The 230,686-nt window shown below is 71.0% G+C and carries 203 protein-coding genes, 7 tRNA genes, 2 pseudogenes and 1 riboswitch (1 of these 213 cut by a window edge); of the genes and pseudogenes, 154 read left to right on the top strand and 58 right to left on the bottom strand.

Annotated features, from left to right (window positions below; translation table 11 throughout):
• The 6 genes from ABZ904_RS01060 to ABZ904_RS01035 form a co-directional block, all read left to right on the top strand.
• Positions 1–623 carry the 3' portion of an alpha/beta fold hydrolase gene (locus ABZ904_RS01060; protein WP_361820401.1) on the top strand. It extends 271 nt beyond the left edge of the window, so only the last 623 of its 894 coding nucleotides appear in the window; its start codon lies off the left edge, out of view; the stop codon is at positions 621–623.
• 469 nt (positions 624–1,092) lie between these two features.
• Entirely contained in the window at positions 1,093–2,121 is a 1,029-nt protein-coding gene (gene argC, locus ABZ904_RS01055; RefSeq protein WP_359389822.1) for an N-acetyl-gamma-glutamyl-phosphate reductase, read from the top strand.
• A complete protein-coding gene (gene argJ, locus ABZ904_RS01050; RefSeq protein ID WP_359389826.1) occupies positions 2,118–3,269 on the top strand; it encodes a bifunctional glutamate N-acetyltransferase/amino-acid acetyltransferase ArgJ in 1,152 nt (383 codons plus the stop codon). Before argC ends, argJ begins: the two co-directional genes overlap by 4 nt.
• A complete protein-coding gene (gene argB, locus ABZ904_RS01045; protein WP_361820399.1) occupies positions 3,266–4,195 on the top strand; it encodes an acetylglutamate kinase in 930 nt (309 codons plus the stop codon). Before argJ ends, argB begins: the two co-directional genes overlap by 4 nt.
• Positions 4,192–5,400, top strand: coding sequence for an acetylornithine transaminase (locus ABZ904_RS01040; RefSeq protein WP_359389832.1), 1,209 nt, complete (start codon positions 4,192–4,194; stop codon positions 5,398–5,400). Before argB ends, ABZ904_RS01040 begins: the two co-directional genes overlap by 4 nt.
• 7 nt (positions 5,401–5,407) lie before the next feature.
• Positions 5,408–5,944, top strand: a complete 537-nt coding sequence (locus tag ABZ904_RS01035) for an arginine repressor (RefSeq protein ID WP_359389835.1) — start codon at positions 5,408–5,410, stop codon at positions 5,942–5,944.
• Between the two features lie 78 nt (positions 5,945–6,022).
• Here the strand turns inward: ABZ904_RS01035 and ABZ904_RS01030 are convergent, their stop codons facing one another.
• The 5 genes from ABZ904_RS01030 to ABZ904_RS01010 all read right to left on the bottom strand — a co-directional run bounded on the left by ABZ904_RS01030 (position 6,023) and on the right by ABZ904_RS01010 (position 10,980).
• Positions 6,023–6,811, bottom strand: a complete 789-nt coding sequence (locus ABZ904_RS01030) for an FAD:protein FMN transferase (RefSeq protein WP_359389838.1) — start codon at positions 6,809–6,811, stop codon at positions 6,023–6,025.
• A 12-nt stretch (positions 6,812–6,823) separates the two neighbouring features.
• Positions 6,824–7,609, bottom strand: a complete 786-nt coding sequence (locus ABZ904_RS01025) for an FMN-binding protein (RefSeq protein ID WP_359389841.1) — start codon at positions 7,607–7,609, stop codon at positions 6,824–6,826.
• 27 nt (positions 7,610–7,636) lie between these two features.
• Positions 7,637–8,974: a ferredoxin reductase family protein gene (locus ABZ904_RS01020; protein ID WP_360992163.1), complete on the bottom strand. Its 1,338-nt coding sequence runs from the start codon at positions 8,972–8,974 to the stop codon at positions 7,637–7,639.
• A gap of 124 nt (positions 8,975–9,098) precedes the next feature.
• Positions 9,099–9,623, bottom strand: coding sequence for an FMN-binding protein (locus tag ABZ904_RS01015; protein ID WP_359389844.1), 525 nt, complete (start codon positions 9,621–9,623; stop codon positions 9,099–9,101).
• Between the two features lie 7 nt (positions 9,624–9,630).
• Positions 9,631–10,980 (bottom strand): ferredoxin reductase family protein, encoded by a 1,350-nt coding sequence (locus ABZ904_RS01010; protein ID WP_359389847.1) that lies wholly within the window; start codon positions 10,978–10,980, stop codon positions 9,631–9,633.
• A 207-nt stretch (positions 10,981–11,187) separates the two neighbouring features.
• Here ABZ904_RS01010 and ABZ904_RS01005 point away from each other — a divergent pair, with 207 nt between their 5' ends.
• Complete coding sequence (locus ABZ904_RS01005; protein ID WP_359389850.1) at positions 11,188–11,928, top strand: response regulator transcription factor; 741 nt, start codon at positions 11,188–11,190, stop codon at positions 11,926–11,928.
• Between the two features lie 17 nt (positions 11,929–11,945).
• Positions 11,946–13,415 (top strand): HAMP domain-containing sensor histidine kinase, encoded by a 1,470-nt coding sequence (locus tag ABZ904_RS01000; RefSeq protein ID WP_360991857.1) that lies wholly within the window; start codon positions 11,946–11,948, stop codon positions 13,413–13,415.
• Here the strand turns inward: ABZ904_RS01000 and ABZ904_RS00995 are convergent.
• Positions 13,402–14,106 carry a L,D-transpeptidase family protein gene (locus tag ABZ904_RS00995; RefSeq protein WP_361820392.1) on the bottom strand — a complete coding sequence of 235 codons (705 nt, stop codon included), beginning with the start codon at positions 14,104–14,106 and terminating at the stop codon, positions 13,402–13,404. The two genes, ABZ904_RS01000 and ABZ904_RS00995, sit on opposite strands and share 14 nt — an antisense overlap.
• Positions 14,107–14,109: 3 nt before the next feature.
• Entirely contained in the window at positions 14,110–14,697 is a 588-nt protein-coding gene (locus ABZ904_RS00990) for a pyridoxamine 5'-phosphate oxidase family protein (protein ID WP_359389859.1), read from the bottom strand.
• Positions 14,698–14,886: 189 nt separating this feature from the next.
• Here ABZ904_RS00990 and ABZ904_RS00985 point away from each other — a divergent pair, with 189 nt between their 5' ends.
• The 5 genes from ABZ904_RS00985 (at position 14,887) to ABZ904_RS00965 (ending at position 20,810) form a co-directional block, all read left to right on the top strand.
• Entirely contained in the window at positions 14,887–16,080 is a 1,194-nt protein-coding gene (locus ABZ904_RS00985; protein WP_359389862.1) for an argininosuccinate synthase, read from the top strand.
• A 100-nt stretch (positions 16,081–16,180) separates the two neighbouring features.
• Complete coding sequence (argH, locus tag ABZ904_RS00980) at positions 16,181–17,614, top strand: argininosuccinate lyase (RefSeq protein ID WP_359389865.1); 1,434 nt, start codon at positions 16,181–16,183, stop codon at positions 17,612–17,614.
• A gap of 75 nt (positions 17,615–17,689) precedes the next feature.
• Entirely contained in the window at positions 17,690–18,661 is a 972-nt protein-coding gene (locus ABZ904_RS00975; RefSeq protein ID WP_361820388.1) for an aldo/keto reductase, read from the top strand.
• Between the two features lie 80 nt (positions 18,662–18,741).
• Positions 18,742–19,293: a helix-turn-helix domain-containing protein gene (locus tag ABZ904_RS00970; RefSeq protein WP_359389870.1), complete on the top strand. Its 552-nt coding sequence runs from the start codon at positions 18,742–18,744 to the stop codon at positions 19,291–19,293.
• Entirely contained in the window at positions 19,290–20,810 is a 1,521-nt protein-coding gene (locus ABZ904_RS00965) for an MFS transporter (protein ID WP_361820385.1), read from the top strand. The genes ABZ904_RS00970 and ABZ904_RS00965 overlap by 4 nt, the downstream gene beginning before the upstream one ends.
• Positions 20,811–20,936: 126 nt before the next feature.
• Here ABZ904_RS00965 and ABZ904_RS00960 read toward each other — a convergent pair whose 3' ends face one another.
• Positions 20,937–21,611 carry a lysophospholipid acyltransferase family protein gene (locus ABZ904_RS00960; protein ID WP_359390244.1) on the bottom strand — a complete coding sequence of 225 codons (675 nt, stop codon included), beginning with the start codon at positions 21,609–21,611 and terminating at the stop codon, positions 20,937–20,939.
• 341 nt (positions 21,612–21,952) lie between these two features.
• Between ABZ904_RS00960 and ABZ904_RS00955 the strand changes: the two genes are divergently transcribed.
• From ABZ904_RS00955 to ABZ904_RS00945, 3 genes are all read left to right on the top strand, one after another.
• Positions 21,953–23,113, top strand: coding sequence for a glycerophosphodiester phosphodiesterase (locus ABZ904_RS00955; protein WP_361820382.1), 1,161 nt, complete (start codon positions 21,953–21,955; stop codon positions 23,111–23,113).
• Positions 23,114–23,212: 99 nt separating this feature from the next.
• Positions 23,213–23,719 carry a sigma-70 family RNA polymerase sigma factor gene (locus tag ABZ904_RS00950; RefSeq protein WP_361820379.1) on the top strand — a complete coding sequence of 169 codons (507 nt, stop codon included), beginning with the start codon at positions 23,213–23,215 and terminating at the stop codon, positions 23,717–23,719.
• A 45-nt stretch (positions 23,720–23,764) separates the two neighbouring features.
• Positions 23,765–24,268: a GNAT family N-acetyltransferase gene (locus ABZ904_RS00945; protein ID WP_359389882.1), complete on the top strand. Its 504-nt coding sequence runs from the start codon at positions 23,765–23,767 to the stop codon at positions 24,266–24,268.
• A 36-nt stretch (positions 24,269–24,304) separates the two neighbouring features.
• Here ABZ904_RS00945 and ABZ904_RS00940 read toward each other — a convergent pair whose 3' ends face one another.
• Entirely contained in the window at positions 24,305–24,733 is a 429-nt protein-coding gene (locus ABZ904_RS00940) for a hypothetical protein (protein WP_359389885.1), read from the bottom strand.
• A gap of 1 nt (position 24,734) precedes the next feature.
• Positions 24,735–25,094 carry a hypothetical protein gene (locus tag ABZ904_RS00935; RefSeq protein ID WP_360991878.1) on the bottom strand — a complete coding sequence of 120 codons (360 nt, stop codon included), beginning with the start codon at positions 25,092–25,094 and terminating at the stop codon, positions 24,735–24,737.
• A 70-nt stretch (positions 25,095–25,164) separates the two neighbouring features.
• On the opposite strand from ABZ904_RS00935, the gene ABZ904_RS00930 reads away from it, so the two are divergent.
• The 10 genes from ABZ904_RS00930 to ABZ904_RS00885 all read left to right on the top strand — a co-directional run bounded on the left by ABZ904_RS00930 (position 25,165) and on the right by ABZ904_RS00885 (position 37,656).
• Positions 25,165–25,815: an HAD family hydrolase gene (locus ABZ904_RS00930; protein WP_361820374.1), complete on the top strand. Its 651-nt coding sequence runs from the start codon at positions 25,165–25,167 to the stop codon at positions 25,813–25,815.
• A 360-nt stretch (positions 25,816–26,175) separates the two neighbouring features.
• Entirely contained in the window at positions 26,176–27,219 is a 1,044-nt protein-coding gene (locus tag ABZ904_RS00925; protein ID WP_360991884.1) for an ATP-binding cassette domain-containing protein, read from the top strand.
• Entirely contained in the window at positions 27,216–27,980 is a 765-nt protein-coding gene (locus ABZ904_RS00920; RefSeq protein ID WP_359389897.1) for a methionine ABC transporter permease, read from the top strand. Before ABZ904_RS00925 ends, ABZ904_RS00920 begins: the two co-directional genes overlap by 4 nt.
• A 70-nt stretch (positions 27,981–28,050) precedes the next feature.
• Positions 28,051–28,884: a MetQ/NlpA family ABC transporter substrate-binding protein gene (locus tag ABZ904_RS00915; protein ID WP_361820369.1), complete on the top strand. Its 834-nt coding sequence runs from the start codon at positions 28,051–28,053 to the stop codon at positions 28,882–28,884.
• 164 nt (positions 28,885–29,048) lie between these two features.
• Entirely contained in the window at positions 29,049–29,687 is a 639-nt protein-coding gene (locus tag ABZ904_RS00910) for a GNAT family N-acetyltransferase (RefSeq protein WP_359389903.1), read from the top strand.
• Between the two features lie 129 nt (positions 29,688–29,816).
• Positions 29,817–31,028: a precorrin-6y C5,15-methyltransferase (decarboxylating) subunit CbiE gene (cbiE, locus tag ABZ904_RS00905; protein ID WP_361820366.1), complete on the top strand. Its 1,212-nt coding sequence runs from the start codon at positions 29,817–29,819 to the stop codon at positions 31,026–31,028.
• Positions 31,029–31,372: 344 nt separating this feature from the next.
• On the top strand, positions 31,373–34,900 hold the full coding sequence (gene cobT / locus ABZ904_RS00900; protein ID WP_361820363.1) for a nicotinate-nucleotide--dimethylbenzimidazole phosphoribosyltransferase: 3,528 nt from the start codon (positions 31,373–31,375) through the stop codon (positions 34,898–34,900).
• A gap of 210 nt (positions 34,901–35,110) precedes the next feature.
• On the top strand, positions 35,111–36,343 hold the full coding sequence (gene cobA / locus ABZ904_RS00895) for a uroporphyrinogen-III C-methyltransferase (protein WP_361820360.1): 1,233 nt from the start codon (positions 35,111–35,113) through the stop codon (positions 36,341–36,343).
• 89 nt (positions 36,344–36,432) lie between these two features.
• Positions 36,433–37,251, top strand: coding sequence for an RNA methyltransferase (locus tag ABZ904_RS00890; protein WP_360991909.1), 819 nt, complete (start codon positions 36,433–36,435; stop codon positions 37,249–37,251).
• A 12-nt stretch (positions 37,252–37,263) separates the two neighbouring features.
• Positions 37,264–37,656: an NUDIX hydrolase gene (locus ABZ904_RS00885; protein ID WP_359389918.1), complete on the top strand. Its 393-nt coding sequence runs from the start codon at positions 37,264–37,266 to the stop codon at positions 37,654–37,656.
• A 63-nt stretch (positions 37,657–37,719) separates the two neighbouring features.
• On the opposite strand, the gene ABZ904_RS00880 is transcribed toward ABZ904_RS00885, so the two are convergent.
• Positions 37,720–39,030, bottom strand: coding sequence for a serine/threonine-protein kinase (locus ABZ904_RS00880; RefSeq protein ID WP_359390247.1), 1,311 nt, complete (start codon positions 39,028–39,030; stop codon positions 37,720–37,722).
• 196 nt (positions 39,031–39,226) lie between these two features.
• Between ABZ904_RS00880 and ABZ904_RS00875 the strand changes: the two genes are divergently transcribed.
• From ABZ904_RS00875 to ABZ904_RS00860, 4 genes are all read left to right on the top strand, one after another.
• Positions 39,227–39,502 carry a hypothetical protein gene (locus tag ABZ904_RS00875; RefSeq protein ID WP_361820357.1) on the top strand — a complete coding sequence of 92 codons (276 nt, stop codon included), beginning with the start codon at positions 39,227–39,229 and terminating at the stop codon, positions 39,500–39,502.
• Positions 39,503–39,701: 199 nt separating this feature from the next.
• Positions 39,702–39,911, top strand: coding sequence for a hypothetical protein (locus ABZ904_RS00870; RefSeq protein ID WP_360991917.1), 210 nt, complete (start codon positions 39,702–39,704; stop codon positions 39,909–39,911).
• A gap of 301 nt (positions 39,912–40,212) precedes the next feature.
• Entirely contained in the window at positions 40,213–41,109 is an 897-nt protein-coding gene (locus tag ABZ904_RS00865; RefSeq protein ID WP_360992168.1) for an aminoglycoside phosphotransferase family protein, read from the top strand.
• A 74-nt stretch (positions 41,110–41,183) separates the two neighbouring features.
• The gene (locus tag ABZ904_RS00860; RefSeq protein WP_359389927.1) at positions 41,184–41,471 is read left to right on the top strand and encodes a zf-TFIIB domain-containing protein; all 288 of its coding nucleotides are present in this window, start codon (positions 41,184–41,186) and stop codon (positions 41,469–41,471) included.
• Between the two features lie 44 nt (positions 41,472–41,515).
• Here ABZ904_RS00860 and ABZ904_RS00855 read toward each other — a convergent pair.
• From ABZ904_RS00855 to ABZ904_RS00835, 5 genes are all read right to left on the bottom strand, one after another.
• Positions 41,516–41,587: transfer RNA gene (locus ABZ904_RS00855), tRNA-Val, on the bottom strand.
• Positions 41,588–41,630: 43 nt separating this feature from the next.
• Positions 41,631–41,702 (bottom strand) — tRNA-Val (locus ABZ904_RS00850).
• Between the two features lie 53 nt (positions 41,703–41,755).
• Positions 41,756–41,827: transfer RNA gene (locus tag ABZ904_RS00845), tRNA-Val, on the bottom strand.
• Position 41,828: 1 nt separating this feature from the next.
• Positions 41,829–41,902: transfer RNA gene (locus ABZ904_RS00840), tRNA-Cys, on the bottom strand.
• Positions 41,903–41,940: 38 nt separating this feature from the next.
• A tRNA-Gly gene (locus ABZ904_RS00835) sits at positions 41,941–42,013 on the bottom strand.
• Positions 42,014–42,189: 176 nt separating this feature from the next.
• Here ABZ904_RS00835 and ABZ904_RS00830 point away from each other — a divergent pair.
• The 3 genes from ABZ904_RS00830 to ABZ904_RS00820 are packed head-to-tail and all read left to right on the top strand — an operon-like array spanning position 42,190 to position 44,941.
• A complete protein-coding gene (locus tag ABZ904_RS00830; protein ID WP_361820353.1) occupies positions 42,190–43,242 on the top strand; it encodes a chorismate-binding protein in 1,053 nt (350 codons plus the stop codon).
• Entirely contained in the window at positions 43,239–44,060 is an 822-nt protein-coding gene (locus tag ABZ904_RS00825) for an aminodeoxychorismate lyase (RefSeq protein WP_361820350.1), read from the top strand. Before ABZ904_RS00830 ends, ABZ904_RS00825 begins: the two co-directional genes overlap by 4 nt.
• Positions 44,061–44,116: 56 nt before the next feature.
• A complete protein-coding gene (locus ABZ904_RS00820; RefSeq protein ID WP_359389937.1) occupies positions 44,117–44,941 on the top strand; it encodes a GNAT family N-acetyltransferase in 825 nt (274 codons plus the stop codon).
• 3 nt (positions 44,942–44,944) lie between these two features.
• Here ABZ904_RS00820 and ABZ904_RS00815 read toward each other — a convergent pair whose 3' ends face one another.
• Complete coding sequence (locus ABZ904_RS00815) at positions 44,945–45,466, bottom strand: DsbA family protein (RefSeq protein ID WP_359389940.1); 522 nt, start codon at positions 45,464–45,466, stop codon at positions 44,945–44,947.
• 277 nt (positions 45,467–45,743) lie between these two features.
• On the opposite strand from ABZ904_RS00815, the gene ABZ904_RS00810 reads away from it, so the two are divergent.
• Both ABZ904_RS00810 and ABZ904_RS00805 read left to right on the top strand, forming a co-directional pair.
• Positions 45,744–46,175 carry a hypothetical protein gene (locus tag ABZ904_RS00810; RefSeq protein WP_359389943.1) on the top strand — a complete coding sequence of 144 codons (432 nt, stop codon included), beginning with the start codon at positions 45,744–45,746 and terminating at the stop codon, positions 46,173–46,175.
• Positions 46,176–46,340: 165 nt separating this feature from the next.
• The gene (locus tag ABZ904_RS00805) at positions 46,341–46,493 is read left to right on the top strand and encodes a hypothetical protein (protein ID WP_252423638.1); all 153 of its coding nucleotides are present in this window, start codon (positions 46,341–46,343) and stop codon (positions 46,491–46,493) included.
• A 105-nt stretch (positions 46,494–46,598) separates the two neighbouring features.
• Here ABZ904_RS00805 and ABZ904_RS00800 read toward each other — a convergent pair whose 3' ends face one another.
• Positions 46,599–47,156 (bottom strand): CGNR zinc finger domain-containing protein, encoded by a 558-nt coding sequence (locus tag ABZ904_RS00800; RefSeq protein WP_359389947.1) that lies wholly within the window; start codon positions 47,154–47,156, stop codon positions 46,599–46,601.
• A gap of 1,262 nt (positions 47,157–48,418) precedes the next feature.
• Positions 48,419–48,832: an SsgA family sporulation/cell division regulator gene (locus tag ABZ904_RS00795; protein ID WP_003959770.1), complete on the bottom strand. Its 414-nt coding sequence runs from the start codon at positions 48,830–48,832 to the stop codon at positions 48,419–48,421.
• Positions 48,833–49,023: 191 nt separating this feature from the next.
• Between ABZ904_RS00795 and ABZ904_RS00790 the strand changes: the two genes are divergently transcribed.
• From ABZ904_RS00790 to ABZ904_RS00775, 4 genes are all read left to right on the top strand, one after another.
• Positions 49,024–49,461: a TIGR02611 family protein gene (locus ABZ904_RS00790; RefSeq protein ID WP_359390253.1), complete on the top strand. Its 438-nt coding sequence runs from the start codon at positions 49,024–49,026 to the stop codon at positions 49,459–49,461.
• Positions 49,462–49,526: 65 nt separating this feature from the next.
• Positions 49,527–49,598: transfer RNA gene (locus tag ABZ904_RS00785), tRNA-Val, on the top strand.
• Between the two features lie 600 nt (positions 49,599–50,198).
• Positions 50,199–50,645 carry an SRPBCC family protein gene (locus ABZ904_RS00780; RefSeq protein WP_359389950.1) on the top strand — a complete coding sequence of 149 codons (447 nt, stop codon included), beginning with the start codon at positions 50,199–50,201 and terminating at the stop codon, positions 50,643–50,645.
• A gap of 39 nt (positions 50,646–50,684) precedes the next feature.
• Positions 50,685–50,756, top strand: a tRNA-Val gene (locus tag ABZ904_RS00775).
• Between the two features lie 78 nt (positions 50,757–50,834).
• Here the strand turns inward: ABZ904_RS00775 and ABZ904_RS00770 are convergent.
• Positions 50,835–51,560 (bottom strand): 3'-5' exonuclease, encoded by a 726-nt coding sequence (locus ABZ904_RS00770; RefSeq protein WP_359389953.1) that lies wholly within the window; start codon positions 51,558–51,560, stop codon positions 50,835–50,837.
• 168 nt (positions 51,561–51,728) lie between these two features.
• Here ABZ904_RS00770 and ABZ904_RS00765 point away from each other — a divergent pair, with 168 nt between their 5' ends.
• From ABZ904_RS00765 to thrS, 3 genes are all read left to right on the top strand, one after another.
• Positions 51,729–52,295: a DUF4365 domain-containing protein gene (locus tag ABZ904_RS00765; protein WP_359389955.1), complete on the top strand. Its 567-nt coding sequence runs from the start codon at positions 51,729–51,731 to the stop codon at positions 52,293–52,295.
• Positions 52,292–53,509 (top strand): hypothetical protein, encoded by a 1,218-nt coding sequence (locus tag ABZ904_RS00760; protein WP_361820343.1) that lies wholly within the window; start codon positions 52,292–52,294, stop codon positions 53,507–53,509. Before ABZ904_RS00765 ends, ABZ904_RS00760 begins: the two co-directional genes overlap by 4 nt.
• 100 nt (positions 53,510–53,609) lie before the next feature.
• Positions 53,610–55,586: a threonine--tRNA ligase gene (thrS, locus tag ABZ904_RS00755; protein ID WP_361820340.1), complete on the top strand. Its 1,977-nt coding sequence runs from the start codon at positions 53,610–53,612 to the stop codon at positions 55,584–55,586.
• Between the two features lie 27 nt (positions 55,587–55,613).
• Here the strand turns inward: thrS and ABZ904_RS00750 are convergent, their stop codons facing one another.
• Complete coding sequence (locus tag ABZ904_RS00750) at positions 55,614–56,141, bottom strand: ion channel (RefSeq protein WP_361820337.1); 528 nt, start codon at positions 56,139–56,141, stop codon at positions 55,614–55,616.
• 200 nt (positions 56,142–56,341) lie between these two features.
• On the opposite strand from ABZ904_RS00750, the gene ABZ904_RS00745 reads away from it, so the two are divergent.
• Entirely contained in the window at positions 56,342–56,902 is a 561-nt protein-coding gene (locus tag ABZ904_RS00745) for an HIT domain-containing protein (protein ID WP_359389965.1), read from the top strand.
• Positions 56,903–57,055: 153 nt separating this feature from the next.
• Here ABZ904_RS00745 and ABZ904_RS00740 read toward each other — a convergent pair whose 3' ends face one another.
• Both ABZ904_RS00740 and ABZ904_RS00735 read right to left on the bottom strand, forming a co-directional pair.
• Entirely contained in the window at positions 57,056–58,714 is a 1,659-nt protein-coding gene (locus tag ABZ904_RS00740) for a hypothetical protein (protein ID WP_359389968.1), read from the bottom strand.
• A gap of 192 nt (positions 58,715–58,906) precedes the next feature.
• A complete protein-coding gene (locus tag ABZ904_RS00735; protein ID WP_359389971.1) occupies positions 58,907–61,105 on the bottom strand; it encodes an elongation factor G-like protein EF-G2 in 2,199 nt (732 codons plus the stop codon).
• 329 nt (positions 61,106–61,434) lie between these two features.
• On the opposite strand from ABZ904_RS00735, the gene pgsA reads away from it, so the two are divergent.
• The 15 genes from pgsA (at position 61,435) to ABZ904_RS00660 (ending at position 76,875) form a co-directional block, all read left to right on the top strand.
• Positions 61,435–62,118 carry a phosphatidylinositol phosphate synthase gene (gene pgsA, locus ABZ904_RS00730; protein WP_359389973.1) on the top strand — a complete coding sequence of 228 codons (684 nt, stop codon included), beginning with the start codon at positions 61,435–61,437 and terminating at the stop codon, positions 62,116–62,118.
• 37 nt (positions 62,119–62,155) lie between these two features.
• Positions 62,156–63,088, top strand: coding sequence for a phosphatidylinositol mannoside acyltransferase (locus ABZ904_RS00725; protein WP_360991948.1), 933 nt, complete (start codon positions 62,156–62,158; stop codon positions 63,086–63,088).
• Entirely contained in the window at positions 63,085–64,275 is a 1,191-nt protein-coding gene (locus ABZ904_RS00720) for a glycosyltransferase family 4 protein (protein WP_361820331.1), read from the top strand. The genes ABZ904_RS00725 and ABZ904_RS00720 overlap by 4 nt, the downstream gene beginning before the upstream one ends.
• Positions 64,276–64,374: 99 nt before the next feature.
• Entirely contained in the window at positions 64,375–64,920 is a 546-nt protein-coding gene (locus ABZ904_RS00715; protein ID WP_361820328.1) for a hypothetical protein, read from the top strand.
• A gap of 164 nt (positions 64,921–65,084) precedes the next feature.
• A complete protein-coding gene (gene pdxS, locus ABZ904_RS00710; protein ID WP_311696060.1) occupies positions 65,085–65,996 on the top strand; it encodes a pyridoxal 5'-phosphate synthase lyase subunit PdxS in 912 nt (303 codons plus the stop codon).
• Between the two features lie 48 nt (positions 65,997–66,044).
• A complete protein-coding gene (gene pdxT, locus ABZ904_RS00705; protein ID WP_359389988.1) occupies positions 66,045–66,653 on the top strand; it encodes a pyridoxal 5'-phosphate synthase glutaminase subunit PdxT in 609 nt (202 codons plus the stop codon).
• A gap of 48 nt (positions 66,654–66,701) precedes the next feature.
• Complete coding sequence (locus ABZ904_RS00700; protein ID WP_359389991.1) at positions 66,702–67,454, top strand: YebC/PmpR family DNA-binding transcriptional regulator; 753 nt, start codon at positions 66,702–66,704, stop codon at positions 67,452–67,454.
• 223 nt (positions 67,455–67,677) lie between these two features.
• On the top strand, positions 67,678–68,208 hold the full coding sequence (gene ruvC / locus ABZ904_RS00695) for a crossover junction endodeoxyribonuclease RuvC (RefSeq protein ID WP_361820323.1): 531 nt from the start codon (positions 67,678–67,680) through the stop codon (positions 68,206–68,208).
• Complete coding sequence (ruvA, locus tag ABZ904_RS00690) at positions 68,205–68,810, top strand: Holliday junction branch migration protein RuvA (protein WP_359389997.1); 606 nt, start codon at positions 68,205–68,207, stop codon at positions 68,808–68,810. Before ruvC ends, ruvA begins: the two co-directional genes overlap by 4 nt.
• A 40-nt stretch (positions 68,811–68,850) precedes the next feature.
• Positions 68,851–69,921, top strand: coding sequence for a Holliday junction branch migration DNA helicase RuvB (gene ruvB, locus ABZ904_RS00685; protein ID WP_359390000.1), 1,071 nt, complete (start codon positions 68,851–68,853; stop codon positions 69,919–69,921).
• Between the two features lie 164 nt (positions 69,922–70,085).
• Entirely contained in the window at positions 70,086–70,577 is a 492-nt protein-coding gene (gene yajC, locus ABZ904_RS00680) for a preprotein translocase subunit YajC (RefSeq protein ID WP_359390003.1), read from the top strand.
• A 135-nt stretch (positions 70,578–70,712) separates the two neighbouring features.
• A complete protein-coding gene (gene secD / locus ABZ904_RS00675) occupies positions 70,713–72,488 on the top strand; it encodes a protein translocase subunit SecD (RefSeq protein ID WP_359390006.1) in 1,776 nt (591 codons plus the stop codon).
• A 3-nt stretch (positions 72,489–72,491) separates the two neighbouring features.
• Entirely contained in the window at positions 72,492–73,604 is a 1,113-nt protein-coding gene (gene secF / locus ABZ904_RS00670) for a protein translocase subunit SecF (RefSeq protein WP_361820317.1), read from the top strand.
• Positions 73,604–74,143 (top strand): adenine phosphoribosyltransferase, encoded by a 540-nt coding sequence (locus tag ABZ904_RS00665; protein WP_361820314.1) that lies wholly within the window; start codon positions 73,604–73,606, stop codon positions 74,141–74,143. The genes secF and ABZ904_RS00665 overlap by 1 nt, the downstream gene beginning before the upstream one ends.
• Before the next feature lie 203 nt (positions 74,144–74,346).
• On the top strand, positions 74,347–76,875 hold the full coding sequence (locus ABZ904_RS00660) for a bifunctional (p)ppGpp synthetase/guanosine-3',5'-bis(diphosphate) 3'-pyrophosphohydrolase (RefSeq protein ID WP_359390015.1): 2,529 nt from the start codon (positions 74,347–74,349) through the stop codon (positions 76,873–76,875).
• 119 nt (positions 76,876–76,994) lie between these two features.
• Here ABZ904_RS00660 and ABZ904_RS00655 read toward each other — a convergent pair whose 3' ends face one another.
• Positions 76,995–78,224: a DUF349 domain-containing protein gene (locus ABZ904_RS00655; RefSeq protein WP_360991971.1), complete on the bottom strand. Its 1,230-nt coding sequence runs from the start codon at positions 78,222–78,224 to the stop codon at positions 76,995–76,997.
• A gap of 135 nt (positions 78,225–78,359) precedes the next feature.
• A complete protein-coding gene (locus ABZ904_RS00650) occupies positions 78,360–79,184 on the bottom strand; it encodes a peptidylprolyl isomerase (RefSeq protein ID WP_359390021.1) in 825 nt (274 codons plus the stop codon).
• A gap of 166 nt (positions 79,185–79,350) precedes the next feature.
• Here ABZ904_RS00650 and ABZ904_RS00645 point away from each other — a divergent pair, with 166 nt between their 5' ends.
• From ABZ904_RS00645 to nusB, 18 genes are all read left to right on the top strand, one after another.
• Positions 79,351–80,058 (top strand): MBL fold metallo-hydrolase, encoded by a 708-nt coding sequence (locus ABZ904_RS00645; protein ID WP_360991973.1) that lies wholly within the window; start codon positions 79,351–79,353, stop codon positions 80,056–80,058.
• Between the two features lie 13 nt (positions 80,059–80,071).
• The gene (hisS, locus tag ABZ904_RS00640; RefSeq protein ID WP_359390027.1) at positions 80,072–81,334 is read left to right on the top strand and encodes a histidine--tRNA ligase; all 1,263 of its coding nucleotides are present in this window, start codon (positions 80,072–80,074) and stop codon (positions 81,332–81,334) included.
• Positions 81,335–81,791: 457 nt separating this feature from the next.
• Positions 81,792–82,448, top strand: coding sequence for a vitamin K epoxide reductase family protein (locus tag ABZ904_RS00635; protein ID WP_359390031.1), 657 nt, complete (start codon positions 81,792–81,794; stop codon positions 82,446–82,448).
• Between the two features lie 76 nt (positions 82,449–82,524).
• Complete coding sequence (locus ABZ904_RS00630; RefSeq protein WP_361820309.1) at positions 82,525–83,880, top strand: replication-associated recombination protein A; 1,356 nt, start codon at positions 82,525–82,527, stop codon at positions 83,878–83,880.
• 345 nt (positions 83,881–84,225) lie between these two features.
• On the top strand, positions 84,226–84,840 hold the full coding sequence (gene rpsD / locus ABZ904_RS00625; RefSeq protein WP_359390036.1) for a 30S ribosomal protein S4: 615 nt from the start codon (positions 84,226–84,228) through the stop codon (positions 84,838–84,840).
• A 192-nt stretch (positions 84,841–85,032) separates the two neighbouring features.
• Positions 85,033–85,479, top strand: coding sequence for a DUF948 domain-containing protein (locus ABZ904_RS00620; RefSeq protein ID WP_359390040.1), 447 nt, complete (start codon positions 85,033–85,035; stop codon positions 85,477–85,479).
• Between the two features lie 7 nt (positions 85,480–85,486).
• Positions 85,487–85,837: a DUF6167 family protein gene (locus ABZ904_RS00615; protein ID WP_359390042.1), complete on the top strand. Its 351-nt coding sequence runs from the start codon at positions 85,487–85,489 to the stop codon at positions 85,835–85,837.
• Positions 85,837–88,509, top strand: coding sequence for an alanine--tRNA ligase (gene alaS / locus ABZ904_RS00610; RefSeq protein WP_359390045.1), 2,673 nt, complete (start codon positions 85,837–85,839; stop codon positions 88,507–88,509). The genes ABZ904_RS00615 and alaS overlap by 1 nt, the downstream gene beginning before the upstream one ends.
• Before the next feature lie 17 nt (positions 88,510–88,526).
• Positions 88,527–88,991 carry a Holliday junction resolvase RuvX gene (gene ruvX, locus ABZ904_RS00605; protein ID WP_359390048.1) on the top strand — a complete coding sequence of 155 codons (465 nt, stop codon included), beginning with the start codon at positions 88,527–88,529 and terminating at the stop codon, positions 88,989–88,991.
• 122 nt (positions 88,992–89,113) lie between these two features.
• Positions 89,114–90,898, top strand: coding sequence for an endolytic transglycosylase MltG (gene mltG / locus ABZ904_RS00600; RefSeq protein WP_359390051.1), 1,785 nt, complete (start codon positions 89,114–89,116; stop codon positions 90,896–90,898).
• Entirely contained in the window at positions 90,895–91,737 is an 843-nt protein-coding gene (locus ABZ904_RS00595; RefSeq protein WP_360991986.1) for a shikimate dehydrogenase, read from the top strand. Before mltG ends, ABZ904_RS00595 begins: the two co-directional genes overlap by 4 nt.
• Positions 91,738–91,921: 184 nt before the next feature.
• Entirely contained in the window at positions 91,922–93,106 is a 1,185-nt protein-coding gene (aroC, locus tag ABZ904_RS00590) for a chorismate synthase (protein WP_359390056.1), read from the top strand.
• Positions 93,103–93,618 carry a shikimate kinase gene (locus ABZ904_RS00585; protein ID WP_359390059.1) on the top strand — a complete coding sequence of 172 codons (516 nt, stop codon included), beginning with the start codon at positions 93,103–93,105 and terminating at the stop codon, positions 93,616–93,618. Before aroC ends, ABZ904_RS00585 begins: the two co-directional genes overlap by 4 nt.
• On the top strand, positions 93,615–94,706 hold the full coding sequence (gene aroB / locus ABZ904_RS00580; protein WP_360991991.1) for a 3-dehydroquinate synthase: 1,092 nt from the start codon (positions 93,615–93,617) through the stop codon (positions 94,704–94,706). Before ABZ904_RS00585 ends, aroB begins: the two co-directional genes overlap by 4 nt.
• Positions 94,707–94,960: 254 nt before the next feature.
• Complete coding sequence (locus tag ABZ904_RS00575; RefSeq protein WP_360991994.1) at positions 94,961–95,827, top strand: Pro-rich N-terminal domain-containing protein; 867 nt, start codon at positions 94,961–94,963, stop codon at positions 95,825–95,827.
• A gap of 179 nt (positions 95,828–96,006) precedes the next feature.
• Positions 96,007–97,113, top strand: coding sequence for an aminopeptidase P family protein (locus tag ABZ904_RS00570; protein WP_360991997.1), 1,107 nt, complete (start codon positions 96,007–96,009; stop codon positions 97,111–97,113).
• A 42-nt stretch (positions 97,114–97,155) separates the two neighbouring features.
• Positions 97,156–97,722 carry an elongation factor P gene (gene efp / locus ABZ904_RS00565; RefSeq protein WP_359390071.1) on the top strand — a complete coding sequence of 189 codons (567 nt, stop codon included), beginning with the start codon at positions 97,156–97,158 and terminating at the stop codon, positions 97,720–97,722.
• A gap of 2 nt (positions 97,723–97,724) precedes the next feature.
• A complete protein-coding gene (gene nusB, locus ABZ904_RS00560) occupies positions 97,725–98,153 on the top strand; it encodes a transcription antitermination factor NusB (RefSeq protein ID WP_359390073.1) in 429 nt (142 codons plus the stop codon).
• A gap of 362 nt (positions 98,154–98,515) precedes the next feature.
• Here nusB and bldD read toward each other — a convergent pair whose 3' ends face one another.
• The gene (bldD, locus tag ABZ904_RS00555; RefSeq protein ID WP_003956405.1) at positions 98,516–99,016 is read right to left on the bottom strand and encodes a transcriptional regulator BldD; all 501 of its coding nucleotides are present in this window, start codon (positions 99,014–99,016) and stop codon (positions 98,516–98,518) included.
• A 265-nt stretch (positions 99,017–99,281) separates the two neighbouring features.
• Here bldD and pyrR point away from each other — a divergent pair, with 265 nt between their 5' ends.
• The 14 genes from pyrR to ABZ904_RS00485 all read left to right on the top strand — a co-directional run bounded on the left by pyrR (position 99,282) and on the right by ABZ904_RS00485 (position 116,185).
• Complete coding sequence (gene pyrR, locus ABZ904_RS00550) at positions 99,282–99,854, top strand: bifunctional pyr operon transcriptional regulator/uracil phosphoribosyltransferase PyrR (RefSeq protein ID WP_359390076.1); 573 nt, start codon at positions 99,282–99,284, stop codon at positions 99,852–99,854.
• A 104-nt stretch (positions 99,855–99,958) separates the two neighbouring features.
• Positions 99,959–100,957: an aspartate carbamoyltransferase catalytic subunit gene (locus ABZ904_RS00545; RefSeq protein WP_360992007.1), complete on the top strand. Its 999-nt coding sequence runs from the start codon at positions 99,959–99,961 to the stop codon at positions 100,955–100,957.
• A 5-nt stretch (positions 100,958–100,962) separates the two neighbouring features.
• Positions 100,963–102,249 carry a dihydroorotase gene (locus ABZ904_RS00540; RefSeq protein WP_359390081.1) on the top strand — a complete coding sequence of 429 codons (1,287 nt, stop codon included), beginning with the start codon at positions 100,963–100,965 and terminating at the stop codon, positions 102,247–102,249.
• On the top strand, positions 102,246–102,806 hold the full coding sequence (locus tag ABZ904_RS00535) for a hypothetical protein (protein ID WP_360992011.1): 561 nt from the start codon (positions 102,246–102,248) through the stop codon (positions 102,804–102,806). The genes ABZ904_RS00540 and ABZ904_RS00535 overlap by 4 nt, the downstream gene beginning before the upstream one ends.
• Positions 102,803–103,945, top strand: a complete 1,143-nt coding sequence (carA, locus tag ABZ904_RS00530; RefSeq protein ID WP_359390087.1) for a glutamine-hydrolyzing carbamoyl-phosphate synthase small subunit — start codon at positions 102,803–102,805, stop codon at positions 103,943–103,945. Before ABZ904_RS00535 ends, carA begins: the two co-directional genes overlap by 4 nt.
• Positions 103,938–107,246 carry a carbamoyl-phosphate synthase large subunit gene (carB, locus tag ABZ904_RS00525; protein ID WP_359390090.1) on the top strand — a complete coding sequence of 1,103 codons (3,309 nt, stop codon included), beginning with the start codon at positions 103,938–103,940 and terminating at the stop codon, positions 107,244–107,246. The genes carA and carB overlap by 8 nt, the downstream gene beginning before the upstream one ends.
• Positions 107,247–107,320: 74 nt before the next feature.
• A complete protein-coding gene (locus ABZ904_RS00520) occupies positions 107,321–108,427 on the top strand; it encodes a quinone-dependent dihydroorotate dehydrogenase (RefSeq protein ID WP_360992016.1) in 1,107 nt (368 codons plus the stop codon).
• Entirely contained in the window at positions 108,424–109,326 is a 903-nt protein-coding gene (gene pyrF, locus ABZ904_RS00515; RefSeq protein WP_360992020.1) for an orotidine-5'-phosphate decarboxylase, read from the top strand. Before ABZ904_RS00520 ends, pyrF begins: the two co-directional genes overlap by 4 nt.
• A gap of 275 nt (positions 109,327–109,601) precedes the next feature.
• Entirely contained in the window at positions 109,602–109,925 is a 324-nt protein-coding gene (locus ABZ904_RS00510; RefSeq protein ID WP_059125536.1) for an integration host factor, read from the top strand.
• A 37-nt stretch (positions 109,926–109,962) separates the two neighbouring features.
• Entirely contained in the window at positions 109,963–110,520 is a 558-nt protein-coding gene (gene gmk / locus ABZ904_RS00505; RefSeq protein WP_359390101.1) for a guanylate kinase, read from the top strand.
• Between the two features lie 50 nt (positions 110,521–110,570).
• The gene (gene rpoZ, locus ABZ904_RS00500; protein WP_005319902.1) at positions 110,571–110,843 is read left to right on the top strand and encodes a DNA-directed RNA polymerase subunit omega; all 273 of its coding nucleotides are present in this window, start codon (positions 110,571–110,573) and stop codon (positions 110,841–110,843) included.
• Between the two features lie 158 nt (positions 110,844–111,001).
• Complete coding sequence (gene coaBC / locus ABZ904_RS00495) at positions 111,002–112,204, top strand: bifunctional phosphopantothenoylcysteine decarboxylase/phosphopantothenate--cysteine ligase CoaBC (protein WP_361820294.1); 1,203 nt, start codon at positions 111,002–111,004, stop codon at positions 112,202–112,204.
• Between the two features lie 238 nt (positions 112,205–112,442).
• The gene (metK, locus tag ABZ904_RS00490) at positions 112,443–113,651 is read left to right on the top strand and encodes a methionine adenosyltransferase (RefSeq protein WP_359390107.1); all 1,209 of its coding nucleotides are present in this window, start codon (positions 112,443–112,445) and stop codon (positions 113,649–113,651) included.
• A gap of 374 nt (positions 113,652–114,025) precedes the next feature.
• Positions 114,026–116,185 (top strand): primosomal protein N', encoded by a 2,160-nt coding sequence (locus ABZ904_RS00485; protein ID WP_360992028.1) that lies wholly within the window; start codon positions 114,026–114,028, stop codon positions 116,183–116,185.
• A 231-nt stretch (positions 116,186–116,416) separates the two neighbouring features.
• Here the strand turns inward: ABZ904_RS00485 and ABZ904_RS00480 are convergent, their stop codons facing one another.
• Positions 116,417–116,944, bottom strand: a complete 528-nt coding sequence (locus ABZ904_RS00480; RefSeq protein ID WP_359390113.1) for a hypothetical protein — start codon at positions 116,942–116,944, stop codon at positions 116,417–116,419.
• Positions 116,945–117,243: 299 nt separating this feature from the next.
• Between ABZ904_RS00480 and fmt the strand changes: the two genes are divergently transcribed.
• Entirely contained in the window at positions 117,244–118,176 is a 933-nt protein-coding gene (gene fmt / locus ABZ904_RS00475) for a methionyl-tRNA formyltransferase (protein WP_359390116.1), read from the top strand.
• Between the two features lie 87 nt (positions 118,177–118,263).
• Positions 118,264–119,682, top strand: coding sequence for a transcription antitermination factor NusB (locus ABZ904_RS00470; protein ID WP_359390119.1), 1,419 nt, complete (start codon positions 118,264–118,266; stop codon positions 119,680–119,682).
• A gap of 530 nt (positions 119,683–120,212) precedes the next feature.
• Here ABZ904_RS00470 and ABZ904_RS00465 read toward each other — a convergent pair.
• Positions 120,213–120,461, bottom strand: a complete 249-nt coding sequence (locus ABZ904_RS00465; RefSeq protein ID WP_359390122.1) for a hypothetical protein — start codon at positions 120,459–120,461, stop codon at positions 120,213–120,215.
• Positions 120,462–120,905: 444 nt separating this feature from the next.
• On the opposite strand from ABZ904_RS00465, the gene ABZ904_RS00460 reads away from it, so the two are divergent.
• The 12 genes and pseudogenes from ABZ904_RS00460 to ABZ904_RS00405 all read left to right on the top strand — a co-directional run bounded on the left by ABZ904_RS00460 (position 120,906) and on the right by ABZ904_RS00405 (position 136,030).
• Positions 120,906–121,469 (top strand): DinB family protein, encoded by a 564-nt coding sequence (locus ABZ904_RS00460; protein ID WP_359390124.1) that lies wholly within the window; start codon positions 120,906–120,908, stop codon positions 121,467–121,469.
• 631 nt (positions 121,470–122,100) lie between these two features.
• Positions 122,101–122,637: a 2'-5' RNA ligase family protein gene (locus ABZ904_RS00455; RefSeq protein WP_359390128.1), complete on the top strand. Its 537-nt coding sequence runs from the start codon at positions 122,101–122,103 to the stop codon at positions 122,635–122,637.
• 1,165 nt (positions 122,638–123,802) lie between these two features.
• On the top strand, positions 123,803–124,750 hold the full coding sequence (locus tag ABZ904_RS00450; RefSeq protein ID WP_361820288.1) for an ABC transporter ATP-binding protein: 948 nt from the start codon (positions 123,803–123,805) through the stop codon (positions 124,748–124,750).
• On the top strand, positions 124,747–126,105 hold the full coding sequence (locus ABZ904_RS00445; protein ID WP_361820285.1) for an ABC transporter permease: 1,359 nt from the start codon (positions 124,747–124,749) through the stop codon (positions 126,103–126,105). The genes ABZ904_RS00450 and ABZ904_RS00445 overlap by 4 nt, the downstream gene beginning before the upstream one ends.
• A gap of 4 nt (positions 126,106–126,109) precedes the next feature.
• Entirely contained in the window at positions 126,110–128,863 is a 2,754-nt protein-coding gene (locus ABZ904_RS00440; RefSeq protein WP_361820282.1) for an alkaline phosphatase family protein, read from the top strand.
• A 356-nt stretch (positions 128,864–129,219) separates the two neighbouring features.
• Positions 129,220–129,906, top strand: a complete 687-nt coding sequence (gene rpe / locus ABZ904_RS00435; protein ID WP_359390141.1) for a ribulose-phosphate 3-epimerase — start codon at positions 129,220–129,222, stop codon at positions 129,904–129,906.
• Positions 129,907–129,983: 77 nt separating this feature from the next.
• A complete protein-coding gene (locus tag ABZ904_RS00430) occupies positions 129,984–131,027 on the top strand; it encodes a sugar-binding domain-containing protein (protein ID WP_359390256.1) in 1,044 nt (347 codons plus the stop codon).
• Between the two features lie 141 nt (positions 131,028–131,168).
• Positions 131,169–131,522, top strand: a complete 354-nt coding sequence (locus tag ABZ904_RS00425) for a barstar family protein (RefSeq protein ID WP_359390143.1) — start codon at positions 131,169–131,171, stop codon at positions 131,520–131,522.
• A gap of 107 nt (positions 131,523–131,629) precedes the next feature.
• A complete protein-coding gene (locus ABZ904_RS00420) occupies positions 131,630–133,072 on the top strand; it encodes a GuaB1 family IMP dehydrogenase-related protein (RefSeq protein WP_359390146.1) in 1,443 nt (480 codons plus the stop codon).
• Between the two features lie 474 nt (positions 133,073–133,546).
• Positions 133,547–135,040: pseudogene (locus ABZ904_RS00415) on the top strand (amino acid permease).
• Between the two features lie 10 nt (positions 135,041–135,050).
• Positions 135,051–135,503 (top strand): Lrp/AsnC family transcriptional regulator, encoded by a 453-nt coding sequence (locus ABZ904_RS00410; protein WP_263228900.1) that lies wholly within the window; start codon positions 135,051–135,053, stop codon positions 135,501–135,503.
• A 92-nt stretch (positions 135,504–135,595) separates the two neighbouring features.
• Positions 135,596–136,030 (top strand): VOC family protein, encoded by a 435-nt coding sequence (locus ABZ904_RS00405; protein ID WP_359390150.1) that lies wholly within the window; start codon positions 135,596–135,598, stop codon positions 136,028–136,030.
• Positions 136,031–136,049: 19 nt separating this feature from the next.
• Here the strand turns inward: ABZ904_RS00405 and ABZ904_RS00400 are convergent, their stop codons facing one another.
• Complete coding sequence (locus tag ABZ904_RS00400) at positions 136,050–136,790, bottom strand: GntR family transcriptional regulator (RefSeq protein ID WP_359390153.1); 741 nt, start codon at positions 136,788–136,790, stop codon at positions 136,050–136,052.
• Between the two features lie 213 nt (positions 136,791–137,003).
• Here ABZ904_RS00400 and ABZ904_RS00395 point away from each other — a divergent pair, with 213 nt between their 5' ends.
• The 10 genes from ABZ904_RS00395 (at position 137,004) to ABZ904_RS00350 (ending at position 148,590) form a co-directional block, all read left to right on the top strand.
• Complete coding sequence (locus ABZ904_RS00395; RefSeq protein ID WP_360992054.1) at positions 137,004–138,158, top strand: extracellular solute-binding protein; 1,155 nt, start codon at positions 137,004–137,006, stop codon at positions 138,156–138,158.
• Positions 138,155–139,054 carry an ABC transporter permease subunit gene (locus ABZ904_RS00390; RefSeq protein WP_359390159.1) on the top strand — a complete coding sequence of 300 codons (900 nt, stop codon included), beginning with the start codon at positions 138,155–138,157 and terminating at the stop codon, positions 139,052–139,054. The genes ABZ904_RS00395 and ABZ904_RS00390 overlap by 4 nt, the downstream gene beginning before the upstream one ends.
• Positions 139,042–139,854, top strand: a complete 813-nt coding sequence (locus ABZ904_RS00385) for an ABC transporter permease subunit (RefSeq protein WP_360992057.1) — start codon at positions 139,042–139,044, stop codon at positions 139,852–139,854. The genes ABZ904_RS00390 and ABZ904_RS00385 overlap by 13 nt, the downstream gene beginning before the upstream one ends.
• Before the next feature lie 5 nt (positions 139,855–139,859).
• Entirely contained in the window at positions 139,860–140,930 is a 1,071-nt protein-coding gene (locus ABZ904_RS00380) for an ABC transporter ATP-binding protein (protein WP_360992060.1), read from the top strand.
• A gap of 63 nt (positions 140,931–140,993) precedes the next feature.
• Positions 140,994–142,460 carry an HAD-IA family hydrolase gene (locus ABZ904_RS00375; RefSeq protein WP_360992063.1) on the top strand — a complete coding sequence of 489 codons (1,467 nt, stop codon included), beginning with the start codon at positions 140,994–140,996 and terminating at the stop codon, positions 142,458–142,460.
• Between the two features lie 163 nt (positions 142,461–142,623).
• Entirely contained in the window at positions 142,624–144,990 is a 2,367-nt protein-coding gene (locus tag ABZ904_RS00370; RefSeq protein ID WP_359390171.1) for a nitrate- and nitrite sensing domain-containing protein, read from the top strand.
• The gene (locus tag ABZ904_RS00365; protein WP_359390174.1) at positions 144,980–145,429 is read left to right on the top strand and encodes a roadblock/LC7 domain-containing protein; all 450 of its coding nucleotides are present in this window, start codon (positions 144,980–144,982) and stop codon (positions 145,427–145,429) included. The genes ABZ904_RS00370 and ABZ904_RS00365 overlap by 11 nt, the downstream gene beginning before the upstream one ends.
• 7 nt (positions 145,430–145,436) lie before the next feature.
• Positions 145,437–145,817 carry a DUF742 domain-containing protein gene (locus ABZ904_RS00360; protein ID WP_360992068.1) on the top strand — a complete coding sequence of 127 codons (381 nt, stop codon included), beginning with the start codon at positions 145,437–145,439 and terminating at the stop codon, positions 145,815–145,817.
• A gap of 239 nt (positions 145,818–146,056) precedes the next feature.
• Positions 146,057–146,845, top strand: coding sequence for a carbon-nitrogen hydrolase family protein (locus ABZ904_RS00355; RefSeq protein ID WP_359390180.1), 789 nt, complete (start codon positions 146,057–146,059; stop codon positions 146,843–146,845).
• 47 nt (positions 146,846–146,892) lie between these two features.
• Positions 146,893–148,590: an NAD(P)/FAD-dependent oxidoreductase gene (locus ABZ904_RS00350; RefSeq protein WP_360992072.1), complete on the top strand. Its 1,698-nt coding sequence runs from the start codon at positions 146,893–146,895 to the stop codon at positions 148,588–148,590.
• A 178-nt stretch (positions 148,591–148,768) separates the two neighbouring features.
• Here ABZ904_RS00350 and ABZ904_RS00345 read toward each other — a convergent pair whose 3' ends face one another.
• From ABZ904_RS00345 to ABZ904_RS00335, 3 genes are all read right to left on the bottom strand, one after another.
• Complete coding sequence (locus ABZ904_RS00345) at positions 148,769–149,698, bottom strand: LLM class F420-dependent oxidoreductase (protein WP_359390186.1); 930 nt, start codon at positions 149,696–149,698, stop codon at positions 148,769–148,771.
• Positions 149,699–149,788: 90 nt separating this feature from the next.
• Positions 149,789–150,463 carry a DUF5995 family protein gene (locus tag ABZ904_RS00340; protein ID WP_359390189.1) on the bottom strand — a complete coding sequence of 225 codons (675 nt, stop codon included), beginning with the start codon at positions 150,461–150,463 and terminating at the stop codon, positions 149,789–149,791.
• A gap of 128 nt (positions 150,464–150,591) precedes the next feature.
• A complete protein-coding gene (locus ABZ904_RS00335; RefSeq protein ID WP_360992077.1) occupies positions 150,592–152,022 on the bottom strand; it encodes a solute carrier family 23 protein in 1,431 nt (476 codons plus the stop codon).
• 337 nt (positions 152,023–152,359) lie between these two features.
• Here ABZ904_RS00335 and ABZ904_RS00330 point away from each other — a divergent pair.
• Both ABZ904_RS00330 and ABZ904_RS00325 read left to right on the top strand, forming a co-directional pair.
• Positions 152,360–152,677 (top strand): annotated as a pseudogene (locus ABZ904_RS00330) (alginate lyase family protein); the annotation flags it as partial.
• Positions 152,678–152,773: 96 nt separating this feature from the next.
• On the top strand, positions 152,774–153,232 hold the full coding sequence (locus tag ABZ904_RS00325) for a hotdog domain-containing protein (RefSeq protein ID WP_359397863.1): 459 nt from the start codon (positions 152,774–152,776) through the stop codon (positions 153,230–153,232).
• On the opposite strand, the gene ABZ904_RS00320 is transcribed toward ABZ904_RS00325, so the two are convergent.
• Complete coding sequence (locus tag ABZ904_RS00320; RefSeq protein ID WP_361820607.1) at positions 153,192–154,403, bottom strand: MFS transporter; 1,212 nt, start codon at positions 154,401–154,403, stop codon at positions 153,192–153,194. The two genes, ABZ904_RS00325 and ABZ904_RS00320, sit on opposite strands and share 41 nt — an antisense overlap.
• Positions 154,404–154,531: 128 nt before the next feature.
• On the opposite strand from ABZ904_RS00320, the gene ABZ904_RS00315 reads away from it, so the two are divergent.
• Positions 154,532–155,797 (top strand): ROK family transcriptional regulator, encoded by a 1,266-nt coding sequence (locus tag ABZ904_RS00315; protein ID WP_359397861.1) that lies wholly within the window; start codon positions 154,532–154,534, stop codon positions 155,795–155,797.
• A 31-nt stretch (positions 155,798–155,828) separates the two neighbouring features.
• On the opposite strand, the gene ABZ904_RS00310 is transcribed toward ABZ904_RS00315, so the two are convergent.
• Positions 155,829–156,584 (bottom strand): SDR family oxidoreductase, encoded by a 756-nt coding sequence (locus ABZ904_RS00310; protein WP_359397859.1) that lies wholly within the window; start codon positions 156,582–156,584, stop codon positions 155,829–155,831.
• Positions 156,585–156,675: 91 nt separating this feature from the next.
• Positions 156,676–157,557: an RNA polymerase sigma-70 factor gene (locus ABZ904_RS00305; RefSeq protein WP_359397857.1), complete on the bottom strand. Its 882-nt coding sequence runs from the start codon at positions 157,555–157,557 to the stop codon at positions 156,676–156,678.
• Between the two features lie 313 nt (positions 157,558–157,870).
• Positions 157,871–158,001, top strand: a riboswitch (FMN riboswitch).
• A 149-nt stretch (positions 158,002–158,150) separates the two neighbouring features.
• Between ABZ904_RS00305 and ABZ904_RS00300 the strand changes: the two genes are divergently transcribed.
• The 9 genes from ABZ904_RS00300 (at position 158,151) to ABZ904_RS00260 (ending at position 165,557) form a co-directional block, all read left to right on the top strand.
• Complete coding sequence (locus ABZ904_RS00300) at positions 158,151–158,756, top strand: riboflavin synthase (RefSeq protein WP_359397854.1); 606 nt, start codon at positions 158,151–158,153, stop codon at positions 158,754–158,756.
• The gene (locus ABZ904_RS00295; protein ID WP_359397852.1) at positions 158,753–159,397 is read left to right on the top strand and encodes a nicotinamide mononucleotide transporter family protein; all 645 of its coding nucleotides are present in this window, start codon (positions 158,753–158,755) and stop codon (positions 159,395–159,397) included. Before ABZ904_RS00300 ends, ABZ904_RS00295 begins: the two co-directional genes overlap by 4 nt.
• Entirely contained in the window at positions 159,394–160,683 is a 1,290-nt protein-coding gene (locus ABZ904_RS00290) for a bifunctional 3,4-dihydroxy-2-butanone-4-phosphate synthase/GTP cyclohydrolase II (protein ID WP_359397850.1), read from the top strand. The genes ABZ904_RS00295 and ABZ904_RS00290 overlap by 4 nt, the downstream gene beginning before the upstream one ends.
• Before the next feature lie 19 nt (positions 160,684–160,702).
• Positions 160,703–161,188: a 6,7-dimethyl-8-ribityllumazine synthase gene (gene ribH / locus ABZ904_RS00285; protein WP_359397848.1), complete on the top strand. Its 486-nt coding sequence runs from the start codon at positions 160,703–160,705 to the stop codon at positions 161,186–161,188.
• Positions 161,189–161,222: 34 nt separating this feature from the next.
• Positions 161,223–161,495 carry a phosphoribosyl-ATP diphosphatase gene (locus ABZ904_RS00280; protein ID WP_360992087.1) on the top strand — a complete coding sequence of 91 codons (273 nt, stop codon included), beginning with the start codon at positions 161,223–161,225 and terminating at the stop codon, positions 161,493–161,495.
• A gap of 53 nt (positions 161,496–161,548) precedes the next feature.
• Positions 161,549–162,397: an ATP phosphoribosyltransferase gene (gene hisG / locus ABZ904_RS00275; protein ID WP_359397844.1), complete on the top strand. Its 849-nt coding sequence runs from the start codon at positions 161,549–161,551 to the stop codon at positions 162,395–162,397.
• Between the two features lie 14 nt (positions 162,398–162,411).
• Positions 162,412–162,867: a PH domain-containing protein gene (locus ABZ904_RS00270; protein ID WP_359397842.1), complete on the top strand. Its 456-nt coding sequence runs from the start codon at positions 162,412–162,414 to the stop codon at positions 162,865–162,867.
• 225 nt (positions 162,868–163,092) lie between these two features.
• Positions 163,093–164,430 (top strand): hemolysin family protein, encoded by a 1,338-nt coding sequence (locus tag ABZ904_RS00265; protein ID WP_360992091.1) that lies wholly within the window; start codon positions 163,093–163,095, stop codon positions 164,428–164,430.
• A complete protein-coding gene (locus tag ABZ904_RS00260; protein ID WP_359397838.1) occupies positions 164,427–165,557 on the top strand; it encodes a hemolysin family protein in 1,131 nt (376 codons plus the stop codon). Before ABZ904_RS00265 ends, ABZ904_RS00260 begins: the two co-directional genes overlap by 4 nt.
• Positions 165,558–165,663: 106 nt before the next feature.
• On the opposite strand, the gene ABZ904_RS00255 is transcribed toward ABZ904_RS00260, so the two are convergent.
• A complete protein-coding gene (locus ABZ904_RS00255) occupies positions 165,664–167,520 on the bottom strand; it encodes an AAA family ATPase (protein WP_359397836.1) in 1,857 nt (618 codons plus the stop codon).
• 432 nt (positions 167,521–167,952) lie between these two features.
• On the bottom strand, positions 167,953–168,603 hold the full coding sequence (locus ABZ904_RS00250) for a hypothetical protein (protein ID WP_359397834.1): 651 nt from the start codon (positions 168,601–168,603) through the stop codon (positions 167,953–167,955).
• 256 nt (positions 168,604–168,859) lie between these two features.
• Here ABZ904_RS00250 and ABZ904_RS00245 point away from each other — a divergent pair, with 256 nt between their 5' ends.
• From ABZ904_RS00245 to ABZ904_RS00220, 6 genes are all read left to right on the top strand, one after another.
• Positions 168,860–169,816 carry a hypothetical protein gene (locus ABZ904_RS00245; protein ID WP_359397832.1) on the top strand — a complete coding sequence of 319 codons (957 nt, stop codon included), beginning with the start codon at positions 168,860–168,862 and terminating at the stop codon, positions 169,814–169,816.
• A 136-nt stretch (positions 169,817–169,952) separates the two neighbouring features.
• The gene (locus tag ABZ904_RS00240; RefSeq protein ID WP_359397830.1) at positions 169,953–171,407 is read left to right on the top strand and encodes an amino acid permease; all 1,455 of its coding nucleotides are present in this window, start codon (positions 169,953–169,955) and stop codon (positions 171,405–171,407) included.
• Between the two features lie 224 nt (positions 171,408–171,631).
• Positions 171,632–172,993 carry a peptidase C39 family protein gene (locus ABZ904_RS00235; RefSeq protein ID WP_359397828.1) on the top strand — a complete coding sequence of 454 codons (1,362 nt, stop codon included), beginning with the start codon at positions 171,632–171,634 and terminating at the stop codon, positions 172,991–172,993.
• 147 nt (positions 172,994–173,140) lie between these two features.
• Positions 173,141–173,287 carry an SCO1431 family membrane protein gene (locus ABZ904_RS00230; RefSeq protein ID WP_359397826.1) on the top strand — a complete coding sequence of 49 codons (147 nt, stop codon included), beginning with the start codon at positions 173,141–173,143 and terminating at the stop codon, positions 173,285–173,287.
• 128 nt (positions 173,288–173,415) lie between these two features.
• A complete protein-coding gene (locus ABZ904_RS00225) occupies positions 173,416–174,078 on the top strand; it encodes a TetR/AcrR family transcriptional regulator (RefSeq protein ID WP_359397823.1) in 663 nt (220 codons plus the stop codon).
• Between the two features lie 280 nt (positions 174,079–174,358).
• Complete coding sequence (locus ABZ904_RS00220; RefSeq protein ID WP_359397821.1) at positions 174,359–175,567, top strand: acyl-CoA dehydrogenase family protein; 1,209 nt, start codon at positions 174,359–174,361, stop codon at positions 175,565–175,567.
• A gap of 459 nt (positions 175,568–176,026) precedes the next feature.
• Here the strand turns inward: ABZ904_RS00220 and ABZ904_RS00215 are convergent, their stop codons facing one another.
• A complete protein-coding gene (locus ABZ904_RS00215; protein WP_359397819.1) occupies positions 176,027–176,455 on the bottom strand; it encodes a hypothetical protein in 429 nt (142 codons plus the stop codon).
• Between the two features lie 269 nt (positions 176,456–176,724).
• Here ABZ904_RS00215 and ABZ904_RS00210 point away from each other — a divergent pair, with 269 nt between their 5' ends.
• The 4 genes from ABZ904_RS00210 (at position 176,725) to fxsA (ending at position 180,981) form a co-directional block, all read left to right on the top strand.
• Positions 176,725–177,165 carry an Lrp/AsnC family transcriptional regulator gene (locus tag ABZ904_RS00210; RefSeq protein WP_359397817.1) on the top strand — a complete coding sequence of 147 codons (441 nt, stop codon included), beginning with the start codon at positions 176,725–176,727 and terminating at the stop codon, positions 177,163–177,165.
• 47 nt (positions 177,166–177,212) lie between these two features.
• Complete coding sequence (locus ABZ904_RS00205) at positions 177,213–178,838, top strand: amidohydrolase (protein ID WP_361820262.1); 1,626 nt, start codon at positions 177,213–177,215, stop codon at positions 178,836–178,838.
• Positions 178,839–179,434: 596 nt separating this feature from the next.
• Positions 179,435–180,229 (top strand): polyprenol monophosphomannose synthase, encoded by a 795-nt coding sequence (locus ABZ904_RS00200; RefSeq protein ID WP_359397813.1) that lies wholly within the window; start codon positions 179,435–179,437, stop codon positions 180,227–180,229.
• A 176-nt stretch (positions 180,230–180,405) separates the two neighbouring features.
• Complete coding sequence (gene fxsA / locus ABZ904_RS00195; RefSeq protein ID WP_359397811.1) at positions 180,406–180,981, top strand: FxsA family membrane protein; 576 nt, start codon at positions 180,406–180,408, stop codon at positions 180,979–180,981.
• A gap of 122 nt (positions 180,982–181,103) precedes the next feature.
• On the opposite strand, the gene ABZ904_RS00190 is transcribed toward fxsA, so the two are convergent.
• The 4 genes from ABZ904_RS00190 to ABZ904_RS00175 form a co-directional block, all read right to left on the bottom strand.
• Entirely contained in the window at positions 181,104–181,478 is a 375-nt protein-coding gene (locus ABZ904_RS00190; RefSeq protein ID WP_009187548.1) for an RNA polymerase-binding protein RbpA, read from the bottom strand.
• Positions 181,479–181,733: 255 nt separating this feature from the next.
• A complete protein-coding gene (locus ABZ904_RS00185; RefSeq protein WP_359397809.1) occupies positions 181,734–183,080 on the bottom strand; it encodes an MFS transporter in 1,347 nt (448 codons plus the stop codon).
• Between the two features lie 46 nt (positions 183,081–183,126).
• Positions 183,127–183,894 (bottom strand): glycerophosphodiester phosphodiesterase, encoded by a 768-nt coding sequence (locus tag ABZ904_RS00180; RefSeq protein ID WP_360992108.1) that lies wholly within the window; start codon positions 183,892–183,894, stop codon positions 183,127–183,129.
• Complete coding sequence (locus tag ABZ904_RS00175; RefSeq protein ID WP_359397805.1) at positions 183,891–184,544, bottom strand: hypothetical protein; 654 nt, start codon at positions 184,542–184,544, stop codon at positions 183,891–183,893. Before ABZ904_RS00175 ends, ABZ904_RS00180 begins: the two co-directional genes overlap by 4 nt.
• Positions 184,545–184,655: 111 nt before the next feature.
• Here ABZ904_RS00175 and ABZ904_RS00170 point away from each other — a divergent pair, with 111 nt between their 5' ends.
• Complete coding sequence (locus tag ABZ904_RS00170; protein ID WP_359397803.1) at positions 184,656–186,155, top strand: PLP-dependent aminotransferase family protein; 1,500 nt, start codon at positions 184,656–184,658, stop codon at positions 186,153–186,155.
• A gap of 47 nt (positions 186,156–186,202) precedes the next feature.
• On the opposite strand, the gene ABZ904_RS00165 is transcribed toward ABZ904_RS00170, so the two are convergent.
• Positions 186,203–187,756, bottom strand: a complete 1,554-nt coding sequence (locus ABZ904_RS00165; RefSeq protein WP_361820256.1) for a hypothetical protein — start codon at positions 187,754–187,756, stop codon at positions 186,203–186,205.
• Positions 187,757–187,793: 37 nt separating this feature from the next.
• Complete coding sequence (locus ABZ904_RS00160) at positions 187,794–187,988, bottom strand: hypothetical protein (protein WP_359397800.1); 195 nt, start codon at positions 187,986–187,988, stop codon at positions 187,794–187,796.
• Between the two features lie 336 nt (positions 187,989–188,324).
• On the opposite strand from ABZ904_RS00160, the gene ABZ904_RS00155 reads away from it, so the two are divergent.
• The 5 genes from ABZ904_RS00155 to ABZ904_RS00135 all read left to right on the top strand — a co-directional run bounded on the left by ABZ904_RS00155 (position 188,325) and on the right by ABZ904_RS00135 (position 193,762).
• Positions 188,325–188,717 (top strand): ankyrin repeat domain-containing protein, encoded by a 393-nt coding sequence (locus ABZ904_RS00155; RefSeq protein ID WP_359397798.1) that lies wholly within the window; start codon positions 188,325–188,327, stop codon positions 188,715–188,717.
• A gap of 300 nt (positions 188,718–189,017) precedes the next feature.
• Positions 189,018–190,436: a HEAT repeat domain-containing protein gene (locus ABZ904_RS00150; RefSeq protein WP_359397796.1), complete on the top strand. Its 1,419-nt coding sequence runs from the start codon at positions 189,018–189,020 to the stop codon at positions 190,434–190,436.
• A 139-nt stretch (positions 190,437–190,575) separates the two neighbouring features.
• Positions 190,576–191,703, top strand: a complete 1,128-nt coding sequence (locus ABZ904_RS00145; protein WP_359397793.1) for a glycosyltransferase family 1 protein — start codon at positions 190,576–190,578, stop codon at positions 191,701–191,703.
• Complete coding sequence (locus ABZ904_RS00140; RefSeq protein ID WP_359397791.1) at positions 191,700–192,911, top strand: glycosyltransferase; 1,212 nt, start codon at positions 191,700–191,702, stop codon at positions 192,909–192,911. Before ABZ904_RS00145 ends, ABZ904_RS00140 begins: the two co-directional genes overlap by 4 nt.
• A complete protein-coding gene (locus ABZ904_RS00135; protein WP_359397788.1) occupies positions 192,908–193,762 on the top strand; it encodes an SGNH/GDSL hydrolase family protein in 855 nt (284 codons plus the stop codon). The genes ABZ904_RS00140 and ABZ904_RS00135 overlap by 4 nt, the downstream gene beginning before the upstream one ends.
• A 9-nt stretch (positions 193,763–193,771) precedes the next feature.
• Here the strand turns inward: ABZ904_RS00135 and ABZ904_RS00130 are convergent, their stop codons facing one another.
• The 5 genes from ABZ904_RS00130 to ABZ904_RS00110 are packed head-to-tail and all read right to left on the bottom strand — an operon-like array spanning position 193,772 to position 198,164.
• The gene (locus ABZ904_RS00130) at positions 193,772–194,641 is read right to left on the bottom strand and encodes a biotin-dependent carboxyltransferase family protein (RefSeq protein WP_359397786.1); all 870 of its coding nucleotides are present in this window, start codon (positions 194,639–194,641) and stop codon (positions 193,772–193,774) included.
• Positions 194,638–195,255 carry an allophanate hydrolase subunit 1 gene (locus tag ABZ904_RS00125; protein WP_359397784.1) on the bottom strand — a complete coding sequence of 206 codons (618 nt, stop codon included), beginning with the start codon at positions 195,253–195,255 and terminating at the stop codon, positions 194,638–194,640. Before ABZ904_RS00125 ends, ABZ904_RS00130 begins: the two co-directional genes overlap by 4 nt.
• On the bottom strand, positions 195,252–196,004 hold the full coding sequence (locus ABZ904_RS00120) for a 5-oxoprolinase subunit PxpA (protein WP_359397781.1): 753 nt from the start codon (positions 196,002–196,004) through the stop codon (positions 195,252–195,254). The genes ABZ904_RS00125 and ABZ904_RS00120 overlap by 4 nt, the downstream gene beginning before the upstream one ends.
• 22 nt (positions 196,005–196,026) lie before the next feature.
• Entirely contained in the window at positions 196,027–196,848 is an 822-nt protein-coding gene (locus tag ABZ904_RS00115; RefSeq protein WP_359397779.1) for a putative hydro-lyase, read from the bottom strand.
• On the bottom strand, positions 196,845–198,164 hold the full coding sequence (locus ABZ904_RS00110; protein WP_361820248.1) for an MFS transporter: 1,320 nt from the start codon (positions 198,162–198,164) through the stop codon (positions 196,845–196,847). Before ABZ904_RS00110 ends, ABZ904_RS00115 begins: the two co-directional genes overlap by 4 nt.
• Before the next feature lie 211 nt (positions 198,165–198,375).
• On the opposite strand from ABZ904_RS00110, the gene ABZ904_RS00105 reads away from it, so the two are divergent.
• The 4 genes from ABZ904_RS00105 (at position 198,376) to ABZ904_RS00090 (ending at position 206,420) form a co-directional block, all read left to right on the top strand.
• Positions 198,376–199,083: a GntR family transcriptional regulator gene (locus ABZ904_RS00105; RefSeq protein WP_359397776.1), complete on the top strand. Its 708-nt coding sequence runs from the start codon at positions 198,376–198,378 to the stop codon at positions 199,081–199,083.
• Positions 199,084–199,253: 170 nt separating this feature from the next.
• Positions 199,254–200,780 (top strand): hypothetical protein, encoded by a 1,527-nt coding sequence (locus tag ABZ904_RS00100; RefSeq protein WP_361820245.1) that lies wholly within the window; start codon positions 199,254–199,256, stop codon positions 200,778–200,780.
• A gap of 37 nt (positions 200,781–200,817) precedes the next feature.
• Positions 200,818–201,705, top strand: coding sequence for a hypothetical protein (locus ABZ904_RS00095; RefSeq protein ID WP_359397771.1), 888 nt, complete (start codon positions 200,818–200,820; stop codon positions 201,703–201,705).
• 71 nt (positions 201,706–201,776) lie between these two features.
• A complete protein-coding gene (locus ABZ904_RS00090) occupies positions 201,777–206,420 on the top strand; it encodes a hypothetical protein (RefSeq protein WP_360992130.1) in 4,644 nt (1,547 codons plus the stop codon).
• A 12-nt stretch (positions 206,421–206,432) separates the two neighbouring features.
• On the opposite strand, the gene ABZ904_RS00085 is transcribed toward ABZ904_RS00090, so the two are convergent.
• Entirely contained in the window at positions 206,433–207,005 is a 573-nt protein-coding gene (locus ABZ904_RS00085; protein WP_359397766.1) for a hypothetical protein, read from the bottom strand.
• A 422-nt stretch (positions 207,006–207,427) separates the two neighbouring features.
• On the opposite strand from ABZ904_RS00085, the gene ABZ904_RS00080 reads away from it, so the two are divergent.
• The 5 genes from ABZ904_RS00080 (at position 207,428) to ABZ904_RS00060 (ending at position 215,458) form a co-directional block, all read left to right on the top strand.
• Positions 207,428–210,217 (top strand): nitrate- and nitrite sensing domain-containing protein, encoded by a 2,790-nt coding sequence (locus ABZ904_RS00080; RefSeq protein WP_359397763.1) that lies wholly within the window; start codon positions 207,428–207,430, stop codon positions 210,215–210,217.
• Positions 210,214–210,654: a roadblock/LC7 domain-containing protein gene (locus tag ABZ904_RS00075; protein ID WP_359397760.1), complete on the top strand. Its 441-nt coding sequence runs from the start codon at positions 210,214–210,216 to the stop codon at positions 210,652–210,654. The genes ABZ904_RS00080 and ABZ904_RS00075 overlap by 4 nt, the downstream gene beginning before the upstream one ends.
• Positions 210,655–210,663: 9 nt before the next feature.
• Complete coding sequence (locus ABZ904_RS00070; protein WP_360992135.1) at positions 210,664–211,059, top strand: DUF742 domain-containing protein; 396 nt, start codon at positions 210,664–210,666, stop codon at positions 211,057–211,059.
• A gap of 195 nt (positions 211,060–211,254) precedes the next feature.
• Positions 211,255–214,872: a hydantoinase B/oxoprolinase family protein gene (locus ABZ904_RS00065; protein WP_361820240.1), complete on the top strand. Its 3,618-nt coding sequence runs from the start codon at positions 211,255–211,257 to the stop codon at positions 214,870–214,872.
• On the top strand, positions 214,853–215,458 hold the full coding sequence (locus tag ABZ904_RS00060; protein ID WP_361820238.1) for an ATP/GTP-binding protein: 606 nt from the start codon (positions 214,853–214,855) through the stop codon (positions 215,456–215,458). The genes ABZ904_RS00065 and ABZ904_RS00060 overlap by 20 nt, the downstream gene beginning before the upstream one ends.
• Positions 215,459–215,562: 104 nt before the next feature.
• Here ABZ904_RS00060 and glpK read toward each other — a convergent pair whose 3' ends face one another.
• The 5 genes from glpK to ABZ904_RS00035 form a co-directional block, all read right to left on the bottom strand.
• Positions 215,563–217,083 (bottom strand): glycerol kinase GlpK, encoded by a 1,521-nt coding sequence (gene glpK / locus ABZ904_RS00055; protein ID WP_359397749.1) that lies wholly within the window; start codon positions 217,081–217,083, stop codon positions 215,563–215,565.
• Positions 217,084–217,104: 21 nt separating this feature from the next.
• On the bottom strand, positions 217,105–217,449 hold the full coding sequence (locus tag ABZ904_RS00050) for an aquaporin (protein WP_359397747.1): 345 nt from the start codon (positions 217,447–217,449) through the stop codon (positions 217,105–217,107).
• Positions 217,450–217,867: 418 nt separating this feature from the next.
• Positions 217,868–219,508, bottom strand: a complete 1,641-nt coding sequence (locus ABZ904_RS00045; RefSeq protein ID WP_359397745.1) for a GGDEF domain-containing protein — start codon at positions 219,506–219,508, stop codon at positions 217,868–217,870.
• A gap of 222 nt (positions 219,509–219,730) precedes the next feature.
• Positions 219,731–220,921 carry a lipid-transfer protein gene (locus ABZ904_RS00040; RefSeq protein ID WP_361820234.1) on the bottom strand — a complete coding sequence of 397 codons (1,191 nt, stop codon included), beginning with the start codon at positions 220,919–220,921 and terminating at the stop codon, positions 219,731–219,733.
• Entirely contained in the window at positions 220,918–221,343 is a 426-nt protein-coding gene (locus ABZ904_RS00035) for a zinc ribbon domain-containing protein (protein WP_360992176.1), read from the bottom strand. Before ABZ904_RS00035 ends, ABZ904_RS00040 begins: the two co-directional genes overlap by 4 nt.
• 324 nt (positions 221,344–221,667) lie before the next feature.
• On the opposite strand from ABZ904_RS00035, the gene ABZ904_RS00030 reads away from it, so the two are divergent.
• Positions 221,668–222,204: an NUDIX domain-containing protein gene (locus ABZ904_RS00030; RefSeq protein WP_361820231.1), complete on the top strand. Its 537-nt coding sequence runs from the start codon at positions 221,668–221,670 to the stop codon at positions 222,202–222,204.
• Between the two features lie 148 nt (positions 222,205–222,352).
• On the opposite strand, the gene ABZ904_RS00025 is transcribed toward ABZ904_RS00030, so the two are convergent.
• Positions 222,353–224,722 (bottom strand): glycoside hydrolase family 31 protein, encoded by a 2,370-nt coding sequence (locus ABZ904_RS00025; protein ID WP_361820228.1) that lies wholly within the window; start codon positions 224,720–224,722, stop codon positions 222,353–222,355.
• 213 nt (positions 224,723–224,935) lie between these two features.
• Between ABZ904_RS00025 and ABZ904_RS00020 the strand changes: the two genes are divergently transcribed.
• Together ABZ904_RS00020 and ABZ904_RS00015 are read left to right on the top strand one after the other, a co-directional pair.
• Positions 224,936–226,903, top strand: coding sequence for an acetoacetate--CoA ligase (locus tag ABZ904_RS00020; protein ID WP_361820225.1), 1,968 nt, complete (start codon positions 224,936–224,938; stop codon positions 226,901–226,903).
• Positions 226,904–227,025: 122 nt separating this feature from the next.
• Positions 227,026–227,916 (top strand): hypothetical protein, encoded by an 891-nt coding sequence (locus ABZ904_RS00015; RefSeq protein ID WP_360992156.1) that lies wholly within the window; start codon positions 227,026–227,028, stop codon positions 227,914–227,916.
• A 160-nt stretch (positions 227,917–228,076) separates the two neighbouring features.
• Here the strand turns inward: ABZ904_RS00015 and ptsP are convergent, their stop codons facing one another.
• Positions 228,077–229,747 (bottom strand): phosphoenolpyruvate--protein phosphotransferase, encoded by a 1,671-nt coding sequence (ptsP, locus tag ABZ904_RS00010; protein ID WP_359397736.1) that lies wholly within the window; start codon positions 229,745–229,747, stop codon positions 228,077–228,079.
• Between the two features lie 78 nt (positions 229,748–229,825).
• On the bottom strand, positions 229,826–230,275 hold the full coding sequence (locus ABZ904_RS00005) for a PTS glucose transporter subunit IIA (RefSeq protein ID WP_359397734.1): 450 nt from the start codon (positions 230,273–230,275) through the stop codon (positions 229,826–229,828).
• Positions 230,276–230,686 lie beyond the last annotated feature (411 nt).

The raw sequence follows: 230,686 nt of genomic DNA, 5'->3' as shown, positions 1-230,686 counted from the left end.
TGGTGGAGGCGCTGTGGGCGCACGACGGCCTGCGTGCCACCCGGGTCGTCGCTCACGACTACGGCAGCTCGGTCGCGCAGGAGCTGCTCGCACGACGTTCGGAGGGTTCGCTGTCCGTGGCTCTGGCCGACATGGCACTGATGAATGGCGGGATCTACCCCGAGCCGCACCGGCGCACCGACGCGCAGAGTCGGCTCCTTTCGGTCGCCGGCGTGAATTCCCCGGTCCTCGTCGACGATGGCCATCGGGAAGCGATGGAGGTTGCCGGCGGGATTGATGATGCCTCCGATGTAGGACAGCGACACCACCACGCTTACGGCGATCATGACGAGCGCAGGGAAAAGCCAGAGGCTTCGTCGGCCCAGCAGGCGCCGGGCGGTGGCCTTCGGCACGCCGGGAACGTTGGTCCTCATCGGTGTCGGAGCCTTTCGGTTGCTGTGGAGTCGCGGGACAAGACCCGAGCGCCGGTATGGGTGGGCTGTACAGCGCTGGCCGAGCGCCGTCAGGGTGCGCTGATACATCTGTGCGAGCGCCGCGCCTGGCATCTACACCTTCCGGTGCCGCTCCGCCCCGCGGATGCGGCCCGGCGACCCATGCTCATCGGGCCCGTATTTCCATCATGAGGCGCGGGCCATCGTGACTCTCCGGCATGGCCTACACGAATTTGTAGTTGATTGGCGCCTGGTGGACGGCAGGACACTCAGAGCCGTGCTACTCGACGAACGACATTCTTCAGTCACGTTGTCTGTCAGAGAGCCGGACGGAATCGCAGGAGCCCTCCGAGCGGATCCGGCAGTGACGCGGGCGAGGACTCGGCAGGCACGTACGGTTTGATCTGGCCTACCCGGCCGCACCGTGCCGACCGCACCACCAGCTCGGATTCCGTGTCCCTGGCTCCAGGGCAGCGGCCAAGGGAGTCTGGCGAGGCTGGATGATCGGGAGACGATCACCCCGACTGCAAGGGGGGCCGACTGTCGATCGGAGGGGCCGACTGTCGATCCTCGTCACACGGGCTTCGACAGAGTCCCGCTGTCGAGGATTGCATAAACGTGCAACGGAACGTATAGTCATGCCATACAGGAGGAGGGTTCCATGGCGGTACGCGCGGCGGTGGCCGGAGCGAGCGGTTACGCGGGTGGGGAGCTGCTGCGTCTGCTGCTGGCGCACCCGGAGGTCGAGATCGGTGCCCTGACCGGGAACTCCAACGCCGGTCAGCGGCTCGGCGCGCTGCAGCCGCATCTGCTGCCCCTCGCCGACCGCACACTGCAGGAGACCACCCCCACGGTCCTCGCCGGACACGACGTCGTGTTCCTCGCCCTGCCCCACGGGCAGTCCGCCGCCGTCGCCGAGCAGCTCGGGCCCGAGGTGCTCGTGGTCGACATGGGCGCGGACTTCCGGCTCGAGAACGCGGCCGACTGGGAGAGGTTCTACGGCACCCCGCACGCCGGGACCTGGCCCTACGGCCTGCCCGAACTGCCGGGCGCTCGCGCCGCGCTGGAGGGGTCCAAGCGCATCGCGGTGCCCGGTTGCTACCCGACCGCCGCCTCGCTCGCGCTCCTTCCCGCGTACGCCGCCGGGCTCGCCGAGAACGAGGCGGTCATCGTCGCGGCCTCCGGCACCTCCGGCGCGGGCAAGGCCCCCAAGCCGCACCTGCTCGGCAGCGAGGTGATGGGGTCGATGTCCCCGTACGGTGTCGGCGGTGTCCACCGGCACACCCCGGAGATAGTCCAGAACCTCCGCGCCGCCGCCGGCGAGCACGTGTCCGTCTCCTTCACGCCGACCCTCGCGCCGATGCCCCGGGGCATCCTCGCCACGTGCAGCGCGAAGGCAAAGCCCGGCGTCACCGCGGAATCGGTGCGCGCCGCGTACGAGAAGGCGTACGCCGACGAGCCCTTCGTCCGGCTGCTGCCCGAGGGGCAGTGGCCCGCCACCGCGTATGTCTACGGTTCCAACGCCGTTCAACTGCAGGTCGCGTACGACGTCGCCGCGCACCGCATCATCGCGATCAGCGCCATCGACAACCTGACCAAGGGCACCGCGGGCGGTGCCGTGCAGAGCATGAACATCGCCCTCGGGCTCGACGAGAGCACCGGGCTTTCCACGATCGGAGTCGCACCGTGAGTGTCACGGCAGCAAAGGGGTTCCGGGCGGCGGGGATCGCCGCCGGGATCAAGGAAAACGGCAACCCGGACCTGGCCCTCGTGGTCAACGACGGGCCCCGCCGTGCCGCCGCGGGCGTCTTCACCTCCAACCGCGTGAAGGCCGCACCGGTGCAGTGGTCCGAGCAGGTCCTCAAGGCCGGACAGGTCTCCGCGGTCGTCCTCAACTCCGGCGGCGCCAACGCCTGCACCGGCCCGAAGGGCTTCCAGGACACGCACGCCACCGCGGAGAAGGCCGCCGAGGTCCTCGGCCGGGGCGCCATCGAGGTCGCCGTATGCTCCACCGGCCTCATCGGCGTCCTGCTGCCGATGGACAAACTGCTCCCGGGCATCGAGACGGCCGCCGCCCAACTGTCCGAGCACGGCGGCGAGAAGGCCGCCATCGCCATCAAGACCACCGACACCGTGCACAAGACGTCCGTCGTGAGCAAGGAGGGGTGGACCGTCGGCGGCATGGCCAAGGGCGCCGGCATGCTCGCCCCCGGCCTCGCCACCATGCTCGTGGTCATCACCACGGACGTCGACGCCGACGACGAGACGCTGGACAAGGCCCTACGAGCCGCCACCAAGGTCACCTTCGACCGGGTCGACTCCGACGGCTGCATGTCGACCAACGACACCGTGCTCCTCCTGGCCTCGGGCGCGTCCGGGATCACCCCCGGCGACGAGGAGTTCGCCGAGGCCGTCCGCGAGGTCTGCGCCGACCTCGGCCGGCAGCTCATCGGCGACGCCGAGGGCGCGAGCAAGGACATCAAGGTCGAGGTGATCAACGCCGCGTCCGAGGAGGACGCCGTCGAGGTGGGCCGCTCCATCGCCCGCAACAACCTGCTCAAGTGCGCGATCCACGGCGAAGACCCCAACTGGGGCCGTGTCCTGTCGGCGATCGGCACCACGAAGGCCGCCTTCGAGCCGGACCAGCTCAATGTCGCCATCAACGGCGTCTGGGTCTGCAAGAACGGTTCCGTGGGCGAGGACCGGGAGCTCGTCGACATGCGCTACCGCGAGGTGCACATCGTCGCCGACCTCGCCGCGGGCGGAGCCTCCGCCACCATCTGGACCAACGACCTCACCGCCGACTACGTCCACGAGAACAGCGCCTACTCCTCATGAACAACGGAACGACGCGCAAGCACACCGCGCTCCCCAAGGCGCAGATCCTCATCGAGGCACTGCCCTGGCTGACCCGCCACCACGGCAAGACGGTCGTCATCAAGTTCGGCGGCAACGCCATGGTGAACGAGGAGCTGAAGGCCGCCTTCGCCCAGGACGTGGTCTTCCTGCGGCACGCGGGGCTGAAGCCGGTCGTCGTACACGGCGGCGGACCTCAGATCAGCGCCGCCCTGGACCGGCACGGCATCGTCAGCGAGTTCAAGGCGGGCCTGCGGGTCACTACCGAGGACGCCATGGACGTGGTACGGATGGTGCTGGCCGGGCAGGTGCAGCGTGAGCTGGTCGGGCTGCTCAACCAGCACGGCCCGCTCGCGGTCGGCCTCACCGGCGAGGACGCACACACCATCACCGCCACCAAGCACCGGCCCGAGATCGACGGCGTGCACGTCGACATCGGGAGGGTGGGCGAGATCACCGAGATCGACACGGGCGCGATCGAGGCCCTGCTCGCCGACGGCCGCATTCCGGTCGTCTCCTCCATCGCCCGCAGTCAGGACGACGGACATGTCTACAACGTCAATGCTGATACGGCGGCTGCGGCTCTGGCTGCGGCACTGGGCGCCGAAACCCTCATGGTCCTCACGGACGTCGAAGGCCTCTACGAGGACTGGCCCCACTCCGACGAGGTGATCAGCCGCCTGACCGCCACCCAACTGGAAAAACTGCTGCCGGAGCTGTCCTCGGGCATGGTGCCGAAGATGGAGGGCTGCCTGTACGCCGTCCGCAACGGCGTCAACACCGCCCGCGTCATCGACGGCCGGGTCCAGCACTCGATCCTGCTGGAGATCTTCACCGACGAGGGCATCGGCACGATGGTCCTGCCCGACGCATCCGATCAGGGGAACAAGAAGGGGGACGCGGTATGACCGCCGGCTCGGCCAACGAGCAGCTCACCCAGCGGTGGCAGGGTGCGCTGATGAACAACTACGGCACCCCCCGGCTGCCCCTCGTCCGAGGTGAGGGCACCCGGCTGTGGGACGCCGACGGCAAGGAGTACCTCGACTTCGTCGGCGGCATCGCGGTCAACGCGCTCGGCCACGCCCACCCGGCCGTCGTGGAGGCGGTCGGCAGGCAGATCGCCTCGCTCGGCCATGTCTCCAACCTGTTCATCGCCGAACCGCCCGTCGCCCTGGCCGAACGGCTGCTCCAGCTCTTCGGCCGGGACGGCAAGGTCTTCTTCTGCAACTCCGGAGCCGAGGCCAACGAGGGCGCCTTCAAGATCGGACGGCTGACCGGGCGCACCCATATGGTCGCCACCGAGGGCGGCTTCCACGGGCGCACCCTGGGCGCCCTCGCGCTGACCGGCCAGCCCGGCAAGCAGGAACCGTTCCTTCCGCTGCCCGGCGATGTCACGCACGTCCCCTACGGCGATGCGCAGGCCCTGGCCGCCGCGGTCACGGAGGACACCGCGCTGGTCATCATCGAGCCGGTCCAGGGCGAGAACGGGGTCGTCGTCCCGCCCGCCGGCTATCTCAAGGCGGCACGCGCGATCACCGCGGCCACCGGGGCGCTGCTCGTCCTCGACGAAGTGCAGACCGGTGTCGGACGCACCGGGCACTGGTTCGAGTACCAGGCCCACGAAGGCGTGCTGCCGGACGTGGTCACGCTTGCCAAGGGGCTCGGCGGCGGCCTGCCGCTCGGCGCCACCGTCGCCTTCGGCCGCGCCGCGGACCTGCTCCAGCCGGGACAGCACGGCACGACCTTCGGGGGGAACCCCGTCGCGTGCGCCGCCGGGCTCGCCGTCCTCGACACCATCGCGGGCGAGGGACTCCTGGACAACGTCAAGCGGCAGAGCGAGAAGCTGCGCGACGGAATCGAGTCCCTGGGGCACCCGCTCGTCAGCCACGTCCGAGGCTCCGGCCTGCTCCTGGGTATCGTGCTCACCGAGCCGCTCGCGCCGCAGGCGCAGCAGACGGCTCAGGACGCCGGTCTCCTGGTGAACGCGCCCGCCCCGAACGTCGTACGGCTGATGCCGCCGCTGAACCTCGGCGACGACGAGGTGGAGGTGTTCCTCCGGGGGCTTCCCGGTGTCCTCGACGCAGTGAACGGGGACGGACGAGCCGGAGAATGAGACGACAATGAGTCAGGCGCAGGACCACGAGCACGCGGGGCCCGCCCTGCCGCAGACCCGCACCGCACGCCACCGCCGGATTGTTGACATCCTCAACCGGCAGCCGGTGCGCTCCCAGAGCCAGCTGGCGAAACTCCTCGCCGACGACGGGCTGAGCGTCACCCAGGCGACGCTCTCCCGGGACCTGGACGAGCTGAACGCGGTGAAGATCCGCAACACCGACGGAGACCTCATCTACGCGGTCCCCAGCGAGGGCGGTTTCCGCACCCCGCGCGCACCGCTCGGCGAGTCGGCCAAGGAGGAGCGGATGCGGCGCCTGTCCCAGGAGCTGCTGATCTCCGCGGAGGCCTCCGCCAATCTCGTGGTCCTGCGTACACCGCCGGGTGCGGCCCAGTTCCTCGCCTCGGCCATCGACCAGGCGGAACTGCACGACATCCTCGGAACCATCGCGGGCGACGACACACTGCTGCTGATCAGCCGCGACCCGACCGGTGGCCAGGCGCTGGCGGACCATCTGCTGCGACTGGCGCAGAACAACCACTGAGACACGTTCGGGAGGGCGTACCGGACCGGTACGCCCTCCCGCGTTCGTCACTCCTGCTCACCCCAGGGGGCGTGCCCTTTATCCGAGGCGCGCCGCAAGGCCTCCGGTGCACCGCACCTCGTCGCCCGCCGTGATCAGCAGGGCCTCCACGTCCGGCAGGGACTCCAGCCAGTCCAGCGCCTGCCGCGAGCCCATCGCGAACGCGGCCGTGGCCCAGCAGTCGGCCCAGGTCAGCCGGGGGCCCACCACGGTCACCGCCGCCAGGTCCGTGACAGCGGATCTGCCGGTGCGGGGGTCGACGATGTGCGCGCCGCGCTCCGCGGTCCCGGACGTGGCCACGGCCAGTTCACGGTCGACGGCCGCGGAGACCACCGCCGCGAGCCCGCCGGGCCGCAGCGGGTCCGCGATGCCCACGCGCCAGGGCCGGTGCGGTGCGGGCATGCCGTACATCTGCACGTCTCCGCCGCCGTTCACGCTGACCCCGTCCGCCCCGGACGCCGCCAGCTGCCGGGCCGCCCGTTCGACCGCCCAGCCCTTCACGATCCCGGTCGGGTCGACCTCGCCCTGGAACCTCGTGCTGAACCAGCCGTCGCTCACCCGCTCCGCCTCGGCGCCGAGGGCGAGCACCTCGGCGACCTCCGGGTCGCACTCCTCGACCGTCAGCTCTCCACGGGCCAGCCGCGAGACCTGGCTGTCCTCCCGGTAGGTGCTGAACACCTCGTCGACGCGGTGCAGGCCCGCGACCGCCTGCTCCAGCGCGGTCCGTACGGCACCCGGCGCGCCTCCGCGCACGTCGAAGGAGACGACGGTGCCCATCACCTCTTCCACATGGCGCAGCGCGGGCGGTGCCCCGGCGGGGTCGGTCATCTGGCCGACCACTCAGCCACCGGCCTTGTCGAGGGCCGACTGCAGCGACTCCTTGTATCCGGCGCTGGTGTACGTGGCGCCGGAGACCGCGTCGATGTCCGCACTCTGCGCGCTCACCGCCTCCTGGTTGAGCTTGGGCACGGCGAGGGCGGTCTTCTGGTCGCTGACCCCGCCCTTGGGTGCCTGGACGGCCTCGGCCTCGGTGATCTTCCCGCCGCTGACGGTGAGGCGGACCTGGACCGGGCCGTACTGCGTCTGGGACACATCACCCGTCACCGTACGCGCCTGGGCCGAGGTCCCGGAACCGCCTGCCGCCCCCGACGAACCGCTCCCGGACGCGGCCTTCGCCTTGTCGATCGCCGACTGCAGCGACTGCTTGTATCCGCCGCTGGTGTATGTGGCGCCGGAGACCGCGTCGATCTGCGCGCTCTGCGCTGCGACGGCCTCCTGGTTGAGCTTGGGCACGGCGAGGGCGGTCTTCTGGTCGCTGACCCCGCCCTTGGGTGCCTGGACGGCCTCGGCCTCGGTGATCTTCCCGCCGCTGACGGTGAGGCGGACCTGGACGTTGCCGTACTGGGTCCGGGCCACGTCACCGGTCACCGTCCGCGTGCCCGTCTGCTGCCCGCTGCCGCCCTGCGGCGACTCCTGCGCCGTCGCGGTCTGCTGGGGGGCGGCTCCGCCGGCCGCCTGGGCCGAGGCCGGGTCGGACGCCGGCTTCAGCGACAGCAGCAGCACGATCCCGGACACGGTCGCGGCGCTCGCCAGCACGGCACGCCGAATGGGGTGGCTGTTCCTCATCTCTCCTGAGCTCCTGATGTCCGTCGCTCACATCTCGAACGACTCGTGATGGATGCGGCGGGCAGGGACCCCCGCGCCGCGCAGTGCCTCGTACACCTGCTGGGCGAAGCCGGGCGGCCCGCACATGAAGACGTCGTGCCGGTCGATGTCCGGCAGCTTGCGGCGCAAGGTGTCCGCGGAGATGTCCGGGCGCTTCCCGTCCGGGCTGTTGACCGCGTACATCAGCCGTGCCCCGCGTTCCTCGGCGATCTGGGCCAGCTCGTCCCACAGGGCCAGGTCCTGGGTGCTGTTGGCCCGGTACAGCAGTGTCAGATCACCCGTCGCGCCGGGCAGCGTCTCGAACAGCGCCCGCATCGGCGTGATGCCGACGCCGCCCGCCACCAGCAGCACCTTGCCGCGGCTGCGCCGGTCGGCGGTCAGCGCCCCGTACGGCCCCTCGGCCCACACCCGGGTGCCGGGCTCCAGGTCACGCAGCGCGGAGCTGTGGTCGCCGATCGCCTTGACGGTGATGCGGAGCATGTTGGGGCGGGGCGCCGCCGACAGCGAGTACGGATGCGAACTGAAGCGCATGCCGGGGGCGAGGAACCGCCAGCGGAAGAACTGCCCGGCCTCCGCGCCGATCCGGTGCAGCTTGCGCCCGCTCATCAGCACCGAGACGATCCCGGGCGTCTCCTCGATGACGGCTTCGACCCGCAGCCGGTGGCGCATGTTCAGCCGTACCGGGGTGATGATCCGGTACCAGACCACCAGCGCGGTCACCGACCCGTACAGCGCGTACCAGGCGGTCTTCGCCTCCGGCTGGGCGGCGAACTCGTTGCCCGTGGACAGCTGGTGCCAGAACGACAGGTACGTGGCCGCGTAGGTGAGCAGATGGACGTGGTACCAGAGGTCGTAGGAGATCCTGCGGCGGATCGGGCCGATCGAGATCAGCCCGATGAGCACCAGCAGACCGGTGCCGATCGCGGCAAGGCCGACGTCCGGCAACTGGTTGATCGAGTCGATGGTCTGCTGCACGATCCCGCCGAGGCTCTTGCCTGCCTGGAGGGCGTAGCCCCACATGGTCAGGAAGAGGTGGGCGAGGACGAGGCAGATGGTGTAGCGGCCCGTCATCGCGTGCCAGCGGGCGACCCGGTCGGAGCCCACGCGGCGCTCCAGGGCGGGCACCCGCGCCATCTGCAGCACGACCAGCGCCATCAGATAGCCGGCGAGCAGGCCGGTGATCCGCCCCGCGTTGAGGATCCTGCTGGTGTTGTCGGCGATGGACGGGGTGTTCATCCACCACAGCCAGATGACGCCCGCCGCGCCCGCCCAGACGGCGACGACCAGCGGGACGGCAGGGGAGCGGCGTGGGCGGATGGCGCGCATCGTCTGGCGCCGCGCGGCGCGGCCACCGGCGATCGTGGACACGGTCTCCTCCGTGGTCCTCCGTGGGACGGGTGAGGCCAGTGGCCCCCTTGGCCCACAGGTACGTGGCGGAACGGCCACGCGTTCAACCCTTCGCGGAGTCCAGTGCCGACTGGAGTGACTGCTGGTAACCCTGACTCGTGTAAGTCGCCCCGGAGACGACGTCGATGTTCGCGCTCCGGGCGGCCAGCGCCTCCCGGTTCAGCTGCGGGACGGCATAGCTGTTGATCTCCTGGTCCCTCGGGTTCTCCTGCGGGTACGTCACCGCCGTCACATCGGTCAGCTCGCCGTTCTTCACCGTGATCCGGACCTGGACGGGGCCGTAGCGGGTCTCGACCGAGTCCCCGGTGACGGTCCTCGTGCCCGCCGTGCCCGCCGTGGCCGGCGCGCTCGATCCGCTGGAACCGCCCGCGTCGCCGGACTCAGCGGACCCGCCGGACCCGCCGGATCCGGCCGATGCGCTCGCAGTACTGGTCGGGGCAGGTGCGGCCACGGCCGGAGCGGGCGGGGTGTGCGGCTTCAGCGACAGCAGCAGCACCATCCCGGTGACGGTGGCGGCACTCGCCAGCACGATCCGGCGCAGCGGGCTCTTCCTCTTCAGCGGGTGCATGACGGCCTCACAGCTCGAACGACTCGTGGTGGATACGGCGGTCGGGGACGCCGGCCGCGTGCAGCGCCTCGTACATGTCCTCGGCGAAGCCGGGCGGGCCGCACAGAAAGACGTCGTGGTCGGCGAGACCGGGCACCGCCGAGTGCAGCGCCCCGGGGGTCAGGCGCGGGCGCGAGCCGTTCTCGCCGTTGAGGGCGTACAGCACCCGGGCGCCGCGCCAGCGGGCGATCGCCTCGAGCTCGGCCCCCAGCGCCAGGTCCTCGGCCGCGCCGGCCCGGTACAGCAAGGTCACCTCGCCCGGCAGGGTCTCGAAGAGGGCGCGCAGCGGGGTGATCCCGACGCCGGCGGCGATCAGCAGCGACCTGCCCGTGGTCTGCCGGCCCGCGGTCAGCGACCCGTACGGGCCCTCCGCCCACACCCGGGTGCCGGGCCGCAGCCGGGCCACCGATGTGCTGTGGTCGCCGAGCGCCTTGACAGTGATGCGCAACTGGGTGCGGCGCGGCGGTGCCGACAACGAGTACGGCGTGGACGTCCAGCACAGGCCGCGGGTGAGGAACCGCCACCGGAAGAACTGCCCCGGCTCGGCGTCCAGCTCGTCCAGGCGCCGGCCGCGCACGACGACCGACCAGACGCCCCGCGCCTCCTGGTGCACCGACTCCACCCGGAAGCGGTGGCGCAGATTGGCCCGCACCGGGACGAGGAGCCGGAACCAGACGACCAGGGCCGCGACGCCCAGGTACAGCGCGTACCAGGCGGCCTGGGCGGCCTTGTTCCCGATGAACTCCGCGCCCAGCGCCAGCTGGTGCCCGAAGGTGAGGAAGACCGCCGCGTAGGTCAGCAGATGCGTGTAGTACCAGAACTCGTGGCTGATCCTGCGGCGGACGGCACGCGCCGAGGTGATGCCCACCGCGAAGAGGACGAGGGTCCCGAGAGCGGCCTTCAGCATCTCGGGGTAGTGCAGGATCACGTTGACCGTCTCGTGCACGATCGAGGCCCGGTCCTGCGCGGCGTACCCGGCCAGGATCAGCACGATGTGCGCGACCAGCAGACAGACCGTGTACCGTCCCGCCATCGCATGCCAGCGCGCCACCCGGTCCGAACCGATCCGCCGCTCCAGCAGCGGCACCCGTGCCATCAGCCCGACGAGCACCGCGCAGGAGTACCCGCACAGCAGACCGGCGATCCGTCCCGCCCCCTGCAGCCGGCCGGCCGTGCCCACGACCGAGCCGGTGCTGTGCCACCACAGGGCCACCACGGCCGCCGCCCCGGCCCACAGCAGGGCCGGCACCAGGCCCGCCGGGAAGCGCCTGACGAGCGGTGGCGCGGGCGGCGCCTGCTGCTGGTGGACCGTGGTCATGATCCGTTCCTTTCGGACATCGGGAACGCAACTGTGCCGCCGGAACCTCTGTGGCGGCTCTGAGGAATCTGAGCCCGTGCTGAAGAAACCGGGGGAGGGGCCTCTGGGCAGGGAAAACCCTCGGCGGGCGTGCCCCGGCATTCATGGCGAACTCAGAGGAAGCGGCCTCCCCGGACGCCGCCGGGAGGGGGGATCCTGGAGAGCGCGATGAACACACCCCGCTCCGGCCGCCCCGCCCTCACCCGCCCCGACGGCACGCCCCTGCGCGTTCTCGTCGTCGATGACGATCCGGACCTCGCCGAGGTGCTGTCGGGAGCCCTGCGGTACGAGGGCTGGGAGGTGCGCACGGCGGGCGACGGCGCCTCGGCCGTCACCGAGGCCCGCGATCTGCTGCCCGACGCCGTCGTCCTGGACGTGATGCTGCCGGACACCGACGGCTTCGCCGTGCTGCGCTCCCTTCACGAGGTGAAGCCCGAGGTCTGTGTGCTCTTCCTCACTGCCCGCGACGCCGTGGAGGACCGGATCGCCGGCATCACGGCGGGCGGGGACGACTATGTGACCAAGCCGTTCAGCCTCGAGGAGGTCGTCGCCCGGCTGCGCGGACTGCTGCGCCGGGCCGGCATGGCGCGCCAGCTGGAGGAGGGCCCCCGGCTGACGGTCGGCGACCTGGTCATGGACGAGGAGGCCCGCGAGGTGACCCGGGCCGGCCGGCTGATCGAGCTGTCGCCGACCGAGTTCGAACTGCTGCGCTTTCTGATGCGCAACCCGCGGCGGGTGCTCAGCAAGCCGCAGATCCTCGACCGGGTGTGGTCCTACGACTTCGGCGGCCAGGCCCATGTCGTCGAGCTGTACATCTCCTACCTGCGCAAGAAGGTGGACGCCGGCCGTGAGCCCATGATCCACACCGTGCGCGGGGCCGGATACGTGCTCAAGCCGGGGGCCCGGTGAGGGCCCGGCTGCGGTGGGTGCGGCGCCTGCCCTGGCCGCGCACGCTGCGATCCCGGCTGACCGCCGGGCTCGTCGTCCTGCTCGCGCTCTGCTGTGCCACGGTGGGGGTGGCCGCCGTGGTGGAGCTGAACGGCTTCCTCACCGGCCGGCTCGACCAGCAGCTGCGGGACGTCGGCCCGCGCTTCCCGGCGAGCCTGGAGCACGGCGTCAGGCTCTCGGACCACGACGGGGACGAGCACGGCGACACCCGCAAGCAGTCCACCGGGACCTTCGGCGCCTGTGTGGTCCACGGCACGGTCACCAGCGCGGCGGTGGTGCGCCCCCTCAGCGACAGCACCCATCTGAGCGCCCCGCTGGACACGCGGGACCGGCGCATGCTCGCGGCGATCCCGACGGACGGCCGGGGCCACACCGTCCGTCTGGCCTCCCTCGGCGGGTACCGCCTGATGGCGGCGACCGCCCCGGACGGCGACGTGCTGATCACCGGACTGCCGCTGGAGCCGGTCGAGGCCGCGGTGCACCGTTTGGAGCTCGTCGCCGTGGTCGTCTTCGGCGCGGCCCTCGCGGTCACCGGGGTCGCCGGCGCCCTGTGGGTGCGCTGGTCCCTGCGGCCGCTGAACCGGGTGGCCGCGACCGCCACGCGGGTCAGTGAACTCCCGCTCGCCAGCGGTGAGGTCGCCCTGCCGCCGCGCGCCCCCGAGAAGGAGCCGCGCAGCGAGGTGGGCCGGGTCGCCACCGCGTTCAACCGCATGCTCGGCCATGTCGAGGACGCCCTGACCAAGCGGCACGCGAGCGAGGAACGGCTGCGCAGCTTCGCCGCCGACGCCAGCCACGAGCTGCGCACCCCCGTCGCCTCGGTCCGCGGCCATGCGGAGCTGGCGCTGCTGCACCCGGGCCCGGTCCCGCCGGAGGTGACCCGGGCGCTCGAGCGGATCGCCGCCGAGTCGGCCCGCATGGGTGAGATGGTGGACGATCTGCTGCTCCTGGCCCGTCTGGACGCGGGCCGCCCGCTGGAGCGGCGCCCCGTCGACCTGACCCGTCTGGTCCTGGACGCGGTGACCGACGCGCGCGCGGCCGGTCCCGGTCACCGCTGGACGCTGGAGCTGGCCGAGGAGCCGGTGACGGTGACCGGCGACGAGCACCGCCTCCACCAAGTGCTGGCCAACCTGCTGGCCAACGCCCGTCTGCACACGCCGGAGGGCTCGAAGGTGACCGTCTCGCTGGAGGGCGGCGGTGCCGGGGCCGTGCTCACGGTCCACGACGACGGGCCGGGGGTCCCGGGAGACATCCAGCCGGGTGTCTTCGAGCGCTTCACCCGGGCCGAACACCGCCGCCGCCCGGAGAACCACGGCGGCGGCGCCGGGCTCGGCCTGTCGATCGTGGCGGCGGTGGCCGAGGCGCACGGCGGGAGCGTGGGACTGGAGAGCCGCGCGGGATCGACGACGTTCACCGTGCGGCTCCCCGCGGCCCGGGCTAGTAGCGGCTGATCGCGGTCGTCCCGCCTGCCGTCCCGATCGCGATGTGCGGCCCCCGCGCAGGGTCCGCCCACAGCAGGATCCGCCGCATCGCGTCCTCCGGCACCGACACACAACCGGCTGTGGCGCCCCTGCCGTTCACGTGGAGGAAGATGCCGGCGCCGCGGCCGCGCACCGGATGGTGGTAGTTGAAGCCGATGACCAAGGCATGCCCGTACTGGGGGTCATAAGCGGCCAGGTGCTCCGACTCGGAGGCGCGGCAGTCGGGCGGGAGGGGCTCGGTCCAGCGGTTGTAGGAGGCGGAAGCGCTGTCCTCGCACCACCACGAATCCTGGTGGACCGGGCGGTACAGCGTCTTGGTGCCTGTGGGGGCGGCCTTGATCCCGAACGCGTACGGCATGTCGTACAGGCCGGTCGGTGTCGTGCTGGTGCCCTGAGTGCGCGAGCCGCCCTCGACGAGCCCGCGCGCGCCGAAGCGTGCCGGTGCCGAACCGGCCTTCACCCACCGTCCGTCCCGGCGGTCCCACCAGCTGACCGTGCCCGACGTCGCGCCGGTGGTGGGCGCCAGGGCGGTGATCAGCTGGGTGCCGCCGCCGGTGTCCGCCAGCCGCTCCGGCAGCGGGGCGTCTTCGCGGGGGACCGGCGCGGCATCGAGCAGAAGGAGGGAGGCGAAGGCGAGGGCGGCTACGACACCAGGACGCATGCGTCAGAACGTAGACGGCGGCAGCGGCAGAGGCAGGCCCGGCAGGCCGTCGAGGCTGGTTTCGACGTGTTCTTTCCTCCGAAAGTAGTCGCTGAGGGAAGAGTCGTCCTCACGTGCGAACCGCTTGCCGTGCAGGTCGCGGTCCTCCTCGTAGGACATGAAGGGCACCGCGTAGCCGCAGGAGTCCCGCACGTGCTCGGCCGTCACGACGATGATCGCGCGCAGACCGTGAGGAGTCGGGTCGATCTCCGGGAAGTGCTCGAGGAGTCCCGGGAACCGGGGGTTGTCGCGGAAGACGGCCTCACCGCGGCCGTGCACCCGCACGATGTTCGGCGGGCCCTGGAAGGCGCACCACATGAGGGTGATCCGGCCGTTCTCCCGCAGGTGAGCGATGGTCTCGGCGCTGCTCCCGGCGAAGTCCAGGTAGGCGACCGTGAGTTCGTCGACGACGGCGAACGAGCCCCTGAGTCCCTTGGGGGAGAGGTTGACCGTGCCATCGCCCGACAGAGGTGCGGTGGCGGTGAAGAAGACGGGTTGCGCCTCGATGAACGTACGCAGTCTGCCGTCAATGCGTTCATAGGTCTTACCCATGTCCACGGATTATCGGTGAAAGTCGTTCGGCTGTCTAATGAATCGCCGCTTCCGGTTGCCCGTGTCCGCAGGCCCGGTCGAAGCCCCTCCGTGGTGAGGCCCGCGGCGCCGCGCGTGGCTGGATTGACGAATCATGCATGGTGCTGCATACTCATGCATATCAGCGAATGCACTGTGAGGGAGAAACCCGTGACCGAGCGCGTCGTACTCGCCTACTCCGGCGGTCTGGACACCTCCGTCGCCATCGGCTGGATCGCCGAGGAGACGGGCGCCGAGGTCATCGCCGTTGCCGTGGACGTCGGCCAGGGCGGCGAGGACCTGGACGTCATCCGCAAGCGCGCGCTCGCCTGCGGTGCCGTGGAAGCCGAGGTCGCCGACGCCAAGGACGAGTTCGCCGACGAGTACTGCCTCCCGGCGATCAAGGCCAACGCCCTCTACATGGACCGCTACCCGCTGGTCTCCGCGCTCTCGCGGCCGACGATCGTCAAGCACCTCGTCGCCGCGGCCAAGAAGCACGGCGCCACGACGGTCGCGCACGGCTGCACCGGCAAGGGCAACGACCAGGTCCGCTTCGAGGCCGGCATCGTCGCCCTCGCCCCCGACCTGAAGTGCATCGCACCGGTCCGCGACTACGCGATGACCCGCGACAAGGCCATCGCGTTCTGCGAGGCCAAGAACCTCCCGATCGCGACCACCAAGAAGTCCCCGTACTCCATCGACCAGAACGTCTTCGGCCGCGCCGTGGAGACCGGCTTCCTCGAGGACATCTGGAACGCCCCGATCGAGGACATCTACGAGTACACCTCCAACCCGGCCGAGCCCCGTGAGGCCGACGAGGTGATCATCACCTTCGAGAAGGGCGTCCCGGTCGCGATCGACGGCAAGCCCGTCAGCGTCCTGCAGGCCGTCCAGCAGCTCAACGAGCGCGCCGGCGCCCAGGGCATCGGCCGGATCGACATGGTCGAGGACCGGCTGGTCGGCATCAAGTCCCGCGAGGTGTACGAGGCTCCGGGCGCGATCGCCCTGATCACCGCCCACCAGGAGCTGGAGAACGTCACCGTCGAGCGCGAACTCGCCCGCTACAAGCGGCAGGTCGAGCAGCGCTGGGGCGAACTGGTCTACGACGGCCAGTGGTTCTCCCCGCTCAAGCGCGCGCTGGACGGCTTCATCAACGAGGCCAACGAGCATGTCTCGGGCGACATCCGGATGACCCTCCACGGGGGCCGCGCCGTCGTCACCGGCCGGCGCTCCCAGAAGTCGCTGTACGACTTCAACCTCGCGACCTACGACACGGGCGACACGTTCGACCAGGCCGCGGCCAAGGGCTTCATCGACATCTACAGCCTGTCGTCGAAGATCGCCGCCAAGCGCGACCTGGTCTGACCGCCCGGCCACCTGGCACGGACTAGCCTGACAGCCGCCTCCTCACTTGCCGAGAGTGGGGAGGCGGTCGCACACCGCCACCTTCGAGGAGCAACGCAGAGTGAGCAGCAACAGCGGTGACGTACGGCTCTGGGGCGGCCGTTTCGCCGACGGTCCCGCCGAAGCCCTGGCCAAGCTGTCCGCATCCGTCCACTTCGACTGGCGCCTCGCGCCGTACGACATCGCCGGTTCCCGTGCCCATGCGCGCGTGCTGCGCACGGCGGGGCTCCTCACCGACGACGAGTTGGCGCGCATGATCGACGGGCTCGACCGGCTGGAGGCCGACGTGGCCTCCGGCGCGTTCACCGGCACCGTCGCCGACGAGGACGTGCACACCGCACTGGAGCGGGGCCTTCTGGAGCGGCTCGGCCCCAGCCTCGGCGGCAAGCTGCGCGCGGGCCGCTCCCGCAACGACCAGGTCGCCACCCTCTTCCGTATGTACCTGCGCGACCACGCCCGGATCATCGGCGGTCTGATCGCCGACCTCCAGGACGCGCTGGTCGGACTGGCGCAGGCGCATCCCGGCGTGGCGATGCCCGGCCGTACGCATCTGCAGCACGCCCAGCCCGTGCTCTTCGCGCACCACGTTCTCGCTCATGTGCAGTCCCTGTCCCGGGACGCCGAGCGGCTGCGCCAGTGGGACGAGCGCACGGCCGTGTCCCCGTACGGCTCGGGCGCGCTCGCGGGCTCCTCCCTCGGCCTCGACCCGGAGGCGGTCGCCAAGGACCTCGGCTTCGAGCACGGCAGCTCGGCCAACTCCATCGACGGCACGGCCTCCCGCGACTTCGCCGCGGAGTTCGCCTTCATCACCGCGATGATCGGGGTGAACCTCTCGCGTATCGCGGAGGAGGTCATCATCTGGAACACGAAGGAGTTCTCCTTCGTCACCCTGCACGACGCCTTCTCCACCGGCTCGTCGATCATGCCGCAGAAGAAGAACCCGGACATCGCCGAGCTCGCGCGGGGCAAGAGCGGCCGGCTCATCGGCAACCTCACCGGGCTCATGGCCACCCTGAAGGCACTCCCGCTCGCGTACAACCGCGACCTGCAGGAGGACAAGGAGCCGGTCTTCGACTCCATCGACCAGCTTGAGGTCCTGCTCCCGGCCTTCACCGGCATGATGGCGACGCTGACCGTCCACCGTGAGCGGATGGAGGAGCTGGCGCCGGCCGGTTTCTCGCTCGCCACCGACATCGCCGAGTGGCTGGTCAAGCAGGGCGTGCCGTTCCGGGTCGCGCACGAGGTCGCCGGTGAGTGCGTGAAGGCCGCCGAGGCCGAGGGCAAGGAACTGGACGAGCTCACGGACGAGCAGTTCGCGAAGATCTCCGCGCATCTCACCCCCGAGGTGCGGTCCGTGCTGAACGTGCCGGGTGCCCTCGCCTCCCGTAACGGCCGCGGCGGTACGGCGCCCGAGGCGGTCGCCGTGCAACTCGCCGAGGTGAAGGCCGACGTGGCGGCCCAGCACGCGTGGGCGACGGCAAAGCAGAAGAAGTAGCAGGTCGCGTACAGGAAGGGCGTCGCGCGTTAGGTTGGTCGGCAGCCGCAAGGAGCCGACCGAACGGAGCCCGCGATGCCCTTCGCCCGACTGGCCTCAGCAACGACTCCCACCTGCCACCTCGGCCTGGGCCTTGCCGCGGTCGGCCGGCCCGGCTACATCAACCTCGGCCGGGAGCAGGACCTCCCGCCCGACCGCAGCGTCGACGCCCTGCGCGAACGCACCCATGAACTGCTCGACGCCGCCTACGCGCAAGGCGTCCGCTACTTCGACGTCGCCCGCTCCTACGGGCGCTCCGAGGAGTTCCTCGCCGGCTGGCTGCACGCACGCCCTGGCATCGACGACGTCGTGGTCGGCAGCAAGTGGGGCTACACCTACACCGCGGCCTGGAGCACCGACGCCGAGCAGCACGAGGTCAAGGACCACGGTCTCGCCACGTTCGAACGGCAGCACGCCGAGACCACGGCCCTGCTCGGCGACCGGCTCGACCTCTACCAGATCCACTCGGTGACCCCGGACAGCCCGGCCCTCACCGACAAGGAACTCCACGCCAAGCTCGCCGAGACAGCCGCGGGAGGCACCACGATCGGCTTCTCCACCAGTGGGCCCGCGCAGGCCGCCGCGATCCGCGCCGCGCTGGAGGTGACGGTCGACGGCGAACCTCTCTTCCGCACGGTGCAGTCCACGTACAACCTGCTGGAGACCTCGGCCGCCCCCGCGCTCGCCGAGGCCCACGACGCCGGGCTCACGGTGATCGTCAAGGAGGCCATGGCCAACGGGCGCCTGGCCGACCCGCACGCGCCGCAGGCGCTGAGGGCCGTGGCGGCGGAGACCTCCCTCGGCAGCGACGCGGTCGCCCTCGCGATGATCCTGCGTCTGCCCTGGGCGGGCGTCGTTCTCTCCGGCGCGGCCACCGTCGGTCAGCTCGCCTCCAACCTGCACGCCGCCGCCGTCGACCTCGGCGAGGAGCAGATCGCGCGGCTCGAGGCCCTCGCCGAGGAGCCGGGCGCGTACTGGGAGCAGCGGGGCCGGCTGCCCTGGCACTGACCAACGCCCGTTGATGGAGACCGTGAGACGCGCACGCTTCTGTTGAGACAAAGATGTCTCACATGGGTTATCGTTGTCTCATGGCCGTCGATCGCGATCACGTGCTGCGCACCGCGGCAACCCTGCTCACCCGGAAATCCACCGCCACCATGGACGAGGTCGCCAGGGCGGCCGGGATCAGCCGGGCCACCCTGCACCGCCACTTCGCCGGGCGCGACGCCCTCGTACGGGCGCTCGAGGCGCTCGGCATCGAGGAGTGCGAGTCGGCGCTGGACGCCGCCCAGCTGGACGAAGGCACGGCCCAGGAGGCCCTGCGCCGCTTCGTGTCGGAGATCGAGCCGGCCGCGGGCCTGCTCGCCTTCCTCTACACCGAGAACCAGCTCTTCGAGGGCGAGGAGCAGAACGAGGGCTGGGCCCGGCTCGACGCCCGGATCGCGGCGCTGTTCCGCCGCGGCCAGGCGAGCGGCGAGTTCCGTATCGACCTCACCCCGGCATGGCTCACCGAGGCCCTGTACGGCCTGATGGCCTCGGGCGCCTGGGCCGTGGCCGAGGGGCGTCTGGCCCGCAAGGACTTCACCTACATGATCGTCGAGCTGGTGCTCGGCGGCGCACTCCGGAGAGAGGAACCATGACCAGCACCCTGCAGCCGGCTGCCGCGCCGCGGGCGAAGAGGCGTCCGGGCCGGTGGCTCGCGCTCTGCGTCCTCGTGCTCGCCGTGCTGCTCGTGGCCGTGGACGCGACCGTCCTCGGCCTCGCGACCCCCTATCTCAGCGAGGACCTGGAGCCCTCGGGCACGCAGCTCCTCTGGATCGGCGACGTCTACTCCTTCGTCATCGCCGGGCTGCTGGTGTCCATGGGAAGTCTCGGCGACCGCATCGGCCGCAAGCGGATCCTGCTGGTTGGGGCCACGGCCTTCGGACTGATATCCGTCCTCAACGCCTATGCGTCGACGCCGGAGATGATGATCATGGCGCGGGCGCTGCTCGGTGTCGCGGGCGCGACCCTGATGCCGGCCACCCTCGCCCTGATCCGCAATCTCTTCCACGACCCGCGCGAGCGCAGCGTCGCCGTCGGCATCTGGGGCGCGGCCGCCTCGGCCGGCACGGCGGTCGGCCCGATCACCGGCGGTTTCCTCCTCGAACACTTCTGGTGGGGCTCGGTCTTCCTCATCAATGTGCCGGTCATGGTGGTCCTGGTCCTCGTCGGCATCAGGACGCTGCCGGAGTCACGGAACCCCGACCCCGGCCCCTGGGACCTGAACAGTGTCGTGCTGTCGCTCGTCGGCATGGTGGGCATCGTGTACGCGGTCAAGGAAGCGGCCGCGCACGGCTTCGCCTGGCCCGCCCTGGCCACCGGTGTCCTGGGCGTCGCCGCGCTGTACGGATTCGTGCGCCGCCAGCTCAGTCTTCCGGTACCGCTGCTGGACATGCGGCTGTTCCGCAGCCGCGGCTTCAGCGGTGCCGTCCTCGCCGACCTGCTGACCGTCCTCGGCATGTCCGGGCTGGTCTTCTTCCTCTCGCAGTTCCTGCAACTGGTGCAGGGCAGGCGGCCGTTCGAGGCGGGCCTCGCCGAGCTGCCGGCCGCCGTCGGCGCGGTCGCGGCGGGGCTGGCCGCGGGCGCCGCGGCCCGTCGCTTCTCGGTGCGGGCCGTGGTCTCGGCCGGGCTCGCTGCGGTGGGCCTGGCGCTCGCCGCCCTCACCGTGGTCGACCGGACCACGGGCTACCCGCTCATCGGGGCCGCACTGCTGGTCGTGGGCGTGGGCGCCGGCCTGTCGTTCACGGTGACCGCGGACGTCATCCTCTCCAGCGTCCCCAAGGACCAGGCGGGCGCGGCCTCCGCGGTCTCGGAGACGGCGTACGAACTCGGCGCGGCTCTCGGCATCGCACTGCTCGGCTCCATCGTGACCGGCGTCTACCGCGGCTTCACCGGCCCGGCGGGCACCCCGGCCGCGGCACACGAGTCACTGGGCGGCGCGGTCGAGGCGGCGTCGGCCATGCCGCCCGAGCCGGGCCGCGCGCTGCTGTCGTCGGCGCGGGAGGCGTTCGTGGACGGCCTGACGCTGGCGACGGGCGTCGGTGCGGCGGTGCTGCTGGCCACGGCGGTGGCGGCGTGGTTCCTGCTGCGGGGCCAACGGCTCGGGGATTCCTAGTCCCGTCCCCGGGCGGGCGGAGGGTCCGCGCCCACGACGGGCGCGGAAACCGCGCGAACCCTCACGACGCACCCACGCCCGCCCAGCGGGACGCCGCCGACGGCACGGATGAGCCCTCGGCCTTCGCTACGCCGCTTCCTTCGCCTTCGTGGCATACATGTCCACGTACTCCTGCCCCGACAGTCGCATGACCTCCGTCATCACGGAGTCGGTCACGGCCCGCAGCACATACCGGTCCCGGTCCATCCCCTCGTACCGCGAGAACTCCATCGGCTCGCCGAAGCGGACCGTGACCTTGCTCGGCCGGGGCAGGCCGGCGCCGCCGGGCTGGATCTTGTCGGTGCCGATCATCGCGAAGGGGACGACGGGCGCCCCGGTCATCAGCGTCAGCCGCGCGATACCGGTGCGCCCCCGGTACAGGCGGCCGTCGGGAGACCGCGTGCCCTCCGGGTAGATGCCGAAGAGCTTGCCCTCCTCGAGGATCCGGCGCCCGGTCATCAGCGCCGCGACACCGCCCTTGCCGCCGTCGCGGTCGACCGGGATCATGCCGACGCCGGTGAAGAACCAGGCCATCAGCCGGCCCTTGAGGCCCTTGCCGGTGACGTACTCGTCCTTGCCGATGAAGAAGACCTGACGGTCGCAGACCAGCGGCAGGATCATCGAGTCGATGAACGTCAGGTGGTTGCCGGCCAGGATGACGGGGCCGTCGCCCGGGATGCGCTCCGCGCCCTCCACCTGTGGGCGGAACATCAGGCGCATGATCGGTCCGAGCACTGCCTTGATGAGCGCGAAGCGGGACAACGTACCCTCCGGTGCCAAGGGATGCGGTATGAGTCTGTGCAGGTGAGGACGATACTCGCGACAACCGCCGTGTCGCACATCGGGTCACACTGCGAAATCGCGTCGTTGACGAGTGTTTACCTGCGACGACGCCTTGTCGCACGTTCGTCATCCGCCGGACGGGTGTGACGGACATCGCGCCGGAGGGTGACGGTCCGTCACTACGAGTGCCCCGTAAGCCCTCCGTCATGCAGCCGGCAGGACGGCGCACGTCCGCCACGCGTTCCCGCGCGCGTCTCCCGGCCGTCATCGGTACAGACCTACGATCGACCCGCTTCGACAGATGTCACGGGAGGGCACTCATGGCGACCCAGGAGTCGTACGAGCAGGGGCGAGGAACGGGACGACGGGCGCTGCTCGGGGCCGCGGTCCTCGGCGCGAGCGGAGCGGTCCTCGGACTGCCCGGTGCCGCGGCGGCGGACGCGCGGCCCAGCGCCGGGCTGAAGAGCCTGCCCGTGCCCGCGATCATCGGGCACCGCGGGGCGAGCGGCTACCGGCCGGAACACACCTTCGGCTCCTACCAGCTGGCCCTCGACCTCGGTGCCGACATCGTCGAGGCCGGCGACCTGGCGCCCACCAAGGACGGCCACCTCGTGTGCCGGCACGAGCCGGAGATCGGCGGGACCACCGATGTCGCGGACCACCCCGAGTTCGCGGGCCGCAAGACCACCAAGGTCCTGGACGGCGTGCCCGCCACCGGCTGGTTCACCGAGGACTTCACGCTCGCCGAGCTGAAGACCCTGCGCGCGATCGAGCGGATCCCGGCCAACCGCCCGCACAACACCCTCTACAACGGCCACTGGGAGATCCCCACCTTCGAAGAGGTCCTGAAGTGGCAGGACGAGCAGACCCGTAAGCGCGGCAAGCAGGTCTGGATCTACCCCGAGACCAAGCACCCCACCTACTTCCGCAAGCTCGGCCTGGGCCTGGAGGAGCGGGTCGCCAAGCTGCTGCGCAAGTACGGCAAGGACAAGCGGAACTCGCCGGTCATCCTGCAGTCCTTCGAGCCCGGCAGCATCGAGCGGCTGAACAAGCTGGTCGACAACCCGCTCGTCGTCCTGCTCTCCACCGCCGACAGCCGCCCCTGGGACTTCGTGGACGCGGGCGACGCGCGCACCGTCGCCGACCTGATCACGCCGCGGGGCCTGCGGGAGATCGCCGGCTACGCGCAGGGCATCGGTCCCACACTGGACCTGATCATCCCCAAGGACGCGAACGGCCGCCTCACCAAGCCGACCACGCTCGTCGCCGACGCGCACAAGGTGGGCCTGATCCTGCACCCGTACACGATGCGCAACGAGAACCCGTTCCTGCCCGCGGAATTCCGCAAGGGCACGGAGGTGGACGGCTACGGCGACGCCTTCGGTGCCTTCAAGACGTACTTCGCCACCGGCATCGACGGTGTCTTCACCGACAACGCCGACACCGGACTGCTCGCCCGCGCGGACTTCCTCCGCGGCTGAACAGCGGGCCCGCGTCAACGCAGCGGACTCTCGCCCCGGTTGGGGTGACTTACGGCCGCCCCGGCAACCTCTTGCCGGGGCGGCCGCGTCACGCCGGACGTGACCCACGAGATGCTCACGGTCCTGCGTCCCCTGCTCGCCGCCGAGGCGTCGGCGGAGGCGTACATATTCGGGATGGAGCCGGGCGACCTGGAACAGGCGGTCTGGCTACGGCTCCTGGAACGGCTCGCGGCGGACCGGCCGCCGGTCGACGTCCCGGGATGGCTGCGCCGGGCCGTGCGCTCCGAGGCGCGCCGCGGCCGCCGCACCGCTCGTCTCGAACTGTCCCACCGCACCGAGCCCGCGGACGAACTGTGTCCCGGCCCAGAGCAGCAGGCGCTCATCGCGGCCCGCCGCCGGGACCTGTACGCGGCTGTGCGCCGGTTGCCCGGGCGTTGCCCCCGTCTCGTGGCCGCGCTGCTCTCCCCGCGGGATCTGACCTACCGGGAAATCGCGGGGGAGTTGGGTATCTCACAGGGCAGTCTCGGACCGGAACGCTCCAAATGTCTAGGATGTCTACGTCGATTGATGACGGCGGAGGTTGCGGCTCACGAAGTGCGGGGATAGGAGTGTGGAACAACAGGCGATCAGGTGAGCGGGAGGAGTGCGCACATGGGCATGAGCGTGACCATCTCGGTGGCGACCGAGCAGGATGCCGAGCAGATCTTCAGGCTGCAGTACCTGTGCTTCCAGAGCGAGGCCGCGCTGTACGGCAACTACCGCATCGACCCGCTCGTCCAGAGCCTCGAATCGGTCCGCGAGGAGGTCACCTCCGACTGCGTCTTCGTGGCGCGGCTGGGCGAAGAGGTCGTCGGCTCGGTGCGCGGCAGCGTGACCGAGGACGGCGCGGCGTCCATCGGCAAGCTCTGTGTGCACCCGCGGCTCCAGGGTCACGGCATCGGCGCCCGGCTGCTGCGTGCCGCGGAGGCCGCGCTGGTCGAGGAGCGCGGCGCGAAGAAGCTCCGCCTCAGCGCCGGCCACCGCAGTGAGGGCAATCTGCGCCTGTACCGCCGGGTCGGCTACGAGACGGTCGGCACGTCACAGGGCGCCGACGGCGTACCGATGATCATCCTGGAGAAGCAGGTACCGGCGGGTTCCTACGCGACGACGGCCTGAGGGAACGCGCCCCGCAAGGGGCGCGCCCCGATCGCCTCAGACGCCCTCTTGCCGCGCCTGCGCCTTGCGCAGCCAGTACATGGCGGACAACGGCAACAGCACCGGAATGAAGATGTACCCCATGCCGTAGTCCGACCACACGGTCGCGTCCGGAAACGCCGACGGCTCCACCAGCGTCCACGTGCCCACGATCAGAACTCCCGCCAACTCGGCCGCGCAGCACACCAGTGCCGCCCGCCGGGCCGTCTCGCCGCCGCGGACCAGGGAGTACGTGATGAAGCCGTAGACGAGGCCGGCGACCGCGGACAGGGAGTACGCCAGCGGAGCCTTGTCGAACTCGGTCGAGATCTGCACCACCGAACGCGACACCGCGCCGACCACCATCACGCCGTACAGCCAGACGAGCAGCATGCCCGGTCCGCTGATCAGCCGCGTCCTCACCGGCTTGTCCTGTGTGGCCGTCATCTCACCCTCCCCAGATGTCATAGAGCCGCACCTCCAGCACGGCGAGGACCACACCGCCGGCCGCGACCGTCACCGAGCCCCAGCGCGTGCGCTCGGCCAGCGACATGAACCCCACCGCCGGGATGCATGCGAAGGCGCCGATCAGATACGCCACGAAGATCGTCGTGCCCTGCTCCGCCTTCTCGCCGCGCGCCAGCTGGACGATGCCGACGACCAGCTGGACCAGGACCAGCAACGTCAGCACGGCCATGCCGATGAAGTGCCAGTCCTTGGTGGGCTGATCTCGGTGAGCCGCCCAGCCGCACCAGGCGGCGAGCAGCAACGCGGCGACACCGGTCACCAGTGTCAGGGCATCAAGCATGCCGTGACCCTATTACGGGCCAAAAGGCCCGATGCGCTCGCCCCCGGGCCGACTCCGTAGGGTCGGGGGCATGAAGATCCATGCTGACGCGCTGCTGTTCGACAACGATGGGACGCTCGTCTCATCCCTCGAGTCGGTCAGGCGGTGCTGGACGCGGTGGGCGCACGAGTACGGGGTCACCGCCGAGCAGTTCGGGCGCATCCAGCTGCACGGCCGCACCGCCGTGGACATAGCGGCCGACCTGCTGCCCGCCGACGTCGTCCCCGAGGCTGTCGCGCGTATCGAGCGACTGGAGGTCGAGGACGTGCCGAACGGAGGTGTCCGTCTGCTGCCGGGCACCCGGGAGTTCCTGGACTCGCTGCCTGCCGACCGCTGGGCCGTCGTCACCTCCGCGACGCGCCGCCTCGCCGAAGCCCGTCTCGAGGCCGTCGGCATCCGGCCCAAGACCCTCGTCGCCGCGGAGGACGTCACGCGCGGCAAGCCCGATCCCGAGCCTTACCTCCTCGCCGCCCGTGCGCTGGGTGTCGAGCCGTCCCGCTGCGTCGTCTTCGAGGACGCCCCCGCGGGCCTGGGGGCCGGACGCGCCGCCGGTATGACCACCGTGGCCTTGGCCACAACACACGGCGCCCATGAACTGGACGCCGACCTGGTGGTGAAGGACCTCTCGGCCTTGTCCGCCTTGGTCGAGGGCGGTTCCGTGGAGGTCCGCACCCGCGGCTGAAGTGTCCACGGCTGTCCGCCATGCGGACAGCCGTGGACAGGGTGCGGTTGTGCGTCTGCTTTACTTGGCCCATGACCACGACGAGCGACCGCACCTTTGCGACCGAGGCGACCATGACGCCCGGTGCTCGTTGTATGTGTCGAATGTGCGCCTGCTAGAGGGCCCCCGCACCGCCCAGAGCCTCGCGCCCCGAAGCGAGACCGCCGTGGCATGTCCGTACGCCTTCTTCGTACGTGACTGAGCCTCAGCGCACACGTTCTCCCTGGTTCGATCGCCAACGCGAGAACCGTGCCGCGTTCCCACGCATGCACCCGTGCCCGGCGCACATCCACGCCTGCACTCGACAGTGACGGAAACCCAGTGATCACCACATCGGGCCTTACCAAGACCTACCGGGCCGGCCGCTCGCGCGACCGCGAGGTGACCGCCCTCGACGGGGTCGACCTGCATGTACGCGAGGGCGAGGTGTTCGGCGTCATCGGCCAGTCCGGCGCCGGCAAGTCCACGCTCATCCGCTGCGTCAACCTCCTGGAGCGCCCCACCTCCGGCACGGTCACCGTGGCCGGCCAGGACCTCACCGCGCTCGCCCGCCGCGGACCGCGCGCCGGCAAGGAGCTCCGGCAGGCGCGCAGCCGTATCGGCATGGTCTTCCAGCACTTCAATCTGCTGTCCTCCCGCACCGTGCAGGACAATGTCGAGTTGCCCCTCGAAATCCTCGGCCGGTCTGGGAAGGAACGTTCCCGCAAGGCCCTGGAACTGCTCGATCTGGTAGGCCTGGCAGACAAGGCCAAGGCCTATCCGGCCCAGCTCTCCGGCGGTCAGAAGCAGCGCGTCGGCATCGCACGCGCCCTCGCGGGCGACCCCAAGGTGCTCCTCTCCGACGAGGCGACTAGCGCGCTCGACCCGGAGACCACGCGCTCGATCCTCCAGCTGCTGCGCGACCTCAACCGCCGGCTGGGCCTGACGGTCCTGCTCATCACCCATGAAATGGACGTCGTGAAGACCATCTGCGACTCGGCCGCCCTCATGGAGAAGGGCCGCATCGTCGAGTCCGGCACGGTCAGCGAGCTGCTCGCCACCCCCGGCTCCGAACTGGCCGCCGCGCTCTTCCCGGTCAGCGGCGACGCGTCCGGCGACGACCGCACCGTCGTCGACGTCACCTTCCACGGCGACGCCGCCACACAGCCCGTCGTCTCGCAGCTCGCGCGCACCTACAACATCGACATCTCGATACTCGGCGCCGCGATGGACACCGTGGGCGGCAGGCAGGTCGGCCGGATGCGCATCGAACTGCCCGGCGCCTACGAGGAGAACGTCGTACCGATCGGCTTCCTGCGCGAGCAGGGGCTGCAGATCGACGTGCTGGGCCAGGAGCCCGTGCTGGTGAAGGACGGTGCACAGTGACCTGGTCCGAGATGCAGCCGCTGCTGTCCCAGGCGTGTTGGGACACCCTCTACATGGTCGGCTGGTCCACCCTGATCGCGGTCGCCGGCGGTCTGCCGCTCGGCATCCTGCTCGTACTGACCGACCGCCGCGGGCTTCTTCAGAACGTCCTCGCCAACAAGGTCATCGGACAGGTCGTGAACGTCGCCCGCTCGATGCCGTTCATCATCCTGATGGTCGCGCTGATGAGCTTCACGCGCACGATCACGGGAACGACGATCGGCCGTGAGGCCGCCATCGTGCCGCTCGCCATCGGCGCGATCCCCTTCTTCGCGCGCCTGGTCGAGACGGCTGTCCGCGAAGTGGACGGCGGACTGGTGGAAGCCGTGCAGGCGATGGGCGGCAACACCTGGACCGTGGTGCGCAAGGTCCTCGTCCCGGAGGCGCTGCCCTCGCTGATCTCCTCCGCCACCACCACGGTCGTCGCCCTCATCGGCTACTCGGCGATGGCGGGCACGGTCGGAGCCGGCGGCCTGGGCGACATCGCCATCCGCTACGGCTACCAGCGCTTCGAGACCCAGATGATGTGGATCACCGTGGCGATCCTCGCCGTCGTCATCTCGCTGATCCAGTTCGCCGGCGACTACGCGGCCCGCGCCCTGCACCGTCGCGGCGGTGGCTCGTCGGCCGCGCCCCGGCTGAGGCTGCTCAAGGACGAGGCGCCCGCCGCACCGGCGGCCACCGCCGAGGCCGCCACGGCCGATGCGAGCAAGGCCGCCTGAATCCTTCGCCCCGATCTCCCCGTTCCCACCCGCGACGGGGTCGCACCACCCATCAGGAAAGGCACTTTTCGTGCGTAACACTGCCAAGATCACCGCCGCCGTCCTCGCCGCCGGAGCCCTCACCGTGGGGCTTACCGCCTGCGGCTCCGGCAAGAGCTCCTCCGCCTCCGCCGACTACAGCGGCCCGCTGGTCGTCGCCGCGAGCCCCGCCCCGCACGCCGAGATCCTCGACTTCGTCAAGCAGAACCTGGCGAAGAAGGCGGGCCTCGACCTGGAGGTGAAGGAGTTCACCGACTACGTCACGCCGAACACGGCGACCGAGGACGGGTCGGTCGGTGCCAACTACTTCCAGAACCAGCCGTACCTCGACGACTTCAACAAGAAGAACGGCACCCACATCGTGCCCGTCGTCACGGTGCACCTGGAGCCGCTCGGTCTCTATTCCCACAAGGTCAAGAGCACCGACGCCCTGAAGAGCGGTGCGACCGTCGCCATCCCCAACGACACGGTGAACGAGGCGCGGGCCCTCAAGCTGCTCGCCACCAACGGACTCATCGAGCTCAAGAGCGGCGTGGGCACCGAGGCGACCCCGCAGGACATCACCAAGAACCCGAAGAACCTGAAGTTCAAGGAGCTGGAGGCCGCCCAGACCCCGCGCTCCCTGGACGACGTGGACGCCGCGGTGATCAACGGCAACTACGCCCTCTCCTCGGGCCTCAAGCCCGCCAAGGACGCCCTGGTCCTGGAGTCCGCCAAGAACAACCCGTACGGCAACTTCCTCGCGGTCAAGAAGGGCAACGAGAAGGACCCGCGCGTGAAGAAGCTGGCCGCGCTCCTCACCTCTCCCGAGGTGAAGAAGTTCATCGAGGACAAGTACGCCGGATCCGTCCTCCCGTCCTTCTGAACACCCCCGGCCCACCGCTGACGACGCGTATACCGCGTATCGCCACGCACGGGGTCCGCTCCCTCAGGGGGGAGCGGACCCCGTGGTGCGGTTAGGTGCTTTCATGCTGCATGCTGGGCAGTTCAGCAGGCCCTGAAGGTCTTCCGAAGGATACGGAGCGGCGCATGACTGGCACCTTCCCCAACGTCTCCATCAGCACGGAGCGGTTGGTACTGCGCCCTCTCGAGGAGCCGGACATCGACGCCTTCGCCGAGATGATGAACGACGAGCTCGTCACCGCCTGGACCTCCGTGCCGCAGCCTTACACCGAGGCCCACGCCCGCAGCTGGATCACCGAACTCGCGCCGGCGGAGCGTGCCGAGGGCCGCGGCATCGTCTTCGCGGTCACCGAGTTCCTCACCCAGCGCCTGGTCGGCACGCTCCACCTGCGGAACACCGACTGGCGGGTGCGTTCGGCCGAGATCGCCTACGTCATCGCCCCCTGGGCGCGCGGAGAGGGGTACGCCTCCGAGGCGGCCTTCGCCACCGCGCAGTGGCTCTTCCGCGATCAGTGGTTCGAGCGCCTGGAGCTGCGCACCGCCGCCGACAACACCGCCTCCCAGCAGGTCGCCCAGAAGATCGGCTGCATCAGCGAGGGCGTCCTGCGCGGCGCCTGGATAGCGCGTACCAGGGGCGACGACGGCGAGTGGACCGACGTCCGCACCGACCTCATCATCTGGAGCCTGCTGCCCGAGGACCTCGACGGGGTAAGTGAGGAGCTGGCCGACACCGGTGGTTTCACGTCGTTCTCGAACTGGAACTGACACCGGGGGACCGCTCCCACCGGCCGGGCCCGGGGCGGGGGCTCCGAGCCGCACCGGGTACCCTCACGGTGCCTGCCGTGCGGGCTGCCCTCCTGACGACCTGCGCAAACCCCCTGGAGACTGACGACGATGGCCGACCGGGTCACGGTGATCGGCTGGGACGGCTCGCCGCTGACCGCCGCGGCGCGCTCCGCCCTCGGTGCCGCCACGCTCGTCGCCGGCGCCGCCCACCACCTCGCGCTGCCCGAGGTGCCGCCGACGGCCGAGCGCATCCGCCTCGGCAGCGTCGGCCTCGCCGCCCGCCGTATCGCCGCGCACCGCGGCACCGCCGTCGTGTTCGCCGACGGCGACCCCGGCTTCTTCGGCGTCGTGCGCACACTGCGGGCCCCCGAGTTCGGCCTCGAGGTCGAAGTCGTGCCGGCGGTCTCCTCGGTCGCCGCCGCCTTCGCCCGTGCCGGGATGCCCTGGGACGACGCACAGGTGGTCGTCGCACACCGCCGCACCCTGCGGCGGGCCGTGAACGTATGCCGTGCCCATACGAAGGTCGCCGTACTCACCTCTCCGGGCGCCGGGCCCGCCGAACTCGGCCTGCTGCTCGACGGGGTCCATCGCACCTTCGTCATCTGCGAGGAACTCGGCACCGAGCGGGAACAGGTCACGGTCGTCACCTCCGACAAGGCGGCCGACCACACCTGGCGCGATCCCAACGTCGTCATCGTCATCGGCGGACCCGTGACCGCGGCCGACGGCGGCGGCTGGCTCGCCGGACGCGATCCGGGTGCGGGACCGCGCGGCTGGGCGCTGCCCGCCGACGCGTACGGCGGGGGACTCGGCGAAGGCGAAACGGATCTGCTGCGCGCCGCGCAACTCGCCCGCCTCGGGCCGCGGGTGGGTGACCTCGTATGGGACATCGGCAGTGGCAGCGGGGCCTTCGCCGCGGAGGCCGCCCGCTGCGGAGCCGCCGTCATCGCCGTGGACAGCGACCCGGACGCCTGCGGCCGTACGGCTGCCGTCGCCCGCCGCTTCGGGGTCCAGCTCCAGATCGTGCACGGCACCGCCCCGCACATCCTGGAGAACCTGCCCGAACCGGACGTCGTGCGCGTCGGGGGCGGGGGAGCCGCGGTGGTCTCGGCCGTCGCCGACCGCCGCCCGCAGTGCATCGTCGCGCATGCCGCGACCCGCGACGCGGCCGAACTCGTCGGCAGGGACCTCTCGGAGCACGGCTACGACGTCGAGTGCGCGCTGCTGCAGTCCGTCGAACTCGACACGCGTGCCTGGGCGGAGAAGGAACGGAGTGTCGCGTTCCTGCTCAGTGGGCGACTGCCTGAACGCGCCCCGTGATCCGGTTGTCGTACCGGCGCGGTAGGCTGGCCGACCGTCGCACCGCACTAGGGTGATCCGGCATTCGTCAGCCAATGTCCGGAAACCGTGCCCCTTTTGAGGCAAGTGTGGTACGGCAGAACCGGAGGGCGCGCAACGTGGCGCAGTCCACAGCGGGTCGTCGCGGATCAACCTGTCGTGACGGCGGGACGACCGCGACAATGCCGTTCAAGGGCTTTGTCGTCATTGTTGCCGGGTCGTTCGTGCCGCTGGGCACGCACGCTCGTTCTTCACTGCGGGCGGTCGGCGCGACGTTCCGGGCGAGCTGGCCGTGGAAGCACTAAACCGATGGGCGAGGGGTACGCATGACCGACACCGGCCAGGTCCCGGGCGAGGGGCTGCCGGAGAACGCAGGCATGGTGGAGCAGCCGGGCGTCCTCGCGCCGGGCGCGTACACCTACCTCGACCACTCCGACACCGCCGCCGTGGAAGACGACGACCTGCTCCTGATGCCCGGCCAGCAGGGCGCGTGGGGCAACGAGATGCCGCAGCCCGCCCCGGCCCCGGCGTCGTTCCACCACGAGCCGGGCCCGCACGAGACGTCCGGCCGGGACAGCGGCTCGATCGACCTCGGCGCGGTGCGGATGCCGCCCCCCGCGACGCCGGCACGCCGCCCGCTGCACCTCGGTCCGCCCACCCCGGACAACTCCTCCAGCCTGGTGCGTTCGCTCGCCGACCGGGGCCCGGCCGCCGCGCCGATGCGCCCCTCCGGGCCGCCGACGACCGGGCCCGAGTACCTCGACGTGCACCAGCTGGGGGAGAACTCCCCGCAGGCGGCGGCGCCGTGGGACGCGTCCGCGCAGACGCAGTTCGTGCCGGCGGTGGGTTCCGGGGCGACGGCCGAAGAAATGGGTGTCCCTGCATCGGCGTCCGAGCCGGCGCCGGCCGCGCCCGAGGCCGCGGTCATGGTCGCGGAGGGGTCCGGTGCGTTCCACGCACAGGCGATCCCGGCTGGTTCGGCGGGATTCCAGGCCCTCGGAGCGCCGTTCGGCACCGATCCGTTGTACGGCCCGGCCGCTCCCCACGACCTCGCGGGCACGGCTGCGGCAGAGCAGGCGGCCCCGCACACTCCGAGCGCGGCCCACAACGAACCCACCCCCGAGGTCATGCCGACGGCTGAGGCCGCGCCCGCCCCGGAGGGCCCGCGTTTCCCGCACACCCCGATCGCCGAGCCGGTAGCGTCCACGGACGCCACGCCCGTTCCGGTCCCCCCGCCGTTCCCGGAAGCCGCGCCGGACGCCGGGTCCTTCGCGCCGGTACCGGACACCGCACATCCCGCGGACGAGACCCCGCACGCCGGACCGGCCGACGCCGCCGGCATCGGCACGTCCTCCCACGGCGCCGGGATTCACGCCTCCGCCCTCGACGACATCGCGCTGTCTCCTCCGCCGGCCGCCGAGCCCGCCGCCTCGGCTCCGGCTGAGGAGGACCCCGCCCAGGCCGTGCCCCTCGTACCGGACCCGCACGCGCCCGAGCTTCGCCCCGCTGCTCCCGTCGGCTCCGTCGAGGACACCACGGCAGAAGCAGAAGGCGCGGAGGCGCACTTCGAGAAGCCCGCGCCGGAACGCACCGCCCGGCGGCGGCGCCTTGCGGTCGCCGAGCCCGACCAGGTCCAGCCGGTGGGCGCCGCCCGGTCCGCGGAGTCCGAGGCGTCCTCGACCCCGCCGCACGGTGTGCAGGCGCACGGCGGACTGCCCGCGTCCGGTGAGCAGTCCGGTGCCCCCGGTGCCGGAGCGGAGTTCTCCGCGGACCACTCGCTCGGCCACTTCGTGCCCGTCGAGGGCACGGTGCCGACCACGCCGTACCTCGCCCCGACCCCGCCCCACGCCCTGCGTGTGCCGCCGCTGCCCGAGCGGGAGCAGCAGACCGGCGAAGAACCCGCCGCGGCGGCCGCCCCGCAGGAGCAGCCGGCCGCCGGCCCGGCGGCGGAGGAACCCGTCGCCACGGTTCCCGCCCCCCGTGAGGGCGAGTCAACCGCCCCGGAGCCGCTCCTCGCGGACCCGGAGCCCGTAGTCGCACAGCAGGCGGAGGACCTGGACACCAGGGCCGCCGACCAGGAAGAGAGCACGGCCGCAGTGGAAGAGGTACGAGAGTCCACCGGCCCGGCGGCGCCCGGTTACGACGAGGTCGAGCGCGAGGCCGTGCTGCGCGTGATGCGCGAGCGCCGCGACATCCGCAACGGCTTCCGCAGCGACCCGATCCCGCACGACGTGCTGCTGCGTGTCCTGGAGGCAGCCCACACGGCCCCCTCCGTGGGCCACTCCCAGCCGTGGGACTTCGTCGTCATCCGCTCGGCCGAGACCCGCCGCACCATGCACGAACTGGCCCAGCGTCAGCGCGAGGCGTACGCCAAGTCGCTGCCCAAGGGCCGGGCGAAGCAGTTCAAGGAACTGAAGATCGAGGCCATCCTCGACACCCCGGTGAACATCGTCGTCACCGCCGACCCGACCCGCGGCGGCCGCCACACCCTCGGCCGGCACACCCAGCCGCAGATGGCCCCGTACTCCTCCGCGCTCGCGGTGGAGAACCTGTGGCTCGCGGCCCGCGCCGAGGGCCTCGGCGTCGGCTGGGTCAGCTTCTTCGACGAGCGCGAGATGGTCCGATCCCTCGGTCTGCCCGAGCACCTGGAGGTCGTGGCGTATCTGTGCGTGGGCTACGTCGACGAGTTCCCGGAGGAGCCCGAGCTGATGCAGGCGGGCTGGTCCAAGCGCCGCCCGCTGTCCTGGGTCGTGCACGAGGAGACGTACGGCCGTCGCGCACTGCCCGGCGAGGAGCCGCACGACCTGCTCGCCGAAACCGTGGCGAGCATCCGGCCGCTGGACGCCAAGGCGCTCGGCGAGGCCTGGGAGCGGCAGAAGCGGATGACCAAGCCGGCGGGTGCGCTCGGCATGCTGGAGATCATCTCCGCTCAGCTGTCCGGACTGTCCCGGCAGTGCCCGCCCCCGATCCCGGAACCCGCGGCCGTCGCCATCTTCGCGGGCGACCACGGGGTGCACGCCCAGGGCGTGACCCCCTGGCCCCAGGAGGTGACCGGCCAGATGGTCGCCAACTTCCTCGGCGGCGGAGCGGTCTGCAACGCCTTCGCCAGCCAGGTGGGCGCCGAGGTCTGCGTCATCGACGTCGGTGTGGCCTCCGACCTGCCCGCGACCCCCGGCCTGCTGCCGCGCAAGGTCCGCCCGGGCACGGCCGACATGACGACCGGTCCCGCGCTCACCCGCGAGGAGGTCAAGCAGGCGATCGAGGTCGGCATCGAGACCGCCCGGGACCTGGTCGCGGCAGGCAACAAGGCGCTGCTCACGGGCGAGATGGGCATCGCCAACACGACGGCCTCGGCCGCCCTGATCGCGGTCTACACGGACACCGACCCGTCCGAGGTGACGGGCCGCGGTACGGGCATCAACGACGAGACGCTGGCCCGCAAGACCGAGGTCGTGCGCCGCGCCATCGAACGCCACCAGCCCGACCCGGCCGATCCGATCGGCGTCCTGGCCGCGTTCGGCGGCCTGGAGCACGCTGCGATGGTCGGTCTGCTGCTCGGCGGCGCCTCCCTGCGCACGCCGGTGATCCTGGACGGTGTCAGCGCGGGCGCCGCGGCCCTGGTGGCCCGTGCCATCGCCCCCGAGGCCCTCTCGGCCTGCATCGCCGGCCACCGCAGCGCCGAGCCCGGCCACGTGGCCGCCCTCAACAAGCTGGGGCTGCGCCCCCTGGTCGACCTGGACCTGCGCCTCGGCGAGGGTACGGGCGCGCTCCTCGCCCTGCCGCTCGTGCAGAGCGCGGCGAGGGCGATGCACGAGGTGGCGACCTTCGATTCGGCCGGGGTCACCGAGAAGTAGGGCCCGGCGAAGCAGTTGCAGGGCTGTGCCCACCCGTTCCGTTCTGGCGGAACGGGTGGACACAGCCCGCGCATGACGCCCGCATCGGACCGCGCCGTCCGGCCCCGCCCGGCTCCGCGCTTGCCCGTGGCGCCTAAAATCCCCATGTCAGGGCCGCTCCAACGCCGCAGAGGCCCCTTCCGTACCGCCTGGACGAGGAGCCGCACCTCCATGGCCGAACACCCCCCATACCCCGTAGGGCTCCGTCTGACCGGTCGCCGTGTGGTCGTCCTCGGCGGCGGCCAGGTCGCGCAGCGCCGTCTGCCCGCGCTGATCGCGGCCGGCGCGGACGTCCATCTGGTGTCCCCCGAAGCGACTCCCTCGGTGGAGGCGATGGTGGCCGCGGGTGAGATCACCTGGCTGCAGCGTCCGTACCGGCCGGGGGACCTGGAAGAGGCCTGGTACGCCCTGATCGCCACCAGCGACCCCGAGGCCAACGCCGCCGCCTCCGCCGAAGCCGAGCGCCGCCGCGTGTGGTGCGTGCGCTCCGACGACGCCGACGCGGCCACCGCCTGGACCCCGGCGACCGGTCACAGCGAAGGCGTCACGGTGGCCGTGCTCACCACGCGACCGCAGGGCCGGGACCCCCGTCACACCGCCGCGATCCGCGACGCCGTCGTGGAGGGCCTGCGCGACGGAACGCTCGTCGCCCCGCACCACCGCACGCGTACGCCCGGTGTGGCGCTGGTCGGCGGTGGCCCCGGCGACCCCGATCTGATCACCGTGCGAGGCCGGCGCCTGCTGGCCGAGGCGGACGTCGTCATCGCCGACCGGCTCGGCCCCCGCGACCTGCTGACCGAACTCCCGCCGCACGTCGAGGTGATCGACGCGGCGAAGATCCCGTACGGCCGCTTCATGGCCCAGGAGGCGATCAACAACGCGCTGATCGAGCACGCCCGGCAGGGCAAGTCGGTCGTACGGCTCAAGGGCGGCGACCCGTTCGTCTTCGGCCGCGGCATGGAGGAGGTCCAGGCGCTCGCCGAGGCGGGCATCCCGTGCACCGTGGTCCCGGGCATCTCCAGTTCGATCTCGGTGCCGGGTGCGGCAGGCATTCCGGTCACCCATCGCGGTGTCGCACACGAGTTCACCGTGGTCAGCGGCCATGTCGCTCCCGACGACGAGCGCTCGCTGGTCGACTGGCCGTCGCTGGCGAGGCTCAGGGGGACGCTGGTGATCCTCATGGGCGTCGACAAGATCGGGAAGATCGCCGACACGCTCGTCGCCCACGGCAAGGCGCCCGAGACCCCCGTCGCCCTGGTCCAGGAGGGCACCACCGCCGCCCAGCGCCGGGTCGACGCCACGCTCGCGACGGTCGCCGAGGCCGTGCGGACCGAGGACGTGAAGCCCCCGGCCGTCATCGTCATCGGCGAGGTCGTGCAGACAGGCCCGCGCCCGGTGGGCTGACAGGAACCGGACAGACCCATTCGTAACCCGCGGTAACCCGGCCCGTTCCAGCCGTTGGCACCGCCCCCAGGACAAGGCAGTATCACCCTGTGGCCGATCTCATCACCGTTGAGGACCCCGACGACCCGCGCCTGAGCGACTACACGGGCCTGACCGACGTAGAGCTGCGCCGCAAGCGCGAACCCGCCGAGGGCCTGTTCATCGCCGAGGGCGAGAAGGTCATCAGGCGAGCCAAGGAAGCCGGCTACGAGATGCGCTCCATGCTGCTGTCGGCCAAGTGGGTCGACGTCATGCGGGACGTCATCGACGAACTCCCGGCCCCGGTGTACGCGGTGAGCCCGGAACTCGCCGAACAGGTGACCGGCTACCACGTGCACCGCGGAGCGCTCGCCTCCATGCAGCGCAAGCCGCTGCCGACGGCGGACGAACTCCTGGCGACCGCTCGCCGGGTCGTGGTCATGGAGTCGGTGAACGACCACACCAACATCGGCGCCATCTTCCGGTCCGCCGCGGCCCTCGGCATGGACGCGGTCCTGCTGTCGCCCGACTGCGCCGACCCGCTCTACCGCCGCAGTGTCAAGGTCTCCATGGGCGCGGTCTTCTCGGTGCCCTACGCCCGTCTCGACACCTGGCCCAAGGGCCTGGACTCGGTGCGCGAGGCGGGTTTCACGCTGCTCGCGCTCACGCCCGACGAGAAGGCCAAGAGCCTCGACGAGGCGGCGCCGCACCGGATGGACCGTGTCGCGCTGATGCTCGGCGCGGAGGGGGACGGTCTGTCCACCCAGGCGCTCGTCGCCGCGGACGAATGGGTCCGCATCCCCATGGCCCACGGCGTGGACTCGCTCAATGTGGGCGCGGCGGCGGCCGTCGCCTTCTACGCGGTGGCCACCGGTCGCCCCCAGCCCTGATCGGACAGGCCGATGGCCCAGCGAGAGGCGATCGTCGCGGTGCTGCGCCGCGCCGACCGGTTGCTCGTCATCAAACGCGGTCCCGCGGCGCGCCGCCCCGGCTACTGGGCCCCGCTGAGCGGCACGCTCGAACCTGACGAGACCCAGGAGGAGGCGCTGGTCAGGGAGGTCCGTGAGGAGGTCGGTCTGACCGTCCGCCCGCTGGCCAAGGTCTGGGAGTCCGAGACCGACGACGGGATCTTCCGCCTCCACTGGTGGACCGCGGACCCGGGCACGGACGAAGTGGTCGCCGACCCGGGGGAGGTCGGCGACGCCCGCTGGGTGACCGCCGAGGAGTTCCTCGGGATGGACCCGGTCTTCGACGGCGACCGGGAGTTCTTCGAACGGATCCTGCCGCAGCTGTGACGGTCCCCCGGCGTCCGAGCACGGGCGCAGGGATCAGCGCGGGCGCCGCTCGGTGCTCACCCGTCAGCTGCCCTGGCTCAGCCCGCCGCGGTGCCGGTCGGTCACGAGAGCGGCGGCCGGGGAGGCGTATGACCGCTCGGGCCGGACGTCCCAGTGGGCGTTCCCGTCGTCCAGCCCTCGCGCGGGCCCCTGGCAGCCCTGGGCCGCCGCGATGCCCAGTGCCACCAGCAGCGTCACCACCACGAAGACGATCAGGCGCTGGCGCAGCAGCCGCGGATTGGCCGGGCGCCGCCCGGTTCCGGTGGTCCGGGGGGCGGGGCGTCCGGCGCCGCTGCGCGGCACGGGCCGGCCGCCGGAGCGAGTCGAGTTGCGCTGCGCCGGTGTCGGGCGCGCACCCGGCCGGGAGCCGTTGCTGCGGGGCGGGGGAGTACCCGGCCCCGGCGGTCGCCGCACGGTGCGCTGATCCGCGTACTGCTCCGCGAGCCGGCCCGTGGGCCGGTCCGGCTCGCCCCGCTGCGACGGCGGCCGCACATCCCCCCCGAGCCCCTGGGCCTCCCGGGTCGCGATCTCCTTGAGCCGCAGCGAGAGTTGGAGCGTGCTGGGCCGCTCCTCCGGGTCCTTCGCCAGACAGGCGCGGACGAGCGGGGCGAGCGCGTCCGGCATGCCGTGCAGCTGGGGTTCCTCGTGCACCACCCGGTAGAGCATGACCTCGGAACTGCCGTGCCCGAACGGCGAGTCTCCCGTCGCCGCGTACGCGAGCGTGGCGCCCAGCGAGAACACGTCCGTGGCCGGGGTGACGGCGGCTCCGCGCACCTGCTCGGGGGCGAGGAAGCCGGGCGATCCGACGGCCGTGCCGACGTGCGTGAGCGTCGAGGCGCCCGTCGCCCAGGCGATGCCGAAGTCGATGATCCGCGGCCCCTTCGGGGACAGCAGGATGTTGGACGGCTTCAGGTCGCGGTGGACGACCCCGGCCTCGTGCACCGCCACGAGCCCCTCGGACAGGGCGGCGCCCACCGCGGCCACCTCGGCGGCGGTGAGGGGGCCCGCATCGGCGACCTTGTCGTGCAGGGAGGGGCCGGGCACGTACTGCGTGGCGAACCACGGACGGTCCGCCTCCAGGTCGGCGGCCACCAGTCTCGCCGTACATCCGCCGCGGATCCGCCGTGCCGCCGAGACCTCACGCGCGAACCGCGACCGGAACTCCTGGTCCTCCGCCAGATCCGGCCGGATCACCTTCAGGGCGACACGCTGGCCGCGCTTGTCCGAGCCCAGGTAGACGACGCCCATCCCGCCCGCGCCGAGCCGCCGGTGAAGCCTGAACGAGCCGACGACACGCGGGTCCTCACGCCTCAGGCGCATCATCGCCATGTCCATCCCCGCTGCCCGGTCCGTTTGACGAGCCACAGCTTACGTTTCCGCGGCCGGGTGCGCGCAGAGGCCGCGCCCTCTCCCATCGATCGATTGTCAGTGCCGGGTGGGAGAATTGAGAGGTGGTCAGGGGGCGTGCGAGCAGGGCGGTTTCGCATCACCCTTGATCTCAACCACCCTACGTCGAAGGGGGTTTGAGCCCGTGAAGGGTGATCGTGTGGAGATAGTCGTGGACGCCGGTGACACGACGCGCACCTACGAGGTGGTGGCGAGCAGGGCGGGCCGCCGGGTGGAGACGGCGGTGCGCAGGGGAGTCGTGGAAGTGAGCGAAGTCACCCGAAGTGGGACTGTCGTACGGACGGCCCGCTTTATGGCGAACCGGGTGCTCGCACTGGTGGAGCAGCCGGTTCCACGGGAGGACGGATCCGAGCAGAAGGGGCATAGCAGACACCCCCTCGGGGATGACCCTGAGACCTAGGACCTCGTCTCCACCCAGGGGAGTACACCACAGGTCATCGCTCATCCTCCGGGAGGCCAGGCAATCGATACGAGGGCATGACGCCCCGGGGGCGCCAGGATCCTAGATTTGAGGTCAAGCGGCGGGTGCAGCACTCGTCCCCCGAGGTCGGTCACCCGCCGCTGCCGACGACAACCACACAACGGTCAGGAGAGGGACCATGGCCCAGACGGCACCGCGGACGCTGGTCCGCACGCAGGGACGCAAGGCGTTCGGCCTCGCGTTCGGTACGCACCGTCAGGGCCGTCGCCACCCGCTGGTGGCGACCGCGATGGTCCTTCCCCTGGCGGCCCTGCTCGTGTACGCCTTCGGCGGCTGGGAGGCAGTGGTCACACAAGCGTCGTCCGTGGGAGTGATGCTGGGGCGCTGAGCGGCGCCCCAGGCCCGGAAGAGCGGTCCGGGCGGGGACATCCACCCATGAAACCCCGTGGGGACGGGGGTGCGGCGGACGGCACAAACGCCCGCGCAGCTGGGGAGCTGCGCGGGCGTTGCGCCGTTTTCCGGGCCGGAGCGGCGTCGCGCTGGCGGATCCGGTCGATCGCCGTCCCGGCGCCTGCACACCTCATCTGCGGCCGAACCCCTCCACGTACGCTCCCGGACAGAGCCGTATGCATTCGAGGGGACCCGTGAACGCACTCCTGCCCGCACTCGCCGCGACCGCACGTGCCGCGGTGCACACGAGTCCCGGCACCGACTGCCACTGCCCGACCGCTCACACGGTCCTCGCCGAGCGCAGCGACAGTGCCACCGTCGTCCGCCACGGTGCCACGGTCGCCAAGGCCCACGCCCCCGGCACCGACCCCGTCCACCTCCAGCTCCGCCTCACCGCCGCCGCCGGGCTGCCGGACACCCTCCTCGCCCCCCTCCGCCCCGCCCCCGTCCCCCTCCACGGCCGTCTGGTGACCTTCTGGCCGTACGGAACCCCCGTGGACCCCGACACCCCGGAGGCCGCCCCCTGGGAGGCGGCCGCGGCCCTTCTCGCGCGGCTGCACCGGGCACCCGCCCCGCCCGGCCTTCCGTCGATGCGCGGACCCGCCAAGGCCGCGCGGGCCATCCGGCGGCTGAGCGCGGCCGGCCCGCACCCCGCCGCCGAGCCCGTTCTCCGCGCCTGGGCCGCGCTCCCGGCCTGGGCCCGCGCGGAGGCTCCCGCACCGTCCGCCCGCACCCTCTGCCACGGTGATCTCCACTTCGGCCAGCTCGTGCGCCACCCCGCCGAGACGGGTCCCTGGCTCCTCATCGACGTCGACGACCTCGGCGTCGGCGACCCGGCCTGGGACCTGGCCCGCCCGGCCGCCTGGTACGCATGCGGACTGCTCCCGCCCGACGAGTGGTCCCGCTTCCTCTCGGTGTACCGGGGCGAGGGCGGCCCCGCCGTTCCCTCCGCCGGCGACCCCTGGACTGCCCTCGACGTCCCCGCCCGCGCCCTCACCGTCCAGACGGCGGCCCTGGCCGTGGCCAAGTCCGCGGCCGCCCGCCGCCCCTTGGACGAGGTCGAGCAGGCCGTGGTCGATGCCTGCGCCCGAATGGGCACCACCCCACCCGGATTGACGCAGGGATGTGCGACGTAGGCTGCAACCGGCCAGCGTGGGCGCGAGTCCTTACCTGGCGAAGCACCACCGACCGGCGAGGAGTTGAGCCGACCATGCAGTGTCCGAAGTGTCATGCGCCGATGCACACGTACAACCGCAACGGCGTCCAGATCGAGCAGTGCAGCGGCTGTCGCGGCATCTTCCTCGACTACGGGGAGTTGGAGACGCTGACCCGTCTGGAGAGCCAGTGGGCACAGCCCGCCCCGCCGCCCCCGGCCGCCCCTCAGGCCTACCCGGCGGCTCCCGCCTGGGGTGCCCCGCACGGCGGCCACCACGGCGGTCACGGCCACTACGGCCATCACGGTCACAAGAGCTTCGCCCACATGCTGTTCTCCAGCTGAGACGCGAAGAAGCCCCCGGCCGCAGGGCCGGGGGCTTCGATGTGTGGACGATACTGGGATTGAACCAGTGACCTCTTCCGTGTCAGGGAAGCGCTCTCCCGCTGAGCTAATCGTCCTCGGGACCACAGCCGGTCCTCAAAGACGGCCATGGATGCTGCGTGCGCGATACTGGGATTGAACCAGTGACCTCTTCCGTGTCAGGGAAGCGCTCTCCCGCTGAGCTAATCGCGCGGGGATCCCCGGGATCATACAGGCCCCCGTGGACCGCGGTCCTCGCGGACCAGTGGACGATACTGGGATTGAACCAGTGACCTCTTCCGTGTCAGGGAAGCGCTCTCCCGCTGAGCTAATCGTCCATGGAGGTGGAGACGGGATTTGAACCCGTGTAGACGGCTTTGCAGGCCGTTGCCTCGCCTCTCGGCCACTCCACCAGGAGTGCAGGGGACCCGGAGGTCCCCTGGTTCCTTCGAGCGGACGACGAGGCTCGAACTCGCGACCTCAACCTTGGCAAGGTTGCGCTCTACCAACTGAGCTACGTCCGCTTGTCGTTTCGGACGCTCACACGTCCCGGCGACGAGTTGAACTCTAGCGGATTCCCGGGCCAGTACAAAAACGCGTTTGTGCAGCGTGCTGCGCTGCACCTGGTCAAGGACATGGTCAGGGCACCCACGGGGACATGTCCGGGCCACCCGCAGGACACCCGCCATAGACTCGACACGTGCCCCACCTGCCTCCTCTTGCCCGTTTCGGCGATCGCGTCGCCACCGGTCTCCTCGATGTCACCAGCGACCCGGCGGCCCTGGACTCCACCGGTTTCTGGGCGGTCTGCGCGGACTACGAAGGGCGTGTGACCTGCGCCCGGTTCGCCGAGGTGCGGGAGGAGCCCGTGCCCGCCCCGCGCCCGGGCGGATGGCAGGGACCGTCGGCCGGTGACTGGGAGTCCTCACTCGACCGCGCCGCGTACACGGCAGGGGTGCGCAGGATCCGTGAGCACATCGCGACCGGAGAGGTCTACCAGGTCAACCTCTGCCGGGTGCTGTCCGCGCCGGTCGCTGCCGACGCGGATGTGGACGCGCTGACCGCCGTGCTGGCACGCGGCAACCCGGCGCCGTACGCAGGAACGATCCGTCTGTCGGAGCACGGTGTGGAGATCGCCACCGCGTCCCCCGAACTCTATCTGCGCCGCACGGGCCGGATCGTCGAATCCGGGCCGATCAAGGGCACCGGGCGCACCGAGGCGGACCTCCTGGACAAGGACTACGCCGAGAACGTGATGATCGTGGACCTGGTCCGCAACGACCTCGGGCGTGTCTGCAGCACCGGCAGCGTGTCCGTGCCCGATCTGTGCGTCGTCGAGAAGCACCCCGGCCTGGTCCACCTCGTCTCCACGGTCCGCGGCGAACTGCGCCCGGAGACGGGCTGGCCCGCACTGCTCGAGGCCACCTTTCCGGCCGGCTCGATCAGCGGGGCACCCAAGTCCAGCGCGCTGCGCATCATCGACGCCCTGGAGACCGCGCCCCGCGGCCCCTACTGCGGCGGCATCGGCTGGGTCGACGCGGACCGCGGCGCGGGCCAGCTCGCCGTCGGCATCCGTACCTTCTGGATCGACCGAACCGCCGAGCACGCCCCCGTGCTGCGCTTCGGCGCCGGTGCGGGGATCACCTGGGGCTCCGACCCCGAGGGGGAGTGGTACGAGACCGAACTGAAGGCCGCCCGGCTGCTCGCGGTAGCGTCGGGGTCGTACGAGGTGAGTGGAGGGACCCTTTCGTGAAGATCTGGCTCGACGGCGGGCTCCAGGACACCGAGTCCGCCCGCGTATCCGTCTTCGACCACGGACTGACCGTCGGCGACGGCATCTTCGAGACCGTCAAGGCTGTCGGGGGGCGGCCGTTCGCGCTGACCCGGCACCTCGACCGGCTCACCCGCTCGGCACGCGGCCTGGGACTCGCGGACCCCGACGCCGATGAGGTCCCTCGCGCCTGCGCCGCCGTCCTGGAGGCCAACCCGATGCCCCTCGGGCGCCTGCGCATCACCTACACCGGCGGCTACGGCCCGCTCGGCTCCGACCGCGGCGACCGGGGTCCGACCCTGGTGGTGGCGATCGGCGAGACCCGTCGGCGCCCCGACTCCACCGCCGTGATCACGGTCCCCTGGACCCGGAACGAACGCGGCGCCCTGGCCGGCCTGAAGACCACCTCGTACGCCGAGAACGTCGTCGCCCTCGCCCGGGCCTCCGAACAGGGCGCCACCGAGGCGTTGTTCGCCAACACGGTGGGGCAGCTGTGCGAGGGCACAGGATCCAACGTCTTCGTCGTCCTCGGCGGCGAGATCCACACCCCGCCGCTCGCCTCCGGGTGCCTCGCGGGCATCACCCGTGCGCTCACGGCCGAGTGGACGGGCGCCAAGGAGACCGACCTGCCGCTGGACGTCCTCGAGCACGCGGACGAGATCTTCCTCACCTCCACGCTGCGGGACGTCCAGGCCGTGCACCGGGTCGACGGCCGTGAACTCGCGGGTGCACCCGGACCCGTGACCGCGAAGGCCATGCGGATCTTCGACGAGCGGTCCGGCGACGACCTCGATCCCTGAGGGCCCGCGATCAAATTCGGCTGACCCGCGGCGCGGCACCGGGTAGAACACCTCTGATGACCACGACACTGCGGCCGGCCGAGCCGCTTCAGCTCAGCGCGGACGGTGCACGTTCGCGACACTTCCAGGTGTGTGTGAACGGTCGCCCCGTGGGCGGGCTGCATCTGTCCACGGATCCCGAGTACGGCCTCGGCACGGCTCGCATCCTGGACCTGACCATCGAGGAACCGGATCGCCGCAGGGGGCGGGGCACGGTGGCCGCGCTCGCCTCGGAGGAGGTCGCGCGCGGGTGGGGCTGCCGCCGCATCGAGATGTCGGTGCCCGGGGACACCGAGGCCGGGCTCAGGCTGGCGACGGCGCTCGGGTATGTCCTGCGGAACCGGAACATGGAGAAGCGTCTGGCCGGACCATCGCCCCGGCTGCCGGCCGGAAGCGCCGCCCGGCCCATGACCGAGGCCGAATTCGGTCCCTGGTTGGCCAGGGGCCGGGAGGGCTTCGCACGCGATCTGATCGAGCGGGGAGTGCCCGCGGCCGAGGCGTACGCCAAGGCGGACCGGGGTCACGCCAGGTTCCTGCCGGACGGACTGGCGTCCGAGAACACGGTGATCAGCGTGCTGGAGCAGCAGGGGGAACCGGTCGGCACCCTGTGGCTGGGGCTCTGGCCCGAGACCGCGTTCGTTCTCGATGTCGAGATCGATGCGGACCGGCGCGGCCGCGGCCACGGGCGCACACTGATGCTGCTCGCGGAGGCACAGGCGGCCGGGGGCGGCAAGGACCGCGTCGGCCTCAACGTCTTCGCGGGCAACACCCCGGCCGAGCAGCTGTACACCTCGCTGGGGTACGAGACGACCGAGTATCACCTGACCAAGCAGCTCGTCTGAGGCTCAGGCCCCTTCGGCCAGCAGCCGGTCGGCGATCTCCTCGATCCGCTCGCGCAGCCCGGCCTGGCTCTTGCCGCCGTCGAGGCGCTCGCCGCCGATCACATACGTCGGCGTGCCGGTCACTCCGATCGCCTTGCCCTCGGCCTGGTCGGCGTCGACGATCAGGATGTGCCGGCCGTCGACCAGTGCCGTGTCGAACTCCTCGGCGTCCAGGCCGAGTTCGCTCGCCATCTGGACGAGGAACGCCTCACCCTGGCGGTCCAGCTCCTCCACTCGGCCGAGCACCGACTCCACGTACGGCCAGCCCTTGCCCTGCTCCAGCGCTTCCTCGGCGGCCTGGGCGGCGGCGAACGCGTGCCGGTGCTTGTCCAGGGGGAAGTGCCGCAGCCGGATCTCCAGCCGGTCGCCGTAGCGGGCCCGCAGTGCGCGCAGATCGTCCAGGGCGGTACGGCAGTCGGGGCACTGGAGTTCGCACCAGACGTCGAGGACGGGGGGTGCGACCGGGGCGGGGGAGGAGTCACTCATGGTCACCAGTCTCCCAGGATCGCGCACGCGTCCCAAACGGGACCTCCGTCACCGCCGGCGGAGCACCGGAGCACGACCGGAGCGGGGCGCGTGGAGGGGGAAGGAGGACGCGCGGGTGCCCGGTTGCCGTCGCGGGTGGAGACCCGGGGCCGCCCTGAGGAGGAGGCGACCCGGAGATCTCCCTGAAGTCCGGCCTGGCCGTGGCCTGCGGGGCCCGCAGCGGTGCAGGATGGAAGGGACGAACCGACCCCGCCGACCGACCTGTGTGGAGGACCGGATGATTGCCGAGACAGTCTGTGCCGCCGTCTCCGCGGCCGGCCTGGGCATTGCCGCGGTCACAGCCTGGCGCAAGCGCTTCCTGTCGGCGGCCCGCATCGCCGCCTACTCGCTGGTGCCCGTGGGGCTGGTGATGACAGGGGTCGTGGGCTGGCTGGCCGACACGGCCTTCAGTCCCACGGCATGGGCGGGCTTCGCCGTGCTCGCTGCCGCCTGGCTGCTGTTCGCGACCACGCGGACCGTGGAGCGCCGCAGAGGCGGGACCCGTGAGCAGCGCAAGGCGGCGCGGGCCGCGCAGCACGAAGCAGCGCCTTCGTCGTCCTCCGCGCCGGCGCTGGGCGCCCCGGGCCGGCCCGCGGCCGCACCCCGCTCGACCGGCTCCACGGACGACTTCAGCGACATCGAGGCCATTCTGAAGAAGCACGGCATCTGACGCGTCGACACGGCAGGGGGACGGTCGGGCGGCGGTCCCGGACGATCAAGGTCGCACACGTCGAGATCATCTTCGTTCCGTAGATCACGGATATTGGCGAACACCCCGTCATTCCGGGCGTGTTGATCGCGTAGCGGGTGTGGGCTGCGCCATCATCGCCGCGAGATGCTGGACAGAACCCAGAGCGACACCGCTGCTCCTCCCGAGGAGCGCCGGGGTTGTCTCTTCGCGCTTTCCCAGCCACCGCTGATGATCTTCCTTGCGGTGATCGGCTGCCTGCTGCTCATGGCATCACTGCACGACCTGCTGATGCTCTGAGCCGTATGCGGAGCCCCTGGCGCCACCCGCCGAGGGCTCCGTCAGTCCCACCACCTCGGCGCGAACAAGGGCTCTCCCTGCCGATCGGCGGCAGTGCCGCTCCGCTCAGCCCGCGGCTTCCTTGCGGCGCGCCCGGTACGCGGCCACGTGCAGCCGGTTCCCACAGGTACGGCTGTCGCAGTAGCGGCGCGAGCGGTTGCGGGAGAGGTCGACGAAGGCGCGCCGGCAGTCCGGCGCCTCGCAGCGGCGCAGCCGCTCCTGCTCACCGGCGACCACGAAGAAGGCCAGCGCCATCCCGCAGTCCGCGGCGATGTGGTCGGTCACCGAGGCGCCCGGGGCGAAGTAGTGCACATGCCAGTCGTAGCCGTCGTGGTCCGTCAGCCGGGGCGTAGTCCCCGCGGCGGCGACCAGATCGTTGATCAGCCCGGCTGCCGTCCTGGCGTCCGTCGCGGCGAAGATCGCGGCGAACCGCCCGCGGATCTTGCGCACGGCCGAGAGGTCGAACTCCGAGAGGACGCCGACGTCGCTCAGGTCGTGCTCGCGTGCGAAGGCGTCGAGGGCGGTGACATCCGGGAGCCCGTCCGTCTCCGCACCCTCGGGTGTGGTGTTCACCAGATCGACCACGAGGTCGAGCGCGCACCGGGTGTCGTGGGTGATCAGCACGTGTCGCTCCCTGGCCTGGGGGTCGGGCGGGCGCCCGCCGATGCTGGCCGAGCCTAGCGGCTCACGGCGAACGGGGAGGGGGAGGGAGCGCGGGAGAGCGCGGAGGGAGCCGGGAGGCTCCGGAGGGCTTCGCCGGGACGGCACCCCGTCGACGTCCGCCGCTTCCGTGACTACGTCCGCGCCCACCATGGCTCGCTCCCTCCGGGACCTCATCCCGGCTCCCCGCGACGTCTCCGCAGGCTTCCGGGCTTCCTCCGCGGTCTCGCCGATCCCCTCCCGTGCGCGGCAGCCCCGCCCCGCGCGTGCCGCGGGCGCCACGACGTCGCCCCGGCCTTCGTCGGGACGGCGCCCCGTCGACGCCGGCGGCTTCCGTGACTCCCTGCGCGCCCGCCATGGCCCGCTCCCTCCGGGACCTCATCCCGGCTCTCCGCGACGTCTCCGCAGCCTCCCGGGCTTCCTCTGCGGTCTCCCCGCCCGCCTCCCGTGCGCGGCAGCCCCGCCCCGCGCGTGCCGGGAGCTTCGGCGAGCGCCACGACGTCGCTCCGGCCTTCGTCGGGGACGGCGCCCCGCCGACGCCGGCGGCTTCCGTGGCTCCCTGCGCGACCTCGCCGGCTTCTCCGTGCCGTGACCATCTCGACTTCCCCCTGGGGCATCTCCGCCTCCCCCGCGGCCTCCCCGGCCCCCGCCACGGCCTGGTGCCCGTGGAAGCCCGCGGCACGCGCGGAGGGGCCGCGGCGCGCGCGGGAGTCCGCGCGTTCCGCGGAGTAGGCCCCGGCGTCCGCGGAGGGCGCTGCACGCGCGGGGTCGGGCTGCGGCGCGCTCGGAAGACCGCAGCCCGACGGAAGCCCGCGCGCAGTGGCCACGCAGGTGTGGAGGCCGTCCCAGCCGTGGAGGCCGTCCCAGCCGTGGAAGGATTGCCGCACGCGCGGGAAAGACCGCCGCAGGCGTGGAAGGACCGCTGCGCGCGGAAGCCCGCCGCAGGCGCGCAGGAGGGCCGCACGCGCTTCTCGGCCCACGAGGCACTCTCGATAGCGCAGGCGCGCGGTGGCGCGGTTCCGCACCCGCCGGACCGGGCGGAAACCTCCGCGGCACCCGCCGCAGCGCACCCCACCACGGCCTGCGCATGGCCGTCACCGTCCGTAGGTGACTGAAGCGCCGTCTCCGCAAGAGCTCGCGGCGACGGCGCCCGGGTGTGCCGTATGCGGTTGTCATGGCCCGAGCCGTCTCCCCGAGTGGACGGCGCCGGGCGGTTCGAGGTGTCGCTAGCTCTCGGCAAGGATGTGGGAAAGCTCCGTGTCGAGATCGAAGTGACGGTGCTCCGTGCCGGGGGGCACGGCCGCATCGGTTCGCTTCAGGAACGATTCGAGGGCCCGCGCCGGGGCCTCGAGCAGGGCCTCGCCCTCAGGGGAACTCAGGGCGATGCAGACGACGCCCTGACCATGGCTCCGGGACGGCCAGACGCGGACGTCGCCGGTCCCTGTGGGCCGGTGCAGGCCCTCGGCGAGGAGGTCGCGGGCGAACACCCACTCGACGGTCTCCTCGGCTCCGGTGTGGAAGGTGGCGTGCACGGCATAGGGATCGGCCGTGTCATACCGCAGTCCCGCGGGAACAGGCAGTGAGGACTCGCTCGACACAACGAGGCGCAGGTGCAGCTCGCAGCTGACCGTGGTGTTCATAAGCGCCAGGGCCTTTCGCTCAGTGTGCGCTCGGGGATTCGCACGTCGGCGAAATCGACATGCCACCTACGGTGCCGTTGTAAACCCCTCTGAGAGTTTTGCCTGTCTTTACGTAGCTCGTCCGGCGGAGACATGTTTCGCACCATACGGCCATTCTGGTGACCGGTTTCTCTCGGGTAGGGTTTGTTCGTGTGGATACGGGGAGTGACGAACAAGGCAAGATCGCCGTTGCCGGGCAGGAATCGAAAGCCGGGCCGGGCCTCGGTTCGCGGGCGCCCGCATTCATCAAGGTGCGACCGGCGCTGCATCGCAGCTGGCAGGTGGGCGTTTTCCTGGTCGGCCTCGCGGTGGTCGTCGGCGGCCTGATCCTGCTTCCGCTGCCCGGGCCGGGCTGGCTGGTGATCTTCGCCGGCATGGCGATCTGGGCGACCGAGTTCGTCTGGGCCCAGCTGGTGCTCCGCTGGACGAAGCGGAAGGTCACCGAGGCGGCAGAGCGTGCACTCGACCCCAGGGTGCGCCGCCGCAACATCATCCTGACGACGGCCGGCACGGTGATCGTGTGCGGGCTCGTCGGCATCTACTTCTGGAAGTTCGGCGTCGCGATGCCCTGGAACATCAGGGAAGAGTGATCCGGTGGCTGTGGTCACCGTGTCGGAGGCACCCCCTGACATGGGGTAATCTTCTTCCTGCGCCCGGGCGATTAGCTCAGCGGGAGAGCGCTTCGTTCACACCGAAGAGGTCACTGGTTCGAACCCAGTATCGCCCACAGTATCGAGGGCGGCGTGCACATACAGTCACCGTGTGTCATGCCGCCCTCGTCGTGTGTCCGGCCCGGCGGCTCGCGTCTCCGGTGTTCCCGTGGTATGCGTGTCGGCCCGAATGCCGGGTATCACACGGAATGGATTCATGACAAAAGCGCCCTATGGTCGGAAATCCTCCGTGCGAATTCCGAAACACCGTCGGATTTCGCCGGATTTCTACGGAACCAGTACGGCGATGTCTGGCACGACCTCAAGTCACAGCCGAGTGCGGGGAATTCGAGGACGAGCGACTTCTGGTTCGGTTCCGGTCCCGTTTCGGTCCACGGACTCCGCCTTCGAGAGGCCCGGCACTTGGTGGCTGACGAGGTGCCACAAGCCCCTGAGCGCACGCGTTCCAGCGCCGCCCGGCGCCCAAAGCCGGTGAGCGCAGGTTGCGTCGGGGCCGGCCGCCGTCCGGCGTCGAGGGTCCGGTAACTCCTCGGGCGGAAGCGGCGGATGGGCCACGCCCCCCGCGCCGCGCGTGCCACCTGTGAGGGGACGAGGGCGGTTGCCCGCATCCCTCCGGATCCGTACCGCCGCGCTTCACGGACCGGCACACTCGGCCCATGGACTGGAACCACTACCGCTTCCGCAGCGTATGGGCGCTGCCCGTCCCGCCCGATCGGGCCTACGCCGTGCTGGAACAGGCCGAGGACTATCCGCGGTGGTGGCCGCAGGTGCGCACGGTGCACCGGATCGACGACGACAGCGCCGTGATCTCCATCCGCTCCCTGCTCCCGTACGACATCACCTTCACCGCACGCCGGATGCGGCAGGATCCCGCCGCCCGGATACTGCAGATCGCGATGTCCGGCGACATCGACGGCTGGGCCCGCTGGACGGTCACCGCCACCGCCCGCGGCTCGCACGCCGACTACGAGCAGGTGGTCGACGTGCACAAGCCGCTGCTCAGGCGGTTCGCCGTGCCGGGACGCCCGTTCTTCCGGGCCAACCACCGGCTGATGACGCGGGCCGGGCGGCGCGGACTGGTGGCGTACCTCGAAGCAGTTTGAAGGAAGCCCGCCGGGACCTGTATTGTTCAGTGCGTTCCCGGGCGATTAGCTCAGTGGGAGAGCGCTTCGTTCACACCGAAGAGGTCACTGGTTCGAACCCAGTATCGCCCACCCGGAAATGGCCGGTCCGTCATCGACGGACCGGCTTTTCGCATGTCATGAGGTGTCCTGCGGCCTCCCGTGACATGTTCAGGCGGCGGCCGGCAGCTCCGGACGCACCGGCCAGGCCGGGTCCACCAGCTCGTCCGTGCCGCTGCGCGCGAACCACGCCTGCAACCCGTGCGCCTGCGCCGCGTGCCACCCGGTCTGCAGCGTGTGCAGTTCGGGCGGAGTCAGCCGTTCCAGACGGCCGGCGAAACGACGTCCCAGGGCCCGTACCACCTCCAGGGCCGCCACCGCGTCCGCAGCCGCGTCATGCGCTCCGTCCAGTACGACCTCGTAGTGCGCGCACAGGTCGGTGAGCGTGCGGCGGCCCTTGCGGTACCGGTCCAGATGCTTGTCCAGGACCCGAGGGTCCAGTACCAGCAGCGGAGCCGACGCGAACCACCGCTCGATCGAGGACGCACGATGCCGGCGCAACTCCCGGTCGAGCAAGGTCAGATCGAACGGCGCGTTCATCACCACCAGCGGCCGGCCCACCGTGGCCTGCTCGCTCAGCTCCCTCGCTATCTCGTCCATCACAGGCGACGGCCAGCGGCCGTTGCGCTGCAGATACTCCTCCGTCAGCCCGTGCACCGCCGTCGCCTCGGCGGGCACCGGCACACCCGGGTTCACCAGCCAGCGGTTCACCCGCGGCCGGGCTCCCGGGGTGTCCTGGACGACGACGGCGGCCGACACGATCCGGTCGGTCTCGACGTCCACGCCCGTCGTCTCTGTATCGAACGCGGCCAGAGGCCCCTCGTACCAGCACGTCATGCGTACACAACTCCTCGTTCACCCTTGGCAGCTGACGTACCGTCTTCTGCCTGTTTGGTGATACCCGGGCCGTTTGCGCCGTACGCCGGAAGGAGACAACAGGAGTACGGGTCTTTGCTGTTCACGGGCCCGTCACGGGGACTCACCTGGCTGGGAAGGCTTTTGGTCATGGCGATAGCGCAGCCCGAACGGGGCGGGCTGCTGCCCGAGAGGACGGCAACCCGTCGCGGCACCCTCGCCACCACCGCCTGCATGGAGACCTTGCAGGTGGGTTATCTGCACGCGGTCGCGGCCGCGGCCGGCTGTTCGCTGTCGCAGCCCTTTCCGGACAACGGCATCGACTGGCACGTCAGCCACAGCGCACCCGGCCACACGGTGGACGACGAGGTCACCATCAAGGTGCAGCTCAAGGCGACCTACCAGATCCCGCCGAACCCGCCGGGGCGCTCCTTCTCCTTCACGCTCGACAACGCGCACCTGGCGAAGCTCGCCCGCACCCCGGTCTCCGTGCACAAGATCCTGGTCGTGATGATCGTCCCGCGGTCTCAGGAGCAATGGCTGCGGGCCGGGCACGACCGGCTCGACCTGCGGCACTGCTGCTACTGGGTCAACCTGGCAGGACACCCGATCACAGGCCGGCGCCGCACCACCGTGCGCATTCCCACTTCACGCATCTTCGACGACCGCGCGCTGTGCGAGATCATGACCCGGGTCGGAACGGGAGGCAGACCGTGATACACCGTCCCCTTGACGAGTCGGCCCGCGCCGTCCGGCCGCACCCGGCCGAACCGCTGTGGAACCAGCCGCCCGCGCCCGACCAGGTTGACCCCGCCGTACTCAGCGCCCTTCTGCACCGCCACGGCTGGCAGCGCCGTGGTGGAGCCGCCGGGCGCTACGGCCGCTGGACCCCACCCGGCCCGGGCAACGGCCGTACGAGCCTGCTGGTCCCGGAGAACCGGGCCTTCCCGGACAGCGACGACCTCATAGGCGAAGCCCTCGTCGCCCTGTACCGCAGCGGCTCGCCCGCGGCGCGCGACGTGCTGGTGGGGCTCGCCGTGCCCAGCGACGAGATCCACTGGTGGCGGGACGTTCCCTCGGGGCCGGCGGGCTCGGCGCCCTGGGCCGTCGAGGACCAGCTGCGCACCGCCGCCCGCCAGATGCTGATGGCGGGCGCGCTCGCCACACGCGCGCGTGCCGGCTACTACGGCGCCCGGCACCGCAGGCCCGCCGCCGCGTCCCTGGAACCCGTCCTGGTCGGCGCGGCCCCGGGCGGCCGCAGGCTCACCGCGTTCGTGCCCGCGTCCACCGGCAGGCCGCTGGCCGTGCGACTGCACCAGGCCCTGTACGCGGCCCGGGAGGCCATCGACTACGGGCGGGCCACCGGCGGGATGGACGCCTTCGACGCCGCGGTCGAGGCGGGCGTGAGCCATGAGCTGACCGAGGCGCTGGTCGCCCTCGTACGCGGATCCGAGGGTGCCCGGATCGCCGTGGAGTGGGCGCCCGCCGCAGGTGTCCCCGAGGGCTGCGCGGCGCCCGCCGAACCGGTGGAGTTCTCGCCCGGCGACCTGCCCGTGCTGCGTGAGGCCTCGGCGCGCTACCAGCGGGAGGAGCCGTCCGTGCCGGTGCGGATCACCGGGGCCGTCGTCCGTCTGCGCAGGTCGGGACCGCGCGGTGAGGGGACCGTGCGGCTGCGGGTCATCGCCGGCGCCGAGGTGCCCCACGTCCGGATGACCCTGGACGAGGAGGCGTACCGGATTGCGGGCCACGCCCATCTCATCGGGTTGCCGGTGCGGGTGCACGGGCGGCTGGAGAGCCGGGGCGGGTTCCGGCGTCTCGTCGCGCCGTCCGGGGTGGCGCCGGTCCAGGTCGACGAGGCCGAGCGGGACCGGCTGATGAAGTCGCTGCAGGAGAATCTGGACTTCTTCGAAGAGGCCTGCGGCGGGGACTGACGACAACCCTTTCGCGGAGGGCGGGGCCGGGTCGGTACGATCCCAGTCATGCGCGCGCTCCAGGTATGGCGCCGCACCCGCCTGCAGTCAGGAGAGACCGGTGTCAGACGTCCGTGTGATCATCCAACGCGATTCCGACCGGGAAGAGCGCACGGTGACGACGGGCACCACGGCCGCCGATCTCTTCGCCGGCGAGCGCTCGATCATCGCCGCGCGTATCGGCGGTGACCTGAAGGACCTCGCCTACGAGGTGAAGGACGGCGAGACCGTCGAGGGTGTCGAGATCTCCTCCGAGGACGGTCTGAACATCCTGCGCCACTCCACCGCGCACGTCATGGCCCAGGCCGTGCAGGAGCTGTTCCCCGAGGCCAAGCTGGGCATCGGCCCGCCGGTCAGGGACGGCTTCTACTACGACTTCGACGTCGAGAAGCCGTTCACGCCCGAGGATCTCAAGGCCGTCGAGAAGAAGATGCAGGAGATCCAGAAGCGCGGCCAGCGCTTCTCGCGCCGCGTCGTCACCGACGAGGCCGCCCGCGAGGAACTGGCGGACGAGCCGTACAAGCTGGAGCTGATCGGCCTCAAGGGCTCGGCGTCCAGCGAGGACGGCGCGGACGTCGAGGTCGGCGCGGGCGAGCTGACGATCTACGACAACCTGGACGCCAAGACCGGCGAGCTGTGCTGGAAGGACCTGTGCCGCGGTCCCCACCTGCCCTCCACCCGGAACATCCCGGCGTTCAAGCTGATGCGCAACGCGGCCGCGTACTGGCGCGGCAGCGAGAAGAACCCGATGCTCCAGCGCATCTACGGCACCGCCTGGCCGTCCAAGGACGAGCTGAAGGAGTACCTGGACTTCCTCGCCGAGGCGGAGAAGCGCGACCACCGCAAGCTGGGCAGCGAGCTGGACCTGTTCTCCATCCCGGAGCAGATCGGCTCCGGCCTCGCCGTCTTTCACCCCAAGGGCGGCATCGTCCGCAGGGTGATGGAGGACTACTCGCGCCGCCGTCACGAGGAAGAGGGCTACGAGTTCGTCTACACCCCGCACGCGACGAAGGGGAAGCTCTTCGAGACCTCGGGGCACCTGGACTGGTACGCCGACGGCATGTACCCGCCCATGCAGCTCGACGAGGGCGTGGACTACTACCTCAAGCCCATGAACTGCCCGATGCACAACCTGATCTTCGACGCGCGCGGCCGCTCCTACCGTGAACTGCCGCTGCGCCTCTTCGAGTTCGGGACCGTGTACCGGTACGAGAAGTCGGGCGTCGTGCACGGCCTGACCCGCGCCCGCGGTTTCACCCAGGACGACGCGCACATCTACTGCACCCGCGAGCAGATGGCCGACGAGCTCGACAAGACGCTCACGTTCGTGCTGAACCTGCTGCGCGACTACGGCCTCACCGACTTCTACCTCGAGCTCTCCACCAAGGACCCGGAGAAGTTCGTCGGCTCCGACGAGGCCTGGGAGGAGGCCACCGAGACCCTGCGGCAGGTCGCCGAGAAGCAGGGCCTCCCGCTGGTCCCCGACCCGGGCGGCGCGGCCTTCTACGGGCCGAAGATCTCGGTCCAGGCCAAGGACGCCATCGGCCGCACCTGGCAGATGTCGACGGTCCAGCTGGACTTCAACCTGCCCGAGCGCTTCAACCTCGAATACACCGGGCCCGACGGCTCCAAGCAGCGCCCGGTCATGATCCACCGGGCTCTCTTCGGCTCGATCGAGCGCTTCTTCGCGGTGCTCCTGGAGCACTACGCGGGCGCGTTCCCGGCCTGGCTGGCCCCGGTGCAGGCGGTCGGCATCCCGATCGGCGACGCGCACGTGGAGTACCTGGAGAAGTTCGCCGCGGCGGCCCGCAAGAAGGGGCTGCGCGTCGAGGTGGACTCGTCATCGGACCGTATGCAGAAGAAGATCCGCAACGCCCAGAAGCAGAAGGTGCCCTTCATGGTCATCGCGGGCGACGAGGACATGTCGGCCGAGTCGGTCTCCTTCCGCTACCGGGACGGCTCCCAGGAGAACGGCATCCCGTTCGACGAGGCCATCGCGAAGATCGCGAAGGTGGTCGAGGAGCGGGCGCAGATCTGACGGAGACCTGCCGGAGGGCCCCCGGGTTCAGCTCCCCGGGGGCCCTCCGCCGTCGTCGCGCCGCGAGAACGCCTGCATCAGCCATGACGAGAACGATCCCGCCACCGCGCCCAGCAGACCGAGTCCGCAGCCCATCAGGCCCGTCGCGACCAGCCGCCCGGCCGGTGTCACCGGGACGGAGTCGCCGTAGCCCACGGTCGACAGCGTGGAGACGGCCCACCACAGTGAGTCGCCGAACGTGTGGATCGTCGTGTGCGGGGCCGTGCGCTCCAGGTCGTAGACGGTGAGAGCGGCGGTGAAGCCGAGCAGCACCGCCGACATTCCCGCGTACAGCATCACCCGGCCCTGCAGGGACATCCGCGGGGGATGTCCGTGGCGGCGCTGCACGGCGTCGTGGACCCGTACGATGCGGACCGGCCGCAGCAGGGGCAGCAGCACGACCACCGAGTCCAGCCAGTGCCGGTGGACGAAGTGGAGCCCTTGACCGCTCTGGCGCCGGCGCACCGCGTAGTCGACGACGAACACGCCCAGCTTGCGCAGGTCAGCGCCAGGCACAGATGGCGCACCGGCTCGGGCAGCCATGGCCGAGGACGCGCACCGCGTGCGAGGTGATATAGAGCACTGAGGCCACCGCGAGCGGGGTCCCAGCCCGCCGCTCCCAGCGCGCAGTGAGGCTGTCGTCGTCCACCGGCTCAGCTTCGCCCCCGGCGGATTTGCCCGTGCCCTGCCGACACGCCGCGAACGGGCGAAGCCATATGCTGCACAGCATGACGAGTGAGCCGGAACAGCAGATCGGAGTGGGCACGCAGGACGCCTTCCAGCGCCTGTGGACGCCTCACCGGATGGCGTACATCCAGGGCGAGAACAAGCCGACCGGTCCTGGGGCCGGTGACGGCTGCCCGTTCTGCTCCATCCCGGCCAAGTCCGACGAGGACGGACTGATCGTCAAGCGCGGCGAGCAGGTGTACGCGGTGCTCAACCTGTACCCGTACAACGGCGGCCATCTGATGGTCGTGCCCTACCGCCACGTCGCCGACTACACGGATTTGACCGGTCCGGAGACCGTGGAACTCGCCGAGCTGACCAAGCAGGCCATGACCGCCCTGCGCACCGCGTCCGGCGCCCACGGCTTCAACATCGGCATGAACCAGGGCGCGGTGGCCGGCGCGGGCATCGCCGCCCATCTGCACCAACACATCGTCCCCCGCTGGGGCGGCGACACGAACTTCATGCCGGTGATCGGCCACACCAGGGTGCTGCCGCAGCTGCTGGCGGACACCAGGAAGATGCTGGCGGAGGCGTGGCCCGCGGTCTGAGGCCCCGTCTGGGACCCGGTTGACTCAGCCCGTCGTGTTCTGCCGGTCGTCGGGGGGCTTGAGGACGAGGCCGTTCAGGCCGGAGCGGGGGTCCGCGGCGTCGGTCCCCAGTGACGGCCGGCCCGTGGCATGGACCGGCTCACCTCCCGCGCACTACGCGTCGTAGACGTCGGCCTTCCTCGGCATCGTGTCCTGCACCTGCGTACTGAGGAACGACGACCGTGTGCCGAACTTCTCCGTGTCCACGCCGTTCTCCTCCAGCACCCGGATCGCGGCCGCATGCACCACCCGAAGCACCGGTGTGGCGGCGCGCAGCGCGTCGTCCGCCATGAAGCGGTGCCGCCATGGCTGGTCCGCCCACGCGTGACGCAGACCGAAGGGCTCGGGCAGGGTCAGCGAACCGCCGAGCCAGTTCAGCACCGGCGGGTACCCGGTGAGGGGAGCGCGCACCGCGAGGCGCACCACCTCGTCCGTGTCGACGAGCGGGAGCTTCACCTCGCGCGTCTCCCAGAACCTGACCTGCTTCTGCACCTTCTTGGTCGGCGCCTCGGGCTTCGACGTGAACAGGGAGTGCACCGGGCCCAGCGCGTGCCCGGTGACCTCGATGCGCAGCGTCTCGTGCAGCACCGTCACCGTGATCAGCATGGTGATGATCAACTGGCCGTCCCAGAGCGTCCACTGGACCCCCAGGTAGTGCCGCTCACCGCTGCCGAACTGCTGCTTGTTGCAGATCTCCTGTATCGCGTGGGGTTTGACCTGGTAGGCGTCCACGTCCGTGCCCTTGGGACGGGACACCTCCTTCGCCTTCTCGCCGATGGGGCTGACCACCCAGTGACGTATCGAAGGGGTCGGGAAACCGCCGGTGTTGAGCGGGCCGCGCTCCAGCATCCGCAGCTGGTCGTGGATGGCCTTGATCACGTCCCAGCTGCGGAAGGGGTGGATCTCCTTGTCCTTCTCACGCGGCACGAGGTCCTCGGCGAGCTGCCAGCTGCCCCAGCGGGTGCCCATGCCGAGGATGCCCTTGGGCCCGGCGTAGAAGACGGAGTTGGACTGCTGCTCGGCGCTGAGCCGGGCCAGCGCCTGGCGCAGCCGCTCGGCGGACGTCTCACCGGGGCTGCCGGGCACCGCCTCGGGGATCTTGGCGCCGAGGCCGCCGCCGGCGAGCAGGCTGTCCCAGCGGTCGCGCAGGTCCTGTGCCGTGCGCTCGCAGATCTGCTTGGCCCAGAACCAGCCCACGACCGGCATGACCACCGAGGCACGTGCGTACCACGCCCAGAAGCCCGTGAACGGCATGCGGATCAGGAAGATCACGGCGAGGGCGCCCACGGCGACCAGCAGCGACGAGCCGAGGGCGGTGCTGCGCCTGCCGTCGCGTTTGGCGACGGTGGCGCGGATCTGGAAGACCAGCAGCCACACCAGCATCCCCGGCAGGAACAGCACTCCGCACAGCACCGTCACCGCCGAGAGCCAGTTGTCGCGCTCCCTGCGGATGCGGTGGGCGGCCAGGCAGTGCTCCACGACCACCTGCGGCTCGGTGCCGAAGGACTGGATGAGCGGCTTGCGGTTGGCGCCCAGCATGCGGTCCCGCACCGCAAGTGAGAAAGCCTCACCGAGGTTGGGACGGAATATCTTCGCCCACGAGCGGCCGGGGGTGACGGCCGACTCGTGCCATTCGTTGTTGGCGTCGAGGATCTTCTCGACGCTCGCGTCCCGGTAGGCCGCCGAGGCCAGCGCGTAGGTCGCCGCCGTCTGGCCCGCGGAGCCCGAGAGAGGCACCTGGGCCCCGGGGCTGAAATCGAATCCGTCCGTCACTGCCGCCCCCTCGCCGCCGAACCCGCTCCTGCGGCCTTCCCGACTTCCTTGCTCCGCACACCTGTTGAACAGGCCATCGCACTGATCGCGCCTCGACGTGATCAGGTGATCAGCCTATCGGCAGGCACCGACATCCGTCGGCGGACGGCCAAGAAGCCGCCCGCCGAGGGGACTCGGGAAACACCGGGACGACTACGAGGCGTCCCGCATCTGTTCGCGGATCTTCACCGCCAGTTGCGGCGGCATGGGTTCGTGCCGCGCGTAGGAGCGGCTGAAGCGCGCCGTGCCGTGCGAGAGGGAACGCAGATCGACCGCGTACCGGCCGATCTCGATCTCCGGCACCTCGGCCCGTACGAGGGTGCGGCCGCCGCTGGTCTGCTCGGTGCCCAGCACCCGGCCGCGCCGCCCCGACAGGTCGCTCATCACGGCGCCGACGTAGTCGTCGCCGACGAGCACCGACACCTCGGCGACGGGTTCCAGGAGGTGGATCGTCGTGTCGGCTGCCGCCTCGCGCAGGGCGAGCGCGCCGGCCGTCTGGAACGCGGCGTCGGAGGAGTCCACGGAGTGCGCCTTGCCGTCGAGGAGCGTGATCCGGACGTCGACGAGCGGGTGACCGACGGCCACGCCCTTGGCGGCCTGGGCGCGGACGCCCTTCTCGACGGACGGGATGAACTGCCGGGGGACGGCCCCCCCGACCACCTTGTCGACGAACTCGATGCCCGAGCCGCCGGGCAGCGGCTCGACCTCGATCTCGCAGATCGCGTACTGACCGTGCCCGCCGGACTGCTTCACATGACGGCCGCGCCCGGTGGACCTGCCCGCGAACGTCTCCCGCAGGGAGACCTTGTGCGGGACCACGTCGACCTGGACGCCGTAGCGGCTGCGCAGCCGCTCCAGGGCCACGTCCGCGTGCGCCTCGCCCAGGCACCAGAGCACCACCTGATGGGTGTCCTGGTTCTGCTCCAGCCGCATGGTCGGGTCCTCGGCGACCAGCCGGGAGAGTCCCTGGCTGAGCTTGTCCTCGTCCGCCTTGCTGTGCGCCTGGATGGCGAGCGGCAGGAGCGGATCGGGCATCTCCCAGGGATTCAGGAGCAGCGGGTCGTCCTTGGCCGAAAGCGTGTCCCCCGTCTCGGCTCTGTTCAGCTTCGCCACGCACGCGAGGTCGCCCGCGATGCAGTGCGAGAGGGGACGCTGCTGTTTGCCGAAGGGCGCGGACAGGGCGCCGATGCGCTCGTCGACGTCGTGGTCCTCGTGGCCGCGATCGGCCAGTCCGTGCCCGGACACATGCACCGTCTCGTCGGGACGCAGTGTGCCGGAGAACACCCGGACCAGCGAGACCCGGCCCACATAGGGATCGGACGACGTCTTGACGACCTCCGCCACGAGCGGTCCGCCGGGGTCGCAGAGCGCGAGCTCGCGCGGCTTGCCGTCCGGCGAGCTGACGGCGAGCGCCTCGCGCTCCAGGGGAGTCGGGAACCCGCCCCCGACCAGCTCGAGGAGTTCGACGGTGCCGAGCCCCTGGCGGCCACCGTCGGTGGCGGGCGCGGCGGCCAGGACCGGGAAGAACGTACCGCGCGCGACGGCTCGCTCCAGGTCCTGCACCAGGCTGTCCAGGTCGATCTCCTCGCCGCCCAGATAGCGGTCCATGAGGGTCTCGTCCTCGCTCTCCGCGATGATCCCCTCGATCAGCCGGTTGCGTGCCTCCTGGATCGGGGGCAGCTGGTCCGGCCCGGGCTCGGACTCCTTGCGCTCGCCGGACGCGTAGTCGAAGAGCTTCTGCGTCAGCAGCCCGGTCAGTCCGGTCACGGGCGCGTGCCCGTCAGGTGCCTGCGGGCCGTGCAGCGGCAGGTACAACGGCAGGACGGCGTCGGGGTCGTCGCCTCCGAACGCCTCGCCGCAGATCCGGGTCATCTCCTCGAAGTCCGCCCGCGCCGCCTCCAGGTGCGTGATCACGATGGCGCGCGGCATGCCGACGGCCGCGCACTCGTCCCACACCATGCGGGTCGAACCGTCCACTCCGTCCGAGGCCGAGACGACGAAAAGGGCCGCGTCCGCGGCTCGCAGACCGGCCCGGAGCTCCCCGACGAAGTCGGCGTATCCAGGAGTGTCCAGAAGGTTGATCTTGATTCCGTCCCAGTCGACGGGCACCAGCGAGAGCTGCACCGAGCGCTGCTGCCGGTGCTCGATCTCGTCGTAGTCCGAGACGGTGCCGCCGTCCTCCACGCGGCCCGCCCGGTTCACCGCTCCCGCTGCCAGCGCGAGAGCCTCCACCAAAGTGGTCTTGCCCGATCCGCTGGGGCCGACCAGCACCACATTCCGTACGGACGTGGGGTGGTCGGCCGCCGTTGCCCTGCCGGCGGCTCCGGGGTGGGGGTTCGCCTTGTCGCCCATGGCCTTGCCTCCCGTGCACGGTGAGGTCACTGTGGGCGCGGACGTACGGATCCTCGCCGGACCTGGTCGGGGAGGTACCCCGGCGCCGGCGGCTCCGACGACGCCCGCGGTGTCTTTCGAGCTTTGCACTCCCGTCACGGTGCGTCCATACGAAGGACGTGATCCCGCCGCCCTCCGTACCGCGCCCGCCGTGATCCGTCCTGGCCCACGCGGTGGCCGGCTCATGCTCCCGGTGCGGGTGCCCGGCGCTCATGCACGCGTGCGCGTGGCTACGATGGGCGCGCCGGTGGCCAGCAGGGCCGCGCGGCGACACGACCGTCGGGAAGGCCATGCTGAACAAGTACGCGCGTGCATTTTTCACGCGTGTCCTCACACCGTTCGCCGCGTTTCTGATCCGCAGGGGCGTCAGTCCCGACACGGTCACGTTGATCGGCACCGCCGGCGTGATGGCGGGCGCGTTGGTCTTCTACCCCCGGGGCGAGTTCTTCTGGGGCACTGTCGTCATCACCCTGTTCGTGTTCTCGGACCTCGTCGACGGCAACATGGCGCGCCAGCTCGGCCGCTCCAGCCGCTGGGGCGCCTTCCTGGACTCCACGCTCGACCGGGTGGCCGATGGAGCGATCTTCGGTGGTTTCGCCCTGTGGTACGCGGGCGACGGCGACAACAACCTTCTGTGCGCGGTCGCGATCTTCTGTCTGGCCAGCGGCCAGGTGGTGTCGTACACCAAGGCCCGCGGCGAGTCGATCGGCCTGCCCGTCGCGGTCAACGGGCTCGTGGAGCGCGCCGAACGCCTGGTGATCTCGCTGGTCGCGGCCGGCTTCGCGGGCCTGCACAAGTTCGGCGTGCCGGGTATCCAGGTACTGCTGCCGATCGCGCTGTGGATCGTCGCCGTCGGCAGCCTCGTCACCCTGATCCAGCGCGTGGTCACCGTGCGCCGGGAATCGGCCGAGGCGGATGCCGCGGCGGCGCAGCGGGACGAGAACGCCTCGCACGGGAGCGGGGCGGCGACGTGAGCGGCGGGCGGGACGGCCGGGAGAACGGGGCGGCGGCGTGACCAGTCCTCGGGAGCGTTTGACGGACGGGCTCTACGGCCTGGGCTGGAGCACGGTCAAGACCCTGCCCGAACCGGTCGCCGCGCGGCTCGGCCGCGGCATCGCGGACCTTGCCTGGAAGCAGCGCGGCAAGGGAGTGCAACGACTCGAGAGCAACTACGCGCGCGTGGTCCCCGGCGCCGGGCCCGAGCGGCTCGCCGAGCTCAGCCGGGCGGGCATGCGCTCCTACCTGCGCTACTGGATGGAATCCTTCCGCCTGCCGGCCTGGAGCGTCGAGCGGGTGAAGAACGGCTTCGATCCCAAGGACCTGCACTTCCTGACCGACGGACTGGCCGCCGGGCGGGGCGTCGTCCTCGCGCTGCCCCACCTGGCCAACTGGGATCTGGCGGGAGCCTGGGTCACCACCGAGTTGCAGATCCCGTTCACGACGGTCGCCGAGCGACTCAAGCCGGAGACGCTCTACGACCGCTTCGTCGCCTACCGCGAGGGCCTCGGCATGGAGGTGCTCCCGCACAGCGGCGGCTCCGCGTTCGGCACCCTGGCCCGGCGGCTGCGCGACGGAGGTCTCGTCTGCCTGGTCGCCGACCGCGACCTGTCCGCCTCCGGGATCGAGGTCGGCTTCTTCGGCGAGACGGCCCGTATGCCCGCGGGACCTGCGCTGCTCGCCCAGCAGACAGGGGCGCTGCTGCTCCCCGTGACGCTCTGGTACGACGACTCGCCGGTGATGCAGGGCCGCGTACATCCCCCGATCGAGGTACCGGAGACAGGTACCCGGGCCGAGAAGACGTCTGTCATGACACAGGCGCTGGCAGACGCCTTCGCCACGGGGATCGCAGAACATCCGGAGGACTGGCACATGCTGCAGCGTCTGTGGCTCGCTGACCTGGATCCAGCCAAGGCTCCTCCTGGGCCCGAGAAGGGGACCTCGTGAGGATCGGCATCGTCTGCCCGTACTCCTGGGACGTGCCGGGCGGCGTCCAGTTCCACATCCGTGATCTGGCCGATTACTTCATCCGTCTGGGACACCAGGTCTCCGTCCTCGCCCCCGCGGACGACGACACACCCCTGCCGCCCTACGTCGTCTCCGCCGGCCGTGCCGTCCCGGTGCCCTACAACGGCTCGGTGGCCCGCCTGAACTTCGGCTTCCTCAGTGCGGCCCGGGTGCGGCGCTGGCTGCACGAGGGCCGGTTCGACGTGATCCACATCCATGAGCCGGCCTCGCCGTCGCTCGGTCTGCTGGCCTGCTGGGCGGCACAGGGCCCGATCGTGGCGACCTTCCACACCTCGAACCCGCGCTCCCGGGCGATGGTCGCCGCGTACGCGATCCTCCAGGCGGCCCTGGAGAAGATCAGCGCGCGCATCGCGGTCAGCGAGTACGCCCGGCGCACGCTGGTGGAACACCTGGGCGGCGACGCGGTGGTGATCCCGAACGGGGTGGACGTCGACTTCTTCGCGAAGGCCGAGCCCAAGTCCGAATGGCAGGGCGAGACGATCGGCTTCATAGGACGCATCGACGAGCCGCGCAAGGGCCTGCCGGTCCTCATGAGGGCGCTGCCGAAGATCCTGGCCGCGCGCCCCGGGACCAGGCTGCTGGTCGCCGGACGGGGCGACGAGGAGGCGGCCGTGGAGACGCTCCCCGCCGAGCTGCGCTCCCGCGTGGAGTTCCTCGGAATGGTCAGCGACGAGGACAAGGCGCGCCTTCTGCGCAGCGTCGACCTGTACGTGGCGCCCAACACCGGCGGCGAGAGCTTCGGGATCATCCTGGTGGAGGCGATGTCCGCGGGGGCGCCGGTGCTCGCCTCCGACCTGGACGCCTTCGCCCAGGTCCTCGACCGGGGCGCGGCGGGCGAGCTGTTCGCCAACGAGAACGCCGACGCGCTGGCCGACGCGGCTGTGCGGCTGCTGGGGGACCCGGAGCGCCGCGCGGAACTGAGCGCGCGGGGCAGCGCCCATGTACGGCGCTTCGACTGGTCGAGGGTCGGGGCGGACATCCTCTCGGTCTACGAGACGGTCACGGACGGCGCGGCCGCGGTGGGAGCCGACGAACGGACGGGTCTGCGGGCTCGGCTGGGGCGCTCGCGAGGGACTGACGTGGAAGGCGCCCGGGGCGCCTCCTGAGCCGGTCCCTGACGCGACGAGCCCGTGGTGGGGGTCCCGCCGCACAGGGAGGCCCCGGTCCGGCCGAGCCCAGCGGGCGCACCGGTAGCCTTGCCGCCCGTGACCGCAACCCCCATCTGGATCCTTGTCGCCCTCATCGCGATCGGCCTCTACCTGAGCTGGACGGCGGGCCGCCTCGACCGGCTGCACTCGCGGATCGACGCGACACGCGCCGCGCTCGACGCGCAGTTGCTGCGCCGCGCCTCGGTCGCCCAGGAGCTCGCGACCTCCGGCGTGCTGGACCCGGCCGCGTCGATCGTCCTGTACGAGGCCGCGCATGGGGCCCGGCAGGCGGAGGAGGAGCAGCGTGAGGTCGCCGAGAGCGAGCTGAGCCAGGCGCTGCGGGCCGTCTTCGGAGAGGCTTCGCAGGTGGACGCGGTACGCGAGGCCCCCGGCGGTGAGGCGGCCGCCCGGGAGCTGACCGAGGCGGTGCGCAGGGTGCCGATGGCCCGGCGGTTCCACAACGACGCGGTGGGGGCGGCGCGGGCGCTGCGGCGCCACCGCAAGGTGCGCTGGTTCCGCCTGGCGGGCCACGCCCCGTTCCCGATGGCCTTCGAAATGGACGACGAGCCGCCTGCGGCGCTCACGGACCGTTCCGCTGTCTGAAGGCCTCGCCCGGCCGGGGTTCGGGGGCAGAAGCCGCCGGGCCGCATCCGATGTGCGGGGCAAAATGATCCACCGCCTCCGTATTGGCCCTTGCAGTGGCCCGTTCACCTCACGTTTCCTCGGTCCAGCAGAAATCCCTCTTTTTCAGAGTGAGGTCGAAACCCGTGTCCAGCACGCTCTCCACCCCCCAGACCCCCGAGACCGGCACAGCCCGCGTCAAGCGCGGCATGGCCGAGCAGCTCAAGGGCGGCGTGATCATGGACGTCGTCACGCCGGAACAGGCGAAGATCGCCGAGGACGCGGGCGCCGTCGCCGTCATGGCTCTGGAGCGGGTCCCGGCCGACATCCGCAAGGACGGCGGTGTGGCCCGCATGTCCGACCCGGACATGATCGAGGGCATCATCAACGCCGTCTCCATCCCGGTGATGGCCAAGTCCCGCATCGGCCACTTCGTCGAGGCCCAGGTGCTGCAGGCCCTCGGCGTGGACTACATCGACGAGTCCGAGGTCCTCACCCCGGCCGACGAGGTCAACCACTCCGACAAGTGGGCCTTCACCACGCCGTTCGTCTGCGGCGCCACCAACCTGGGTGAGGCGCTGCGCCGTATCGCCGAGGGCGCGGCGATGATCCGCTCCAAGGGCGAGGCGGGCACCGGCAACGTCGTCGAGGCCGTCCGCCACCTGCGGCAGATCAAGAACGAGATCGCCAAGCTGCGCGGCTTCGACAACCACGAGCTGTACGCCGCCGCGAAGGAGCTGCGCGCCCCGTACGAGCTGGTCAAGGAGGTCGCCGAGCTGGGCAAGCTCCCGGTCGTGCTGTTCTCCGCCGGTGGTGTCGCCACCCCGGCCGACGCCGCGCTGATGCGACAGCTCGGCGCCGAGGGCGTCTTCGTCGGCTCCGGCATCTTCAAGTCGGGCGACCCGGCCAAGCGCGCCGCCGCCATCGTGAAGGCGACCACCTTCTACGACGACCCGAAGATCATCGCGGACGCGTCCCGCAACCTCGGCGAGGCCATGGTCGGCATCAACTGCGACGTCCTCCCCGAGAGCGAGCGCTACGCCAACCGCGGCTGGTAGTACCCGTCCGTCCGGACACCGCACGACATCACCGAGGACACCACGTACATGACCGACGCACCCGTCATAGGCGTCCTGGCTCTCCAGGGCGACGTACGGGAGCACCTCATCGCCCTGGCCGCGGCCGACGCCGTGGCCAGGCCGGTGCGGCGCCCCGAAGAACTCGCCGAGATCGACGGCCTCGTCATCCCCGGCGGCGAGTCCACCACCATCTCCAAGCTGGCCGTCCTCTTCGGAGTGATGGAACCCCTCCGCGCGCGTGTGCGGGACGGCATGCCCGTCTACGGCACCTGCGCCGGCATGATCATGCTGGCCGACAAGATCCTCGATCCGCGCTCGGGCCAGGAGACCATCGGCGGTATCGACATGATCGTGCGCCGCAACGCCTTCGGGCGTCAGAACGAGTCCTTCGAGGCGGCGGTCGACGTCGAAGGAGTCGAGGGCGATCCTGTAGAGGGCGTCTTCATCCGGGCGCCCTGGGTCGAGTCCGTGGGCGCCGAGGCCGAGGTGCTCGCCGAGTACGACGGTCACATCGTCGCCGTACGCCAGGGCAACGCGCTGGGCACGTCGTTCCACCCGGAGCTGACGGGCGACCACCGAGTGCACGCGCTGTTCGTCGACATGGTGCTCGCCAAGCGAGGGGCGGAGTCCTTGTAGGATCTCTGACGTTCGTACAGAGTTGGGTTACGCGAAGGAGACAGGCAGATGTCCGGCCACTCTAAATGGGCCACGACGAAGCACAAGAAGGCCGTCATCGATGCCAAGCGCGGCAAGCTCTTCGCGAAGCTGATCAAGAACATCGAGGTCGCGGCCCGGACGGGAGGCTCGGACCCCGAAGGCAACCCGACTCTTTACGACGCCATCCAGAAGGCCAAGAAGCAGTCGGTCCCGAACAAGAACATCGACTCCGCGGTCAAGCGCGGCGCGGGCCTCGAGGCCGGCGGCGCCGACTACGAGACGATCATGTACGAGGGCTACGGTCCCAACGGCGTCGCGGTGCTCATCGAGTGCCTCACCGACAACCGCAACCGCGCCGCCTCCGACGTCCGAGTCGCCATGACCCGTAACGGCGGCTCCATGGCCGACCCCGGCTCCGTCTCGTACCTGTTCAACCGCAAGGGCGTCGTGATCGTCCCCAAGGGTGAGCTCGGTGAGGACGACGTCCTCGGTGCCGTGCTGGACGCGGGCGCCGAGGAGGTCAACGACCTCGGCGAGTCCTTCGAGGTGCTCAGCGAGGCCACCGACCTGGTCGCGGTACGCAGCGCTCTTCAGGACGCCGGGATCGACTACGACTCCGCCGAGGCGAACTTCGTCCCGACCATGCAGGTCGAGCTGGACGAGGAGGGCGCCAAGAAGATCTTCAAGCTGATCGACGCGCTCGAGGACAGCGACGACGTGCAGAACGTCTTCGCCAACTTCGACGTCAGCGACGAGGTCATGGAGAAGGTCGACGCGTAACGCTGCCGCGAGCTCGACGTCGACGGCGGGCCGGTGGGACACGTCCCCCGGCCCGCCGTCGTTGTCAGTGGCAGCCGATAGCCTGGCGTCAGTCAATGATCACCGCCCACGGACCGCGCCCAGGCAAACCCGGTGGCGCCCGGCCAGGTCCGCGAGCGCGGCCGGGGGCGCCGCCCAGCGGTAGCCGGGGCGAGGCCGGCCGCACAGAGGGGAAGGGGCGTACGTGCGCGTACTGGGGGTGGACCCGGGGCTGACCCGGTGCGGGGTCGGCGTCGTCGAGGGCGTTCCAGGACGGCCGCTGACCATGCTCGGAGTGGGTGTCGTCCGCACGCCCACGGACGCCGACCTCGGCTTGCGTCTCGTCGCCGTGGAGCAGGGCATCGAGCAGTGGCTGGACGAGCACCGGCCCGAATTCGTCGCCGTGGAGCGGGTCTTCAGCCAGCACAACGTTCGTACGGTGATGGGCACCGCCCAGGCCAGCGCCGTCGCCATACTCTGTGCCGCCCGCCGCGGCATCCCGGTCGCCCTGCACACCCCGAGCGAGGTCAAGGCCGCCGTCACCGGCACGGGACGGGCCGACAAGGCGCAGGTCGGCGCCATGGTCACCCGGCTCCTGCGGCTCGACGCGCCGCCCAAGCCGGCTGACGCCGCCGACGCCCTCGCCCTCGCCATCTGCCACATCTGGCGCGCGCCCGCCCAGAACCGGCTCCAGCAGGCAGTAGCCCTGCACGCATCGAAAGGCCGTACCGCATGATCGCCTTCGTCAGCGGCCCGGTCGCCGCCCTCGCCCCGGACTCCGCGGTGGTCGAGGTGGGCGGCATCGGTATCGCCGTCCAGTGCACGCCGAACACGCTCTCCGGACTCCGGATGGGACAGCAGACCAAGCTCGCCACGTCCCTGGTGGTGCGCGAGGACTCGCTGACCCTGTACGGCTTCGCGGACGACGACGAGCGCCAGGTGTTCGAGCTGCTGCAGACGGCGAGCGGCGTGGGCCCGCGTCTGGCCCAGTCCATGCTGGCGGTCCACAGCCCCGACGCTCTGCGCCGAGCCGTGGCGACCGGTGACGAGAAGGCGCTCATCGCCGTCCCGGGCATCGGCAAGAAGGGCGCGCAGAAGCTGCTTCTCGAGCTGAAGGACCGCCTGGGCGAGCCGATCGGCGCCCCGGCGGTCGGCGCTCCGGTCACCTCGGGCTGGCGCGATCAGCTGCACGCCGCGCTCATCGGCCTCGGGTACGCCACCCGCGAGGCCGAGGAGGCAGTCGCCGCGGTCGCCCCGCAGGCCGAGGCCGCCGGGGGCACGCCCCAGGTGGGTGCCCTGCTCAAGGCGGCCCTGCAGAGCCTGAATCGAGCCCGCTGAACCACCCGCGCCACCACGAGACCGCAAGGCAGAGGAACCGATGAACTGGGATGACACGCCCGACACCCCCGCCCCCGAGCGGCTCGTCGGTGCGTCCGCCGACCGTGAGGACCAGGCCGTCGAGGCCGCGCTGCGCCCCAAGGACCTGGGCGAGTTCATCGGCCAGGAGAAGGTCCGCGAGCAGCTCGACCTCGTGCTCCGCGCGGCCCGGGCCCGCGGCGCCACCGCGGACCATGTGCTCCTGTCCGGCGCCCCCGGCCTCGGCAAGACCACCCTCTCCATGATCATCGCGGCCGAGATGGGCGCCCCGATCCGGATCACCAGCGGCCCCGCCATCCAGCACGCGGGCGACCTCGCCGCGATCCTCTCCTCCCTGCAGGAGGGCGAGGTCCTCTTCCTCGACGAGATCCACCGCATGTCCCGGCCCGCCGAGGAGATGCTCTACATGGCCATGGAGGACTTCCGGGTCGACGTGATCGTCGGCAAGGGACCCGGCGCGACCGCCATCCCTCTGGAGCTGCCGCCGTTCACCCTGGTCGGCGCCACCACCAGGGCCGGCCTGCTGCCGCCCCCGCTGCGCGACCGCTTCGGTTTCACCGCGCACATGGAGTTCTACGAGCCGGCCGAGCTGGAGCGCGTCATCCACCGCTCGGCGAACCTCCTGGACGTGGAGATCGACCCCGACGGCGCCGCGGAGATCGCCGGACGCTCGCGGGGCACGCCTCGTATCGCCAACCGCCTGCTTCGCCGTGTGCGGGACTACGCGCAGGTCAAGGCGGATGGAGTGATCAACCGCGAGATCGCGGCCGCCGCGCTCACCGTCTACGAGGTCGACGCCCGGGGCCTGGATCGCCTCGACCGTGCGGTCCTCGAGGCCCTGCTCAAGCTGTTCGGCGGCGGCCCCGTCGGCCTGTCCACGCTCGCGGTCGCGGTGGGCGAGGAACGGGAGACCGTGGAAGAGGTCGCCGAACCCTTCCTGGTCCGGGAGGGCCTGCTTGCCCGCACCCCGCGCGGTCGGGTGGCCACTCCGGCCGCGTGGGCACACCTCGGGCTCACCGCGCCACGCGGTGTCACCGGCGGAAACGGACAACAGGACCTGTTCGGGGCCTGACGGCGCGGGACTCGCACCGGCAGGAACCCCGGTGCCATGCTGAGCGTTGTTCCTTGCGTGCGGACTCGCTTAGACTCCGCCGATGCCGCCCTTATAAGCGGCGCCGTCCCCTCCCATCCACCAGGCCGCCGATCGAGCGGTCGTGCGAAGGAAAATTCCGTCCCGTGAATATCGTGACCCTCCTCCTGTTCATCGTGCTGTTCGGGGCCATGCTCCTGATGACCCGCTCGGCCAAGCGCAAGCAGCAGCAGGCCGTTCAGATGCGCAATGAGATGCAGCCCGGAAGCGGCGTCCGCACGATCGGGGGCATGTACGCGACGGTCAAGGAGGTCAACGAGGACACGGTCCTCGTTGACGCGGGCCCGGGCGTGGAGCTCCTCTTCGCGAAGAACGCGATCGGCGCCGTCCTCACCGACGACGAGTACAACCGCATCGTCCACGGCATCGAGCACGACCTGAAGGCCGAGGGCGCCGTCGTGCCGGACGACGTCTCCTCCCTCACCGAGCCCCATGACTCCGCCGCCGACGCCTCCGACGACAAGCCCGTCGACCTCGGCAAGAAGGACTCCGCCGAGGAGGCCGCCGACGAGGCGGCCGACGCGAAGGCGGACGAAGCAGCGCCCAAGAAGACCGACGGCGAGGCCGACGCGAAGTAGCCGCCCATCGGGACCGGAGCGCAGACACGCGCTCCGGTCCCGGATTGTGCGGTTTCCGCCCGGAGACCCGACACAATGTCATGGCCGCCCGCACGCCGACCCCGCGCGCGGCGGCACGAGAGGGAGTACGAGAAGGTGGCAGCACCGAAGAAGGGCCGGAGCGCGAGCGCCCAGAGCAAGCCAGGGCGCTCGCTGGCCCTCATCCTGATCGCCATCGCGGCGCTCACCGGGGGCATGTTCGCCTCCGGGCACACCACTCCGCGTCTCGGCATCGACCTCGCCGGCGGTACGAGCATCACGCTCAAGGCGAAGAGCGGCCAGGAATCCGCGATCAACAAGACCAACATGGACACAGCGGTCGACATCATGAACCGCCGTGTCAACGGTCTGGGCGTGTCCGAGGCAGAGGTCCAGACGCAGGGCGATCGCAACATTATCGTCAACATCCCGCGGGGCACGAACTCCAAGCAGGCCCGGGAGCAGGTCGGCACCACGGCCAAGCTGTACTTCCGCCCCGTCCTCGCCACCGAGGCCGTCGGCCCGGCCGCCTCGGGCAGCCCCACGGCGAGCCCGTCCAGCAGCGCCTCGCCGGGCACCGGCAGCAAGGCGAGCTCCTCCAGCTCCGCGACGCCGTCCGGCTCCGCGACCCCCTCGGCAAGCGCCACCTCTCAGGGCCGCGCGGTCACCGACGCGCTGAAGGCCACCTCGTCGCCGTCGCCGTCCGGCTCGCCGTCGGCAACCTCGAGCGCGAGCCCCTCCGCCAGCGCCTCGCCGTCGGCGAGCAGCGGCGCCTCCGACGCGACCAGCAAGCTCCAGGCCGAGTACGCCCAGCTGAACTGCGCCGACAGCGCCGTCCGCGCCAAGACCGGCGTGGGCACCAAGCCCACCGAGCCCACGGTGGCCTGCGGCCAGAACTCGCAGAAGCAGTGGCAGAAGTACCTCCTCGGCCCGGCCGAGGTCGCCGGAACGGACGTCAAGAAGGCCCAGGCGGTCTACGACACCCAGGGCGCCGGTGGCTGGAAGGTCACCATGGACTTCACGTCCGCGGGGTCCAAGAAGTTCGCGAGCATCACCGGCAAGCTGGCGCAGAACCAGGCGCCGCAGAACGAGTTCGGCATCGTCCTCGACGGTGAGGTCGTCTCCAGCCCGTACGTCAGCCAGGCGCTGACCGGCGGCAGCGCCGAGATCACCGGCAGCTTCGACCAGACCGAGGCCAAGGACCTGGCGAACGTCCTGTCGTACGGTGCGCTTCCGCTCTCCTTCGAGGAGCAGAGCGTCACCACCGTCACCGCCGCCCTCGGCGGTGAGCAGCTGCACGCCGGTCTGATCGCCGGTGCGATCGGTCTCGCCCTCGTCGTGATCTACCTGGTGGTCTACTACCGGGGTCTGTCGCTGATCGCGATCGCCTCGCTGATGATCTCGGCCGTCCTGACCTACGTCATCATGTCGCTGCTCGGCCCGACCATCGGCTTCGCGCTGAACCTGCCGGCCGTCTGCGGCGCCATCGTCGCGATCGGTATCACCGCGGACTCGTTCATCGTGTTCTTCGAACGCATCCGGGACGAGATCCGCGAGGGGCGCTCGCTGCGGCCCTCCGTCGAGCGTGCCTGGCCGCGTGCCCGGCGCACCATTCTGGTCTCCGACTTCGTCTCGTTCCTCGCCGCCGCGGTGCTGTTCATCGTCACGGTCGGCAAGGTCCAGGGCTTCGCGTTCACCCTTGGTCTCACGACGGTCCTGGACGTGGTGGTCGTCTTCCTGTTCACCAAGCCGCTGATGACCATCCTCGCCCGCCGGCAGTTCTTCGCGGGCGGTCACAGCTGGTCCGGTCTCGACCCCAAGCGCCTGGGCGCCAAGCCGCCGCTGCGGCGCACCCGTCGTCCCTCCGCCCCCGTCGACCCGAAGGAGGCGTGAGAGATGTCCAAGCTCGGCAACCTCGGCGCCAGGCTCCACCGAGGCGAGGTCTCCTACGACTTCGTCGGCAAGCGCAAGATCTGGTACGGCATCTCGATCCTGATCACCATCACGGCCATCCTCGGCCTGACGGTGCGCGGTCTGAACATGGGCATCGAGTTCCAGGGCGGTGCCGTCTTCACCACCCCCAGCACGAGCGCCTCCGTGGCGCAGGCCGAGACCTACGCCCAGGACTCCTCGGGTCACCAGGCGGTCGTGCAGAAGCTCGGTACGGGCGGTCTGCGCATCCAGATCGCCGGTATCGAGACCGGCAAGGCCGACCAGATCAGGGACGCACTCGCCAAGGACCTGAACGTCAACGCCGAGAAGATCAACGCCGATCTGGTCGGTCCCAGCTGGGGCGAGCAGATCGCCAGCAAGGCCTGGCAGGGTCTGGCGATCTTCATGGTGCTCGTGGTGATCTACCTCGCGATCGCCTTCGAGTGGCGCATGGCCGTCGCGGCCCTGGTCGCGCTGATCCACGACATCACCATCACCACCGGTATCTACGCCCTCGTCGGCTTCGAGGTGACGCCCGGTACGGTGATCGGTCTGCTGACGATCCTCGGTTACTCGCTCTACGACACGGTCGTCGTCTTCGACAGCCTCAAGGAGCAGACGAAGGACCTCACCAAGCAGACCCGCTGGACCTACAGCGACGTCGCCAACATGTCGATCAACAGCACCCTGGTCCGCTCCATCAACACCACCGTGGTGGCGCTGCTGCCGGTGGCCGGTCTGCTGTTCATCGGTGGCGGTTTCCTCGGCGCGGGCACGCTGAACGACATCTCGCTGTCGCTGTTCGTCGGTCTTGCGGCCGGTGCGTACTCGTCGATCTTCATCGCCACGCCGCTCGTCGCCGACCTCAAGGAGCGCGAGCCGCAGATGAGGGCCCTCAGGAAGCGGGTCCTGGCCAAGCGCGCCCAGGCCTCCGCCGAGGGCGAGCTCGCCGCGGCCCGGGCCGGTGTCGAACCGGACGAGGGCGAACCGGAGGACTCCACGCCCGCCGTCGTGGGCCAGCGCGACCAGCCCGCGTCCCGCACCCGCGGTCGCGGCCGACCCTCCGGCAAGCGCTGATGACCGACATAACGGCGCTGCTGCTGAGCCGCATACGGGATGTGCCGGACCACCCGCAGCCGGGCGTGATGTTCAAGGACATCACCCCGCTGCTCGCGGACCCGAAGGCGTTCACCGCGCTCACCGACGCACTGGCGGAGCTGGCCGTGCGGCACGGCGCGACGAAGATCGTCGGTCTGGAGGCCCGCGGGTTCATCCTCGGAGCGCCGGCCGCCATCCGCGCGGGCGTCGGCTTCGTCCCCGTGCGCAAGGCGGGCAAGCTTCCCGGAGCCACCCTGCTCCAGGCGTACGACCTCGAGTACGGCTCCGCCGAGATCGAGGTGCACGCCGAGGACCTCTCCGCGGCGGACCGCGTGATGGTCGTGGACGACGTCCTCGCCACCGGCGGCACCGCCGAGGCCTCCCTCCAGCTCATCCGCCGGGCGGGGGCCGGGGTCGCCGGAGTGTCCGTGCTGATGGAGCTGGGCTTCCTGGGCGGCCGTGCCCGCCTGGAGCCGGCCCTGGCCGGGGCGCCGCTGGAGGCACTGCTTCAGATCTGAGCACCGCCGGATACACCGCCGCGCCAGGCGGAGGACGGCCGCTGTACACACGAGACGGGCCCGGAGGAATCCGGCGCCCGTCTCGTGCGTTTCCCCAAGGTGAAGCCGTCTCAACGGCCTGAAGGCGAGCCCGGAGCCAGGGATCGCTACCATGGGGTCTCCGGAGCCTGACCGGGGGACCCGGAACGCGCAGAGGAGCCCTCTTGGCAGACGAGGCCCAGCCACTGACCGCCGCCAAGCCCGAGCCGTCTTCGAAGGCCGCGGCGCAGCCCGCCCGGAGCGCGAAGAACGCCCCGCACGGGCCGGTGGAGCACGCCCAGTCGGCGCCCGTCGACCAGGCGGCCGAGCAGCCGCGCCCCAAGCCGGCCCCTGCCGAGCGCTCCGCGGCGGTCCGCCCCGCTCCGGCCCCGCCCACCCGCTCCGGCTCCTCCAACCGCGTACGCGCCCGCTTGGCCCGCCTCGGGGTGCAGCGCGCCAACCCGTACAACCCGGTGCTCGAGCCCCTGCTGCGGATAGTGCGCAGCAACGACCCGAAGATCGAGAACGCGACGCTCCGCCAGGTCGAGCGTGCCTACCAGGTCGCCGAACGCTGGCACCGTGGCCAGAAGCGCAAGAGCGGCGACCCGTACATCACGCATCCGCTGGCGGTGACCACCATCCTCGCCGAGCTGGGCATGGACCCGGCCACCCTGATGGCGGGCCTGCTGCACGACACGGTCGAGGACACCGAGTACGGCCTGGACCAGCTGCGCCGCGACTTCGGCGACACCGTGGCCCTCCTCGTCGACGGCGTCACCAAGCTGGACAAGGTCAAGTTCGGCGAGGCCGCGCAGGCCGAGACCGTGCGCAAGATGGTCGTCGCCATGGCCAAGGACCCGCGCGTCCTGGTCATCAAGCTCGCCGACCGCCTGCACAACATGCGCACCATGCGCTACCTCAAGCGCGAGAAGCAGGAGAAGAAAGCGCGCGAGACCCTGGAGATCTACGCGCCGCTCGCCCACCGGCTGGGCATGAACACCATCAAGTGGGAGCTGGAGGACCTCGCCTTCGCGATCCTCTACCCCAAGATGTACGACGAGATCGTCCGGCTGGTCGCCGAGCGTGCCCCCAAGCGCGACGAGTACCTGGCCATAGTGACCGACGAGGTGCAGTCCGACCTGCGCGCCGCCCGGATCAAGGCGACGGTCACGGGGCGCCCGAAGCACTACTACAGCGTCTACCAGAAGATGATCGTCCGCGGCCGTGACTTCGCGGAGATCTACGACCTGGTCGGCATCCGCGTCCTCGTGGACACGGTCCGCGACTGCTATGCGGCACTGGGCACGGTCCACGCCCGCTGGAACCCGGTTCCGGGGCGATTCAAGGACTACATCGCGATGCCCAAGTTCAACATGTACCAGTCGCTGCACACGACGGTGATCGGACCCAACGGCAAGCCCGTCGAACTCCAGATCCGCACCTTCGACATGCACCGCCGCGCCGAGTACGGCATCGCCGCGCACTGGAAGTACAAGCAGGAGGCCGTCGCGGGCGCCTCCAAGATCCGTACTGACGCGCCTCGTTCGAGCGCCAAGAACGCCAAGGACCACGACGCCGTCAACGACATGGCGTGGCTGCGCCAGTTGCTCGACTGGCAGAAGGAGACCGAGGACCCGAGCGAGTTCCTCGAGTCCCTGCGCTTCGACCTGTCCCGCAACGAGGTCTTCGTCTTCACCCCGAAGGGCGACGTCATAGCGCTTCCGGCCGGTGCCACCCCGGTGGACTTCGCGTACGCGGTCCACACGGAGGTCGGCCACCGGACCATAGGGGCCAGGGTCAACGGCCGGCTCGTCCCGCTCGAATCCACCCTGGACAACGGGGACTTGGTGGAGGTGTTCACCTCCAAGGCGACCGGGGCGGGGCCGTCCCGCGACTGGCTCGGCTTCGTCAAGTCGCCGCGCGCCCGCAACAAGATCCGTGCCTGGTTCTCCAAGGAGCGCCGCGAGGAGGCGATCGAGCAGGGCAAGGACGCGATCGCACGGGCGATGCGCAAGCAGAACCTGCCGATCCAGCGCATCCTGACGGGCGACTCCCTCGTCACTCTGGCCCACGAGATGCGCTACCCGGACATCTCGTCCCTCTACGCGGCCATCGGCGAGGGCCATGTCGCCGCGCAGAACGTCGTGCAGAAGCTGGTGCAGGCGCTCGGCGGCGAGGAAGCGGCCACCGAGGAGATCGACGAGGCCGTTCCGCCGGCCCGGGGCCGTGCCCGCAAGCGGCGCCGGAACCAGGACCCCGGTGTCGTCGTCAGGGGCGTCGACGACGTCTGGGTCAAGCTGGCCCGCTGCTGTACGCCCGTCCCCGGTGACCCGATCATCGGCTTCGTCACCCGCGGCAGCGGTGTGTCCGTTCACCGCAGCGACTGCGTCAACGTCGAGTCCCTGTCCCGGGAGCCGGAGCGCATCCTCGATGTCGAGTGGGCCCCGACGCAGTCGTCGGTCTTCCTCGTCGCGATCCAGGTCGAGGCGCTGGACCGCTCACGGCTGCTCTCGGACGTCACCCGGGTCCTGTCCGACCAGCACGTCAACATCCTCTCGGCCGCGGTCCAGACGTCCCGGGACCGCGTGGCCACCTCCCGCTTCACCTTCGAGATGGGCGACCCGAAGCATCTGGGCCACGTCCTGAAGGCGGTACGGGGCGTGGAGGGCGTCTACGACGTGTACCGCGTGACCTCGGCCCGCAGGCCCTCCTAGCCCGTAGGCACACGAAAGGGGCTCCCGTACACCACGTACGGGAGCCCCCTTCTCGTGCGCGTCCGCACAGGAGGACGTGGAGCGCGGGCGGCGCAGCCCGGGCCCGGTCCGCCCGGTCCTCAGCCGCCGAACTCCTGCAGGCCCTTCAGCGCCTGGTCCAGAAGGGCCTGGCGCCCCTCAAGCTCCTTCTGCAGCTTCTCGGCCTTCGAGGTGTTGCCCGCGGCACGAGCCTGCTCGATCTGGCCCTGCAGCTTGTCCACGGCCGCCTGCAGCTGACCGGTGAGACCCTCGGCGCGGGCCCGCGCCTCCGGGTTGGTCCGGCGCCACTCGTTCTCCTCGGCCTCCTGGATGGCGCGGTCGACCGCGTGCATCCGGCCCTCGACCCTGGGACGCGCGTCGCGCGGCACATGGCCGATGGCCTCCCAGCGCTCGTTGATCGAGCGGAAGGCGGCCCGGGCGGCCTTCAGGTCCGTGATCGGCAGGAGCTTCTCGGCGTCCTCAGCCAGCTCCTCCTTCAGCTTGAGGTTCTCCGACTGCTCGGCGTCCCGCTCGGCGAAGACCGAGCTGCGTGCCGCGAAGAAGACGTCCTGTGCACCGCGGAAGCGGTTCCACAGGTCGTCCTCGTGCTCACGCTGGGCCCGGCCCGCGGCCTTCCACTCGGCCATCAGCTCGCGGTAGCGCGCGGCCGTGGGACCCCAGTCGGTCGAGGCGGACAGCCCCTCGGCCTCGGCGACCAGCTTCTCCTTCGTCTTGCGGGCGTCCTCGCGCTGTGCGTCCAGCTGCGCGAAGTGCGCCTTGCGACGCTTGGAGAAGGCCGACCTGGCATGCGAGAAGCGGTGCCACAGCTCGTCGTCCGATTTCCGGTCGAGCCGCGGCAGCCCCTTCCAGGTGTCCACCAGTGACCTCAGCCGCTCGCCGGCCGACCGCCACTGGTCGGACTGGGCCAGCTCCTCGGCCTCGACGACCAGCGACTCCTTGGCGTGCCGCGCCTCGTCGGACTGCTTGGCCCGCTGCGCCTTGCGCTCCTCGCGGCGCGCCTCGACGGACTCCACGAGCTTTTCCAGTCGCGTCCGCAACGCGGCGAGGTCGCCGACCGCGTGGTGCGCCTCCACCTGCTCGCGCAGGTGGCCGATCGCGGTCTCGGCGTCCTTCGCCGACAGGTCGGTCGTCTGTACTCGCTTCTCGAGGAGGCCGATCTCGACCACCAGGCCCTCGTACTTGCGCTCAAAATAGGCCAGCGCTTCCTCAGGAGAGCCGGCCTGCCAGGAACCGACGACCTGCTCGCCGTCGGCCGTACGCACGTACACGGTCCCCGTCTCGTCGACGCGGCCCCACGGGTCGCTGCTCACAGCGCCTCCTCCACATGATGCCTGCGAGGAGCCTCAGCGCCCCCGGGCATCGTCCACAGTTTCGTCACGGCCAACATAGGCGACCGGCGGGGCGGCTGTCCGCATCCCGCGCGACCGAAATTTCGCAGTTGACGGTCAGGATTTCGCCACTGTGGCCTTGTTGATCACGACCGTCGCGTTCGGTGCGCCGTCACCCGCACCCGTGCTCTCGCCGGCGGCGGCGATTTTCTTGAGTACGTTCATGCCGGCCGCGTCGATGGTGCCGAACGGAGTGTAGGTGGGCGGCAACTGACTGTCCTGGTACACCAGGAAGAACTGGCTGCCACCGGTGTGCTTCTGGCCGGTGTTCGCCATGGCGATCGTGCCCGCCGGATACACGTTCCCCTTCAGGCTCGCGTCCTTCAGGTTCTCGTCGGGGATCGTGTAGCCGGGACCGCCCGCACCGGTGCCCTGCGGGTCGCCGCACTGCAGCACGTAGATGCCGTTGGTGGTGAGCCGGTGGCACTTGGTGTGGTCGAAGAAGCCCTGGCCCGCAAGGAAGTTGAACGAGTTGACGGTGTGCGGGGCCGCGGCCGTCTTCAACGCGATACCGATGTCACCGCACGTGGTCGCGAGCTTCATCGTGTACTTCGCCGAGGTGTCGATGGTCATCGCCGGCTCCTTCTTCCAGCTCAGCGACTTGACCTGGCCCTCGGCGGGCTTGGCACACGGGTCCGGCGCCTTGCTGGCCGCCGCGGAGGCGCTCGGCGTCACCTCCGCGCCGGCGTTGGCCTTCTTGTCGTCGCTCTTCAGCGCCCCGGTCGTGTACAGGGCCAGGCCGGCCACCACGACCACGCCCACCACTGACGCGATGACGGACGTGCGCATGCGTGACTTGCGCCGTGCGTCGGTACGCCGCTGCTGCTGCCGCAAGAATTTCTCCCGGGCGAGCTGTCGCCGCCGCTGTTCCTGGCTGACCACGGGGTTCTCTCCTCATGCGTCTGGTACGCGTCCGGTGCGCGTGCGTCTTGTGTGCCGACTGCATGCGCGTGCCCCGTACCGTATATGGGTTCGCTGAGGAATCGGCAGCGCCGGTAGGCTCTGACCCACAGCCAGTCACCCCCGTACTACACAACGAAGGACGATCGTGCTGATTGCCGGGTTCCCCGCCGGGGCCTGGGGGACCAACTGCTATCTGGTCGCCCCCGCCGCGGGTGAGGAGTGCGTGATCATCGACCCGGGCCACCAGGCCGCCCAGGGAGTCGAGGAGGCGCTCAGGAAGCATCGGCTCAAGCCCGTCGCTGTCGTCCTCACCCATGGCCACATCGACCATGTGGCCTCGGTCGTCCCCGTGTGCGGCGCACACGACGTACCGGCGTGGATCCACCCCCGGGACCGGTACATGATGAGCGATCCGGAGAAAGCGCTCGGGCGGTCCATCGGGATGCCGCTCATGGGTGAGCTCACCGTGGGGGAGCCCGACGACGTCAAGGAGCTGACCGACGGTGCGAGGCTCGAGCTGGCCGGTCTGGAGCTGTCCGTCGCGCATGCGCCCGGTCATACCAAGGGGTCGGTGACCTTCGGCCTGCCCGAGGCGGCGGACATCCCGCCGGTCTTCTTCTCGGGCGACCTGCTGTTCGCCGGCTCCATCGGACGCACCGACCTGCCCGGCGGTGACATGGCCGAGATGCTCGACTCGCTGGCCCGTGTGTGTCTGCCGCTCGACGACTCGACCGTGGTGCTGTCCGGCCACGGCCCCCAGACGACCATCGGCCAGGAGCGCGCCACCAACCCGTATCTGCGGCAGGTGGCCGCCGGCCAGGGAGCCCAGCCCGCTCCCCGACGAGGAATGTGACGAGAGACCTTCCGTGAGCACCTTCAAGGCCCCCAAGGGCACGTACGACCTGATTCCGCCCGAATCCGCCAGGTACCTCGCCGTGCGCGAGGCGATCGCCGCCCCGCTGCGGAACTCCGGCTACGGCTACATCGAGACGCCCGGCTTCGAGAACGTCGAACTCTTCGCCCGCGGCGTCGGTGAGTCCACCGACATCGTCACCAAGGAGATGTACGCCTTCGAGACCAAGGGCGGCGACAGGCTGGCCCTGCGCCCCGAGGGCACCGCCTCGGTGCTGCGGGCGGCGCTGGAGGCCAACCTGCACAAGGCCGGCAACCTGCCGGTCAAGCTCTGGTACTCGGGCTCCTACTACCGCTACGAGCGCCCCCAGAAGGGCCGCTACCGTCACTTCTCGCAGGTCGGCGCGGAGGCGATCGGCGCCGAGGACCCGTACCTCGACGCCGAGCTGATCATCCTGGCCGACCAGGCCTACCGCTCGCTCGGCCTGCGGAACTTCCGCATCCTGCTGAACAGCCTCGGTGACAAGGAGTGCCGCCCGGTCTACCGCAGCGCGCTCCAGGACTTCCTGCGCGGCCTCGACCTGGACGAGGACACACGGCACCGCATCGACATCAACCCGCTGCGGGTGCTCGACGACAAGCGCGAGTCCGTGCAGAAGCAGCTGACGGGCGCCCCGATGCTGCGCGACTACCTGTGCGACGCCTGCAAGGCGTACCACGAGGAGGTGCGCGAGCTCCTCACGTCGGCGGGCGTCTCCTTCGAGGACGACCCGAAGCTGGTGCGCGGTCTGGACTACTACACGCGCACGACGTTCGAGTTCGTCCACGACGGCCTGGGCTCGCAGTCCGCGGTGGGCGGCGGCGGCCGCTACGACGGCCTGTCGGAGATGATCGGCGGTCCCGCGCTGCCGTCCGTGGGCTGGGCGCTGGGCGTCGACCGCACGGTGCTGGCCCTCGAGGCGGAGGGCGTCGAACTCGAACTGCCCGCGTCCACCAGTGTGTTCGCGGTCCCGCTGGGCGAGGAGGCCCGCCGGGTCCTGTTCACCAAGGTCATGGAACTGCGCAAGCTCGGCATCGCGGCCGACTTCTCGTACGGGGCCAAGGGCCTCAAGGGCGCGATGAAGAACGCGAACCGCAGCGGCGCCCGCTACACGATCGTGGCGGGCGAGCGGGACCTCGCGGAGGGCGTGGTCCAGCTGAAGGACATGGAGTCCGGGGAGCAGGTCGCGGTCGGCGTGAACGAGATCGTGGCGGAGCTGGAGTCGAAGCTCGGCTGATCCGGTGCCAAGGGCCCGGGTGTCTACCCGGGCCCCTCGTTCCGAGAGTGAGACGGAGGGCGCGTCTCACGCCGAACGTCAACTCCGTGCGCGCCGGGTAGTCCGGCCGGACGATGCTCGTTCTCAGAAGCGCGCGAGCCTGCCGGGTGAAGATCCAGGCCGGGTACGAGCCCCGGACGCAGTCGCGGATCACCCGACCCGGAGGATCTCCGTTCCGGCGGTGCTGCCCGGAATATCGGGGTTGGGACAGGCGAAACCGCCGGTGGCGCGGGGGACGCCGGGAGGGATTCCGGCGGCCGTGACCGCATGTGTCGCAGCCCACGGGCACCGGCCGAAACCGAACGCTCCGGTCCGATCTCGCGTATCTCCTTATGTCCATCGAACGGTGGTCACACAGACGCGTGCGGCACAATGACCCGTGCCCCCGGTCCAACTCTCGAGTATCGGAATCGACGTGATGAGCAAGACGACAGTGAAGGACGTCTCCACCGAGTCGACCGAGCCGGAGCGCACGCAGACACCCCGGACGGTGGGTGGCAGCCGTGCGTTCGCCCTGCTGCTGGTGATCACAGGTGCGGCCGGCCTGCTCGCCGCGTGGGTCATCACGATCGACAAGTTCAAGATCCTTGAGGGCAAGGTGAGCGGCAAGACGTTCACCCCCAGCTGCAGCATCAACCCCATCGTGTCCTGCGGCAGCGTCATGGAGAGCAAGCAGGCCGCCGCCTTCGGCTTCCCCAACCCGATGCTCGGCCTCGTCTGCTACGGCATCGTGATCTGCGTCGGCATGACCCTGCTGACCCGCGTGAGCTTCCCGCGCTGGTACTGGCTCACCTTCAACTTCGGCACGCTCTTCGGTGTCGCCTTCTGCACCTGGCTGCAGTTCCAGTCGCTGTACCGCATCAACGCGCTCTGCCTGTGGTGCTCGCTGGCCTGGGTCGCCACGATCACCATGTTCTGGTACGTGACCTCGTTCAACGTGCGCAACGACCTGCTGCCCGCCCCGCGTCCGGTGAAGAACTTCCTCGCCGAGTTCACCTGGGTGCTCCCGCTCACCCACGCCGGCATCATCGCCATGCTGATCCTGACCCGGTGGGGCAGCCAGCTCTGGGCCTGAGCCTCTCCACCATCGCCGCACGCCGCCGGGCATCTGGCCCGGCGGCGTTGTCAGTGGTGTGACATAGGGTTTCACCGTGGAGCCCGACCTGTTCACCGCCGCCGCCGAAGAACGCCAGGAGAAGGACCCGACCGGCAGCCCCCTGGCGGTCCGTATGCGCCCGCGCACCCTCGACGAGGTGGTGGGGCAGCAGCACCTGCTCAAGCCGGGATCCCCGCTGCGCAGACTGGTCGGCGAGGGCAACGGCGGGCCCGCCGGACCCTCCTCGGTGATCCTCTGGGGCCCGCCCGGCACCGGCAAGACGACCCTTGCGTACGTCGTCTCCAAGGCCACCAACAAGCGCTTCGTCGAGCTGTCGGCGATCACCGCGGGCGTCAAGGAGGTCCGCGCGGTCATCGACGGCGCCCGCCGCGCCACCGGCGGCTTCGGCAAGGAGACCGTCCTCTTCCTGGACGAGATCCACCGCTTCAGCAAGGCGCAGCAGGACTCCCTGCTCCCGGCCGTAGAGAACCGCTGGGTGACCCTGATCGCGGCGACCACCGAGAACCCGTACTTCTCGGTGATCTCCCCGCTGCTGTCCCGCTCCCTGCTGCTCACGCTCGAACCGCTCACGGACGACGACGTACGCGGCCTGCTCCGCCGGGCCCTGACCGACGAGCGCGGCCTCGCAGGCGCCGTCACGCTGCCCGAGGACACCGAGGCCCATCTGCTGCGGATCGCCGGGGGCGACGCGCGCCGTGCCCTGACGGCCCTGGAGGCCGCCGCCGGGGCCGCGCTCGACAAGGGCGAGTCGGAGATCGGTCTGACGACCCTGGAGGAGACCGTCGACCGCGCCGCGGTGAAGTACGACCGTGACGGCGACCAGCACTACGACGTGGCGAGCGCCCTGATCAAGTCCATCCGCGGCTCGGACGTCGACGCCGCGCTGCACTATCTGGCCCGCATGATCGAGGCAGGGGAGGACCCCCGCTTCATCGCCCGCCGCCTGATGATCTCCGCCAGTGAGGACATCGGCCTCGCCGACCCCAACGCGTTGCCGATAGCCGTCGCCGCCGCCCAGGCCGTCGCGATGATCGGCTTCCCGGAGGCCGCGCTCACCCTCAGCCACGCCACCATCGCCCTCGCCCTGGCCCCCAAGTCCAACGCGGCGACCACGGCGATCGGCGCCGCCATGGAGGACGTCCGCAAGGGACTGGCCGGCCCCGTGCCCCCGCACCTGCGCGACGGGCACTACAAGGGCGCCGCCAAGCTCGGCCACGCGCAGGGGTACGTGTATCCGCACGACCTGCCGGAGGGCATCGCCGCCCAGCAGTACGCCCCCGACGCACTCAAGGACCGCGAGTACTACACGCCGACCCGGCACGGCGGGGAGGCGCGCTACGCGGACGCCGTGGAGTGGACCCGCAAGCACCTGCGTCGCAAGCAGCCGTAAGCAGCCTGTAGACTTTCTCGAAGCGCTGCGTCCCGTGTCCGGTACCTCACAAAAGGGGAGCCGGCACCACCAGAGCGGGACATCCAGCCGGAACCCCACGCCTCACCGCGCGGGGATCCAGGAGCGTCGCGCACCGTCGAACGGTGTCGCGGGCAGCCCACCACCTCCCCGGCAGCGCCGGGGTACGGGTCGGTGGGCCACTCGCGTGCTGCACGTATGTGCCCAGACCAGGGGAGCGGCTGCCCGGCAGGTCCATGTGACCCGCGGGGATTCCCCGGCTGCGGATGCGACCTCCCCTAACCCTGGTGAAGCCGAATACACAGAGAAACACGAGGTGTTTGGTTCATGGCGAACCAGTCCCGCCCCAAGGTCAAGAAGTCGCGTGCCCTCGGCATCGCGCTGACCCCGAAGGCCGTCAAGTACTTCGAGGCCCGCCCCTACCCGCCGGGCGAGCACGGCCGCGGCCGCAAGCAGAACTCGGACTACAAGGTCCGTCTGCTGGAGAAGCAGCGTCTGCGCGCTCAGTACGACATCTCCGAGCGTCAGCTGGTCCGTGCCTACGAGCGTGCCTCCAAGGTGCAGGGCAAGACCGGTGAGGCCCTGATCATCGAGCTGGAGCGTCGTCTCGACGCGCTGGTCCTGCGTTCGGGCATCGCCCGCACGATCTACCAGGCCCGCCAGATGGTCGTCCACGGCCACCTCGAGGTCAACGGCCAGAAGGTCGACAAGCCGTCGTTCCGCGTCCGTCCCGACGACGTCGTGATGGTCCGCGAGCGCAGCCGTCAGAAGCCGCTGTTCGAGATCGCCCGCGAGGGTGGCTTCGCCCCCGACGGTGAGACCCCGCGCTACCTCCAGGTGAACCTCAAGGCCCTGGCGTTCCGCCTGGACCGCGAGCCGAACCGCAAGGAGATCCCGGTGATCTGCGACGAGCAGCTCGTCGTCGAGTACTACGCCCGCTGATCATCCGTCCGCGGACGTAGCACTCCCCACGCGCAGCCCGTCGTCCCCCGCCCTTCCGGGCGAGCGGGGCGGCGGGCTGCCGCGTCTTCCGTACCCGGTCCCAAATCCGGTACGGACCGGCCGTCCCGGCGCGATAGGCTCGGGGGACGACTTTTCGATGTTCAGGCACGTTCTAGGGAGCGGGTGCGCGCGGTGTCCGGTGGAGAGGTTGCCGGGATCCTCGTGGCCGTCTTCTGGGCGATCCTGGTCTCCTTCCTCGCCGTCGCGCTGGCGAGGCTGGCCCAGACGCTCAGGGCGACCACCAAGCTGGTGGCGGACGTGACCGACCAGGCCGTCCCGCTGCTGGCCGACGCCTCCGAGGCGGTGCGCTCCGCGCAGACCCAGATCGACCGGGTCGACGCCATCGCGTCGGACGTCCAGGAGGTCACGTCGAACGCGTCGGCGCTGTCGACGACCGTCGCGTCCACCTTCGGCGGCCCCCTGGTCAAGGTCGCGGCGTTCGGCTACGGCGTGCGCAGGGCGCTGGCCGGCCGCGGTGAGAACGTGCCCGCCAAGGCGCCCCGGCGTACCGTGATCGTGGGCCGCACCGTCCCGTCCGCGCGACGGGGTAAGCGGAACACCCGGGAAAAGAGAGACTGACCGAGCGATGTTCCGCCGTACCTTCTGGTTCACCACGGGCGTCGCCGCCGGTGTGTGGGCCACCACCAAGGTCAACCGCAAGCTGAGGCAGCTGACCCCCGAGAGCCTGGCCGCGCAGGCCGCCAACAAGGCGCTGGACGCGGGGCACCGGCTCAAGGACCGCGCGCTCGACTTCGCGTCCGACGTCCGGGCCGGCATGGCCCAGCGGGAGGCCGAACTCGGTGACGCGCTGGGCCTGACCGCATCCGGCGACCCCGAACTCCCGGCGCCCCGGCGGCACCCCGCCATCGAGAACCGCGACAACCCGAAGTACGTCGAGAGCTCGGCGCACTCGTACAACCGGAATGAGGACCACTGATGGAGTCGGCTGAAATCCGCCGCCGCTGGTTGAGCTTCTTCGAGGAGCGCGGGCACACCGTCGTCCCTTCGGCGTCGCTCATCGCGGACGACCCGACTCTGCTTCTCGTCCCGGCCGGCATGGTGCCCTTCAAGCCCTACTTCCTGGGCGAGGTCAAGCCGCCGTTCCCGCGCGCCACCAGCGTGCAGAAGTGCGTGCGCACGCCCGACATCGAAGAGGTCGGCAAGACCACGCGCCACGGCACGTTCTTCCAGATGTGCGGCAACTTCTCCTTCGGCGACTACTTCAAGGAAGGCGCCATCAAGCTCGCCTGGGAGCTGCTCACCGCGCCCCAGGACAAGGGCGGTTACGGCCTGGACCCCGAGCGTCTGTGGATCACGGTCTACAAGGACGACGACGAGGCCGAGCAGATCTGGCACGAGGTCATCGGCGTGCCCAAGGAGCGCATCCAGCGCCTGGGCATGAAGGACAACTTCTGGTCCATGGGCGTCCCCGGTCCCTGCGGCCCCTGCTCCGAGATCAACTACGACCGCGGCCCCGAGTTCGGCGCCGAGGGCGGCCCCGCCGTCAACGACGAGCGGTACGTGGAGATCTGGAACCTCGTCTTCATGCAGTTCGAGCGCGGCGAGGGCACCGGCAAGGACAACTTCGAGATCCTCGGCGACCTGCCGAGCAAGAACATCGACACGGGCCTCGGCCTGGAGCGGCTCGCCATGATTCTGCAGGGCGTGCAGAACATGTACGAGATCGACACGTCCATGGCCGTGATCAAGAAGGCCACCGAGCTCACCGGTGTCGCCTACGGTCACTCGCACGCCTCGGACGTGTCGCTGCGCGTGGTCACCGACCATATGCGCACCGCCACCATGCTCATCGGCGACGGTGTCACCCCGGGCAACGAGGGCCGCGGCTATGTGCTGCGCCGCATCATGCGCCGCGCCATCCGCAACATGCGTCTGCTCGGCGCCACGGGCCCCGTGGTGAAGGACCTCATCGACACCGTGATCGGGGTGATGGGTCAGCAGTACCCGGAGCTCGTCAGCGAGCGGGAGCGCATCGAGAAGGTCGCCCTCGCCGAGGAGAACGCCTTCCTCAAGACGCTGAAGGCCGGCACCAACATCCTCGACACCGCCGTGACCGAGACCAAGTCCGCCGGTGGCACCGTCCTGTCCGGCGACAAGGCCTTCCTGCTCCACGACACCTGGGGCTTCCCGATCGACCTCACCCTCGAGATGGCCGCCGAGCAGGGCCTGTCCGTGGACGAGGACGGCTTCCGCCGCCTGATGAAGGAGCAGCGGGAGCGCGCCAAGGCCGACGCCCAGTCCAAGAAGACCGGCCACGCCGACCTCGGCGCCTACCGCGAGATCGCCGACACGTCCGGCGAGACCGACTTCATCGGCTACACGGACACCGAGGGCGAGTCCACGGTCGTCGGCATCCTGGTCGACGGTGTCTCGTCCCCCGCCGCCACCGAGGGCGACGAGGTCGAGATCGTCCTCGACCGCACCCCGTTCTACGCCGAGGGCGGCGGCCAGATCGGCGACACCGGCCGCATCAAGGTCGACTCCGGCGCCGTCATCGAGGTCCGCGACACCCAGAAGCCGGTGCCGGGCGTGTACGTCCACAAGGGCGTCGTCCAGGTCGGTGAGGTCATCGTCGGCGCCAAGGCCCAGGCCTCGATCGACACCCGTCGCCGCAAGGCCATCGCCCGCGCCCACTCAGCCACGCACCTGACGCACCAGGCCCTGCGCGACGCCCTCGGCCCGACGGCCGCCCAGGCCGGTTCCGAGAACCAGCCCGGTCGCTTCCGTTTCGACTTCGGCTCCCCCTCCGCCGTTCCGACGGCCGTGATGACCGACGTCGAGCAGAAGATCAACGAAGTGCTCGCCCGCGACCTGGACGTCCAGGCCGAGATCATGGGCATCGACGACGCCAAGAAGCAGGGCGCCATCGCCGAGTTCGGCGAGAAGTACGGCGAGCGCGTCCGCGTCGTGACCATCGGCGACTTCTCCAAGGAGCTGTGCGGCGGCACGCACGTGCACAACACCGCCCAGCTGGGCCTGGTGAAGCTGCTCGGCGAGTCCTCGATCGGCTCCGGTGTCCGCCGTATCGAGGCGCTGGTCGGCGTCGACGCCTACAACTTCCTCGCCCGCGAGCACACGGTCGTCAACCAGCTGACCGAGCTCCTCAAGGGCCGCCCGGAGGACCTGCCGGAGAAGGTCTCCGGGATGCTCGGCAAGCTGAAGGACGCCGAGAAGGAGATCGAGAAGTTCCGCGCCGAGAAGGTGCTCCAGGCCGCCGCCGGTCTCGCCGAGTCCGCCAAGGACGTGCGTGGGATCGCCGTCGTCACCGGCCAGGTCCCGGACGGCACCACTCCGGACGACCTGCGCAAGCTGGTGCTCGACGTGCGTGGTCGCATCCAGGGCGGACGGCCTGCCGTGGTCGCCCTGTTCACCGTGAACAACGGCAAGCCGCTCACGGTCATCGCCACCAACGAGGCCGCCCGCGAGCGCGGTCTCAAGGCCGGTGACCTGGTCCGCACCGCTGCCAAGACGCTCGGCGGCGGCGGTGGCGGCAAGCCGGACGTGGCCCAGGGCGGCGGCCAGAACCCGGCCGCCGTCGGCGAGGCCGTCGAGGCCGTCGAACGGCTGGTCGTCGAGACCACCAAGTAAGAAATCGGTCAAGAAATATGAGAAGAGGACGCCGGCTCGCGATCGATGTCGGTGACGCCCGTATCGGGGTCGCCTCGTGCGACCCCGACGGGATCCTGGCCACTCCGGTGGAGACGGTCGCGGGCCGGGACGTCCCGGCGGCTCAACGGCGGCTGAAGCAGCTCGTAGAGGAGTACGAGCCGATCGAGGTCGTCGTCGGCCTCCCCCGCTCTCTCAAGGGGGGTGAGGGTCCGGCCGCGGTGAAGGTCCGCGGCTTCGCGCAGGAGTTGGCGCGTTTGATCGCGCCCGTGCCGGTGAGGCTCGTGGACGAACGGATGACCACGGTGACGGCCGGTCAGGGGTTGCGCGCCTCGGGAGTGAAGTCCAAGAAGGGCCGGTCCGTGATCGACCAGGCCGCCGCCGTCATCATCCTCCAGCAAGCGCTGGAATCCGAACGAGTGTCAGGTAAAGCACCGGGCGAGGGCGTCGAACTGGTCATCTGATCGCGATACGGTAACGTTCCGCGCGGTGCGATGGCATTCGAACAGCTACCGCACAGCAATGAGGCGGAACGGAAGCCGAGCCACCAGCGCCTGCGACCGCCGCTTTCGGCTCTAGGGGATCGATGACTGAGTATGGCCGGGGCCCGGGCTCCGCACCGTGGCATCCCGAGGACCCGTTGTACGGGGACGGCGGATGGCAAGGACAGCAGTCCGGCGCGGACCAGTCCCCGTACGGCGACCCGTCGCAGCAGTACCCGGAGCAGCCGCAGCAGCAGCACTACGGCGAGTGGGGCGGCGCCCAGCAGCCGGGCTACGGCCAGGGACACCAGGGCTACCAGCAGTACCCGGGCCACAGGCAGCAGCAGTATCCGCAGCAGGGACAGCCGCAGGGCGGGCAGCAGCAGTACCCGCAGCAGGGTGGGCAGCAGTACCCGCAGCAGCAGTACCCGCAGCAGGGCGGGCAGCAGTACCCGCAGCAGGGGCAGCCGCAGTACGGGGGGCAGCAGCAGGGGTACGACAACTCCGGCTGGAACGGACAGAGCCAGGTTCCCCAGCACTCGGACCCGGCGGACCCGTACGGCACCCGGTCCGGCGCTCAGCAGCCCGACTTCTACCCGACGCCGGGCGCGTATCCGCCCCCCGAGCCGCCGAGCCGGCGGCGTGCCGAGCCGGAACCGGAGACCGACTGGGACCCGGGCCCCGACCAGGGCGAACACGCCTTCTTCACGGGCGGGGACGACGACGATGACGACGACGAGCCGGGTGACCGCCGCGGCCGACGGGGCCGCGGCGACCAGGACAACAAGGGCAAAAAGGGCAAGAAGCGCCGCAACGGATGTGCCTGCCTGGTGGTCGTGCTGGTCCTCGGCGGCGGTGTCGGCGGGGTCGGTTACTTCGGGTACCAGTTCTACCAAAATCGTTTCGGCCCGGCTCCCGACTACGCCGGCGAAGGTGACGGCGAGCAGGTCACGGTCACCATTCCCGACGGTGCCACCGGGGCCACCATCGGACAGGTGCTGAAAAAGGCCGGTGTGGTCAAGAGCGTCGACGCGTTCGTGGCGGCGCAGGGGCAGAACCCCGAGGGCAAGACCCTCCAGGCGGGCACCTACACGCTGAACCAGCACATGTCCGCGGCCGCCGCCGTCCAGTTGATGCTCAGCCCGAAGAGCAAGAACAACCTGATCATCGCCGAGGGGCGACGCAACGCGGAAATCTACGCGGCGATCGACGAGCGTCTGAAGCTGAAGGCGGGCACCACCAAGGACATCGCCGCGAAGAAGTGGAAGACCCTCGGACTGCCCGACTGGGCGAACACCAACAAGGACATCAAGGACCCGCTCGAAGGGTTCCTGTACCCGTCGAGTTATCCGGTCGCCAAGGGCATGAAGCCCGAGGACGTCCTCAAGCAGATGGTCGACAGGTCGAAGCAGAAGTACGCCGAGTTCGGCATCCAGGCCAAGGCCAAGAGCCTCAACCTGGACAATCCGCTGCAGGTCCTGACGGTCGCGAGCCTCGTCCAGGCGGAGGGCAAGTACAAGCGCGACTTCGAGAAGGTCGCGACGGTCGTCTACAACCGGCTCAAACCGGACAACACCGAGACCTACGGCCTGCTCGACTTCGACTCGACGGTGAACTACTTCCGCGGTCAGTCCAAACTCGCCACCGGGTCGGTCAACGATCTGCGACAGATCAACAACCCGTACAACACGTACAAGTTCAAGGGCCTGCCGCCCGGACCGATCGACAACCCCGGCGAAGTGGCGATCAAGGCTGCCCTCAAGCCGGCCAAGGGGAACTGGTACTACTTCGTCTCGATAAACGAGAACGAGACACTGTTCGCCGAGACCAACGCAGAGCAGAACCGCAACCGCGAGAAGTACCTCGAACAGCAGAAGAAGGGTCAATGACGGGCACCGTCGGCAAGCGCCGGGCCGCCGTCCTCGGCTCTCCGATCGCCCACTCCCTCTCCCCGGTGCTGCACCGCGCCGCGTACCGGGAACTGGGCCTCGAGAGCTGGTCGTACGACCGCTTCGAGGTCGACGAGGAGGCGCTGCCCCGGTTCGTGGAGGCGCTCGGACCCGAATGGGCCGGGCTGTCGCTGACCATGCCGTTGAAGCGGGCCGTCATCCCGCTGCTCGACTCCGTCAGCGACACCGCCGCCTCGGTGGAGGCCGTGAACACCGTCGTGTTCGACAGGGACGGGCGGCGCCTCGGCGACAACACCGACATCCCCGGGATGGTCGCCGCGCTGCGCGAGCGGGGCATCGAGCAGGTCGGCTCCGCCGCGATCCTGGGTGCGGGCGCCACCGCCTCCTCCGCGCTGGCCGCGCTCGCCAGGATCTGCACCGGCGAGGTCGTCGCCTATGTGCGCAGCGAGGCGCGGGCCGCCGAGATGCGCAGGTGGGGCGAGCGGCTCGAGGTCGACGTCCGTACCGCGGACTGGTCACTGGCCGACCGGGCGCTGCGCGCGCCGCTGGTCGTCGCCACCACGCCGGCCGGGACGACGGACGCGCTGGCCGCCGCCGTTCCCGAACGCCCGGCCGCCCTCTTCGACGTGCTCTACGACCCCTGGCCCACGGCTCTCGCCGCCCGCTGGTCCATGTACGGCGGTGCCGTGATCAGCGGTCTCGACCTGCTGGTGCACCAGGCCGTGCTGCAGGTCGAGCAGATGACGGGCCACGCCCCGGCCCCCGTGGACGCCATGCGCACGGCGGGCGAGCACGCCCTGGCGGCCCGCCGGACGTGACCGGCACCGGCCCTCCCGACCGGTCCGCTCCCGTCCGCCTGATGGACCTGGGACCGGTTCCCGCCCCCGGACGTGGGAGGATCGGAGGTGGCGGGCCGGGACCGCGCACCCGGTGTCGCCGTCGCCGTACGCGAGGACGCGTGTACGCAGGGCAGTACCAGAGCGCGAGCACTGAGGAGCACCGTTGAGCAGGTTGCGCTGGCTGACCGCGGGGGAGTCCCACGGTCCCGCACTTGTCGCGACGCTGGAGGGCCTTCCCGCCGGCGTGCCGATCACCACGGACATGGTGGCGGATCACCTGGCGCGGCGTCGGCTGGGCTATGGGCGCGGTGCCCGGATGAAGTTCGAGCGGGACGAGGTCACCTTCCTGGGCGGGGTCCGCCACGGACTCACCCTGGGCTCCCCGGTCGCGGTGATGGTCGGCAACACCGAGTGGCCCAAGTGGGAGCAGGTGATGGCCGCCGACCCGGTCGATCCGGAGGTGCTCGAGGGGCTGGCGCGCAACGCACCGCTGACCCGGCCGCGGCCCGGGCACGCCGACCTCGCCGGTATGCAGAAGTACGGCTTCGACGAGGCTCGGCCGATCCTGGAGCGGGCGTCGGCCCGGGAGACCGCGGCGCGCGTGGCGCTGGGCGCGGTGGCGCGGTCGTACCTGAAGGAGACGGCCGGGATCGAGATCGTGTCCCATGTGGTCGAGCTCGCGTCGGCGAAGGCGCCGTACGGCGTGTACCCGACCCCGGCGGACGTGGAGCGGCTGGACGCCGACCCGGTGCGGTGCCTGGACGCTGACGCGTCGAAGGCGATGGTCGCGGAGATCGACCAGGCGCACAAGGACGGCGACACCCTCGGCGGTGTGGTCGAGGTCCTCGCCTACGGCGTGCCGGTGGGCCTCGGTTCGCATGTGCACTGGGACCGCCGGCTCGACGCGCGGCTCGCGGCCGCGCTGATGGGCATCCAGGCGATCAAGGGCGTCGAGGTCGGCGACGGCTTCGAGCTGGCGCGCGTGCCGGGCTCGAAGGCACACGACGAGATCGTCACCACGCCCGACGGCATCAAGCGGGCGACCGGCCGCTCCGGCGGCACCGAGGGCGGGCTGTCCACCGGTGAGCTGCTGCGCGTACGCGCCGCCATGAAGCCCATCGCCACCGTGCCCCGGGCGCTGCAGACCGTGGACGTGGCCACGGGCGAGCCGACGCAGGCGCACCACCAGCGGTCCGACGTGTGCGCGGTCCCGGCGGCCGGAATCGTCGCGGAGGCGATGGTGGCCCTGGTCCTCGCGGACGCGGTGGCGGAGAAGTTCGCCGGTGACAACGTGGCCGAGACGCGCCGTAACGTCCGCTCCTACCTCGAGAGCCTGGCGATCCGGTGAGCGCGCCGGTGGTGGTCCTGGTGGGCCCGATGGGGGTGGGCAAGTCCACGGTCGGGCAGCTGCTGGCGGAGCGGCTAGGCGTCGGCTACCGGGACACGGACGACGACATCGTCGCCGAGCAGGGCCGGTCCATCTCCGACATCTTCGTGGACGAGGGCGAGCCGGTCTTCCGCGCCCTGGAGAAGCAGGCGGTGCGTGAGGCACTGGCCGGGCACCAGGGGGTTCTCGCCCTCGGCGGGGGCGCGATCCTGGACGAGGAGACACGGGCCCTGCTGAGCGGGCACCGGGTCGTGTATCTGTCCATGGACGTCGAGGAGGCGGTCCGGCGCACCGGTCTCAACACGGCCCGCCCGCTGCTCGCCGTCAACCCGCGCCGGCAGTGGCGCGAACTGATGGAGGCCCGCCGCCACCTCTACGAGGAGGTCGCGACGGCCGTCGTCGCCACCGATGGCCGCAGCCCCGAAGAGGTCACCCAAGCCGCCCTGGACGCACTGGAGTTGAAGGAAGCATGAGCGAGGCAGTGACGCGGATCCAGGTCGGTGGCACGGCAGGGACCGACCCCTATGAGGTCCTGGTCGGCCGTCAACTCCTCGGCGAGCTGCCCGGTCTGATCGGTGACCGGGCCAGGCGGGTCGCGGTGATCCACCCCGAGGCGCTGACCGAGACAGGCGAGGTCCTGCGCGCCGACCTCGCCGAGCAGGGCCTCGAGGCGATCGCCATCCAGGTGCCGAACGCCGAGGAGGCCAAGACGGCCGAGGTCGCCGCCTACTGCTGGAAGGCGCTCGGCCAGTCCGGCTTCACCCGCACCGACGTCATCGTCGCCGTGGGCGGTGGCGCGACCACCGACCTGGCCGGGTTCGTGGCCGCGACCTGGCTGCGCGGGGTGCGCTGGATCGCCGTTCCGACCACCGTGCTGGCGATGGTGGACGCCGCGGTCGGCGGCAAGACCGGCATCAACACCGCCGAGGGCAAGAACCTGGTGGGCGCCTTCCATCCGCCCGCGGGCGTGCTGTGCGACCTCGCCGCGCTGGACTCCCTGCCGGTCAACGACTACGTCTCCGGGCTCGCCGAGGTCATCAAGGCCGGCTTCATCGCCGACCCGGTGATCCTGGATCTGATCGAGGAGGACCCGCAGGCCGCCCGCACCCCGGCCGGACCACACACGGCCGAGCTGATCGAACGCTCCATCAAGGTCAAGGCCGAGGTCGTCTCCTCGGACCTGAGGGAGTCGGGCCTGCGCGAGATCCTCAACTACGGGCACACGCTCGGCCACGCGATCGAGAAGAACGAGCGGTACAAGTGGCGCCACGGCGCCGCGGTCGCCGTCGGTATGCACTTCGCCGCCGAACTCGGGCGTCTGGCGGGCCGGTTGGACGACGTGACCGCCGACCGCCACCGTACGGTCCTGGAGTCGGTCGGGCTGCCGCTGCACTACCGCTACGACCAGTGGCCCAAGCTGCTGGAGACGATGAAGGTCGACAAGAAGTCCCGCGGCGACCTGCTCCGCTTCATCGTCCTGGACGGTCTGGCCAAGCCCGCCGTGCTCGAGGGCCCGGACCCGGCGGTCCTGCTCGCCGCGTACGGAGAAGTGGGGGAGTAGCCCCTTCCCGGGCGCCTGCGGGCCTGCCGTGCGGTCGCCGCTCGTCCGCGGGGTCTGTGCGGCGGGCGACGCGTTCCGCTCGGCCCGGCTGCCCCGATCCGCCTGCGGCGACGGGCACTTCGGGCCCCTCCCGGCCGTTCACACAACGGCGGCCGGGGACGGTACCGTTCGGTAGGCAGCGGGGCGGCAGGCCTCGCGGCCAGCGCCGATCGCCCGCCGGAGGCGAACCGAAACACGAGACGGAGTGGCACCGGATGCAGGACGCAGTGGGAGCTCCGCTGCCGCCGCCCCACGAGCCGGGGCACGGTCCGGCGACCACTTGGGCACCGGATGCACACCATCCGGGACAGCCCGGCGCCCAGCCGGGCCCCGGACCGCAGGCCCCGCCCGCGCCGGGTTTCGCGGTACCACCCGCGCCCGCCGGTGCCCCGCACGCCCATGTCCCGACGGCCCAGCCGCCTCTCCCGCCCGCGCCGGACACCACGGGCCATGTGCAACTACCACCCGGCGGCCCGGTCGGCATGCCGAGCGCACCGCCGGCCCCGGGCGCGCCCGACCTCGCGGCCACCACGCTCGCCGTACTGCTCATAGGCCCGGCCGGTGCGGGCAAGACGAGCGTCGCCAAGTACTGGGCCGGCCATCGCAGGACCCCCACGGCCCACATCAGCCTCGACGACGTACGCGAATGGGTGCGCTCGGGCTTCGCCGACCCGCAGTCGGGCTGGAACGACCACTCGGAGGCGCAGTATCGTCTCGCCCGCCGTACCTGCGGCTTCGCCGCCCGCAACTTCCTGGCGAACGGGATCTCCTGCATCCTCGACGACGCCGTCTTCCCGGACCGCCCGGTCGTCGGCCTCGGCGGCTGGAAGCGGCATGTGGGCCCGGGCCTGCTGCCGGTCGTGCTGCTGCCCGGCCTGGAGGTGGTCCTGGAGCGCAATGCCGAGCGCACCGGCAACCGCCGGCTCACCGACGAGGAAGTCGCGCGCATCCATGGCCGTATGGCCGGCTGGTACGGCTCCGGACTGCCGATCGTCGACAACTCTCAGCTCGACGTCCCGGGCACGGCCCGGGTCCTGGACGAGGTACTGGCCCGCTCGATCGCGAGCCCACCGCAGTGGTGAGGCCCTGACGGGCCCGTCCCGGAGACGGGGCCGTCGGACCCCACGCGGGTGAGATCCCACTGGACAGGCATCCTCCGGACGGCCGACCGCCGGGCCCGCGATGCGGCCTCCACGGGTGAGAGCCGCCCGTCCGGACCTCTGGAACGGCGACATTCGGCTGACGCTCGTAGGCTCGGGTCATGTCAGAGGTGTACGCGGCCCGCCGGGAGCGGCTGAGGGAGCGCTGCAGCGCGGGCGGCAGCGCGACGGCGCTGGTCTCCCGCCCCGCCAACGTTCGTTATCTCGCGGGCGCCGCGCCCAGGGGCGCCGTACTGCTGCTGGGCATCGGTCACGACGTGCTGGTGTGCGCCGGACCGCCGGACGACCAGATCGCCGACGGACGGCCCGACGAGGCGCTGCGGGTGCACGCGCTGCCGGTGCCCGCCGGTGACACCGCCGTCGCCGCGGCCGATCTGGCCGCCTCGCAGGGTGCCGAGTCCCTGGCGCTCGAAGAGCACCACCTCACCGTGGCCCGGCACCGGGCCCTCAGATCCGTCGCCCCCCGGCTGCGGCTCAGCGATCTCGGCAGTGCCGTCGAGCAGCTGCGGGTCGTCAAGGACGAGGAGGAGATCGCCCTGCTGCGGATCGGCGCCGAGATCGTCGACCAGGCCCTGAGCGAGCTGCTGGAGTCGATCCTCGTCGGGCGCACCGAGCGCCATCTCGCCCTCGAACTGGAGCGGCGGCTCGTCGACCACGGGGCCGACGGACCCGCCTTCGCCACCTCGGTCGCGACCGGGCCCAACTCCGGCCGCCGCTGTCACCGACCCACCGACCGGAGGGTGGAGGAGGGCGACTTCCTCTCCGTCTGCCTCGGGGCCGCCTATCGCGGCTACCGCTGCGAGATCGGCCGCACGTTCGTGATCGGCACCTCGCCCGCCGACTGGCAGATCGAGCTGTACGACCTGGTCTTCGCTGCCCAGCGCGCCGGACGACAGGCCCTGACACCCGGCGCCGCCAACCGCGAGGTGGACCGCGCGGCGCGTCAGGTACTGGATTCCGCGGGGTACGGCGGGTGCCTTCCGCCACTGACGGGGCACGGGGTGGGGCTCGAAATCGACGAGGACCCGCAGTTGGCTCCCACAGCCATGGGTAAACTGGACACTTGCGTGCCGGTCACCATCGAACCGGGGGTACACCTCCCGGGACGGGGCGGTGTCCGGATCGATGACACGCTCGTCGTACGCCCCGAGGCGGACGGCGGACCCGAGCTACTCACCATCACGACCAAGGAGCTGCTCGCGCTGTAGCGCGCGCCCCGGGGTCGTACCAGTCCAGGAGATTCCGCAACCGTGGCTTCCACGAACGACCTCAAGAACGGCATGGTGCTCAAGCTCGAAGGCGGCCAGCTCTGGTCCGTCGTCGAGTTCCAGCACGTCAAGCCCGGCAAGGGCCCCGCCTTCGTGCGCACCAAGCTCAAGAACGTGCTCTCCGGCAAGGTCGTCGACAAGACCTTCAACGCCGGTGTCAAGGTCGAGACGGCCACCGTCGACAAGCGCGACATGCAGTACTCGTACAAGGACGGCGACTACTTCGTCTTCATGGACATGGAGACGTACGACCAGCTGCACATCGACCCGAAGGCCGTCGGTGACGCCGCGAACTTCCTCATCGAGGGCTTCACGGCAGTCGTCGCGCAGCACGAGGGCGAGGTGCTCTTCGTCGAGCTGCCCGCCGCTGTCGAGCTGACCATCGCCGAGACCGAGCCGGGTGTCCAGGGCGACCGCTCCACCGGCGGCACCAAGCCCGCCACGCTGGAGACCGGCCACCAGATCCAGGTCCCGCTCTTCATCACCACCGGCGAGAAGATCAAGGTCGACACCCGCACGAGCGACTACCTCGGCCGGGTGAACGCTTAACCGTGGCTGCCCGTAACACGGCACGTAAACGCGCCTTCCAGATCCTCTTCGAGGGGGACCAGCGCGGGGCCGCCGTCCTCACGGTCCTCGCGGACTGGATCCGGCTCTCGCGCGACGACACCCGGCAGCCGCCGGTGAGCGAGTACACGATGCAGCTCGTCGAGGGCTACGCGGAGCACGCGCAGCGCATCGACGAGCTGATCGCGCAGTACGCGGTCGGCTGGACGCTGGACCGGATGCCGGTCGTCGACCGGAACATCCTGCGTCTGGGCGCCTATGAGCTGATCTGGGTCGACGAGACCCCGGACGCGGTGGTGCTCGACGAGATGGTGCAGCTCGCCAAGGAGTTCTCCACGGACGAGTCGCCCGCGTTCGTCAACGGACTGCTGGGCCGTCTCAAGGACCTGAAGCCGAGCCTGCGTCGCGACTAGGCGTGCGGCCGACACGCCCGACGCCGACGACTGGCCGGCGGTTCCACGGGGAAGCCCCCGGACCGCCGGCCGTCGTCGCCTCCGTGGCAGGCACGGTCACCGCTCCGCATGCAACCGCCCCGCCCGCCTTCCGCGCGGGCCTCTCGGGCCCCGCCACGGCCCTCTCGGCCAGCGATCCCGCCTGCCGCGAGGTCGTCCGGGAGGTCGTGGCAACAGTGACCGCCGGGGCCGGTGTGTGCGGCGTGGCGGGTGGGCCAGGGCCGCGCCGGCGGGTCCTCACAGGGCGCAACAGAACCGCCCCCGCGCGGTGCCGGTGAGGGCAGCGCACAGGGGCGGCACGTTTCTGCTGAGGGCGGGAGCGGTCAGCTCTCCTCGTGGGAGACGGCGCGGCGCGCGTCCGCGTCGAGGACACCCCAGCTGATCAGCTGCTCGGTGAGGACGGAAGGCGACTGGTCGTAGATGACCGCGAGGGTGCGCAGGTCGTCCTGGCGGATCGACAACACCTTGCCGTTGTAGTCACCGCGCTGGGACTGGATCGTGGCCGCGTACCGCTGCAGCGGGCCGGCCTTCTCGGCCGGCACATGGGCCAGCCGCTCCAGGTCGAGGACCAGTTTCGGCGGCGGCTCCGCGGCGCCGCCGGGCGTGGTGCCGGGCAGCAGTTCCTGCACCGGAACCCCGTAGAAATCCGCCAGCTCGGCGAGGCGCTGGACGGTGACGGCGCGGTCGCCGCGCTCATACGAACCGACGACGACTGCCTTCCAGCGGCCCTGGGACTTCTCCTCCACACCGTGGAGGGAAAGGCCCTGCTGGGTGCGGATGGCCCGGAGCTTGGCCCCGAGCTGTTTGGCGTATTCGCTGGACATATAGCTCCCCGGACACGGTGTCGACGTGCGGCTCGGCCGCGCGGCTGGTGACTCACTGTGAGGTTACGCAGCGTGACTCTCCCCCGTCAAGCCGAATGGTCCGGACCGACCCTTCCGTGGTAGACGGCCCGCCGTGCCGCCGGACGGGTGACGCGTGCGGCCAGGGGGGTGACGGGGCACCGCCGGCGGCCTGGTAGCGTGTATGGCGCAATTCCGACGTCCTTTAAGGTCCGTCCCGTGAGGCGGAGAAGGAGGTCCGTTTCGTATGGACACGCAGCATTCCGATGCGCGGGCCGTCCTCGAAGGCCCCGACATCGCACGGGTGTTGACCCGTATCGCCCATGAGATCGTCGAGCGCGCCAAGGGTGCCGACGACGTGGTGCTCCTCGGCATTCCGACCCGGGGCGTCTTCCTCGCCCGGCGGCTCGCCGACAAGCTGGAGCAGATCACCGGCCGCAAGATCCCGGTCGGCTCCCTCGACATCACCATGTACCGCGACGACCTGCGCATGCAGCCGCCGCGAGCGCTGGCCCGCACCGAGATTCCCGGTGACGGCATCGACGGCCGCCTCGTGGTCCTCGTCGACGACGTGCTCTTCTCCGGCCGCACCATCCGCGCCGCCCTCGACGCCCTGAACGACATCGGGCGGCCGCGTGCGGTCCAGCTCGCGGTCCTGGTCGACCGCGGCCACCGCGAACTGCCGATCCGCGCCGACTACGTCGGCAAGAACCTCCCCACGTCGCTGCGGGAGACGGTCAAGGTCCAGCTCGCCGAGGAGGACGGTCGCGACACCGTGCTGCTCGGCGCCAAGCAGACCGCCCCGGGCGCACAGCACTAGCACTCCGGCGTACGCCACAAGTTCACGCCTCGCGAGTGCGCCCCAGCGCGCGCCCGCCTGCCCGAATCCTCCCGAATGATGAACTGCCTTACGGAGCCTGAAAGATGCAGCGCCATCTGATCTCGGCCGCCGACCTCACCCGCGACGACGCCGTCCTGATCCTCGACACCGCCGAGGAGATGGCCCGGGTCGCGGACCGGCCGATCAAGAAACTGCCGACCCTGCGCGGCCGCACCGTCGTCAACCTGTTCTTCGAGGACTCGACCCGTACCCGGATCTCCTTCGAAGCCGCCGAGAAGCGCCTGTCCGCGGACGTCATCAACTTCTCCGCCAAGGGATCGAGCGTGTCCAAGGGCGAGTCCCTCAAGGACACCGCGCAGACCCTGGAGGCCATGGGCGTCGACGCTGTCGTCATCCGGCACGGCGCCTCCGGAGCCCCCTACCGTCTGGCCAACTCCGGCTGGATCGACGCCGCCGTGATCAACGCCGGCGACGGCACCCACCAGCACCCCACCCAAGCGCTGCTCGACGCCTTCACCATGCGCCGCCGCCTGGTCGGACGGGACGCGGGCATCGGCCGCGACCTCGCCGGCAAGCACATCACGATCGTCGGAGACGTCCTGCACAGCCGGGTCGCCCGCTCCAACGTCGACCTGCTGCACACGCTCGGCGCCGAGGTCACCCTCGTCGCCCCGCCGACCCTGCTGCCGATCGGCGTCGGATCCTGGCCCTGCGAGGTCTCCTACGACCTCGACTCCACCCTGCCCAAGTCCGACGCCGTGATGATGCTGCGCGTCCAGCGCGAGCGCATGAACGCCGCCTTCTTCCCCACCGAGCGCGAGTACGCCCGGCGCTACGGCCTCGACGCCGACCGCATGGCGAAGATGCCCGAGGACGCCATAGTGATGCACCCCGGGCCGATGGTCCGCGGCATGGAGATCACCGCCGAGGTGGCCGACTCCGACCGCTGCACCGCCATCGAGCAGGTGGCGAACGGCGTCTCGATCCGCATGGCGGTCCTGTACCTGCTGCTCGGAGGCGCCGTGTTCGACGCGAAGAGCACGCCCGCCGGCACCCCTGCCCGTACCACCGAGGAGAAGTAAGAACGATGAGCAAGACCCTGATCCGCGGTGCGAAGGTACTCGGCGGTGAGCCACAGGACGTGCTGATCGACGGCGAGACGATCGCCGGCGTGGGCACCGGCCTGAGCGCCGAGGGCGCCGAGGTGGTGGAGGCCGAGGGCAAGGTGCTGCTCCCGGGCCTCGTCGACCTGCACACCCATCTGCGCGAGCCCGGCCGCGAGGACTCCGAGACCGTCCTGACCGGTACAAGGGCAGCCGCGAGCGGCGGCTACACCGCCGTGTTCGCCATGGCCAACACCTTCCCGGTCGCCGACACCGCCGGTGTGGTCGAGCAGGTCTGGCGGCTCGGCCGGGAGCACGGCTACTGCGATGTGCAGCCCATCGGAGCCGTCACCGTCGGCCTCGAGGGCAAGAAGCTCGCCGAGCTGGGTGCCATGCACGAGTCGGCGGCGGGCGTCACCGTCTTCTCCGACGACGGCAAGTGCGTCGACGACGCGGTGATCATGCGCCGGGCCCTGGAGTACGTGAAGGCCTTCGGCGGGGTCGTCGCCCAGCACGCGCAGGAGTCGCGGCTGACCGAGGGCGCCCAGATGAACGAGGGCGTCGTCTCCGCCGAGCTGGGGCTCGGCGGCTGGCCTGCGGTCGCCGAGGAGTCGATCATCGCGCGGGACGTGCTGCTCGCCGAGCACGTCGGCTCGCGCGTCCACATCTGCCACCTGTCGACCGCCGGGTCCGTCGAGATCGTCCGCTGGGCCAAGTCCCGCGGCATCGACGTCACCGCGGAGGTCACCCCGCACCACCTCCTCCTCACCGACGAGCTGGTGCGCAGCTACGACCCGGTCTACAAGGTCAACCCGCCGCTGCGCACCGAGCGCGATGTGACGGCCCTGCGCGAGGCGCTCGCCGACGGCACGATCGACATCGTCGCCACCGACCACGCCCCGCACCCGCACGAGGACAAGGACTGCGAGTGGGCCGCGGCCGCCATGGGCATGGTCGGTCTGGAGACCGCGCTGTCCGTGGTCCAGGCGACGATGGTCGACACCGGCCTGCTCGACTGGGCGGGCGTCGCCGACCGCATGGCCTTCAAGCCCGCGCGGATCGGCCGGGCGGCCGGCCACGGCCGCCCCGTCTCGGCAGGCGAGCCCGCCAACCTCACCCTTGTCGACACCGCATACCGTGGCCGGGTGGACCCCGCGGGCTTCGCCTCGCGCAGCCGCAACACCCCATACGAAGGCCGTGAGCTGCCGGGCCGTGTCACGCACACATGGCTGCGGGGCAAGGCCACGCTGATCGACGGGAAGCTCGCGTGACATCTGTGATCCTGCTCGCCGCAGAGAAGAAATCGGCGGAAGTGACCGACTGGGCCGCCCGCATCGGCTGGCTCGTGGGACTCGTCCTCTTCATCGCGCTCGTCTACTGGCTGATGCGCGAGGGCTGGAAGTGGCGCGGCACCCTCCAGGGCGACCTGCCCGAACTTCCCACCGCGCCGGACGACCCCGGCCTGGCGAGACTGAGCATGAGCGGCCGCTACCACGGCTCCACGACCGCCGGGCAGTGGCTGGACCGGATCGTGGCGCGCGGCCTGGGTACCCGCAGCCGTGTCGAGCTCACGCTGACGGACGCGGGCCTGGACGTCGTACGCCCCGGGGCGACGGACTTCTTCGTGCCGGCCGCACAGCTGCGCGAGGCCCGGCTGGACAAGGGGCTCGCCGGCAAGGTCCTCACCGAGGGCGGGCTCCTCGTGGTGACCTGGGCGCACGGCGACAGGCTGATCGACTCCGGGTTCCGCTCCGACCGGGCGGCCGAGCACAACGAATGGGTCGACACCCTGAACCAGATGATCAACAAGACGGAAGGCGCACGATGACGACCTCCACCAAGGGAGCCGCGAAGGTTCCCGCCGTACTCGTCCTGGAGGACGGCCGCATCTTCCGCGGCCGTGCCTACGGGGCCGTGGGGGTGACCTTCGGAGAGGCCGTGTTCTCCACCGGTATGACCGGCTACCAGGAGACCCTCACCGACCCGTCGTACCACCGCCAGGTCGTCGTGATGACCGCCCCCCACGTCGGCAACACCGGTGTCAACGACGAGGATCCCGAGTCGAAGCGGATCTGGGTGGCGGGCTACGTCGTGCGCGACCCCGCGCGGGTGCCCTCCAACTGGCGTGCCAGGCGTTCGCTGGACGAGGAGCTGCGCCACCAGGGCGTCGTGGGCATAAGCGGTATCGACACGCGTGCGCTGACCCGTCACCTGCGTGAGCGCGGCGCCATGCGCGTCGGCATCTTCTCCGGCAACGCGCTGCCCGACGAGGGCACCATGCTCGCCGAGGTGCGCCAGGCCCCCGAGATGAAGGGCGCGGACCTCGCCGCCGAGGTCGCCACCACCGAGCCCTATGTCGTGCCCGCGATCGGCGAGAGGAAGTTCACCGTCGCCGCGGTCGACCTCGGCATCAAGGGCATGACCCCGCACCGCATGGCCGAGCGCGGCATCGAGGTGCACGTGCTGCCCGCGACGGCGACCGCTGAGGACGTGTACGCCGTGAACCCGGACGGCGTGTTCTTCTCCAACGGTCCCGGCGACCCGGCCACCGCCGACCACCCGGTCTCCGTCATGCAGGCCGTACTGGAGCGCCGCACGCCCCTGTTCGGCATCTGCTTCGGCAACCAGATCCTGGGCCGCGCGCTCGGCTTCGGCACCTACAAGTTGAAGTACGGCCACCGGGGCATCAACCAGCCGGTGCAGGACCGTACGACCGGCAAGGTCGAGGTCACCGCGCACAACCACGGCTTCGCCGTCGACGCCCCGCTCGACCAGGTGTCCGACACGCCCTACGGCCGCGCCGAGGTCTCCCACGTCTGCCTCAACGACAACGTGGTGGAGGGACTCCAGCTGCTCGACCAGCCGGCCTTCAGCGTCCAGTACCACCCCGAAGCGGCCGCGGGTCCGCACGACGCCGCCTACCTGTTCGACCGCTTCGTATCCCTGATGGAGGCCCAGCGTGCCTAAGCGCACCGATATCCAGTCCGTCCTGGTCATCGGCTCGGGCCCGATCGTCATCGGCCAGGCCGCCGAGTTCGACTACTCCGGCACCCAGGCCTGCCGGGTCCTGAGGTCCGAGGGCCTGCGCGTCGTCCTCGTGAACTCCAACCCGGCGACGATCATGACCGACCCGGAGATCGCCGACGCGACGTATGTCGAGCCGATCACCCCGGAGATCGTCGAGAAGATCATCGCCAAGGAGCGCCCGGACGCGCTGCTGCCCACCCTGGGCGGCCAGACGGCCCTGAACACGGCCATCAAGCTGCACGAGAACGGCGTTCTGGAGAAGCACGGCGTCGAACTGATCGGCGCGAACGTCGAGGCGATCCACAAGGGCGAGGACCGCGACCAGTTCAAGGACGTCGTGGAGGAGGTCCGCAAGAAGATCGGGCACGGCGAGTCCGCCCGGTCCGTGATCTGCCACTCCATGGACGAGGTGCTCGCCGGCGTCGAGCAGCTCGGCGGCTACCCGGTCGTCGTCCGTCCCTCGTTCACCATGGGCGGCGCCGGCTCCGGCTTCGCGCACGACGAGGAGGAGCTGCGCCGAATCGCCGGCCAGGGCCTGACCCTCTCGCCGACCACCGAGGTGCTCCTGGAGGAGTCCATCCTCGGCTGGAAGGAGTACGAGCTGGAGCTGATGCGCGACAAGCACGACAACGTCGTGGTCGTCTGCTCCATCGAGAACTTCGACCCGATGGGCGTGCACACCGGAGACTCGATCACCGTCGCCCCGGCGATGACGCTGACGGACCGCGAGTACCAGGTCCTGCGCGACATCGGCATCGCCGTCATCCGCGAGGTCGGCGTCGACACCGGCGGCTGCAACATCCAGTTCGCGGTGAACCCCGAGGACGGTCGCGTGATCGTCATCGAGATGAACCCGCGTGTCTCGCGCTCCTCGGCCCTCGCCTCCAAGGCGACCGGCTTCCCGATCGCCAAGATCGCGGCCAAGCTCGCCGTCGGCTACACCCTCGACGAGATCCCGAACGACATCACCCAGGAGACCCCGGCCTCCTTCGAGCCGACCCTGGACTACGTCGTCGTCAAGGCACCGCGGTTCGCCTTCGAGAAGTTCCCGAGCGCGGACAGCACGCTGACCACGACGATGAAGTCGGTGGGCGAGGCCATGGCGATCGGCCGCAACTTCACCGAGGCCTTCCAGAAGGCGCTGCGCTCGCTGGAGAGGAAGGGCAGCCAGTTCACGTTCGTGGGCGAGGTGGGGGACAAGGCAGAGCTCCTCCAGGTGGCGGGGCGTCCCACCGACGGCCGGATCAACACGGTCATGCAGGCCATCCGCGCCGGTGCCACGCAGGAAGAGGTCTTCGAGGCGACGAGGATCGACCCCTGGTTCGTCGACCAGCTGTTCCTGATCAAGGAGATCGCGGACGAGCTCGCCGCCGCCGACAAGCTCGGCCCCGAGCTGCTCGCAGAGGCCAAGCGGCACGGCTTCTCCGACCAGCAGATCGGTGAGATCCGCGGGCTGCGCGAGGACGTCGTGCGTGAGGTGCGGCACGCGCTGGGCATCCGCCCGGTGTACAAGACGGTCGACACCTGCGCCGCCGAGTTCGCGGCGAGGACGCCGTACTTCTACTCGTCCTACGACGAGGAGACCGAGGTCGCCCGGCGCGAGAAGCCCGCGGTGATCATCCTCGGCTCCGGCCCCAACCGCATCGGCCAGGGCATCGAGTTCGACTACTCCTGCGTCCACGCCTCCTTCGCGCTGAGCGACGCCGGGTACGAGACCGTGATGGTCAACTGCAACCCGGAGACCGTCTCCACGGACTACGACACCTCCGACCGCCTCTACTTCGAGCCGCTGACGCTCGAGGACGTGCTGGAGATCGTCCACGCCGAGCAGCAGGCCGGCCCCGTCGCGGGTGTCGTGGTCCAGTTGGGCGGCCAGACCCCGCTGGGCCTGTCCCAGGCGCTCAAGGACAACGGCGTGCCGATCGTGGGCACCTCCCCGGAGGCGATCCACGCCGCCGAGGACCGCGGGGCTTTCGGGCGCGTGCTCGCGGAGGCCGGCCTCCCGGCGCCCAAGCACGGCACGGCCACCACGTTCGACGAGGCCAAGGCGATCGCGGACGAGATCGGCTACCCGGTCCTCGTCCGGCCCTCGTACGTCCTCGGCGGACGCGGCATGGAGATCGTCTACGACGAGACCCGGCTCGCCTCGTACATCGCCGAGTCGACCGAGATCAGCCCCTCCCGGCCGGTGCTGGTCGACCGCTTCCTCGACGACGCGATCGAGATCGACGTCGACGCCCTCTACGACGGCGAGGAGCTCTACCTCGGCGGCGTCATGGAGCACATCGAGGAGGCCGGCATCCACTCCGGCGACTCGGCGTGCGCGCTGCCCCCGATCACGCTGGGCGGCTTCGACATCAAGCGGCTGCGCGCCTCGACGGAGGCCATCGCCCGTGGCGTGGGGGTCCGGGGATTGATCAACATCCAGTTCGCGATGGCCGGGGACATCCTCTACGTCCTCGAGGCCAACCCCCGCGCGTCGCGCACCGTGCCCTTCACCTCGAAGGCGACGGCGGTGCCGCTCGCGAAGGCCGCGGCCCGGATCTCGCTGGGCGCGACGATCGCCGGGCTGCGGTCCGAAGGGCTGCTGCCCGCGCACGGCGACGGCGGCGAACTGCCGCTCGACGCGCCGATCTCCGTGAAGGAGGCCGTCATGCCGTGGTCGCGGTTCCGCGACATCCACGGACGGGGCGTGGACACCATCCTCGGCCCGGAGATGCGCTCCACCGGCGAGGTCATGGGCATCGACTCCGTCTTCGGCACGGCCTACGCCAAGTCGCAGGCGGGGGCGTACGGCCCGCTGCCCACCAAGGGCCGCGCCTTCATCTCGGTCGCCAACCGGGACAAGCGGTCGATGATCTTCCCGGCGCGTGAGCTGGTCGCCCACGGCTTCGAGCTGCTCGCCACGTCCGGGACGGCCGAGGTCCTCAAGCGCAACGGCATCAACGCCACCGTCGTGCGCAAGCAGTCCGAGGGCACGGGCCCGGACGGCGAGAAGACCATCGTCCAGCTGATCCACGACGGCGAGGTCGACCTCATCGTCAACACCCCCTACGGCACCGGCGGCCGCCTCGACGGCTACGACATCCGTACCGCTGCGGTGGCTCGCTCCGTGCCGTGCCTGACCACGGTCCAGGCGCTCGCCGCGGCGGTCCAGGGCATCGACGCCCTCAACCACGGAGACGTGGGCGTCCGCTCGCTCCAGGAGCACGCGGAACACCTGATCGCGGCCCGCGACTAGCAGCCGATGAGGGGGACACCGGAAACGGTGTCCCCCTCCTCATGAGGACCCCGGACCCTGAGGACTCCCGAGACATGTACAAGCTGTTCTTCCGTCTGGTCTTCACACGGATGGACCCCGAGCAGGCCCACCACCTGGCCTTCCGCTGGATCCGCCTGGCCGTGCGCATCCCTGTGCTCCGCACCTTCGTCGCGGCGGCCCTCGCGCCCCGCCACCGGGAACTGCGCACCGAGGCGTTCGGTCTGCGGATGCACGGCCCCTTCGGGCTCGCCGCCGGTTTCGACAAGAACGCCGTCGCGATCGACGGCATGTCGATGCTCGGCTTCGACCACGTCGAGATCGGCACGGTGACGGGGGAGCCGCAGCCGGGCAACCCCAAGAAGCGACTGTTCCGCCTGGTCGCGGACCGGGCGCTGATCAACCGGATGGGCTTCAACAACGAGGGCTCGCTGACTGTCGCCGCGCGTCTGGCGTCGCGCACCTCCGTCTTCCGGACGGTCGTCGGCGTCAACATCGGCAAGACCAAGGTCGTCCCCGAGACCGAGGCCGTCCAGGACTACGTGAAGTCGACCGAGCGGCTCGCGCCGTACGCCGACTACCTGGTGGTCAACGTCTCCTCGCCGAACACCCCCGGGCTGCGCGATCTGCAGGCGACCGAGGCGCTGCGTCCGCTGCTGACCGCCGTCCGCGAGGCCGCCGACCGCACGGTCACCAGCCGGCGGGTGCCGCTCCTGGTCAAGATCGCCCCGGACCTCGCGGACGAGGACGTCGACGCCGTCGCCGATCTCGCCGTGGAACTCGGGCTGGACGGGATCATCGCCACGAACACCACCATCGCGCGCGAGGGCCTCGGCCTGAGCTCCGAACCCTCCCTGGTCAAGGAGACCGGCGGACTGTCGGGCGCGCCGCTGAAAACGCGCTCTCTGGAGGTCCTGCGCCGCCTCTACGCGCGCGTGGGCGACCGCATGACCCTGGTGGGCGTGGGCGGCATCGAGAGCGCCGAGGACGCCTGGCAGCGCATTCTGGCCGGTGCCACGCTGGTGCAGGGCTACAGCGCGTTCATCTACGAAGGGCCCTTCTGGAGCCGAGCCATCCACAAGGGGCTGCTCGCCCGGCTCCGTACGAGCCCCTACGCCACCCTCGCCGACGCGGTCGGCGCCGACGTGAGGAAGACCGTATGACCGCCCACCCGACACCGGGCCACCACTCTCCGGCGGAGGCCGGCGGGCCGCAGCGGCTTTCCTGGGAACCCTTCGGCGCGCGCCTGCGCCGTGCCATGGACGAGCGCGGTCCGCTGTGCGTCGGCATCGACCCGCACGCCTCGCTGCTCGCCGAGTGGGGCCTGAACGACGACGTCGCGGGCCTGGAGTGGTTCAGCCGCACGGTGGTGGAGGCGACGGCCGGGCGGGTCGCCGTGCTCAAGCCGCAGAGCGCCTTCTTCGAGCGCTTCGGCTCGCGCGGCGTGGCGGTCCTGGAGAAGACGGTCGAGGAGGCGCGGGCGGCCGGGGCACTGGTGGTCATGGACGCCAAGCGCGGCGACATCGGCTCGACGATGGCCGCCTACGGGGAGTCCTTCCTGAGGAAGGACTCCCCGTTGTTCTCCGACGCGCTCACGGTCTCGCCGTACCTCGGCTACGGATCGCTCAAGCCGGCCGTGGACCTGGCGAGGGAGAGCGGGGCGGGTCTCTTCGTGCTGGCCCTGACCTCCAATCCGGAGGGCGGCGAGGTGCAGCACGCCGTGCGGCCCGACGGCCGGAACGTGGGGGCGACGATGCTCGCACACCTCGCCGCCGAGAACGCGGGGGAGAAGCCCCTCGGCTCGTTCGGCGCCGTCGTGGGTGCCACGCTCGGCGCCCTGTCGTCGTACGACCTGGACATCAACGGACCCCTGCTCGCCCCGGGCATCGGGGCCCAGGGGGCGACCGCGGCCGATCTGCCGCGCGTCTTCGGGGCGGCGGTGCGCAACGTGGTGCCGAACGTGAGCCGGGGGGTGCTGCGCCACGGCCCCGACGTCGTCGCTCTGCGTGGCGCTGCGGAACGTTTCGCGGACGAGATCAGGGCCGCCGTGGCGGCCCTCTAGTCCCCTTCCGGCTTCACGAGCAGCCCTCCGACGAGTGTCTCCGGGAGGGCTTGAGTCTGAATACATCCTCAAATTCGGGGCAATATGTCCGAAAAGTCCGGCTCGATGGAGGCTGACCAGGACTTTTCCGCTGTTCTCGCTGACTCCGGCGCGCTCGCCCGCTAGTCTCCGACGAGAGAGCGGGCAAGCGTGTTGCTCGTAGCTCCCCAGGTGTGGGCCGACTAGGTTCCTCACCGGTCCGTATCCGACAGTTCGACATCCGAGGTGACGTAGGCGTGGCTCTTCCGCCCCTTACCCCTGAACAGCGCGCAGCCGCGCTCGAAAAGGCCGCCGCGGCTCGCCGGGAGCGGGCCGAGGTGAAGAATCGACTCAAGCACTCCGGCGCCTCTCTGCACGAGGTCATCAAGCAGGGCCAGGAGAACGACGTCATCGGCAAGATGAAGGTCTCCGCCCTTCTCGAGTCCCTGCCCGGCGTGGGCAAGGTCCGCGCCAAGCAGATCATGGAGCGACTGGGTATCTCCGAGAGCCGCCGCGTGCGCGGTCTCGGTTCCAACCAGATCGCCTCGCTGGAGCGTGAGTTCGGCGGCGCCACCAGCTGAGTCCGGTGCACTCCGGGATTGCTGGAATAATCGCTGCATGAGTGAACGTCCGCGGCTGACCGTGCTCTCCGGCCCCTCCGGGGTCGGCAAGAGCACGGTCGTCGCCCATATGCGCAAGGAACACCCCGAGGTGTGGCTCTCGGTGTCGGCGACGACCCGCAAACCACGCCCCGGCGAGCGGCACGGAGTCCACTACTTTTTCGTCACCGACGACGAGATGGACAAGCTGATCGCCAACGGGGAGCTGCTGGAGTGGGCCGAGTTCGCCGGCAACCGCTACGGCACGCCCCGGGCCGCCGTGCTCCAGCACCTGGAGGCCGGAGTGCCGGTCCTGCTGGAGATCGACCTCCAGGGCGCCCGGCAGGTCCACGAGTCCATGTCCGAGGCCCAGCTGGTGTTCCTGGCTCCTCCCACCTGGGAGGAGCTCGTGCGCAGACTCACCGGACGGGGCACCGAGCCGCCGGAGGTGATCGAGCGCCGTCTGGAGGCGGCCAAGATCGAGCTGGCGGCCGAGCCCGAGTTCCATGTCACCCTGGTCAACACCTCGGTCGAGGGCGTGGCGCGCGAGCTGCTAACCTTGATGAACGTTGTGTGATCAGGGTTGTGTGATCAGGTCTGATCTTTCCCATCTTCGGAAGGTAGAGCGTGTCCTCTTCCATCACCGCGCCCGAGGGCATCATCAACCCGCCGATCGACGAGCTCCTCGAGGCCACCGACTCGAAGTACAGCCTCGTGATCTACGCGGCCAAGCGGGCCCGTCAGATCAACGCGTACTACTCGCAGCTCGGTGAGGGCCTTCTCGAGTACGTCGGTCCCCTCGTCGACACCCACGTCCACGAGAAGCCGCTCTCGATCGCCCTGCGCGAGATCAACGCGGGTCTGCTGACCTCCGAGGCCATCGAAGGCCCGGCGCAGTAACAGCAGTACGCATCAGGACCGCGTTCGCAGGTAGTCATATCTGTGGATCGCGATGGGTTTTTCCACAGGCCCGGCAGCTCGGCTGTCGGGCCTGTGGTGTGTCATAGACCCGTACGCCGGTGAACCTCGGCGTACGGGTGTCGAGTGCGGGAGGCCCGGTGGGCAAGCCGAATGTCGTTCTGGGGGTCAGCGGTGGCATCGCCGCGTACAAGGCGTGCGAGCTGCTGCGCAGACTGACCGAGTCCGGCCATGACGTCCGTGTCGTGCCGACCGAGTCAGCGCTGCACTTCGTGGGTGCCGCGACCTGGTCCGCCCTCTCCGGTCACCCTGTCTCCACCGAGGTCTGGGACGGCGTCCACGAGGTCCCGCACGTCCGCATCGGCCAGCACGCCGACCTGGTGGTCGTGGCCCCGGCGACGGCCGACATGCTCGCCAAGGCCGCCCACGGCCTGGCCGACGACCTGCTGACCAACACGCTCCTGACCGCACGCTGCCCCGTCGTCTTCGCCCCAGCCATGCACACCGAGATGTGGGAGCACCCGGCCACCCAGGAGAACGTGGCGACGCTGCGGCGCCGCGGTGCCGTGGTGATCGAGCCCGCCGTGGGCCGGCTGACCGGTGTGGACACGGGCAAGGGCCGGCTGCCCGACCCCGCCGAGATCTTCGAGGTCTGCCGTCGGGTGCTGGCCCGGGGCGTGACCGAGCCGGATCTCGCGGGCCGTCATGTGGTGGTCAGCGCGGGCGGCACCCGGGAGCCCCTCGACCCCGTCCGCTTCCTCGGCAACCGCTCCTCCGGCAAGCAGGGCTACGCCCTGGCCCGTACGGCCGCGGCACGAGGCGCCCGCGTCACTCTGATCGCCGCGAACGCGGACCTGCCCGACCCGGCCGGAGTGGACGTCGTCCGGGTGGGCACCGCGGTCCAGCTGCGCGAGGCGGTGGTGAAGGCGGCCGCGGAGGCGGACGCCGTGGTGATGGCGGCGGCGGTGGCAGACTTCCGCCCGGCGACCTATGCGGCGGGGAAGATCAAGAAGCAGGACGGCCGGGACCCGGAGCCCGTCGTCCTGGTCAGGAACCCGGACGTCCTCGCGGAGATCTCCGCCGAGCGCGCCCGTCCCGACCAGGTGGTCGTGGGCTTCGCCGCGGAGACGGACAATGTGCTGGCCAACGGCCGCGCGAAGCTGGAGCGCAAGGGCTGCGACCTGCTCGTGGTGAACGAGGTGGGGGAGCGCAAGGCCTTCGGCTCCGAGGAGAACGAGGCCATCGTGCTGGGCGCCGACGGCAGTGAGACCCCGGTGCCCTACGGCCCGAAGGAAGCGCTGGCCGACACGGTGTGGGACCTGGTCGCCCGCCGTCTGACCTGAGGATCTCACCCGTCCTCGGACACCTGCCGGCTCGGAACATTCAGGCGTGGCGACCCTGGAAAAGATCCTGCGGCATAGGCAGAATGCCCGTGCCGCAGGTCACCGCGTTCCCGAGAGGCGAGACACACGGGCGGGTGGCCGAGCGCGACCGATAAACTGTTCTCGGACGACGCCGGGCGCAGCCCCCGTCCCGTCCACCAATGATCAGCCAGCAGCCGCTGCAACCCCAGGGAGCGTTGTGTCCCGTCGCCTGTTCACCTCGGAGTCCGTGACCGAGGGCCACCCCGACAAGATCGCTGACCAGATCAGCGACACCATTCTCGACGCGCTTCTGCGTGAGGACCCGACTTCCCGGGTCGCCGTGGAGACGTTGATCACCACCGGCCTGGTGCACGTGGCCGGTGAGGTCACCACCAAGGCCTACGCGGACATCGCGACGCTGGTGCGCAGCAAGATCCTCGAGATCGGCTACGACTCGTCGAAGAAGGGCTTCGACGGCGCCTCCTGCGGCGTCTCGGTGTCGATCGGCGCGCAGTCCCCGGACATCGCGCAGGGTGTGGACGCGGCCTACGAGGCCCGTGTCGAGGGTGACGAGGACGAGCTGGACCGCCAGGGTGCAGGCGACCAGGGGCTGATGTTCGGCTACGCGTCGGACGAGACGCCCACGCTGATGCCGCTGCCGATCTTCCTGGCCCACCGCCTGTCCAAGCGGCTGTCCGACGTCCGCAAGAACGGCACGATCCCCTACCTGCGCCCGGACGGTAAGACCCAGGTCACCATCGAGTACGAGGGCGACAAGGCGGTCCGGCTGGACACGGTGGTCATCTCCTCGCAGCACGCCAGCGACATCGACCTGGAGTCCCTGCTGTCGCCCGACATTCGCGAGTTCGTGGTGGAGCCGGAGCTGAAGGCCCTGCTGGACGAGGGCATCAAGCTGGACACGGACGGCTACCGTCTGCTGGTCAACCCCACCGGCCGGTTCGAGATCGGTGGCCCGATGGGTGACGCGGGCCTGACGGGCCGCAAGATCATCATCGACACGTACGGCGGCATGGCCCGCCACGGCGGTGGCGCGTTCTCGGGCAAGGACCCGTCGAAGGTGGACCGCTCGGCGGCGTACGCGATGCGCTGGGTCGCCAAGAACGTGGTCGCGGCGGGTCTCGCCTCGCGCTGCGAGGTCCAGGTCGCGTACGCGATCGGCAAGGCCGAGCCGGTCGGTCTGTTCGTGGAGACCTTCGGGACGGCCAAGGTCGACGCCGAGAAGATCGAGCACGCGATCACCGAGGTCTTCGACCTTCGTCCGGCCGCGATCATCCGTGATCTCGACCTGCTCCGCCCGATCTACTCCCAGACGGCGGCGTACGGTCACTTCGGCCGTGAGCTGCCCGACTTCACCTGGGAGCGCACGGACCGCATCGAGGCCCTGCGGGCGGCCGTGGGGCTGTAACCCCCCGACGCGTAGCACAAGGCCCGGCGCCCGTCTTTCGGACGCCGGGCCTTGTCGTCCCGGAAACGGCCGTGTGGCCCTTCGCGGTACGGAGGCTGCGGTGTGGCCCCGGGGGAACGCGAGTGTCGCGTGTGGGCTGCTGTGAGGCCCGGGATCGCCGTCCTCGCACAAGGCTTGGGACAGTCGCCATCGCATGCTCGGCGCGCGTGCGGGCACTGGTGGCCTCTCTCCTCCAGGCTCGAATCCTGCTCCGGGCTCGGCACCCGTATCGGCCGAGCGGACCATGCCCGAAGTGCCCTCGGAGTGTCCGTGAGCCGCGGCGGAGTGAGCTCGGGCCGGCGCCGGTGTCAGTGACGTTTGGTAAGAATGCAAGCGTGAGCAGCGCGAACGGGCAGCAGCGGGCGGGCGGGGAAGAAGCCGCGCCGCCCGAGCAGCTTGCGCTGATGCGTGAGGCCGTGCGGAAGGCCCAGGAGCCCAGGGCCAAGCCGCGGACCTGGCGGGGAGCCGCGCTGGCCAAGGAGCGCCCCGTGGCGCGCGTGCTCGTCGACAAGGGCGTGCTGCATCTGGACCGGTACTTCGACTACGCGGTCCCCGAAGAGCTCGACGCCGTGGCTCAGCCAGGGGTCAGAGTCAGGGTGCGCTTCGGAGCCGGTGGGCGCACCGTGCGGGAAGGGCGCCGCGAGGGCGGTGGGCTCATCGACGGGTTTTTGGTCGAGCGGTTGGCCGAGTCCGACTACTCCGGGCCGCTCGCCGCGCTGGCGCAGGTCGTGTCTCCCGAACCGGTCCTCTCGCCCGAGCTGCTCGGACTCACCCGGGCCGTCGCCGACCGGTACGCGGGAAGTCTCGCCGATGTGCTCCAGCTCGCCGTGCCACCGCGGCACGCCCGGGCCGAGGCCACCGAGATGGGGGCGCCGCTCTCGCCTCCTTCCGCACCCGACCCCGGGTCCTGGCGGCGCTATGCACGGGGGACGCAGTTCCTGGAGTCGCTGGCCGGCGGCGGGGCGCCCCGGGCCGTGTGGACCGCCCTGCCCGGGCCTGAGTGGGCGCAGGAGATCGCCCGGGCCGTGCAGGCCACGCTGGCTTCCGGCCGAGGAGCGCTGGTTGTCGTGCCCGCCGGACGTGCCGCCGCGCGGGTCGATGCCGCCCTCAAGGGACTGATGGGAGAAGGGCAGCACGCGGTCCTGACCGCCGACGCCGGGCAGGAGCGCCGCTACCGGGAGTGGCTGGCCGTACGGCGCGGGGCCGTGCGGGCCGTCGTCGGGACGCGGGCCGCCATGTTCGCGCCCGTACGGGATCTCGGGCTCGTGGTGGCCTGGGACGACGGGGACGCCAGTCACAGCGACGACAACGCTCCCTTCCCCCATGTCCGCGAAGTGCTGGAACTTCGCGCTTCACGGGACAAGTGCGCCTTTCTGCTGGGGAGTTGGAGCTGCACCGTCGAGGCCGCCCAGCTCGTCGAGAGTGGCTGGGCCGTACCGCTCGTCGCCGACCGCGAGCGGGTGCGGGCCGCCGCGCCCCTCGTGCGGACCGTGGGGGACGGCGACCTTGCGCGGGACGAGGCCGCGCGGGCGGCACGCCTGCCCACGCTCGCCTGGGAGGTCGTACGGGACGGGCTGCGGACGGGGCCCGTGCTGGTGCAGGTGCCACGGCGCGGTTACGTGCCCCGTATGGCCTGTGCCCAGTGCCGCGCGCCCGCCCGGTGCCGGCACTGCGCCGGACCGCTGGCCGCCCAGGACGCGGGGGAGCTGCGCTGCGGCTGGTGCGGACGGGAGGAGACGTCCTGGCACTGCCCGGAGTGCGGCGGCTTCCGGCTGCGGGCCCAGGTCGTCGGGGCCCGGCGGACCGCCGAGGAGCTGGGACGCGCGTTCCCGGCCGTCCCGGTGCGGACGTCGGGGCGTGAGCAGGTGCTCGACACGGTGCCGGGGACGCCCGCGCTGGTCGTGAGCACACCCGGGGCCGAGCCGGTCGCCGAGGGCGGATACGCGGCGGCGCTGCTGCTCGACGGATGGGCCATGCTCGGGCGACCGGATCTGCGGGCCGGCGAGGACGCGCTGCGGAGGTGGATCGGCGCGGGCGCGCTCGTCAGACCGCAGCCGGCCGGCGGGACCGTCGTGGTGGTCGCCGAGCCGACGCTGCGGCCGGTGCAGGCGCTCGTGCGGTGGGATCCCGTCGGGCACGCGGTGCGGGAGCTCGCGGAGCGGGCCGAGCTGGGCTTTCCGCCGGTCTCGCGGATGGCGGCCGTCTCGGGTCCGGCCGAGACGGTGATCGGGTTCCTCGGTGAGGCACGACTTCCCGCGGACGCGGAGGTGCTGGGACCGGTGCCTGTGCCGGTGACCGAGGCCGGGCGGCCGCGGCGGGCCGGTGCACCGCCGCCGGGGCAGCGGTGGGAACGGGCGCTCGTCCGGGTGCCGCCGGGGAGCGGGGCCGCGCTGGCGGCGGCGCTGAAGACCGCGCTGGCGGCCCGGACGGTACGCGGGGGGAGCGGCGGCGCCGAGCCGGTCCGGATCCGGATCGACCCACCGGACATCGGGTGACGGAGCGGGTCGTACGAGCGGATCGCGCGAGCGGGTCAAGGCCGTCCGGCGCAGTGCCGATTCGGCCGTGCCGGACGTCCGGTGGCGGTGCGTCAGGAGATGCCTCGGTATCCGCGAGGCCCGGAGGCGGTGGCCGGTGTGCCGTCCGCCGGGCATTCCGCGGTCCGCAGGCCCGCCCTGCGTCCGTGCGGCTGCCTCCCGGAGGTTCCGGGAGGCAGGCGGGGGAGCGGCTCAGCCGTTGCGCGGGCCAGGGAAGGCCGTCGGCCTGACCTCGTCGCGCAGGGTGGGGCCGCTCGCCGTCGGCTGCGTCGGCATCGAGCGGGCCGCGGGGACACCGGCGCCCATGTTGATCGTGCGGCTGACGGACGAGTCCGCGGAGCGCTCGGTGTCGCCGGTCGGCTGGGTGCCCGCCGCGCGGCGGGCACCGTAACGGCGGTGCACCGCCTGCTTGGTGACGCCGAGCGCGGAGCCCACGGCGTCCCACGAGAAGCCGAGCGAGCGGTCGAAGTCCACGGCCGCCGTCACCAGGGTCTCCACACTGTCCCGCAACTCCTGGGCGAGGCGGACGGTAGGAGCGGGGGCGCGTCCGTAGACGACGAAGCCCGTGGAGGGGCCGGAGCGGCGCGGACGGTACACATTGCCCAACTGGGCGGTGAGGGTGCGCAGTGCGTCCACCTGCCGGCGGACCCGCTCGATGTCCCGCACCAGCAAGTGCAGGCTGGCCCGGGCCTGGGCGTCGTGGGTTGCGTGGTCGGCCATGAACAAGCCTCTCGAACCGGCGTTGAAAAGGGCCGGGCCGCGATCGCGGCCCGTTGCGGTCAACTCTTACTTGACCAACGCGCCTTCAGGCCTGTGGTCACGGTGCGGGGGCGCGAGGGCATACGCGTACGCCCCCATGAGTGGCGTGCGCTGCCATGGGGCGTTCGTCGTGGCACGAGGCGGCCGCAGCGCCTCGCACGGCCCCGGCCCCATAGACTGGTGCGCTGCCCGTCCCTCTCGGCGCAGCCGGGGGCGCACGGGCCCATCAGTACTCCCGCCCGAGAGGCCGTCACCCACCCATGAGGCTTGTCTTCGCAGGTACCCCCGAGGTCGCCGTTCCCGCGCTGGACGCACTGATCGCGTCCGAGCGGCACGAGGTGGTCGCCGTCGTCACACGGCCCGACGCACCGGCGGGGCGCGGGCGCCGGCTCGTCGCCAGCCCCGTCGCCGAGCGGGCGGAAGAGGCGGGGATCGAGGTCCTCAAGCCGAACAGGCCCCGGGACGAGGACTTCCTCGCCCGGCTGCGGGAGATCGCACCCGACTGCGCTCCGGTGGTCGCCTACGGTGCGCTCCTGCCGCGTGTCGCCCTCGACATCCCCGCCCACGGCTGGGTGAACCTGCACTTCTCCCTGCTCCCCGCCTGGCGCGGCGCCGCCCCCGTGCAGCACAGCGTGCTGGCGGGCGACGAGATCACCGGGGCCTCCACCTTCCTCATCGAGGAAGGGCTCGACTCCGGACCCGTCTACGGCACCATCACGGAGCAGGTCCGTTCCACCGACACCAGCGGCGACCTCCTCACCCGTCTCGCCTTCGCCGGTGCCGGACTGCTCGCGGCCACCATGGACGGCATCGAGGACGGCAGCCTGAAGGCCGTCCCGCAGCCCGCCGAGGGCGTCACGCTCGCGCCCAAGATCACCGTGGAGGACGCGCACGTCGACTGGTCCGCGCCCGCCCTCCGGGTGGACCGCATGGTGCGCGCCTGCACCCCCGCGCCGGGCGCCTGGACCGCCTTCCGCGGCGAACGGCTCAAGCTCATCCAGGTCACACCGGTGCCCGAGCGCACCGACCTCGCCCCGGGACAGCTGGCCGTCGGCAAGAACAACGTGCAGGTCGGCACGGGTTCGTACGCCGTGGAGCTGGTGTGGGTGCAGGCCCAGGGCAAGAAGCCCATGCGGGCCGCGGACTGGGCGCGCGGGGTGCGGATCGGCAACGCGGAGACCCTCGGGAGCTGACCCGGGGGCCGCCCTCCGCGACCGGCCCGGCACCCGTGGACGTACGCTGGGAAGCGCACGTCATCCCACATCCGGAGCACCTTTTTCGTGAGCGACCAGTCACGTCGTCCCCGCAAGCCGGGCAAGCCGTACCGACGTCCCCAGAAGGACCCCGTCCGCATTCTCGCCTTCGACGCGCTGCGAGCCGTCGACGAGCGGGACGCGTACGCCAACCTCGTGCTGCCGCCGCTGCTGCGCAAGGCGCGGGACAAGGGCGACTTCGACGGGCGGGACGCGGCGCTCGCCACCGAGCTGGTGTACGGGACCCTGCGCAGGCAGGGGACGTACGACGCGATCCTCTCGGCCTGCGTCGACCGGCCGCTGCGCGAGGTCGATCCGCCCGTGCTCGACGTATTGAGTCTCGGCGTCCATCAGCTGCTCGGGACGCGGATCCCGAGCCACGCGGCCGTGTCCGCCACCGTCGAGCTCGCCCGGGTCGTGCTCGGCGACGGGCGGGCCAAGTTCGTCAACGCCGTGCTGCGCAAGGTCGCCCAGGACGACCTCGACGGCTGGCTGGAGCGGGTGGCCCCGCCGTACGACGAGGACCCGGAGGACCACCTCGCCGTCGTCCACTCGCACCCGCGCTGGGTCGTCTCCGCTCTGTGGGACTCCCTCGGCGGCCCTCGCGCCGGGATCGAGGACCTGCTGGAGGCCGACAACGAGCGTCCCGAGGTCACGCTCGTCGCCCGCCCCGGCCGCGCCACCACGGAGGAGCTGCTGCGCGAGGAGGCCGCGGTGCCCGGCCGCTGGTCGCCGTACGCCGTCCGGCTCACCGAGGGCGGCGAGCCCGGTGCCGTGAAGGCCGTGGCGGAAGGCCGCGCGGGCGTTCAGGACGAGGGCAGTCAGCTCGTCGCCCTCGCCCTGGCGAACGCGCCCCTGGAGGGTCCCGACGAGAAGTGGCTCGACGGGTGTGCGGGTCCCGGCGGCAAGGCGGCACTGCTCGCGGCGCTCGCCGCCGAGCGCGGAGCCGCACTGCTGGCATCCGAGAAGCAGCCGCACCGGGCCGGCCTGGTGGCCAAGGCGCTCGCCGGGAACCCCGGCCCCTATCAGGTCATCGCCGCCGACGGCACCCGGCCTCCGTGGGGCCCCGGCACCTTCGACCGGGTGCTGATGGACGTTCCCTGCACCGGGCTCGGGGCGCTGCGCCGCCGTCCTGAGGCCAGGTGGCGGCGCCGTCCCGAGGACCTGGACGGCTTCGCCCCGCTCCAGCGCGCCCTGCTGCGCACGGCACTCGAGTCCGTACGCGTCGGCGGCGTGGTCGGCTACGCCACCTGCTCGCCCCACCTCGCCGAGACCCGCGCGGTGGTCGCCGACGTGCTCAAGCAGTTCCCCGGGGCCGAGCTCATCGACGCGCGCCCGCTGCTCCCGGACGTCCCGGCCCTCGGAGGGGGTCCCGACGTACAACTGTGGCCGCATCTGCACGGCACGGACGCGATGTACCTGGCGCTGATCCGCCGGACCGGCTGAACCGGCGTGCCGGTGTAGGTTCTCAAAATGAATGACCAATTCTCACTTTGGTTGGCCGACGCCTGGCCAATTGGCCAACCGAGCGAGACGGGCGGCTGTCCTGTCTCGTTGAAGCTATCGGATTCTCACTCGTTCTCGTTCGTGTTGTCGGATTCTCATCGCGTCACGCGCTGAGCGGCGGCGTTTGCTTCGTTCGTGGGGTTTGATCTCACTTCTCTGGTCCCGTTCTCGCTGCACCTGTCACGGTCGGTTTCGGCAGGTATGTGGAGCCGGGTGGTGGCGGTGGATCTGGGGCTGATCGATGTCGAGTGGGCTGATGACGAGGGTGGCGGGTTGAGGAAGTCCGTTCTGGAGGCGGTGTCGCGGGCCCGTTCGAGTCCGTTGCTCCAGTGCGACGCTTCGCTTCGTACCGCGGGCAACGGCACTTCACGGGCTGGTACTGGGCAGCGACGACGGAATCGCTGCTGGGGTTCGAGTTCTGGTCGGCAACGGCTGTACCAGTCAAGGCAGGTGCTCACGCTGACCAGTCGTCACTCGCCGGGAGGGTTCTCCTTCCGCCACGTCCACCGCCAGAGCTCGTCGGCCCGATGGTCGTGCTCGAAGCCGTCATCGCGAGGCCCCACCCGCTCGATCGCCTCGGTAGTGCGCGGGTCGTCGGGCAGGGCGAGACCGTAGGCGACCAGCCTCCAGACGTACGAGCTGGTTGTCGTCGCCGAGAAAGCCGCGGGGGAGCCGCCGGCGACGGCGCGCCACAGCGGCGTAGTCCCGTCCGGCAGCACCCGGTCGGGGTCCGCGCCGCCCCCACCAACGCCTCGGCGACCGGCTCGTCGTACGCCGCCACCGGCACGCACGGCACCGGCAGCCCGTTCGCGTCCACCGCGTCCGGATCCGCGCCCCTGTTCAGCAGATCCCGCACCGCCTCGGCGTCCCCGGCCCGAACCGCCGACCTGAGCCGACCGTCGAGTCCGCATGCTGATCACGGGCGGGAGTCTGCGGTCTTGATCATCCGTCATGTCATCGGTCGAGGCTGTCACATGTGGGTCATTGAACCCAACCCGGCCAGCCGGGTTGTTAATGTCAAACAGCCGCTCGCGGCGGCACGGCCCGAAGGGCACATCAGCCCCCAGCGTCATCTCCCGGTGCGGTACGCTCTCGCGGCCCACGGCCGACGACGGCGTCCGCGAGGGTCGCAGCCAGGTCTGCGTTGTCTATAGTGTGCGGAAATGACAAGAAGCGAGAGACTCGCGGACCAGCTGGACCGGCACTGGCACAAGAACCTGCGGCCGCGGCTGCACGGTCTTGCCGATGAGGAGTACTTCTGGGAGCCGGTGCGCGGCTGCTGGAGCATCCGCCCACGTGGCACGTCGGCCGCACCGATGTCGGCAGGTTCCGGGGTGTGGACGATGGACTCCGCGTCCCCTGACCCGGTGCCGGCGCCGGTGACCACGATTGCCTGGCGGCTGGCGCACATCATCGTCTCCTGCCTGGGCTATCGGGTCAGATGGCACTTCGGCGGCCGGGACGTCGACTCCCAGACATTCGCCTACGCGGGGACCGCTGACGAGGCGCTGAAACAGCTCGATGAGATGTACGGGAGATGGAACGCGGGGGTCCGCGAGCTCTCGGACGCTGACCTGGAGAATCCGCCCACGGTGGGTCCCGAGCGGTTTCCCATGGAGGGCATCGTCCTGCACGTCAACAGGGAGCTGATCCATCACGGCGCCGAGATTTCCCTGCTGCGCGACCTCTACCGCTGGCAGGACGGAGCCGTACCGCCCCGAGTATGACTTTTCGGTAACCGGCGATCGAGCTTCGGAAACCTACGTGGACTCCGTGAAGCTCCGTGGCTGCTGCCGCCGAGAGGCCTCACGATCTTTAACCGCCGTTCTGCGCGGAATCGTCAGTCGCCGTGATGGTGTACCACACCGTTCAAAAAGGTTCGTTCTGCGCTTGATGCTGTCCACTGAAGCTTTGCCATCTTCGAACATACAGGCCGGAGGTCCTGGCATGGCACTCGCTCGGGGTGCTCAGGCCGGTCGCGGGCGGGAGTCTGCTGTCCTGATCGTCTGACGCGGCGGGCCTGGCCCGAGTTCACCGATTCCTGCGTGTCACCACCGCCATGCCGCCTATTCTCCGGTTCATGGTGGAGTCCGAGGTCGCGAAACGGATCGCCGCTCGCCGCGTCGAGTCGGCCGGGAGGGCGTCGCGTGGCGGTACGCGACGGTCTTCCCTGTCAAGTCCTTCTGTTCAGCCTTGTAGCTTGCTCGCGCGCCCGGAGACAAAGGCGGGCCGGCCCGGTGTGGCTTCGACGATGTGAGTCGCGGCCCCGTCTGACAGCTTTGGGTGGCGCCCGTCCGGCTTGGCATGGCGGTGATAATCGGGTCGCCGCCGGTCGGGCCCCGCTGATAGACAGTTGCGATGGAGGACGGCGACTCGCATGGGTTTCAGGTAGGGCAGTCGGGGCTGATCGTGAGGGTCCCGGAGGCGGAGCCTGTAGTGCGAGCGTGGCGTGACCGGCTTGACCCCTCGGCCCGTGCCGGTGTTCCGGCCCATGTCACCGTGCTCTTCCCGTTTCTCGATGCGAGCCGGATCGACCAGGGTGTCTGCGCCGCGATCGGCGAGGTACTCGGTCGACATGAGTCCTTCGAGGTCCGGTTCGATCACTGCGGCCGGTTCCCCGGAGTGCTGTATCTGGCCCCCAAGCCGGACACTCACTTCAGGCGCCTCACGGAGGCGATCGTCGAGCGGTGGCCGGAAAGCCCGCCGTTCGGCGGGCAGTTCGACGATGTTGTCCCGCATCTGACCGTCGCCCAGGGCCAGGACGAGGCTGTCGTGGAGAAGGTTGAGGCCGATCTGCTCACCGGTCTTCCCATCGTCGGGCAGGTCTTGTCGGTCGACTTGCTGGTCCATGACGGGACGCGGTGGCGGCAGCGGGCCTCTTTCCTGCTGGGGTAGGCCAGGTGGCGGTGATCGGTCAGCCGTTGCCACCAGGCCCGGTGCGCAGATGACCGGGCCGGCCCGTGGGCAGGAGCTGTCAGGTTGTGGGTGGGCGCCGCCCCCTGCCAGGGGCGGCCCCGGTGGTCTCCGTGCATTGAGGAGCGACCCGACAACACGACGGAGGTATCCGTAGTGTCAGGACGATTCCAGCTCGCCGAGCCGGAGGAGCGCGGCCGGGACTGGTTCCGTGTCCGGCGGCCCTCGAGCTCTCAGGCGGGCTTTTCGGCCTCTGCATGGTGGTGACGGCCGATCTCGCCGGAGTGATCCCGGACCGGACGGCGGCCTTCGCGCTCGGTCTGGCCGCGGTCGGCGCTCGACAAGGGGTGTGTCCGCCGCGGCGGATGACGGCAGCGGCCCGGGGGCACTCCGTGCGGGTGCCCCCAGAGGCGGCTACAGGTAGCAGTCCTGCAGCTCCGCGGCGAACACGTTCCCGTAGTTCGAGTAAGAAGACCTGCTATCAGGGTGAGTTCACCACTGTGTCCTTCTCCGGATTGGCCAAGATCGTGAGACAAGTCAGGGTTGGCCATCACGTGAGACACGGGAAGACTCGCAGGTCAAGGCTTCGCCGATGGCCATGGGAAATGAGTACCTACAGCCGGTGTAGGTTCTCGGGACACCTGAAGGTGCATCCGGCGCCGGAACCCGGCGACTTCACCGGCCAACACAGGGACCGGTCACAGGACTTCCAGATGCCCTTCCACGCACCGGAGCCGAACCCGGCCGAGGGTTCCGGTGGTTCCTCGAGCCGCACCGAGGAGTCCGGCTGCTCTCCGAGCGGCACCGGGCCGACGTCGCCGTCGCCGAACCCACCTACCTCAACCGCGCGATCGAGCGGAACCTGAGGAAGTTTCAGGACTGGCCCCAGACTGACTGCCCACCCCCCGCCCGACCAGGGACGACGGCGCCATCAGCGCGCCCGACTCCTTGAGCTCAGCCTGAGCAGTGCACCGCATCGCGGGCCGCAGGCCGTCCAGGCTTTGTCCAAACCCGGCTCGAAGCCAGTCACTTGTCCACACAACTTGCCAGGCCTTGACGATGCGTTCCATGAGCGTTCAACCGGGCGCCCATGCAAGACGTTGTGTGCCGCACCTAATGTCCATGGTGCTTTCGAAGGAAGGGACTCATGGACACACTCCTCGCAGTCCGGGCCCGCGGGATCACCAAGGCCTTTGGTGATGTCGTCGCCCTCGACGGTGTCGACTTGGATGTGACACAGGGGCAGATCCACGGCCTGGTCGGTCCGAACGGGGCCGGTAAGACGACGTTGCTGGGTCTGTTGCTCGGTCTGGCGGTCGCGGACAGCGGCCGGCTGGAGATCCTGGGCACCCCGGTGGGGCGGGCGCTTTCCGCTCCGGATGGTGTCGCGGGCTTTGTGGACGGGCCGGGTCTGTACCCGTCGTTGACGGCCTGTCAGAACCTGGCCGCGCTGGCCGCGCTGCAGGGCCGGGACGCGCGGACCGCCGGGATCGAGGATGTGCTGGCCGAGGTCGGGTTGAGCGATGTCGCCGACGACCGGGCCCGTGGCTTCTCGCTGGGGATGCGCCAGCGGCTGGGGCTCGCCGCAGCCCTGCTGACCAAACCCCGGCTGCTGGTGTTGGACGAGCCGTCCAACGGCCTGGACCCGGCCGGGAAGAAGCATGTGCACGGTGTGCTGACGCGGCTGGCGAAGGAGGGCACCAGCGTCGTGCTCTCCAGCCACCGTATGGACGATGTCGAGGCGTTGTGTTCGGAGGTGACCCTGGTCGCCACCGGCCGGGTGGTCTTCTCCGGGCCGCTGGGCAAGCTGGCCGCCGAGAACCGTGAGCTGGACTACCGGCTGGTCACCTCCGATGCGCAGGCCGCCCGCGGCCTGGCCGAGCAGACGGCCGGCATCCATGTCGTGGCGGACGCCGACGCCGGGGCCCGGCGTGACACCGAGGCCCTCGTCGTACGCGCGCTGGTACCGGCTCTGGATGAGTTGGTCGTCGCGCTGGTGCAAGGGGGCGTGGCGGTACGTGAGTTGGCCCCGGTGGTCTCGCCGCTGGAGGCGGCGTTCCTTGCCCTGACCGAGCCGCAGGAGGCCGACCGATGACCGCGACCCTTGTGGCCGACAACGTTGCCGGTGCCCGGCGGGTGTCGGTGCCGCGTGGCTACCGTTTCGAGCTGGTCAAGCTGGTCTCGCAGTGGCGGATCCGGCTCCTGGTGCTGGCGTGCTGGATCGCTCCGGCGTTGTTCGTGGCCGCGGTGAGCCAGCAGAGCACCCTCCCGGTCGACACCCTGTTCGGTCGCTGGATGCATGCGACGGGGTGGGCGGGGCCGTTGGTGATGCTGGGGTTCGCGGGGACGTGGGCGTTGCCGCTGCTGACCTCGGTGGTCGCCGGTGACGTCTTCGCCTCCGAGGACCGCCTGGGCACCTGGCGGCACCTGCTGGTCGCCGTCCGCTCGCCGCGGCGGATCTTCCTGGCCAAGGCCCTGGCCAGCCTGACCGTCATTGTGCTGCTGGTGGCGGGGCTGGCCTGCTCCAGCGCGGTCGGCGGCCTGGTGGCGGTCGGCAACCAGCCGCTGGTCGGCCTGGACGGCCACCTGCTCACCCCCGGGGACACCGCGGCCAGGGTCTTCCTCGCCTGGGCGTGCGTCCTCGCCCCGACGCTGGCCCTGGCCGGGATCGGACTCCTGGGCTCGGTCGCGTTGGGGCGGTCCCCGATGGGGCTTCTGCTGCCCGCGGTCGTCGCGTTGGCGATGCAGCTGGCCCAGATGATGCCGCTGCCCGTGTCCGTGCGCCTGGCCCTGCCCAGCTACGCCTTCATCTCCTGGAATGGTCTGTTCACCAGTCCGGAGCAGTTGGGCGCGCTGTGGATCGGCATCGTGGTCAGTCTGGTGTGGGCCGTGGTGGCGAGCGTGCTGGCGTATGTGCTGTTCGTGCGGCGTGACTTCACCAACCTGACGTATGACGGTTCGGGCCGCCGCGCCCTCGTCGCCGGCGTGTTGCCGCTGGTCGGAGTGGTGGCCTGCTCGGTGGCCGTGCTCGCTTCGACGACGGGGGCGTCGGGCTCGGGGATCGAGCAGGACAAGGTGCAGCGCTCGGTGGCGACGGCGTTCGCGCACCTGTACCGCCTTCAGACCGACCAGTTGAACCGGCCCGCTGTGACAGAGGCGCAGTTGCGGGCCTCGGCGGCGTGTGACAAGGGGAGCACCAGGGTCGTGCCCGAGGGGCCGGGCAATGACTGGCGGTGCGTTGTGTCCTGGCATCTTCCTGGCGTCGAGGCCGCGGGACAGGCCATCTACCAGCTCGACGTCACCCCAGACGGGCGTTTCATGGCCGATGGTGACGGACCGAAGGAAGTGAACGGCTACTTCCTCGTCCGGACCTCGACCGGTGACGCTCCGAACCCGTTGTGGCAGTTCGACGGCAACGTCGAACTGCTGCACACCACCCTGAAGGGATAATTCCATGCAGGTAACACGGCAGCGTCGGATCAACGAGAAGGCACAGATCAGCCTTTTCGGTAGACGCGTCGGCCGCCGTACCACTCTGGTATCGGTGGGCACCGCTGTCGTCCTCGCCGTCACGGGCACCGCTGTTGCGCAGACGCAGCAGTTCGGAACCGAGCAGGTCGGCCAGACCACCGCCAACGGTCAGGTCGTCTCCAGCGACCAGTACATCGCGCCGTACGGCAACCGCACCGTCATCAACGACGGCAAGATCATGTCGTCCTCGGTCAGCCCGGACGGCACGCACCTCGCCGCTGCGGTCACCGACGGCGACGCGGCCCTGGTCATCATGGACCTCGCGACCGGCCAGGTGAAGCAGAAGGTCGGCACCAACGCCGCCGACAACCTGCGCATCAGCAGCAGCGCGGTCGGCCAGGAAGGCCCGACGTACTCGCCCGACGGCAAGCAGCTGTGGCTGGGTCAGAGCGACGGCTACACCAAGTTCACCGTGAACGCGGACGGCACCCTCGCCAACCCGACGGCCGTCTCGATCCCGGCCGACGGCTCCAAGCACGCGCTCGTGGGTGCGGCGGTGTTCTCGGCCGACGGCTCCACCGTGTACTCCGCGGTCAACGGCCAGAACCGCGTGGTCGCCATCGACGCGGCGACCGGGACCATCAAGCAGAGCTGGGCCGTCGGCAACGCCCCCCGCGGCATGGCCATGGTCGGCAACAAGCTCTACGTCAGCAACGAGGGCGGCCGTCCGGCGAAGGCCGGCGACACCACGATCAACTCCTACGGCACCCAGGTGCCGGCCAACCCGGACACCGGTGCCACCACCACCGGCACGGTCAGCGTCATCGACCTGGCGAACCCGACCGCGGCCGCCTCGAGCATCGACGTCGGTCTGCACCCGACCGCGGTGTACGCCAAGAACGGCGTTGTGTTCGTCACCGACACCGCCACCAACGGTGTGTCGGTCATCGACAGCCGCAAGGACAAGGTCGTCCAGACCATCTCCACCCAGCCGTGGCCGGAGGCCTCGGTGGGCTACGAGCCCGACGCGGTGACGCTCACCGACGACGGTCACCTGCTGGTGACGCTCGGCCGCGCCAACGCGGTCGCGGTCTACCGCTACAAGTCCGCACAGGAGCCGGTCAGCTACGTCGGCCTGCTTCCGACGGACTACTTCCCCGCGGAGATCACCACCGTGGGCAAGAACGTGGTCGTCTCCAACACGCGTGGCATAGACGCCCGTCGCCCCACCAGCAGCGCCGGGCACGGCACCCACGACACCACGTCGAGCCTGACGCAGTTCACGCTGCCGGACGACAGCGTCATCAGGTCCGAGACGGCCAAGGTCTTCAAGCAGAACGGCTGGACCAACGGCTCGGTCAAGGTGGCCAAGGGCAGCAAGGCGAAGGCGGTGCCGGTCCCGAAGCGGCTCGGCGACCCCTCGACGATCAAGCACGTCTTCCTGATCGTCAAGGAGAACCGGACCTACGACCAGGTCTTCGGTGACATGCCGCAGGGCAACGGCGACTCGGCGCTGACGCAGTTCGGCGAGAACGTGACGCCGAACCAGCACGCGCTGGCCGAGCAGTTCGGCCTGTACGACAACACGTACGACATCGGCACGAACTCCGCCGAGGGCCACAACTGGCTGATGCAGGCCGACGACCCGGAGTACACCGAGTCCTCCGCCGGCGAGTACACGCGCAGCTACGACACCGAGGACGACGCCCTCGGCCACCAGAAGTCCGGCTTCATCTGGTCCGGGGCGCAGGCGGCCGGCAAGTCCGTCAAGGACTACGGCGAGTTCCAGTCGATCGAGAGCAAGCCGGCCGGCGCGAGCTGGCAGAACCTGTACTGCGACACCAAGAACATGCAGGCGACCGGCCAGAAGACCGCCTACCCCATCAAGACGGGCTCGGCGATCCCCTCGCTCAACAAGGTGTCGGTGCCCGGCTTCCCGCTGTTCGACACCAGCGTCCCGGACATCTACAAGGAGCAGATCTGGGAGCAGGACTTCGCGCAGAACGGTCCTGCGAACCTGAACATGTTCTGGCTGTCCAACGACCACACCGGTGGCCCGGCGAACTCGGCCGCGCAGGTCGCGGACAACGACCTCGCGGTCGGTCGGATGGTCGACAAGATCTCGCACAGCAAGTACTGGAAGGACTCGGCGATCTTCGTCGTCGAGGACGACTCCCAGGCCGGCCTCGACCACGTCGACGGCCACCGTGCCCCGATCCAGATCATCAGCCCCTGGGCGCAGCACGGCGCTGTCGACAACCGCTACTACTCGCAGATCACGATGATCCGCACCATCGAGCAGATCCTCGGGATCCACCCGATGAACCAGAAGGACAGCGCGGCCACCCCCATGGCCACGGCGTTCACCAAGACGCCGAACAACGCACCGTTCACCGCGCTGCCCAACCGGACCTCGCTGACCCTCGGCCTGAGCACCCCGCCCTCCTGCGGCCTGGACACCCCGGCGCCGCAGGACGCGAGTGCGGCCCCCGCACCGACGTCGGCGAAGGTGCCGGCGAAGGAGCAGGCGCTCGCGGCGCAGTGGAACGCCTGGAAGTCGCACCAGCGGCTGACCGGTCCCCACGCCGTGCCGGACTACGCGAACCCCGCGCAGATGAACCACTTCACGTGGTACGAGACGCACAACTGGACCAAGCCGTACCCCGGCGAGAGCAAGATGTACGCGCCGAACGACGTACCGGGCGCCTACATCCCGTCGTCGGAGTCCGACGGCTGAGCTGGGCACATCGCGTAAAAATTAGGCACATCGCATAAAAAGGGGCCCCTGGCCGGCGTCACCGCCGACCAGGGGCCCTTCCGCAGGGAACGAGGGGCCTCTTCCGTAGGTAGGAAAACGACCAGCCGCAGAACGCGAGCCTCGGCGGCGCGGTGACGGGCGCGGACCCGGCCCCCGCGCGCACAGAGCGAGTGCCCTTCCGGCGAGGGAGGGGACGGCTTGGGCCAGGAACTGCTCCACGCGGCCCTCCGGCCTCTCGCGGCCGTCCTCCCGCAGCCGCCCCGGCAGAAAGGCCCCGGGGGCCCAGGGGCGGACCGACGTCAACACGCATGGCCTGGGCATGGCAGTCTTGGGTCATGGCCGTGCAGATCAACCCCAGCATCCTGTCCGCCGACTTCGCCCGCCTCGCCGAGGAGACGCGGGCGGTGGAGGGGGCCGACTGGCTCCACGTCGACGTCATGGACAACCACTTCGTCCCGAACCTCACGCTCGGAGCGCCGATCGTGGAGGCCCTGGCGCGTGCGACGGACACCCCGCTGGACTGCCACCTGATGATCGAGGACGCCGACCGGTGGGCGCCGCAGTACGTCGAGGCGGGTGCCGGCTCGGTCACCTTCCACGTCGAGGCGGCCGCCGCGCCCGTGCGGCTCGCCCGCGAGATCCGGGCCAAGGGCGCGCGGGCCTCCATGGCCCTCAAGCCCGCGACCCCCATCGAGCCGTACGAGGACCTGCTGCCCGAGCTGGACATGCTGTTGATCATGACGGTCGAGCCCGGCTTCGGCGGTCAGGCCTTCCTGGACATCATGCTGCCGAAGATCCGCCGTACCCGGGAGCTGATCAGCAAGCACGGTCTCGAGCTGTGGCTGCAGGTCGACGGCGGTGTCTCGGCCTCCACCATCGAACAGTGCGCGGAGGCGGGGGCGGACGTCTTCGTGGCCGGTTCGGCGGTCTACGGGGCGGCCGACCCGGCTGCCGCGGTACGTGCATTGCGCACCCAGGCGGAGCGGGCGACCGCCCGTGCGTCCTGGGCGTACGACGAGTGAGACAACGGAACCTGAACGCCGTCCGTCTGGGCTGATCAAGCACGCCAGATCTGCAAGGATGAAGGCGAATGCAGAGTGTGAACAGCAGTGAGGAGATGGCCGTGTCGGGTATGTCGGCGGGCCGGTCAGCCACGCGGATGGGACCCGCTGAGCTGGTGCAGGCGGCGGCCATGGCCCGTCGCTTCTATCTCGAGGGCAAATCCAAGATCCAGATCGCGGAGGAGTTCGGCGTCAGCCGCTTCAAAGTGGCCCGGGTCCTGGAGACCGCTCTCGAACGTGATCTCGTGCGGATCGAGATCCGGGTGCCCGCCGAGCTGGATGCGGAGCGCTCCGACGCGCTGCGCGCCCGGTACGGCCTCAGGCACGCCGTGGTGGTGGAGTCCCCGGCCGACGCCGAGGAGTCTCCCGACCCCGAGAACCTCGGTGAGGTGGCCGCCGACCTGCTCGGCGAACTGGTGACCGAGGGCGATGTGCTCGGTCTGGCCTGGGGCCGCTCCACCATCCACATGGCGGCGGCCCTCGACCGCCTGCCGCCCTGCACGGTGGTGCAGCTGACGGGCGTGTACGACGCCGGGACCGCCGAGCGCGGCTCGGTGGAGGCCGTCCGTCGCGCCGCGCAGGTCTCCGGCGGCGACGCCCACCCGATCTATGCGCCGATGCTGCTGCCCGACGCGGCGACCGCGGCGGCGCTGCGCAACCAGACGGGGATCGCCCGCGCCTTCGAGTACTTCGACAAGGTCACGGTCGCCTGCGTCTCCATCGGCTCCTGGGAGCCGGGCATCTCGACGGTCCACGACATGCTCACCGAGGAGGAGCGCGCGCACTACGCCTCCCTGGGTGTCGCCGCCGAGATGTCCGCGCACCTCTTCGACGCCGAGGGCCGCCGGGTCGGACGGGACCTCGGGGAACGCTGCATCACCGTCAAGGCGGACCAGTTGCGCCGTATCCCCGAGGTCGTCGCGATAGCGGGCGGGCAGCGCAAGGCGACGGCGATCGACGCGGTCCTGCGGTCCGGGCTCGTCACCAGCCTGGTGACGGACACGTCGGCGGCGGACGTTCTCATGACGGCAGGGCCGACGCCCAGGCCCGCCCTGAACCGGATGGACCCCGACGGGCCCTGACCACCGGGCATACGAGGGCGGTCGTGGCGGCATCCGGGCCGTGTGGGCGCACTGCGTCCCGCGTCCCCGGTGTGCCACCAGGGCCGCCCGTCTGTCTGTCCGTCCTGCTGATCACTGCAACTCGTTCCGGGCGGTGCCGAGATGACCGAGGACCTGACGGGCCCGCTCGTCGTGACGCTGGACCTCCATGGGGTCGCCGACAAGGCCGCGTTCATGGAGCAGGTCGTGCGCGCACTGGAGCTGCCGGGCTGGTTCGGGCGCAACTGGGACGCACTCTCCGACTCGCTCACCGATCTGTCGGTCTGGCCGGAAGCCGCAGCCGACAGAGGCTTGCTGATCCTTGTCACCGGTTGGAGAGGTTACGCGACGGCGCGGCCGGAGGACTGGGAGATCGCCGAGCAGGTGTTCACCTCGGCGGTGGACCGCGAGCCGGGACTCCGTATCGCGCTCGCCCTTGGAGGATCCCACGAAGGCGGCGCTGACCTGCCTGGATGATCTGTCCGGGGACCGCATTCCACCCGGCATGGGACAATGAAGTACGTGCTCTTCCCCTTGGCTGTCCTGCCCGGGGGCCGCCTTTGATCGACTGGGATGTGCAGCACGTGCGTTTCCTCAACGACATCCAGCCTGCGTACGACCTGACCTACGACGACGTCTTCATGGTGCCGAGCCGCTCCGCGGTCGGTTCCCGCCAGGGTGTGGACCTCGCCTCACCCGACGGAACGGGCACCACCATCCCGCTCGTCGTGGCCAACATGACCGCCATCGCCGGCCGCCGCATGGCGGAGACGGTGGCCCGTCGCGGGGGTCTGGTGGTCGTACCGCAGGACATCCCGATCGACGTGGTCACCGAGGTCATCTCCTGGGTCAAGAGCCGCCACCTGGTGCTGGACACCCCGATCGTGCTGGCCCCCCACCAGACCGTCGCCGACGCCCTCGCGCTGCTGCCGAAGCGCGCCCACAACGCCGGTGTGGTCGTCGACGAGGACCACCGGCCCATCGGCGTGGTCACCGACGCCGACCTTTCCGGTGTGGACCGCTTCACCCAGCTCGAAGTGGTCATGTCGAAGGACCTGCTGATCCTCGACGCGAGCATCGACCCGCGCGAGGCCTTCATCACTCTCGACACCGCCAACCGCCGCTACGCCCCGGCCGTCGACGAGAAGGGCAGGCTCGTCGGCATCCTCACCCGCAAGGGCGCCCTGCGGGCCACGCTGTACACCCCGGCCACGGACGCCGCGGGCAGGCTGCGCATCGCCGCGGCCGTGGGCATCAACGGCGACGTCGCGGGCAAGGCCAAGCAGCTGCTCGACGCGGGCGTGGACACGCTCGTCATCGACACCGCGCACGGCCACCAGGAGTCCATGATCAGTGCCATCAGGACGGTCCGGGGGCTGGACCCGCAGGTGCCGGTCGTCGCGGGCAACGTCGTCGCCGCCGAGGGTGTGCGCGACCTGATCGAGGCGGGCGCGGACATCGTCAAGGTCGGTGTGGGCCCCGGCGCCATGTGCACCACGCGCATGATGACGGGCGTCGGCCGCCCGCAGTTCTCGGCGGTCCTGGAGTGCGCGGCCGAGGCGCGGAAGTACGGCAAGCACGTGTGGGCCGACGGCGGTGTCCGGCACCCGCGCGACGTCGCCATGGCGCTGGCCGCCGGGGCGTCCAACGTGATGATCGGCTCGTGGTTCGCGGGCACCTACGAGTCACCCGGCGACCTGCAGCAGGACGCGGAGGGCCGCCTCTACAAGGAGTCGTTCGGCATGGCCTCGGCGCGCGCGGTGCGCAACCGTACGTCGGAGGAGTCGGCCTACGACCGAGCCCGCAAGGCCCTGTTCGAGGAGGGCATCTCCACCTCCCGGATGTTCCTCGACCCGGTCCGTCCGGGTGTCGAGGACCTGATCGACTCGATCATCGCGGGCGTCCGCTCGTCCTGCACGTACGCGGGCGCGAACTCCCTGGAGGAGTTCGCCGAGCGCGCGGTGGTGGGCATCCAGAGCGCGGCGGGTTACGCGGAGGGCAAGCCGCTGCACGCCAGCTGGAACTGACGGTTCGTCAGGCGCCGGACGGCCCTGTTGTCCCAGGCCGGGATGACGGGGCCGTCGCCGTAGGAACCCGGTCCGTTGGGCACGCGCCCCGGCGTCCCGGAGCCGCCGAGCAGGCGGCCCGCACCCGCTGGATCGACGTCCGACGGCCCGCGGAAGGTCCGCACGGACGGGCTGCGACCGGTGCACGAAACCGAGGCGTGAGCGGTCGCCGGAGCGTGCAAGGAGGGCTGAGCGGCGGGCTCCGGTGTCCAGGCGAAAACAGCGAAAGGGCTTGCGCAACACATTTCCGCGACGCTCCGATGAACGCGATGATCTAGCGACGGTGCGCAAGGTTTGCTGCATTACGCCCGTGAAGCGTGACTCATAGGGTCATGCCCTGTACGTGGCGTGGCGAGGCCCCCGCTCGGTGGTCCCCGTCGCAGGGTGCCGCCGGTCCCGCCTGCCCCTTGACCGGCAGCGATAAGGAGCCGACGCGTGCTCGACCAAGGCACACCCCCGCAGTCCCCCAGTCATCCGGCCTACGCGACCCCCGGCCTCGGCGCACGTCTGATGCGCCGCAAGCCCGTGGAGCGCCTGGTAGCCGAGGGCGGCCAGGGCGAGGGAGGAACCCTGCGGCGTTCCCTCGGACTGTGACAGCTCACCATGATCAGCATCGGTGCCACCCTCGGTACCGGCATCTTCGTGGTGCTCGGAGAGGCCGTTCCCAAGGCCGGTCCCGCCGTCACCCTCTTCTTCGTGATCGCCGGCCTCACCGCGCTGTTCTCCGCCCTGTCGTATGCCGAGCTGGCGGGCACGATCCCGGTCTCCGGGTCCTCGTACTCGTACGCGTACGCAACGATGGGCGAGCTGATCGCCTGGATCTGCGGCTGATGTCTGGTCCTGGAGTACGGCGTCTCCGTCGCCGCCGTCGCGGTCGGCTGGGGCGAGTACCTGAACGAGCTGCTGGACGGCACCATCGGTGTCACCATTCCGGCCGCCCTGTCCGCGCCGCCCGGAGACGGCGGCATCTTCAACCTCCCGGCCCTGATCGTCGTGCTCCTCGCCATGGCCTTCCTCCTCGGCGGCGCCAAGGAGTCCGCCCGGGCCAACACGATCATGGTCGTTGTGAAGATCGCCGCGCTGCTGCTGTTCTGCCTGATCGGCATCCAGGGCTTCCGCTCGGGCAACTACGCGAACTTCATGCCGCTCGGCACGGCCGGCGTCAGCGCCGCCGGGGCCACGCTCTTCTTCTCGTACATCGGCTTCGACGCCGCCTCCACGGCCGGCGAGGAGGCGAAGAACGCGCAGCGCGACCTGCCGCGGGCGATCATGCTGTCCCTCGTCATCGTCACGGCGCTGTACGTCCTCGTCGCGGCCGTCGCCGTGGGCGCGAAGCCCTGGCGGCAGTTCGACGACTCGGAGGCCGCCCTCGCCCAGATCATGAAGGACGTCACGGGCCAGACCTTCTGGGGCACGCTCCTCGCGGCCTGCGCGGGCATCGCCATCGCGAGCGTCGTACTGACCGTGCTGTACGGACAGACACGCATCCTCTTCGCGATGGCCCGGGACGGTCTGGTGCCCAAGGTCTTCTCGCGCGTCCACCCGCGGACCGGCACGCCCCGCGCCAACACCGTGATCGTGTCGGTCTTCTGCGGCGTCCTGGCCGCCGCCATCCCGCTCGGCCACCTCGCCGACGCCACGAGCATCGGCACGCTGTTCGCCTTCGCGCTGGTCAACATCGCGGTGGTGGTGCTGCGCCGGACGCGTCCGCAGATGCCGCGCACCTTCCGGGTCCCGCGGTCCCCGGTCCTGCCCGCGCTCGGCTTCGCCTTGTGCATCTGGATGATGGGCAGCCTCTCGACCGTCACCTGGGTGGTCTTCGGTGTCTGGATGGCCGTCGGGCTCGTGTTCTACTTCGGGTACGGCCACCGGCGCTCCCGGCTGGCAGCCGTGGAGCCCGCACCGGCCGCAGTCACCGCAGAGAAGTGAACCACCCGCCTTGCTGAACGATCTCGACGAACGCATCGTCCACGCCCTCGCCGAGGACGCCCGCCGCTCCTACGCGGACATCGGGCAACTGGTCGGCCTGTCCGCACCCGCCGTCAAGCGGCGCGTGGACCGGCTGCGCGCGACCGGTGCCATCACCGGGTTCACCGTCCGGGTCGACCCGGGGGCGCTCGGCTGGGAGACCGAGGGGTTCGTCGAGATCTACTGCCGTCGCAACACCTCGCCCGAGACCATCCAGCGGGGTCTTGAGCGCTACCAGGAGGTCGTGGCCGCCTCCACCGTCACCGGTGAGGCGGACGCGATCGCCCAGGTCTTCGCCTCCGACATGCGCCACTTCGAGCGCGTGCTGGAGCGGATCGCCGGGGAGCCGTTCGTGGAGCGCACCAAGTCGGTACTCGTGCTGTCCCCGCTGCTGCGACGGTTCTCGTCGGGGTCGCCGACCTGAGGCGGCCCGGCTGCCGGCCGGTGACGGAACCACGGCCACCGCGAATCCGGCCGTGACCGCCGATGTCAGTGGCGCGGAGTACGGTCACGGCCATGGCAGCCAGAATCACTCTGACCCTCGACTGCGCGGACGCCCAGCTCCTCGCCGCGTTCTGGAAGACGGCACTCGGCTACATCGACGAGCCGCCGCCCGCCCCCTTCGCGACGCGTGAGGAGTGGCACGCGCAGTTCGACCTGCCGGAGGACGACTCCGTGGACGACGGCGCGTGGCTGTGCGATCCCGACGGTGTCGGCCCCCTGCTGTCGATTCTCAAGGTGCCCGAGCCCAAGACCGCCAAGAACCGCCTGCACATCGACGTCCGTGTCCCGGGGCACGGCACTCCCGAGGAGCGGTGGGCGCGGATCAGGGCGGAGGCCGGGCGTCTGGTGGAGGCGGGCGGAAGGATCCTCGGGGAGTTCGACGGCCACCACGTGGTGATGGCCGACCCGGAGGGCAACGAGTTCTGCGTGGCCGCGACCTCCGGCTGAGCGCCCACCGCCCGGCCGGTCACTCGGCGGTCTTGCGCGCCAGCGCGTTGTTGCCGATCGAGTTGTGCACGCTGAAGCTCACGGCGTCCGAGCGGTAGCGGTCGTCCGACCACTCCACCGGGCGCCCCTCGCGTGTGGTCGTGACGCGGCGGACCCGCAGCAGCGGACTGGTGCGGCGGACGCCGAGCAGTTCGGCGTCATGGGCACCGGCCGCGACCGCGTCGATGATGTGCTCGCCATAGGCGAAGACCAGGCCAGTCTCCTCGAACAGCCGCTGGGTCACAGAGGGGCAGTCGGGCTCGATGGACTCGACCGCCGGGGAGATCCAGTCCGCGTACACGGTCCGCTCCAGCAGGACCGGCTCGCCATCCAGACCGCGGACGCGCAGGACGTGCAACACCGGGGTCCCTTCCGGCAGATGGAGGCGTACCGCGTCCTCCTTGGAGGCCGGCCGGTACTCCTGTGCCACCACCCGCCCGGTCGCCTCGCGGCCCATCGCCCGCGCCCACTGCGCGAAGCTGCGCAGTTCCGCGAAGCTCTGGCTGCGCCTGCTGGCCAGCACCACCCGGCGGGCACCCTGCCGGGACCCGATGAGCCCCTCCGACGTCAGGGCCGCTATCGCCTGGCGGACCGTGCCGCGCGATACGCCGTAGTGGGCCGCGAGGTCCGTCTCCGGGGGCAGCAGACTGCCCACCGTGTACTCCTCGCGGTCGATCGCCCGCCGCAGTTCGTCGGCGATCTCCTCGTGTCGCGCCGCCATGCTTCCCCTCTGGGTCGTCTGCTGTGCACAGCCTGACCAGCCTAATCGAGACCTGCACGTGATCAGTACCGGCGGTGAATGTGCAGGCAAGTAGGGTTCAGGGTTTCGCCGCTGTTCATGAACAGGACACCGGTGCCGGGCGTACTGGGGTCGACTTGTTCAGACAAGTTCTGCTTCCGACCCGAGTCTTCGTGCGTACTCCTGGAGAGACCCGTGACCGTGTTCCTGCCGAGGACCGCCGTCCTCACCGGTGGCCTTGCCGTCGCCGCACTCGCCCTCAGCGCCTGTGGCGCGGCCCCTGACAACGCGTCGACCTCCGCGGACGGCAAGAGCGCGGCCACCGCGACCTCGGCCGCGGACCTGGGCGGCCTCGACGCCCTGGTCAAGGCTGCCAAGAAGGAGGGCACGCTGCACGCGATCGCCCTGCCCCGCGACTGGGCCAACTACGGCGCTCTGATCGACGGCTTCCAGAAGAAGTACGGCATCAAGATCGACGTCGAGAGCCCCGACGGCTCCAGCCAGGACGAGATCAACGCCGTGACCTCCCGCAAGGGCCAGGACCGTGCGCCCGACGTCCTCGACCTGGGCAGCTCCTTCGCGCTCAGCGCCGCAAAGCAGGGGCTGCTCGCCTCGTACAAGGTGGCCTCCTTCGGTGACATCCCCACCGCTCAGAAGGACCCGCAGGCCCGCTGGTACAACGACTACGGCGGCTACGTCTCCATCGGCTGCGACGCCAAGCGCGTCAAGGTGTGCCCGACCACCTTCAAGGACCTCCTCAAGCCGCAGTACAAGGGGCAGGTCGCGCTCAACGGCAACCCGACCAAGTCCGGTTCGGCCTTCGGCGGTGTCTACGCGGCCGCCCTCGCGAACGGCGGATCCTTCGACGACATCCAGCCCGGTCTCGACTTCTTCGCCAAGCTGAAGAAGAACGGCAACTACACGCCCGTCGAGTCGACCCCGGCCACCGTCGAGAAGGGCGAGACCCCGATCAGTATCGACTGGGACTACCTGAACGCCGGCTACGCCGACGAGTTCAAGTCCAAGGGCCTGGACTGGAAGGTGGCCATCCCCACCGACGGCCAGTACGCCCAGTACTACTCGCAGGCCATCAACAAGGACGCCCCGCACCCGGCGGCCGCCCGCCTGTGGCAGGAGTACCTGTACAGCGCCGAGGGCCAGAACGTGTGGCTCAAGGGTTACGCCCGCCCTGCCCTGATGACGGCCATGGACACGGCCGGCACGCTCGACAAGACCGCCGCCGCCAAGCTTCCCGCGGTCTCCGGCACGCCGTCGTTCCCCACCGAGGCCCAGCAGGACAAGGCCAAGACGGTCCTCGCGCAGGGCTGGGGGAAGGCCGTCTCCGGATGACCGCCGTCCTCACCGAGGCCGAGGTGGCGCCCGCCGCTGCTCCGCAGCAGCGGCGGCGCCGCCCCTTGGGCGCACTCGCCGTCCTCCCGCTGCTCGCCTTCACGGCGATCGCCTTCGGCATCCCCGCCCTCGCCATGCTGAACGGCGCCTTCACGGTCAAGGACCCGGCCACGGGCGCCACCTCGTACAGCGCGGCCAACCTGACCACCTCTCTGCACGGCGCCTACCTCACGGCCCTGATCGGCAGTGTGAAACTGTCCGCGGTCTCGGCCGCCGCCGGCACCGTGTTCGGACTGCTGTTCGCGCAGGTGGTGGCGACCTCCCGGTTCCGCGCGCTGCGCGAGGCCGTGCTCACCGCGTCCGGTGTGCTCGCTAACTTCGGCGGCGTCCCGCTGGCGTTCGCCTTCGTCGCCACGCTCGGCAACTCCGGTGTGCTCACCCGCCACCTGCGCCTCGCCGACCAGGGCTGGAACCTCTACAGCTTCTGGGGCCTGGTGATCGTCTACCTCTACTTCCTGATCCCGCTGATGGTCCTCACCATCACCCCCGCCCTGGACGGACTGCGCACCCAGTGGCGCGAGGCCGCCCAGAACAACGGCGCGACGGCCTTCCAATACTGGCGGCATGTGGCCCTGCCCGTGCTGCTGCCCTCGCTGCTCGGTGGATTCGTCCTGCTCTTCGGCAGCGCCTTCGCCGCGTACGCGACGGCCGCGGCCATGGTGGGCAGCGCCGTCCCGCTGGTCACCCTGCAGATCGCCGACGCCATCTCCGGCAACGTCCTCGTCGGGCAGGAGAATGTGGCGCTGGCCCTCAGCCTCGACATGGTCCTCGTCGCGGGCCTGGTCATGGCCGTGTACCTGCCCCTGCAACGACGGAGCACGCGATGGCTCGCCTGAACCTGTGGCGCTGGGCCGTCCTGGCCTGCGCCGGCCTGTACTTCCTGGTGCCGCTCGCCGCCTCCGTGATCTTCACGGTGGACGTGCCCGGCCAGGGCGTCACCTTCGACGCCTACAGCCAGATCGTCTCCACCGCCGGATTCGGCTCCAGTCTGGTGCTCTCGCTGGAGCTGGCCGCCGCCACGATCGTTCTGGTCCTGCTGCTGATGGTGCCCGCCCTGGTCGCGCTGCGGCTCGGGGCGCCCCGGCTGCGGCCGGCCGTCGAGGTGATCTGCTCACTGCCGCTGGTCGTGCCGCCGATCGCGTTCGTCGCCGGGATCTCCACGGTCCTCAAATGGGGGCCCGAGTACCTCTCCCGCACGCCGCTGTTCCAGACGTTCGTGGCCATCCAGAACCCGGACTTCCCGTTCGTGTTGGTCCTGGCGTACGTCGTGATGGCTCTGCCCTTCGTGTACCGGGCCCTGGACGCGGGGCTGCGCGCCATCGACGTGCGCACCCTCGTCGAGGCCGCGCGCAGCTGTGGGGCGAACTGGGCGCAGGCCCTGCTCCAGGCCGTCCTGCCCAATCTGCGCGGCGCGCTGCTGAACGCCTCCTTCCTCACCCTGGCCCTGGTCCTCGGTGAGTTCACCGTCGCCCAGCTGCTGGGCTTCACCCCGTTCGCCGTGTGGATCTACAGCGTCGGCGGCTCCCAGGCCCAGCTGTCCGTCGCCGTCTCCGTGCTCAGCCTGCTCGTCACCTGGGCCCTGCTCCTCTCGCTCGCCGTCTTCGGCGGGCGCTCCCGTACCGCCGCCAAGGGATGAACCACATGACCACCGACAAGGCTGCGACGCGCGACAACGCGGCGACAGTCGAATTCCACGGTCTGCGCCGCGAGTTCGGCCCGACCGTCGCCCTGGACGGACTCGACCTGACCGTGCGGCCCGGGGAACTCCTCGCCCTGCTCGGTCCGTCCGGCTGCGGCAAGACCACCGCGCTGCGCATGCTCGCCGGGTTCGAGCACCCGGACGCGGGCGAGGTGCGCGTCGACGGCGAGGACGTCACCCGTGTTCCGGCCCACCGCCGCGACGCGGGAATGGTCTTCCAGTCCTACAGCCTCTTCCCGCACCTCAGCGCGCTCGACAACGTGGCCTTCGGGCTGCGGATGCGCAAGGTGCGCACCTCCGAACGGCTGGCCCGCGCGGCCGAGTTGCTCGACCTGGTGGGTCTGGGCGACAAGGGCGGCCGCTTCCCCCACCAGCTCTCCGGCGGCCAGCAGCAGCGCGTCGCACTGGCCCGGGCGCTCGCCCTGCGCCCGCGCGTCCTGCTGCTCGACGAGCCGCTGTCCGCCCTGGACGCCAAGGTGCGCCTCACGCTGCGCGAGGAGATCCGCCGGCTTCAGCAGGAACTCGGCATCACCACGCTGTTCGTCACCCACGACCAGGAGGAGGCGCTCTCCATGGCCGACCGGGTGGCGGTGATGCGTGCCGGGAAGCTCGAACAGTGCGCGGCCCCCTCCGAGTTGTACGACCGCCCGGCCACCGCTTTCGTCGCCGAGTTCGTCGGCACGATGAGCCGGATCCCGGGCCGGCTGACCTCGGGCGAGGTGGACGTGCTCGGGCAGCGGCTGCCCGTCGACGGGGACGCTCCCGCCGCGGGAGAGGTGGACGTGCTGGTGCGGCCCGAGGCGGTCCGGGTGGCCCCGGACGACGACGGCGGCGCGCGCGTGGTCGCCACCGCCTTCCTCGGCGCCACGATCCGGCTGACGGTACGCCTGTCCGACGCCACGGAGGTGAAGGCCGACCTGCCGGCACACGAGGCCGCCGCCCTGACCGCGGGTGCCGCGGTGACGGTGACGCTCCCTCAGCGCCCGGTTCTGGTCGCCGAACGCACCCGCTGACCGGCGCCCTGCCCCCTGATGTGATCCCTGCTACCGATCCCCCCACACATGAAAGAGAACACCGTGACGCAACTGCCTCTCCAAGCCGTCCTCTTCGACATGGACGGCACGCTCGTCGACACCGAGCGGCTGTGGTGGGAGGCGGTGGAGAGAGTCGCGGGCGGACTCGGCCGGCCGCTGGGCGAGGAGGACCAGCCGCAGGTGCTCGGCCGTCCCGTCGAGCACACGGCCGACTGGCTGGCCGGACTCACCGGCGCCCACGCCGCCGACCTCGCCACCGAGCTGCACCGTGAGTTCGCGGACCGCGTCCGGGGCGGGATCGTGCCCCGCCCCGGCGCGCTCGACCTGCTCGATGCCCTCGCCCGTGAGGGCATCCCCACCGCACTGGTGACCGCCTCCTCCCGCGCCGTCGCCGACACCGTGCTCGAAGCGCTCGGCGCCGGGCGTTTCGCGGTCTCCGTCACCGCCGACGACACCGAACGCACCAAGCCGGCGCCCGACCCGTACCTCGTCGCCTGCCGTGCGCTCGGCGTCGACCCCGTCGGCTGCGTGGCCGTCGAGGACACCCAGACCGGCGTCGCCTCCGCCGAGGCCGCAGGCTGCTCCGTGCTCGCCGTACCGTCGCTCGCGCCGATCGGCGCGGCGCCGGGGCGGACCGTGCTGGCCAGCCTGGAGGAGGTCACGCCCGAGCGGCTGCGCTCGCTGCTGCCGTACGAACTGCGGGTGATGACCTGGAACCTCTGGCTCGGCGGCAGCCGGGTCGACGACCACCGGGCCAAGCAGCTGAAGGCCGTCCTGGAGACCGGGGCCGATGTGGTGGGCCTGCAGGAGACGGGCGGTACCGCGGCCGGGGAACTGGCCGAGGCGCTCGGCTGGTACCACCACCGGGCGGGCGAGAACCTCGGCGTCATCAGCCGGTACCCCATCACCGCGCACTTCGGCGATCCGGACGTGGGCTTCTACGGGGCGGCGGGCGTCCGTCTGCGCATCGGCCGGGGGAGCGAGGTGGACGTCTGGACGGCCCATCTGGACTACACCCCGTACGGGCCCTATGAATCCGTCTACGACGGGCTGCCCGCGGCCGAGCTGATCGCGCACGAGGAGGCGCGCCTGGCCCAGATGCGGGACGCCCTCCAGCGGATCGGCGAGTCGGCCGGTAACGGTGTTCCGGTCGTGCTCACGGGCGACTTCAACTGCCCCTCGCACCTCGACTGGCCGGACGTGGCGTGGCCGGTGACGAAGGCGGCCGAGGAGGCGGGCCTGTGCGACTCCTATCGCGAGGCCAACCCCGACCCGGCCGCCGAGCCCGGCCACACCTGGTCGCCGATCCACCCGGTGAACGAGCGCGGCAGCGGACGTCCCGAACCGCAGGACCGGATCGACTACGTGCTGCACCAGGGTCTCGCGGTGCTCGACTCCCGGACATACGTCTGCGGCACCCCCCGCCCCTGGCCCGATGTCTTCGGCAACGACTGGCCGTCGGACCACGCGGCGGTGATCACCAGATTCGCCGTGTACCGCGCGGACTGAGCGCGCCGGTGGGGACGGCTGAGGCGGGTGTTACCGGAGGCAACCATTGCGGGTGATACATGGCATCCCATAGGTTGTGCGCGCTTACTACCGGCGGGTAAGTCTCGCCGGTCAGCGGTTTTTTGCCCCGGCCACCCGATCGTCCTGTCGTTCTGGGGAAATCATGCGCTGGTCCTTCGGCCGTCCCACCACGGTCCGCGGCAGGATCGTGGCGCTGGCGTTCGCGCCGGCTCTCGCCCTGATGACTCTGTGGAGCTTCGCCATGGTGTCGGTCACCGGCGAACTCCGCGCGCTGGTACGGGTCCAGGGCGTGTACGTGGACTTCGGCACGCCCGTCGACACGGCGATCGGACAGATCCAGATCGAACGGCGGCTCGCGGCCGCGTACCTGGGCGGGGGCCACCGCAACGGTGCGGCCCTTGACCTGCTCCAGCAGCAGCGGCGCACCGACCGGGTCGTCGGCGCGATGCGCGACGCGATCCACAACGGGGACCGCGGCCGCCTTTCCGACCGGCAGCGGCAGGTGCTCGACTCCATGCTCGCCGCCGCCGACAAGCTGGAGGGGCTGCGCGAGCGCGTGCTCGCGGGCCGTATCTCCTGGGACGACGCGGTCGCCGAGTACAGCGGGCTGGTGGAGCCGGGCTTCGACAACCAGTCCGCCCTCACCGCACTGCAGGCCGGGCAGATGGCGCGGGAGGCGCAGGTCGTCAGCGAGCTCGTACGGGTACGCGAGTTCGTCTCGCGCGAGGACGCCCTGGTCGCCGGGGCGCGCGCCGCGGGCAAGCTGACCGACCGCCAGTACGACACCCTCACGGCGACCATCGAGGACCGCCGGGTCTTCCAGCGGACGTACGTGCCCGATCTGCCCTCCGACTCGCGGACCCTGTTCGAGACGTTCCAACGCGAGGACGTGTACCGCGCGTTGACCACGGGCGAGGACGCCCTGCTGCGGGCCGGCGCCGACGGTGCGGGCAAGGCCGTAGCGGCGGAGTCCTGGCGCACGACCACGGACCGTGCCGTCAAGCGCTACATGCTGCTGTGCACCCAGTCGGCCAAGAACGCGGCCGCACGCGCCCGGGCGTTCGCCTACCGGGAGCTCACGAAGGCCATCGTCGTCGGAGCGCTGGGACTGGCCGCCGCGGGTCTGTCGCTGTGGTTCGCGGTGCGCGGCGCCCGCCGCATCTCCCGTCGTCTGGAGACCCTGCGGGACGCGGCCGACCTGCTGGCCACCCGTCAGCTCCCGGACGTGATGGAGCGGTTGAGCGCGGGTGAGGAGGTGGACGCCCAGGCCGCGGCGCCGCCCCTGGCCGGCGGGGAGTCCGGCTCCGACGAGATCGAGCAGGTGGGCCGGTCCTTCAACACCGCCCGTCTCGCGGCCGTCGAGGCCGCCGTCAAGCAGGCCACCCTGCGGCGCGGGCTGTTCGCCGTGCTGCTCAACATCGCCCGGCGCAACCAGGCACTCGTGCACCGACAGCTGAAGCTCGTCGACACGCTGGAGCGGCGCACGGAGGACCCGGACGTCCTGGACGAGCTCTTCCGCATCGATCATCTGACCACCCGGATGCGGCGGCACGCGGAGAGTCTGATCATCCTCTCCGGCGCGGCGCCCGGCCGCAGATGGCGGCGGCCCGTGCCCGTCGCCGACGTCGTCGCCTCTGCGGTCAGTGAGATCGAGGACTATGCGCGGGTCGTGATCCCGCCGATGGCGGAGGTGGGCATCGCCGCGGACGCCGTCGCCGACGTCGTCCATCTGATCGCCGAACTCGTAGAGAACGCCGCCGTGTTCTCCCCGCCCAACGCCCAGGTCACGCTGCGCACCAGCCGTGCCCGCGGCGGATTCGTCCTGGAGATCGACGACCGCGGCCTCGGACTCGACCCCGAGCAGATCGACGAGGCCCACCGCACCCTCACCCGCCCGGACGACTTCGACCCGACGCGGCACGACCGGCTCGGCCTGTACGTCGTGGGCCGGCTCGCCGCCCGGCACGGCATCGACGTCACGTTGTGCCGGTCGCCCTACGGCGGTACGACGGCGGTCGTGCTGCTGCCCGAGGCGCTGCTGGCCGACGTCGCGGCCGGGGCCGTGGCGCCCGCGGCCGAGGCTCCCGCACGGGAGCTGCCTTCGCGGCGCGGGACGGCGGTGCTCGCCCCCGAGCGGGCCCCGGAGCTGACCCGGGAGGAGGAGCACAGGATCCCGATGCCCCCGGCGGACATCGAGGCCCTGTCCCGTGCGGCGAACTGGCCGGGCGGTGGGCTGATGGCTGGTACGGCGGATGCCCCCGCCCTCCCCACCCGCGTGCGCCAGACCTCGCTCGCTCCCGGCCTGCGCACCGAATCCCCCTCCGCCGACGCCGCAGCGGAGCGCGAGGTGAGTGCCGACGAGCTGCGGTCGATCCTCGGCGCCTTCCAGCGCGGCCTCGACCGCGGCCGCAAGGGCATCCCCACGAGCACCGCACCCACGGAGCGGGCCGAGCCCCCCACGGAGCCAACCGAAACCGAGGAAGGGACGGACTCCCACGATGCGCCGTGACCAGAGCCCCGAGTCCACCGACGAGGCCGGTCAGCCGCCAGGCTCGGACCTCGGCTGGCTGCTCGACGACCTGGTGGCCAGAACCGACCATGTGCGCCAGGCCGTGCTCCTGACCGCGGACGGCCTCCCGCTGAGCTCCTCGGACGGCATGCGCAGAAGGGACATCGAGCACCTCGCCGCCGTCTGTTCCGGCTTCCACAGCCTTGCCCGCTCCGCCGGGGAGCGGTTCGAGGCCGGTGAGGTGCGGCAGACCATGGTCATGCTCGATGACGCCTACCTCTTCATCACCCCGGCCGGCGACGGCAGCCGGCTGGCCGTGCTCAGCGAGGTCCAGACCGACGTGGGGCAGCTGGCCCACGAGATGGCGCTGCTCGTCCGCCGCGTCGGCCGCCACATGGACGCCGCCGTCCGCTCGGCCGCCGACCCGGGGGCTTCCTGATCCGGCTGTGACCGACGACCAGTGGTACGAGGACGAGACCGGGTCGATGGTGCGTCCGTACACCGTCACCCGAGGCCGCACCCGGCCCTCGGACAGGCACACCATCGACCTCATGTCCTACGTCACCGTCCTGGAGCCGGAGGACGGCCGGCCGGGGGTGGATCACGCCCGTGCCCGGCTCCTCGACCTCGTGCGGCGCGGCCCGCGGCCCGTGGTCGAGCTCGCCGCGGACGCCGACCTGCCGCTGACGGTCGTACGCGTGCTGCTCGGCGATCTGGCCGAGGCCGGCCTGGTGCGCATCGATCCGCCACTGCGCTCACCGCGAGGCGGAGCGGCGGCCGGCCCCGAGCTGCTGCAGGAGATCGTGCAGCGGTTGCGGGAGCTGTAGCGGCCGCCGGCCCGCCGCCACCTTCCCGGGCAGCAGGGGCGGCACGGGCCGTCCGCAGGGACACCGCTGTGACCTGCGCCTCAGCGGTACATGGGGTGCGCAACGAATCGCCGCTCCACCCTCGCCGGACGCAACGATCCGCTCACCCGCGCGCAACGGCTTCTCCTTGTTCCGGCCGGGGGCGCGACCGTACCGTCTAACTGGCCCCCAACCCCCTTCGGTACCGGTGGAGAACACGTATGCGCACCGCCCTGCTCCAGAGCTCCGGACAGCCCGGCTCGGTCGTCGAGAACCTCAAGGTCCTCGACGAGGCCGCGGGCCGTGCCGCCGCCGCGGGCGCCGGGCTGCTGATCGCGACGGAGTTGTTCCTCACCGGATACGCGATCGGCGACGGCATCGCCCGGCTCGCCGAGCCGGCCGACGGAGACTCCGCGGACGCCGTGGCCGAGATCACCACCAAGCACGGACTGGCGATCGCCTACGGGTACCCGGAGCGGGACGGCGAGAGCGTCTTCAACTCCGCGCAGCTCGTCTCCGCCGACGGCACCCGCCTCGCGAACTACCGCAAGACCCACCTCTTCGGCGGCTTCGAGCGCGACCACTTCACCCCGGGCGAGAGGCCCGTCGTGCAGGCCGAGCTGAACGGCCTGCGGATCGGGCTGATGATCTGCTACGACGTCGAGTTCCCGGAGAACGTCCGCGCCCACGCCCTGGCCGGCACCGACCTCCTCGTGGTCCCGACGGCGCAGATGCACCCCTTCCAGTTCGTCGCCGAGTCCCTCGTCCCGGTGCGGGCCTTCGAGAACCAGATGTACGTCGCGTACGTCAACCGGGTCGGCCAGGAAGGCGAGTTCGAGTTCGTCGGGCTCTCCACCCTCGCCGGGCCCGACGGGATCGCCCGGGCACGTGCGGGCCGCGTGGAGGAGCTGGTCCTCGCCGACGTGGACCCCGTCCACCTCGCCGCGTCCCGCGAGGCGAACCCTTACCTCAAGGACCGCCGCCCCGGCCTCTACGGGTCCCTTGTCTGACCCTCAGCCTTCCCCAGAGTTCTTTCCGCGCAAGGAGTCCGTACCCCATGACGTCCACGGTGCCCAACGCCGTCCAGCACGCAGACGAGCAGCAGCCCCCGATCACGATGTTCGGGCCGGACTTCCCCTACGCGTACGACGACTTCCTCGCCCACCCGGCGGGCCTCGGCCAGATACCCGCGACCGAGCACGGCGCCGAGGTCGCGGTCATCGGCGGCGGACTGTCCGGCATCGTGGCCGCGTACGAGCTGATGAAGATGGGCCTCAAGCCCGTCGTCTACGAGGCCGACCAGATCGGCGGCCGGCTGCGCACCGTCGGCTTCGAGGGCTGCGAGCCGTCCCTGACGGCCGAGATGGGCGCCATGCGCTTCCCGCCGTCCTCCACAGCACTGCAGCACTACATCGACCTGGTGGACCTCGAGACCCGGCCGTTCCCCAACCCGCTGGCCGAGGCGACCCCCTCCACCGTCGTCGACCTCAAGGGCGAGAGCCACTACGCCGAGACGCCCGACGACCTGCCGCAGGTCTACCGCGACGTGGCGGCCGCGTGGAACGCCTGCCTGGAGGAGGGCGCCGACTTCTCCGACATGAACCGCGCCATGCGCGAGCGCGATGTGCCGCGCATCCGCGAGATCTGGTCCCAGCTGGTCGAGAAGCTCGACAACCAGACGTTCTACGGCTTCCTCTGCGACTCCGAGGCCTTCAGGTCCTTCCGGCACCGCGAGATCTTCGGCCAGGTCGGCTTCGGCACCGGCGGCTGGGACACCGACTTCCCGAACTCCATCCTGGAGATCCTGCGCGTCGTCTACTCCGAGGCCGACGACCACCACCGCGGCATCGTCGGCGGCTCCCAGCAGCTGCCCCTGCGCCTGTGGGAGCGCGAGCCGCAGAAGATCGTGCACTGGCCGTACGGGACGTCCCTCAGCTCCCTGCACGAGGGCGGCGCGCCCCGCCCCGCGGTGACCCGGCTGTACCGCACGGCAGGCAACGCGATCACCGTCACCGACGCGAACGGCGACATCCGCACCTACCGCGCGGCGATCTTCACCGCCCAGTCCTGGATGCTGCTCTCCAAGATCGACTGCGATGACGAGCTGTTCCCGATCGACCACTGGACGGCGATCGAGCGCACCCACTACATGGAGTCCAGCAAGCTGTTCGTGCCGGTGGACCGGCCGTTCTGGCTGGACAAGGACGAGCAGACCGGCCGTGACGTCATGTCGATGACGCTCACCGACCGGATGACACGCGGCACCTACCTGCTGGACGACGGCCCGGACAGGCCCGCGGTCATCTGCCTGTCCTACACCTGGTGCGACGACAGCCTGAAGTGGCTGCCGCTGTCCGCGAGCGAGCGGATGGAGGTCATGCTGAAGTCGCTCGGCGAGATCTACCCCAAGGTCGACATCAGGAAGCACATCATCGGCAACCCGGTGACGGTCTCCTGGGAGAACGAGCCCTACTTCATGGGCGCGTTCAAGGCGAACCTGCCCGGCCACTACCGCTACCAGCGGCGTCTGTTCACGCACTTCATGCAGGACCGGCTGCCCGCCGGCAAGCGGGGCATCTTCCTCGCCGGCGACGACATCTCGTGGACCGCCGGCTGGGCCGAGGGCGCCGTGCAGACCGCGGTCAACGCCGTGTGGGGCGTCATGCACCACTTCGGCGGCGCGACCGACCCGGCCAACCCCGGACCCGGTGACGTCTACGACGAGATCGCGCCGGTGGAACTGCCGGAGGACTGATCCGGACCTGAGCGAAGCAGCGGCGGGGTGCGCCCGCCTGGGCCGACGCCCCCCCGTGCTGTGACGCGCCGCCGCGGATCGCACGCGTCAGCGTCGCAGCGGCCGGCGGGGCTCCTGATGCCGGTGCCGGTCGGGCCCCAGCGCCGGTGCCGGTGGGCGGCGCCCGGGATTCCGTCGGTCAGACGCCGGTCGCCCGCGCCGTCGTCATCAGCTCCGCGGCCACGTCCTTGAGCTCCTCCGCGTCCCGCGTCGAGCTCTGCACGTCGACCAGGATCTCGTCCAGGCCGATCTCCGTGTAGGCGGCCAGGTCCTCCACGATCTGGTCGACGTTCCCCTGGAAGGGAGAGCGCTCCGGACCGTCGTACGCCTTCGCCGAGTACGTCGCATTGACGCGCAGCACGGCCTGGAGCGGTGTCACCCGCCCTTGCTCGGCCGCCAGGTCCTGCAGTTCGCGCCACTGCGCGGCCACCTGGTCGGCGCCCATGGCCAGCGGCAGCCAGCCGTCGGCCTTGTCGACGAGCCGCCGCCGGGCCGTCCTGTTGCTCGCTGCCAGCAGGATCGGGATCGGCCGCGCCGGCTTGGGGGCGACCACCGAGGAGGAGATCCTGGTGAGCGTGCCCTCGTAAGAGACGGGGTCCGGGCCCCAGACCGCGCGGCAGACGTCGATCACCTCGTCCAGGGCCTTGCCGCGCTCCTCGAAGGGGCGGACCGCGGACGCCGCGTACTCGTCGAGGGACCAGCCGGTGCCCAGACCCGCCACGACCCGGCCGCCGGCGGCCGCGTCCAGTGAGGCGAGCGCCCTGGCGAGCTGGAAGGGCACGTGCAGGGGCGCCACCAGCACACTGGTGCCGAGCCGGGCGCGATGTGTGGCGGCGGCGGCAAGCGTGAGCGTCACCAGGGGCTCTGCGACCCCGCGGTAGCTGTCCGGCCAGGGCAGCCCCTCGATGTCGTACAGACCCTGAGAGGTCGCCGTGGGGAACAGGGCCCGCTCGTACACCCACAGGCTTTCGTAGCCCATCTCCTCCGCGGCCCGTGCCACGTCGGGCACGTCCCGCCCGATCTCGTAGTGCTTGTTCTGGGGCAGGCCGAGTCCGAGCCGGGTCGCCATACCTGCTGCTCCTTCGCCGTGGATGTGCCCCCGGCTCAACGTACAACGACGTCACGGCAGTTCTTCGCCGCGACAGGCAGGGGCATTCGATCAGTCCGGCAGCGGGGTGAGCAGGATCCGGTTGGCGAATCCCACGACCGCGTCCAGCCGCCGGGCGAACTCCTCGCCCACCTCGGGAAGGTCCCGCAGGGCCCACAGGGCGCGGGCCGCCGCCCAGGCGGCCTCGCGCGCCCGCTCCAGGCTCCAGGCGCCGAGCAGGTGGGTAAGGGGGTCGGCGACCTGGAGCAGATCGGGGCCGGGCATCAGATCCTCGCGGATGCGCTCCTCCAGCGACCCGAGCAGGTCGCCCACGCGATCGAACTCGTCTTCGAGGTCGGCGGGTTCGCAGCCGAGCGTGCGGCAGGAGTCCACCACGGCGAGCGCGAGATCATGCCCGATATGGGCATTGATCCCGGCGAGCGCGAACTGCAGCGGGCGAACGCCGGGATGGCGCCGCAACTGGAACAGCGGCCGCCAGCACGCGGGTACCGGGCCGTCCTCGGCGACGGACAGATACCGCTCGGCGAACCGGACGCCGAGCGCCGCCGCGGCACGCCGGTCCGGGAATTCACCGGCGTCCACGCGGCGGTCGACCTCCTCGGTGACCGCGAGGTAGACACGGTTGAAGACCGCGACGCCGTCGTGCTCCGGCCATACCGCGTCGAGCGCGCGCATACGTGAGACGACCGTGTCCACCTCGGTCGTGAACTGCTCCAACCGCACCATGGGGGAAGGCTCGCAGGCCGCGGCCCACCGGAGCGCCTCCGGCCCGTGGGCTTCCCCGGAACGAGGGATCTCACGGGTGGTCCGAGTGGGGGACGGGCTCCGAGCCGGAGGCCGGCCGCCGGGCGCCGCTACCGGTCGGTGCGCCTGGTCGCGTCGCCGTCCGTCGTGCCCTCGCCCTCCGCGGCGCCTTCCTCGTCGTACGACGAGGTGCCCGAGTCCAGCAGCGGTTCCTGTGTCTTGAGGTGCGCGGGGGCCATCGCGCGCAGGGCGTGGTAGCCGGTGATGACGACGAGTGTGCCCAGGGCGATACCGCTCAGTGAGAAGGTGCTGGAGAACTTCAGGCTGACGTTGCCGACGCCGATGATGATGCCCGCCGCGGCGGGCACCAGGTTCAGCGGATTGCGCAGATCCACCTTCGAGTTGATCCAGATCTGCGCGCCGAGCAGGCCGATCATGCCGTACAGGATGACGGTGATGCCGCCGAGCACGCCGCCGGGGATCGCGGCCACGATCGCGCCGAACTTGGGGCATACGCCGAACAGCAGCGCGAAGCCGGCCGCTGCCCAGTAGGCGGCGGTCGAGTAGACGCGGGTGGCCGCCATCACGCCGATGTTCTCCGAGTACGTCGTGTTGGGCGGGCCGCCGACGGCGGTGGAGAGCATGGAGGCCACGCCGTCCGCCGAGATGGCGGTGCCCAGCTTGTCGTCCAGCGGATCGCCGGTCATCTCGCCGACCGCCTTGACGTGCCCCGCGTTCTCCGCGACCAGCGCGATCACCACGGGCAGCGCGACCAGGACCGCCGACCACTGGAAGGACGGCCCGTGGAAATGGGGCAGACCGATCCAGTCGGCCTTGCCGACGCCCGAGAGGTCCAGCCTCCAGTGGTCGGTGAGCCCGCCGCTCGCGTCCACCGAGTGGATCTTGCCGAAGATCCGGTCGGAGGCCCAGGAGATCCCGTATCCGAAGACCAGTCCGAGGAAGATCGCGATCCGTGACCAGAAGCCGCGCAGGCACACCACGGCCAGCCCTGTGAACAGCATCACCAGCAGCGCGGTCCACTGGTCCTGTGGCCAGTACGTCGACGCGGTCACCGGCGCGAGGTTGAACCCGATCAGCATGACCACCGCACCGGTCACGATCGGCGGCATCGCCGCGTGGATGATCCGTGCCCCGAACCGCTGGACCGCGAGCCCCACGAGGAACAGGACGACGCCCACGACGAACACCGCGCCGGTCACGGTCGCACTGGTGCCGCCCTGCGCCCTGATCACCGCGGCGACCCCCACGAAGGAGAGCGAGCAGCCGAGATAGCTCGGCACCCGGCCGCGGGTGGCCAGCAGGAAGATCACGGTCGCGACGCCCGACATCATGATCGCGAGATTGGGGTCGAGCCCCATCAGCACGGGCGCCACAAAGCTCGCGCCGAACATGGCCACGACATGCTGGGCGCCCAGCCCGACCGTTCGGGGCCAGGAGAGCCGTTCGTCGGGGCGGACAACCGCTCCGGGCGCGGGCGTACGCCCGTCACCGTGCAGCTTCCAGCGCACGCCGAGGTCCATGGTGAAGCTTCTCTTTCCCTGTACGTGAAGAACTGTCCGGACCATTGTCAGGGGCACCTGGCAGTCCTACGCTCACACGCTCCCACTCATGAACTGCGTTCACATGTATGATCGGAGCCTTGATGAGTGCACGACCCCGACTGGCCACCGTCCTGGCGGCCGTGACCGCCTTCGCGGCCGTCGCCGTCGCCGGAGTACCCACCGCCTCCGCCCATGTGGCACCGAAGGTCCCCAGAACCGCCGTCCTCGACGGCGCCCGGCGTTCCAGTCCCGCATCGCGGTCCGGTCGGATCTGGACCAGCCGGGGGCTCCGGTGTCCAGGATCGCGATCGCGTCCAGCACGCTGGTGGCGCGCACCAGGCTCGCGGCCGTCGGCCGCCATGGCGGCGTGAACCTGTGGTCGTATCGCGGTCCGGACGGCCAGAGCCTGTTCAAGGCGGTCGACTATCTGCTGCCCGCCGCGACCGGCGCCGTTCCCTGGGCGTATCCGGAGTTCGAGTTCCACCGGTACGCGGCGGCCGACGTCGTGCACGCCGCCGCGGACGCGGGCGACGCGCGGGCCAAGGAGGCGGCGCCGCTGCTGGAGGCGCCGCCCGGCGGGGACCTGTGGGCCCTCAGGCCCGCCGCCGAGCAGCTGGACTCGATCGCCGGCTGACCCCTGGACGGGCCGGGCTGAGCGACCGCTTACCATGGGTGGGTCCAGCGCCGCAGCGTCGCGAGCGCCTCACCAGGCCATATCGAGGAGCCCGTCGTGACCGCCGAAGCCCAGACCGTGCCCGTCCTGTCGTACGGCCGGCTGATGCCCGTCGCCGTCCACTTCGACGATCTGGACGCGCTCGGCCTCCTTCACAACGCCCGCTACCCGGTCATGGTCGAGCGCGCCTGGACCGCCTTCTGGCACGAGCGGGGCTTCGGCTTCGAGGGCGACTGGGAGGCGGCGGGCGACTTCTGCAACGCCGTCAAGGAACTGCGGATCACCTACGAGGCGCCGGTGAAGAAGCCGGGCGCGTACGCCGTGCACCTGTGGCTGGAGCGGCTCGGGAACACGGGCCTGACGTACGGTTTCCGGTTCTGCTCGGCCGACGGAGCGGTGACGTACGCGCACGGCACCCGGGTCCTGGTCCGGCTCGACGCGGCGACGCTGCGCCCGACGTCGTGGAGCGAGCGGTTCAGGGCCGTGGGTCGGGAACTGCTGCGCTCGGCCGACTGATCTTCGGACGGTCGCGCTCTCCTGCCCGCAGCACCCCGGCGAAACCGGCGAGCCCGCAGGCCAGCACCGTCACCAGACCGAAGGACACGACCAGACTGGTCGCCTGTGCCAGGCCGCCGAGGACGCTCGGCGCGATCAGGCCCGAGGTATAGGTGATCGTCGCCACACCCGCGATGGCCTGGCTGGGATTGGGGCCGCTGTGGCCCGCCGCAGCGAAGCACAGCGGGACGACGACCGCGATGCCGAGGCCCATCAGTGCGAAGCCGCCCATCGCCACCGCCGCGTTGCCCGCGACGACGATGAGCAGTCCGCCGAGGACGGCGAGGATGCCGCCGGCGCGGACGGTGCGGACCGCGCCGAAGCGGTTCACCACCGAGTCGCCGGCGATCCGGGCGAAGGCCATGGTCAGCATGAATCCGGTCGTCGACGCCGCCGCGAGACCCGCCGACGCTTCGAGTTCGTCACGCAGGTAGATGGCCGACCAGTCGAGGCTCGCGCCCTCCGCGAACACCGCGCAGAAGCCGACCGTGCCGATCAGCAGCGCCGACTTCGGCGGCAGCGCGAACCGCGGCGGAGGCTCCTCGTCCTCCGCGGGCTGCACATCCAGCACCCAGCGACAGGCCAGTACACCGAGGAGGGTGAGACAGGCAGCCGCGAGTGCGTGGTGCAGGCGTGCGTCGGAGCCGAGATGAGCGGCGAGCGTGCCCGCCGCCGAGCCGACCAGCGCGCCGGCGCTCCACATGCCGTGCAGTCCCGACATGATCGACTTGCCGAGCAGCCGCTCGACCTCCACGCCCAGCGCGTTCATCGCCACATCGGCCATACCCGCACTCGCCCCGTAGGTGAACATCGCCAGGCACAGCGTGTAGAGATTGGGCGCGAGGGACGGCAGGACCAGGGAGATCGTCCACAGCGCGATCAGTCCGCGCAGGGCCGTGCGGCTGCCGAAGCGGTGGCTGATCCGGCCGGCCAGCGGCATCGAGCAGGAGGCGCCGAAGGCGGTGAAGGCCAGGGCGAAGCCGAGCTGGCCGGCGCTCACCGAGGCGTGGTCCTGGATCCACGGCACGCGGGTCGCGAACGAGCCGGTGACGGCGCCGTGCACGGCGAAGACCGCCGCCACCGCGTACCGGGCGCGCTTCACCTCGCGCGGCTGATGGATCCCTTCGACCATTCCGCTCATTCTCCGCCCCTCCCCGGGTGGTGGCCCCACTGTCGGCGTAAACTATCAGGAACCCTGCCTGATAGATAGGGCAGCTCCGGCCGCGGTGAGCGGTTCCGCCGATCTGGGAGGATCCCGGCATGCCCGCATCCCCGAGCACCGCCAGGGCCCTGAACGACCGGGCTGCCCTGCGCCTCATGCAGCAGGAAGGCCCGTTGACGGCAGGGCAGTTGAAACAGCTCACCGGGCTGTCCCGGCCCACCGTGGCCGATCTGGTGGAACGGCTCACCGCGGCCGGTCTGATCACGGTGGTGGGGGAGTCGGGCGAGCAGCGGCGCGGCCCCAACGCACGGCTGTACGGGATCGTCGCCGACCTCGCCCATCTGGCGGCCCTGGACGTGCGCACCGAGGGAGTCTCCGTACTCGTCTCCGATCTGCTCGGCGGGGTGCTCGCCGAGGCCTCGGTGCCCATCGCGGGCGACACCGGAACGGGGACCGCCGTCGAACAGGTGGTGGCGCTGGTGGAGCGCGCCGCGAAGGAGGCCGGCGCCGGGTCGCTGCACACGGTCGGCATCGGCGCGCCCGGACTCATCGACCCCGCGACCGGCGAACTCCGCGACTCCACCGGGCTCCCGGAGTGGCACCGCCGACTGGCCGCGGCACTGCAGGAGCGGTTGCCCGCGCGCGTGATGGTGGAGAACGAGACCAATCTCGCCGCCCTGGCGGAGCAGCGCGAGGGCGCCGCCCGCGACCGGGACACCTTCGTGCTGCTGTGGCTCGGGCACGGGACGGGCGCGGCCGTGGTCCTGGACGGGGCGCTGCGCCGCGGCGCCTCGGGCGGCACCGGCGAGATCGGCTTCCTGCCGGTCCCCGGCACCCGGTCCCTGCCGTCGGCGACGGACTGCGAGGGCGGCTTCCACTCCCTCGCGGCCGCGGCGGCCATCGCCGAACTCGCCCTCGAGCACGGGCTGTCCACCGAGGACACGGGACCCGAGCCGCCCGCGGCGGGCCTGGTGCGGCGGGCGGTGGCGGCGGTCAGCCCTGGGCGCACCGGCTCCGCCACGGGCGACGGGGCGGAGGCGACCGCCGTGCGCGACGCGGGCGGCGGCTCCTCCGGTGCCGGGCCCGCGTCCCGCTTTCTCGACGCCCTCGCCGACCGGCTCGCCATCGGGGCGGCCTCCGTCACCGCTGTCCTCGACCCCGGTTGTGTGGTGCTCGGCGGTGAGATCGGGCAGGCCGGCGGGGAGGTGCTCGCCGCGCGCGTCGCCGAGCGGCTGACCCGTATGTCACCGCTGCCGACCGAGGTACGGGCGAGCGTGCTGGGCGGCGGGGCCGTGCTGCGCGGGGCACTGCTGACCGCGCGGGACGGGGCTCAGGACGAGTTGTTCGCGCCGCCCTCCCGATGAGCCCCCGTCGCGCTCCCGGTGCCCGGGCCGCTCAGCGCGCGGACGCCCGGTTCCCGTAGCGCGCCGCCAGATACTCCTCGAACGTGCCCTTGCCCACCGCGTTCTCGGGCGTCAGCAGCCCGCCGGCCCTCACCGCGCGGAACGCCCGGCCCGGGATCGGCACGCTCACGACCGGCCGCCTGCGCCCCGTGGCCCGCAGCCAGGCGCGGGCGAGGTCGGCGAACGTCCGGACCTGCGGGCCGCCCATGTCCTCTACCCGCCCGGCCGGCTCGCCCGTCGCCAGCTCGACCAGCCGGTCCGCCACCTCGGCGACCTCGACCGGCTGGTCGCTCACGCCTGCCGGGAGCGGCAGCACCGGCAGCCTGCCCACGGTCTCAAACACCTGAACGACCAGATCATGGAACTGGGTCGCCCGCAGCACCGTCCAGCCCAGGCCCGACTCCTGGATCTGCTTCTCCACCGCGTACTTCGCCCGGTAGTAACCGATCGGCACCACGTCCACGCCGACGATCGAGATGTAGACGAGATGGGTCACTCCCGCCCGGCGGGCCGCCGCGATGAGGTTGGCTGCGGCCTTTTCGTCGCCTCCGCGCGGTGTGCTGGCGCAGTGAACGATCGTGTGGACCCCCGCGACGGCCGCGTCCAGGCCGTCGCCCCGGATCAGATCGACGGCGTACGGCTGTGCGTGCCGGGACAGGACGCGCACCTCGTGCCCGTCCGTCCGGAGCCGTTCGGCGACGAGCCGGCCGAGGGTTCCGGTGCCGCCGGTCACCAGGATCGTGGTCATGCTGTTCAGCCCCTGTCGGATACCGGGCGCCCCCTCGTGGAACGCCCCTCGTCCGCTACGACTGGCCGGGCCCCGCGAAATGTGACAGGGCTCAGGAGTGCTCGAGCTGCCGTGCCACGAACGCCAGCTTGTCCGGGTTCACCACCGCCCGAATGCGGGAAACGAGCCCGTCGCCGACCTCGAAGGCGACGACCGCGACGACGCGCCCGCCGTCCCGGGCCACGAGCCCCGCCGCACCGTTGATCTGCGCGATCGAGAGGTCCGCATCGGCCGCGAAGCCCCTCGACGCGCCCGCCAGGAACCTGAGCACCTTGTCCCGGCCCTCGATCGGCCGCCGTGCCGCGGTGACCTTGCCGCCGCCGTCGCCCCACCAGGTCACGTCCGCCGCGAGCACTTTCTCCAGGGCGGCCAGATCTCCCTCCCGGGCGGCGACGATGAACGACTCGACGAGCTGGGCCTGTCTCCGGGGCGCCGCCTCGAACCGCGTCCCGGGCGCGGCCACCTGCCGCACCGCCCGGCGGTAGAGCTGACGGCAGTTGGCCTCGCTCAGCCCCAGCACCTCCGCGATCTCCCGGTGGCCGTAGGCGAACGCCTCCCGCAGGACGTACACCGCCCGCTCGGCCGGGGTGAGCCGCTCCAGCAGGACGAGCAGGGCGAGCGAGACGGCGTCACGCTGCTCGGCCGACTCCAGGGGGCCGAGCGTGCCGTCCGCGGTGGCCACGGGCTCCGGCAGCCAGGGGCCGGGGTACTGCTCGCGCCGGGCACGGGCCGAGGTCAGCCGGGTGAGGCAGAGGTTGGTCACCACTTTCGCGAGCCAGGCTCCCGGACGTTCCACGGCTCGCGTATCCGTGCGGCTCCAGCGCAGATACGCGTCCTGCACGGTGTCCTCCGCCTCCGCGGCGGAACCCAGCATCCGGTAGGCGAGGCCGAACAGGCGCGGACGGTGGCTCTCGAACTCGTCGACGGGTGTCACACCGTCAGCTTGGCAGACGCAGAGGGGGAGGCCCGGCGGCGGGGCAAGGGCCTCCGTCACCGCCGCCGGGCCGCTCGTGGGCGTTGTGCCGTCCCGGGACCGCTGACCCTAAAAGGACTAGACCATGCCGGTCAATAGGTATGGACCAATCGTCAAGTGCCGCAGGCGGGAGGGCTGTTGCCCCTCTGTGGCGAGGGGTCTGCGCCGGACGGGCAAGCCCGAGAAGTCCAGTATGTGAACCTGTGAGCCACCACACAGCGGTTCACCCGCATGGCCGCCGATCGGGCGTGGCACACTGATGCTGTACCAGAAGCAGCGCACTCCGGGGTCGGTGAAAGTCCGAACCGGCGGTTATAGTCCGCGACCCGGTCGCTTCCAGCGGCCGGTTGACCAGGTGGAATTCCTGGACCGACGGTTAAAGTCCGGATGGGAGGCAGTGCGCGGCGGGCGGGCATCGAGTGCACGCCGCCGTTTCGGTTCGTCCAGAGGGACGGACCGCGTCAGGCGTCGTCCCGGTGTCCTCGCCCGTAGTCTGCTGTCGTCTTCGACAGTCCCCGGAGTCCGTGCCCGAATGAGGCAGGAGGACCCGGGAAGTGTTCACCGGAATCGTCGAAGAGCTGGGTGAGGTCACCGCCGTCGAGAACCTCGGCGACTCGTCCCGTTTCCGCCTCCGTGGACCCGTCGTGACCGAAGGCGCCCGGCACGGTGACTCGATCGCCGTCAACGGTGTCTGTCTCACGGTCGTGGAGCACGAGGGCGACGAATTCACCGCCGACGTCATGGCGGAGACCCTCAGCCGTTCCAGCCTCGGCGCCCTCGCGGTCGGCTCCCGCGTCAACCTCGAACGTCCCACCGCCGTCGGCGCGCGCCTCGGCGGACACATCGTGCAGGGACACGTCGACGGCACGGGCACGGTCCTCGAGCGCCGGCCCTCCGACAACTGGGAGCTCGTCACCGTCTCCCTCCCCGACCACCTCGCCCGCTACGTGGTGGAGAAGGGCTCCATCACCGTCGACGGCATCAGCCTCACCGTCGTGGAGGTGGGCGCCGACCGCTTCACCGTGAGCCTCATCCCGACGACCCTCGCGCTGACCACGCTCGGCCTCAAGCAGCCCGGCGACCCGGTCAACCTCGAGGTCGACATCATCGCCAAGTACGTCGAGCGCCTGCTGGCCCCCGGTGAGGGGGCCACCCGGTGAACTGGCTCAACTCCGAGGCGTTCACCCTCTTCGGCCAGCACATCAAGTGGTCGGACATGATCGGCAACGTGATCGGTCTGATCGCCCTCGCCTTCGGCTGGCGGCGCTCCATATGGAGCTGGCCGGTTCAGTTCCTGTCCGGCCTCGTCCTGTTCGCGGCCTTCGCCACGGCCCATCTCTCCGGCAGCGCCGGCAAGCAGATCGTCGTGATGGTCGTCGCCGTGTACGGCTGGGTGCAGTGGAGCCGCGGCAAGGGCCAGGCGGCGGACGGCCACATCGCCGTGCGCTTCGCCACCTGGCGCGAGCGGGCGATCCTGGTCGGCGCCGCGGCCGTGGGCACGCTCGCGGTGGCGGCCCTGTTCACCGCCTACCCGTCGCTGTCCTGGGACCCCTGGCCGGACGCGTACATCTTCGTCGGCACGATCGTCGCCATGTACGCCCAGGCGCGCGGCATGGTCGAGTTCTGGTTCGCCTGGCTGCTGGTGGACGCCGTCGGCGTCCCGCTCAACTTCGCCAACGGCTTCGCCTTCTCCGGTTTCGTCTACGTCATCTACGGCGCGCTCGTCCTGTGGGGCATGCGCGACTGGTGGCTGCGCTCCCGCAGGGCAGCACAGCCCGTCCTGGAAGGAGCCCACGCATGACGTCTGCGCCGGTCCTGTACAGCATGGACAACATCGAGGACTTCGCGCTCGATCCGGTCGAGCAGGCCATCGCCGACATAGCGGCGGGAAAGCCCGTCGTGGTCGTCGACGACGAGGACCGGGAGAACGAGGGCGACCTCGTCATCGCCGCCGAGAAGGCGACCCCCGAGATCGTCGCCTTCATGATGAGCGAGTGCCGCGGTCTGATCTGCGCCCCCATGGAGGGCGACGAACTCGACCGCCTCGAACTCCCGCAGATGGTGGAGCACAACACCGAGTCGATGCGCACCGCGTTCACCGTCTCCGTCGACGCCGGTGGCGCCCACGGTGTGACCACCGGCATCTCCGCCTCCGACCGCGCCACCACACTGCGGCTGCTCGCCGGGGGAGAAGCGGGTCCCGGGGACTTCGTCCGCCCCGGCCACATCTTCCCGCTGCGCGCCAGGCCCGGCGGCGTGCTCGTCCGCAACGGCCACACCGAGGCCGCCGTCGACCTCGCCGGCCTCGCCGGGCTCCGCCCGGCCGGGGCCATCGTCGAGATCGCCGGCGAGGACGGCCATATGCTGCGGCTGCCGGAACTGATCCCGTTCGCCCGCAAGCACGGTCTGACGATCATCTCCATCGAGGACCTGATCGCCTACCGGCGCTCCTCCGAGCCCACCGTGCGCCGCGAGGCCGAGGTCCAGCTGCCCACCGCCTTCGGCGAGTTCACGGCGTACGGCTACCGCTCCACCGTCGACGGCGTCGAGCACGTGGCCCTCGTCCACGGCGAGATCGGCGACGGCGAGGACGTCCTCGTCCGCGTCCACTCCGAGTGCCTCACCGGCGACATCTTCCACTCGCTGCGCTGCGACTGCGGTCCCCAGCTGAACGCCGCACTGGAGCGCATCCAGGCGGAGGACAGGGGAGTGGTGGTGTACCTGCGCGGCCACGAGGGACGCGGCATCGGGCTGATGTCCAAGCTGCGCGCGTACGAACTCCAGGAGCGCGGCCGCGACACCCTGGACGCCAATCTGGAGCTCGGGCTGCCGGCCGACGCCCGCGACTACGCCGCCGGGGCCCGGATCCTGCAGGACCTCGGGGTCCGCAGCGTGCGCCTGCTGACCAACAACCCCGACAAGACCGAGGCGATGCTGAAGTACGGCCTGACGGTCACCACCCGGGAACCCATGCCCGTACAGGCGGGGGAGCACAATCTCCGTTACCTGCGCACCAAGCGGGACCGGATGGGGCACGACCTGCCCTGGCTGGACACGAACGCCGTGTCCGCCTGCGGCAACCAGTAACAGAGCACAAAGGAGAGACGTGAGCGGCAAGGGTGCACCGGAACTGTCCGTACGCAATGCGAGCGACCTGCGGGTCGCCGTCATCGCGGCACAGTGGCACGACAAGGTGATGGACGGTCTGGTGGAGGGCGCCCTGCGCGCCCTGCGGGAGCTGGGAATCGACGAGCCGACCCTGCTGAGGGTCCCCGGCAGCTTCGAACTCCCGGTCGCCGCAAAGGTACTCGCGGGCCGGGGATACGACGCGATCGTCGCCCTCGGCGTGGTCATCCGGGGCGGTACCCCCCACTTCGACTATGTGTGCCAGGGCGTCACCCAGGGCCTGACCCAGGTGTCCGTGGAGACGGGCGTCCCCGTCGGCTTCGGCGTGCTCACCTGTGACACCGAGGAGCAGGCGCTGGACCGTGCCGGCCTCGAGGGCTCCCACGAGGACAAGGGACACGAGGCCGTGACCGCTGCGGTGGCGACCGCCACCACGCTGCGCTCGGTATCCGAACCCTGGCACTGAGAGACGGTCCGAAGCGCGTAGGGTAAGGACCACCATGTCCAAGAAGACGTTCGAGGAGCTCTTCACCGAGCTCCAGCAGAAGGCCGCCCACGGCGATCCCGCCACTTCCCGCACCGCAGAACTGGTCGGCAAGGGCGTGCACGCCATCGGCAAGAAGGTCGTCGAGGAAGCCGCAGAGGTCTGGATGGCCGCCGAGCACGAGGGCAAAGAGGCGGCCGCCGAGGAGATCTCCCAGTTGCTCTACCACGTCCAGGTGATGATGGTGGCGCGCGGGATCTCCCTGGACGACGTCTACGCCTACCTCTGAGCTGCCAACCGAACATCCGCACACCCGACGCACGAACGAAGGAAGCCGACCTCATGCTGCGCATCGCCGTCCCCAACAAGGGTTCACTGTCCGGCCCTGCGGCGGAGATGCTGCATGAGGCCGGCTACCAGCAGCGCAGGGAGTCCAAGGAGCTGAGGATCGTCGACCCGGAGAACGAGGTCGAGTTCTTCTATCTCCGCCCCCGCGACATCGCGATCTATGTCTCCTCCGGGCGCCTCGACATCGGCATCACCGGCCGGGACCTGCTCATCGACTCCGGCGCCAATGCGGAGGAGATCCTTCCGCTCGGCTTCGCCCGCTCCACCTTCCGCTTCGCCACCAAGCCGGGCACGGCGAACGGCGTGGCCGACCTCGACGGCATGACGGTCGCCACCTCCTACGAGGGCATCGTCGCCAAGCACCTCGCCGACCGCGGCATCGACGCCTCCGTCGTCCACCTGGACGGCGCCGTCGAGACCGCCATCGAACTCGGTGTCGCCGAGGTCATCGCGGACGTCGTGGAGACCGGCACCTCGCTGCGCAACGCGGGCCTGGAGGTCATCGGCGAGCCGATCATGAAGTCCGAGGCGATCGTCGTCCGCCGCACCGGCGCCGACATCGAGGAACCCAAGGTCCAGCAGTTCCTGCGCCGCCTCCAGGGTGTCCTGGTGGCCCGGACCTACGTGATGATGGACTACGACTGCCGGGTCGAGCAGCTGGAGAAGGCCGTCGCGCTGACTCCGGGCCTGGAGTCCCCGACCGTCTCCCCGCTGCACAACGAGGGCTGGGTCGCGGTCCGCGCCATGGTCCCGGCCAAGGAGGCCCAGCGGATCATGGACGATCTGTACGCCATCGGCGCCCGGGCCATCCTGACCACGGCCATCCACGCCTGCAGGCTGTGAGGAACCGCACACCGATGCCCGATCTGCCCACCCTCCCGGTCACTTTCCGGCCGGGCCGCACCCGCGCCGTGCTACTCAGCGCCGGAGCGGCGATATTCGTGGTCATCACCACAGTCGCCCTGCTGCTGGACCAGCTCAGCACAGGGGAGCGGCTCAGCTTCGTCCTCACGGCGGTCCTTCTCTGCGGAGTGCTGCTCCTGCTGGCCCGGCCCAAGGTGGTGGCCGACGAGACCGGGGTCACCGTCGTCAACATCGCCGGCAGCCGCCATCTGGCCTGGGCGGAGATCCTGCGGGTCAACCTGCGTCCGGGTGACCCCTGGGTCTTCCTCGACCTCAGCGACGGCACCAGCCTGCCCGCCCTCGGTATCCAGCCGGGCATCGCAAAACACCGGGCCATCGAGGATGCGAGCACGCTCCGGGCCCTCGCCGAGGCGCGTTCCACGGCCGGCCCCGAGCGACATCACAGCTGACTCGAGCCCGTCCACCCTGCCGCACACACCGAAGTCTTGATTAATCTGGATGCAGAGGCGCTTGCGTGGCGCCTCCGCCTCTGGTGCTCCGCCCGGTGCTCAGAGGCTCCTGCTATCCGAGGAGTGACTCCCTCCGGCGATGGACGGATCGTCCTGTAGTACCTGCGCCGCCCCCTGCCGACATAGCGCGGACCGTGTCCGCGTGAACGCGGAGGCGGCGGCATCATGACCATCCCCCTGCTGCTCCTCGGGGCGGCGTTCCTGCTCATCCTGGCCAATGGCTTCTTCGTCGCGGCCGAATTCGGACTCGTGACGGTCGAGCGGCCCGACGCCGAGAAGGCGGCCGCGGAGGGCGACCGACGGGCTCGCACCGTCGTCGTCGCGCTCAGGGAGCTGTCCTTCCAGCTCTCGGGCACCCAGCTCGGCATCACCATCACGTCCCTCGTCGTCGGCATGCTCGCCGAACCGGCACTGGCCGAGCTGCTGCGCGGCCCGCTCGCCGCGACAGGCATCCCCGAGGGCGCGCTCTCCGGTGTCGCCGTGGTCGTCGGCATGCTGCTTGCCTCGGCCGTGCAGATGGTGATCGGCGAGCTCGTACCCAAGAACTGGGCCGTGTCCCGGCCGCTCCAGGTCGCACGCTTCGTGGCGGGTCCGCAGCACTTCTTCTCGCGGCTGTTCCGGCCGGTGATCGCGGCCCTCAACACGGTCGCCAACCGGCTGGTGCGCGCCCTCGGCGTCGAGCCCACCGAGGAGCTGGCCTCCGCCCGCACCCCCGGGGAGCTCGTCTCCCTGGCCCGCCACTCGGCGCGGGCCGGCGCGCTGGAGCAGGACACGGCCGACCTTTTCGTCCGGACGCTGTCGCTGGGCGAGCTGACCGCGCAGCACGTGATGACCCCGCGTGTGAAGGTGAGCGCGCTGCAGTCGTCGGCCACCGCGCAGGACGTGGTCAATCTGACCCGGGCCACGGGTCTGTCCCGCTTCCCCGTCTACCGGGAGAAGATCGACGAGATCGTCGGCATGGCGCACCTCAAGGACGCCCTCGCGGTGCCCTCGCGCGAACGGCTGCGTACGCCGGTCACCCGGATCGCCCAGACGCCGCTGCTCGTCCCGGAGACGCTGCCCGTGCAGCCTCTGCTGGAGCGGCTGCGCAGCGAGCAGCCCATCGCCGTCGTCGTCGACGAGTACGGCGGGACGGCGGGCGTCGTCACCCTCGAGGACATCGTCGAGGAACTGGTCGGCGAGGTGCGTGACGAGCACGACCGGCAGGACCTGCCCGAACTCGCCGTCGCGCCCGCCGAGGACGGACGGCCCGCGTGGGACGCCGACGGCAGCTGCCGTGTCGACATCCTGCAGCGCATAGGCCTCGACGTGCCGGAGGGGCCGTACGAGACCGTGGCCGGTCTTGTGGCCGACCTCCTCGGCCGGATCCCCGCTCCCGGTGACCGGGCCGAGCTGCCCGGCTGGCGGCTCACGGTGCGCCAGGTGGGGCACTACCGCGCCGAGCGGGTCAGGCTCGTGAAGCTCGCGGACGTCTCCGCCCCGGCCGCGGAGGTGCTGCGATGAGTGTGCTCCAACTGGCGTTCGCCTGCCTGCTGGTGCTGGTGAACGGCTTCTTCGTCGGCGCCGAGTTCGCGCTCGTGTCCGTGCGGCGCAGCCAGATCGAGCCCCTCGGGACCGCACAGGCCCGTCAGGTGCTGTACGGACTCGAACGGCTGCCGCAGATGATGGCCGCCGCCCAGTTCGGCATCACCGTGTGCTCGCTGACGCTGGGCGCCGTGGCCGAGCCGACGGTGGCCCATCTGCTCGAGCCGGTGTTCGAGGTGGTGCACATCCCCGACGGGGTGATCCATCCGCTCGGCTATGTGATCGCGCTCGCCGCCGTCGTCTTCTTCCACCTGGTGATCGGCGAGATGGTGCCGAAGAACCTGGCGATGGCGGCGCCGGAGCGGGCCGCGCTGTGGCTGAGCCCGGGCCTTGTGGCCTTCGCCCGGCTGTGCCGGCCGGTGACGGTCGCGCTGAGCGCCTGCGCCAAGGTGATCCTCCGGCTCTTCCGGGTGGAGCAGAAGGACGAGGTCGAGGCGGTCTTCACCAGCGAACAGCTCAACCAGCTGGTGGAGGACTCCGGCCAGGCGGGGCTGCTCGACCCCGAGGAGCAGGAGCGGCTGGAGGACGCGCTGGAGCTGGGCTCGCGCCCGGTGACCGACGTGCTTCTCGACTCGGCTCTGCTGGTGACGGTGGAACCCACGGTGACTCCGGGCGAGGTGGTGGCGCTCACGGCGCGCACCGGGTACTCGCGTTTCCCCGTTGTCGCGGCGAACGGCGCCTTCATGGGCTACCTGCATGTGAAGGACGTCCTCGACCTGGAGGACTCCGATCGGGCGGTGCCGCAGCAGCTGTGGCGGCCGATGACGACGCTCGCCGCGGAGCTGCCGCTGGACGACGCGCTGACGGTGATGCGCAGGGCCGCCACGCACCTCGCCCAGGTCGCCGGTGCCTCCGGCCGGGTGCTCGGTCTGGTCGCCCTGGAGGACGTCCTGGAACTCCTGGTCGGCGAGGTCAGGGACCCGGCCCACCGCGAAGCCCCGCCCCAGCCGCGCATGGCGGAGCCGGAGCGGCAGGAACGCGTCGCGGAACCGGAGCAGAAGGAGCTCGTGGCAGAACCGGAGCAGAAGGAAGCGGTACCGAGCTGATCGGCCGTGGTGCGTCCGCGCCTCGCGTGGGGCGCGGACGCACCACGCGACCCACGACAGAGAACCGCCGGCCGCCGGACGGTCGGCGGTTCGCGCTGTCAGGCACTCACGGCCCCGGAGGATCCTGCGGCCCCCGGCCGGAAAGTACCTCGCCGTACGCCTGCATCAGGTCCGGCAGCCGCAAGGTCGACAGATCGTCCCGGGTCGGTGTCGCGGGATAGCCCGTCAGCCGCAGGTCCCGATAGGCACAGCTCTTCTCGTACAGCGTCCGCAGGAACCGCCCGTTGCCGAGCTCGTCGATCCAGCCCTGGTCCACGACGTGACCGGCGATGGAGCGGAGCTCCTCCAGGGCCTCCTCGTCCCAGAGGTCGCCGTTGTCCGCCGCCAGCACCTCGCCGATCGAGGTCAGTTCCAGAGGGCGGTAGGAGGGGAAGTCGACGCGGGTCGTGAACCGTGAGGACAGACCCGGGTTGGCGGCCAGCAGACGGTCCATGCCCTCGGGATAGCCGGCCAGGATCACCACGAGGTGGTCGCGGTTGTCCTCGGCCCGCTTCAGCAGTACCTGCAGGGCCTCGTCGCCGTAGGCGTCGCCCTTGCCGTATCCCGAGTTGGACAGCGAGTAGGCCTCGTCCACGAACAGTACGCCGCCGATCGCCGAGTCGATCAGCTCGTTCGCCTTCACCGCGGTCTGGCCCAGGTACTCGCCGACCAGGTCCGCGCGCTGTGCTTCCAGCAGATGATCGCCGCCGAGCAGTCCGAGGGCGTAGAAGACCCGGCCCAGGATCCGCGCCACCGTCGTCTTGCCGGTGCCCGAGGGGCCGGAGAAGACGAAGTGCCGTTTCGGCGGCTGCACGGGTAAGCCCTGCCCGGCCCGTAGCCGGGCCATGTTCAACTGCGCGGACAGCGCCTTGACCTGGCGCTTCACCGGCTCGAGGCCGACCATGCGCTCCAGCTCGGCGAGCGCTTCCTCCAGCATCGCCGGATCCGTCGGTCCGGTCGGCAGCGGCGGTCCCGGCACCGGGGACTTCTCCCGTACGAGGTCCCGCTGGGCGGGCATCGCGCCCGGCGGCGGTTCGGGATCGGAGAGCTTCACGTCCCGTCCCTCGGCGCCGAACAGCGGATCGAGCCCGTCCGGCCCGTCCAGCACGTCCCCGCCCCCGGTGAGCGCCATGGCGGCGAAGTCGGCCGCCTCGTCGTACCCGTCTCCCTCGGCGATCGCCGCGAGTCGTGCGGAGGTGTCCATGAACGCCGGGTCCACCCGGTGCACTGCCCGGTACAGCGGCAGTGCGGCCGCGGAACGGCCGGTTCCCTCGTGCGCGCGGGCCAGCCAGTACCGCAGTTCCTTGCGTTGGGGCTGCTCGCTGCGGCAGCGCATCAGGGCGGCGGCGAGCAGCGGCTCCGCCTGCCCGTACATCTCCAGACGCACCCGGGCCATCCCTCCGAAGAGGCCGGCCTCTATGCCGAGCATCGGGTCGTCGATCAGCGGATCCGTGTGCCGGACCAACTGTTCCCAGTCCTTGACCAGGTAGGCCCGGCAGGAGTGCAGGAAGCGGACCTGGGGGTCGGCGTCGACGGGCGGCAGTCCCGCGAGCGCCCGGTCGAGTTCGGGGACGTGGCGGCCGTCCAGCCAGTGCGAGGCGTGCGCGAGCAGCAGGTCGCGCGGGCTCTCCAGCACGGGTTGCACCCACCAGCCCAGCCAGTACCAGGAGTTGAGGGTGCGCCGGTGCCGCGCCCGCTGCTCCCCGAAACGGTCCCGGTGACGGAACATCCGCAGCAGTGCGGTCGTGGTGTCGACGCGCAGTGCGTGCAGCCCGAGCCAGCCGTCGGCCATTCCGGGATCGATCCGCACCGCGGCGCGGAACTCCTCCTCCGCCTGCGGATACGCGCCCATGGTGTAGGCGTCGACGCCTCGCAGCCAGGCGAGGTCGGCCGGAGCCTCGGGGCCTCGCGTGCCGAAGTCCATCACGTCCCCCACAAACCGTGCCCCCGTTGGTTCACCGGCGAGCCCGTGCCCGTCGGCCGCCCTGCGCGAACCGCCTTTGCACGGACCGGAGTTGCAACCGTGCGCAGAGCAGTGTCCGAAGGTCGCACCGAAAGGCATCGTACCTGCGGGACACCGGCGCACCGAAGGGTGCCGCACAGGCCGTTTGAGGAGGTGGGAGCAGACAGGGCGCGTCGCACATGGTGACTGAGGGTGAGTGAATCACGCCTCATGGCGCCCGCAGAAGGTGTTCCGGGCAGAACGAAGCCCCCGATCACGGGGGAACAACCGGGGGCTTCGCGTTCTGATGGCGGCCACGAAAGCCGCTTATTGAGAACGTAAGACCTGTACGGCTCCCGGGTCAAGCCGACTTGGAGCAGTCAAAGAAGTTCTCCGGCAAGGGTCTTCACCAGTTCAGCACACTGCGGATGATCCATCACGGAGGGTGAGGACGCGGTCCGGACCAACACTACTCCCGGGCCCCGGGAGTACCTCGTACCCCTTGTCTCTCTGGTGCACCAGGAGATCGGCGAAGGGGCGTGAGGGGTCCCGGGTGAAGTGGCGGCGTTCCGCCTCGATCCAGCCGTTCCAGAACGCGCGCTGCTCCTCCCCGTCCCTGGACCGGCCGCGTGTCCAGGCCTCCTCGGCCGGCAGCTCCATCCAGAGCAGCCCCGCCAGATACGGCCGCACGGCCCGGCGGCCGGCACCGACGCCCTCGACCAGGATCACGGGGGCGGGCGCCAGCGCGCGGGCGGTCCCGAAGGCGCGAGCGCGCCAGTCGTAAGGGCGGTAGTGCGCCGTCTCGGCCCTGCCGAGCGGTTCGATCACATCCCGCAGCAGACGCTCGACCCAGGCGAACAACTCCTCGTGGGTGGCGATGTCGTCGAGGTGCAGCACGGGAGCGCCGTCGAGCGCGGTCGCCAACTGCCCGGCGAACGTGGACTTCCCGGAGCCCGCATGCCCGTCGACGCCGATGAGGCGGACGGGGCCGCAGGACGGCGGCAGTTGCCGCAGAAGGGACGCGAGGGCGTGAATGGAGATTCCCGGGGTACGAGGGGCTGGCATATTTCGCCGGAAGATTCTATCGGGCCCTGTCGGTGCCCCTCGGACGGGTGTCCGAGTCGATGGTGTGCGGCGGAGAAATTGGTGCCACATTGAACTGTTCATTCATCAATCTTTGGCTCCTTCTATTCGTGCTCACCCGGCCTTGGATGTCTTCCGGGTGAGTATTCGGGAAACGCCCGTTCCGGTTGTTGCCCTTGCTGAGTAGGGTGCCTGGAGCGCAACCGCCAGGCGTTCGTACGGGGATGGACGGGGGAGCATGGCCGCTGGGTTATTCGAAGGGCAGTATGTGTGGCATCCGGCGGCCGACGACCGCGACCTGGCGAGCGTATGTGTGGAAGTACGGGTCGGCCGCTATCTGAGCGCTCGGGAACTGCTCGCAGAGACGCGCGAGGACACCGGGCTGCGCGCCCACCGCTCCCTGGTCCTCGCCTCCGAAGCCGCCGACTCCGATCTGGCTGAACACTGGCTGGCCGAGGAGCCCGGCCCGGAAGCCGCACTGATGTGGGCGCGGGTCGCCGTGCTACGGGCCCTGCGTGCCGCCGACGCGCAGGACGAGCGGGCCCGTGCGCTGGAGCGCATCGCGCTCAAGGCGTGCGAACGCGCCACGACGGCGGCGCCGTACGACCCCACGCCATGGGTGGTGCGGCTCGCGCTGACGCGCCTGCACGCCGTCCATGAGCCCGCCCCACAGGGACTGCTCACCGCGCCGGCCGGTCCCTGGCAGCTGTTCTCGCACGTGCTGCGGCTCGCCCCCTTCCACCGCGAGGGCCACCATCGGTTCCTCGCCTATTTCTTCGGCCGGAACGGCGGCTCGGTGAACGCCGCCTGGGACGTCGCCGCCTTCCTCGGCCAGCGCGCGCCTGCCACGTCCTCGCTGCGGCTGCTGCCTCTGGTCGCGCTCGTCGAGAGCTACGACCCCTCCCGGCTGCTGGCCGACCGGGTCTGGGAGCAGCCCCAGTGGCGCTCCGCCGCGCTCGCGATCTACCAGAACTGGCTGCCGCAGGTCGCCGGCTACCGCTTCACCCCGGTGCTCGACCTGGCGTATCTGGCGCACGCACTGGTCATGGCCGAGTGCTCCTTCGAGGCACGCGCCGTCCTCATGGCCATGGGGCCCTACGCCTCGCGCATGCCCTGGAGCGTCTTCGGCGACCCGGTGGAGCAGCTCTCTCGCGCCCGACGCAGCTGCGGACTGCCCGTGCCGGGCACCGCCTGACGCGTGCGTCCGCTGTCCCGCTCAACCCCCCACACAGAAAGGTCCGCTCGTGTCAGAACGGATATCCGCACCCCGTACGCGACGACATGCGGGAAGGGATCCCGTCGCGATAGACGACGACGCCACACTCCACGCGATGGGGTATCCGAGGAAACTCACCCGGAGGTTTCAGGCCTTCGACAATTTCGCCATTTCCTTCACCATCATCAACATCCTCTCCGGAATCTTCTCGTCGTTCGGGTTCGGTATGAACGCGGGCGGGCCGCGCGTTCTGGTCTTCGGCTGGATCGGCGTCTCCGTCATGGTGCTCTTCATCGGCGCGGCGATGGCGGAGGTGGCCTCCGCCTATCCGACGAGTGGAGCCCTGTACTTCTCCGCCGGAAAGCTCGCCAAGCGGCATCAGGGGGCCTGGTCCTGGTACACGGGCTGGCTCAACTTCGTCGGTCAGGTGGGCGGTACCGCGGCCACCGGATACGCGGCAGCCACCTTCATCCAGGCGTTCATCTCCCTTGAGCGGCCCTCGTACGAGCCGACCGCGCACCAGACCGTGCTCATCACGGCGGTGATCATCGTGGTGCAGGGGCTGGCCAACACGTACACCGTGCGGCTGGTCGCCGTCCTCAACCGGATCTCGGTGTGGTGGCTGCTGATCGGGCTCGTGGCGATCGTGGGCGCGCTCGTGGCCGTCCCGGACGAGCACCGTCCCGCGTCCTTCGTCACACACTTCGCGAACAACACCGGCTTCACCAACGGGCTCTTCGGCGGCATGCTCGGCCTGCTCGTCACCAGTTGGACCTTCACCGGCTTCGACGGCAGCTTCCACATGTCCGAGGAGACGGTACGGGCGACGGTCAACGCTCCCCGGGGCATCACCCGGGCCATCGGCTACTCGGCGATCACCGGTCTGATCCTCATGCTGGCCCTGGTGTACAGCATCGGCGACTACGCCAAGGTGGCCGGTTCCTCGGCGCCGCCCGTGCAGATCCTCATCGACGGGCTCGGCACGGGCGTCGCGAAGGTGCTGCTGCTGGTCGTCATCGGTGCCATGCTCTTCTGCGGGCTCGCCAATCTGACCAGCAACACCCGGCAGATCTTCGCGTTCTCGCGAGACGGTGCGATGCCGGGCTCCCGCTGGTGGCACTCCGTCTCGCCGCGTACCCGCACACCCGTCAAGGCGGTCTGGCTCGCCGTTGCCTGCTCGCTGCTCCTGGTGCTGCCCGGCTGGTGGTCCCACACCGCCTTCACGGCGATCGTCAGCGTCAACGTGGTGGGCCTCTTCCTCGCCTACGCCGTGCCGATCTTCCTGCGACTCAGGCTCGGCGCCGAGTTCCGTCCCGGACCCTGGCACCTCGGACGGTGGAGCGCGCCCGTGGGCGTCGTCGCCGTCGTGTGGATCCTGCTCAGCAGCGTGCTCTTCATGCTGCCCCAGGCCGCGCCGATCACCGTGGACTCCTTCAACTACGCACCGATCGCCCTCGCGGTTGTGCTGCTCGTGGCCACCGTGTGGTGGTTCGCCACCGCGCGCCGCCGCTTCCGGGGACCGGTCAGCTACGGCCGCCCGGACGAGGTGGCGGCGATGGACCTCGTCTGAGGGCACAGCGGCCCCTGCACGGGAAGGGCACCGGCGCCCGGTCAGACCTGGCGCGCCGGTGCCCGTCGGGGATGGCGGCACCCCAGGTCATGCCAGTGGTCGAGACCAATATTGGTGGACGCGCCGACGGCCGAACAGCTGGCACGGTGCCCGCACGGCGGCCATAGTTGGCGCACACCGTGCATCTGAACCAGCGCTTCAGGACAACTGGGAGTCACCCACCGATGAGCAAAGCTTCAGAGCCGTCCCGCAGAACCCTCCTCGCCGCCGCGGTCGTCGCGGCCACGGCGACCGGAGCGGCCGCCGTCCCGGCGGCAGCGGCCGTCCCGGCCGGGGGGTCCACCAAGGAATCCTCGCGTCCGGTGGACTACCGTGCCTGGACCTCGTACTCCGACTGGCGCACCGGGTCCGCGCAGGGTGTCCGGCCCGTCGCGGGCCTGCGCCCCTCGGTGGTGATCGCCACCCCCGCAGGCCGCTTCGACTACACCGATCCGCACACCGGCAAGACCGCCACCTGGGAGTACGCCGTCTGGACCTCCCCGGTTCACCGGCTGTCCGTCCCGTCCACCGAGGCCATCGCCTCCTGGAACGCCCAGACCCCGGCCGGCACCTGGCTCCAGGTCGAACTGCAGGGCGGCTACTCCGACGGCACGCAGACCCCCTGGTACGTGATGGGCCGCTGGGCGGCCGGAGACGAGGACATCAAGCGGACCTCCGTCGACGATCAGAAGGACGGCAAGAGCAGCATTTCGACCGACACCTTCGCCATCGCAGACGCGGCATCAGGCCTGCGGCTGGTCTCGTACCAGTTGCGCCTGACCCTCTACCGCGCCCCGGGCACCAAGCTCACCCCGGTCGTGTGGCGGCTCGGCGCCATGGGCTCCGACATCCCCGACCGCTTCACCGTCCCCGCCTCCACGCCCGCGCTGGCCAAGGAGCTGATCGTCCCGCGGTACTCGCAGGAGATCCACAAGGGCCAGTACCCGCAGTACGACAACGGCGGCGAGGCCTGGTGCAGCCCGACCTCCTCCCAGATGATCATCGAGTACTGGGGGCGGAAACCCACCGCCGAGCAGCTTTCCTGGGTCGATCCGTCCTATGCCGACCCGCAGGTCTGCCTCGCCGCCCGCTCCACCTACGACCACCAGTACCAGGGCTGCGGAAACTGGCCGTTCAACGCCGCCTACGCGGCGACGTACAAGGACCTGCGCGGGGTCGTCACCCGGCTGTCCTCGCTCACCGATCTGGAGACGCTGATCGCCGCGGGCATCCCGGCCATAACGTCACAGTCGTTCCTGAAGGAGGAGCTGACGGGAGCCGGGTACGGCACCTCGGGCCATCTGATGACCGTGATCGGCTTCACCGCCGACGGCGATGTGATCGCCAACGATCCGGCCTCGCCCGGCGACGAGGCGGTGCGCCGGGTCTACAAGAGGCGTGAGTGGGAGAACATCTGGCTCAGGACCAAGCGGTACAACGCCTCGGGCAAGGTCGTCTCCGGCACCGGGGGCGTCTGCTACCTGTACTTCCCGGCCCGTCCCACCGCGGGGCAGCGCAAGGCGCTCGCGGCCGTCGGCGTCCGCTGACGCACGCGGCCCCGGTCACCCGGTACGGCCCGGGGGACCGGTGGCCGCCGTGTGAGCAAGCTCTCCGCCGCGGCGGCGCATTCCGGTGGCAAGGTGGACACATCGGCGGGGGGAGTCCACCGTGCAGCCCTAGACCAGCGAGATGCCATGACCGCCAACTCAGCCACCGCCGCCCGCGTCCGCACCCGTACGGGTGGTCCCAAGGACGACGGTCCGAAGATCCTCGAGCATGTCGCGGGCTGGGCGCTCGTGCTGGTCCTCGCGATGTTCGTCACGCAGCTCGGTCTGCTGTGAGCTGAGTGGCCGGATCGCGCCCCGCTTTCCGAACAGTGTCCGACTGGTCGATCAGAGTCGAACATGATGCCGGTGTGGTTCTGCAATACTGCGGATAGCCCGCCGGAAATCGGAGACCTGGGTAGAAATTGAATATCAGTCAACAGCGAGGTGCGATATCCGCGCAGCCGCGCGGTACCGATCGCTCACTGGCGCGCCGCGCCGAACTCATCGCCATCGGGCGGAAGTTGTTCGCCGACACCTCCTACGACGCGTTGTCGATGGATGACATCGCGCGCCATGCCCATGTGGCGAAAGGACTGATCTACTACTACTTCAAATCCAAGCGAGGCTATTACCTGGCCATCGTCGAGGATTCGGTGGCCGACCTCGCCACCTCAGCGGCCGGCGGTCTGGAACTGCCGCCGGTGGAGCGGGTGCATCGCACGATCGACCGCTATCTGAGGTACGCCGAGCACAATCAGGCCGCCTACCGGACGATCGTCAGCGGCGGCGTGGGTTTCGACACCCAGGTGCACGCCATCCGGGACGGGGTGCGCGAGGTGATCGTCGCCATCATCGCCGAGGGGGCCTACGGCCGACGCGACATCCCCCCGCTGGTGCGTATGGGTCTGCTCGGATGGGTGTGCAGCGTGGAGGGCGCGACCCTCGACTGGATCGCCCGGCCGCAGCTGTCCCGCGAGACCCTGCGCGACCTGCTGGTGAAGATGCTCGGCGGAACGCTGCGCGCCATCGAGGAGCTCGAGCCCGCGTACGCTGCGCCGGCGCCGGCCCGCCGGGACGACACCTGAGGGGCGGCGGAAGCGACGGTCCGAAATCTCCAAGGGGACTAGACCACTTGGGTGATTGGTTCGGACCAATTTCGGGCCCCGGATCTTTCTTCGAGTAAGCGGTCGTTAACTGGTGACTCGGTGCCTCCGATCGGGCATACTCCAAACGCCACAACTGCTGGTCAGCCGCCTCCGAGACCCGGAGCGACGAGCATCGGCCAGGCCCAGTGAGACCCGGCGGCGCCACTCCCACCCACGGCAGGCGTCCGTCGATGCGCCCGACAGGGAGGAGAGCGTCGCCATGCCCGACCGCGCCCCGCAGCCGGTGGACCGGCAACTGCCCACGGACGAGGCCCGGGATCTGATCTCGCTCGTCCGTGACATCGCGCAGCACGAGATCGCCCCGAAGGCGGCAGAGGAAGAGGACGCGGGGCGTTTCCCGCGCGAGGTCTTCCGGCTGCTCTCCGAATCAGGACTCCTCGGCCTCCCCTACGACTCCGACTACGGCGGCGGTGACCAGCCGTACGAGGTCTACCTCCAGGTCCTCGAGGAGCTTGCCGCGGCCCGCCTCACCGTCGGCCTGGGCGTCAGCGTCCACACCCTGTCCTGCCATGCCCTCGCGCACTACGGCACCAAGGAGCAGCAGGTCGAGCATCTGCCCGCGATGCTCGGCGGCGGCCTGCTGGGTGCCTACTGCCTCTCCGAGGCATCGTCCGGTTCCGACGCCGCCGCCCTGCGCACCAGGGCCGTCCGGGAGGACGGGGACGCCTCCGGCGGGAGCGGAGCCGGCCGCGGGGGAGTCTGGTCGATCACCGGCACCAAGTCGTGGATCACCCACGGCGGGATCGCCGACTTCTACACCGTGATGGCGCGCACCGGCCAGGAGGGGCCGCGCGGGATCACCGCGTTCCTGGTGCCCGGCGACGCCGAGGGGCTGAGCGGGGCGGCGCCCGAGAAGAAGATGGGCATGAAGGGCTCGCCCACCGCGCAGGTCCACTTCGACGGGGTGCGCGTGTCCGACGACCGGCGCATCGGCGAGGAGGGCCAGGGCTTCGCGATCGCCCTGTCCGCGCTCGACTCCGGGCGGCTCGGCATCGCGGCCTGCGCCATCGGCCTCGCCCAGGCGGCCCTGGACGAGGCCCTCGCGTACGCCACCGGGCGGCGGCAGTTCGGCCGGCCGATCTCGGACTTCGAGGGCCTGCGCTTCATGCTGGCCGACATGGCGACGCAGATCGAGGCCGGCCGGGCGCTCTATCTGTCGGCGGCGCGGCTGCGCGACGCCGGTCGGCCGTTCGCCAAGCAGGCGGCCATGGCCAAGCTGCACTGCACCGACACCGCGATGAAGGTCACCACGGACGCCGTCCAGGTGCTCGGCGGGTACGGCTACACGGCGGACTTCCCGGCAGAGCGCTACATGCGCGAGGCCAAGGCCCTGCAGATCGTCGAGGGGACGAATCAGATCCAGCGGATGGTCATCGCCCGTCACCTCGCGGGTCCCGAGTCCCGCTGAGCTGCTCCGGGCCCGCAGTGAGCCGGCCCAGGCCTGTCGGAGGCGCCACCAGCCGCACCCACTCCGGGTCGTGGCGCCCCGGCAGCGTACGCCCGCCGTCGGCCCAGGTCCGCATCAGATCGCGGTAGATGGGGGGATCCTGGGGCTGCGCCGGCGCGAGCGTTCGTGTGGGTGCCGGCACGAACACCCGTCGCCGACGCGCGGGCGCCGAATACGTGGCAGTCATGCAGGGGGAACGCCGGCGCCCCTGCGCAGGTCACCGGCCCCGCTAATCGAGAGTGAGTTCCCCTCGGGCCCGTACGGGGGCATGGCGCGCGTTCAAAGGGCACGGCGATCCCGTCGCACGGTATCGGCTCGGCGGCCGGCGGGGGCGTGCCCGTTCTGCACCATGGGGGTCTGCGCTCCACGGTGCGGGGCAGTCATCGGGACGAGGTGTGACGCCGGGGGATGCCGTGTGGGTCAGGCGGCCTGGTGCCGCATCACCGGCATGCGCATCGGGCGCGAACCCGCGCCGCCGACGTGCGAGAACGGCTGCATCCGCCAGTCGAGCCCCTGAGGGAGCGTCAGCAGCAGGGCCGTGTCCTGCTCCTGGGGTACCGCGGACTCGTCCGCGGGCCGGGCTTCGGACGCCGCGCGCCCGGTGCCGCGGCAGACCGTGAGCCCGAACGGGTTCCACGGCGAGGCGCACAGCGCGTGCTCGGGCAGGAACTCCTCGTCCGCCAGGAGTGCGATGGGCTGCGCGCAGTCCGGGCAGATCACCCGGTACATCTCGAAGGTGTCGTACGCGTCGAGCTCGTCGTCGCCCGCTTCGACGCCCTCCGGCTCGGGCGCGACGACCGGCTGCTGCCGCTTGGACGCAGGACGACCAGAGCGCTTCAGACTGTGCATGGATTCTCCCCCTCGGGCTGGGCCGGCCAGGAGCTGTGGCCTCGACCACAGCAAGCACTTCCCGTCCGGTCCGGGCGGTAATCACGAAGACATCACGAAGCCTGTTCGGGCACTGTGGCGTTGGTCACATGCCGTTCGAAGGTGCCGGATGCGAGGATCCCGGCCCCGGCCGGGGGCTCGGACGACGCTCCCTGCACCATGACAAACCGGGCATGACCTGCGCCGCTCGGGTATCCGCGGGGAACGGGCGCACTGTAGGTTCTACCGGCATGGAGGAGCTGGACCGACAGATCGTGCAGCTGCTCGTCAAGGACGGGCGGATGAGTTACACCGATCTGGGCAAGGCCACGGGCCTGTCCACATCGGCCGTGCATCAGCGGGTGCGCCGGCTTGAGCAGCGCGGTGTCATTCGCGGGTATGCGGCGGTCGTCGACCCGGAGGCCATCGGGCTGCCGATGACCGCCTTCATCTCGGTGAAACCGTTCGATCCCAGCGCCCCCGACGACATCGCCGAGCGCCTCGCCGGCGTCCCGGAGATCGAGGCCTGCCACAGCGTCGCGGGCGAGGAGAACTACATCCTCAAGGTGCGCGTGGCCACACCCCACGAGCTGGAGGAACTGCTGGCGCGGCTGCGGTCCCTCGCGGGGGTGTCCACGCGCACGACGGTGGTGCTGTCCACCCCGTACGAGTCGCGGCCGCCCCGCATCTGACCGACCTGCGTGCCGGGCGGCAGAAGCGAGGCGCGAGACTGTTCCCCATGAACGAGCGCATCGCCCCGCCGCAGACCGTCCTGTTGCGCCGAGGGGAAGTCCACAGCCCCGCGGATCCCTTCGCCACCGCCATGGTCGTCGAGCGCGGTCAGATCGCCTGGGTGGGCTCCGAGGGCGCCGCGGACGCCTTCGCGGGCGGCGTGGACGAGGTCGTCGATCTGGACGGGGCACTCGTCACCCCGGCGTTCACCGACGCACATGTGCACACCACCGCCACGGGCCTCGCGCTCACCGGGCTCGACCTCTCCGGTGCGTCCTCGCTGACCGCCGCCCTCGAGCTCGTCCGTGACTTCGCCGCCGCCCGCCCGCACGACCGCGTCCTGCTGGGCCACGGCTGGGACTCGGCCCGCTGGCCCGAACTCCGGGCGCCCCGGCGGGCCGAACTCGACGCGGCCACCGGTGGCCGTCCCCTCTATCTCAGCCGGATCGACGTCCACTCCGCCGTGGTGACCACGGCCCTGCTGGACCTGGTGCCGGGCGTGCGCGACAGGGCCGGGTTCACGGACGGGGAACCCCTCGTACGGGACGCCCACCACGCCGTACGCGCCGCCGCCTTCGCGGGGGTGACCGAGGCTCAGCGCACCGAGGCCCAGCGTGCCGCCCTCGCGCAGGCCGCCTCCCTCGGCATCGGTTCGGTCCATGAGTGCGCCGGCCCCGAGATCTCCTCGGAGGACGACTTCACCGGGTTGCTGCGCCTCGTCGCGGAGCAGGCCGGGCCCCGGGTGGTCGGCTACTGGGCGCAGCACGGCGAGGAGGGTGTCGCCAGGGCGCGGGAGCTGGGCGCGATCGGCGCGGCCGGGGACCTGTTCGTCGACGGCTCCATCGGCTCGCACACCGCCTGCCTGTGCGCGCCGTACGCCGACGCCCCCCACACCGGCACCGCCTATCTGGACGCCGCCGCCGTCGCGGCGCACGTCCTCGCGTGCACCGAGGCGGGGCTGCAGGCGGGCTTCCACGCCATCGGCGACGCCGCCGTCGGCGCCGTGGTCGACGGAATGCACGCCGCCGCCGAGAAGATCGGCCTGGCTGCCGTCCGGGCCGCCCGCCACCGGGTCGAGCACGCCGAGATGCTCACGTCCGAGACCATCGCGGCCTTCGCCGAACTGGGCCTGACCGCCTCCGTCCAGCCCGCCTTCGACGCGCTGTGGGGCGGCGACGAGGGCATGTACGCCCAGCGCCTCGGCGTCGAGCGGGCCCGTACCCTCAACCCGTTCGCGGCCCTGCTGCGCACCGGCGTCCCGCTCGCCTTCGGCTCCGACAGCCCCGTCACCCCGCTGGATCCGTGGGGCACGGTCCGTGCGGCGGCCTTCCATCGCACCCCGGAGCACCGGGTCTCCGTGCGTGCCGCGTTCACCGCTCATACGCGGGGCGGCTGGCGCGCGATCGGACGGGACGACGCGGGTGTTCTGGTACCGGGCGCACCCGCGGACTACGCGGTCTGGCGCACCGACGAGCTGGTCGTACAGGCGCCCGACGACCGAGTGGCCCGCTGGTCGACGGACCCCCGCTCCGGCACCCCTGGCCTGCCCGATCTGACCCCTGGCTCCGACCTGCCGGTCTGCCTGCGCACCGTGGTCGGCGGCCGGACGGTGTTCGTGCGTCCGGGCGAGTGATCTCCCGGGTGGCGTTGAGGCCGCCACCTTGGTGCGCGACCTGCGTATCCTCCGCCCCCACCAGGGCATCGGTGGAGAAACCGCTGGTCGAACGGCTGTTGACAGCGAGGCGCAGGGGGCCGGTAGGTTCGGCCGGGTCCACCGACGCCCCGACCGGAGAACCTCCGCGCAGTCGCCGGGGCGCCGCTGGGTCAGGGGTGATGTGCCGCACCGGCGCACCACCACTGGGAGCCAGGCTCAGCGCCCGCGCCACGGCGAGGGCAACGTTCCGGTCGGTCGGCTGGGTGTGACCCGGGTGGGGCCCGGACGTCCAGTAGACAACGGCTTTCGGTCGACCCGCAGCCAGCGGGCCCCAGGTCGGCCCGAAGGGCGCCGGGCCCCGATCCGCAGCGCGGCCCCGTCGGCGGCGCGCATCGAATCCCGGTCGCCGCGCCCTCTTGGCCGCGGGGTGGCATCGGGCCCCGCAGACGGTGACGCAAACCGTCACTCTTACCCGACTCTTGCGGAATCGACACCGCCATACGAACCGGCTGATACGTCGGTGCAGGCCGGGGCCACTATGGTGGACCCCTGCGTACGGACATGAAGGGGCAGTAGTGAACGACGGCGACGGGACCCTTGAGACAAAGGCCCAGGGGAGGCAGTTCGGTCCGCTCGGCACGTCCTTGGTGATCATTCCGACCTACAACGAGGCGGAGAACATCAAGACGATCGTCGGCCGGGTGCGGTCGGCCGTGCCTGAGGCACACGTCCTCGTGGCCGACGACAACAGCCCCGACGGCACGGGCAAACTCGCGGACGAGCTGGCGGTCGAGGACGACCACGTCCACGTCATGCACCGCAAGGGCAAGGAAGGCCTGGGTGCGGCGTACCTCGCGGGCTTCCACTGGGGCCTGGAGCACGACTACGGCGTCCTGATCGAGATGGACGCGGACGGCTCCCACCAGCCGGAGGAGCTGCCGCGCCTGCTGACCGCGCTGAAGGGGGCCGACCTGGTACTGGGCTCCCGCTGGGTGCCGGGCGGCCGGGTGGTGAACTGGCCCAAGTCCCGCGAGTTCATCTCCCGTGGCGGCAGCTTCTACTCGCGCATGGCGCTCGACCTGCCGTTGCGCGACATCACCGGCGGCTACCGCGCCTTCCGGCGCGAGACCCTCGAGGGACTCGGCCTCCAGGAGGTCGCCTCGCAGGGCTACTGCTTCCAGGTCGATCTGGCCCGGCGCGCCGTCAAGGCGGGCTACCACGTGGTCGAGGTACCGATCACCTTCGTCGAGCGGGAGCTGGGCGACTCCAAGATGAGCCGCAACATCCTCGTCGAGGCGCTGTGGCGCGTCACGGCGTGGGGTGTGAGTGACCGTGTCGCCAAGGTGACGGGCCGGCGCAAGTCCTCCTGAGTGGTTCGGCGGCACCGACCGCCTCCGTGGGGCGGGGACGGACGGGCTCCGGGTCAACCGGGGGACGTTTCCCGCCGTCGCTCGTACGGGTGGGCACAGGCGGTCCTGCGGGAGCGCGAGGGCGAGTGATCGACCCCCTTATCCCGCACTGAGCGCGCTGTGTGCACACTGGGAGCATGACGACTGGCGTACCCGCTCCCCCTTACTCCACCCGGCCCCGGCGTTCCCGGCTGCGCACGTTCCTGCCGCTCGGTGTCGCCGCGTGGCTGGTGCTGGAGATCTGGCTGCTCACGGTGGTGGGACGCGCGGCCGGCGGGCTCACGGTCTTCCTGCTGCTGGTCGCCGGTTTCGTGGTCGGCTCCGTAGTCATCAAGCGGGCCGGACGCCGGGCCTTCCGCAATCTCAGCGCGACGCTGGGGGCCCAGCCCCGGCCGGCCGGCGGCGAGGCGCCCACGGGCGGCCGTGGCAACGGGCTCATGATGCTGGGCGGGTTGCTCCTGATGCTGCCCGGTCTGATCTCCGACGCGGTCGGCCTGCTGCTTCTCATACCGCCGGTCCAGCGACTGGTGAGCCGCTCAGCCGGGCGCACTCTCGACCGCAAGCTCCGCGGGGTCACGCCTGGCAGCTTCGGTGACGCCTTCCAGCAGGCTCGTATTCACCGTCCCGACGGGAAGGTCGTCCAAGGTGAGGTCATCAGGGACGAGCCGCCGTCACGGGCCCCGCAGGACCCGCGGCCGCCACTGACCCACTGAGGCCCGGCGGACAGCTTTGCCTGTGCGCGCAGCAAACAGTGGGCGCCGCACGTCATAGCGACGTACGGCGCCCACTGATCGCTCGCTCGTGTGCGCGGAGAACCGCCCGAGCCGTGGAGGTCTTACGCGGACTTTCGGCTGTCCCGCGGATGAACCGCGATGTTCATCGCGCCGGATCGGAGAACGGCCAGGCGCTCCTCGAGGACCTCTTCGAGCTCCTCACGGGTGCGCCGCTCCATCAGCATGTCCCAATGTGTACGCGCCGGCTTGGCCTTCTTCTCTTCCGGGCCGTCGCCGTCCACCAGAAGTGCCGGGGCCCCGCAGACCTTGCACTCCCACTCCGGCGGGATCTCCGCCTCGACGGAGAAGGGCATCTCGAAACGGTGCCCCTTCTCGCATGCGTACTCCACGGCCTGGCGCGGAGCCAGGTCGATACCGCGGTCGGTCTCGTAGCTGGTCACCACGAGGCGCGTGCCGCGAAGAGCTCGCTCACTCATGAATCGTGCCTCCCGGGCTTGTCGCCCACAGGACAGGTGTCGCTGTCGTCGTCATCCGGTCAACGTCCGGTCGGCGGTAAAGATTCCCGTTCCGGGTCATGCGTCGCCGTCGTAGCCGCCCCTTGTTGTACCCACCGGCGCCCGGTTTGTCACATCTGCTAGCAGATGTCACCCAGCGTTTCGGATCCTATGACGCGCAGTAACGGTACGCCTGGCAGGCCAAACGCGTACACTACAGCGGTTTGCCTTCAGGTGCTAAATCATTCCGGGGACCGGATTGCCCGCGTCGCGCACCGCCTGCCGCACCGGGACCCGGGCCAGCAGCACGAATCCGATGATGAAGAAGGCCACCAGCGAGATGATTGCGTCCCGGTAACTTCCGGTCAGCTGGTAGGTGATTCCGAACAGAAGCGGGCCCAGCCAGCTCATGCCGCGGTCGCTCATCTCGTAGGCCGAGAAGTACTCCGCCTCCTTGCCTGGCGGCACGAGATGCGAGAAGAGCGAGCGGGACAGCGCCTGGCTGCCGCCGAGGACCAGCCCGATACCGGACGCCAGGACGAAGAACCAGACCGGTGCGTGCGCCGGCATGAAGTAGCCGGCGCACAGCGTCAGGGTCCAGGCGACGAGCGAGCCGAGGATGGTGCGCTTGGCACCGTACGTACGGGCCAGCCGTCCCATGCCGAGGGCGCCGCCGACCGCCAGCACCTGGACCAGCAGCACGGCGGAGATCAGCGTCGACTGGCTCAGTCCCAGCTCCTCCGAGCCGTACACCGACGCCTGGGAGATGACCGTCTGGATGCCGTCGTTGTAGATGAGGTACGCCAGCAGAAAGGCGAGCGTGAGGGGCTTGCCGCGCATGTCGCGGAGGGTGGCCGCCAGCTGCCGCCAGCCGTGCACCGCGGGTCGCGCGGACGTCGTACGGCGGTCGCGCAGCCGTCTGAGCGGCACCAGCGTGAAGGCACCCCACCAGATGCCCGCCGAGGCCAGGCAGATGCGCACAGCGGTGGTCTCCGAGACGCCGAAGGAGTCGTGTGCGGTGAACAGGACCAGGTTCGCGATCAGGACCAGCGAGCCGGCCGCGTAGCCGAAGGCCCAGCCGCGCGAGGAGACCGCGTCGCGCTCCTCGGGCGGCGCGATCTGTGGCAGATACGAGTTGTAGATGACCATCGAGACGGCCACCGACGCGTTCGCGACGACGAGGAGGAGGCCGCCGAGCAGATAGCGGTGCCCGTCCAGGAAGAACATGCCCGTGGTGGCTGCGGCGCCCAGATACGCGCAGAGACCGAGCAGCGGCTTCTTGCGCCCGGTGCGGTCGGCCGCCGCGCCCGCGAGCGGCATGACGAGGATCGCCACGATGACGGAGGCCGAGACCGAGTACGCGAAGAACGAGCCCGCGCGAACGGGGACGCCCAGCGGGTGCACATAACCGTCGGCGTCCGCCGCCGACTTGGCCACCGAGGTGAGATAGGGGCCGAGGAACACGGTCAGCACGCTCGTCGAGTAGACGGAGCACGCCCAGTCGTAGAAGTACCAGCCGCGCTGTTCGCGCCGCCGCTCGGCGACGCCGCCGTCTCCCCGTGCCTGCACGGTGTCGGTGCTCACCCGTGCCCCTCGCTTCCCCGTGGAACGTGGTTGTGCGCGGGGGCGTTCAGACCCAGGAGCCCCGGTCCTCGAGGACCTTGCGCAGCGTGTCGATGTGATCGGTCATGATGCCATCCACACCCAGGTCCAGCAGCCGGTGCATGCGATCGGGGTCGTTGATCGTCCAGACGTGCACCTGGAGGCCGAGTGCGTGGGCCTCGCGCACGAAGCGGCGGTCGACCACGGGGATTCCCCACTGGGACTCGGGGACCTGGGCGGCGACCGCCGAGCGGCGCAGCTTCGCCGGCATGCCCCAGGAGCGCAACCTGAGGCCCAGGACACCGCGGGTGCCGTACGACGTCGCCAGGCGCGGCCCGGCCAGGCGCTGGGCGCGCACGACACGCGACTCCGAGAACGAGCCGACGCAGATCCGGTCCCAGCCGTCGATGCGCTCGATCAGGTCGAGCAGGGGGTGCAGGGCCGGCTCCGCCTTGATGTCGACGTTCCAGCGCACCTCGGGGAACTCCTCGAGCAGGTCCTCGAAGAGGGGCACCGGTTCGCTGCCGGCCACGCGCGCGTGCCGCACGTCCTCCCAGGGCAGATCGGCGATCCGCCCGGCCCCGTCCGTCACTCGGTCGAGCGTCGAGTCGTGGAACGCCACGATTTTGCCGTCGGCGGTGGCGTGCACGTCCGTCTCGATATAGCGGTAGCCCGCCGCCACGGCGCGCCGGAACTGGGTGAGGGTGTTCTCCAGACCGTCCGCGGCCCCGCCCCGGTGGGCGAAGGCGATCGGGCCGGGGTGGTCGAGATAGGGATGGCGTATGAGCGTGGTCACTGGGGCAGTATCGCTCCCTCCGGTTGCCCGGCGGCAACGACCGTGCTGCGCTCCGATGCCGAGGGGACGGCGAACACACGTAGGAAGAGCTGGACGAGCGGGCCGATGGACAGCGCGTACAGCAGGGTCCCGGCTCCGACGGTGCCGCCGAGAGCGAACCCGGTCGCGACGACGGCGACCTCGACCGCCGTGCGGATCAGCCGGACCGAGCGCCCGGTGCGCCGGTGCAGTCCGGTCATCAGGCCGTCGCGCGGGCCGGGGCCGAAGTTCGCCGCGATGTAGAGGCCGGTCGCGGCACCGTTGAGCACGATGCCCGCGAGGAGAAGGGGAACCCGTAGCGTCAGGGCGCGTACGTCGGGGAGTACGGCCAGCGTGGCGTCCATGGCGGCACCGATCACGAGGACGTTGGAGACGGTGCCGAGACCGGGGCGCTGGCGCAGTGGGATCCACAGCAGCAGCACGATGGCGCCCACGATCGTCAGCACCACACCCATGCTGAGTCCAGTCAGCTTCGCCAGGCCCTGGTGGAGGACGTTCCACGGCTCGAGGCCGAGGCCTGCCTCGACCAGCAGGGCGGAGCTCACGCCGTACAGCGCGAGACCTGCGTACAACTGGATCAACCGCCGTGCGAGCCGGCTCCTCGTGGACATGCCAGTGAACAAAACGGACCCCCCCGTGGTGACAGTGGCCTGACGCATGTCACTCTGTGGCTTGGAAACATAAGCAATCCATGGCCAATTCCGGGAAGGTGGACTGGGAACATGGCGCAGTGGACCTCAGCGATGGGTGCGGCACAGCTCGCGCGGCTGCTCAGCTCCCAGCAGGACCGACCCGCAGGCCCAGGCACCCGCCGCCCGGCCGCCTACCGCGCGCTCGCCGACGGCATCCGGCTGCTCGTGCTCGAGGGCCGTGTCCCCGTCGCGGCCCGGCTGCCCGCCGAGCGGGAACTGGCGCTCGCCCTGTCCGTGAGCCGTACCACGGTCGCGGCCGCCTACGAGGCGCTGCGCACCGAGGGCTTCCTCGAGTCCCGCCGCGGAGCGGGCAGCTGGACCGCAGTGCCGGCCGGGAACCCGCTTCCGGCGCGAGGGCTCGAGCCGCTGCCGCCGGAGGCGCTGGGCTCGATGATCGACCTGGGCTGCGCGGCGCTTCCCGCACCCGAGCCCTGGCTCACCCGCGCCGTGCAGGGCGCGCTGGAGGAGCTGCCTCCCTACGCCCACACGCACGGCGACTATCCCGCGGGCCTGCCCGCACTGCGTTCTATGCTCGCCGACCGCTATACGGCGCGCGGCATCCCGACCATGCCCGAGCAGATCATGGTGACCACGGGAGCCATGGGCGCGATGGACGCGATCTGTCATCTCTTCGCCGGTCGCGGCGAACGCGTCGCGGTGGAGTCGCCCTCGTACGCCAACATCCTCCAGCTGATGCGGGAGGCGGGCGCCCGGCTGGTCCCCGTGGCCATGGCCGAGGGGCTCGGCGGCTGGGACCTGGACCGCTGGCGCCAGGTGCTGCGGGAGGCCGCACCACGACTCGCCTATGTGGTGGCGGACTTCCACAACCCCACGGGCGCGCTGGCCGACGAGGACCAGCGCCGCCGGCTGGTGGAGACGGCCCGCTCCGCCGGGACGGTCCTGGTCGTCGACGAGACGATGAGCGAGCTGTACCTGGAGGACGGCCTGGAGATGCCGCGCCCGGTGAGCGGCTTCGACCCGGCGGGCTCGACGGTGATCACCGTGGGCTCGGCGAGCAAGGCCTTCTGGGCCGGTATGCGCATCGGCTGGGTGCGGGCCGCCCCCGATGTGATCCGCAGCCTGGTCGCGGCCCGTGCCTACGCGGACCTGGGCACACCGGTGCTGGAGCAGCTCGCCGTCAACTGGCTGCTCAGCACCGGGGGCTGGGAACAGGCGGTCGACCTGCGCCGCAAGCAGGCCAGGGAGAACCGGGACGCCCTGGTCGAAGCGGTGCGCACCCAACTGCCGTCGTGGGAGTTCTCGTTGCCGCAGGGCGGCCTGACGCTGTGGGTGCGCACCGGCGGCCTGTCGGGGTCCCGTCTGGCCGAGGTGGGGGAGCGGGTCGGTGTCCGGGTGCCGTCCGGGCCGCGTTTCGGCGTGGACGGCGCGTTCGAGGGATATGTGCGGTTGCCGTTCACGGTCGGCGGCGCGGTGGCGGAGGAGGCGGCGGTGCGCCTCGCGGCGGCGGCCCGCCTGGTGGAGACGGGCGCCTCGGGTCCGGCCGAGGCGCCGCGCAGCTTCGTCGCCTGACCCGGCCTCGCCCCGGGGGTGCCTGGGTGGCGCCCCCGGTGGTCCGCTCAGCCCTCCGCGGCCACGGCTTCCGCTGTCACCGCACGGGTGGACGTGCCGCGCCCCGGCAGAAGCCCCAGGACCGCCTGCCGGTGGTGTTCGCTGGTCGCGTCGTCGTACGGGTCCGGGGTGGCGGGAACCTGGAGTCGGTGGACCGGGCCCGAGCCCAGGCGGGCGTAGCCGCGGCCGGGCGGTACCTCCTTGGTGGGCGTGGTGTGCGGCGGCGCGCCGAGCACGGCCTCCAGTTCCTCCCTGGTCGCGGGGCCCAGCGCGACCCGTGCGCGGGTGTACTGACGCACCACGTCGGACAGACCGTCGAGCCCGTCGAACTGCTCGGCGACCACGACCGTGACGTTCGCCGCACGGCCGTGCCGCAGAGGCACCTGGAGCAGCGTCTGGGGATCGTCCCGCCCGCCGGCCGCCGCGAGATGTCCCAGCACGCTCGGCCGGTCCAGCAGGATCCACAGCGGGCGCCTCACGTCGTCCGGTGCGGCTTGTCCGGACTGCCGGGCCCGGTTCGCCGCGATCAGCCGCCGCTCGGTTTCATGGGTGGCCCACTCCAGGCTCGTCGCCGCGCCGGCGAGGCTGGACTCGACCGCGAGTACGCCGTCCCGGCCCGTCAGGCACGCGTACTCGCCGGTGGCACCGCCCTCGATGATCAGGATGTCGCCGTGCTGCAGGGCCTGGAGGGCGATCGAGCGCACCAGCGTCGTCGCACCGCTGCCGGGTGCTCCGGCGATGAGCAGATGAGGCTCCGTCGAGCGCGTCCCCGTGCGCCAGACCACCGGAGGAACGTCACGCTGCTCGTCGCCGTGAGTGAGGGGGAGGGTGCGCTGGACTCCGGTGGGGTCGGTGAAGCCGAGTACCGTCTCGCCGGGCGCGGTCACGAACCGCTGCGCGGTGATGTCGGTGGGCAGCGGGGGTAGCACGGTCATGGTGAGCTCGTTGCCCTCCTCGTCCCACTGGAAGTGGTACTCGCGGCCCCGGCCGGACTTGACGTGCACGATCTGCTCGATCCGCGCCCGCGACTCGGCCTCGCCGTCCTTGAAGTACGGGGGGTAGCGGATGCGGAGCTGTGAGATACGGCCTGTCTCGTCGAACGCGAACGAGGACAACGTCTGGGTCCAGTCCCCGCCGGGCGAGTACAGCGGAGCCGGGTCGCCGGCGACCGAGAAGTACGGCGCCAGCGCCTCGTACAGTGACCGCAGACGCTTGGTCTGGGCGTCGTCCGGACCTGCCGGCTGCGCCGGTCCGCGCTCGCGTCCCCGCCAGCCCGCCGCCGCCATGAGGGCGATGCCGGCGAGCAGCGGCCCGTACGGCACCAGGGCCACGACCAGGATCACCGAGGTGACCAGGAAGAGGAGCGGTCCCCGCCGGTCCTTGGGTGTCTCCGCCCACTTGCGCCGCCCGGCCAGGGCCAGCCGGCGCAGACCGCGCGAGATGGTGATCAGCGGGTGGAGGACATCGGTGGCGCCGCCCGCCGCCGTCCGGGCCAGCTTCCGGCCGCGGGCGATCTGTGCGCTGCCGTTGCTCAGAATGCGAGGGAGGGGGCGCCGGGACACGTCTTGCTCCAGGGGTGCGTGCGAAGGGGCGGCGGATTCAGAAATTGATCCCGCCCAGCAGGCTCGCGAGGCTTGCGCCCCCGGCCTTGATGCTCGGGGCCACGGCGGTGCTCGAGAGGTAGAACCCGAAGAGGCCGCACACCGTCGCGTGCGAGCTCTTCAGCCCGTGGTTGCGGCAGAACAGGAAGACGACGCTGCCGAGCAGCACAACGCCCGAGATGTTGAGGATCATTGCTCTCTCCTGGTTCACGGGGGACAGTCACCATGAGTTCTTCCAGGTTCACAGAATGTATCCATAGGATAAAAGCTGCAACTGGGTGAAATTGCACAGATTTCCCCCGAACGGCGGAGCTGCCCCGCGTCCTCCGGGCACGTCTGTCGCGCTCGCCGGGGTCTGTAGTGATCTTTGCCTGGTGCGGTGCCCGCCATGTGCCGCCGAAGCCAGTACGCTGGCGATTCACCCGTACGACGTCACCGCTCGTCGCCGTACGAGGCGTGTGCGACCGCCCCGATCGCCGTCGCATGCGCCCGCAGTCCCCAGCAGCAGTAGTGAGAGGCGGTCCGGCCGATGAGCGAAGCCCCCGACCCCGAGGTCGTGGCGCTGGCGACCAAGATCTTCGATCTTGCGCGCCGAGGCGAGACCGAGGCGCTCGTGGCGTACGTCGACGCGGGCGTTCCGGCCAACCTCACCAACGACCGCGGCGACTCCCTGGTGATGCTCGCCGCCTACCACGGCCACGCCGACGCCGTCCGCGCCCTGCTGGAGCGCGGCGCCGAGGCCGACCGCGTCAACGACCGGGGTCAGACCCCGCTCGCCGGCGCGGTCTTCAAGGGCGAGATCGAGGTCATCCGGGCGCTCCTGGACGGCGGTGCAGACCCTGCCGCGGGCACCCCCTCGGCCATCGACACCGCTCGGATGTTCGGAAAGAACGACTTGCTCGAGTTGTTCGGCGCACATTGATGCGACTGTTCTGACCAGCTAAAACAACGAAAACGGGGGAGGCGGTACGGGGCCGCCCGAAATAAGGTCGCGGCAGCGCGAGACGCCGGGTCATCATGACGTCGTGATTCACGGACGCGATGGCTGGGCAGGTGTTGCCGCACCGCGCGGGCCGTGATCGGTCCGCATGGGCCACCGACGAGAGGCAGAGGAAGATGGTCTACAGCAAGCAAGAGACGGCGGGCGCACCGACGTGTTGTCACGCGACCAGGTAGTGCAAGTCCCCCGGTTGCGTCGACGCTTGATGTGAGGCTGCTTCCCATGTTCGAACCGGTCATAGCGCCCAGCGGTACGCTGCTCGGCCTCCTCCAGAGGGGCCGCGGCGACGGCACACTGCACGCGCTCACCGCGCCGCGGGCCGAGGCGCTCGCGGCTCTCAACCACTGTGTGCTGCGGGATCCCCGCCACGACTGGCAGGTGGAGAACCGCTCCCTCTACTACGCCCGGCTCTTCCTGGACCTGAACGGCGAGCTGGACGAGATCGAGGCGCACCTCTTCGGCGCCGAGGACGTCCTCGACACCGACGAGTGCCGCACCGGGCTCGCCCTCGCGGTTCTCGGGCACCTCGCCTCGTACGGCAGGCTGGACGCGCTCCACCTGCTGCGCAGGTACGCGGCCTCGGGCACCAACTGGGCCTGGGCCCTGGACGAGCTGGCGCTGCGTGACGACGACGCGGGGCTGCGCTCCCTCGCCGCGCCCGTGCTGGCGCGTTTCCCGGCCGACGCCGAGGGCGAGGCCGAACTCGCCGCCGCCGTCCGGGACGCCTTCGAGCCACGGCCCTGGCGGCTGTGGGCCGAGGACCCGCGCGAGTCCATCGCCGCGCGGGTGCGTGCCGCCCAGGAGGCCGGCTGTTTCGACCGCTGGCAGCGGCAGTTGCAGGCAGGCGGCCCCCGGCCGGGTTGGAGCGTGCAGGCCGTCTTCGACTGGGCCCAGCAGGGCATCGAACGCGGTGCCGTGCTCCATGTGCCGGCCGCCCGGTGTCTCACCGCCGTAGCCGGTCCCGAGGACCGGCCCGAGATCGTCGAGGCCGCCCGCTCCGGCGGCGACGGAGCCCGCTGTACGGCCCTGCGCTATCTCGCCGACGGAAACGATCCGGATGCCCTCGACCTGATCGAGGGCGCCGTGTCCACCGGGTCCGCGCTGGTCGTCGACGCGGCCCTGGACGCCTTCGAACGCATGCGCAGTGTCGCTGCCGTCGACCGGGCGCGCGGCTGGGCGCACCGGCCCGACGCACTGGGCGGGGCCGCCGGGCGCATGCTCGCCTGCCGCGGTGGCGCACAGGACAGCGACCTGGTGCTGGCGGCCCTGCGGGAGGCGGTGCGCGGCGAGGGCCCGGACGCGGCGACGCTGTGGACCCTCGTCGACGGCGCCGGACGGCTTGAAATCGCCTGTGCAGCGCCGGTTCTGCGCCATATTTACCGTGAGACCGCCTCGTCCCACCTCCGCGGCCGCGCCGCCCATGCCCTGGCCGCGACCGACCCCTCATTCCCGGCGGGCTTCGCCGTCGAATGCCTCTGGGACTGCGAAGAGTCCACCCGGGAGATCGCCGCGCGGCACGCCGAGACGGGTGACACCCGTGTCGTCGAGCGGCTTCGCCGGCTGGCGGCGGATCCGGCCGAGGAGGCCGAGGTCCAGACCGCCGTTCGCAGCCGGATCGGGCCCGACATGCCCACCGTATGAACGTTCGGTGACTGTGGAGTCAGGGGAGTGTGGACACAGGCTGGCTTGCCCACCTGTGCAGCCCAACGCTCATGGGACGTTCTCCGTGCGGAAAGATCGACGTTGACGCGGCCACGTCCGGTACGGCGACAACACGGGTATGCGTGTCGTCATCGTGACCGAATCCTTTCCCCCCGATGTGAACGGCGTGGCCCATTGCGCGCTCCAGACCGCCCGGCACCTCGTCGATCGCGGTCACGCTCCCCTCGTCGTCGCCCCGGCCACCGGCGCCGGGAGCGGGCCCGACGCCCATGCGCCGTGGCCCATCGTCCGGATCCCCTCCCTACCGCTCCCCGGGTATCCCCAGGTACGCGTGGCACTCCCCAGCCGACGCGTCGCCGCGGCCATCACCGAACACCGCGCCGACATCGTGCACCTGGCCAGCCCCTTCGTCCTCGGCGTCCGTGGCATGGCGGCCGCCTCCCGGCTGGGTATCCCGGCCGTCGCCATCTACCAGACCGACCTGGCCGGATACGCCCGTACCTACATGGGCGCCGGTGAGGCCGCGGCCTGGCGGCGCATCCGCTCCGTGCACGCCGCCGCCGACCGCACCCTCGCGCCCTCCAGCGCGGCCCAGAAGGACCTGGAGGCGCACGGCGTGCCCCGGGTGCAGCTGTGGCCCCGCGGCGTCGACACGGAGCGCTTCCGCCCCGACCTGCGGGACGAGGCGATCCGCCGGGAGCTCGCCCCGAACGGCGAGCTGATCGTCGGATACGTCGGCCGCCTCGCGCCCGAGAAGCACGTCGAACTCCTCGCCGGTGCCTGCGGCCTCGACGGCGTACGCGTCGTCGTCGTGGGCGACGGGCCGAGCGAGGCCACCCTGCGAAACGCCCTGCCCGGCGCCGCCTTCCTGGGCCGTCGCACCGGTGATGAACTCGCCCGGATCTTCGCCTCGCTGGACGTCTTCGTGCACACCGGCCCGTTCGAGACGTTCTGCCAGACGGTGCAGGAGGCCATGGCGAGCGGTGTGCCCGTAGTCGCGCCCGCCGCGGGCGGACCGCTGGACCTGGTGGACCACGGCCGCACCGGGCTGCTCGTGCCGCCCGGTGACGCGGACGGCTTCCGGGACGCAGTGGGGACGCTGGCCGCGGACCCCGCGCTGCGGGCGGAGTACGGGGACACCGCGCGCGCCACCGTCGAGGGCCGCACCTGGGCGGCCGTCGGCGACCTGCTCATCGGGCACTACACGGACGTGCTCGCCGCGCGCCGGACGGCGGTGGCGGCATGAGCTTCGCCACCGAGCGGGTCGGCGGCTCTCTGCGCATCGTGCGCCTCGCCAACTTCGTCGCGCCCTCCTCCGGAGGCCTGCGCACCGCCCTGCGCGAGCTGGGCAAGGGCTTCAAGGAGGCCGGCCACAGGCCGGTGCTCATCGTGCCCGGCGAGCGCTACAGCGACTGCGAGACCGAGCAGGGACGGGTCATCACCCTGCCCGGGCCGCTGCTGCCCGGTACCGGCGGCTACCGGGTCCTCACGGACAAGCGGCGGCTCACGGCCCTCCTCGAGGACCTGGACCCCGACCGGCTGGAGGTCTCCGACCGGACCACGCTGCGCTGGACCGGGAAGTGGGCGCGGCGCGCCCGGATCCCCGCCGTGATGGTCTCCCACGAGACCGCCGACGGCGTCCTGCGGACCTGGGGCCTGTCCGAGGACCTGTCCCGGCGCGCCGCCGACGCGCTCAACATCCGTACGGCGCACACCTACGCGCGCGTGGTGTGCACCACCGAGTTCGCCGAGCGTGAGTTCGTGCGGATCGGGGCCCGCAACGTCGTACGGGCCCCGCTCGGCGTGGACCTGGAGGAGCGGCACCCCTCGCTCAAGGACGACGGGTTGCGCGACCGTTATGTGCGCGCGGACGAGACGCTGCTCGTCATGTGCTCCCGTCTCTCCGTGGAGAAGCGGCCCGGAACCGCTCTGGACGCCCTGGAGGCGCTGGTGCGCCGGGGACGGCGGGTCAAGCTGGTGATCGCCGGGGACGGGCCGCTGAGGGCCCGGCTCGAACAGCGTGCGCAGGAACGGCGGTTGCCGGTGACCTTCCTCGGCCACGTCGGCGACCGCACGCTGCTCGGCGCGCTGCAGGCCTCCGCCGACGTGTGCCTGGCCCCCGGGCCCGCCGAGACCTTCGGGCTCGCGGCCCTGGAGGCCATGGCCTGCGGTACGCCGGTGGTGGCCAGTTCCGCCTCGGCGCTGCCCGAGGTGATCGGCTCCGCGGGCGCCACCGCCGTGAACACCGGCGAGGCCTTCGCCGACGCCATCGACCAGTTGTTGGAGCGCTCGGAGTGCGAGCGCCGGCAGGCGGCACGCGGGCGTGCCGAGTGCTTTGGCTGGAAGACCGCCGTGGACGCGTTCCTGGCGGCGCACGACGCACTACCCAGTGTCCCGCCGTCGGTGGCAGCCGACGGCCTGATACGAGACATCGCCCGGGAGGGTGTGGCATGAGACCGCTGCGTTTCGTCGCGCTCGGCGACTCGCTGACGGAAGGGGTGGGGGACCCCGTCGGGGACACCTGGCGGGGCTGGGCCGCGCTGCTGGCCGGCGGACTGGCCCCCATGACCACCCCTGCGGAGTTCACCAACCTCTCGTTCAGCGGCGCCCAGACCCGGGACCTTCTGGAACGTCAGACCCCTCAGGCGCTCAAGATGCGTCCGGATGTCGCCTCCGTCCTCATCGGCGTCAACGACACGCTGCGCTACACCTTCGACATCCACGCGGTCGCCGCCCGGCTCGACAAGGTGTACGCGGCCTTCCAGGCCCAGAACACGGTGCTGTTGACGGCCTGTCTGCCCGATCCCGGGTCGATGCTCCGGCTGCCCGGAGCGCTGGCCCGTCCGCTGGCCCGGCGGCAGCGCGCCGTGAACACGGTGGTGCACGCCCTGTCCGAACGGTACGGGGCCGTGCATCTGCACGCCGAGGGCGGTGACTGGATCAGCGACCGCGCCATGTGGAGCGCGGACCGGCTGCATCCCGGTGAGCGCGGGCACCGGCAACTCGCCCGGCGCTTTCACGCGCTGCTCGCCGAGGCGGGTGTCGCGACCGGCGCCGCGCCGGCGGCCGAGCCGGAGCTCCCCCCGCCGACCCGCTCGGCCAGCCTGCTCTGGCTGGCCACGGCGGGTACGGCCTGGGTGGCGCGCCGATGCACCGACCTGCTGCCGCAGTTGCTCACCCTGGCCGCTGCCGAGGTGCGCCACAAGGCCAGGGGCACCAGCGCACGGCTGGACCTGAGCGCGTCGGCAGCGGTCGCGTCCGCGCTGGCCTCGCTGTCGGTGGCCGAACAGCCGGATGCGGCGTGATCCGGCCGCCTAGCGACGGCTGACGGAAGTGAACCGGATGGGGGTACCCGGAGTCGCCTGGGCGGCCGCCGCGAGATCGGCGGACCGGACGACGGCAATCACCGGGTACCCCCCGGTCGTCGGATGGTCGGCGAGGAAGACGACAGGTCGCCCGTCGGGCGGTACCTGGACCGCTCCCAGAACCATTCCCTCACTGGGCAGTTCACCGTGCCTGGCGCGCGCAAGGGGAGGGCCCTCGGTGCGCAGGCCGACGCGGTTGCTCGCGGGGGACACGTGGTACGCGCGCGTGAGGAGGGTGCGGATCGCCTCCGCCGTGAACCAGTCGTCGCGTGGCCCGGGCGTCACACGGAGCACCAGTTCGGAAGGCGGACCCGGCTGGGGAGCGACGTCCACGCACGCGTGGCCGTGGGCCGGCAGGCCCAGGGGCAGCACCGCACCGTTCGTCAGCGGTGGCGGACCGAGGCCGGAGAGCAGATCCGTGGACCGGCTGCCGAGGACCGGCTCCACCGCCACGCCGCCGGAGACTCCCAGGTAACCGCGCACTCCGGACAGCGCGGGCCCGATGTCCAGCAGCGCGCCGGCCGGGACGCGCACCGGCGCACCCCAGGGCGCGGGACGGCCGTCCACCGTGACCGTGCAGGGCGCCCCGGCGACCGCCACGGTGACCGCCGAACGCGGCCGAACGGCACATCCGTCGACGGTGGTCTCCAGCACGGCCGCCTCCGGAGGATTGCCGACCAGCCGGTTCGCGAGCGCCGCCGCGGGGGCGTCGAGCGCCCCCGAGCGCGGCACCCCGAGATGGGCGTGGCCGGGCCGTCCCCGGTCCTGCACGGTCGTCAGCGCCCCGGCCCGTACGACGCACAGCGCGCGGTCCGTCATCCGGGCCCCACCGGGACGAAGCGGACGCGGGCGCCCGGGGTGAGCAGCGCGGCCGGAACGCGCGCGTGGTCCCACAGGACCGCCTCGGTCGTGCCGATGAGCTGCCAGCCGCCCGGCGAGGAGCGCGGGTACACGCCCGTGTACGGGCCCGCGAGCGCCACCGCGCCGACCGGGACGGCGGTGCGCGGGGTGTCCCGGCGGGGTACGCGGTAGCGGTCCGGCAGGCCGGTCAGATAGCCGAAGCCCGGCGCGAACCCGCAGAACGCCACACGGAACTCGGCCGCGGAGTGGATCCGTTCGACCTCGCGGAGCGGCACGCCCCACAACGCGGCGACGTCCGGCAGATCGGGACCGTCGTACCGTACGGGGATCTCGACCGCCTCCTGGACGCGCGCCGGGACCGGCGGGATCTCCCAGCCGGCCAGCCGCTCAGCGAGCCGGGAGGGTTCGCGCAGGCCGTCGAGCAGGACCGTACGCGCCGCCGGCACGATCTCGCGCACGGTCAGCTCGCCGCCGGCCCTGCGGCGCAGCAGTTCGGCGTGCAGGGCCTCGGCCTCCTCACCGGAAGCGACCTCCAGGAGCAGGGCGTCGTCACCGACGGGCAGTGCCCTCATGCGAAGGCCTCCACGCCGATGCCCGCGGCCTCCAGCTCGGTGCGCACCCGGCGGGCCAGATCGACCGCTCCCGGCGTGTCCCCGTGCAGACACAGGGACCTCGCCCGTACAGGGATGTCGCGTCCGGAGTGCGCCGCGACGACCCCGAAGCGGGCGAGACTCACCGATCGCTCCACCACCGTGTCGGGATCGGTGACCACCGCACCGTCCTGACCACGCGGTACGAGCGTGCCCTCCTCGGTGTACGCGCGGTCCGCGAACGCCTCCGTGACGACGGGGAGCCCGGCCTTCTCGGCCACCTCGAGGAAGCGCGAGCCGGGCAGCCCGAGCACGGGCAGCGCGGCATCGGCGAGCAGCACGCCCTCGACCACGGCCTGAGCCTGCTCCTCGTCGTGGACCACCCGGTTGTAGAGCGCGCCGTGCGGTTTCACATACGACACGTGGGAGCCCGCGGCGCGCGCGAAGACCTCCAGCGCGCCGATCTGGTAGGCGACTTCGGCCGCCAGCTCCGCGGGCGGCACGTCCATCGCACGCCGTCCGAATCCGGCCAGGTCACGGTAGGAGACCTGGGCTCCGATCCGTACACCGCGGCCGGCCGCCAGCTCACACACGCGCCGCATGGTGACCGCATCGCCGGCGTGGAAGCCGCAGGCCACGTTGGCGCTGGTGACGACCGACAGCAGCCGCTCGTCGTCGGTGAGCCGCCACCGGCCGAAGCCCTCGCCGAGGTCGGCGTTCAGATCGATCATGGTCCCTCCTGGTCGGGCGACGTCAGGCGACGCGGTACTGCTCGTCGCGGGCGTCGGTGACGAACATCTGTCCCGGTGCGTGCGTGATGGCGAAGGGCGGGCGCGAGGCCGTCACCGCTGCCTGCGGGGTCACGCCGCAGGCCCAGAACACCGGGATGTCGTCCGGTTCGGCGTCCACCGGGTCGCCGAAGTCGGGTCGGCCGAGGTCTTCGATGCCGAGGCCCGACGGGTCGCCGCAGTGTACGGGGCTGCCGTGTACGGCCGGGAGCAGGCAGCTCTCCCGGATCGCCGCCCCCAGGTGCCGCGGCGGCACCGGACGCATGGACACCACCATGGGACCGTGCAGTCGCCCCGCCGGACGGCACTGGCGTCCGGTCACATACATCGGGACGTTGCGGCCCTGCTCGATATGGCGCATCGGGACGCCCGCCTCGATGAGCGCCCACTCGAAGGTGAAGCTGCACCCGATGAGGAAGGACACCAGGTCGTCGCGCCAGTGTTCGAGGACGTCCGTCGGCTCGTCCACCAGCTCGCCGTCGCGCCACACCCGGTAGCGCGGCAGATCGGTGCGCAGGTCGGCGCCGCCCGCGAGGGCCGTGCCGAACGAGCCGACGTCCGTGACGTCCAGGACCGGGCAGGGCTTCGGGTTGCGCTGGCAGAACAGCAGTGTGTCGTAGGCCCAGTCCGCCGGGACCGAGATGAGGTTGGCCTGGGTGTGGCCCGCCGCGACTCCGGCCGTGGGGCCCGTCAGCCCCTTCCGGAAGCGGGCCCGGGCCTCCTCGGGGCGCCACGCGTGCGCGTGCTCGTCGACGAGCGTGACGGCGCGGTCCTCCGTACGGTTCACCACAGTTCCTTTCCGCGCGTCTCCGGCAGTGCCAGCAGCGCCAGCGCCGCAAGGCCGTACCCGACCGCGCCGAAGACCAGCGCCCCGCCCACGCCCCAGCTGTCGGCGAGGAACCCCACCAGGGTCGGAAAGACGGCGCCGACGGCGCGGCCGGTGTTGTACGTGAAGCCCTGTCCCGTGCCCCGCACCGCGGTCGGGTACAACTCGCTCAAGTAGGCCCCGAAGCCGCTGAAGATGGCCGACATGCAGAACCCGAGCGGGAAACCGAGCACCAGGAGAAGGGCGTTGGCGCCGCTCGGGATGTTCGCGTACACGAGGATGCACAGCGCCGAGAGCAGTGCGAACAGCCAGATGTTGCGCCTGCGTCCCAGCCGGTCGGTGAGATGGCCGCCCGTGAGGTAGCCGACGAAGGCTCCGGAGATCAGGAAGGCCAGGTAGGAGCCGGTGCCGACGACGGACAGCCCGCGTTCCGTCTTCAGATAGGTCGGCACCCAGGTCGCCGGCGTGTAGTAGCCGCCCTGGACGCCGGTGGAGAGCAGGCTCGCGAAGACCGTGGTGCGCAGCAGACCCGGCGACCCGTCCCTGCCGGGCTGGAAGATGGCCGCGAACGACCCCTTGTCCTCGCTGCGTTCGCGCTCGGCCAGCGCTCCGGGCGCGTCGTGCACCCGGCGGCGCATCCAGATCACCAGCAGCGCGGGCAGCGCTCCGGTCCAGAACATCACGCGCCAGGCCAGGTCGTTACCCACGAAGGAGAAGACGAGCGTGTAGACGACGGCGGCCAGCGCCCAGCCGACGGCCCAGGAACTCTGGATCGCGCCGAGCGTTCGCCCCCGGTGCCTGGCGCTCGCGTACTCGGCCACCAGGATGGCGCCGACCGCCCACTCGCCGCCGAAGCCGAGGCCCTGGAGCGCGCGGAAGACCAGCAGCGTCTCGTAGTTGGGGGCGAAGCCGCACGCGACCGTGAAGACGGCGTACGTGACCACCGTGATCATCAGGGCCCTGACCCGTCCGACACGGTCGGCCACCACGCCGGCGGCAGCGCCGCCGACCGCCGACACCACCAGGGTGACCGTGGTGAACAGGCCGGTCCGGCCGCTGTCCAGACCGAAGTACGCCGCCAGCGCGACCATGCTCAGCGGCAGCGTGAAGTAGTCGTACGAGTCGAGGGCGTAGCCGCCGAAGGCGCCGGCGAAGGCCCGCCGGCCACGCGGGCCGAGTGCGCGCAGCCAGCCCAACGCGCCGTCGTCGGCGCTGTGTTCGACCGAGTCGGAGGGGGCGTCGGCGGTCAGGGGCCTGGAGGGAGGGTTCGTGCTCATGGGCACCTCGCAGTGAGGGATGGAGGGTGCTTGCTGGATGAGCAGTGCTGTTCGGGACGGACTGGTCGTGGGGAAGGGACCGTGCCGAGCGGAAGCCGCGGCACCGCGGTGAGGAGCGGAGCGGTGCCGTGCGTAGCAAGGTAGAGGATCGTTGAACGATCCTTCAATACCCATGTTGTTTCGTTCTTGTATCTGCGATTGAATTCCGGGCATGGCAGAGCAGCTGACGGGACTGGCCGACGACCGCGCCCTCCTGGGGCGCACCAGCACGGCCGAGCGGGTCTCGGACATCCTCAGGAGCCGGATCGCCGAGGGCTTCTTCCCGCCCGGCACCCGCCTGCCGGAGGACGGCATCGGCGGCGCGCTCGGTGTCTCGCGCAACACGCTGCGCGAGGCGTTCCGCCTGCTCACCCACGAGAGGCTGCTCGTCCACGAGTTGAACCGCGGGGTCTTCGTACGGGTGCTGACCGTCGAGGACGTCGAGGACATCTACCGCACCCGCAGCCTGGTCGAGTGCGCGGTCGTGCGCGGTCTGGGCGAGCCGCCGTACGCCCTCGACGGTCTCGCCGGGGCTGTCGAGGAGGGGCAGCGGGCCGCGCGCGAGGGTGACTGGAAAGGGCTGGGCACCGCCAACATCCACTTCCACCGCGAACTTGTGGCGCTCGCCGGAAGCGAGCGGACGGACGAGCTGATGCGCAGCGTCTTCGCCGAACTGCGGCTGGCCTTCCATGTCGTGGACGACCCGCGGCAGCTCCACGAGCCGTATCTCACGCGCAACCAGCGGATCCTCCAGGCCCTGCAGACGGGGGACCGGACCGAGGCGGAGCAACTGCTCGCGGTCTACCTGGCGGACTCGCTCGAACGGGTCGTGGAGGTGTACCGGCGGCGGGTGGCCGGCGGGGAGCAGACGACCGGCTGAGCGCAGTCCCGGGCGCCAGTGGGGGAGGGGCGCGACCTTCCCGGACACGGGGCACCTCGCGAGACCGGTCACGCGCGGCCCGCGGAAGGATCTCAGCCCTGGCCCGCCCTGGCGGGGGCGCATCCGCGCCGTTTGGGTCGTTGTCAGACCAAGGACCTAATCTGTGCACCGTGACTTCGCTTGCATCGACGGACAGTGTGCCGCCCCAGCTCAGCGCGGGGCCGCGCCCTGCGCTGGGGCCGGCCGCCGACGAGGGGCTGGCGCGTCGGCTGCGCGCGCTCGCCTGCACGGCGCCGCTGCACGACCTCGACGCACGCAAGGCGAACCTCGCGGGCGAGTACTCGGTGTACGGGATGGCGGAGATCGCGCTCGCCGCCATCGACCTGGTCACGCTGAACATGGACTTCGACACCGGCGCCGACCACGACCAGATAGTCGCCCGGCTCATCCCGCGCATCGCCGCCCAGGCCCCGCGGCGCCCGGTCGCCGAACACGAGCGCGTGGCCCGCTGGGTCCTGGAGAACCTGATCAATGTCGGCAGCGTCGACCGCGGCTTCCGTGCCGTTTACGGCACATTCGCACCCGACGGCACCTATGTTCGCAGGGACTACGACTTCAAACTGATCGAAGAGGTGCCGGGATACGGCGGAGGCGTCTACCTCAGGACGACGGACGAGGCGGTCAACGTCCTCGTCGGCGCCCTCGACACGGACGTCACCAGCGCCCAGATCGCCGCCGAGGTCAAGCTGGAGGTGCTGATCAGCCGCGGGCGCCTCGCCGACGCCCAGCTCGCCGCCGAGCAGGCGCGCTACCGGACGGTGCAGTACTCGGAGTCGCTGCGCAGGGCACTGGAGGCCACCCGGCGCAACGTCCGGGCGGTCGACTGGCTGAACGCGGTGCCGGACATGATCGCCGAAGCCCTCGACCACGTCACCGACCGCTACCGTCACGAGAACGCGATCCTCACCAACATCCGCAGGGCCCGCGACGAGTCCGAGGACCCCGACCAGAAGCGGCGCGCCGCCGAGCTCGTCGACATCGTCAAGGACTGCATCCGCCGGCACACCCAGTTGCAGTCCCGGCTCCTGGAAGCGGGCCCGCTGTTCCGCGCCGAGCAGGACCGGCAGGCGTTCGCCACCCCCCTGGCGACCTCGGGCACCGACCTGTACGGGCACCTCCTCGCCCCGCTGCTGCCGCTCCCGCTGGAGCAGGCGATCCGTGTCACGGACGCCTTCTTCTCGCACGGCACGGGGCTGCGCACGTCCGGGTCCGTACGGGTCGCGGACCTCGTCGAGCTGCTGCTGACCCCTCCGGTCGAGCGTGAGCACCTCGGGGCCGAGATGCCCGAGCCCGATCTGATCGCCACCCCGGACGACAGCCGGTTCAGCGAGGAGCAGCTGGCCGCCGCGACGGAGCTGCTCGACCTGCCGGCGGACGCGCCGCGGCGACTGTCGGGGCTGCTCGCACAGGCGCGCCGACAGGACCCCGAACTTCCCTATCTCGTGGCCCTGCTGGCCGTGCACGCCGCGAGCCCGCCGGTCGGCACCGCCTATCGGCAGGGTGAGGAGAAGCTGCTGTTCGCCGTGGACGACGGTACGGAGCTGGACGATCCCGAGTTCGGCGGTGCGGATCTCATCGTCGGTACGGCGCTGCTGGATGCGGCCGGCATGGCGGCGGACCGGACGGAGGCGGCATGACCGGCCATCAGTACCAGTACAGCAAGGAGTTCCGACCGTGACCGAGCACGTCGAGTGGAGTGAGCCGCAGCCCACCGCCGCACCGGCGGGTGCCGCCGTCACCCCCGCCGACGCCGCCGACGCCGCCCGGCTCGTCGCCTTCGGTCTGCAGCCGAGGCTCCAGCCCGCCCGCGACCAGGAGTACACGGAGCTGCTGCGCCGCTACCGCGAGGACCCGCCGTTCGCGCGACTCGCCGACGCCGTCGCCACGGGGCTCGGTCTGGTGGTGCTCGAGGTGTCCCCGCGCGCGGGGATGGCCGTGACCGCCGCCGAGGACTCCGTCTTCGCGGTCCGCATGGGCGAGTACGCGCGTCGGACCTCGACCGACTCCGCCGACCGTTTCCTGCACGGCCTCGCCCATCTCGCCGTGGCCGCCCTCGCCTTCCCCCGCCCCGACGACCTGGCCGACGACGGCTACATCGGACGCGTCTCGGTCCACGGCGTCGACGCGTTCGTGCGCCAGGCCTGCCGCCGTCTCGAGGAGCGGGCCGAGCAGCAGGGGGAGAACACCGACCCGTCGACGGACGCGCCGGGCCTGGAGGCGGCCTGGCGGATCTGGGCCAGACGCAGCGCCACCGGCGCCACCAAGGACGCCCGCAGACTGGCGGGATCCACCACCGGCATCGTCGGCAAGGCCGTCGCGTTCCTCACGGACTCCGGGTTCCTGCAGCGCACCGGCGACGACAACGGCGGCACCTACCGCACGACGGCCCGCTACCAGCTCCAGGTGCGTGACATGGCGGGCAGCGCGGCCATGGCCGAACTCCTCGAACTGGGCATCGTCCCGGTCACCGACGGCACGGCCACCCTGCTGCCCGCCGAGGACACCGACGACCTGGAACTGGTGGCCGACGCCGGACTGCCGTTCCACTCCGGAAGCTCCTGAAGTCCCGCGTCTTCCCGAACTTCCGCACGTTTCCCACGACTCAGCAAGACTTACGACGAGAGTCCGCCGCCATGTACGAGCTGTCCCGGGTCCGCCTCTACTCCATCGGTCCGGCCGGTGCGCGCTATGCCGACACCGTGCTGGACCTCCGGGGTGTGGGTGATCCGGTGCCCGACCCCGCGCCCACCCAGGCGGAGTTCTTCGAGGAGGAGCCCCAGGGCCCGCCGCGCCGGCCGGCCCCCGCCGGCGTGCTCTTCCTGGAGAACGGCGGCGGCAAGTCCGTTCTGCTCAAGCTGATCTTCTCGGTGATGCTGCCCGGTCATCGCAACACCCTCGGCGGCGCCAGCTCGGGTGTGCTGCGCAAGTTCCTGCTCGCCGACGACTGCGGACACGTGGCGCTGGAGTGGCAGCACACCCTGACCGGCGAGTGCGTCGTCGTCGGCAAGGTGAGCGAATGGCGGGGACGTCAGGTCTCGAGCGACCCGCGGAAGTTCGCCGAGGCCTGGTACTCCTTCCGGCCGGGCCCCGGGCTCAGCCTCGACAACCTGCCGGTGGCCGAGTCCACCGCCGTACGGCCGCCCGCCGAAGGCACGTCCGGGGCGCGGGGACGGCGCCGCACGATGAAGGGCTTCCGGGACGCCCTGACGGAGGCGGGCAAGGCCTACCCGCACCTCGAAGTGCACTGGGAGGAGATCCACGATCGCTGGAACGAGCATCTGACCGACCTCGGCCTGGATCCCGAACTCTTCCGCTACCAGCGGGAGATGAACGCCGACGAGGGCGAGGCCGCCGGACTCTTCGCGGTCAAGAAGGACTCCGACTTCACGGACCTGCTGCTGCGCGCGGTCACCGACACCCGGGACACCGACGGGCTCGCCGACCTGGTCAGTGGTTTCGGCAACAAGCTGGGACGCCGCTCCGAGCTGATGGCCGAGCGGGACTTCACCGCCGGTTCGGTGGACCTGCTCGGGCGCATCGTCGACGCCGCCGAGACACGGTCACGGGCCCGGGACATCCACGCGGGCGCGGAGCGAAGAACCCGGACCCTGGCCCGGCGGCTGGCCGCACGCGCCGTGCGTGAGCGGGTACGGGCCGCCGACCTGGCCCAGCGCGTCACCGCCGCCGCGTACGCCGTCACCCATGCCGAAGGCGCCCGCGAGCGCAGTGCGCTGATCGCGGCGGAGCTGGCCTACCGGCACGCCTCGCTGGCGCTCGCCGAAGCGGAGAAGGCCGCGGCGGCCCAGAAGCGCGAGCTGGCCGACGCCCGCCAGCTGTACTCCGCGTGGCAGGCCGCCGAGGCCGTGCTCCGGCACCGCGCGGCCGCCGACCGCTCCGCCCGCGTGGCGGCCGCCATCCGCGAGGCCGAGCGGGACGCCGCGCCGGCGCTCGCCGCCCGCGCCAAGGCCGCCGTCGATCTCGTACGGGCGCTGCATGGGGCCGCCGAGAGCGCCGAGGCCCTCGCCAACGAGGAGGAGGAGCGTTCGGCCGCGCTCCAGGAGGTGGGCGAGTCCGCCTACGGGGACTCGACCGCCGCCGCCACGGACGCTCAGCGTGCCCGCAGCGAGGCCGGACATCTGCGCCAGCGGCTCGCCGAGGTCGAGCAGGAGACCGCCGAGGCCGTGCGAGCGGGCTGGCTGGACGGCAGCGCCGCGGACGCCGACCCGGCGCGGGCCGCGCTCGACGCGAGCGACGCCGAGAAGACGGCCGTCGCGGCCTGGGACACCGCACGCGAAACCTCTCACCGGGCCTCCGAGCATGCGCGCGAGGCCGCGTCGGCCGAGACCCGTGCGGAACTGACGGCGGCGCGCGCCGCTGATGCGGCCATCGCCGCCGAACGGGCCTACGACGCGGAGCGCCGCACAGCTCAGGCGCTGGCGGCCGAGCAGAGGCTGGCCGAACTGCTGAGCCTGTCCGGCACCGGCCCGGGCCCCCGGGTCCCCGGCCCGCGCCGTGACGAGGAGAGCGGCACGGCGCAGGCACCGGACCCGGGAGAAGGGGCCCTCGCCCCCGAGGAGCTGGACCGTTTCGCCGACGAACTGCGCGAGCTGCTCGACGAATTCGTCTCCTCGGCCGAGCGCCAGCTCTTCGAACTGCGGACCGCTGCGGCCGACGACGCCCGCATCCTCGGTGCGCTCGGTGACGGCGGCCTGCTGCCTCCGGGACCGGACGTGCTGGCGACCGTGGAGTTCCTCGGCGAGCGCGGCATCCCCGCGCTGCCCGGCTGGCGCTATCTCGCCCAGGCCGTCGACCCCGCCGACCACGCGCGTGTGCTGGCCGCCCGGCCCGAACTGGTCGACGGCGTGATCATCACCGACCCGGCCTCGCACGCACGGGCCCGCGAGGCCCTGAGCGACGCCGCCCTGCTGCCGCGCTCCGCCGTCGCGGTCGGCACGGCCGCCGCACTGCTCGCCCCGGCTCCGGCACTCGCCGAGAGCGACGGCGGGGACGTCTTCCTGGTACCGCCGAACCCGGCCATGCACGACGAGCACGCCGCCGACGAGGAGCGTCAGGCGCTGCGCGCGCGGGCCACCGAGCGGGACGAGGAGATCCGCGGGCTCGCGGCACGGCTCGGCAAGGACCGCGAACTGGCGGCGCGGCTGGCGTCCTGGCGCACCGGCTGCCCCGCGGGACGGCTCACCGAACTCGCCACGGTGGCCCTGGACACACGCGCGTTCGCCGAGGAGGCCGAGGCGGACCTGGCCGAGGCGCGCACCGTCCGTGCCGAAGCCGACGAGGCGGCGGCCGAGGCCGCCCAGGTGCGCGAGGAGCGGCAGGAGGCCGCGCAGAAGGCGCGGCGCGCCGCCGACGCGCTCGCCGGGCTCGCCTTCCGGCTGCGCGAGCGCGCGGGCTGGCAGGTCAAACTGCGGGAACTCGCCGACGACGCCGTCGAGTCGGAGGCCCGCGCCCAGTCCTGCCTGGAGCGTGCCCGCGCCGCCGACGAGGACCGGCGCGGCGCCCAGCGCGCCGCCGACGACGCCCGCCGTACGGCGCGTGCGCTGCGCGCCGAGCGTGCGGAGATCGCGGGCGCTCCCGACGACGTGCCGGAAGGCGACGCGGAGCCGTCCAAGAGCTCCCTGCCCGCCCTGCGCGAGGCCTACCGGGCCGCCTCCCAGCTGTACGAGAAGGTGGGCGTCGGCGCCGACCTGCGGGCCGAACAGGCACGGGCCGAGAGCGACGAGTCCGCGGCACTCGCCGAGCTGGAGCGGCTCAGCAACAAGGTCCGCACCCGCGCCGAACAGCTCCTTCAGTCACCGGACGGCTCCGACGGCCCGTCCCGGCAGGCCGCCGCCGCACGTGCGGAGGAGCTGGTGCAGCTGCTGGAGACGCGTATGTCCACGGCGAGCGAGCAGCTCGGGCGGTTGCGCGGCGAGGCCGAACGGCACGCACCCGGGAACGGCGAGGCCCACACCGAGCTGCCCGGGGAACTGGTCCCCCGGGACACCGAGCACGCGCAGGCCCTGCTGCGCACGGCGAGCGGTGAACTCGCCTCCCGCGTCGATGCGCTCGCCGAGGCCCGCGAGGCCCATGCGGAACTCCTCGGGGCCCACCGCGCCGCCGAGGACGCGGCGGGCGGCTTCGACGAGGTCGCGGCCATGCTCCGCGACCTGCTGCGCGAGCACGCCCCGGACGAGGAGCAGGAGGAACCGGAGCCCTACCCCGGCACGCTCGAGGAAGCCCGCCGGGCCGCCGCCGAGATGCGCCGTTCGTTGCGCGGCTGCGCCGCCGACCTGTCCGCCGCCGAGGCGGCCGTGCGCGAGGCGAGCGACGTCCTCGTACGGCACGCCAACTCCACCCGCTACGAGCAGGTCCGGACCCCCGCCCGGCAGCAGATCCGCGAACTGCCCGCCTCCGCGCTGCCCGAGCACGCACAGCGCTGGGCGCAGGCCTTCGCCCCCCGGCTGCGCGTGCTCACGGATGAACTGGCGCAGCTGGAACGCAACCGCGACTCCATCGTGGACCGGCTGCGGGGCCTGGTCGAGACGGCGCTCGCCACGCTCAGGTCGGCCCAGCGGCTGTCCCGGCTGCCCGAGGGTCTCGGTGAATGGTCCGGGCAGGAGTTCCTGCGGATCCGTTTCGACGAGCCCGACCCCGCCACGCTCAGCGAGCGGCTCGGCCAGGTCATCGACGAGGCGACCCGCGCGGCCGTCAAGAAGAACTCCGACCTCAGGCGCGACGGCATGTCGCTGCTCCTGCGCGGAGTGAGCGCGGCACTCCAGCCGAAGGGCGTCGCCGTGGAGATCCTCAAGCCCGATGCCGTACTGCGCGCCGAGCGGGTTCCCGTCGGTCAGATGGGCGACGTGTTCTCCGGTGGACAGCTGCTCACCGCCGCCATCGCCCTGTACTGCACGATGGCGGCCCTGCGCAGTAACGACCGCGGCCGCGACAAGCACCGTCACGCCGGAACGCTTTTCCTGGACAACCCCATCGGACGCGCCAACGCGACCTATCTGCTGGAGCTCCAGCGGGCCGTGTCGGACGCCCTGGGCGTGCAACTGCTCTACACCACCGGGCTGTTCGACACTACGGCGCTCGCCGAGTTCCCGCTGGTGATCCGGCTGCGCAACGACGCCGACCTGCGGGCCGGCCTCAAGTACATCCGCGTGGAGGAACACCTCCGTCCAGGACTGCCGCAGCAGCTCCAGGACGAAGAAGCGGTGCACAGCGAGATCACGGCGACACGGATGTTCAAGCGACCGGCCGTGGGCGCACCATAGCCCGCTGGGCTGTCAGGGATGGGAGAGCTGCCCGGCTCCGCCCTGCCTGCGTATGCGTTCCTGCCGCTGCTCGACGGCCCGCGCCTGGCGGTGGGCCGTGCGGCGCTCCCGGCGCAGGGCACGTGCCGTGCTGCTCGGGACCGACACCACTCCGTGGCGCTGGTTCCACACCTGCCGTGTCACCCAGACGTCCAGCACACCCCAGGTCGCCACCACCGTGCTGGCCACGCTGCTGAGCACCATGGGGAACGCCAGCCAGGAGCCCGCCAGCGTGCACAGAAAGGCGATCACCGCCTGGATCAGCGTCACCGAGATGATCAATACCGCCCGCACCGCCGCCGTGCGCACGGGATCCGGCAGCCGCCTGCGGCGCGCGGGCTCCTCGACCCACAACGGCCGGTAGTTCGGCGCCTCGTACCGCGCTTCACCCGGCGCGGGGACCGACTCGCCGACCGGGCGGCGCCCGGACGGTATCTCCAGGCGCGCGTCCGCCGGAACGGCGCGTTCCGGTGCCCGCGGGTTCCCTCGCTCCACCCTGGGCGCCGGGGCCCCCGTCCCGTGCGTCTCCCGCTCCGCCGTGCCCATCAATGCGTCACTCCCCACCGCCCGCAGCCCTCTTGCCCGGTGTCATCTGACCCCGGCTCCCCAGTGGCTGCCCGGCTTGCGCTGTTTTACGCCACCTGAGCGCGGCATGCGGTGCCTGTGACCGAATCCGCCCCCGTTTCCCGTACAGGAAGACGATCGATGTCGACTGATGATTCCCGGGTGAACGAAAATTTCCGGCCAAGAGACCCGGGTTCCCCTTGCACGACTTCTTACGCCGGACGCCGGTTTCGGGTAGGCAATCTCCCGTAATGGCGTGACAACGGCCCATCTCCCGTCGGCAGTCCAGGGGCCGGCGCACACGGCCGGCCCTTCGAGATACGCCTGTGTCGGTAGTAGGCTCGCGCCGTTTGTTGACGCACATGTGTACCCCCGGACCGCGGGGGGCCGAGCTGGGGGAGGCCATGCGCTTTCGCGGGAAGTCCATCCGCCGGAAGATCGTGGCGCTGCTTCTCGTGCCGCTGCTGTCCCTGACCGCCATCTGGGCCTTCGCGACGGTGCTCACCGGCCGTGAGGCGCAGTCGCTGTTCACGGTCTCGGACGTCGTCGAGAAGGTCGGCTACCCCACCGAGGACACCGTGCGCGTTCTGCAGCAGGAGCGCCGCCAGGCCCTTGTCTACCTTGCCGACCCGCGGGCCTCCGACGCGCTCGCCGCGCTCCGCCGCAGCCGCGCCGCCACCGACGAGATGGTGGACAAGCTCCGTCGCGACGGCAAGGACACTGACCTGCAGGACGAGATGGGACCGGGCACCGCCGATCGCCTCAGCTCGATCCTGGACGCCCTGGACGGCATCGACTCGCTCCGGCGCAGCGTCGAGGAAGGCACCGTCAGCCGCGCCCAGGCCCTGGACCTCTACGACCGTCTCGTCGATCCCTGTTTCACGCTGCTCGCCAATCTGCAGGTCCTCGACAACATGGAGATGGACAAGGAGGGCCGCGCTCTCGTCGAGGTCTCGCGGGCCCGCGAACTGCTCTCCCGCGAGGACGCCCTCCTGGGCTCCGCGCTCGTGGCCGGCCGGATCACCCGTGACGAGATCCACGACGTCTCCGATCTCGTCGCCCAGCGCGCCGTGATGTACGACATCAGCCTGTCGGTGCTCCCCGAGTCGGAGAGCGAACGCTTCCAGCGCTATTGGAGCAACGCCGACACCGCCCCCCTGCGCGTGGCCGAACGGGTCGTCGTCACCGGTGCCCCCGGCACACCGCACGGGGTGACCGCAAAGAGCTGGGACGAGACCGCGGGGCGGGTCCTGAGCCGCCTCGACACGATGAACACGCAGGCGGCGGACCGCTACCAGGACCGCGTCCGTCCCCTGGTCGTCAACGTCATTGTGAAGGCGTGCGTGGCCGGGGTGCTGGGTCTGGTCGCCCTGCTGGTCTCACTGATCCTGTCCGCGCGTATCGGCCGCGGACTCATCCGCGATCTGCGCCGGCTGCGCCTGGAGGCCCATGAGGCGTCCGGGGTGCGACTGCCCAGCGTGATGCGCCGGTTGTCCGCGGGTGAACAGGTGGACGTCGAGACAGAAGTGCCGCGGCTGGAGTACGACAAGAACGAGATCGGCGAGGTCGGTCAGGCCCTCAACACCCTTCAGCGCGCCGCAGTGGAGGCCGCCGTCAAACAGGCCGAGCTGCGCGCCGGGGTCTCCGAGGTCTTCGTCAACCTCGCCCGCCGCAGCCAGGTACTGCTGCACAAACAGCTCACCCTGCTCGACACCATGGAGCGCAGGACCGAGGACACCGAGGAACTCGCCGACCTCTTCCGCCTCGACCACCTCACCACCCGCATGCGCCGCCACGCCGAGGGCCTGGTCATCCTTTCCGGCGCCGCACCCTCCCGGCAGTGGCGCAAGCCCATCCAGCTCATGGACGTGGTGCGCGCCGCCGTCGCAGAGGTCGAGGACTACGAGCGCATCGAGGTGCGACGGCTGCCGCGCGTCGCCGTCACCGGCCCCGCGGTCGCCGACCTCACCCACCTCGTGGCCGAACTGCTGGAGAACGCCACCGTGTTCTCGCCGCCGCACACCGCCGTCCAGGTCGTCGGTGAACGCGTGGCCAGCGGCTTCACCCTGGAGATCCACGACCGCGGCCTCGGTATGACGGCCGAGACGCTCCTGGACGCCAACCTGCGGCTGGCCGAGACCCCTGAGTTCGAACTCTCCGACACCGACCGGCTCGGCCTGTTCGTGGTGAGCCGGCTCGCCCAGCGGCAGAACGTCCGTGTCTCCCTCCAGCCGTCCCCCTACGGCGGCACCACGGCCGTCGTCCTCATCCCCGACGCGTTGCTGACCGAGGACGTGCCGGACACCAACGGGATCGGCTTCCGCCTCGACCGTCCGGTGCCTCCGAAGGACGCCGGGCACGAGGGGGAGGGCACGGCGCAGCTGTCCCGGGGGACCGCCAGGCTTCCCGGTATGCCGGCCTCCATCCTCAACGGCCCGGTCGAACTGGAGGCACCGGTCGACCTGGACGCGCTCGACGACTTCCCCGACGCCCTGGAGGACGAGGACCGTGAACGAGGTGGCCTGTTCCGCCCCCGTCCTCTCGAGGAGGTCCCGGCCGAGCAGCACCAGCAGGCCCGCGACATCCGGCGGGACGCGGCCCGTTCCGGCAAGAGCGACCACCTGGATGCTCCCGTCCCGCTGCCGCCCCGGCGGACCCCCAAGCTCGTCAGCTCGCACGGCCGCCCCGTCACCGGGCAGGGATCGCGGCGCCAAGGGGCCGATGAGGAACCGCGCTCGCTGGAGAGGCGTGTGACGGGTCTCCAGAGGGCCGAACGCCCGGCGGGCCGCACGGGAGAACTCCCCGAAGGCGCCGCACGTTCGGCCGGTGACCAGGCCGAGGCACCGGCCCTGCCCCGGCGCCGCCGTACCCCGGCCCCGGACGCTGCGGAGGGGACCACCGCGCACCGGGAAGCGGCGGACGGAACGGAAGAGTCCAGTGCGGGCGCACTGCCCCGCCGTGTACGCCAGGCCAGCCTGGCCCCGCAGTTGAAGGAAGGCCCCGACCGGCGCCGCGAACGCGAGCGGTCCAGCACGGCGGACGCGGCGCAACCCGCCGAGCGTGACGCCGACGAGGTACGCAGCCGCTTCGCCTCGCTCCAGCGAGGGTGGCAGCGCGGCCGCGAGGAGAACGCCACGGGCGACGAAGCCCGGGACGGCTCAGCACGAGGAACGACAAAGGGGGACGGTCGATGACCGCACCGAATGCCGCAGGGTCCAACGCGATCAACAAGGGGTCGGGAGAGCTGAACTGGCTCCTCGACGACCTGGTGGAGCGCGTCGCCAGCATCCGCAAGGCGCTCGTGCTGTCGAGCGACGGCCTGCCCACCGGAGTCTCCAACGAGCTGAGCCGGGAGGACAGCGAGCACCTGGCCGCGGTCGCCTCCGGGTTCCACAGCCTCGCCAAGGGCGTCGGCCGGCACTTCGACGCGGGCGGGGTCCGGCAGACCATCATCGAACTCGACGAGGCGTTCCTGTTCGTCACCGCCGCAGGCGACGGCAGCTGCCTCGCCGTTCTGTCGGACTCGGATTCCGACGTAGGCCAGGTGGCGTACGAGATGACCCTCCTGGTCAAGCGGGTGGGAGCACATCTGGGCTCCGCTCCGCGCACCGATCTGCCCTCGGGTGGGTAGTGGGATCACATGAGCGGAGACGATCAGGGAAGAAGCCGCTGGTTCGACGACGACGCCGGACCGGTGGTCCGTCCGTACGCCATGACACGCGGCCGTACCAGCCATGCCGCCCAGCACCGCCTCGACCTGATCGCGGTGGTCGTCACGGAGCCCCATGCGGACGATCCCGAGGCGGACGCGTCGCTGTCCCCGGAGCACGTGGACATCGTCGGCCTGTGCCGCGAGGCGCCGCAGTCGGTCGCCGAGCTCGCCGCCGGACTCGACCTGCCGATCGGCGTGGTGCGCGTCCTCGTCGGGGACCTGGTGGACGAGGAACTGGTGCATGTCACGCGGCCTGTGCCGCCCGCGGAACTGGTGGACGAGAGCATTCTGCGGGATGTGATCGACGGCCTGCGGGCCCTGTGACCCCGGCTTTCCGCGCACTCCGGGCGAGCACGCGGGTCCTGCCGCCCGCCTCACCGGTGCCGGCCGCACCTCCGGCCTGCGGACCGGCACGGTGACCACCCGCCCGTTATGATCTGACCGGTCGTCGACCACCGTCCGCAGTTCGCCGACGATCCTGCGGACCCGGTTCCGAGCAGTGCGATCGGAGAGACGGACGTGACCACGGGCTGGCAGTTCTGGGTCGACCGCGGCGGCACCTTCACCGACATCGTCGCGCGCCGCCCGGACGGCCGCCTGCTCACCCACAAGCTGCTGTCGGACAACCCCCACCGCTACGCCGACGCCGCCGTCGCGGGCGTACGCGACCTCATCGACGGCAACGAGCCCATCGAAACGGTCCGTATGGGCACCACCGTCGCCACCAACGCCCTTCTCGAGCGCAAGGGCGAACGCACACTCCTCGTCATCACCCGTGGCTTCCGCGACGCACTGCGCATCGCCTACCAGAACCGCCCGAGCATCTTCGCCCGCGCCATCGAACTGCCCGAACTGCTCTACGAACGGGTCGTCGAGGTCGACGAACGCATCGCGGCCGACGGCACCGTCCTGAGCGCCCCCGACCTCGAGGCTCTCGCAAGGCCGCTCAGGGAGGCGTACGACGACGGGATCCGCGCACTGGCCGTGGTCTGCATGCACAGCCATCTGCACCCCGCCCATGAGCAGGCGATCGGCGAGCTGGCCGCCCGCACCGGCTTCCCGCAGATCTCGCTGTCGAGCGAGGTCAGCCCCCTGATGAAACTGGTCCCACGCGGCGACACCGCCGTCGTCGACGCCTACCTCTCGCCCGTCCTGCGCCGTTACGTCCAGCACGTCGCCGACGAACTCGAAGGCGTGCGCCTGATGTTCATGCAGTCCAACGGAGGACTTGCCGAGGCCGGGCAGTTCCGCGGGAAGGACGCCATCCTCTCCGGGCCGGCGGGCGGGATCGTGGGCATGGCGCGGATGTCGCAGCTCGCCGGATTGGACCGGGTCATCGGCTTCGACATGGGCGGCACCTCCACCGACGTCTCGCACTTCGCCGGCGAGTACGAACGCGTTTTCACCACGCAGATCGCCGGCGTCCGATTGCGTGCCCCGATGCTCGACATCCACACGGTCGCGGCGGGCGGCGGCTCGATCCTGCACTTCGACGGGTCCCGCTACCGCGTAGGGCCGGACTCGGCGGGCGCGGAGCCGGGGCCCGCCTGCTACCGCGGCGGAGGCCCGCTCACCGTCACCGACGCCAATGTCATGCTCGGCCGTATCCAGCCGGCCCACTTCCCGCGAGTCTTCGGCGCCGACGGCGACCAGCCCCTCGACGACGCCCTCGTCCGCGAACGCTTCGCCGCCCTCGCGGCGGAGATCGGCGAGCGGACCGGCGACGACCGCACCCCCGAGCAGGTCGCCGAGGGCTACCTGCAGATCGCCGTCGCCAATATCGCCAACGCGGTGAAGCGGATCTCGGTCCAGAAAGGGCACGACGTCACCCGCTACGCGCTCACCACGTTCGGCGGGGCGGGCGGCCAGCACGCGTGCATGGTCGCCGACTCCCTCGGCATCCGCACCGTCCTCGTGCCGCCCATGGCCGGGGTGCTCTCGGCCCTCGGCATCGGGCTCGCCGACACGACCGCGATGCGCGAGCAGTCCGTGGAGGCGCCCCTGGAGCCCGCCTCGATGCCCGGCGTGCTGGAGACGGCCGACGACCTGGCGGCCACCGCTCGCGCCGAACTCCTGGCCGAGGACGTGCCCGAGGACCGCATCCGAATCGTCCGTCGGGCCCAGCTGCGCTACGACGGCACGGACACCACCCTCACCGTCGAGCTGGCCGACCCGGACGAGATGAGGCGCGCTTTCGAAGAACGTCATCGCACCACGTACTCCTTCACACTCGACCGCCCGATCGTGGTCGAAGCCCTCTCCGTGGAAGCCACCGGCATCACCGAACCCCCCGATCTGTCCGCCCTCGCCCCCTACGAAGGCCGCCCCGCCGCCCCCGAGACCGCCCGTCTCCACACGGGCGGCACCTGGCGCGACGTACCTCTGCACCGCCGCGAGAACCTGCCTCCCGGCGACAGCGTCAACGGCCCCGCGATCATCACGGAGGCCAGTGCGACGACCGTCGTCGACGACGGCTGGCGGGCCGCGGCGACCGACGACGGGCATCTGCTCATGGAACGGGCGGCGATTACGGAGAGTTCCGATCTCGACACAAAAGCCGACCCCGTCCTGCTCGAGGTCTTCAACAACCTGTTCATGTCCATCGCCGAACAGATGGGCGCCCGCCTGGAGTCCACGGCCCAGTCCGTCAACATCAAGGAGCGCCTGGACTTCTCCTGCGCCCTCTTCGATCCCGAGGGCAACCTGGTCGCCAACGCCCCCCACATCCCGGTGCACCTCGGGTCGATGGGCACGAGCGTCAAGGAGGTCGTGCGGCGGCGGGCCGGCCGTATGCGCCCCGGCGACACCTACGCGGTCAACGACCCGTACCACGGCGGGACCCACCTGCCCGACGTCACTGTCATCACCCCAGTCTTCGACACGGAGGGTGAGCAGATCCTCTTCTATGTCGCCTCGCGCGGCCACCATGCGGAGATCGGCGGGATCGCCCCCGGTTCCATGCCGGCGCACAGCAGCACCATCGAGGAGGAAGGCGTCCTCTTCGACAACTGGCTGCTCGCCGAGAACGGGCGCCTGTGCGAAGAGGACACGATGCGTCTGCTGACCGAGGCGCCCCACCCGTCACGCAACCCGAGGACCAACCTCGCCGACCTGCGCGCCCAGATCGCCGCCAACCGGAAAGGCGTGGACGAAGTCGGGCGCATGATCGAGAACTTCGGGCTCGACGTCGTCCAGGCATACATGAAGCACGTCCAGGACAACGCCGAGGAGGCCGTCCGCCGCGTCATCGACGCCCTGGACGACGGCGACTACGCCTACGAGACGGACTCCGGCGCCGTCATCCGGGTCCGCGTCCGGGTGGACCGCGAAAGCCGCTCCGCGACCGTCGACTTCACGGGCACGTCCCCGCAGCTCGCCACCAACTTCAACGCGCCCTTCTCGGTCGTCAACGCGGCCGTCCTGTACGTCTTCCGTACCCTCGTCGCCGACGACATCCCGCTCAACGACGGCTGTCTGCGCCCCCTCGAGATCGTCGTGCCGTCCGGCTCCATGCTCGCCCCCGAGCCCCCGGCCGCCGTCGTCGCAGGCAACGTCGAGACCTCCCAGGCCATCACCGGCGCCCTGTACGCGGCCCTGCACGTGCAGGCCGAGGGCTCCGGCACCATGAACAACGTCACCTTCGGCAACGACCGGTACCAGTACTACGAGACGGTCGCCTCCGGATCGGGCGCCGGCGACGGATTCCCGGGCGCGCCCGTCGTGCAGACGCACATGACCAACTCGCGCCTGACCGATCCCGAGGTACTCGAGTGGCGACTGCCGGTCCTGCTCGACGAGTTCGCGGTACGGTACGGCAGCGGCGGTGCCGGTCGCTGGCGCGGGGGAGACGGCGCGGTCCGCCGCATCCGTTTCAAGGAACCCATGACCGTGTCCACGCTCTCCCAGCACCGCAGGGTCCCGCCCTACGGTATGGCGGGCGGTAAGCCGGGGGCGCTCGGTGCCAACCGCGTGGAGCGCGCGGACGGGACCGTGCTCCCTCTCCAGGGCAGCGATTCGGCAGACGTGGGCCCCGGCGACGTACTGGTCGTCGAAACCCCAGGCGGCGGAGGCTACGGACCGCCACCGACCGAACCCCATCGAGCAGGAGAAGAGAACGATGATCTTCGGGCGCAGTGAGCGCGGGATGCCGCCGGTGGAGCCCGTCACGCTCAAGATCCTCGTGGCCGGTGGTTTCGGCGTGGGCAAGACCACCCTCGTCGGCGCGGTCAGCGAGATCAGGCCGCTGCGCACCGAGGAGGTGCTCACCGAGGCGGGCCGTCCGGTCGACGACACCAGGGGCGTGGAGGGCAAGAACACCACCACGGTCGCGATGGACTTCGGCCGCATCACCCTCCGCGAGGACCTGGTGCTGTACCTGTTCGGTACGCCCGGCCAGGACCGTTTCTGGTTCCTGTGGGACGAACTGGCCACCGGCGCCCTGGGCGCCGTCGTCCTCGCCGACACCCGCCGACTGGAGGACTGCTTCGCCGCCGTCGACTACTTCGAGCGCCGCTCCATACCCTTCGTGGTAGGCGTCAACTGCTTCGACGGCGCGGCGCGTTATCCCGCGGAGAACGTGCGCCAGGCCCTCGACCTCGACGACGGCGTCCCGGTCGTCCTGTGCGACGCCCGCGAGCGGCAGTCGGTCAAAGAGGTGCTGATCGAGGTCGTCCGGCACGCGATGACGCACGCGGCGGCGGCCCGCGAGAACGTCGCCACTTGAGGCTCCGCGCGCACGGGCGGCCCGTACCCCCGCCGACCGGGGTACGAGCCGCCGCGCTCGCGCGCGTGGTCCACGAGTGACGCACGCGCACGCGGAGGGGGAGATCAGCCCACCCCGTCCTCCTGCCATCCGAAGCTCTTCTCCACGGCCTTGCGCCAGTTGTGGTACTCGCGGTCGCGCTCCGGCGCCTGCATCGTGGGCGTCCACTCGACGTCCTTCTGCCAGTGCGACTTGAGCTCATCGAGGTCGTCCCACACTCCGGTCGCGAGGCCGGCCGCGTACGCGGCGCCCAGGCAGGTCGTCTCGGAGACCTCCGGGCGGATGACGGGGACGCCGAGCACATCCGCCTGGTGCTGCATGAGGAGGTTGTTCTTCGTCATGCCGCCGTCGACCTTCAGGCTGGTGATCTTCACCCCGGAGTCCTGGTACATGGCGTCCACGACCTCCCGCGTCTGCCAGCTCGTCGCCTCCAGCACCGCCCGCGCCATGTGTGCCTTGGTGACGTACCGGGTCAGGCCGGTGATCACACCCCGCGCGTCCGAGCGCCAGTAGGGGGCGAAAAGGCCGGAGAAAGCGGGCACGATGTACGCCCCGCCGTTGTCCTCGACGCTTGCCGCCAGGGTCTCGATCTCGTCCGCGGTACGGATGATCCCGAGCTGGTCGCGGAACCACTGCACCAGGGCGCCCGTGATCGCGATCGACCCCTCCAGGCAGTAGACGGGCGCCTCACCGCCGATCTTGTAGCCCATCGTCGTCAGCAGTCCGCTCTTGGACGGCACCGGACGGTTGCCGGTGTTGAGCAACAGGAAGCTGCCGGTGCCGTACGTGTTCTTGGCCGTGCCCACCTCGTAGCAGGCCTGCCCGAACACGGCCGCCTGCTGGTCGCCCAGCGCCGATGCCACGGGCACCCCCGCGAGCCCGCCGACGGCGGTGCCGTACACCTCGGCGGAGGACCTGATCTCCGGCAGCACCGATTCCGGGACGTTCATCGCGGACAGGATCGAGGGGTCCCACTGGAGTGTGTCCAGGTTCATCAGCATGGTCCGGCTCGCGTTGGTGACGTCGGTGACATGCCGTCCGCCGTCCGTGCCTCCGGTCAGGTTCCAGATGAGCCAGGAGTCGATGGTGCCGAAGGCGATCTCCCCGCGATCGGCGCGGGCCCTGAGACCGGGCACGTTGTCGAGCAGCCAGGCCACCTTGGGTCCGGAGAAGTAGCTGGCGAGGGGCAGTCCCGTCTCCTCGCGGAAACGGTCCTGCCCGTCGGAGTCGCCGAGTTCCCTGCACAGCGCGGCCGTCCGGGTGTCCTGCCAGACGACGGCGTTGTGCACCGGCTTGCCCGTGGCGCGGTCCCACAGGACCGTCGTCTCACGTTGGTTGGTGATGCCGAGCGCGCCGATCTGGTCGGCGCGCAGCCCGGCCTTGGCGATCGCGCCGGCGACCACCGCCTGCACCTTGGACCAGATCTCCGTGGCGTCGTGTTCCACCCAGCCGGGCTTGGGGAAGATCTGGCGGTGTTCGCGCTGGTCGACGGCGACGATCGCGCCGCTGCGGTCGAAGACGATGCAGCGGCTGGACGTGGTGCCCTGGTCGATCGCGGCGACGTACTTCTGGCCGTTGTCCGTCATGACGTCCCCTTCGTCAAAGGGTCAGGATGCTGCGTTGTGCACAAGGGCCGTGAGCGCCCCGCCGATCAGTGGTCGCACCATCGGTGTCCAGACACAACTCCGGCGCGGAGTCCCCCTCTCGGGGACCGGGAGCCGGTAGTGGGTGATGCACGGGCCGAGTTCGCGGGCGGGGTTGATCGCATGGCCGCTCGAGCGGGGCAGCGCCTCGTGCTCGTCGGCGCTGGTTCGGAACCGCGCGATGAGGACCCGGCCGGCGCCCTTGGCCTTCGAGCAGTCGAGGGTGACGGCGCCACGGACACCCGCGCCGAACAGGATGAGGACAGCCGATCCGATCAACTCGCCGACGAAGATGCCTTCTTGCGTCATGGCGGCTCCTGGCCCTCGCACGGGGCGGTTCCGCCCCGTGTCCGTCCTCCGTGCAGGGTGCGTTTCCCTTGGCGACTTCAGCCGAGGGCAGGAAAGGTCCCGCGCCCCGCCCGGCGTCCGCGACGAGCGTGCCTGCGCAGTGGAATCGCCTGTCATGGCTGACTCGTCGTACGGGCATGGACCTCAGGGGCGCACTACCCGAATACGGCCGAATGCGGCGATGCCGACTGACATCCGGAAGTTTTCACCGGCGTCCCGAGAGCGTCAAGGTCGGGGACGGGAATGCCTGAGGCAGGCAGCAGCGCTGCTGTGCGAACGCGGGCCGGGACACACACGATGGCGAGACGCAGGCCGCGCTGCCGCGGACTTCGGCACCGGAGAACGACGCGGATCTCCGCGACGCCCGGGACGAGGCCGGTCAGCCTCGCGCCGGACCACCGGCCCGGGCCGGCGCCGGGGTCACGCCGCGGCGGACCTCGTGCCCCGGCAGACCGGCCTGTCCGAAGACCCAACTAGCCCCGCTCAGCGCCTTCGCGGCTTGCTTCAGGGGCGCGAGACACGCCGCCGCCTGGCGGTGGTCGCTCACGCTTCCCGGTGCGCACAGGACCGTGGCCAGCGACAGGGTCACGGGGCGCCCGCCTGCCGACCAAGGCACGTCCAGTACTGAGGCCACGAGGCGATTGAGGCCTTCCAGATCAGCCAGCACCAGGAAGTCGTCCCCGCCGATGTGCCCGACGCGTGTGCTCCCCGACGCGGCCCCTTGCAGGGCCCGCCCCACCGCGCGGATCAGTTCGTCACCGGCAGCGAAGCCCGCCCCGTCGTTGACCTGCTTGAAGTGGTCCACGTCGAGCCAGCCCAGCGCGAACAACCGTCCGTCCGTGATCCGTCGGTCCACCTCGGCGGTGATCGCATCGGAACCGGGCAGCCGGGTCAGCGGATTGAGCCCCGCAGCCTCCTCCACCCGGCTCTCCGCCAGCGCTCGTACGAGGTCGGCGAGCCTGACGACGCCCACGCACCGCCTGGCCCGGTCGACCACCGCCACATCGTCGGAGGTACGGTCCCGCTCGCCGTCCGCCACCACGTCGAGCACCTCCCAGGCCGTGGCGTCGATGCCGACGGTGCGTGGGGGGTCGCCCAGCTTCGCGGCCGGACGGTCGGCGTACAGCGCATGGCCGTAGCGGCCTGACATCGACAGCAGGAAGCGTGAGCGGTGAATGGACCGGAGGGGCACCCCGGCCCGGTCCACCAGCAGTACGCCGGACACGTCGGGCGAGCCGGTCAGTCGCGCCCGCACCTGTGCGGCCGAGGCCGTGGCGGGCAACAGCGCGGCAGGCCGGACGTACTGCCGCACCGAAGGACCGGTGGGCGGTGCCGGTTCGGCCGAGGCGGGAAGCGGCGGAACGTATACGTCAGCGCCGGGACGCCGGGACGGCGGTGCGAACAGGTCGCCCTGGGCCAGTTGCGCGCCCGCCGATCTCACGGATTCGCACTGCAACTCCGTTTCCACGCCCTCGACCGACAAAAGCGCGCCGAGTTCCTCGCACAGCGTGCGCATGGCCCGCACCACGGCCGGGCGGGACAGCAGCGACACATCGAGCTTCACCACGTCCGGTGCCATGTCGGAGAGCAGCCGCAGCGGTATGTCGCCGTCGCCGACGCCGTCCGCGCAGATCCGGAAGCCTTCGCCGCGCAGCGCGTCGACAGCCTCCAGCAGGGCCCGGTGCGGCACGTGCGTGAACGGAGGAACGATGTCGATGGTCACCTCCCACGGCAGTCGGCCCGCTTCACGCACGGCGTTCCGTACTGCGGTGAGGCCACCGAGGTCGGCGAGAGTGCCGGCGAACACATTGACATGCAGCGGAAGCAGCGCCTCCCTGTGTGCCGCCGCGGCCACCGCCAACGCGGCCAGGTTCCCGTCGAGTTCGGGGTCGCGGCGGGCCTGGGCGAGGATGTCGCCGGTCTCCGGGCGTGCGAGGATCTCCAGCGCTGTGACCCCTCCGGTCGTCAGATTGACCACCGGCTGGAAAGCGAAGCGGAGAGTATCCGTCCAGGAGGGCACGGGAGCATAATGACGCCAACTGGGCACGCCGAGAAGCAGTTCACGACCTGTTCACACAGCATTCCCGGGTGAACACGGAGCGTGTGAACACCGGCGGCGGACGCAGTGAGGCCCAGGGACGCGTGAGGGACGTGGGTGACTGACGTACGTGGGTGCGTGATTGCCGTGGTCGCCGTGGCCCACGTCGACCGTTGTGACGCCGGTGCCCTGCGCCTCGCCCCCTCACCGCACCGCCACGACCGCGGACCCATGCCCGAACAGCCCCTGGTTCGCGGTGATCCCGGCCCGCGCACCGGCCACCTGCCGGTCGCCCGCCGCGCCACGCAACTGCCAGGTCAGCTCGCACACCTGGGCGATCGCCTGCGCCGGAACGGCTTCCCCGAAGGAGGCCAGTCCACCGCTGGTGTTGACGGGTATCCGTCCGCCCAGCGCAGTGGCCCCTTCCCGTAGCAGTTTGGCCGCCTCACCCTCCTGGCACAGCCCCAGATCCTCGTACCACTGCAACTCCAGGGCGGTGGACAGGTCGTAGACCTCGGCGAGGGAAAGGTCCTCGGGACCGATCCCTGCTTCCTCGTAGGCGTTCCGTGTGATCGAGGCACGGAACGTCTCGCCGGGGGGCTCCGCCCCCACCGCCGAGTCCGTCGCGATGTCGGGCAGGTCGAGCATGGTGTTCGGATAGCGCGGAGTCACCGTGGACACCGCGCGTATGCGCACCGGTTCCGGCATCCCGTGCCGTCGCGCGAACTCCAGGCTCGACAGGACCAGGGCCGCCCCGCCGTCCGATGTCGCGCAAATGTCGAGCAGTCGCAAGGGATCGGCGACCACCGCGGATGCGGCGACTTCCTCAGCGGTGACCGGCTGGCGGTAGCGGGCGTTGGGATTCAGGGCGCCCATGGCCGCGTTCTTCACTTTGACCTGGGCGAAGTCATCGACCGTGTCGCCGTGGACGGCCATCCGCCTGCGCGCGTACAGCCCGAAGTACACCGGATTCGTCGCTCCGAGGACCCGGAACCGCAGCCAGTCGGGATCGTCGGTCCGGTCACCGTCGGCGGGGCGGAAGAACCCCTTGGGCGCCGAGTCGGCCCCGACCACGAGCACCACCTCGGCGAGCCCCGAGAGGATCTGCGCCCGCGCCGTGTCGAGTGCCTGCGCCCCCGATGCGCACGCCGCGTACACGCTCGCCACCCGTGCTCCCTGCCAGCCGAGAGCCTTGGCGAACGTCGCGCCCGCGACATACCCGGGATAGCCGCCCCGCACCGTGTCCGCGCCCACGATCGAACCGACGTCCCGCCAGTCGACTCCCGCGTCGGCGAGCGCCGCGCGCGCCGCCGCCGTCCCGTACGCGACGAAACTCCGCCCCCATTTGCCCCAGGGATGCATGCCCGCACCGAGGACCGCCACATCCTCCGTCATATCGCCACCCCCGTCGGCCGCCAGTGCCATGTCGTCCACGTCGTCTCCGCGTCCTCGCTCAGCACACCGGGGACGACCTCGACCTGACCGCCCACCTCCAGATCGGCGACGGTCACCCCCGGGACCGCCTGCCCGAGCACCACGATGCGCTCCGCTTCCAGTTCCACCGCGACCAACGTGCAGGGCTCCCACGGAAGTTCCGGATTGGTCACATAGGGTGACGGAGGACGGTACTGGGAATCGGTGTATGACCAGATTCGCCCGTACCTGGACAGTCGCACAGTGTGGAGCTGACCGTCGGGGCAGCCCGGGTTGCGGCAGAAGGTGTCCTCTCGCGGAAAGAACACCGACCCGCAGGCGGAGCACCGTGTGCCGACGAGGTGGAAGTCCTTCCCCTCGCCGGCGAACCAACCCGCCACCACGGGTGTGCGGACACGCGACATGGTCCCTCCCGAGTTATCTGACGGAACGTCAGGAGTGTGTCACGGCCGACCGGAAAGCGGCAGGCATCGCGAAGAACCGCACGCGCCCCTGCCGACGTCGGACCAGAGATGGGAGCGGCCGGGGCCCACGGGGGTGGTTCCGGCCGTCCCGGTCCTCGACCGGGCCGAATGCCCTTGTGAGGCGGGGCGGAAAAGGCACACACCGCGACACCCCGCCCACACCGACGCCGCTTCGGCCTCCGCATGGCCCTGCCGCGCCGCCCCCGGAAGACGCCCTCCCCGTGATCGGATACAGTCCGCCCCGTGTCCGAATCTCCGTTCGCATCCGCCGACTCCGTGCCGGGCTCGCACTGTTCGAGCTGCGGAGCGCCCTACGGCGAGGGCGTCTCCGACTGGCCCCGCACCTGCACCGCCTGTGGCACGGTCGCCTATCGCAATCCGCTGCCCGTGGCGGTGGCCCTCCAGCCCGTGTACGACACCAAGGGAACAGCCCTGGTGGTCATCACCCGAACCATTCCTCCCGCCCGCGGCGGTACCGCCCTGCCCGGGGGCTTCATCGAGTACCGCGAGGACTGGCGGAACGCCGTCGTCCGGGAACTCAAGGAGGAGACGGGCATCGACGCGGCCGCCCGCGATGTGCGGCTCGTCGACGCGATGAGCTCGCCCGACGGCCACCTCCTGCTGTTCGGGCTGCTCCCCGAGCGCCCGGCCGCCGACCTCCCGCCGTCCGCCGGCACGGACGAGACGGAGGGCTGGCACCTCCTGCGCCGTCCGGCCGAACTCGCCTTCCCGCTGCACACGCTCGTCGTACAGGGATGGTTCCAGGGCCGCTACGTGTGAGACACGGGCGGGACGGCCCCCGAGCACGTCCCGCCCGGACCGAACCGCCAGGCAGCGCGGGCGGTTACCGCTCGACTCGCACACGCCGGGAACGACGCGCCCGCTGGCCGGCACGCGGCGGAGACACCACGCGCGCATGCCGCCCGGCTCACCCGGTGCGCGGGCCTCGTAGGCGAACCGGATACGTCGGCTCGTCCTTGCCGTCGTCACCGTCCCGCCGGACCACCACCTTCCGGCCCTTCCACCGGGTCACATACCGTTCCGTGGCCGCCTCGGCCGCCCATCCGTCGCCCGGGTCCGGCACCACCACCCCGCTCCCCGAACGTCCCCGTGCGGGTGCCCACACCTCCAACTCCAGACCGCCGTCCTCGGCCCGCACCGGCAGGACGGCTCCCGCGCGGGCGAGCACCGGAATCCGGCCCAAGGGGGCATCGATCCGCACATGTCCCGGCCCTTGGTACGCCTCTTCGGTCGTCGTGTCGTACCACCGGCCCCGCGGCAGGACCACCGTCCGCCGGCGCGCTCCGGGCTCCAGTACCGGAGCCACCAGGAGGCTGTCGCCCAGCAGGAAGGCGTCCTCGCAGTCCCTCAGCGCCCGGTCCTCGGGCGTGCCCCACCACAGCGGCCGCACATAGGGGGCGCCCGTGCGGCGCGCCATGTGCGCCAGCGTGACGAAGTACGGCAGCAGCCGCCGCCGCTCGACGAGCGCCACGCGCGCGTGCTCGAGGACCTCGTCGCCGAACTCCCAGGGCTCCCGGCGGCCGGCCCGCAGACTCGCGTGCGTACGGAACAGCGGCAGATACGAGGCGAGCTGGAACCAGCGCAGATACAGCTCGGGCGACGGAGTCCCGTCGAAGCCGCCCACATCCGGCCCGGAGTACGGGATGCCGCACAGACCCAGCCCCACCACCAGCGCCAGTGAGGCCCGCAGGCCGGGCCAGCCCGTGGCCACGTCCCCGGACCACGTTCCTCCGTAGCGCTGCATCCCTGCCCATCCCGAGCGCGAGAAGAGAAACGGTCTCTCGTGCGGGACGAGTCGGCGAAGCCCCTCATGTGCGGCCCGGGCCATGCACAGGCCGTACACGTTGTGGGCCTCCCGGTGGTCACCGCCACGGCCCTCCAGCGCGTGCCGGGCCGATCGGGGCAGGGTGTTCTCGCCGAAGGCCGTGAAGGACACCGGTTCGTTCATGTCGTGCCAGAAACCCCCGAAGCCCTGCGCGAGGCGCTCTTCGTAGAGACCGCCCCACCACTGCCGCACACGGGGGTCCGTGAAATCCGGGTAGACCACCTCGCCGGGCCACACCACCCCTTTCACGAGCCGGCCCGCCGCGTCCCGGACGAACGCGTCCTCGCCACTTCCACTCTCGTAGACGGCGTTGCCCGCGACGGCCTCGACCGCAGGGTCGACGATCGACACCAGACGGATCCCGTCCTGGCGCAGGTCCTCGGCGAGCGCCGGCAGCTTCGGGAAGCGGTCCCGGTCGACCGTGAACACGCGGTGGCCGTCGTAGTGGTCGATGTCCAGATGGACGGCGTCGAGGGGAAGCGCGCGCTCCCGGTAGCCCGCGACGATCCGGCGCACTTCGTGCTCGCTGCCGAAACCCCAGCGCGCATGATGGTGCCCGAGCGCCCAGGCCGGCGGAGCGGCGGGCGCCCCGGTCAGTGACGCCCAGACGAGCAGCACGCGCGCGGGGGTGCCCACCATGACCCAGCACCGCAGCGGTCCGCCGTCCATCCGCAGCTCACTGGCGCCCGCCCGGTCGTGCCCGGAGCCCGCGCCCTCCTCGCCCTCCCGCAGCGTCACCGTGCCGTCCCAGGTGGTGTCGTGGAACACCAGATGTGTGGCCGCGTCGGCGACCACCATCTGCACCGGCATGGTGATGTACAGCGGGTCGTCGCCGGGCCCGAAGGGCTGTCCCGGATCCGTGTTCCACAGCCGGTACGTCCCGTTGCGCAGCCGTGGTCCCGACGCCCGGCCGCCGAGCCCGAAGAACCGTGCGTCCGGCGCCACTTCGGACCGCTGCATCCAGCGGGCGACGCCGCCGTTCACGGGCTCCCACCACCGGGGCGCGAGATCGCGGCGCAGGGTCACTCCGCCCGGCGTGCGTACCTCGATGGCGCCGTGCCGTGAGACCGCGACCGTGACGCGCTCCGCCACGACCCGCCAGCCGCCGTCCTTGTCGGGCTCCAGTACGGCCCGCGGATCGGGCTCGGGAGTGCGGTCGGCGAGTGCGTACGACGGCTCGGGCCCGGCTCCGTCCCAACCCCAGAACACCGCTCCGTTCACGGCCACCGTGATGCGCAGCTCGGCCCGGGCGAACCGTACGAGACCGCCGCCGGGTCCAGGCTTCACGTCCCGCACGGGACCGGGGACCCGGGCCCGTTCCGCACCCCGTCGCGGCAACCCGGTGGCGTCGGTACGCCTCCTGCGCCATGCGGCGCGAACTGTGCGCAAGCCCTGCGCCGCACCCCCCGAACCGACCGCCTTCACCGAACGCACCAGGTCACGACCGTCCATACTGCTCACCCTGCCATTGACATCCCCGTTGAGGTGTGCCGTTCAACTGCCGTTCACCAGTGGTCAGAGCACATCTTCACGCTGGCGGCTATGTGTGGCGCACCCTGGTGCAGAAGTCGATCACATGGCATCGTCCGTGTCATCCGCGTGACGCGCACACCCCAGCCCGTGCGCGGTCCACGCACACGACGCGCACAGCCCGGGAGCCGCCCCATGACCTCAGCGAACCTCAAGCCGCTCTGGCAGCCCGACGCCGACCGCATCGCCCGGGCGCAGATCACCAGGTTCCAGGCCTGGGCGGCCGAGCACCACGGAGCACCCGCCGAGGGCGGTTACCCGGCCCTGCACCGCTGGTCGGTGGACGAGCTGGACACGTTCTGGAAGGCCGTCACGGAGTGGTTCGACGTACGGTTCTCCACCCCCTACGCGCGCGTGCTCGGCAGCCGCACCATGCCCGGCGCCGAGTGGTTCCCCGGGGCGACCCTCAACTACGCCGAACACGCCCTGCGCGCGTCCGCGACCCGGGCCGACGAGCCGGCTCTCGTGGCCGTCGACGAGACGCAGGAGCCGCGCCCCGTCACGTGGTCCGAACTGCGGCGCCAGGTGGGCTCCCTCGCCGCGGAACTCCGTGCCCTCGGCGTGCGGCCAGGGGACCGCGTGAGCGGCTATCTCCCGAACATCCCGCAGGCAGTCGTCGCCCTCCTCGCCACGGCAGCGGTCGGCGGCGTGTGGACCTCCTGCGCGCCGGACTTCGGTGCCCGCAGTGTCCTGGATCGCTTCCAGCAGGTCGAACCGGTCGTCCTGTTCACGGTCGACGGCTACCGCTACGGCGGCAAGGAGCACGACCGCCGCGAGATCGTCGCCGAGCTGCGCCGGGAACTGCCCACCCTGCGCGCGGTCGTCCACATCCCGCTGCTCGGCACCGAGGCCCCCGAAGGCGCCCTGGAGTGGTCGTCGCTGACCTCGGCCGACGCCGAGCCGGTCTTCGAACAGGTCCCGTTCGACCACCCGCTGTGGGTGCTGTACTCCTCGGGCACCACCGGCCTGCCCAAGGCCATCGTGCAGTCCCAGGGCGGCATCCTGATCGAGCACCTCAAGCAGCTCGGCCTGCACTGCGACCTCAGCGCCCAGGACCGGTTCTTCTGGTACACCTCGACCGGCTGGATGATGTGGAACTTCCTGGTCTCCGGCCTGCTCACGGGCACCACCATCGTTCTGTACGACGGCAGCCCCGGCTACCCCGACACCGGCGCCCAGTGGCGCATCGCCGAACGCACCGGCGCGACCCTCTACGGCACCTCCGCCGCCTACGTCATGGCCTGCCGCAAGGCCGGCGTGCATCCGGGCCGAGACTTCGACCTCTCCCGCGTGCAGTGCGTGGCCACGACCGGCTCGCCGCTGCCGCCCGACGGCTTCGGCTGGCTCCACGAGGAGGTCCGCGACGATCTCTGGATCGCCTCCGTCAGCGGCGGCACGGATGTGTGCTCCTGCTTCGCGGGAGCCGTGCCGACCCTCCCCGTCTACATCGGCGAACTCCAGGCGCCCGGCCTCGGCACCGATCTGCAGGCCTGGGACCCCAGCGGCAAGCCCGTGATCGACGAGGTCGGCGAGCTGGTGGTCACCAACCCGATGCCCTCCATGCCGATCCGCTTCTGGAACGACCCCGACGGCAGCCGCTACCACGACAGCTACTTCGACATGTATCCAGGAGTCTGGCGGCACGGGGACTGGATCACGGTCACCTCCCGCGGATCCGTGATCATCCACGGCCGCTCCGACTCCACACTGAACCGCCAAGGCGTCCGCATGGGCTCGGCCGACATCTATGAGGCCGTCGAGCGTCTCCCCGAGATCAAGGAGTCCCTCGTCATCGGCATCGAGCAGCCCGACGGCGGCTACTGGATGCCCCTCTTCGTCCAGCTGTCGCCCGGAGCCGCCCTGGACGAATCCCTCCTGAACCGCATCAAGCAGACCATCCGCGAACAGCTCTCACCACGCCACGTCCCCGACGAGATCATCGAGGTCCCCGGCGTCCCGCACACCCTGACCGGCAAGCGCATCGAGGTCCCCGTCAAGCGCCTGCTGCAGGGCACACCGCTGGAGAAGGCGGTCAACCCGGGCTCCATCGACAATCTCGAACTGCTGCACTTCTACGAGGAACTGGCTCGAAAGCGCCCCTGACGCCCTCCGCGGCGGACACGACGAAACCCCGCGGCGGCGGCTGGGCAACCGCGGGGGTGCGGCGTTGTCAGTGGTCCCCATTACTGTGAGTGACGATCGATCAACTGCATGTAGGGGGAACCATGCCGCACACCGACCGGACCATGCGACACGTCCTGCGCCGCGAAATCGCGGGCACGATCGGGCTGTTGACCGACGAACACGATTTCACCGCGATGCGGCGGTACCGCACCTTCACCTTCGACGACCACACGACCTACCTCCGGCAGGTGGAAGCCCTGCTCAGGACCCTCGCGGAAGAGGGCAGCCACACCGCGGTCGCCCTCTTCGACCCGGAGGAGTACGCGGAGTTCTGCGCCGAGACCGGCCTGGAGCCGGACGCGCAGGCCAGCCGCGCCCGCTTCACGGCCGAACTGGCCGCCACAGGACCGACCATCCCCTACGACGGGCAGCCACTGGCCGAACTCCTCCCGGACCTGGTCGACGAAGCCGTACGCCAGGCCACCTGGCAGTACGCCACCACGGTCCTCGCCCGGCTCGGCGCCTGTGCCTCCTGCGGCGAGGACATCGGACGCACCGCCTTCGCACAGGCCTCCCAGCTCCTCACCCGCATCCTCGACACCGCCGGCCCCGGCCACCGCCACCTGGTCTGCAGTGTCTCGGCCCCGGCGGAAACCCTCCTCGCGGTGCTCCACGCCGACGAGGACCCCGACGGAACCACGCGCCTCGACGAGTCGGAGGCCCTGGAGTTCACCAGCGTCCTCGCTCTCGGCATCGCCACCCGCAGCGCCGGCGGACTCGTCATGCGGACCACCGCGCCCGACGGGACGGACCGTGTCTACGGCTGGCGTCTGCGGGGCGAAGGCCTGGAACCGCTCACCGCGGGAGAGGTCTTCGACGCCTACTGCACCGATGTCGAATCCGGCGACCTCGTCTCCCCGGAATCCGGCGTGGACTACTGCGCTCCACCGGATCTCGGGGACTACGGACCCCCGACGGGCCATACCCACTGAACTGGCGCGGGGGCAACCGATGACGAGCGTGTGAGGGGAAGCGGAGCAGCCCGTCGGAGCCGTGAGCGCTCAGCGAGGGGGGAGGCTGAACGGCCGAGGGGCACCCCATCAGCAGATGGAGCGCCCCTCGCCGCACGCGGGTGAGTCCCGCCGTCCCGGATCACTCGCCGGACAGCACCGCCTGAGCCGCGAGGCGCGCCTCATCGGCAGAGTCCGCGGCACGCGCGGCCGCAGCGGCGCGTTCGCACTGAGCCATCGTGTACTTCGCCAGGGTCGCCCGGACATAGGGAAGCGACGCGGCACCCATGGACAAGGAGGTAACGCCCAGACCGGTCAGCACACACGCCAGCAGCGGGTCCGACGCGGCCTCGCCGCAGACGCCGCAGCTCTTGCCCTCGGCCTTCGCCGCCTCCGCGGACAGCGCGACCAGGTCGAGCAGCGCGGGCTGCCACGGGTCCTGCAGACGCGAGACCGCGCCCACCTGGCGGTCCGCGGCGAACGTGTACTGCGCGAGGTCGTTCGTGCCCAGCGACAGGAACTCGACCTCCTGGAGGATCGAGCGCGCCCGCAGCGCCGCCGAGGGGATCTCCACCATGGCGCCGAACTTGGCCTGCAGCCCGGCCTCACGGCAGGCGTCCGCGAACGCCTTCGCGTCGGTGCGGTCGGCGACCATGGGCGCCATGACCTCGAGGTAGACCGGGAGACCCTCCGCGGCCTTCGCGAGTGCGGTCAGCTGCGTACGCAGCACCTCGGGGTGATCGAGCAGCGTGCGCAGACCGCGCACACCGAGCGCCGGGTTCGGCTCGTCCGCCGGGGTCAGGAAGTCCAACGGCTTGTCCGCACCCGCGTCGAGCACACGCACTACGACACGGCCCTCGGGGAAGGCCTCGAGGACCTGGCGGTAGGCCTCGATCTGCTTCTCCTCGGACGGCGCGTTCTTGTTGTCGTCCAGGAACAGGAACTCCGTGCGGAACAGACCGACACCCTCGGCCCCGGCCTCGAGAGCGGCCGGCACGTCCGCCGGACCGCCGACGTTCGCGAGCAGAGGCACCTTGTGACCGTCGGCCGTGGCACCCGGCCCGGTCGAGGCGGCCAGAGCGGCCTTGCGCTCGGCGGCCGCGGCCTCGAGCTGCGCCCTCTTCTCGGCGCTCGGATTCACGAAGATGTCACCGGTGCTGCCGTCGACGGCGACCACAGTGCCCTCGGCGAGCTCACCCGCCCCCGGGAGCGCCACGACGGCCGGGACCCCGAGAGCCCGGGCCAGAATCGCGCTGTGGCTGGTCGGGCCGCCCTCTTCGGTGACGAAGCCGAGAACCAGGGCCGGGTCCAGCAGGGCGGTGTCCGCCGGCGCCAGGTCACGAGCGACCAGGACGTACGGCTCGTCGCTGTCCGGTACGCCGGGCATCGGCACCCCGAGCAGGCGGGCGACGATACGGTTCCGCACATCGTCGAGGTCGGCCACGCGCCCGGCCAGGTACTCCCCGGCGTTCGCCAGCAGCTCGCGGTACGAGGCGAACGCGTCGTACACCGCGCGTTCCGCCGTGCTGCCGACGGCGACACGACGCTCCACATCGGCCATCAGCTCGGGGTCCTGCGCCATCAGCGCCTGGGCCTCCAGCACCGCCTGGGCCTCGCCCCCCGCCAGGTTGCCCCGGGCTATGAGGTCGGCAGCCACAGCGTCCACGGCCTGTCGTGCGCGGCCCTGTTCACGCTCCGCGTCCTCCACCGGAATCTGCTTCGCCGGGGGTTCCAGTACTGCCGTCCCCATGTGCCGGACCTCGCCGATCGCCACCCCGTGGCTCACACCGACGCCTCGCAGCGTTGTCTCCATCTCACCCGTCTCCGAATCATGCGGCAGGTCCCGCCACCGCGCTGGTTGTCTGTAATGCCGTTCAGAACGGCGCCGGCATCACTGCCAGGAGAAGAGCTGGTCGCCCGCCTTCACGTCGCCGTCCTCACGGAGACCGGAGAGGGATTCGGCCGTCGCCTCGAGCGCCACCACAGGGCACACCGGAGACTTGCCGGCCTTTTCGACGGCGGCCGGGTTCCAGCGCACGATCGCCTGACCGCGCGTGACGGTGTCGCCCTTGTTGACGAGCAGCTCGAAGCCCTCACCGTTCAGCTGGACCGTGTCGATGCCCAGGTGGGTCAGCACACCATGGCCCTCTCCGTCCACAACGACGAAGGCATGCGCGTGGAGCGAGATGATCACACCGTCCACGGGAGCGACGGCCTCCGAGGGCTCGCGCGCGGGGTCGATCGCCATGCCGGGCCCGACCATCGCTCCTGAGAAGACGGGGTCGGGCACTGCGGCCAGCGCGATCGCGCGTCCAGCGATAGGGGACGTCACGGTGGTCATGGGAAGCCTCCCGGGGGGGTGGAGATCCGAATGGGCCGTCACTGCCTGTCCCGGACGGCGCACTGGGCAGCAGGGTATGTCATATGAAGTGCCGGTTCCGCATGAGACGGAGGGGTTCAAGACCCTCGACAACGGCCCGGACGGTTTGCGCCCGGCTCAGGCTGCGTGTACAGTCGTGTCCCTGCCTGCGGCGGACTGACGCGGCCAAGCGTCGTTGCCCGGCAGCACCCAAACTTTGTCGGATCCTATCTCGGGGTCCCGTTCTGCATGTCTGCGGGGCGGTGGTCAGGGAGACGGAAAATCACTGATAGAGTTTGAAACACCGAAGGGAAGCGCCCGGAGGAAAGCCCGAGAGGGTGAGTACGAAGGAAGCGTCCGTTCCTTGAGAACTCAACAGCGTGCCAAAAGTCA

The sequence above is a fragment of the Streptomyces sp. NPDC046900 genome (assembly GCF_040644975.1).
Classification (GTDB): Bacteria; Actinomycetota; Actinomycetes; order Streptomycetales; family Streptomycetaceae; genus Streptomyces.
Note: the sequence above shows the minus strand (reverse complement) of the source record. Positions and strands in the feature narration are given on the sequence as shown.

What these genes read in the sequence shown, in the direction of transcription:
- argC (WP_359389822.1), top strand. Translation starts at nt 1,093, where the DNA reads ATGGCGGTACGCGCGGCGGTGGCCGGAGCGAGCGGTTACGCGGGTGGG.
- argB (WP_361820399.1), top strand. Translation starts at nt 3,266, where the DNA reads ATGAACAACGGAACGACGCGCAAGCACACCGCGCTCCCCAAGGCGCAG.
- ABZ904_RS01040 (WP_359389832.1), top strand. Translation starts at nt 4,192, where the DNA reads ATGACCGCCGGCTCGGCCAACGAGCAGCTCACCCAGCGGTGGCAGGGT.
- ABZ904_RS01035 (WP_359389835.1), top strand. Translation starts at nt 5,408, where the DNA reads ATGAGTCAGGCGCAGGACCACGAGCACGCGGGGCCCGCCCTGCCGCAG.
- ABZ904_RS01030 (WP_359389838.1), bottom strand. Translation starts at nt 6,811, where the DNA reads ATGACCGACCCCGCCGGGGCACCGCCCGCGCTGCGCCATGTGGAAGAG.
- ABZ904_RS01025 (WP_359389841.1), bottom strand. Translation starts at nt 7,609, where the DNA reads ATGAGGAACAGCCACCCCATTCGGCGTGCCGTGCTGGCGAGCGCCGCG.
- ABZ904_RS01020 (WP_360992163.1), bottom strand. Translation starts at nt 8,974, where the DNA reads ATGCGCGCCATCCGCCCACGCCGCTCCCCTGCCGTCCCGCTGGTCGTC.
- ABZ904_RS01015 (WP_359389844.1), bottom strand. Translation starts at nt 9,623, where the DNA reads ATGCACCCGCTGAAGAGGAAGAGCCCGCTGCGCCGGATCGTGCTGGCG.
- ABZ904_RS01010 (WP_359389847.1), bottom strand. Translation starts at nt 10,980, where the DNA reads ATGACCACGGTCCACCAGCAGCAGGCGCCGCCCGCGCCACCGCTCGTC.
- ABZ904_RS01005 (WP_359389850.1), top strand. Translation starts at nt 11,188, where the DNA reads ATGAACACACCCCGCTCCGGCCGCCCCGCCCTCACCCGCCCCGACGGC.
- ABZ904_RS00995 (WP_361820392.1), bottom strand. Translation starts at nt 14,106, where the DNA reads ATGCGTCCTGGTGTCGTAGCCGCCCTCGCCTTCGCCTCCCTCCTTCTG.
- ABZ904_RS00990 (WP_359389859.1), bottom strand. Translation starts at nt 14,697, where the DNA reads ATGGGTAAGACCTATGAACGCATTGACGGCAGACTGCGTACGTTCATC.
- ABZ904_RS00975 (WP_361820388.1), top strand. Translation starts at nt 17,690, where the DNA reads ATGCCCTTCGCCCGACTGGCCTCAGCAACGACTCCCACCTGCCACCTC.
- ABZ904_RS00970 (WP_359389870.1), top strand. Translation starts at nt 18,742, where the DNA reads ATGGCCGTCGATCGCGATCACGTGCTGCGCACCGCGGCAACCCTGCTC.
- ABZ904_RS00965 (WP_361820385.1), top strand. Translation starts at nt 19,290, where the DNA reads ATGACCAGCACCCTGCAGCCGGCTGCCGCGCCGCGGGCGAAGAGGCGT.
- ABZ904_RS00955 (WP_361820382.1), top strand. Translation starts at nt 21,953, where the DNA reads ATGGCGACCCAGGAGTCGTACGAGCAGGGGCGAGGAACGGGACGACGG.
- ABZ904_RS00945 (WP_359389882.1), top strand. Translation starts at nt 23,765, where the DNA reads ATGGGCATGAGCGTGACCATCTCGGTGGCGACCGAGCAGGATGCCGAG.
- ABZ904_RS00940 (WP_359389885.1), bottom strand. Translation starts at nt 24,733, where the DNA reads ATGACGGCCACACAGGACAAGCCGGTGAGGACGCGGCTGATCAGCGGA.
- ABZ904_RS00935 (WP_360991878.1), bottom strand. Translation starts at nt 25,094, where the DNA reads ATGCTTGATGCCCTGACACTGGTGACCGGTGTCGCCGCGTTGCTGCTC.
- ABZ904_RS00930 (WP_361820374.1), top strand. Translation starts at nt 25,165, where the DNA reads ATGAAGATCCATGCTGACGCGCTGCTGTTCGACAACGATGGGACGCTC.
- ABZ904_RS00910 (WP_359389903.1), top strand. Translation starts at nt 29,049, where the DNA reads ATGACTGGCACCTTCCCCAACGTCTCCATCAGCACGGAGCGGTTGGTA.
- cbiE (WP_361820366.1), top strand. Translation starts at nt 29,817, where the DNA reads ATGGCCGACCGGGTCACGGTGATCGGCTGGGACGGCTCGCCGCTGACC.
- cobT (WP_361820363.1), top strand. Translation starts at nt 31,373, where the DNA reads ATGACCGACACCGGCCAGGTCCCGGGCGAGGGGCTGCCGGAGAACGCA.
- cobA (WP_361820360.1), top strand. Translation starts at nt 35,111, where the DNA reads ATGGCCGAACACCCCCCATACCCCGTAGGGCTCCGTCTGACCGGTCGC.
- ABZ904_RS00885 (WP_359389918.1), top strand. Translation starts at nt 37,264, where the DNA reads ATGGCCCAGCGAGAGGCGATCGTCGCGGTGCTGCGCCGCGCCGACCGG.
- ABZ904_RS00880 (WP_359390247.1), bottom strand. Translation starts at nt 39,030, where the DNA reads ATGGACATGGCGATGATGCGCCTGAGGCGTGAGGACCCGCGTGTCGTC.
- ABZ904_RS00870 (WP_360991917.1), top strand. Translation starts at nt 39,702, where the DNA reads ATGGCCCAGACGGCACCGCGGACGCTGGTCCGCACGCAGGGACGCAAG.
- ABZ904_RS00860 (WP_359389927.1), top strand. Translation starts at nt 41,184, where the DNA reads ATGCAGTGTCCGAAGTGTCATGCGCCGATGCACACGTACAACCGCAAC.
- ABZ904_RS00820 (WP_359389937.1), top strand. Translation starts at nt 44,117, where the DNA reads ATGACCACGACACTGCGGCCGGCCGAGCCGCTTCAGCTCAGCGCGGAC.
- ABZ904_RS00815 (WP_359389940.1), bottom strand. Translation starts at nt 45,466, where the DNA reads ATGAGTGACTCCTCCCCCGCCCCGGTCGCACCCCCCGTCCTCGACGTC.
- ABZ904_RS00810 (WP_359389943.1), top strand. Translation starts at nt 45,744, where the DNA reads ATGATTGCCGAGACAGTCTGTGCCGCCGTCTCCGCGGCCGGCCTGGGC.
- ABZ904_RS00805 (WP_252423638.1), top strand. Translation starts at nt 46,341, where the DNA reads ATGCTGGACAGAACCCAGAGCGACACCGCTGCTCCTCCCGAGGAGCGC.
- ABZ904_RS00795 (WP_003959770.1), bottom strand. Translation starts at nt 48,832, where the DNA reads ATGAACACCACGGTCAGCTGCGAGCTGCACCTGCGCCTCGTTGTGTCG.
- ABZ904_RS00780 (WP_359389950.1), top strand. Translation starts at nt 50,199, where the DNA reads ATGGACTGGAACCACTACCGCTTCCGCAGCGTATGGGCGCTGCCCGTC.
- ABZ904_RS00770 (WP_359389953.1), bottom strand. Translation starts at nt 51,560, where the DNA reads ATGACGTGCTGGTACGAGGGGCCTCTGGCCGCGTTCGATACAGAGACG.
- ABZ904_RS00765 (WP_359389955.1), top strand. Translation starts at nt 51,729, where the DNA reads ATGGCGATAGCGCAGCCCGAACGGGGCGGGCTGCTGCCCGAGAGGACG.
- ABZ904_RS00745 (WP_359389965.1), top strand. Translation starts at nt 56,342, where the DNA reads ATGCTGCACAGCATGACGAGTGAGCCGGAACAGCAGATCGGAGTGGGC.
- ABZ904_RS00735 (WP_359389971.1), bottom strand. Translation starts at nt 61,105, where the DNA reads ATGGGCGACAAGGCGAACCCCCACCCCGGAGCCGCCGGCAGGGCAACG.
- pgsA (WP_359389973.1), top strand. Translation starts at nt 61,435, where the DNA reads ATGCTGAACAAGTACGCGCGTGCATTTTTCACGCGTGTCCTCACACCG.
- pdxT (WP_359389988.1), top strand. Translation starts at nt 66,045, where the DNA reads ATGACCGACGCACCCGTCATAGGCGTCCTGGCTCTCCAGGGCGACGTA.
- ABZ904_RS00700 (WP_359389991.1), top strand. Translation starts at nt 66,702, where the DNA reads ATGTCCGGCCACTCTAAATGGGCCACGACGAAGCACAAGAAGGCCGTC.
- ruvA (WP_359389997.1), top strand. Translation starts at nt 68,205, where the DNA reads ATGATCGCCTTCGTCAGCGGCCCGGTCGCCGCCCTCGCCCCGGACTCC.
- ruvB (WP_359390000.1), top strand. Translation starts at nt 68,851, where the DNA reads ATGAACTGGGATGACACGCCCGACACCCCCGCCCCCGAGCGGCTCGTC.
- secF (WP_361820317.1), top strand. Translation starts at nt 72,492, where the DNA reads ATGTCCAAGCTCGGCAACCTCGGCGCCAGGCTCCACCGAGGCGAGGTC.
- ABZ904_RS00665 (WP_361820314.1), top strand. Translation starts at nt 73,604, where the DNA reads ATGACCGACATAACGGCGCTGCTGCTGAGCCGCATACGGGATGTGCCG.
- ABZ904_RS00635 (WP_359390031.1), top strand. Translation starts at nt 81,792, where the DNA reads ATGAGCAAGACGACAGTGAAGGACGTCTCCACCGAGTCGACCGAGCCG.
- rpsD (WP_359390036.1), top strand. Translation starts at nt 84,226, where the DNA reads ATGGCGAACCAGTCCCGCCCCAAGGTCAAGAAGTCGCGTGCCCTCGGC.
- ABZ904_RS00615 (WP_359390042.1), top strand. Translation starts at nt 85,487, where the DNA reads ATGTTCCGCCGTACCTTCTGGTTCACCACGGGCGTCGCCGCCGGTGTG.
- alaS (WP_359390045.1), top strand. Translation starts at nt 85,837, where the DNA reads ATGGAGTCGGCTGAAATCCGCCGCCGCTGGTTGAGCTTCTTCGAGGAG.
- ruvX (WP_359390048.1), top strand. Translation starts at nt 88,527, where the DNA reads ATGAGAAGAGGACGCCGGCTCGCGATCGATGTCGGTGACGCCCGTATC.
- mltG (WP_359390051.1), top strand. Translation starts at nt 89,114, where the DNA reads ATGACTGAGTATGGCCGGGGCCCGGGCTCCGCACCGTGGCATCCCGAG.
- ABZ904_RS00595 (WP_360991986.1), top strand. Translation starts at nt 90,895, where the DNA reads ATGACGGGCACCGTCGGCAAGCGCCGGGCCGCCGTCCTCGGCTCTCCG.
- aroB (WP_360991991.1), top strand. Translation starts at nt 93,615, where the DNA reads ATGAGCGAGGCAGTGACGCGGATCCAGGTCGGTGGCACGGCAGGGACC.
- ABZ904_RS00575 (WP_360991994.1), top strand. Translation starts at nt 94,961, where the DNA reads ATGCAGGACGCAGTGGGAGCTCCGCTGCCGCCGCCCCACGAGCCGGGG.
- ABZ904_RS00570 (WP_360991997.1), top strand. Translation starts at nt 96,007, where the DNA reads ATGTCAGAGGTGTACGCGGCCCGCCGGGAGCGGCTGAGGGAGCGCTGC.
- bldD (WP_003956405.1), bottom strand. Translation starts at nt 99,016, where the DNA reads ATGTCCAGCGAATACGCCAAACAGCTCGGGGCCAAGCTCCGGGCCATC.
- pyrR (WP_359390076.1), top strand. Translation starts at nt 99,282, where the DNA reads ATGGACACGCAGCATTCCGATGCGCGGGCCGTCCTCGAAGGCCCCGAC.
- ABZ904_RS00545 (WP_360992007.1), top strand. Translation starts at nt 99,959, where the DNA reads ATGCAGCGCCATCTGATCTCGGCCGCCGACCTCACCCGCGACGACGCC.
- ABZ904_RS00540 (WP_359390081.1), top strand. Translation starts at nt 100,963, where the DNA reads ATGAGCAAGACCCTGATCCGCGGTGCGAAGGTACTCGGCGGTGAGCCA.
- carA (WP_359390087.1), top strand. Translation starts at nt 102,803, where the DNA reads ATGACGACCTCCACCAAGGGAGCCGCGAAGGTTCCCGCCGTACTCGTC.
- ABZ904_RS00520 (WP_360992016.1), top strand. Translation starts at nt 107,321, where the DNA reads ATGTACAAGCTGTTCTTCCGTCTGGTCTTCACACGGATGGACCCCGAG.
- pyrF (WP_360992020.1), top strand. Translation starts at nt 108,424, where the DNA reads ATGACCGCCCACCCGACACCGGGCCACCACTCTCCGGCGGAGGCCGGC.
- gmk (WP_359390101.1), top strand. Translation starts at nt 109,963, where the DNA reads ATGAGTGAACGTCCGCGGCTGACCGTGCTCTCCGGCCCCTCCGGGGTC.
- ABZ904_RS00480 (WP_359390113.1), bottom strand. Translation starts at nt 116,944, where the DNA reads ATGGCCGACCACGCAACCCACGACGCCCAGGCCCGGGCCAGCCTGCAC.
- fmt (WP_359390116.1), top strand. Translation starts at nt 117,244, where the DNA reads ATGAGGCTTGTCTTCGCAGGTACCCCCGAGGTCGCCGTTCCCGCGCTG.
- ABZ904_RS00460 (WP_359390124.1), top strand. Translation starts at nt 120,906, where the DNA reads ATGACAAGAAGCGAGAGACTCGCGGACCAGCTGGACCGGCACTGGCAC.
- ABZ904_RS00455 (WP_359390128.1), top strand. Translation starts at nt 122,101, where the DNA reads ATGGAGGACGGCGACTCGCATGGGTTTCAGGTAGGGCAGTCGGGGCTG.
- ABZ904_RS00450 (WP_361820288.1), top strand. Translation starts at nt 123,803, where the DNA reads ATGGACACACTCCTCGCAGTCCGGGCCCGCGGGATCACCAAGGCCTTT.
- ABZ904_RS00445 (WP_361820285.1), top strand. Translation starts at nt 124,747, where the DNA reads ATGACCGCGACCCTTGTGGCCGACAACGTTGCCGGTGCCCGGCGGGTG.
- ABZ904_RS00440 (WP_361820282.1), top strand. Translation starts at nt 126,110, where the DNA reads ATGCAGGTAACACGGCAGCGTCGGATCAACGAGAAGGCACAGATCAGC.
- rpe (WP_359390141.1), top strand. Translation starts at nt 129,220, where the DNA reads ATGGCCGTGCAGATCAACCCCAGCATCCTGTCCGCCGACTTCGCCCGC.
- ABZ904_RS00425 (WP_359390143.1), top strand. Translation starts at nt 131,169, where the DNA reads ATGACCGAGGACCTGACGGGCCCGCTCGTCGTGACGCTGGACCTCCAT.
- ABZ904_RS00405 (WP_359390150.1), top strand. Translation starts at nt 135,596, where the DNA reads ATGGCAGCCAGAATCACTCTGACCCTCGACTGCGCGGACGCCCAGCTC.
- ABZ904_RS00400 (WP_359390153.1), bottom strand. Translation starts at nt 136,790, where the DNA reads ATGGCGGCGCGACACGAGGAGATCGCCGACGAACTGCGGCGGGCGATC.
- ABZ904_RS00390 (WP_359390159.1), top strand. Translation starts at nt 138,155, where the DNA reads ATGACCGCCGTCCTCACCGAGGCCGAGGTGGCGCCCGCCGCTGCTCCG.
- ABZ904_RS00385 (WP_360992057.1), top strand. Translation starts at nt 139,042, where the DNA reads ATGGCTCGCCTGAACCTGTGGCGCTGGGCCGTCCTGGCCTGCGCCGGC.
- ABZ904_RS00380 (WP_360992060.1), top strand. Translation starts at nt 139,860, where the DNA reads ATGACCACCGACAAGGCTGCGACGCGCGACAACGCGGCGACAGTCGAA.
- ABZ904_RS00370 (WP_359390171.1), top strand. Translation starts at nt 142,624, where the DNA reads ATGCGCTGGTCCTTCGGCCGTCCCACCACGGTCCGCGGCAGGATCGTG.
- ABZ904_RS00365 (WP_359390174.1), top strand. Translation starts at nt 144,980, where the DNA reads ATGCGCCGTGACCAGAGCCCCGAGTCCACCGACGAGGCCGGTCAGCCG.
- ABZ904_RS00355 (WP_359390180.1), top strand. Translation starts at nt 146,057, where the DNA reads ATGCGCACCGCCCTGCTCCAGAGCTCCGGACAGCCCGGCTCGGTCGTC.
- ABZ904_RS00350 (WP_360992072.1), top strand. Translation starts at nt 146,893, where the DNA reads ATGACGTCCACGGTGCCCAACGCCGTCCAGCACGCAGACGAGCAGCAG.
- ABZ904_RS00345 (WP_359390186.1), bottom strand. Translation starts at nt 149,698, where the DNA reads ATGGCGACCCGGCTCGGACTCGGCCTGCCCCAGAACAAGCACTACGAG.
- ABZ904_RS00340 (WP_359390189.1), bottom strand. Translation starts at nt 150,463, where the DNA reads ATGGTGCGGTTGGAGCAGTTCACGACCGAGGTGGACACGGTCGTCTCA.
- ABZ904_RS00335 (WP_360992077.1), bottom strand. Translation starts at nt 152,022, where the DNA reads ATGGACCTCGGCGTGCGCTGGAAGCTGCACGGTGACGGGCGTACGCCC.
- ABZ904_RS00320 (WP_361820607.1), bottom strand. Translation starts at nt 154,403, where the DNA reads ATGGTCGAAGGGATCCATCAGCCGCGCGAGGTGAAGCGCGCCCGGTAC.
- ABZ904_RS00315 (WP_359397861.1), top strand. Translation starts at nt 154,532, where the DNA reads ATGCCCGCATCCCCGAGCACCGCCAGGGCCCTGAACGACCGGGCTGCC.
- ABZ904_RS00310 (WP_359397859.1), bottom strand. Translation starts at nt 156,584, where the DNA reads ATGACCACGATCCTGGTGACCGGCGGCACCGGAACCCTCGGCCGGCTC.
- ABZ904_RS00290 (WP_359397850.1), top strand. Translation starts at nt 159,394, where the DNA reads ATGACGTCTGCGCCGGTCCTGTACAGCATGGACAACATCGAGGACTTC.
- ABZ904_RS00280 (WP_360992087.1), top strand. Translation starts at nt 161,223, where the DNA reads ATGTCCAAGAAGACGTTCGAGGAGCTCTTCACCGAGCTCCAGCAGAAG.
- hisG (WP_359397844.1), top strand. Translation starts at nt 161,549, where the DNA reads ATGCTGCGCATCGCCGTCCCCAACAAGGGTTCACTGTCCGGCCCTGCG.
- ABZ904_RS00270 (WP_359397842.1), top strand. Translation starts at nt 162,412, where the DNA reads ATGCCCGATCTGCCCACCCTCCCGGTCACTTTCCGGCCGGGCCGCACC.
- ABZ904_RS00265 (WP_360992091.1), top strand. Translation starts at nt 163,093, where the DNA reads ATGACCATCCCCCTGCTGCTCCTCGGGGCGGCGTTCCTGCTCATCCTG.
- ABZ904_RS00260 (WP_359397838.1), top strand. Translation starts at nt 164,427, where the DNA reads ATGAGTGTGCTCCAACTGGCGTTCGCCTGCCTGCTGGTGCTGGTGAAC.
- ABZ904_RS00255 (WP_359397836.1), bottom strand. Translation starts at nt 167,520, where the DNA reads ATGGACTTCGGCACGCGAGGCCCCGAGGCTCCGGCCGACCTCGCCTGG.
- ABZ904_RS00250 (WP_359397834.1), bottom strand. Translation starts at nt 168,603, where the DNA reads ATGCCAGCCCCTCGTACCCCGGGAATCTCCATTCACGCCCTCGCGTCC.
- ABZ904_RS00245 (WP_359397832.1), top strand. Translation starts at nt 168,860, where the DNA reads ATGGCCGCTGGGTTATTCGAAGGGCAGTATGTGTGGCATCCGGCGGCC.
- ABZ904_RS00240 (WP_359397830.1), top strand. Translation starts at nt 169,953, where the DNA reads ATGGGGTATCCGAGGAAACTCACCCGGAGGTTTCAGGCCTTCGACAAT.
- ABZ904_RS00235 (WP_359397828.1), top strand. Translation starts at nt 171,632, where the DNA reads ATGAGCAAAGCTTCAGAGCCGTCCCGCAGAACCCTCCTCGCCGCCGCG.
- ABZ904_RS00230 (WP_359397826.1), top strand. Translation starts at nt 173,141, where the DNA reads ATGACCGCCAACTCAGCCACCGCCGCCCGCGTCCGCACCCGTACGGGT.
- ABZ904_RS00220 (WP_359397821.1), top strand. Translation starts at nt 174,359, where the DNA reads ATGCCCGACCGCGCCCCGCAGCCGGTGGACCGGCAACTGCCCACGGAC.
- ABZ904_RS00215 (WP_359397819.1), bottom strand. Translation starts at nt 176,455, where the DNA reads ATGCACAGTCTGAAGCGCTCTGGTCGTCCTGCGTCCAAGCGGCAGCAG.
- ABZ904_RS00210 (WP_359397817.1), top strand. Translation starts at nt 176,725, where the DNA reads ATGGAGGAGCTGGACCGACAGATCGTGCAGCTGCTCGTCAAGGACGGG.
- ABZ904_RS00205 (WP_361820262.1), top strand. Translation starts at nt 177,213, where the DNA reads ATGAACGAGCGCATCGCCCCGCCGCAGACCGTCCTGTTGCGCCGAGGG.
- fxsA (WP_359397811.1), top strand. Translation starts at nt 180,406, where the DNA reads ATGACGACTGGCGTACCCGCTCCCCCTTACTCCACCCGGCCCCGGCGT.
- ABZ904_RS00190 (WP_009187548.1), bottom strand. Translation starts at nt 181,478, where the DNA reads ATGAGTGAGCGAGCTCTTCGCGGCACGCGCCTCGTGGTGACCAGCTAC.
- ABZ904_RS00175 (WP_359397805.1), bottom strand. Translation starts at nt 184,544, where the DNA reads ATGTCCACGAGGAGCCGGCTCGCACGGCGGTTGATCCAGTTGTACGCA.
- ABZ904_RS00170 (WP_359397803.1), top strand. Translation starts at nt 184,656, where the DNA reads ATGGCGCAGTGGACCTCAGCGATGGGTGCGGCACAGCTCGCGCGGCTG.
- ABZ904_RS00160 (WP_359397800.1), bottom strand. Translation starts at nt 187,988, where the DNA reads ATGATCCTCAACATCTCGGGCGTTGTGCTGCTCGGCAGCGTCGTCTTC.
- ABZ904_RS00155 (WP_359397798.1), top strand. Translation starts at nt 188,325, where the DNA reads ATGAGCGAAGCCCCCGACCCCGAGGTCGTGGCGCTGGCGACCAAGATC.
- ABZ904_RS00150 (WP_359397796.1), top strand. Translation starts at nt 189,018, where the DNA reads ATGTTCGAACCGGTCATAGCGCCCAGCGGTACGCTGCTCGGCCTCCTC.
- ABZ904_RS00145 (WP_359397793.1), top strand. Translation starts at nt 190,576, where the DNA reads ATGCGTGTCGTCATCGTGACCGAATCCTTTCCCCCCGATGTGAACGGC.
- ABZ904_RS00140 (WP_359397791.1), top strand. Translation starts at nt 191,700, where the DNA reads ATGAGCTTCGCCACCGAGCGGGTCGGCGGCTCTCTGCGCATCGTGCGC.
- ABZ904_RS00135 (WP_359397788.1), top strand. Translation starts at nt 192,908, where the DNA reads ATGAGACCGCTGCGTTTCGTCGCGCTCGGCGACTCGCTGACGGAAGGG.
- ABZ904_RS00130 (WP_359397786.1), bottom strand. Translation starts at nt 194,641, where the DNA reads ATGACGGACCGCGCGCTGTGCGTCGTACGGGCCGGGGCGCTGACGACC.
- ABZ904_RS00125 (WP_359397784.1), bottom strand. Translation starts at nt 195,255, where the DNA reads ATGAGGGCACTGCCCGTCGGTGACGACGCCCTGCTCCTGGAGGTCGCT.
- ABZ904_RS00120 (WP_359397781.1), bottom strand. Translation starts at nt 196,004, where the DNA reads ATGATCGATCTGAACGCCGACCTCGGCGAGGGCTTCGGCCGGTGGCGG.
- ABZ904_RS00110 (WP_361820248.1), bottom strand. Translation starts at nt 198,164, where the DNA reads ATGAGCACGAACCCTCCCTCCAGGCCCCTGACCGCCGACGCCCCCTCC.
- ABZ904_RS00105 (WP_359397776.1), top strand. Translation starts at nt 198,376, where the DNA reads ATGGCAGAGCAGCTGACGGGACTGGCCGACGACCGCGCCCTCCTGGGG.
- ABZ904_RS00090 (WP_360992130.1), top strand. Translation starts at nt 201,777, where the DNA reads ATGTACGAGCTGTCCCGGGTCCGCCTCTACTCCATCGGTCCGGCCGGT.
- ABZ904_RS00085 (WP_359397766.1), bottom strand. Translation starts at nt 207,005, where the DNA reads ATGGGCACGGCGGAGCGGGAGACGCACGGGACGGGGGCCCCGGCGCCC.
- ABZ904_RS00080 (WP_359397763.1), top strand. Translation starts at nt 207,428, where the DNA reads ATGCGCTTTCGCGGGAAGTCCATCCGCCGGAAGATCGTGGCGCTGCTT.
- ABZ904_RS00075 (WP_359397760.1), top strand. Translation starts at nt 210,214, where the DNA reads ATGACCGCACCGAATGCCGCAGGGTCCAACGCGATCAACAAGGGGTCG.
- ABZ904_RS00070 (WP_360992135.1), top strand. Translation starts at nt 210,664, where the DNA reads ATGAGCGGAGACGATCAGGGAAGAAGCCGCTGGTTCGACGACGACGCC.
- ABZ904_RS00060 (WP_361820238.1), top strand. Translation starts at nt 214,853, where the DNA reads ATGATCTTCGGGCGCAGTGAGCGCGGGATGCCGCCGGTGGAGCCCGTC.
- glpK (WP_359397749.1), bottom strand. Translation starts at nt 217,083, where the DNA reads ATGACGGACAACGGCCAGAAGTACGTCGCCGCGATCGACCAGGGCACC.
- ABZ904_RS00050 (WP_359397747.1), bottom strand. Translation starts at nt 217,449, where the DNA reads ATGACGCAAGAAGGCATCTTCGTCGGCGAGTTGATCGGATCGGCTGTC.
- ABZ904_RS00040 (WP_361820234.1), bottom strand. Translation starts at nt 220,921, where the DNA reads ATGACGGAGGATGTGGCGGTCCTCGGTGCGGGCATGCATCCCTGGGGC.
- ABZ904_RS00025 (WP_361820228.1), bottom strand. Translation starts at nt 224,722, where the DNA reads ATGGACGGTCGTGACCTGGTGCGTTCGGTGAAGGCGGTCGGTTCGGGG.
- ABZ904_RS00020 (WP_361820225.1), top strand. Translation starts at nt 224,936, where the DNA reads ATGACCTCAGCGAACCTCAAGCCGCTCTGGCAGCCCGACGCCGACCGC.
- ABZ904_RS00015 (WP_360992156.1), top strand. Translation starts at nt 227,026, where the DNA reads ATGCCGCACACCGACCGGACCATGCGACACGTCCTGCGCCGCGAAATC.
- ptsP (WP_359397736.1), bottom strand. Translation starts at nt 229,747, where the DNA reads ATGGAGACAACGCTGCGAGGCGTCGGTGTGAGCCACGGGGTGGCGATC.
- ABZ904_RS00005 (WP_359397734.1), bottom strand. Translation starts at nt 230,275, where the DNA reads ATGACCACCGTGACGTCCCCTATCGCTGGACGCGCGATCGCGCTGGCC.